Raw genomic sequence first — 230,686 nt, forward strand, 5'->3', positions numbered from 1 at the left:
CAAAGCCTTTTTTCCATTATACTCCACATGAAAGTGAGGTGGATTATGGTCATCATAATACATAGTAATCCTTATTCCATAAAACAAAGCAATTTCTGGCATACATATACCTCCACCTTAACAGCTCACTTCTTTAATCTTACATATGATTAACTTTATTATAGCTTAGACATCATATTATGTATAGATAATTAGGATTTATCAATTTGACTTTAGTTTTATTGCAGAGAATAGTAGTTATTTTTTTATTAACTTTACTGTCAACACCAAAATGGCTAATATTGCAGTTATAGTGTATATAAAGAATATTATTATTGTTGTATTCATATTTGCTTTAAGCAGATATAAAATTACGGAAACAATAATACCGATAACCGCAAACAAGACACATAAGTTCCCCGCAACATTATTTGCATAGTCCCAATTTTCTTTATTTTCCATTATCTTTTTATTGTGGTATCCTACCCTAAAATCAGGAAATTGAGTATGCTTTTTCTTTAATACAACTGATAAAATCCCTAAAATAAATGCAAAAACAATATAGAGCATAAACAAAAAGATTTTTCCCATGAATACTCTACCTCCCACACAAATTTCAATCTGTCGCCCGATCTTTTCTTCATTATACCATTTGTTTATTTCCCTGTCATTTTCTTTCTTGCATATACAAAAAAGAGAGCAGAACATCATCTGTCCACTCCCTTTCCAAACACTTTGGATGCTTCAATATTTGAGGCATTTTCAAATCCCCCTTCCTTAGAGAATTCAATAATAAGATGAGCAGTTGATCTTATTATTTCTTCAAACTGCTCAATCTCTTCTTTTGAAAAATGGTAGATATCCTCCCACGTATAATGCGGAAGCCAGCATGCTGCATGTTTAAAACCGTATTGTTCATCCTGTTTTTCGATATACACTTTTACTCTTCCATCATCCTGCATATCGGAATGAACAATTTCCGTTTCATCGTTTAATGTCATAAAAGGATACATCATATTATCATTCCTTCTGGCTTATATGCTATTTTTTGATTATATTATATCCCACCAACGATACTTTCAAATTCGGATTTGTAGCACTATTGACTTACTACTGGTTTGCCCTCTTTATCAAGTAACGGCGTAAATCCTGCTGCATTTCCATTTCTGTGGAAAACATAGTTTACACCTGTTTGTGTATCAACCCAAATTTCTATTACATCAATCGTGCCTTGCTGATAAATCTTTTTAAAACGCTCCATAAGTATTCCTCCTTAAATCCTAATTTTTCATTTTCACTTTTCTTCATTATATCATTCGTTTACTACTCTGTCATTTTATTTTCGCTCATACAAAAAGAGAGCGGAACATCATATGTCCACTCTCTTCCGCTACTCCCTTACTTATGATACGGCTCTCCATTGATAATCCGGTATCCACGGTACACCTGTTCCAGCAGTATCACCCGCATCAGCTGATGCGGGAACGTCATCCTGGAAAAGCTTAAAGCATAGTCTGAGCGCACTAAGACCTTCCTTCCCAGGCCGATGGATCCGCCGATTACGAAAGCAAGATGGCTTTTCCCCTGGATACCCAGACTGTTGATCTTATCCGCCAGTTCTTCAGAAGACAGCATCTTTCCTCCAATCTCCAGTGTAATCACATACATGTCGTCCCTGATATATTTCAGGATCCGTTCCGCCTCCTTATCCCGGATCTGCTTTTCCACTGTCTCGCTTGCCTGATCCGGAGTTTTTTCATCCTGTACCTCAATGATCTCCAGCTTACAGTAGCGGCCAAGGCGCTTGCTGTATTCTGCAATGGCGTCTTTTAAATACTTTTCTTTTATTTTTCCTACACTGATAACCGTAATTTTCATTCTTCCACCTTATCCGATATAATGATCCATTAAAAGCATCGTCATAAATCCAAAGATCAAGGCGTAAGTAGCCTGCCGCTCATAGCCATGGCTGTGAGTCTCAGGGATCATTTCGTCGCTGACAACATAAATCATAGTTCCACCTGCAAACGCCAGAGCAAATGGCAGGATTGCAGTCGCAACACTAACAGCTCCAAATCCTACCATGGTGCCGATGATCTCTATGACTCCGGTGAAGCTGGCAATAAAAAAGACGCGAAGCTTAGGTACACCGGCGATAATCAACGGTGATACGATCACCATCCCCTCCGGGATGTTCTGTAATGCGATTCCAACAGCAACCGTGATTGCATTGCTGATATTCTCATTGCCAAAGCCAACACCAGCGGCGATTCCTTCTGGAAGATTATGGATTGCAATTGCCAGTACAAACAGCATGACGCGGTTTAACTGACTTTGCTTTTCTGAATGAGCCTCCTGGTCCATACCTGTAATATGATGGAGATGAGGCGTCAGGCGGTCCACCAGATTTAGAAATATGGCTCCTGACAGGATACCAGCCAGCGTGACCCAGATATTGCCTTCATTTAGCGACGGTATGATGAGTCCGATCACGGCCGCGGCAAACATGACCCCGGCGGCAAATCCCAGAACTACATCATTAAATTCATGCGGTATTTTTTGAAATAAAAAGCCAAGCAGTACTCCTATGATCGTCGCACCGCCTACTCCAAGTGCTGTAATAAATGCCAGCTGCATAAAATTTTTTCTCCTTTTCTTTAATGGTTTTGGGATGTCTGCAGAGCCAGGCTGATACGCTGCTTTACCTGGATGCCTAATATGGACGCTAGTATAGCCTTTAAAACTGCTGTTGGTATAAAAGGCAGAACACAGGCTGTAATACCTGCAATAACAGAGCTTCCGGTAATAACAGTATAAAACAGAACACCTATAACGTAATTGGAAAGTGTTCCCAGAATTAGAAGCAATACAAACAGCAGCCGATTCTTAAATTCGATCCCCAGACCAATCAGATAAGCCATAATCGGAAAGGACACCAAAAATCCACCAGTTGGCCCTACCAGACTGGGAAGCCCTCCGGTAAAGTTCGAAAACACAGGAACACCAACCACGCCGATCAGAAGATAAACCAGCATAGACAGTGCTCCTCGCCTGGAACCGAGGATGATCCCGGCCAGGGTGACTGCAAAGGTCTGCATGGTCATAGGTACTCCCATAGGCATTGGAATAGATATCTGAGCCATAACTGCCGTCACAGCAGCCATGATCCCGATAAAACAAAAGTCTGAAACTGTTGATTTTGAACGGTACAAAAAATACACTCCTTTCTCCATCTTATCTGAAAAATATCTGTAAAAAGAATAAGATAAAAATAATCCCGGTAATGATTTTAATAAAAATTGTTGGTTCATTAAAATCTTTCAGATACACATTCGAATTCTCCAAGGGTATATCCGGATCGCTTCTCTTTTCCTTCAGCTGAAAACCGTCAACCACATGCTTCCATCCAGTGCGGTCTGTATAAACCTGCACATAGGGCGAACCAATATATTTTTGAAGAGGAATACGGTAGGGATCGCTTTTAATCGTCTGCACAGCGCCTGTCTGCGGATCCACGACTTCGATGATCATAAAATAAAATGTCTGACGTCTGCGTCTGCGCCCATCACTGTCCTCATAGTAGTCGTCGTAATATTCCCGTACAATGTTCAGGATACGCCCCTTAAGAGGAGTACTTTCCTGCATACACTGCCGATGAAATCTTCGATAATAAAATGCCTTTTGAAATCGTCTTACAATTTGGTATAAAACTAAAATACCAGCCGCATAAAATAACAAGATTCTGGTTTGGAAACCAGACGTGATTGTCACTCTCAAGAGGAAAGAATACCATAGAATCGCAAAGAAAATAAGGTAAGTAACTCCACTAAGATCCTCATCTACAGTATAGATTGCCTTATGCATAATTATGCTCCTTTTTGACAATAGGGGACGTACACTTTTGCAAAAAGTGTACGTCCCCTGTTAATTATTTAGCAGACAAAAGTTCGTGGATACCTTTTGCGCCTGCCTTTCCTGCACCCATGGCAAGAATAACAGTGGCGGCTCCTGTCACGGCATCGCCGCCGGCGAATACGCATGCCTTGGAGGTCTGTCCGTTTTCTTCCTCTGCGACGATACATTTTCTGCGGTTGGTTTCCAATCCTTTTGTAGTGGAAGCTATCAGCGGGTTCGGAGAGGTTCCAAGCGACATGATGACTGTATCTACTTCAATCTCATACTCGGATCCGGGGATCTCTACCGGACGTCTTCTACCGGATGCATCCGGCTCGCCAAGCTCCATCTTGATGACTTTCATCCCTTTTACCCATCCATTATCATCCACCAGGATTTCTTTTGGATTGGTAAGGAGGTCAAAGATCACGCCTTCTTCTTTAGCGTGGTGTACTTCCTCTACTCTGGCCGGAAGTTCTGCCTCGCTGCGTCGATATACGATGTGGACTTCCGCACCAAGACGAAGTGCTGTTCTGGCTGCATCCATCGCCACATTACCGCCGCCGACAACAGCAACTTTCTTTCCGGCCGCGATTGGTGTATCGTAGGAATCATCGAAGGCTTTCATCAGGTTGCTGCGGGTCAGGTACTCGTTAGCTGAGAACACGCCGTTGGCAGTCTCTCCCGGGATACCCATGAACATCGGAAGTCCGGCTCCGGAGCCGATAAATACAGCTTCAAAATCCTCTTCTTCCATCAGCTGGTCGATGGTTGTAGATTTTCCGATGACTACGTTAGTCTCAAATTTTACACCCAGCTCTTTTACTTTTTCAATTTCTTTTTTTACGACCTTTTCTTTTGGAAGACGGAATTCAGGGATTCCGTATACCAGCACGCCGCCCAGCTCATGGAGGGCTTCAAAAACGGTTACTTCATAGCCAAGCTTTGCCAGGTCGCCGGCACAGGTAAGTCCGGACGGTCCGGAACCGATAACGGCTACCTTGTGGCCATTGGTCTTTTCTGCCTTCTGCGGTTTGATATCATGCTCCAGCGCATAATCTGCAACGAATCTTTCCAGCTTACCGATCGATACCGGTTCTCCCTTGATCCCGCGGATACATTTACATTCGCACTGGGATTCCTGAGGACATACACGTCCGCAGATAGCCGGAAGTGCTGAGGACTCGCCGATAACCTGGTAAGCACCCTCAATATCCCCTTCTTTTACCTTAGAGATGAATCCAGGAATGTTGATGGATACCGGGCATCCCTGGATACATTTCGCATTTTTACAGTTCAGGCAGCGGGAAGCTTCTTCCATCGCTTCTTCCTGATTATATCCGTAACATACTTCTTCGAAGTTTGTTGCTCTTACCTTTGCATCCTGTTCTCTGACAGGAACTCTCTTTAACATATCAGCCATTAGTTGTCACCTCCGCAATGGCCACATCCGCCGTGATGGGTGTCGCCTTCCTGTAATTTCAGCATTGCACGGCCTTCCGCTGTCTTGTACATCTGCTGTCTCTTCATCGCCTCGTCAAAGTTGACCAGGTGTCCGTCGAATTCCGGACCGTCTACACAGGCGAACTTGATCTCATCTCCCACGTGAAGCCGGCATGCCCCACACATACCAGTACCATCTACCATGATAGGATTCATGCTGACGATCGTCGGGATCTCCAGCTTCTTTGTCAGCAGACAGACAAACTTCATCATGATCATCGGCCCGATTGCAACGCATACATCATATTTGTTCCCCTGCTCTGCCAGTTCCTCGATCATAGATGTAACCATACCGGCATGCCCATATGTACCATCGTCTGTACATGGATAATAATTTCCTGCAACTGCTTTCATTTCATCTTCCAGAAGCAGCATGTCTTTGGTCTTGGATCCGATGATTACGTCCACATCGATTCCATGTTCTTTCATCCATTTTACCTGCGGATAGACCGGAGCTGCCCCAACACCACCGCCGACAAACAGAATTTTTTTCTTTTTCAGAGTTTCCAGATCCTCCTCTACAAGTTCGGAAGGACATCCCAGAGGACCGGTAAAATCACGGAAGGAATCTCCTGCTTTTAATTCAGCCATCTTATGTGTGGATGCGCCCACTGTCTGAAATACGATAGTGATCGTCCCTGCTTCCCTGTCATAGTCACAGATCGTCAAAGGAATACGCTCTCCTTTTTCGTCCATCTTTACGATGACGAACTGACCCGGCATACAGTGCCTTGCGACGCGAGGAGCTTCAACATCCATAAGATAGATCATATCAGCCAGCTTTTCGGCTTTTAATATCTTGTACATCTCGTTTCCTCCTAAATCTAAATTATGCTTCTTTCATAATAAAGTATCTACCGCAAAATATCAAGTAACTTCGCCATAATAACCAAAAATAAACATACAAAATCGTTAATTATTACACAAAAAAGAGACAGATACCTGCATATATCTGCCCCTTTACTCTAACGATTTTCCAAGGAATCAGTTTGTGATCCGCTCATAATTGCGGGTGGTGATCCCGCTGGAACGGCCTTCACCATTCACCAGGATTGCTTTAAAGATGGTTGTTCCCTCCGGCATTTCAATTGGCCCGGTATACTTGGTAGATGCAGTGGTGGGATCAGATTCATCCATTGTATAGTAAGCATCATATCCCTCCGGCACCTTGATCTCAATCTGCTTTGCCTCATCATATTGTCCGGTGGACGGTGATACGGCAGGTGCATCTACGATTGGGAATTCTACGGTGTAGTTTTTCTGGACCGGAAGGCTTGGAACCCCCCTGTCATCCACCGCAATTGCCGTGATCGTCGTGGTTCCCTCACTGATCTGGATCGGTTCCGTATATTTGGTAGATGAGGTGGTTGGGTCGGACTCATCAGTAGTGTAGTAGATAGTCTCACCGTCACCTGCCGTCAGAGTCAGCTCCTGGACATCCTCGAAGGTTTCCTCGTCATCCAGACTAAAGGACGGCCCATCAATGATATATCCGCCCAGCGCTTCCTGTACCGTGTCACTGGCATCATCCAGGAGTTCCGGGATCTTTTCCTGTTGTTCCGTATCCATATAGAAATTGACGCATGCCTCATAAAGATCAGCGTTATCTGTCTGCTCCTCCAGGCCAGTCAGAAAAACTGCCTCTGCCGCATCCAGATCATCCTGCGCAGCATAAACGCCGGACAGTCCGGTATAGGCTTCAGGCCGTTCATCATCCTTGGACATCGCCCGTTCAAAAAGGCTCTGTGCCTCACTGTAATTTCCCGCATCCAGCGCCCGGGTTCCCCTTCGCACAACACCGGCATACGAATTGCTGTATAAGAAATAAATGCCGGCAGCGATCAGGATCAAAAACAGAGCCATGATCATCAGCAGTCTTCTCCTTTTTTTTCGAAGCGCTGCTTTTTTCCGCGCCTGCTGCTGGCGCCGACGCCTTCGTTCCATCTCCGGAGAGCTGCCGCGTCTTCCTGTACTGCGATTTGTATTTCTACTTGTACCCTGTCTTGTCCCACGGTCGGTACCTGTCCTGCGTCCGGTATTCCGTCCGGTATTTCGAACAGGAGCCGTATCAAAAGCCTCATCCTCCGGTTCCTCACCGTCCAGAGACACTTTGATCTGTGCCGTAAGCATATCATCCAGTGGATTATAATCTGGTACGATCCGCACTTCTTTTCCACAATGTTCGCAATATAATTCTCCATCCGGTATTTCATACCCGCAATATCTGCACTTCATTTTGCGAATTCCTCCCGGTTCTATTATAAATTCCTACGTTTGTTCCTTAAGAAATCGTTTCTTCAATATATTGTTCAAATTCTGCAGAAGTCATCAGCACCTTCCGGGGTTTGGTTCCCTCTTCCGGTCCCACAACACCTGCTTCTGCAAGCTGATCCATAATGCGCGCCGCACGGTTAAATCCAATTTTAAAAGTCCGCTGCAGCATACCAATGGAAGCCTTGTCTTTATCAATGATCAGACGTCCCGCATCGATGAAATGCACGTCCCTGTCATCTCCGTCCGGAGCGCTTCCGCTGCCTCCGCCGTTCCCGATGGAAGCGGTATTTACATGGTTGACAATCTCCTCGTCATATGTAACATCACTATTGTGATCCTTCAGGTATTCTACTACATTCTGCACTTCTTTATCAGTAACGAAGGATCCCTGTACACGGGCCGGTTTCTGATATCCGGAAGGATAAAACAGCATATCCCCTTTGCCCAGCAGTTTTTCTGCGCCGTTCATGTCTATGATAGTCCGGGAGTCCACTCCCGAAGACACAGAAAAGGCAATTCTGGAAGGCATATTCGCCTTGATCAGCCCGGTAATGACATTGACAGAAGGCCTTTGTGTAGCAAGAACCAGGTGGATTCCGGCCGCACGGGCCAGCTGTGCAAGGCGGCAGATTGCCTCCTCTACATCCCCGGGAGCTACCATCATCAGATCAGCAAGCTCGTCCACAATGATCACGATCTGAGGCATCAGCACCGGATCCTTTCCATCTTCTGCAGGCATGGTTCGGATCTTTTCATTATACCCCTTCATATCACGCACATGCAGGTCCGCAAAAGCCTGATATCTTCGGGTCATCTCGGCAACAGCCCAATTCAGGGCTCCGGCCGCCTTCTTTGGATCCGTTACCACAGGGATCATCAGATGAGGGATCCCATTGTAGACACTCAGTTCTACGACCTTGGGGTCGATCATGATCAGCTTTACCTCTTCAGGAGAGGCCTTATACAAAATACTCATGATCAAAGTGTTGATGCAGACAGATTTTCCGGAACCGGTGGCGCCGGCGATCAGTACATGAGGCATTTTGGCGATGTCTGCCACCACAACTTTACCGCCGATGTCCTTTCCGACGGCAAAGGATACCTTCGAAACACTGTTCTTAAATTCGGCAGATTCCAGCAGATCCCTGAGCATGACCGGGGAATTTTCCTTATTGGGAACTTCTATACCCACGGCTGCTTTTCCGGGAATCGGAGCTTCAATCCTGATATCCGCAGCTGCCAGGTTCAGTTTAATGTCGTCGGCCAGTCCTACGATCTTGCTGACTTTAACACCCATCTCCGGCTGCAATTCATACCGGGTCACAGATGGACCGCAGCTTACGTTAGTCACTGTGACATGAACACCGAAATTCTGAAGTGTCTGCTGCAGCTTCATCGCTGTTTCCCTAAGAGACGCATCTGATTCTCCACCGCTTCTTGGCCCGCGTTTCAGAAGGGATAACGGCGGATACCGATACGCTTTGACAGGCTTCTGCATCTGTGCTGTAGCAGCAGCGGCTACCACGCCAGCTTCCGCCGCGATAGCGTCCGCATCCATTTTGTTCTTTTTCTTCCGCACCGGCTCTGGATCCGGAACCTGTTCTGTTACATCCGAAACTTCCGTTTCTGCGGATGCAAACGTAACCTCTCCATCCCGGTGAATCGGAAATTCTGCTTCCGCAGCCGGCATTTCTGCCGTCAGTTCTTTGACCTCCGGAAATTTCCTGGCCAGTGTCGTGTCAAAGGAGACGCCTTCCACATGCCGGTCGCTTCGTTTAGCTCTCTGTCCGGACAGAGGCTTTTCCTTTTCCGCCTGCTTACTCTTTAAAGCTCTTTCAGTCCGCAGCGCCTGTGTGCGTTCCCGCCGCTTTGCAGCATCCTTTTTAGCCTTGTCATAGGCTTTGTCCCCTTGGGTTTTCACGCCCTGGAGCAGGGATTTCCCGGTAATGATCACAACACAGATGATCATCAAAATAATGTCTACGACATATGTACCCACAACTCCGATAGCCGGGGTCAGGATACTGACCAGGATGTTTCCCAGCATCCCTCCCTGTCTGTCGACAAGCTGCAGGAAGGTACAGACCAGGACCAGGAGCACGATTCCGGCTCCGGTCTTTACATATGCCTGGCGGTTTTCTCTGTTCGATATAAGAAATGTTGTCCCTCCAAACAAAAGAAACGGGATAACATAAGTGGTCAGTCCGAAAAGCAAAAACAGAATATCGGAGAATGTCCCCCCTATAAATCCTCCAAATCCAAAAATGCTGACTAACATTAAAATACTGACGGCAAGGGCCAGCCAGATAATAATTTCATCTTTTAAAAAGTTTTGTGTGTTCTGCTTTTTGTTGCTCCCTTTTTTGCGCCCTCTCTTTTTAGATCTGGCAGCCATTTTTTAATTTCCCCCTTATAATTGGCAATACATATCTTATTATAGCATTTTCCGGAAATGATGTCATTACATATTTTTACACTTTTTCTGCCGTTCCAGACGGATCATTTCGTGCAGTTTTAGCAATGCATCGCTCATTCCGCCTACTTCATCAATCAGCCCCTCCCGCACTGCATCGCGTCCTTCCAGCAAAGTGCCTACATCTTTAACCAATTCTGTAGGGTTTAGCATCAGTTCCTCAAGGCGCCTTTGTGAAATTCTGGAGTGAGCAGCAAGAAATCGGGTAATCCGATCCTGTGTACGGATCATGTTCCGCAGACTCTGCTCCACACCGATAAACATTCCATTTGAGCGCACAGGATGGATAATCATGGTGCCGCTTGGTACGATAAAGGAATATTTTGCCGCCACAGCCAAAGGCCCGCCTATGGAATGGCTTCCGCCCAGCACCAGGGATACAGTGGGTTTGCTCAAGGAAGCGATCATCTCGGCAATGGATAATCCCGCCTCAATATCCCCGCCCAGTGTATTTAAAAGAATCAGAAGCCCTTCTATCTCATCACTGTCTTCGATCTCCGCCAGCATAGGCAAAAGATGCTCATACTTTGTAGCTTTTGTACTGCCCGCGACAGATTCATGCCCTTCAATTTCACCAATAATCGTCAGAAGACGGATTTTATGCTTTCCCTCTCCCTGTTCCAGATCCAGGCTCCCCGTTTCCCTGATCTGTTCCTGCTTAACTTCTGCATTTTCCATAAAAACACCTCCATACTTTTTATTAGTATGGAGGTGTTTCAAATTTTTTATACTTCTTCCAATGCCTGACGAAGGTCTTCGATAATGTCATCAATATGCTCGATGCCTACGCTGAAGCGAATCAGATCCGGCTGTACACCCGCTTCCAGGAGCTCCTGGTCATTCATCTGGCGGTGTGTATGGCTGGCTGGATGAAGGACACAGCTTCTGGCGTCTGCCACATGAGTCACAATGGCGATCATCTTTAAGCTGTCCATCATGCGGACGGCAGCATCTCTTCCGCCCTTCAGACCAAAGGTGATCACTCCGCAGGTTCCGTTTGGCATATATTTCTGTGCCAGCTCGTAATATTTATCTCCCGGCAGGGACGGGCATTCTACCCAGGCCACCTTTTCATGACCTTTCAGATATTCCGCCGCCTTCCGTGCGTTTTCACAGTGGCGTGCCATACGCAGATGCAGAGTTTCCAGACCCAGGTTCAGAAGAAATGCGTTCTGAGGAGACTGGATAGATCCCAGATCACGCATCAGCTGAGCAGTCGCCTTTGTAATATAGGCGCCTTTGCCGAATTTCTGTGTATAGACGATTCCGTGGTAGGTTTCATCCGGAGTAGTCAGTCCCGGGAATTTGTCTGCGTAAGCTTCCCAGTCAAAGTTTCCGCTGTCCACAATAGCCCCGCCTACGCAGGTGGCATGTCCGTCCATATATTTCGTGGTAGAATGAGTTACGATGTCTGCCCCCCACTCAAAAGGACGGCAATTGATCGGTGTTGCAAAAGTATTGTCTATAATCAGCGGCACACCGTGTGCATGTGCTGCCTGTGCAAATTTCTCGATATCAAGAACAACCAGCGCCGGATTTGCGATCGTTTCTCCAAATACCGCCTTTGTATTCTCCTGGAAAGCCGCGTCCAGCTCCTCTTTGGAGCAGTCCGGATCTACAAAGGTCGCATCAATCCCCATTTTTTTGATCGTATGCGCATACAGATTATATGTGCCCCCGTACAGAGCAGATGCACACACGATATGATCTCCGGCCGCAGCGATATTCATGATCGCATAGAAACTGGCAGCCTGTCCGGAAGAGGTCAGCATAGCCGCATAGCCGCCTTCCAGGTCGCAGATTTTCGCAGCCACCGCATCATTTGTGGGGTTCTGGAGTCTGGTGTAAAAATATCCGGATTCCTCCAGGTCAAACAGACGTCCCATCTGTTCACTGCTGCTGTATTTAAATGTGGTGCTCTGGTAGATCGGCAGCACTCTTGGTTCGCCGTTTCCCGGCTGGTATCCGGACTGGATACATTTTGTCTCCATTTTATAATTGCTCATATACTACTCCTCCTTAACGTATCATCCGTTCCCGGCCCGGCAGGATCAATGTCTGGAAAAAGAAAACCATGATCTCTTAAAGCCGGAAGAAATTTTTTCATAATCTGACATGCCGATTTCCATCTTGGTTACCTTTTTCTGGTTCCATTTTTCCACCATCATTTCCGCCAGCTTCTCGCAAAGAGGATCCCTGGTATGTATAAACAGCGGAACAACATAAACCACCATGGCCAGATTAAAATTCAAAGCATATTTTTCCTGGTCTCGTTTGGAAAACTTCTGTATCTTCTGGAAGGCATATTCTGGAATGATTTCAGCGAATTCCGTAAGCGCTTCCTCGCCCATGTCCGCACAGCAGGAAGACACGCCGGAAAGCAGCTCCCGGTAGCTGTCGTATGCACGCAAAAAAGCCGGACTATAGGTCTTTTTCTTGAACAGTTTGATTTGTCTGAGCATTTCATCAAACATCTGCTCCAGTTCCTGCTTCAAACTTTCCACAGACTTTTCCATAGATATTTATTCCTCCCAGTTGTGATATACATCCTGGACATCATCATCGTCATCCAGCATATCCAATGTCTTCTGGATTGATGCAATATCCTTTTCATCTGTCAATTTTACATATGTCTGAGGAATCATCGTTACCTCGGCAGAAGCCATGGGAAGCCCCGCTTCCTCCAGAGCCATACGAACCGCACTGAAATCTTCCGGAGTGGTCATGATCTCATAGCTGTCCTCTTCTTCTACAAAATCTTCTGCACCTGCGTCCAGCGCCTGCATCATCAGTTCATCAGAATCTCCCTCATACTCTTCCTTATCAATAATGATCTGTCCCTTTTTGTCAAACATAAATGAAACACAGCCGGGAGTGCCTACATTGCCATTTCCTTTTGTAAACGCATTCTTTACATTGGAAGCGGTACGGTTTTTATTATCTGTCAGAGTCTCCACAATGATGGCTGTTCCGCCGGGGCCATATCCTTCATAAGTAATATGCTCATAATTTGCAGCATTGGCGTCACTGTCTGCACGCTTGATATTACGCTCAATCGTATCATTCGGCATATTATTGGCTTTTGCCTTTGCAATCACGTCACGCAGACGGCTGTTATTGGCCGGATCTGAGCTTCCGCCCTCTTTTACTGCAACTGCCAGTTCTTTCCCGATCTTGGTAAAGATCTTTCCTTTTGCTGCATCATTTTTTTCTTTCTTGTGCTTAATATTAGCAAATTTTGAATGTCCTGACATTTTAACTATTCCTCTCTTCGTATCTTATCTTTTCACACTCTTTCTATTTTATCACTCTTCGTTCTGTTTTTCAATCTTAACTCTCTGTATGATATTATTATCTACGGATAAAACAGTGAAAAGATAACCTTCGTACGCCACCTCGCACTTCTCGTCCTCGGCAGGGATCCGGTCCAGTTTGTCCACGAGGAATCCGTTCAAGGTCTCATATTCATCTTCTTCGAAAGAAATTGCCAGAAGATCTCCCAGCTCCTCCAGGTCCAGCATTCCGTCTGCCAGATAGCTTCCGTCTGCCTGCTTTGTGATCATCAGCTCTTCTTCATCATACTCATCCAGGATATTTCCCACGATCTCTTCCAGAATATCTTCCATAGCCACAATTCCTGAGGTCTGGCCATATTCATCCAGTACGACAACGATGTGATTTTTTTCCGCCTGCATCTTTTTAAACAGCGTATCAATGCTCTTGGTCTCCGGAACAAAGACCGCCGGACGTATGTAATCTTTTAACTCCGCTACCGGACGCTTTCGAAGACTTTCGTCCAGATAGCAGGTAATCGCCTCTCTGAGATGCAGAAATCCTGTAATCTCGTCAATGTCCTCATGATAGATAGGAAACCTCGAATAGCTCTCCTCCAGCATAAAGCGAAGAGCGTCTTCTAAAATTTCCTCCCCGTCTATCGCCACGATATTTTTACGATGTGTCATAATATCCTTGGCGTCTTTATCCATATAACGGAAAATATTCCGTATCAGCACCGCCGCCTCTTTTTGCATCCCGTCATCCAGCTTCTCATCCTCTGCCTGGAAAATATTTTTCATTCTCTGGAATAAACTACCCTCTTCCATAATCTGTTTTCTAACTCCTTTGCTATGTATGAAGCTCTAGGCTGATTTTCAAAGCTTCATCTACTTTCTTCATGATTTCTTTATCCAGATGGCACACCATATCTTTCAGACGCTGTTTGTCAATAGTGCGCACCTGTTCCAGCAGAACCACCGAATTTTTGACAATCTGATACTTTCCTGCATCAATCTCTACATGTGTCGGCAGTTTTGCCTTGTTCATCCGTGACGTAATAGCTGCACAGATAATAGTAGGACTGTGTCTGTTCCCTACATTATTCTGAATTACCAGCACCGGCCGGATGCCGCCCTGTTCGGATCCGACTACCGGACTTAAGTCAGCATAAAAAATATCTCCTCGCCTTACCTGCACTTCTTTCACACTCCGATATATTCAAGATATATTCAGTATTTCCATCTTTTCAAGAAGTATTCTACAGGAAAGGCACATGTACATCAGAACCAGTCCATTTGCTCCGTAATTTCTCCATGCCGGTAAAATTCTCTGGGAACCCGTTTGCCAATATCACAGACAAACTCATAATTAAACCGGCCGGACAGATCGCTCAACACTTCTACCGGAAGCTCTTCCTCTCCATCACGTCCTACGAGAATAACCTGGTCTTCATAAGCCACATCATCAATCTCTGTTACATCCACCATCATTTGATCCATGCAGACTCTTCCGCGGATCGGGGCTTTCTGTCCTTTAATGAGTACATATCCCTTATTGGAAAGGCTGCGCGGATACCCGTCCCCATACCCGACCGGAATGGTCGCAAGTTTCGTTCTGCGGTCAGTAACGTATGTTCCGCCGTAGCTGACAGGAGTGCCGGCCTCTACCCATTTGACATGAGCCACATGGCTCACCCACTGAAGGGCTGGCTTAAGAGGAACATTTGCTTTGTTTACTTCTCCGGAAGGATACAGTCCGTAAATGGAAATTCCCGCTCTGACCAGATCCATATTAGCCTCCGGAACATCAATAATGCCCGCACTGTTAGAACAGTGGTAGTAGGAAAACTGAACCCCTTTTTCCTCCAGACGCTGCTTCATCCAGAGATAAGCGTTCAGCTGCTTTTCTGTAAAGCTTTTATCTTCTTCGTCCGCCTTTGCAAAATGGGTAAACATGCCTTCCATCTGAAGATGAGGCATCTTGCTGATCCGTTCAATAGCGTCAGCGCTCTCTTCACAGATCGGGAACCCCAGGCGAGACATTCCGGTATCCAGTTTTATATGGATGTGCACGTCTTTCCCCATCCTGGTGGCAAGATCTGAGACTTCTGCAGCCATCTCCTCCGTATAAAGGGTCATTCGTACTTCATGTTCTATCATGGCTGCACGCTGGTCCGGAAAAACAGTTCCCAGCACAAGGATCGGTTTTTCAATCCCCTTTTTCCGCAGGATCACGGCTTCATCCAATGTGGCCGTCGCATATCCCCAGATATAGTCTTTCTCCTGCAAAAGCCGTGCAATCTGCACTGCTCCATGTCCATAGCCATCCGTCTTAAGAACAGAAATAATCCGGGTGCCTTCTTTCAGATTGTTTTTCATCATCTCCATGTTGTACTCAATCGCATCCAGATCGATTTTTGCACAGACTCTTGTATACTTTTTCATGCCGATTCCTCCTTTACTTGTTATGATTTATTATTCTTTTTGTGTTTTCAGAATTTCTAAAAATGCATTGCCCACATGCCGGATCAAATCTCCCGCCAGCACACTGTAAGGCCCCATCTCCTCTCTTGCCAGGTCTCCGGATAATCCGTGGACAAACGTTCCGAGCAGTGCTGCATCCATACACGAAAGCCCCTGGACCATAAGCCCGGCTGTAATTCCGGCCAGTACGTCACCGGATCCGGCTTTTGCCATAGCCGCATTGCCAGACAGATTCAAGGCAGACTGTCCGCCGGATGCAGCTGTAAGTGTACGGGAATCCTTCAGGATACACACGGCGGGATGGGTATCTGTAAAGCGTTTAAGGAGTGATAGCCTTTCTTCTTTTATCCTGGAAACAGGAACATCAAGAAGACGTGACATTTCTTTCATGTGCGGCGTGATCACCACCGAGGCTCCTTCCGGCAGATCGTCCCAGTATTCCGGATGCTCAGCCATCAGATTCAGTCCGTCTGCATCGATCAGGCAGGGAACAGATATGTGCTTCAGCGTGGTTTCCAGAATCCTCCGGGAGTCTTCACCCATTCCGATTCCGGATCCGATACATACCGCATCCGCCCATGCAAGCAAAGACAGCAACTTTTCTTCGTCATACCGCTCGTAGCTTTGGATAATAGACTCCGGAAGAAGTGTCTGCAGGATCGTACGGTTTTCCTCCGCTGTATAGATCTGCACCAGCCCCGCGCCACTTTTATAAGCCGCTGCCGCATTGAGATATGCGGCCCCGGACATTCCTTTGCTGCCGGCAATCACCAGCAGCTTCCCAAAGCTTCCTTTGTTAGAATCTTCCGGTCTTGCAGGAAGCAGCTTTCTATAATCTCCAGCATCAAGCGCATACACCGTATCCGGTGCTTTTTCTGCCTGTTCTGTGTTAATGCCGATATCAACAGCCACAAGCTTTCCGGCATAGCTTCTGCCCTCCGGCAGCATTAACCCGATCTTTTTCTTCTGGAAAGTCACAGTCATGTCTGCCCGAAACGCAGTCCCCAGCACCATCCCGGAATCAGCGGAGATTCCGGAGGGGATATCTACGGAGAATTTTATGCCGTCCGCCTCGTTCATCTGCCGGATTATCTGGCTGTAGTGTCCGGCAACTTCTCTGTTCAGGCCTACGCCAAACATAGCATCCACTATGATACTATATTCACCCGGAACATATCCGTCACAGATCTTTGTGCCGGTTCTTTTCAGCCTTTCGATTTGACAGGATGTCTCTTCTGTACAGTGAGATATGTTTCCTGCCATGCATACCTGAACAGTATGCCCTCTTTCCGACAGCATCCTTGCAATAGCAAAGCCGTCACCCCCGTTATTTCCTGATCCGCAGACCACACAGGGCTTTGAGAGGTCAATAGCTTCCGCTTCCATAATATTTACACATGCTTCCGCCGCCCGCTCCATCAAGGTAAGGGAAGGAATTCCCAATGTTTCTATCGTGTAGCGGTCTGCCGCCTGCATGCGCTTTCCTGTCAAAAAATACTGCATGTCCCATCCTCCTGCTTGCGAAAACATAACCTGATCTGTCTGAACTTTCTCCAAAGATAGAAAAGAGCGTGTAAAAGCTGACCATATGAATAATGGCTGCCGTTACACGCTTCTTGTCTACTTTATTTGTGCTCTTCCTTATATCGGCTGATATTGTAGGATAACTGCATCAGACTTTCTGATAAATGCACATTTTCTACGATGACATTGTCCGGCAGGTTCAGATCTGTATGTGCAAAATTCCATATTGCACGAACTCCGTTGTCTACCAGCAGGTTTGCCACCTCGATCGCTTTTTCCTTCGGTATAGTCAGAACGCCGATCTCCACATCATTATCTCTGATAAAGGAACTAAGCTCATCCATCATACGAATCTGTACTCCGCGGATCGTAACGCCTTCCAGACGCGGATTTACATCGAAAATCCCTTTTAAGATAAACCCTCTGTTTTCAAAAGAAGTATAATTTGCCAGGGCCTGTCCAAGGTTTCCGGCACCGATGATGATAAAATTATGGTTCTCTTCCAGTCCTAAGATTTTCCCAATCTCTGTATATAGATATTTTACATTATACCCATAGCCCTGCTGGCCAAATCCGCCAAAATTATTCAGATCCTGTCGGATCTGAGAAGCAGTGACCTTCATACGTTTGCTCAGATCACTGGATGAAATACGTTCCACTCCATTTTCCAGCAGTTCTCCTAAATATCTATAATATCTTGGCAGCCTTCTGATCACTGCCCGAGAAATCCCTCTGCTTTCCACTTGCCTTCACCTTCCATGTTTAATCTCACAAATATTATATAGAATTGTATTTATAAAGTCAAACTTTTAGTTGTATTTTGTCTTATTTTCGTTATAATGGAAACGGAAATATAAGGAGGAAATTATGATATTAGCATGTCATAAAATCAATAAATCTTTCGGGGACCACGTGATTATCCGCGACGGGTCCTTTCATATTGAAGACCATGAAAAAGCTGCGCTGATCGGGCCAAACGGCGCCGGGAAGTCCACGCTCCTGAAGGTTATCATGGGGGAACTCCCCTCTGACGGCGGAGATGTGGTGCTGACAAAGGGAAAGACCTGCGGATATCTTGCGCAGCACCAGGAAATGCAGAGCGGAAACACTATTTACGAGGAAGTAAAGCTGGCCAAAGCAGATATCATCGCCATGGAACAGCAGATCCGTTCCATCGAACAGGAGCTGGACTCCCTAAGCGGGGATGCCCTGTCATCAAGACTGGAAACATACACCCGCCTGACAGCCGCATTTGAGCGGGATAACGGCTATGCCTATGAAAGCGAGATCACCGGCGTCTTAAAAGGGCTTGGCTTTCAGGAAGAAGAGTTTTCCAAAAAGGTGGACACTCTTTCCGGCGGACAGAAGACTCGTGTCTCTCTTGGCAAGCTGCTTTTGACCAACCCTGACATCCTGCTTCTGGATGAGCCTACCAACCACCTGGACTTAAATTCCATCGCCTGGCTGGAGAACTATCTTCTGAACTATCATGGAGCCGTACTGATCGTCTCCCACGACCGTTATTTCCTGAACAGAGTCGTGACAAAGGTGATAGAGATCGAACAGGGAGAGCTGACCTGCTATCTTGGAAATTACAGTGACTATGCCGCAAAAAAGCAGCAGATCCGGGAGGCAAGACTTAAGGAATATCTAAATCAGCAGCAGGAAATCCGCCATCAGGAAGCGGTCATCGAGAAGCTGCGCTCCTTTAACCGTGAAAAATCCATCCGCCGTGCGGAAAGCCGGGTGAAGATGCTGGATAAAATGGAACGGATTGAAAAGCCGGTAGAAATGGACACGGAAATCCACCTGACTCTCGAGCCGGCCATTATCAGTGGAAATGATGTCCTTACAGTCGAGCACTTAAGTAAGTCCTTTCCCTCGCAGAACTTATTTACAGATGTAAGCTTTGAGATCAGGCGCGGGGAGCATGTTGCCGTGATCGGTGATAACGGCACGGGGAAGACGACTCTGCTAAAAATATTAAACCAGGTCGTACCTGCCGACTCCGGAACTTTTACGCTGGGCACCAATGTACAGATCGGTTATTACGACCAGGAGCACCATGTCCTTCACATGGAAAAAACCATTTTTGAAGAGATTTCGGATGCATACCCTTCCCTTTCCAACACAAAGATCCGGAATGTACTGGCCGCTTTTCTCTTCACCGGCGACGATGTATTTAAGCTGATCGGCGATTTAAGCGGCGGGGAGCGGGGCCGGGTATCCCTGGCAAAGCTGATGCTTTCGGAGGCCAATTTCCTTATCCTGGACGAGCCTACCAACCATCTGGACATTGTATCAAAGGAAATCCTGGAAAAGGCTTTGAATGACTATACCGGTACTGTGCTCTACGTCTCCCACGACCGATATTTCATTAACCAGACGGCAACACGGATCCTGGATCTGGTGAACCAGACCTTTGTAAACTATATTGGAAATTATGATTACTATCTGGAGAAGAAAGAGGAATTAACGAACGCTTATTCCAGTACTCCGGACATCTCTTCTGCCCCTGCGGCCACGGCGGTGGAGCCTTCGGCTTCAAAGCTTGACTGGAAGGAACAGAAGGAAGAAAAGGCCAGGGAACGTAAACGCCAGAATGAACTGAAAAAGACAGAGGAAAGGATTACCGCTTTAGAAGAAAGGGATCAGGAGATTGATGAACTGATGACCCAGGAAGAGGTCTTTACCAATTCTGTCCGCTGTCAGGAGCTGGCTGTAGAGAAAGCTGGTATTGCAGAAGAATTAGAGGAGCTCTATCTGAAATGGGAGGAGCTGGCAGAATGATAAAAAACGGCAGATGCCGTGTTCCTTATCAGGGATACGTAGGCATCTGCCATTTTGTTTTTACAATTTTTCTGCAATCGCTTTGATGAAGTCTTCGCTGTTTAATACCGTCGGATCCGGGATCGTGGTGATCAGCGCCAGGTCCTTGGTCATCTTTCCTTCCTCGATCGTATCGATAGTCGCCTTTTCCAGACGGTCTGCAAATTCCATCAGTTCTTTGTTTCCGTCCAGCTCGCCGCGTTTTCTTAAGGCTCCTGTCCAGGCAAAGATCGTAGCCACAGAGTTGGTGGACGTCTCCTCTCCTGCCAGGTGCTTATAGTAATGACGCTGTACAGTACCGTGTGCCGCCTCGTATTCGTAGTATCCTTCCGGGGATACCAGTACGGAAGTCATCATGGCAAGAGATCCAAACGCAGAGGATACCATATCACTCATTACGTCGCCGTCATAGTTCTTGCAGGCCCAGATGTAACCACCTTCAGATTTCATAACCCGGGCTACCGCATCGTCGATCAGCGTGTAGAAATATGTGATTCCTGCCGCTTCAAATTTTTCTTTGTATTCTTCGTCATAAATCTCCTGGAAAATATCCTTGAATGTATGGTCATATTTCTTGGAGATAGTGTCCTTGGTGGCAAACCACAGGTCCTGCTTTGTATCCAGAGCGTAGTTAAAGCAGCTTCTTGCAAAGCTTTCGATTGAGGCATTTACATTATGCATGCCCTGTACGATACCAGCGCCATCAAACTCATGCACCAGCTCTCTGGTCTCGCTTCCGTCTTCAGCGGTGTATACCAGTTCTACCTTTCCTGCCCCCGGAATCTTCATTTCAGATCCTTTGTATACATCCCCATAGGCATGTCTTGCGATCGTGATCGGCTTTTTCCAGTTTTTCACGCAGGGTTCGATCCCCTTTACTACGATCGGCGCACGGAAAACAGTTCCGTCCAGAATGGCACGGATTGTTCCGTTGGGGCTTTTCCACATTTCTTTCAGATCGTACTCAGACATGCGGGCAGCGTTAGGCGTGATGGTCGCACACTTTACCGCTACTTTATATTTCTTGGTGGCATTTGCAGAGTCGATGGTCACCTGGTCGTCCGTCTCATTCCGGTGCTCCAGTCCCAGGTCATAGTATTCCGTATTTAACTCGATATACGGCTCAAGAAGGTGATCTTTGATCATCTTCCAGAGAATCCTGGTCATCTCATCTCCGTCCATCTCTACGATTGGGGTGGTCATTTTGATTTTTGCCATCGTGCTGTTCTCCTTTCATATGCAGATTATCCATAACATTCATAATATGTTGGTTTGCAAGCTCTTCTGCCAGATCTGCATCCTTGTTTTTCATTGCTTCTAAAATATTTCTGTGTTCCATAATGGAATTCCGGGCCCGGTCTTTTTTCGCAACGGATCTGGACCTGGCCGCCTGTACATACTTATGAAAATCCGATAGTACATGTTCCAGTATACGACTATTGGAGGCTTCGTACAAGACTTTGTGGAACTTTCCGTCAAGTTCTGTGACCTGCCCGGCCTGTTCGCCGGAGCGTTCCAGATGAAATTCGGATAAAAGGATGATCTCTTCCAGTCCTTCGATCTGCTCCTCTGTAATATGCTCTGTCGCCCATCTTGCACAAAGACCTTCCAGCACAGAACGGATCCGGTAGATGTCATACACGTCTTTTTGCGAGATTCCGGTCACATAAGCGCCTTTATTCGGAATCATGGTGACCAGCCCCTCCAGCTCCAGCTGGCGCAGCGCCTCCCGGACCGGGGTTCTGCTGACGCCAAGCTTCTTCGACAGGACGGTTTCTCTTAGCTCCTCATGCTCCTTATATACTCCGGATAAAATGTCCTCCCGGACTTTTTGAAACACTTTTCCCCGCAGGGAATGATCCTGATACTCTTCCATTGTCCTACGCCTCCCCAAGACAGACGCCAAGCTTTTCACAGGCACTGTCAATGACCTGTAAAAGCTCTTCATCTGTCAAAACAGTGACTCTTCCTCCTTCATATTCATGATCGACCCAGGCCTTTACCATGGTGACAAGCTCTGAATTTTTATCCACCTGTTTTTCCTGTTCCAGATGAAAATATGTATTGATCCAGTGTGCAATCCCTGCCAGGCCCGAGGTATTGGAAACTGCCACCAGCGGCGGCTTCTTTAAGAACTTTTCTGTGTCGAATACATTATAGATTTCTTCATTTTTCAAAAGTCCGTCGGCGTGGATCCCGGCTCTCGTTACATTAAAGCTCCGTCCGACAAACGGAGTCCTTGACGGGATATGATAGCCGATTTCCTTTTCATAATATTCTGCCAGATCCGTAATGACTGTCGTGTCCATCCCATCCAATGTACCCCGAAGCTGTGCATATTCAAAGACCATAGCCTCAAGTGGAGTATTTCCGGTCCGTTCCCCGATTCCGAACAGGGAGCAGTTCACGCCGCACGCGCCATAAAGCCAGGCCGTAGAGGAGTTGTTGACCGCTTTATAAAAATCGTTGTGTCCATGAAACTCGATCAGCTCACTGGGGACTCCGGCATGCACTCTGAGGCCGTAGATGATCCCCGGAATGGATCTTGGAATCACGGCTCCAGGATAATTTACACCGTATCCCATTGTATCGCAGACGCGGATCTTAACCGGAATCTGGTACTCTTCCATCAGTTTCATCAGTTCAACACAGAAGGGGATCACAAATCCATAAATGTCTGACCGGGTGATATCTTCCAGATGACATCTGGGACTTACGCCCGTCTCCAGACACTCACGGATTACAGAAAGATAGTGATCCATACACTCCCGTCTGGTCATTTTCAGCTTATAAAAGATGTGATAATCCGAACAGCTGACCAGGATCCCTGTTTCCTTCATCCCGATGTCTTTTACCAATTCAAAATCCTTCTTGCTGGCACGGATCCAGCTTGTCACCTCCGGGAACTGATACCCTCTCTCCAGGCAGCGATATACGGCATCCCTGTCTTTTTTACTGTATAAAAAGAATTCGCTTTGCCGGATCTTTCCGTTTGGCCCTCCGAGTCTGTGCAGCTCATCATAAATCCTGACGATCTGTTCCGTGCTGTAAGGAGCTCTTGACTGTTGTCCGTCCCGGAATGTTGTATCTGTGATCCAGATCTCATCCGGCATACTGTGCGGAACGATCCTGTCATTGAAGGCAACCTTGGGGATTTCATCATAATGAAACAGGTTTCGGAAAACATTCGGCTTGTCTACGTCCACCAGAGGATACATGTGTTCTTCCAGCTGTAATAGATTGGTGTGCTTATCCAGGTATACTTTTCGGTTATCCATCTTCGTTTCTCTCCTTCCTTTTGCTCGTGTATAATTGTATACAATTATACATTATCTGTCAAGAAAAAAGAGTCTGCTCTGTATTTTTTGCAGAACAGACTCTTTTCATTTTTATCAGTCTTTTAGTAAAGCTTTGCGCCAACCTCTCTCGGGCGGAAGTTTTGATCTTCCAGCGCTTTCATAATTTCGTGCTTGTGTTCGGTGCCAAAGGCCTCCATGGTGATACGAAGCTCCACAGCCGCATTCCGGTTGGTGCTGACAAACTGATTGTGATCCAGCTTGATAACGTTGCCCTGTGCGTCTGCGATGGTCTGAGCCACCCGTACCAGCTCACCCGGCTTGTCCGGAAGCAGTACCGATACAGAGAAGATCCGGTCTCTCTGGATTAACCCGTGCTGCACAATGGAGGACATCGTGATCACATCCATGTTTCCGCCGCTTAAGATTGAAACAGCCTTTTTACCCTTCAGATCCAGCTGGCGCAGTGCAGCAACCGTAAGAAGTCCGGAATTTTCTACGATCATCTTATGGTTCTCAACCATATCCAGAAAAGCTCCGATCAGTTCATCGTCTTCTACTGTAAGCACCTCATCCAGATTCTCCTGCACATATGGGAATATCTTATCTCCAACGCGTTTTACAGCAGTACCGTCTGCAATCGTATTAGCGCTGTCCAGGGTTACCGGACCGCCGTTTTTCAGTGCTGCCGTCATGCTTGCCGCGGCTGCAGGTTCCACACCGATTACCTGGATCTTAGGATTCAGCATTTTGGCAAGTGTAGATACTCCGGTCACCAGACCGCCTCCGCCGATCGGCACCAGGATGTAGTCTACCGTAGGCAGTTCCTGTACGATCTCCATTGCGATGGTTCCCTGTCCGGTTGCCACGTCCAGGTCGTCAAAAGGATGGACAAAGGTGCAGCCTTCTTTTTCCGCCAGTTCCAATGCGTAGGCACACGCGTCATCATAAACGTCGCCATGCAGAACCACGTCAGCGCCGTAGCTCTTTGTGCGGTTGACTTTGATAAGAGGTGTAACTGTCGGCATAACAATAGTAGCCTTACATCCAAACTTCTGGGCGGCAAAAGCCACGCCCTGGGCATGGTTTCCTGCAGAAGCAGCCACCAGACCTTTTGCCCTTTCTTCCTCGGTGAGCGTACTGATCTTATAGTAGGCTCCCCTCACCTTATAAGCGCCTGTATACTGCATGTTCTCTGGTTTCAGATAAACCTTGCCCCCGGTCTGTGTACTCAGGTATTCGCTGAATACCAGCTTCGTCGGTGTAGTTACCTCTTTTACCAGTTCACTTGCCCGCTCAAATTTTTCCAATGTAAGCATACTTTAGTCCTCCTTTTCTTTTGAATCTGTTGTAAACAATGCGTTAACAAAGGTGTCTGCGTCAAATTTCTGCAAATCGTCGATGGTCTCGCCGACACCGATATATTTTACCGGGATGCCAAGCTCAGCCTGGATCGCTACAGCAATCCCGCCCTTCGCCGTCCCGTCCATCTTCGTCAGGATAATGCCCGTGATATCCGCCACCTCGTTAAACTCCTTCGCCTGCTGCAGGGCGTTCTGTCCGGTGGTTGCATCCAGGACTACCAGAGTTTCCCGGAAAGCTTCCGGAAACTCCCGGTCTATGATACGGTTCATCTTTCTTAACTCTTCCATCAGGTTCTTTTTATTGTGGAGCCTTCCTGCGGTATCACACAGCAGTACGTCGGCATGCCTTGCTTTTGCGGCAGCTACCGCATCATACACGACTGCCGCCGGATCAGACCCCTCCTGTCCGCCGATCAGTTCGGCCTGGGCACGTCCGGCCCATTCCTTTAGCTGCTCTCCAGCGGCTGCACGAAAGGTATCTGCCGCGGCCAGGATGACCTTTTTTCCCTGACCTTTCAGTTTCCCTGCAAGCTTGCCTATGGTAGTGGTCTTACCGACACCGTTGACGCCGATCACCATTACTACGGAAGTTTTATTTTCAAATTCATAGGCTGTCTCTCCGACATCCATCTGCTCCTTGATACTGTCGATCAGGATCTGACGGCACTCGGACGGTTCCTTAATGTGCTGTTCCTTTACCTTCTGCTTCAGATCATCCAGGATATCGTAGGTGGCCTGTACGCCCAGGTCTCCCATGATCAGTACTTCTTCCAGCTCTTCATAAAAATCATCGTCAATTTTTGAAAATCCGTTAAAAATACTATCCATCCCGGAAACGATATTATCTCTTGTCTTGCTTAAGCCTGAAACCAGGCGTTTGAAAAAATCTGCCATAACTTCCCTCCCTGCTATTGATCCAGCTGGTCCTCTAAAAGACTTACAGATACCTGCGTGGATACGCCTTTTTCCTGCATGGTGATTCCATATAGCCGGTCAGCCGCCGTCATGGTGCCTCTCCGGTGAGTGATCACGATAAACTGTGTATTCTTGGTCAGTTTGTGGAGATATGCCGCAAACCGGCCTACATTATTGTCATCCAGCGCCGCCTCGATTTCGTCCAGAAGACAGAAGGGCGATGGTTTCAGATTCTGGATCGCAAATAAAAGGGCAATGGCGGTCAGCGCCTTCTCCCCGCCTGACAGCTGCATCATATTCTGCAGCTTCTTCCCCGGCGGCTGTGCGATGATGCGGATGCCGGCCTCCAGGATATCTTCATCCTCCATTAATTCCAATGTGCCCTTTCCTCCGCCGAACAGCTCTTTAAATACGGTGTTGAATTCTTCGGCGATTCTTGCGAACTGTTCCTGGAACTGCTTTCTCATAGCAGTGTCCAGTTCTTCAATGATCTGTTCCAGCGTAGCCTCCGCTTCCACCAGATCGTCATGCTGTCCCTTCAGGAATTCATAGCGCTCGGATACGCTTTTATATTCCTCGATCGCATTGACATTTACATTTCCCAGCCCCCGGATCTCACTTTTCAGCTCCTGGATCCGTTTCTTCATCCTGGAAAGATCCGTAAGGTCCGGATCCCGCAGCTCTTTGGCGTGGTTGTAGGTAATTTCATATTCTTCCCACATGTAGTTGATCTGCTTCTCCGAAGCGGCCTCGCTTGTCTCCTTCTGGCTCTCCAAACGGAAAATTTCTTTATCCAGTGCCGACATATGCTTCGACAGATCCTCTCTGTGCTGCAGAAATTCTTTGTGACGCTGGGTCAATTCCTCACGCTCTTTCTTATATTTTTCAATCTCGTCCCGGATTTCTGTAAACAATTCAGAGGAATTTTCAATGGTTTCCCGAAGCTCCTGGATTTTTTGCTCCTTTTCCTGGATCTCTTCGGAATTTTCACCCTTATTTGCATTTAAGCCTTCCAGCTCCTGCTGGAATTTCTCACTTTCCTCCTGAATACGCTCCAGGTTTTCCCGGATAAAGTCATATTTCTGTTCCAGACCCGCATAAGCAAGATGGATCTCTTCGACAGTTTTCTGTCGCTGGCTTTCCATCGACTGTTCTTCTTCCAGAAGTCTTTGCTTTTCATCGATCTGAGCGCTTAATTCCTTTTCCAGGCTCTCGGAGGTATCGAGTTCTACGGTAATGGATTCCTGATTGTCTGCAATATCTGTGATCTGTGCATCCAGCTCATCGGCCTCTTTTCTTGTACTTTCTGACAATATGCGGGCATTGTCCATTCCGGTCTTGGCCTGGTCAGAATTCATCTTTGCCGTATTCTGGATCACATATGCCTTGCTTAGTTTTTCGGCAATCTCATCTGTTTTCTCATAATATCCGGCCCGCTCTTTCCGGAGTGCTTCCGACTGGGATTCCAGCTCATCCATCTCCTGTTTCAGCTGACGGACCGTCTTTTCAAATTCTTCGATCTCGCGTCGCCTGCTCAGCAGATTGCTGGTGTTTTTAAAGGCTCCTCCTGTCATAGAGCCTCCCGGGTTGATCAGCTCACCTTCCAGCGTAACGATCCGGATGGACTGATGGTACTTCCTTGCAATGGCCGACGCATGGTCAATATGATCCACGACCAGAGTCCGGCCCAGCAGAAAGTCTGTAAGCTTCTGATACTTTGCTTCTGTATTTGCAAGTGTATTTGCCATCCCGACCACGCCTTCTTCTTTCAGCGCACCAGGCTGGCTAATGCCTGTGTTTGCCCGGATACTGGTCAGCGGAAGGAAGGTAGCGCGGCCAAACCGGTTCTTTTTCAGGAACTGGATCATTCGCTTTGCCGTTTCCTCGTCTTCCGTAACAATATTCTGGATGCTTCCTCCAAGAGCTGTCTCTACGGCGATCTCATATTCTTTATTTACTTTGATAATGTCTGCCACTACGCCAAGAAGTCCTTTTTCCCTGGCTTTATTGTCCATGACCCGGCGGATGCTGTTTCCATATCCGTCATAACGCTCTGTGATATTCTTTAAGGATTCCAGACGGGACTGTTCTCTGTGGTATGCTGTCTGGCCGATTCGGAACTTTTCTGTCTGTGCGGCCAGCGTTTTCTGGATTTCCTGGATCTTCTGCTCATATTGCTGATTCTCTTCCGTGAGCACCCGGATATGCCCTGATACTTCTTTCAGCTCCTTCTGGTATTCTTCGTATCGCTCATTCTGCCGGCTGATCTCGCTTTCAGCCTCAATGATCTGCTGGCTCATCCGGGCTTTCCGTACCTGGATCTGTTCCAGCATGGTGTCATATTTCTGGATCTTCGCCTTCGTGGAGGCCCGGTTATTCAAAACCTCTCTGATCTCGCTCTGATGGCTTTCAATCTCTGCAGAAAGTCCGGCAATTCGGGACTGAACTTCAATCAGTTCTTCCCGTGCCTGGTTTTCCAGCGTACGTTTCTCATTCAACTGAGCCTGGACTTCCTCCTGATCCTTTTTCAGCTCGCTGCTCTGTCTGTCACGGCTCCTGAGCTCTTCTTCCACAGCCTGTGCACGCTGGTCATAGTGTGCATCATTCATGTGTGCACTGTGGATCTGCTCTTTTAAAAGTTCAATCTGGTTTTCCAGCTGCTGTTTCAGAAGGTTTGTCTCGTTCAGCTGTCCCTTCGCCTTTTCAATAGAGGCGTCAATGCCATCCATCTGCTCCTCTACAGCGTCATACTCCGCCTTCATGTCATCATACTGCTGTCCGGCATCTGTAAGCTCGCTTTTTGTAGTCTCAAGCTTCCCTTCCAGGTCACGGATCTGTTCCTGGATACGCTCGGTTTCCAGCAGAAACATATTGATGTCGTAGGTTTTTAATTCTTCCTTTTTCTTCAGATATTCCCGCGCTGTCTCTGCCTGTCTTTCCAGCGGCCCCGCCTGCTTTTCCAGCTCTGCCAGGATATCGTTGACACGCAGGAGATTCTGCCGTTCCTCCTCCAGCTTTTTCAAAGAGGTATTTTTCCGGCGCTTGAACTTTACGATTCCGGCCGCTTCGTCAAAAAGTTCTCTTCGTTCTTCCGGTTTCCCGCTCAGAATACGGTCTATCTGTCCTTGTCCGATGATAGAATAGCCTTCTTTTCCGATACCGGTATCATAAAACAGCTCATTGACGTCCTTCAGTCTGCAGAGGCTTCCGTTGATCAGATATTCGCTCTCACCGGAACGGTACAGTTTTCTTGCCACTGTGACTTCCTCATAGTCGATGGGAAGCTGATGGTCTGAATTATCCAGTGTGATCGCCACAGATGCGTAGCTTAAAGGCTTGCGGTTCTCTGTTCCGGAAAAGATCACGTCCTGCATACTGCCGCCGCGGAGCTGCTTGACTCTCTGTTCACCCAGAACCCAGCGCACCGCATCCGCAACGTTACTCTTTCCGCTGCCGTTTGGACCGACAATCCCTGTGATACCGTTGTGAAAATCAAATTTGATCTTATGTGCAAAAGACTTAAAGCCTTGTACTTCGATGCTTTTTAAATACATACCTCACCTACTTTATGTTTTCTTGATGCAGCTTTAAAATACTCTGATAAGCTGCCTCCTGCTCCGCCGCCTTTTTGGTGCGGCCGGTACCCGTTCCCCACTGCTTTTCGCCGATATAGACGGCCACGTGGAAGGATTTGTTATGGTCCGGGCCCTCCTCTCCGGTCAGCTCATACCGGATCTGATCCTTAAAATGCCCCTGGACGATCTCCTGAAGGATAGTCTTGCTATCAAAAAAGAGTTTTCGGTGTTCCAGATCGTTAAGAACAAATCTGTGGATAAATTCTTTTGCGTTAGCAAAACCACCATCCAGATAGATGGCTCCTATTAATGCTTCCATAGCGTCAGACGTTATAGATTCTCTCTGCCTTCCGCCGGTGGCGTCTTCTCCCTTCCCGAGCAGCAGATAACCGCCAAGCCCAAGCTCTCTTGCACAAAAGGCAAGCGACGGTTCGCATACCATGCTGGCTCTTGTTTTGGTAAGCTCTCCCTCCGGCATGGTCTTATGCTCCGAAAACAGAAATTCGCTGGATACCAGCTCCAGTACAGCGTCTCCCAGAAATTCCAGCCTCTCATTGCATGCATATTTTGGCAGCTGTCTTTCATTAGCGTAGGAGCTGTGGATCATTGCCTGCTTCAACAGGTTTCTGTCACGGAATGTATATCCTATTTTTTCTTCTAAACATTTCAGTTCCTGATTCATAATTAATGCCCCATAAAATGAAAAAGCCCGGCAGGGCTTTTTCACTCCTAACATCCTAGTTATTTGTTGCTTTTTTGATCTGCTCAACCGCATCTCCGACTGTTGCGATCTTTTCAGCCTCATCATTATCAATTTCAATATCGAAGGTCTCTTCTATTCCCATGATGATCTGAAAAATATCCAGTGAATCCGCACCCAGATCATCTACAAACTTTGTATCCTCTGTGATATCGTCTGCCTCCACATTTAACACATCTGCAATGATTTCTTTTAATTTTTCAAATTCCATTTCCATTCTCCTTTTTTCCTTTTCTTTCAACTTTGTAATCTATTATTCAGCGGATAAGCCTCCCGCTTGAATACTCTCTTTGATCTTCTCATTGATTTTCTGCTGTTTGAACGTCACGCACTGTACAAGGGTATTGCTGATCTCTACAGCTTTGGAACTTCCGTGAGTCTTGACCACCAGGCCGTTTAAGCCCAGAAGCGGCGCTCCGCCGTATTCCGCCGTATCAAACTTTTTCAGCGTATCTTTCAGCGCCGGTTTTACCAGCAGTGCTCCGATTTTGCTTCGGAGATCTTTCATCATGCCTTTCTTAAGCTCACGGATCAGAGTATTTCCGACACCCTCAAACAGCTTCAGGATGATATTTCCCGCAAATGCTTCGCAGACGACTACATCCGCCGCACCGCGCGGAATATCTCTGGCTTCTACGCTGCCGATAAAATGGATGCTTTTTTCTTCCTTCAGAAGCGGAAAGGTCTCCTTAACCAGCGCATTCCCCTTTTCTTCTTCTGCACCGATATTTACAATCCCGGCTTTTGGATCCCTGATCCCAACCACATGCTCCATATAGATGGTTCCCATCTTGGCAAACTGAACCAGATGAGAGGGCCTTGCGTCTACGTTTGCTCCGCAGTCGATCAGAAGCGACACACCCTTTTCCGTAGGAAACAGCGGTGCAAGCGCAGGTCTTTCCACTCCTTTGATCCGTCCTACGATAACTTGTCCGCCTACCAGAACGGCTCCGGTACTTCCGGCCGATACAAATGCATCTGCTCTGCCTTCTTTAACCAGCTTCATTCCTACCACGATAGAAGAATCCTTCTTCTTCCGGATCGCATTTACCGGAGGCTCGGCCATCTCGATCACTTCCGTGGCCGGAACCACCTCTATGCGGTCCTTATCATAAGTATATTTCTCTAATTCATTTTTCACGGCATCTTCCTGGCCTACCAGGAAAATGTAAAGACCTTTTTCTCTTGTAAGGGCGTCCACAGCCCCCTTTACGATCTCGGCAGGAGCATTGTCTCCGCCCATCGCATCTAATGCTACCTTCGTCATCTCTGCCATTTCTCGTCCTCCTAGCAACTTCAAGGATAATTCTACTAGACATTGATACAAAAATCAATAGCGAACTGCGCAAAAGGGGACGTACACTTTTGACAAAAGTGTACGTCCCCTTTTGCATTAAAATCGGGAAGATATCCGTGAACGGACATTCTTCCCGATTTGTTTGCTTCCTCTATTGTAATTAGTCCTGAGGAATGATTTCTTTTTTGTTGTATGAGCCACAAGCCTTGCAGACTCTGTGAGGCATCATAAGCTCGCCGCACTTGCTGCATTTCACCAGGTTCGGTGCGCTCATCTTCCAGTTAGCTCTTCTTTTATCTCTTCTTGCTTTGGAAGATTTATTCTTTGGGCAAATTGACATGGGTTACACCTCCTTAAAATTCTTAAAGACATCACGGATAACTGACATTCTAGGGTCAAGGCCTGTATCTTCACAATCACAAGTGCCTTCATTCAAGTTTTGACCACATATGCTGCAAATGCCTTTACAGTCATCACTGCACAGAATTTTCGTCGGCCACCCTACTAATAACTCGTTGCGGACCAGCTGTTCCACATCCAAGTTAGATCCGTCAATATAATTTGTTTCGTCTAATTCGTCTGACTGATCCACATGCTCCGGATCCACACTGACTTTCTTGTGAAAGTCCAGAGGAATCTTTACCTCCACATCCTTAAGGCACCGGTCACAGGGAATCACCGCTGTCACTTCACCTCTTCCTTCAATGGAAAGCTGCTTCTTTCCGGCATACTCAATGCTAAGCTGAAGTGGTGACCTTTCAATTAACGGAAAGTCCACTCCGCCGGATGAGAACGACTCCATTTCAATAGAAACAGATGCTTCGATGGGCTTATGCTGTTCAGACAAAACGCTGGATAGGTCTAATATCATAATGAATACTCCTATTCACACCTAGACTATTATATCATTTAAAAACTGTTTGTCAACCCTAAATCTTGAGCTTCTTATACAAAATATTGGACATTCTATACAAGTGCTACGGTTTCTCTTGCGATTGCCAGTTCTTCGTTGGTCGGGATCACCGCAACTTTCACTTTAGAATCCGGAGTGGAGATCACGAAGTCTTCTCCGCGCTTCTTGTTTGCCTCCTCATCCAGAGTGATGCCCAGGTATCCCAGGTATCCCAGCACCTTCTCACGTACGATGCCTGCATTTTCTCCGATACCTGCTGTGAAAGCGATTGCATCTACACCGTTCATTGCGGCTACATAGGATCCGATATATTTTGCTACCCGGTAGCAGAATACCTCCAGTGCTGCTTTCGCATACTGGTTGCCGTTCTCCATTGCTTCTTCCAGATCGCGGAAATCGCTGGAAAGATTCTTGGACAGGCCGTATACACCAGACTTCTTATTCAGTACATTCATGATACCTGCAATGTCCAGATCCTCTTTCTTTGCAATGTATTCCATGATAGCCGGGTCAATATCTCCGGAACGTGTTCCCATAACCAGACCTTCCAGAGGTGTCAGACCCATAGAAGTATCTACACATTTTCCATTTAATACAGCGCTGATGGATGCGCCGTTTCCAAGGTGTGCAACGATGATCTTGGAATTGTTGATATCCATTCCCAGGAACTTGGCTGCATGCTTGGATACGAAGCTGTGGCTTGTCCCGTGGAAGCCGTAGCGTCTTACGCCGTATTTTTCATAATACTCATACGGAAGTCCGTACAGATATGCCTTTTCCGGCATGGTCTGATGGAATGCGGTATCAAATACTGTCACCATAGGAGTGCCCGGCATCAGTTTCTGGCATGCACGGATTCCGATCAGGTTAGCCGGGTTATGAAGCGGTGCCAGATCGTTGCACTCTTCAATCGCCTTCAGCACCTCATCTGTGATCACTACAGAGCTTGCAAATTTCTCTCCGCCATGTACCACGCGATGTCCTACCGCACCGATTTCATCAAGGCTCTTTACTACACCAGTATCAGCGTCTGTCAGAGCGTCGATCACGAACTGGATTGCCTCTGTATGTGTAGGCATTGCCTTGTCAGATTTTACTTTCTCACCGCCAGCCGGCTGATAGGTCAGACTTCCATCGATTCCGATACGCTCGCAAAGCCCTTTGGCAAGAACATTTTCGGATTCAGAGTCGATAAGCTGGAATTTTAAAGATGAGCTTCCGCAGTTGATTACTAATACATTCATTTGTTTTTTACCTCTCTCTCAATATAAATGTTTATTAATTTTCCGCCATAGCCTGTACAGCTGTAATTGCCACAACACCTTCAATGTCTTTTGCGCTGCATCCGCGGGACAGGTCGTTGACCGGAGCCGCGATCCCCTGTGTCAGCGGGCCGTAAGCTTCTGCTTTTGCCAGTCTCTGTGCCAGCTTGTATCCGATATTTCCGGCATCCAGATCTGGGAATACCAGGACATTTGCCTTTCCGGCCACCGGACTTCCAGGTGCTTTGGACGCTCCTACTTCCGGCACGATCGCTGCGTCAAGCTGGAATTCCCCATCCAGCATCAGCCCTTCCGGTGCATTTTCTTTCGCAATGCGGGTAGCCTCTACTACTTTGTCCACATCCGGGTGCTTTGCGCTTCCCTTAGTAGAATGAGACAGCATAGCTACGATCGGCTCTTTGCCTGTCAGTAAACGGAAGGAGTCTGCCGAAGAAAGTGCAATGGCTGCCAGCTTCTCCGGATCCGGATTCTGCTCCAGTCCTGAGTCTGCAAATACAAATGTTCCGTCTGCTCCCATATCACAGTCCGGTACCACGATCACGAAAAATGCGGAAACCAGCTTGGTGCCCGGTTTTGTCTTCAGAATCTGAAGACATGGCCTTAAGGTGTCTGCAGTAGAATGGCATGCACCGGATACCATACCGTCAGCATCCTTCATCTTTACCATCATAACACCATAATACAGATAGTTGGTCAGGAGCAGTTCTCTTGCCTGCTCTTCGGTCATTCCTTTTTTCTGACGAAGCTCTACCAGCTTTGCAATATACGCGTCTGTCTTTTCACAGGTGGCAGGGTCTACGATGGTTGCGCCGCTGATATCAAAATCTCCTTTGTTTTTTGCAATCTCTTCCTCGCTTCCGATCAGAATCAGATCCGCAGTTCCCTCCTTCAGCACTGCTTCTGCTGCTTCATATGTCCGGATATCCTCAGTCTCAGGAAGCACGATCGTCTTTTTACATGTTTTGGCTTTTGCTTTGATTTCATCTATGAATCCCATGTTCAATAGACTCCTTTCCTTAGTTTCTCAGTATCTTTAATTATAATACAAAGAGACCCTGAAAAACAAGGTCTCTTCTTGGAATCTTATGTCTATTTTTGTGTACAATATACCGTGATCCTGCCTACAGCTGAAACACTGTGCTGACAATAGCAAAATAAACACTGATCGTGCTGATATCTACCAGCGTGGAAATCAGAGGAGTCGCCATAATGGCAGGATCCAGGCCAACCTTTTTAGCCACCAGAGGCAGTGTACATCCCACCACCTTTGCAATGATCACCGTACATGCCATTGTAAGACCGATGGTCAGCGCCATCAGTACATCCCCCTGTCCCATGAGCAAAATACGGATACCATTAACCACTGCCAGTACCAGGCTGATGCAGACAGCAATTCTGACTTCCTTCCATACCACGCGGAACAAATCTCCGAATTCGATTTCTTCTACGGCAAGCCCCCGGATCACCAGGGTAGAACTCTGGGATCCGCAGTTTCCTCCGGTACCGGTCAGCATCGGAATAAACCCTGCAAGTTGGGGCATGACCGCCAGCGCAGCCTCGTAGCTGTTCATGATCATCTGGGTCACTGTTGCCGAGAGCATCAGAAACAAAAGCCAGGGAAGCCTGCTTTTGACGTGCTCCATAACCGTTGTTCCAAAATAGGAGTCTTCATTAGGGTTAACACCAGCCATGATGCTGATATCTTCAGTAGTCTCTTCCTGCAATACATCCATAGCATCGTCAACAGTAACGATACCTACCATGCAGTTTTCATGATCCAGAATAGGCAGAGCGATCAGGCCATATTTATTAATAGTCTTTGCCACATCCTCCTGGTCGTCAGTAGTATGAGCATACAGAAGATTGGTCTCCATGATCTCTTCAACCGGTTTCGATTCACTGGTCGTTAACAGTTCTTTCAGGTCCACATATCCGATCAGCTTTCTTTTCTCTGTCACATAGCAGGTATATATCGTCTCTTTATTAAGGCCGACCTGCCGGATCTTCAGAATAGCCTCCGCTACAGTCATCTCTTTGCGGACCGCAATATAGTCCACATTCATAACGCTTCCCGCGCTGTCCTCAGGATATTGCAGAAGCTGGTTGATCTGCGCGCGCTTTTCTTCGTCGGTAGCCATCAAAAGCCTGTCCACTACATTCGCAGGCATTTCCTCAAGAACGTCTACCGTATCGTCCAGATACATCTCTTCCATAACCTCTTCCAGCTCGGAATCTGTCAGGGCATTGATCAGGACCTCCCGCATATCACTGTTCATGTAGGTGAATGTTTCCGCCGCCTCTTCTTTCGCCAGCAGACGAAACACCATGACCATATGCTTCTGGTCAAATTCTTCCAGAATATCCGCCAGATCTACGGGATACATATTATTTTCCAGCTCTTCCTTCAGCTCTTTATACTGCCGGTTTTCAAGCATATCCAAAATACGTTCCTCTGTCAGCTCTTCCCGCATTTTGTTATTCTCTTCACTCATAAATGCATCCCCCTTTCCGTCTTATTGCCAGCCAAGTCTTTCTATAGTATAATCAATTTCAAAAAGATATACAAGGAGAAACTTATGAAAATCGTTGGATTGATCACCGAATATAATCCTTTCCACAACGGACATTTATACCATATGCAGAAGGCTAAAGAGATCACCGGTGCAGACTCGGTGATTGCAGTGATGAGCGGAAATTACGTGCAGAGAGGCGCGCCGGCCATCATGCCTAAGCACTTACGCGCGGAGGTGGCTCTGGAAGCCGGAATCCCTCTGGTTCTGGAGCTGCCCGTCTGCTACGCATCCGGAAGTGCGGAGTACTTTGCCGACGGCGCCATCTCCTTATTTGAAAAGCTCGGGTGCATTGACTCCATCTGTTTTGGAAGTGAATGTGGAGATTACTATCTGCTTGAAAAAGTCGCACATGTGACAGCCGACGAACCGGAAGCCTATAAACAAACCCTGCAGGACGCACTGAAACAAGGCCTGTCATTCCCTCTGGCAAGACAGGCTGCTTTAAAGGCTTATTTCCAGGATCCGTCTTTGGATGATATTTTAGAGCAGCCAAACAACATCCTGGGAATCGAGTATATCAAAGCTTTATATCTTAGGAAGAGTCCCATCGGCGCCTATACAATACGCCGTAAGATTTCCGGATACCATGACAAGGAACTGTCGCCAGGATACAGCTCTGCCTCAGCGATCCGACGTCTCCTGGCTTTCGCCGGGAACTCGGTCCATCTGGCGTCAGAAGAAATGTATGACGAGCCCGGTCTTTCCGAAGTCCTGACCAGACTGGAGGGGCAGGTGCCGCCATCCTGTATCCGATCTCTGGAAGAGACTCACAGAGTCCGCTATCCGGTCTACGCCAATGATTTCTCCCTGCTTTTCCGCTACCGTCTACTGACGGAGACAAGAGAGTCTCTGGCCGGATATCTGGATATGACAGAAGAACTGGCCAATCGTATGATAAATCATGCAAATGATTTCATCACATTTGACCAGTTCTGTGATCTTTTAAAAACAAGAGATATGACTTATTCCCGGATCAGCCGCTGCCTTCTCCACATCCTTCTGAATATTCGGACAGAAGACATGACCCTTTACAAAGAAGAAGGCGGATGCCAGTATGCCCGGGTTCTTGGTTTCAGCAAAGACGGAGCAAAGCTTTTGACCCGCATCAAACGCACTTCCTCCGTCCCGCTTCTGACTAAGCTGACCCAGACAGAAGGCCTTTCCAAAGCTGGGCTTCGAATGCTCCGGCAGGATATCTTCGCTGCAGATCTCTACGAAAGTGTGATCACTGACAAGTTTAAAATGCCTTTTATCAGCGAATATCAACAGCAGATCGTACGGGTCTGAAGATTCCTTTTTAGATCTCGATCTTCCGGCTGCAGGTAATGGCGATAGCTCCCGGACCAATGTGGCAGCTCACGCTGAGGGAGAGCTTGTCCATTTCCAGTTCATATCCCGGGAATCTCTCTTCGATTTCCCGCTTCCACACTCCTGCCTCCTCTTCCGTACAGGTATAAGCAGCCGCCAGATTTACCTGGCTGCCGGCAAATCGTTCCCGGATATCTTTTTCCATAGCATCCAGCATAGTCTTTTTCGCCGCTTTGATTCCACGCACTTTGGCGAATGCATCCAGTTTCTCACCCTGGATCTGAAGCACTGGCTTCAGATTCAGGACTGTACCGATGGCCGCGGCCGCCGGTGTGATCCTGCCTCCCTTTTTCAGATATTTCAGCGTATCTACTGTAATGTAGATACTGGCCTCTAATTTTTCACGCATCAGGACATCCACGATCTCATCTGCGGACATCCCCTTATCTCTCATTGCAATGGCATCCATGACAGACTGTCTCTGAGTAACAGAAATCCGCTGATTATCAACCACATGTACTCTGCCATCAAACTCTTTTGCCAGCATGATAGCTGTCTCACAGCTGCTGGAAAGGCCGCTGGACATCGGGATATGGATGACTTCATCATACTCTTCGAGAAGTTCCTCCCAAAGTTCCATGACATCGGCAGGCGAAGGCTGGGATGTGGAAATGTCCGCATCCTCTGCCAGTCTCTGGTAGAATTCCTCCTGCGTCAGCGTAATGTCTTCATAAAAGAGTTCGTCATTGATAAAAAAAGGCATCGGGAGGACCCGGATTCCCAGACGTTCCGCCTCCTTTTGTGTAATCCCGCTGTTGCTGTCTGTCATGATCGCAATCTTGTTCATAACTTTTATTTCTCCATTCTTACTTTCACATTTCATTTATCAGCCCTGAGTTTTTTTAAGCTGTATCTCTAAAGAGTGACAATATCGGAAACCTGATCTCTTCTTGCCACCATCATCGGAATATCCTCCCCCTTATAAGGATTATCTCCCATGCTGATCTCCAGCTTCACTGTCTCATAGGCCAGCTCTGCATAATTATTTTCCTTGCTCAGATGTCCAAGAATCACCTGCTGCAGCCCGTCATGCAGGATGTCACAGAGGAGCCTCCCGGAAGATTCATTGGAAAGATGTCCCTTCTCTCCCATAACCCTTCGTTTTAATACATAAGGATAAGGCCCTACCTCCAGCATATGGAGGTCATGATTTGCCTCCAGTACCACAGCATTCAGATCCTTTAGATGCTCAACCGTATATTCATTATATTTCCCTAAATCTGTAGCTACCGCCACTGACTTCTCTCCGCCGTCGATCCGGTATCCGGAGGGTTCTCTTGCGTCATGGGAAATAGCAAAAGGACTGATCTTTAAATCCCCCAGCCCAAAGGACTGGTCTACTGCTATTTCATGAAGAAGGCCATCCGGCATCTTCCCCAGGCTCTTCGTACCGCGTATTCCCTCAATGGTACCTCTGGTCGCATAAACAGGGATCTCATATCTCCGGCTGAAAACGCCAAGCCCCTGGATATGGTCAATATGCTCATGGGTAATCAGGATGGCCGAGAGCTCATCTCCTCTGATCCCCAGGCTATGTAATCCTTCTTCAATCCTCTTTTTGCTGATTCCTGTGTCCACCAGCAGATGGGTGCGGTCGTCTCCCACATAGATACAATTCCCGCTGCTCCCACTGGCAATACTGCATAATCTCATCATCTTGTAAATAATTGCCTTTCTTTTTATAAGTCTGCAATGATATTGTCTAACTGGATCTGCGTCTCGGCAAAGACTCCGTTGTTATCGATCACCCTGTCGCAGTGTTTCATATAAATATCCTTGGGAGGCTGCGCTGCAATAATGCTGTCGACTTTGGCAGCCTCATAGCCGCGGGCATAAAACAGACGTTTTTTCCTGATCTCATCCTTTACATACACATACCAGAGTTCATCGCAGAACTCCTCGTAATGGTCTTCGATCAGAACGGCAGACTCAATAATCAGAAGATTGGTGTTTTTTCGTTCCTCTTTTGCAATGATCTTCTGAACCTCTTCTTTCACTACCGGGTGAACGATCCTGTTCAGAACAGACAGCTGTTCTACATTTGTAAAGGCAATGCTGCCCAGCTTTTCCCTGTTGAGTTCGCCCTTTTCATTCAGGATCTCTTCCCCGAAATGTTCTACAATGGCATCATAGCACCTGCCGCCCTTTTTCTGAAGCTTTTTAGCTAATGCATCCGTCTGGCAGATGGTTGCCCCGTACTTATTATTCAAGTATTCCAGTATCTGTGTTTTCCCCGAACCGACACCGCCGGTAAGTCCTATGATCTTCATTTTTCTCCACCTCTTACTTTGCTTCGTACCAATTATCTCCTGTATGCATATCTATTTCAAGCGGCACATCCAGTGAAGCCGCATGTTCCATTTCTTCACGGAGGATTTTTTCTACCTGCTCCACCTCCGTCTTTCTGGCCTCTATCAGCAGTTCGTCATGAACCTGGAGCACCAGACGTGAATCCAGTTTCTCCTCCTTAAGTCTGTGGTTCACAGAGGTCATGGCAATCTTAATGATATCTGCCGCCGTCCCCTGGATCGGCGAGTTCATGGCAACCCGTTCTCCGAAGGATCTCTGCATAAAATTGCTGGAAGAAAGCTCCGGCACCGGACGGCGTCTTCCAAATAATGTCACCACATAGCCCTGTTCCTTCGCATGTGTCACTGCATCATCCAGAAAAGTTTTAATTCCCGGATAGGTATGAAAATAATCATCAATGTATTTTGCCGCCTCTTTCCTGGTAATGCTCAAATCCTGGCTCAGGCCAAAGGAGCTGATGCCGTAGACAATCCCAAAGTTAACCGCCTTGGCATTTCTGCGCTGCTGATCGGTCACCTCTTCAAAAGGAATGTGAAACACCTGAGACGCCGTAATCCTGTGAATGTCCTTTGCTTCCCGGTATGCCTCGATCAGATGGGCGTCACCCGAGCAGTGCGCCAGTACCCGAAGCTCTATCTGGGAATAATCTGCATCCACAAATACACATCCATCTTCCGGAACAAATACTTTGCGGATCATCCTGCCCAGCTCGGTCCTCACCGGAATGTTCTGAAGATTTGGCTCTGTACTGCTGATCCTTCCGGTGGCAGTGATGGTCTGGTTGAATTTTCCGTGTATTCTTCCGTCATCTGCAATAAAGTTAGCCAGTCCGTCTGCATAAGTAGACTTAAGCTTTGCATACTGCCGGTATTCCAGAACCTTTGCAATGACCGGATAATCCGGCGCCAGCTTCTCCAGCACATCTGCCGCTGTAGAATAGCCGGTCTTTGTCTTTTTCCCGCCGGGGATCTTAAGCTTTTCAAAGAGGATCACCCCCAGCTGCTTGGGCGAATTGATGTTGAAGGTTTCTCCCGCCGCGTCATATATCTCCTGTTCCAGCATGCTGATATGAACAGCCAGCTGATCGCCATATTCCTTCAATGCGCCGGAATTGATCTTTACGCCGTTTTGCTCCATATCAAAAAGCGTAAACACCAGCGGCATTTCTATTTCCATAAACAACCTGTCCATCTGTGCTTCTTCCAGACGTTTCATCAGGATATCTGATGCCTCTCTGGCTGTATACGCCTCATAACAGACCTTAATATATAACTCTGATTTATCTTCAATCATTAATCCAAGGTGTTCTCTTGCCACATCCTCATAATCATAATGGCTTTTCAAAGGATCCAGCAGATAGGCAGCCACAGCCATATCAAAACAGTTCTCTTCTTTTTTAATCTGAAGGTAGGGAAGATCCGCTTTCAGATCAAATACGGAAAATCTGCTCGTTGTTCCTGCAATCCTGGAGAGCTGTTCCAAAAGCCAGGAAGCGCTGATCTTTTCCCCCGTACGGATACAATAGGTGTCTTCCGGTGAAAAACTGATCCCGATCCCTCCAAGCTCTGCCTGGTCTGCAAACAATGGGAGCACCTGCTCTGTATCCTTAAAGATGCAGGCGCCGATGCAGGCCGCTCCGGCTGCTTTGTCCAGAATCTCTTCTGCCTTTTTGCGGTCCGTGATCTCTGTAAAGAAATCCTCGATCTGATTAGCCGGAGCCTTCACATCAAACCGCGAAAGCAGATTTTTGAACTGAAGCTTCTGGAAATAAGCATAAGCTTCTTCTGTATAAATATTTTCAAGCTTTGCCTCTGAAAGCTCGTAGGGGAAATCCGCATGGACATTGATGGTGGCAAGCTCTTTGCTCATCACCGCCAGATCCCAGTGCTCCTTCATGGCACTGGACGCTCTGGGAGGCTTGATTTCGTCTGCATGCTCATGCGCATTTTCAATAGAATGATATTCCGTAATAATCTTTGTCGCTGTCTTTTCTCCGATGCCCGGGACTCCCGGAATGTTGTCAGAGGAGTCTCCCATCAGCGCCTTCAGATCAATGAACTCCGAAGGAGTCACCTGGTATTTCTCCTTGACGTCCTCTGCATAATAATCTTCCACCTCGGTGCGTCCCTGCTTTGTCTTCGGAATCCGGATCTTTACATGCTCTGTGGCAAGCTGCAGAAGATCCCGGTCGCCGGAGATCACCGACACTTCCATGCCTTCTGACTCACAGCGTCTCGACAGCGTTCCCAGGAGGTCGTCCGCCTCCAGCCCGGCACACTCGATAGTCTTGATCCCCATAGCCTTTAAGACTTCTTTCATCACAGGAACCTGCTGACGGAGTTCTTCCGCCATTGGCTTTCTGGTTCCCTTATAATCTGCATACATCTCGTGCCGGAAGGTAGGCGCATGCACGTCAAAAGCCACCGTCAGATAATCCGGTGTCTCTTCTTCCAATATTTTAAATAAAATGGTCAGAAAACCATAGACGGCATTAGTATGAAGGCCCTCGGAATTCGTGAGATCCGGAAGCCCGTAGAACGCTCGGTTCAAAATACTATGGCCGTCTATCAATACAATCTTTTGACTCATAATCAACTTCTCCATCCTAAATTTAGAGCTATCTTTTACTATACACCAAATCGACAATTTTTAAAAGGGATAAGTTGATCTTATATCTTTTTTACCGCAGGGATCAGCATACCTCCCAGGCTGTTCCCCAGGGTCATGATAAGAAGATAGATAAAGGTTCTGCCGCTCCACACTCCTGCCAGTGTAAAATAGAACATATTTGCTACACAGTGTTCAAATCCAGCCAGGATAAACACACTGACACACAGGAATAAAATTATCGGATTTCCCTTCTCTTTGAATCCATCTACCGCCACATACATCAGGATGCCGCAGAAGACAGCAAGGATAAAAATGCTGAAGACCGAGTCCCCAAGCTTTGTCTCGCAAACCGTCCTTGCCTGCTCTTCAATCGAAGATGAAATCCTTACTGCAAAAAGGCAGACGGCTGCAAGAGAAGTGCCTGCAAGATTGCCGAGCCATGTCAGAAAAAGCAGCCAGATATATGATCGTTTTTCTTTCTGCTCCACCAGATAACCGATCCGCCCCGTATACAGATTCAGACCATTCAAAACTATGGCATACAGCCCAACCGTAAAAAACAGTGATCCCGCAATCTTATTTTCTACAGACAAATATACCGTGCCGCCAATGGCGATGGCAATACCTGCCGCCACGGCACGAAAAAAAATCCGAGCACTTTCTCTCATAATATTCCGCCTCCATCTCATCAGACGAATATCGAATTCAGATAACGGGCTCCCCGAAGCACATGCGCCGCCAGTACTGAGGTAGTCACGCTTCCTACACCGCCGGGCACCGGGCTGATATAGGATGCGCGAGGCTCCACCGCATCAAAATCCACATCCCCGCACAGTCTGTCGTTCTCATCCACATTGATTCCGACATCCACAACGACTGCGTCCTGTCCTGTCATCGCTTCTGTGATCATGCCGGCTTTCCCGGCCGCCGCAACCAGGATCTGTGCCTTTCTGCACTCCTCTTCCAGATCCGCCGTACGTGTGTGGCAAAGTGTCACCGTCCCATGGCGGTCCAAAAGCAGCATAGCCAGTGGTTTCCCCACCACCATACTGCGCCCCACAACTGTAACCTTTCTGCCTTTTGGATCAATGCCGTAATGATCCAGCATCCTTACCACTGCCTCTGCGGTACAAGGTGCAAATCCAGTCTCATCCCCGGCAAAAACCTTAGCTATGTTAACATCGCTCATGCAATCCACATCCTTATATGGATGAATGATAGACTTTACCGGCTTCTCATCCAGATGATCCGGAAGCGGATGGAACAAAAGAATTCCATGGACCGACGGATCCTGGTTGATCTTCTGGAATTCTTTCTCAAACTCCCTCTGGCTGATGTCCTCCGGAAGCTCACGCACCCGACATTCGATACCGATCAGTTCCATTCTTTTTTTTGCGCCTCTTTCATAGGCCAGGTCATCCGGTCTGGCTCCGACCCGGATGATCGTAAGACAGGGGAGGATTCCCTTTTCCTTCAATGCCTCTGCCTCGCGGATCAGCGTCTCTTTCATGGCTTTCGCCACTTCCGCGCCCTTCATGGTTGTACTCATTGGTCTTTCCTCCTGCTATCTTATTTTTTTCAATACGTTTTCATAAATTCTGTTTTTCTGGGACGTGCCTTCTTTGATCAGTTCATCCGCCCGGCGGTTCAGATCCTCTGCTTTCATCCGGTCTTTCATCATCCGGGTATTGATAAAGATATTCAAAGACGCGCCCTCCAGCGCCGCCTGGGCAAACAGGATCCCCACACCTGCGTCACTGACCGCGATCCGGCTGCCCTTCTCTTCCAGGAGCTCCAGCTCATCCATCGCCGTCTTAACTGTCTCCATGATCTGAAGGGGTACTACGCTGGCCTCATAAAGAGCGTTCTCCATAACACGTTCTTTTTCTGCTTTCTGTTCTTCTGTTTCTTTCGGCATGCCATAGGCTTTGGAAAGAGGCTCGAAAGCCTCGGCGTCCCGGTCGGCAAGCACCACCAGCTGATCCCGGATTTTTTCGAGTCGTTCCCTGACTCCAAGGATCTCTTCTTCCACTGCAGCATATGTTTTCTTTCCCACCGTCAGGTTCGTGACCATCATCCCCAAAGCGGCGGCAAAGGCGCCGACCGCGGCAGAGGCGCCGCCTCCGCCGGGTACGGGCTCTTTCGAAGACAGGACCTCCAGGAAATCTGTCATTTTCTTTTCTAGCATCATCTGTTTTCTCCCTTCTTTCTTGCCTCTTCTTATTCTTACCAGCAATTCAGCTGGTTATCTGCGCTTAGAATAATCCGGAGATCACCCCGTCCGCATTGACATCAATCTTCTCTGCTGCGGGCACCTTCGGAAGCCCCGGCATTTTCATAATATCTCCGGTAAGAGCGACCAGGAAGCCTGCTCCGGCAGAGGCAGTGATATCCCGGATTGTAATCCGGAAGCCCTCCGGCCTTCCAAGCTTTTTCGCATCGTCTGTCAGGGAATATTGGTTCTTTGCCATACAGATCGGCAGGTTTCCAAGTCCGATACTCTCCAGTGTACGGATTTCCCGTTCTACCTTTGGTGCATAATCTACGCCATCAGCGCCATAGATCTTCCGGGCAATCGCTTCGATCTTTTCTTTTATAGAGCACTCTGTATCATATGCAAATTCCATGTGGCTTTCTGTGTCACACAGGCGTACCACTTCTTCTGCCAGTTCTTCGCCGCCGGCGCCGCCTTTTGCCCATACCTCGGAAAGCGCTACGTTTACGCCCAGCTCCTCGCATTTTTCACGGACCAGACGGATCTCTGCTTCCGTGTCAGTCGGAAAACGGTTGATTGCTACTACTGCCGGAAGCTTAAAGACCTGCGTAATATTTTCTACATGTTTCAGAAGATTCGGGATTCCCTTTTCCAGGGCCTCCAGATTTTCTTCCTGCAGGTCTGCCTTTGCTACTCCGCCATTATATTTCAACGCTTTGATCGTTGCTACAATAATCACTGCCGAAGGACGGACTCCTGACATCCGGCATTTGATATCCAGGAACTTTTCCGCACCAAGATCCGCACCGAATCCGGCTTCTGTGATCATATAGTCCGCAAGCTTCATTCCCATCTTCGTAGCGATCACGCTGTTGCATCCATGTGCGATATTCGCAAAAGGTCCTCCATGGACAAACGCAGGAGTTCCTTCCAGTGTCTGTACCAGATTCGGCTTCAGAGCGTCCTTGAGAAGCGCTGCCACAGCCCCCTCTGCATGAATATCTCCGGCTGTCACCGGGCGTCCGTCTCTGGAGTAAGCCACGATAATCCTTGCTACCCGCTCTTTCAGATCAATAACATCACTGGCGAGACAGAACACGGCCATGATCTCAGAAGCCACCGTGATATCAAATCCATCCTGTCTGGTAACCCCATCTGCTTTCGGTCCTAATCCGTCTACAATATTGCGGAGCTGGCGGTCATTCATATCCACGCAGCGTCTCCATGTTACCCGGTTCGTATCAATATCCAGCGCGTTTCCCTGATGGATATGATTATCCAGCATGGCAGCGATCAGGTTGTTGGCCGCACCGATAGCATGAAGATCACCGGTGAAGTGAAGGTTGATGTCTTCCATCGGAACTACCTGGGCATATCCGCCTCCGGCCGCTCCTCCTTTAACTCCAAATACCGGTCCCAGGGAAGGCTCTCTTAATGCAACCATAGTCTTTTTGCCCATACGGTTCAGTGCGTCTGCCACACCGATGGTCGTGGTGGTCTTTCCTTCCCCGGCAGGCGTCGGATTAATAGCGGTTACCAGCACCACCTTAGCATCCGGTCGATCCTTTAAGGCTTCGTTGTAATACCGGTAATCAATTTTTGCCTTATATTTTCCGTAATTTTCTACATATTGATCCGGAATCCCCAGCGAATCTGCAATTTCATTGATTACCTCCATCTCTGCTTCCTGTGCGATTTCAATATCTGTTTTAAATCCCATCTTGTCCACATCCTTTCTGACACTTTCTATCATTTTATCCCAGTATACCCCATTTCCGCCGGAAATTAAATACAAAATTTTATTGACATCCCAGAAGTTAGCCCTTATAATAAAATTTGTTACGGCAAAATGTATGCCGCTGTGGCGGAATTGGCAGACGCACGTGACTCAAAATCACGCGGAGCGATCCGTGCCGGTTCGAGTCCGGCCAGCGGCATTAACAGATTCAGCTCTTTAGTTTCAGGCTAGAGAGCTTTTTCTTTTCAAGAATTAAGGCTCTTTGATTTTTCAAAGAGCCTTTCTGATATCTTTTTTGTCTATTTTTCAATCAGCTTTTTCCCGATTTCAAAGCAGTCAAACGTGGCAAAATAATCTGCCGGCGTCTCAGCCCTCCGGATCAGCTGTACGGTCCCGTCTTCTTTCAGAAGCAGCTCTGCTGATTTCAGCTTTCCATTGTAATTGTATCCCATGGAAAAGCCGTGTGCTCCTGTATCGTGGATGATCAGAAGATCACCTGTATCAATCTTCGGAAGCATCCGGTCGATTGCAAATTTATCATTATTCTCGCAAAGAGATCCCACAACATCATATTTATGGTCGCAGTGTGCATCTTCCTTCCCCGCCACAGTGATATGATGATATGCGCCGTACATAGCCGGACGCATCAGATTCACCGCACAGGCATCTACGCCGATATATTCCTTATATGTATGTTTTTCATGGATCGCTTTTGTCACCAGACATCCATACGGCCCCATCATAAAACGACCAAGCTCCGTGTAGATTGCCACATCTCCCATTCCTGCAGGAACCAGCACTTCTTCATAGACCCTGCGCACGCCGTCCCCGATCGCCCGGATATCATTGGGCTCCTGGTCCGGTGTATACGGGATTCCAATTCCGCCGGAAAGATTAATAAATTTAATATGTACACCGGTTTCCTTCTGAAGCTTTACCGCCACTTCAAAAAGGATCTTCGCCAGCATGGGATAATATTCATTTGTCACCGTATTGCTGGCCAGAAATGCATGGATTCCAAATTCCTTAGCACCCTTTCCTTTCAGGATCCTGAATGCCTCAAAAAGCTGCTCCGTGGTCATGCCATATTTTGCATCCCCCGGATTGTCCATAATGTCATTGCTGATCTTGAAAAGCCCGCCCGGATTGTAGCGACAGCTGATAGTCTCCGGAATATGTCCAATAGCCTTTTCCAGATAATCAATATGAGTAAAATCGTCCAGATTGATGACCGCATCCAATTTGTCTGCATATACAAATTCTTCTGCCGGTGTGTCATTAGAAGAAAACATAATTTCTTCTCCCCTGGCTCCAATCGCATCAGAAAGCATCAGTTCGGTCATGGAAGAGCAGTCGCAGCCACAGCCATATTCTCTTAAAATATTGATCAGAAACGGGTTAGGCGTTGCCTTTACCGCAAAATACTCTCTGAATCCAGGATTCCAGGAAAATGCGTCTCTTAAAGCCTTCATGTTCCTTCGGATCCCTTTCTCGTCATAGAGATGGAAAGGAGTCGGATAATCCTGTACAATCCTCTCTAACTGCTCTTTTGTCACAAATGTTTCTTTTTTCATGCCTTATTTTTCTCCTCTTGTATTGTTAATAGTTTGATTTCATTTCCAAGCGCTGTTTTATACAGCTCAACAAAATTTTTCTGTCCGGAATACAGACAGGTATTCATACTGCCCTCTCCATATTCTCCGGTCAATACATACCTGGAATCCGCGATCACGCCGATCTGCATGCCTCTGCTTTTGCCCACATAAACTTTGGCGCCGCTGAAGGTCACCGGCTGATCCGTGACGATCACGACCTTTTTACCGGCTCTTTTTAGTTCCTCCAACTCCCGGACCAGCAGCAGCAGATAATTTCTGGTACAGCTGATATATACCCTCTGTTCCACTTTATCCAGCAAATTGCGCATTTTATCCAGGATATTCCTGGCGCCTTCAATCGTAATATAGCCTTCCACATGCGTCTTTTCACTGGGAACATGGATCTTAAGCCACTGCCTTGCCTCCTCCATACGCCGGATTCGGTTTTTGCAGAATTCTTCTACAGGTACCGGCACATATTTCCTCGTATTTCCTTCCTCAACCAGATAGGTAGCGCCTTTTTCCGTCATGCTGGCAAGGGAATTATAGGCATTGGACCTGGAAATGCCCGTCTGCTTCGCCACCTCATAGCCCGTCATCTTTCCTTCGCCCAGCAGGCACTGATAAATAGTAGCCTCCTGCCTTGTTAATCCAAATTCCATCAAACGTTCTGTAAATGTAACCTTTTCCATCATCTGCACCTTCTTAGTGGTTCTCTATAGGAACACTATAAAGCATGTCACTCTTTCTGTCAATCTTTTTCCCTGAGAAAAAACATCCAATAAGAAAATACGAGATGAAAGAGCTTTATGTATGCTCTGACATCCCGCAGTAATTTCTGATTATTGTATCACAGCGATCCGCATGATATTGCTGACGCCCTCTTTTTGTCCTGAAAAATGCGGCGAGGGGATACCTGCTGTCAATACTACAACATCCCCGGTCTCCACGATCTGTTTTGCCACTACCAGATCGATCGCACCACTGCATACATCTTCCGTCGTCGTAAACTCAATAGACTTCAGCGGCCTTACGCCCCAGTAGATCTGCATGCGGCGCATCACCTCCTCGTTCGGAGTAACACCGATGATTTCTGTTCTTGGCTTAAACTTTGACACGACTCTGGCCGTAGCCCCGGAAGCCGTCGGCGCGATAATACACTTGGCCCCCAGATTATTGGCCGTGGTTACCGTCGCATGGCTCAGTGCACTGGAAGTACTCTTCATCCGCTGTTCTTCAGCCTTGCGCATGATCAGATCGTAATCCAGGTGCTCCTCTGTATTTTCTACGATATGCACCATCATCTGAAGCGCTTCCAGCGGATATTTTCCGGAAGCCGTTTCCCCGGAAAGCATTACTGCATCTGTTCCATCATAAACGGCATTGGCTACATCTGTTACCTCCGCTCTGGTAGGACGGGGATTGCGGATCATAGAGTCCAGCATCTGGGTAGCCGTAATGACCGGCCGGTAATTATCATTACATTTCTGGATAATCAGCTTCTGTAAGTATGGCACGTTTTCCGGCGGGATCTCCACACCAAGATCACCTCTTGCGATCATGATTCCGTCTGCACAGCGGATAATTTCGTCAATATTCTGAATTCCTTCCGCATTTTCAATCTTTGCGATAATCGGAATATACGGTGCGTGGAGTTCCTTAAGATAAGCTTTGATCTCCAGGATACATTCAGCATTGCGTACAAAGGAGGCTGCGATGAAATCAATCTTCTGCTCCACACCAAACCTGATGTCTTCTTTATCCTTCTCTGTAATCGCGGGGAGACGCACCGGCACATTGGGAACATTGACCCCTTTTCTTTCGCCCAGTTCGCCGCCGTTGATCACAGTACATACAATCTCGTTCCCACTCTTGTTTTTTACCTGCAGTTCAATCAGGCCGTCATCAATCAGAATCCGGCTGCCGGCCTGTACATCATCTGCCAGTCCGTCATAAGTAATGGAAACTTTCTTTTCGTCTCCTTCAATTTCCTCAGAAGTCAGGACAAATGTCTGCCCTTCCTTTAAAATGATTTTCTTTCCGTCTTTCAGAGTTCCCGTACGAATTTCCGGTCCTTTTGTATCCAGAAGAATCGCTACCGGAACTTTCTCTTCTGCACGGATCTTTTTGAGCAGATCCATACGTCCTTTTTGTTCTTCATGTGTTCCGTGCGAAAAATTAAATCTCGCCACATCCATGCCGCCGCGGATCAGCCCTCTTAAGGTTTCCTCGTCTTTGACTGCCGGGCCCATAGTACAGATAATCTTTGTTTTTTTCATAGTTGTCCTCCTCTATTTCACGTGTGTGTGCGTAAACAAATGATCCTGGCAGTACTCATAGTTGCCATTGCATTTTGAGCAATAGCGGAACTCCAGGCTCGGATTGTCAAGCTCCGTGCGTCCGCAGACCGCACATTTGTGTCTTGCGCCGTTTTCATAATAATGCAGCGGACGCTGCGCATGATGCATCTTTTTCTGATATTCCTTTTTTCGCTTTCTTTCCTTACGGGAATAAGGATTGCTTCCTCTGTTGCTCAGGAAAAACAGCCATACATTCAAAAGAGAAACGAATGCTCCCAATGTGATCGCATAAGAACCGTTCGGCAGGAATCCCTGAACAATCGCATAGGCGAAATAAAAGGCATCAATAATAGCCATCCATTTTCCCTTAATGGGAATAGCAAAATAAAGCAAGAACTGTGCATCCTGAAACATAAATGCAAACAGGAAAAACATGGACAGGATCAGGTACTGTGTATCCGGTCCGAGCCGATAGGAGCCGCGGGTTGCCACATATACCAGGAGACTTCCCAGAACATGAAGAATAATCCCCTGAAAAATAAATACGTTAAACCGGAACGTTCCTAGGATCCCTTCCATCTGTCTGCCAAGCATATAATAAACATATAGAAGTATAACACAAAGAATCAGGTTTGTAGACGGAGGTACCATAACAAAGGTGATGATCCTCCACACCTGTCCCTGCAGGATCATGGCAGGATCCAGACTCAGATACCGCACATAAAAAAGCGGATTAACCGTAAATACTGCAAATCCGATCACGTAAAGCACAATCAGGTAATTCATCAGATTCGGGATTGCATATCTGCCGATCTTCCGCTCCAGTTTGTCTAACCAATGGCTCATATATATTTACTCCTTATTACTCCTTATTTTACCAGTTCTCATACATGTAGACATTCTACCTTTTTAGCACTTGTTTGTCAATTCTGCCAATAAAGTTTAACAGGTTTTTTATATTTACATTACAATTTTTAATTGTCATTTTTAACATAATGTCGTATAATGTTACAAGTTGTTTCATAGTAAACGCATTTAATAAGTAGAAACACATAGATTGTTATATGAGGAGTTACATAGTTATGAATCAGAAAACGCAGTATACGTTGGGTATCGACATCGGGTCGACCACGGTAAAAATTGCCATTCTGTCCGAGGACGGAGAGGTTCTGTTCTCGGACTATGAAAGACATTTTGCAAATATTCAGGAAACTCTCTCTGATCTCCTTGGGAGAGCTGTTTATAAGCTTGGCGCCATTTATGCATCACCGGTTATTACCGGCTCCGGCGGACTGACACTCGCAAAAAACTTAGGGATTCCCTTTGTCCAGGAAGTAATCGCCGTTTCCACCGCTCTGCAGGACTATGCGCCCCAGACGGATGTAGCGATCGAGCTTGGCGGTGAGGATGCCAAGATTATTTATTTTGAAGGCGGAAATGTAGAACAGCGTATGAATGGCGTGTGTGCCGGCGGAACCGGTTCTTTTATTGACCAGATGGCTTCTCTTCTGCAGACAGATGCCTCCGGGCTGAACGAGTATGCAAAGCATTATAATGCATTGTATTCTATTGCTGCCAGATGCGGTGTATTTGCCAAATCGGATATCCAGCCGCTGATCAATGACGGCGCTTCCAAGGAAGACCTGGCTGCATCCATTTTCCAGGCAGTCGTTAATCAGACCATCAGCGGTCTGGCCTGCGGAAAACCGATCCGGGGACACGTTGCTTTCCTCGGAGGCCCCCTTCATTTCCTTTCTGAATTAAGAGAGGCGTTTGTCCGCACATTAAAGCTGGATGATGAACATACCATCGCTCCAAATCATTCCCATCTGTTTGCGGCCATCGGCTCTGCCATGAACTCAAAAAAGGATATGGTTATCTCTCTTCAGGAGCTTCAGACAAGACTGGAAAGCAAGGTAAAGATGGAATTTGAAGTGGACCGTATGGAACCTTTATTTTCCACCGAAGCAGAATATCAGGAATTTAAAGAGCGCCATGCAAAACATCAGGTGCCGGTAAAGGATTTAGACACTTATAAGGGGAAGGCCTTCCTGGGAATCGATGCAGGATCCACCACCACAAAAGCCGCTCTCGTAGGAGAAGACGGTACCCTTCTCTATTCTTTTTATCACAATAATGATGGCGATCCTCTTGGAACTACGATCCATGCGATCAAAGACATCTACAGCAAGCTGCCGGAGGATGTGGAAATCGTACACTCCTGTTCTACCGGATATGGAGAGGCGCTCATTAAGGCGGCGCTGCTGCTGGATGAAGGAGAGGTAGAGACAGTATCCCACTACTATGCCGCATCCTTTTTTGAACCGGATGTAGACTGCATCCTGGATATCGGCGGCCAGGATATGAAGTGCATTAAAATCAAGAACCAGACGGTAGACAGTGTTCAGCTCAACGAGGCCTGCTCTTCCGGCTGCGGTTCCTTTATCGAGACCTTTGCAAAATCACTGAATTATACGGTGGAGGACTTTGCCCACGAGGCTTTGTTTGCCAACCATCCTATTGATCTTGGAACCCGCTGTACCGTATTTATGAATTCAAAGGTAAAGCAGGCACAGAAGGAAGGAGCGTCTGTTGCGGATATTTCCGCCGGTCTTGCTTATTCCGTTATTAAAAATGCCCTGTTCAAGGTCATCAAGGTATCGGATGCTTCCGAGCTTGGAAAACATATCGTAGTCCAGGGCGGAACATTTTATAATAACGCCGTTTTAAGAAGTCTGGAAAAGATTGCAAACTGCCAGGTAGTTCGTCCGGATATCGCCGGAATCATGGGAGCCTTTGGCGCTGCCCTCATTGCAAGAGAGCGTTATGTAGACTGTGAAGGTACGACCATGCTTTCCATCGACCAGATCGAGGCACTGGAGTATTCCACTACTATGACCAAGTGTAAGGGCTGTACCAACAACTGTCGTCTGACCATCAATCATTTCAGCGGCGGCCGGAAGTTTATCACCGGAAACCGCTGTGAGCGGGGCCTTGGAAAAGAGAAATCTTCCAACCGGCTTCCGAACCTGTTTGAATATAAACTGAAACGATATTTTGATTATGAACCGCTTTCTGAAGAAGAAGCAAAAAGAGGTGTCATTGGTATTCCGCGTGTGCTGAATATGTATGAGAACTATCCGTTCTGGTTTACCTTTTTCCACACGCTGAAGTTTAGGGTCGTGCTCTCCCCTGCCTCTACCAGAAAGATTTATGAGCTGGGTATCGAATCTATCCCCAGCGAATCCGAGTGTTATCCGGCGAAGCTGGCGCATGGGCATGTACAGTGGCTGATCAACCAGGGAGTGAAACATATTTTCTACCCCAGCATCCCTTATGAGCGCAACGAGTTCCAGGATGCCAATAACCACTACAACTGTCCGATCGTAACTTCCTATCCGGAGAACATCAAGAATAATATTGATGCGATTGTAAATGGAGACGTGGACTTTATCCATCCGTTCCTCTCTTTCCAGAGCGAAGAAACGATCTCTTACCGGCTGGTAGATGAACTTTCGGAGAAATTCTCCATCCCTGCAGAAGAGATTAAATCTGCCGTTCACGCTGCATGGAACGAGCTTGCTGCCTGCCGCGAGGATATGCGGAAGAAGGGCGAGGAAACCATCAAGTTCTTAAATGAAACAGGCAACCGGGGAATTGTCCTGGCAGGACGTCCTTATCACATTGACCCGGAAGTCAATCACGGACTGCCGGAGCTGATCAATTCCTACAATATTGCCGTGCTGACAGAGGACTCTGTCTCCCACTTAAATCCGGTAGAACGGCCATTAAATGTTATGGACCAGTGGATGTACCACTCCCGTCTGTACGCAGCAGCTAACTACGTCAAGACAACAGAAAATCTGGATCTAATCCAGCTGAATTCCTTTGGCTGTGGTCTGGATGCTGTTACAACGGATCAGGTGGCTGATATCCTGAATGGCTCAGATAAAATTTATACCTCTCTAAAAATTGACGAGGTCAACAATTTAGGTGCGGCAAGGATCCGTGTACGTTCTCTTCTTGCGGCGATCCGCGTAAGAGAAAAGAGAAACGAAAAGCGTACGCTCCACTCTTCCGCTATTGAGAAAGTGGTATTCACGAAAGAGATGCGAAAAAAATACACCATCCTCTGCCCACAGATGTCACCGATCCACTTTGAGCTTCTGGAGCCTGCCTTCAATGCATCCGGCTATCATATCGAGGTACTGCCAAACGACAATAAGAAGGCTGTGGATGTCGGCTTGAAATATGTTAACAATGACGCCTGCTATCCGTCTCTGATGGTAGTCGGACAGATCATGGAGGCTATTCTATCCGGCAAATACGACACTGATAAGATTGCTGTCATTATCAGCCAGACCGGCGGAGGATGCCGTGCATCCAACTATATCGGGTTTATCCGCCGTGCACTGAAAAAAGCCGGCTATGCACACATTCCGGTCATCTCCATCAACTTAAGCGGACTGGAAGATAATCCTGGCTTTAAGATCACGCCGATGCTGGCCCTTAGAGGAATCTATGCGGCAGTATTCGGAGATATCTTCATGAAATGTGTTTACCGGATCCGGCCTTATGAGGCAGTTCCTGGTTCCACAGACGCTATGCACCGGAAATGGAAAAAGGTATGTGCTGATTTTCTCTCCCAGGGGTACCCGTCCAGACGGAAATTTAAGAAGCTCTGTCGGGAAATCATTGCTGATTTCGACAACAACATCGAGCTTTTGGATATAAAGAAGCCTCGTGTCGGTGTGGTTGGAGAGATTCTGGTAAAATTCCTCCCGGCCGCCAACAACTATCTGGTAGAGCTTCTGGAAAGTGAAGGTGCGGAGGCTGTAGTCCCGGATCTTCTGGACTTCCTGCTCTACTGCTTCTACAACCAGAACTTTAAGGTATCCCACCTTGGAATGAAGAAATCCAAGGCTACCATAGGAAACTTAGGAATCAAGGCACTGGAATGGTTCCGGAAACCTGCTTCAGACGCCTTCCGGGAAAGCAAACATTTTGATCCTCCGGCAGACATTGCAGGGTTAGGAAAGATGGCTTCGGACATCGTTTCCCTCGGCAACCAGACCGGTGAAGGATGGTTCCTGACCGGAGAAATGCTGGAACTGATACACAGCGGTGCTCCAAACATCGTTTGTACCCAGCCTTTTGCCTGCCTTCCAAATCACGTGGTCGGCAAAGGCGTTATCAAGGAGCTTCGCAGACGCTATCCCGAATCCAATATCGTGGCGATTGACTTCGACCCGGGAGCCAGCGAGGTAAACCAGCTGAACCGTATCAAGCTGATGCTGTCCACAGCTAATAAAAACCTGGCCAAAGAACTGGAAAAAGAATCTAAAGAAGACGACGATATCGCTTCTTAGAAATGAAAAAACTGCCGGAGGGTGAGATTATTATAATTTCACTGTCCGGCAGTCTTTCTTTCAGACTTCTTTATCAGATTCCGGAAAGCCCAGGGCTTTTCTTGCAATCTCAAGATCTGCAGCATCTGGATCCTCATCCAATAATGAAAATATCTTTCGGATCTCTTCTTCCTTCATTTCCAAAAATCCCGCTGTCTCCGTAGATGAAATGCCTTTTTCCTTCTTCTTGCGGATGATTCTGATCAGTTCTGCTTTTCCGCTGGCATATCCATCCCTTCTTCCTTCTTCTCTTCCCTCTTCTCGAATCATACGCTCTCGTTCCAAAATTTTCATATACTCCAGTGATACCTCCTTGTCCTGCTTGACTGTCTGTACCATCCGATGGATGGACATCAGATCTGCATCTTGTATAAATGTCACGATATTTTACCGATCCCAGTTCACCCACAAAGGCGTCTTCGACTTGCTCCAATAGGAAAGGGTAAGCGCCACAGGGTTCATAATCCTTTCTGCAGCCAATACCGCAGAGTATCTTGTATAGTCTCCTTTTGCATCGATGTCCGCAACAGACCAGAATATGCTAATGTACATGGTATATATAATATCCAGCACTGCCGGCATGATCAGCTGCCCCGTCATAAACCAGCCGATTAAAGCGATCAGGACGCTGCCGATGATTGCCGCCGCTGCCGGATATCTTGTTTTTCGGAAAAAATCCCGCCAAACTCTCTGGATGACAAGAAGGACCAAGACATACCCGATTATCAGTCCCCAGAAAACCGGGAGGAAGCTGCAGATACTCTGCTGCATCTCTTCTCCTGCAAAGAAAGAAGTCACCATCATAAGGATCGGTGCGCCAAGAAGCGCTGAGAGATGAAATACCACTGTCTGTACAGCCATTTTCGCCGACCACCAGACTGCAATGCCGCATCCGATCATCAGACAGAACGCTACTGTAAAGAGGAAAAACATTTCTGCTCCGTCAGGCCCTGCATCTATCATCTCGTTACTCCCTGCGAAATCTCTTGCAAATATCTTTATCCACAATTTTTTCCTGGACACGTCAAAAACATTCCTTGTTAAAAGTGTCACACCCAGATGCAAAAGATATCCCCAGATCAACATTCCTCCGATATGAAAATGAAACTGTCTCTGGTCAAGCAAAGTCTTACTCATATCCTCTGCAAGCACCTTTTGCAGCCGTTCCTTCCAGAATGTTCCGTCGCCATCCAGGATACTTTGATCCAGGCTTTCCAGATCCATCCGGCTCTGCAGGATATTTTCACAGGTTCGCCGCACCTCTTTCAGCCGGGTTTCTTCCTCTTCTATCTGCAACAGTCTGTGTTCGATCACTGTTTCCAGAGTCTCTTCCTGCATATACAGTTCTTTAATCTCATCCAGTGTGATTCCAAGCAGCCTCAGCACCTTGATCTGCTGTAGCCGCAAGACGTCTTCTTCACTGTACTCCCGGTAGTTGTTCTCTTTGTTGCGTCCAGGCTTTAACAGGCCTTCCTTCTCATAATACCGGATGTTCGCCGCCGGGATCCCGGTCAGACGTTCTGTTTCCTTGATCTTCATATCCCCCGCCTCCCTTTTTCTTTTATCATAGGGGTTAAAGTCACTTTAAGGTCAAGAAATAATCATTATTTCAACAATAATATTTTTTCTTCCGGCATCTCAAGAAACTCCGGCATCCCTTTTTCCTCTAAAATTCCCAGCAGTTCTCTTTGGACAAACCAGCAGATCTCCTCTGCCCCCTTGGCCGCACCTTTTATGAAATATTTCCGTTCAAAGGGAAGTTCCGCTATACTGCCTACCTCTGCGGCAATACAGTTTTCTTTTCTCTCTCCCCATACCGGAATAAAATCGTGGGCACGGAAACCAATGTGGGTAATATCCTCCGGAACTGTTCTTTTCATCACCAGGCTTACGCACCAGTCCGGAATATCTATGGTATGCGCATCGACTCTCCGGATTTTCACAATATTCTTGCAGCCGCTGATCCTGGCCGCTTCCACCCGCTTCGGATCGGCAAAGATTTCTTTGACGCTGCCGCTTCGGATGATCGTCCCCTGATCCATCACCAGCAATTCCTGACTGAACCTATAGATCTCGTCCCTGCTGTGAGATACCAGGATCACAGTCCCATCATAATCCTCCAGCATTTCCTGCATCTCCTGCTGAAGCCGGTCTCTTAAATATACGTCCAGCGCCGAATAAGGCTCATCCAGGAGAATCATCTCCGGCCGGTAGGCCATGATCCTTGCAAGCGCCACTCTTTGCTGCTGCCCGCCGGAAAGCTGCCCCGGAAGTCTTGACTCCAAGCCTTCCAGGCGGAATTTCCGGATCATTTCACTGGTCCGTTCCTTCTTTTCTGCTTTGGTCCCCCGCACTCCCGCGCCGATGTTGGCTTCCACCGTCATGGTAGGGAACAGGGCATAATTTTGAAACAGATATCTGATCTTTCGCTTCTGAGGCTTCCAGTTAATCTTCTGCGCCGAATCATACACGGTCTTCCCCTCGATACAGATCCGTCCGCTGTCCGGCTGCTCGATCCCCGCAATACTTTTCAGCGTCATGCTTTTTCCGCAGCCGGAAGCTCCCAGGATACCAATCCTTTTACTGCTACTGTCCAATTTGATATCCAGCTTAAAATCCCCGTATGTTTTTCTGATTTCTGCCTGTATGGACATGTCTTCTATCTCCTCTTAAGCTACCACCGTTTCGTCTGCTTCATGTGCTTTCCGGATACCAGATTCATCAGGAACACGATTCCGAAGGCGATCAGCATCACAATAACGACCCAGATACCCGCCGTTAAGTAACCTCCATCCTGGATGACCATAGCGATCTTCTGGGAAATCGTCCCTGTTTTCCCTGGAATGTTTCCGGCCAGCATGGAGGTGGCACCGTATTCCCCCATAGCTCTTGCAAAAGTCAGGATGGTGCCGGACAGGATACCAGGCCCTGCTGCCGGAACCGCCACCTTCCAGAAGATTTCCACTTCTCCCATCCCCAGCGTCCTGGCCGCATAGATCAGATTGACATCCACCAGCTCAAAGGCCGCCCTGGCATTTCGGTACATCAAAGGAAATGCGATCACCGTCGCCGCAATAATACACCCAAGCCAGGTCTGCACCACTTTGATGTCAAAATTTTCAAAGAGAAAGATTCCAAGAGGCCGTCTGCGGCTGAATAAAAGCAGGAGGAAAAAGCCCGCCACCGTGGGCGGCAGAACCATTGGAAGAGTCAGGATCCCGTCTACTATGGCCTTGACTCTTGGCCCTGCCTTCACTACCTTTCTCGCTGCAAAGATTCCCAGAAAAAAGGAAATAATGGTAGCCACCACGCCTGTTTTTAATGAAATGTATAACGGACTCCAGTCCAACTCCCTTAAAATCTTAAGGATTTCATCCATAATTATTTTCCTCGCTACCGCTCTACATCCGTATCAAAATAATAGGAGTCAAATACTTCTTTTGCTTCATCAGATAAGATAAACTCATAAAAGTCTGCCGCAGCCTCTGCCTGGAGTTCATCCGCCTCCTCATTCACTACCTGGCAGATCGGATAGATCACGTCTCCGGTCAGATCATAGCTGACTGTTTCCAGGACCTCCAGATCATCCTCATATCCATAGGTGTCTGAATAATAGGTCGTTCCCACTTCACAGGAGCCTTCCGCTACTGCCATTAATACTTTACTTACATTGTCCTGCTCGCTGATCTCCACGCCGCCAAGAGCTTCCGACACTTCTTCCGTGGTATATTCCTCTGCAGCTTTCGAACCGTCCAAAGTTCCCAGGGAGATCAGTGCTTCTCTCGTATACCGTCCTACCGGTACGCTTCCGCCGGCCAGCGCAATGCTTTCAGCCTCGTTCAGATTCTCAAGGCCTGTCACCGTTGTGCCGCTGTCCTTCAAAGACACAACGACCACCTGATTGTTGACGACGTTGGCACGGGTTCCTTCTTTGACCAGCCCGTCCGCTTCCAGATCGTCCATCTGCTTCTGCGCCGCAGAGAAGAAGATATCGCACTCATATCCTTCCTGGATCTGAGTAAGCAGAGTGCCTGAGCTGTCTGCATTAAAGGTAATGGTCACATTTGGCTGAGTCTCATTGTATTTTTCTGCCAGCTCTTCCATCACTGTAATTAAGCTGGCTGCAATAAATACCTGAATCTCTGTCTCACCCAGTTCATCCGTCTCGCCTGTATCCTCAGATGTTTCTTCCTGTGTGGTTTCCTCACTGGTTTCCTCATTTCCGCCTCCTGCACATGCAGTCAGCGAAAACACCATCATACCCGTCAATAAAACCGATACCAATTTCTTCTTCATCTTTTCTCCTCCTTCTTTTGTTCTTTCACTTTTTCTTTCTATTTTTGCATCTTACTTTCTGGCACATTCCATAGCTGTTCCCCGCAGGATCATAAGTCCATGAGGAAGTTCAGGAAGCAAAAACTCCAGCGCCTCGCATACTGCCTTGGGACTTCCCGGCAGATTGACGATCAAGGTCTTCTTCCGGAGTCCGGATACTGCCCGGCTGAACATGGCACGCTTCGTGATCCCCATAGAATAGTTACGGATTCCGTCTGCGATTCCATCAGCCATCCTGTCACAGACTGCGATGGTCGCTTCCGGCGTTACGTCTCTGGGAGAAAATCCAGTTCCTCCGGTGGTAAAGATCACGTCCACCTGCCGCTGATCTGCAAGACGGATCAGTTCCTGCGTAAGAGGCTCCATCCCATCCGGCAAAAGCAGGGTCTCTTTGATCTCATACCCCGCATCTCTTAGCATATCCGCAATGACCGGGCCGCTTTCATCCTTTCGCTCTCCCGCTGCTCCTTTATCGCTGAGTGTAACTACCGCCGCTGTAAAAGGGCGCTTTTCATCCGGCGGCAATACCTCCATCTCATCCCCGGTCCGGATCCTGCCTCCCTTCACTACCTGGGAAAACACACCTTCTCTTGGCATGATGCAGTCTCCCATCTTCTGATAGATCTGGCAGTGCTGATGACATTCTTTCCCGATCTGTGTCAGTTCCAGAAGGACATCCCCGATCTGGAACCTGGTCCCGACAGGGAGACTGGAAAAATCTATTCCCTCTACGATCAGATTCTCTCCAAAAGCTCCCGGCTTAACCTCAGCGCCTTTCCTGCGGAACGCATCGATTTTTTCCTGTGACAGAAGACTGATCTGCCGGTGCCAGTTACCTCCATGGGCGTCGTTTTCAATTCCCCAGCCTTCACGGATCACCGCCTCATCCACAGGATGCTTGCTGGTTCCTCTCTTTTCGCTGATACAGATCCCTGTAATCTTTCCCATGCTATTTATCCTCCTATTTCTGTCATCCTTTTCGTCTCTGTGATTTTTTCAAGCTCTGTAAAGCAGTGTTCCGCCGGTTTTTTCAGGATCGCCTCTTTCAGAATCTCCCGTACGCCTTCCAGATCTCCAGTCCGCAATAGCTCCCTTATAGGAAATGACTCTCCGTAACACAGACAGGGCTTGATCTCACCTGTCGAGGTCAGCCGTAATCGATTGCAGCTGTCACAGAATTTTACGTGCATAGCGCTGATAAACCCGACGCTTCCCTTGTATCCCGGGATCCGTACATATCTGGCCGGACCGTTACCATGAATTTCTACATCCTCCTTAAGCGGCCCGAAATCCTGTGTAAGCTTTTTAAGGATCTCGTCTCCGGCAATCCCTTTTCCTCGTTTTCCATAACCGATGGGCATCAATTCGATAAACCGTACATCCAGCGGCGCGTCTTTCGCAAGCTCTGTCAGGTTCTTCCATTCTCCGTCATTGATCCCTTCCTGTAAAACCACATTGACCTTTACCTTCAAGCCTTGTGAAAGCGCCGCCTCCAGTCCTTTTTGAACCTTGAAAAGATACGGCCTCCCGGTCAGGGATTCATAAACTTCTGGGCAGAGTGTATCCAGGCTGATATTGACTGCATCCAGTCCGGCATGGCACAAATCATCCAGATATTCCTCCAGGAGCACACCGTTGGTGGTCATGGTCACTTCCCGGATCCCCGGTATCTCTTTTAATTTACGGATCAGTCCCGGACAGCCTTTTCGCACCAGTGGCTCTCCGCCAGTGACTTTGATCTTAGAAATCCCAAGCTCTGCTCCGATCCGGCAGAATGTTTCGATCTCTTCATAGGTCAGGATTTCTTTCATGTCTCGCCAGGGAACACCCTCCTCCGGCATACAGTACTTACAGCGCAGATTACAGCGGTCTGTAATGGATATCCGCAGATAATCAATGGTTCTTCCAAGCCCATCCTGCATATGACTTCCTCTTTTCCTGTATATTTTCCTATCCCTGCTTTCCAAACGGGCAGACGGGATAGTGACACTCGCTGCAGCCAAGACACAGTCCGCCGTGTCCCAGCTTCACAATATCTTTTCTTTCAATCCTTACCCCGGCGACCAGTTTAGGAAGCAGCAGGTCAAAAATCGTTGCCCTGGCATACATGACACAGCCAGGCAGACCGATGACCGGTGTGCCATCTGCAAAGTATCCCAGGCACAGCATCGCTCCCGGCAGTACCGGAGCGCCATAGGTCACGATATCCGTTCCCGAAGCCTTGATGGCTCCTGGCGTACGGTCATCCGGATCCACGCTCATTCCGCCGGTACAGATAATGAGATCCAGCCCGGATTTTTTCATATCCAGGATCGCTTCCGTGATCCTTCCCATATCATCTCCGCAGAGCCTGTGATCTGTAACCTCAACCTGAAAATCTGAAAGCTTCCTCTTTACCACCGGTGAAAACTGGTCTTTGATCAATCCTTTTTCCACCTCGCTCCCAGTGGTAATAAGGCCGGCTGTCGCTATCTTCCAGGGCAGAAGGCTAAGGAGAGGCCCTTCCTCTTCTGTTCTTACCGCCTCTTTTGCTGCCTCAAGCTTCTTTTCTTCGATCACCAGGGGAATGACCCGCATCCCAGCAAGCTTGTCCCCCGCCTTCACAGCTGTATCTGTATGACGGGTGGCGATCATCAATTCTTCGATATCATTGACTGCATACAGCCGTAGGGCGTCCACCCGAAAAAGGCCGTCCTGATCTGCGATCAGCTCCGTCTTTCCCTCTTTTACTTCGGTGGCATGCATACCCTCATTTTTGCACAGTTCAAGAAGACGCAGCGCACCCTCATCCTCATGTATCATCCCTTCTGTTTTCTCCCATACATAGAGATGTTCCTTTCCCATAGACAAAAGCACCGGAATATCTTCTTTTGTTACTACATGTCCTTTCCGGAACCTTGGTCCCTTGCTTACGCCGGGAATGATCTGCGTCATGTCATGGCAGAGCACGTGCCCCACCGCTTCTTCTGTCTTTACCAGCTTCAATGTATCCGCCTCCTGTCCTTAAATATAAAAAAACTGCCCTTCACAAAAGAGCAGAGTAAGAGAAAGGGGCAGTCTTTCCCCTTGTATTTCTTTATGCCTGCTCTCCTTTTCAAACACGGAAGGCATATCCGTTTCCCGATATACCCTGATGGAACACATGCGTTCCCGGCCCGGCCGCCATAGAAACATCCGTAGGCGGAGAGGCTCGGAGAGTACTGTTTATGATTCATATTTAGTCTGTTTCTAAAATCTTTTCAACGCATTTCCGGAATTCCCAGAGCTTGTCGATATATTCATGCACAATCCTCTGACAGTATTCCTTTACAATAACTCCATCATAATCATGGGCCAGCTGATTTCGTATCTTCAGCATTTCCATCCATATGTCATCATCAATAAGATCTGCCTGATACGAAGTCTTTAACACCTCTCTTGGAGATCCGGAAACAAATCCCGTCATTGCATAATGCTGTATCAGAATATCTTTCATTACTTTCCATGCCAGATCAAAAGTAATACTGAATTTTGCACTTGTACCACTAAGCACAAATGAATCAGCCATATCTCGCTCTCTTGCCTCTGTTAAAGAGTCCAGAGAATTTTTAAACGATTGAAATCTTTTCTCAAATTTTACGTCCATATTGTCTGATATCCTCCAATATAAACTGATTCCGGCAGCTATCAAGGTCCAAAAGATCTATTTTATACAACGTCGGTATCAAATCCATTTCTTCGGCTAATCCTTCAAAATCCTTGACGCCTGAAACTGCGATGTCTATATCACTCTTCTTTAAGGCTGTTCCTTTTGCTCTGGAGCCATATAAAATAATCTCTTTTGCATGATACTTTCTGCAAAGCCCTGCTGCTTCAGTAAGAACCTCTTCTACTGTCATCTTGACTCGCGCTCCTGTCTGATTTGTCTCAAAAAAGAAATCTATTCATTAAAAATCATATCACGGGATTTGTGGAAATACAAGCAAAAAAGGCATCTTCCGCCTTCAAGAAGATACCTTTTTTGGTTTCATTTACAATATAAAATTGCTGATTATCTGGCAAATCTGAACAACATTGCTCTGCCCTGTAAATTCAAATTTTACTTTTCCTAATCCACTGAAATACATTTCCAGTTCACTATCCAGGTCAAGTACTCCGGCAGTTTCCACCGAATAAGCGCTGACCTTCGAGTATGGAAGGGAGGTAAAATCCTTCTTTTTCCCGGTCATCCCCTGAACATTTACCGCAATGACACGTTTATTTGTAAAAACACAATAATCTCTCATAGCCTTGTATGCTCCGATGACCTGCTCTCCGTTGATCAGGATCTGCTGGATATCTCCCATAACAGAGCCAGGATCAATCTGTTTCATTTTAACATAAGCACTGTTGGTAAAATCAATCATATTTTCTCCTCACTTTCATTGCATATGCAGGCTTCTCTATTTCCGCTTGTTTCTGTCTGCTGAATATGCTATAGTATAGTCAGAAATGGAGCAACCGCCCACAAAGTGGTTAGCCTCAAGGGTATTATATAAGCCTACCTAATCCGCCAAGATTACAAGGTAGGCTTATTTATTTTCGCTTGTTTCTCCTATCAATATAGGCAAGCAGCGCAATCAGAAACGAACCGCCCAAAAACAACAGGCTCAAAACTTCGTATGTATCCATTTGCACCACCTCCCCTCTTTTTCAAGTGCAGGGAGGCTTACCACCTTGCATCACGGTCACTCCGTAAAGAGAGTATAGCACAGCGAACAAAATAGAACAATCTTATTGTATCTTAAAATTTAGGGCTCCCGATAAGTATTTACCTTATCGGAAGCCCTCATTTTTACACTATTCTTTAGAATTTTCCAGCTTTCTTTGCCTCTTCAATGCTTACTGCAACTGCAACGGTCATACCTACCATCGGGTTGTTTCCTGCACCGATCAGACCCATCATTTCTACGTGAGCCGGTACGGAAGAGGATCCTGCAAACTGAGCGTCAGAATGCATACGTCCCATGGTGTCTGTCATACCGTAGGAAGCCGGTCCTGCAGCCATGTTGTCCGGATGAAGGGTACGTCCTGTACCACCGCCGGAAGCTACGGAGAAGTATTTCTTTCCTGCTTCTACACATTCTTTTTTGTAGGTTCCTGCAACCGGGTGCTGGAAACGTGTCGGGTTGGTGGAGTTTCCTGTGATAGAAACGTCAACGCCTTCTTTCCACATGATCGCAACGCCTTCACGCACGTCATTTGCACCGTAGCAGTTTACTTTGGAGCGCAGTCCGTCAGAGTAAGAAATTCTCTGTACTTCCTTAAGCTCGCCTGTAAAGTAATCATACTCTGTCTGTACATAGGTAAATCCATTGATTCTGGAGATGATCTTTGCAGCATCTTTTCCAAGTCCGTTCAGGATTACACGGAGTGGTTTTTTACGTACTTTGTTTGCTTTTTCTGCAATACCGATCGCTCCCTCTGCTGCTGCGAAGGACTCGTGTCCTGCCAGGAAGCAGAAGCAGTCTGTTGTCTCCTCAAGGAGCATTTTTCCAAGGTTACCGTGTCCAAGCCCTACCTTACGCTGATCAGCAACGGATCCTGGAATACAGAATGCCTGCAGTCCTTCTCCGATAGCTGCTGCCGCATCTGCTGCAGTCTCGCATCCTTTCTTGATAGCGATTGCCGCACCTGTGATGTAAGCCCAGCATGCATTTTCAAAACAGATCGGCTGGATGCCTTTGATCTGGTTATATACATCCAGTCCGGCATCTTTTGTGATCTTTTCAGCTTCTTCTAATGAAGCGATCCCATAGCTGTTCAATACTTCATTGATTTTATCGATTCTTCTTTCATATGATTCAAATAAAGCCATTTATGTATCCTCCTGAATTTATAACATTCTTTTTATTGCGGATACGTATAGATGTTACCATCGATCCGCCCTACCTCGACTACTCTTTACGCGGATCAATGATCTTCACAGCGTCATCTACACGGCCGTACTGTCCTTTTGCCTTTTCCCATGCATCGTTCGGTGTATCGCCTGCTTTGATGAAATCTGTGAATTTTCCAAGGTTTACGAACTGGTATCCGATGATCTCGTCGTGATCATCCAGTGCGATGCCTGTTACATATCCTTCCGCCATCTCAAGATAACGAGGACCTTTGGCTAATGTACCGTACATGGTACCAACCTGGGAACGGAGTCCTTTTCCCAGATCTTCCAGACCTGCGCCTACAGCAAGTCCATTCTCGGAGAAAGCGCTCTGTGTTCTTCCGTATACGATCTGAAGGAAGAGCTCTCTCATAGCTGTATTGATCGCATCACAGACAAGGTCTGTATTCAGTGCTTCAAGGATGGTTTTTCCAGGCAGGATCTCAGAAGCCATGGCTGCAGAATGAGTCATTCCGGAGCATCCAAGTGTCTCTACCAGCGCCTCCTGGATGATACCGTCTTTTACGTTCAGTGTCAGCTTACATGCTCCCTGCTGCGGTGCACACCAGCCTACACCGTGTGTAAATCCGGAGATGTCTTTGATCTCTTTGGCCTGTACCCATTTTGCCTCTTCCGGGATTGGAGCTGGTCCGTGATTTGCACCCTGAGCTACCGGACACATCATTTCTACTTCATGTGAATAAATCATTTTAAAACTCCTTTCAACTATGCACATTTTTCTCTCGTAAGGCTTGTTATTACTTTAACACCATACTTAGTTTTATTTTCTCATATTCTAAATCTTTCGTCAATCGTCACTTTGTTCAATTTTACAGCCTGATTTTTCTGATTTTTAGTTTCCGATCATGCTCCAGAACTCACTGTCCGTCTGATAGGCTTCCAGCTCTTCCAGTTCAAAAGGCGCCGTCACCCAGATATATCCAAGGTCATTTGCATCTCCCTCCGGATAATTCAGGTCAAAGCCGATCTCGATTCCATCCGCATAAACGAAAAAGTTCGGGACATAAGCGCCATCCTCACTGTTCCCTTCCAGCATGCTCTTCATAGCGTCCTGATCCAGCTCCGAAAGGAACTCTTCATTATCCGCTTCATCCCGCATGCCCTGGGCCCATTCATTCAGGAACTCCCCGCTAAGATCCACAATATCCTTCACCTGGTAAACGGCGCCGTCCTTCAGGCTGATATTCAGCGTCCTTAAGCCGGGATCATAATATTCCTCACTGCCCTTATAGCTGTTGTCCTCAAAAACGATGCTTATAAAATCGTTGCTGGCATAGCAGACCTTATATTCTACATAACTGATCAGGGCCGGTGTTGATGCCTGCAGCACACGGTCGCGGATTTCGGTTGACGGATTCTCATAAATCTCATCTACCGTCTGCATTGCCGTTTTCTGGATCGTTTCATTGACCGCATCCTGGACCTGAGTGTCTTCCATCCCGCTGATGACTGGATAATTGACGTAAAAATCAATCATAACCGTAGAATTCTGTTCTCCATTTTCCGAATACACATCTTCCTCTAACTCATAAGACAGATCGTCTGCAATTTTTTCTTCTATCGCATCGATCCCTGTCAATTCTTCTGTGTCATCCTGGGAACTGTCATTTCCAAAGTCTCCGCCGTCATCATAGTATCCGCCGCCATCTCCGAAATAGTCATACGCCTCTCTGGATCTGGCAGATTGTTCCATCATACTTGCCACATTTCTTACCAGAAAAAAGCCAGCCACACCCACTGCGATCAGAAGGCATGCTCCTATGACTGCAGCCAGGATCACCGGTTTTTTTGACTTCTTTACCGGCTGTACCAGACCCGGGATCACGAAAACTTCCATAGGCACATAGGTAATCCCATTCTGCGTCTGTTCTTCCCCGGTGATCTGCATTCCCAGATGAAGGTAAGCTTCTACAGCCGATGGAGCAGAGTTTACTGTCAGTTTCCTGACCCCCAGCCTCTGCGCCACAAAATTATAGGCCGACTGGAAGAGCATGCGCCCGATCCCTTTTCTCTGCCAGTTCTTCCTCACAAAGAAAAGTGCGATGTGACCATCGGACATAAGCGCCAGTGTCCCGGTAAGCTCCGGACCCTCATAGGCGCCAAAGAAGATGATCCCGCCGCTTTGAAGCATGGGCAGCAGGTTCTCATACTTGATAAACTTCTGAAATTCCGCCACTCCCTCCGGCGTATACCGCGGGGCAGTTTCCTCTGCAAACACCTTCCATACCAGATGAAGTGCCGGAAGTATTTCCTGTTGATTTAGTATCCTGATCTCCATAGTTTCCTCCTGTCTCCTAAGTGCCTTCCATTAAGAGTTGATCAGTGCTTCCCTGAGGATCGTCAATGCTTTTGCAACAGTACTCTCTCTGTTTTTTGCCCGGTTGCCGGTAAAGTGAAATTCATAGGCCCTTGCCTCTCCGTCTGCATAACAGCCGACATAGACCAGCCCCACCGGTTTCTCCTTCGTACCGCCGTCCGGACCTGCAATCCCGGTTACAGATATTGCCAGATCTGCTCCGGCAGCCTTCGCTGCGCCCTCTGCCATCTCACAGGCCGTCTCTTTGCTGACTGCTCCATACTGTTCCAGCGTAACATGGGAAACACCAAGAAGTTTTTCTTTTGCCTCATTGGAATAGGTGATATAACCTTCCATATAAATGGATGAGGCTCCCGGCACGTTGAGAAGACGTCCGGCCACCAGCCCTCCGGTACAGGATTCTGCTGTGGTAACGGTTTTTCCCTTCTCTTTCAGAAGCTCAACTATTGTTTCCTCCAGTGTGACCGCCTCTTCCGTAGTAAAGATCTGACTGCCGAACCTCCGGTAAAGCTCCTCCATCATCGGTTCCATCATCTCGTCTGCCGTTTCTTCATTTATCGCCTTTGCCGTGATCCGTAAATGTACCTCCCCGGTCTTTGCATACGGTGCGATGGTAGGATTGGTCTGGCTTTCCAGAATATCTGTGATCATGGACTCTACTTTGCTTTCGCCAAAGCCGCAGATTTTGACCATCTTGGAATAGATTCCTTCTGGTTCCAGCCGGTTCAGGAACGGACGGATGTCTCTCTCAAACATCGGCTTCAGTTCGTTAGGCGGTCCTGGCAGCAGGATTGCTGTCTTACCGTCTTTCTGAAGGATCAGGCCCGGCGCCGTTCCGTTGTAATTATCAATCACCATGGCGCCCTCTGGCACCTGTGCCTGTTTCCAGTTGTTTTCTGTGATCTGCCCTCTGTGGTTCTGATCAAAATATTCCTGGATCCTTGCCCTGGTATGTGGATCCTCTAAAAGCTCCATGTCAAACACCCGGGCCGTCACTTCCTTGGTCAGATCATCTTTGGTAGGTCCAAGCCCTCCGCTCAGGATCACAATATCCGACCTTGAGACCGCACGGCGGATCGTCTCTTCCATCCGCTGTTCATTGTCTCCTACCACACTCTGGTGATAACAGGACAGCCCCAGCATCGCACACTGCTCCGCCAGATATGCTGCGTTTGTATTCACGATATTTCCAAGCAGGATCTCTGTACCTACACAGACCAGTTCAACCGTCATCCTACATGCCTCCCTTTGTCAGTACCTGTACGTTCTTTGCAATATAATCAATCAAAGATACCACTGTCAGGATCAGTGAAATCCAGATCAATGCTGTTCCGATCAGATCAAACACGCCGCCCAGATTCATGATCAGTACAATGATCATGGCCATCTGAGACACAGTCTTGAATTTGCCCCAGTAGCTTGCCGCGATCACGATCCCGTTGTCAGAAGCCACCAGGCGGAATCCACTGATAATGAACTCACGGGCAATGATCACGATCACAAACCAGGCGGAAAGCTGCCCGGACGGGATCATACATATCATGGCAGAGCAGACCAGAAGCTTGTCCGCCAAAGGATCCATAAACTTTCCAAAATTTGTCACCAGGTTCCTGGCTCTTGCGATCTTTCCATCCAGCATATCAGTCAGGCTGGCTACGCAGAACAGGATCAGGGCGATCCACTTATTGGCTTCCCCGCCCACATCAGTCAGCATAAAAAATACAAAAAACGGGACCATGATGATCCGCAGTACGGTTAATTTGTTTGGCAGATTCATACTATCAACTCTCCTATCAAATCATATTCTAATGCTCCGGTCACACGCACCCTGGCAAAATCTCCGGACATCAGTTCTTCTTCTGTATTTACAAAGATCAGGCCGTCCACATTCGGCGCATCCTTGTATGTCCTTCCCACATAAGCGTTCTCGTCGGCTACCTTGCCTTCGATCATTACCAGGACTTCTGTCCCGATCATGGCTTCCGCCTGGTCAAAGGCGATCTCCTGCTGCAGTTCCATCAGCTCGGCCTGACGCTCTTCTTTGATCTCCTCCGGGATCTGATCCGGCATCTCAGCCGCCGGCGTATCTTCTTCCGGCGAATAAGTAAAGACGCCCAGACGGTCAAATTCCATCTCGTCGACGAACTCCTTAAGCTCCTCGTGCTGCTCCTCTGTCTCTCCCGGGAACCCGGTGATCAGAGTCGTCCTGAGGCATATGTCCGGGATTTCCTTCCTGAGCTTTCCGATCACTTCTGTAAGCTGCGCTTTGGAAGTCCTTCTTCCCATTCGTTTCAGGATGCTGTCGCTGGCATGCTGGATCGGCAGATCCAGATAATTGCAGATCTTCTTTTCTTCCTTCATCACCTGGATCAGATTGTCGTCGATTTCTTCCGGATAGCAGTAAAGGATCCGGATCCAGCGGATCCCGTCGATCCTGCAAAGCTCCTTCAAAAGACGGTGCAGGGACTTCTCTCCATAGAGATCTTTTCCATACAATGTGGTTTCCTGGGCCACCAGGATCAGCTCTTTTACTCCCTGGTCGGCCAGATCCTCTGCCTCCTTAAGAAGCCGCTCCATGGGAACGCTCCGGAAATTTCCCCGGAGCTTTGGTATGATGCAGTAGGTGCAGTGTTTGTCACAGCCCTCCGCAATCTTCAAATAGGCATAATGCCCTCCTGTGGTAACGATCCTGTGGGGATCTGTAAGCGGCAGCGCGTCAAGGTCGTCTGTTCGCACATGTCCGTTTCCTTCCAGCGCTTCCCCTATCGTCTTTACGATCTCTGTATAAGCCGTGGTGCCAAGAACGGCGTCTACCTCCGGAATCTCATCTAAGATCTCCTGCTGATAACGCTGTGCCAGACATCCTGTCACGATCAGCGCTTTCAGTCTTCCTTCTTCTTTGTATTGTGCCATCTCCAGAATTGTCTGGATACTCTCTTCCTTGGCGTCATGGATGAAACAGCAGGTGTTGATGACAATCACGTCTGCCTCCTGCTCATCATCCGTCATCTGGTACCCTTCCTTCGCAAGAAGCCCCAGCATGACCTCTGAATCCACCAGATTCTTGTCGCAGCCAAGGGATATAAATAATACGTTCATGCTTCCTCCTAAAGCCGGTTTCAAAGAAGGGCAGATACCTGCTGGCATCTGCCCTGTATCCACGTGCTTTCCGGCCGTGTTCTTTTTGATTTTTATACTTCTTCTGTCCCCTGTGCCTCTTCGGCCTCACTTGCATGGGCAGCTTCAAGAATCTTATCCTGCTCTTCCTCTCCGATGATCTTGATCTTGGACTGGTTCAGCTCGTCGATCGCAATAGACAACGGCTTCTCTCCGTCCTTTACAGCCACCAGCGGCATGGAGCCGTCAATGATCTCACGGGCTCTCTTTGCAGTAGCCATCACGATGGAGTAACGGCTGTTGACTACCTTGGTCTCGCCCTCTTCCACATCTTTATTTACCACTTTCATCAGATCTGTATAAGATGGATGCAACATGTTTTATTCTCCTTTCAACTCTTCTTTCATATGCTCCATAAATGCGGTATTCCGAAAACCTCTTCTGTGTTCTCCCTGGATGATCTGGTGCATTTCTTCCACACACTCATCCAGAACGTCATTGATGATCAGATAATCATACCGGTCCATAAATTCCGCCTCTTCCGCCGCACGCTTCATACGGCCCTCGATGACTTCCGCGGACTCTGTTCCCCGGCCTGTAAGCCTGCTTCTAAGCTCCTCCGCCGTCGGTGGAGTTACAAATAAAAGCAGAGTCTCCGGAAAAGCTTCCTTTACTTTCAGCGCTCCCTGGATCTCGATCTCAAGGATCACATCCTTTCCCGCTTCCAGCTGCTCTTCTACGTAAGTACGGGGTGTCCCGTAATAATTATCCACGTATTTAGCATACTCTATCAGTTCTTCTTTCGCAATCATTTTTTCAAATTCTTCTACCGAGCGGAAGAAATACTCCCGGCCTTCCTGCTCACCCGGCCTTGGCGTCCTGGTCGTCGCAGAGACAGAGAGGGCATACGTTTCCTCATACTTTTTAAGCAGTTCCTTCATAATGGTTCCCTTTCCGGCGCCGGAAAATCCAGAAACCACGATCAGAATTCCTTTTTCTTTCATGTACTGCTCCTCCCTATTCGATATTCTGGATCTGTTCTCTTACTTTTTCGATCTCTGTCTTCAGATCGATTCCAACATTGGAAGTTTCCAGGTCATTAGCCTTGGAAAGGATGGTGTTGGCCTCCCGGTTCATCTCCTGGGCGATAAAGTCCAGCTTCCGTCCGATTCCGTTTTCATCGAACTTTAATGTCTCCTTCATATGTACAATGTGGCTCCGGAGTCTTACGATCTCCTCGTCCGTACAGATCTTGTCCGCAAACATGACTACCTCTGCGGCGATCCTGCTCTCTTCGATCTGGGTATCCTCTAAGAGCTCCTTTACCTTTGTCTCCAGCTTCTCACGATACTCTGCAATAATCTGAGGCGAACGCTTCTCAATCTGCTCGGTCAGCATCAGCATGTCGTCCAGTTTTTCTAACAGATCCTTTTTCAGATTCTCGCCTTCTGTACTCCGCGTCTCCACAAACTGGCTGATTGCTCCCGAAAGCGCTTTCTTAAGCTCGTTCCACAGCTCCTCTTCATCCACGGCCTGCTCTTCCATCGTCAGGACCTCCGGACACCGGGACAGGTGTGAAACCCGTACATCATTTTCCAGGCCAAACGTCTCCTGCATCTGCTGGAAATACTTCAGATACTCTCCTGCCAGCGTCTCGTTATATTTCAGAGATACCTGACTCTCTGAGAGATCCTCATAGGTAATAAAAATATCTACTTTTCCTCTCTGGACACTTTGTTTTAACAGACTCCGGATGGCTGTTTCGAAGAAATTCAATTTCTTCGGCATACGGATATTGACATCCAGGTACCGATGATTAACGCCTTTCATCTCTACCACGAATCTTCGCTGTCCTTCCGCCACCTCACAGCGTCCGAATCCAGTCATACTTTTGATCATAATTACTTATTCCTCTTTCCGTGCATTTTATGCCATCGTTAATTATAAGGCATTTGGAATATCCCGTCAACTATGATATACTAAGAAGCAATCACATTTTAAGGAAGGATTTTGATTATGGCTTTCGACGGAATTACTGTAGCTGCACTCACAAAAGAGCTGAAAGAAACCATCTGTGACGGCAGGATCGCAAAGATCGCCCAGCCGGAATCAGACGAGCTATTACTGACAATAAAAACAAAGGAAGGACAGCGCCGGTTATCCATATCAGCCAGCGCCTCTCTCCCCTTGATCTATCTGACAAATGATAATAAACCAAGCCCTATGACTGCTCCCAATTTCTGTATGCTCCTTCGCAAACATATCGGGAACGGCCGGATCGTGGACGTCTCACAGCCTGGCCTTGAGCGGATCATCCAGCTTCGGATCGAACATCTGGACGAGCTTGGCGATCTGCGCCAGAAAACGCTGGTCGTTGAGATCATGGGGAAACACAGCAACATCATCTTCTGCGACGAAAAGGACCAGATCATCGACAGTATCAAGCACGTGCCGGCTCAGATGAGCTCCGTGCGGGAGGTTCTGCCGGGAAGGCCTTACTTCATCCCGGATACGATGGAAAAGCAGGATCCTCTTACTGCTGCTGGCGAAGACTTCTCCCGGGCACTTCGGGGAAAGCCCATGCGGATCTCCAAGGCAGTCTACACCAGTTTTACCGGCATCAGTCCGGTGGTTGCCGAAGAAATCTGTTACCTTGCAGGCATTGATTCCCAGATGACGGCCTCTGACCTTACTGATGACATGCTGACCCATCTGTACCGTCAGTTTCAATATTATATGGAAGATGTCAGAAACAGCGCCTTCACCCCGGTCATCTATTTCGACGGGAATACCCCGAAGGAGTTTTCCGCCCTGCCGCTGACCCACTTCCAGAATCTGGAGAAGAAAGAATACAGTTCCATCTCCGAGGTACTCTCCACTTATTATGCCACCAGGAACGCACTGGTCCGTATCCGCCAGAAAAGTGCGGATCTCAGACATATCGTGCAGACAGCACTGGAGCGGAACCGAAAAAAATACGAACTTCAGTCAAGACAGCTGAAAGACACAGAAAACCGGGATCTCTATAAGGTCTACGGCGAGCTGATCAATGCATACGGTTACCAGCTCCCGGAAGGTTCTAAAGAGCTGACTGCACTGAATTACTATACCGGAGAAGAGCTCACCATCCCGCTGGATCCTGTCAAGACCCCGCAGGAAAACGCACAGAAATATTTTGCCCGGTACAACAAACAGAAACGGACCTATGAGGCTCTGACCGAACTTATTTCCGAGACCGGCGACGAGATCCGATACCTGGAATCCGTAGAAAGCGCCCTTGATATCGCCCTCTATGAGGAAGACCTGACCCAGATCAAAGAGGAACTCTCTCAGGCAGGTTACATCCGCAGGAGACAGCAAAAGAAAAAGGCCAAAATTTTAAGCCGTCCTCTTCACTATGTCTCCAGTGACGGCTATCATATGTATGTAGGAAAGAATAATCTTCAGAATGAAGAGCTGACATTCCACTTCGCCTCGGGAAATGACTGGTGGTTCCACGCAAAAGGCGTACCGGGATCCCATGTGATCCTGAAAAGCGGCGGCGACGAGGTTCCGGACCGTACCTTTGAGGAGGCAGGTCGCCTGGCAGCTTATTATTCCAAAAACCGCGGGAATGAAAAGGCCGAGATCGATTACATTGAGAAAAAGCATGTAAAAAAAGTAAACGGCGGCCGTCCGGGATTTGTGATCTATCATACCAATTATTCGCTGGTCATTGATTCAGATATCAGCGGGATTGAAGAAGTGAAATAAAAAGGGAGGGTACCCTGGAGCCGTAAAACGGCGTAGGATACCCTCTCTTATCTTCTTACACTTCCATCCCGGCCAGATAATCGATAAACTGCTGGGCGGTTCTTCCGGAAAGGCCTCCATGATTCAGTTCCCACCGTCCTGCTTCTAAGAGCAGCTGATCCTCCGGCATCTCGATTTGATTCCGCTTTGCCAGTTCAAGCACGATCTTCTGGAACTCCTTCTTCTCCGGCTTTCCGTAATAGATCGTCACTCCGAACCTTGCCACCAGAGACAGTTTCTCCTGCACGGTATCGTTGGTATGCAGCTCTTCATCCCGGTCCTGCTTATCCCGGAAGGTTTCCCGGATCAGGTGACGCCGGTTAGAGGTGGCATAGATCAGGATGTTATCCGGCTTCTTTTCCAGTCCTCCTTCGATCACCGCTTTCAAATATTTATATTCAATCTCGAATTCTTCAAAGGACAGATCATCCATATAGATGATGAATTTATAGTTCCGGTCTTTGATCTGAGCAATCACGTCATTGAGATCCTGGAACTGATGCTTGTAGATCTCGATCATCCGGAGTCCCTGGTCATAATACTGGTTTAAGACCGCTTTGATAGAGGAAGATTTCCCAGTCCCCGCATCCCCATATAACAGACAGTTGTTGGCTTTCCGCCCTTTCACAAATGCCTCTGTATTATCCACCAGCTTCTTTTTCGCAATCTCATATCCTACCAGATCGTCCAGGTGTACGTGGGCGATCTTTGTGATCGGCACGATCTTTACGCCCTCTTCCGTATGCTCTACCCGAAATGCTTTGTGAAGCCCCAGCTTCCCTACCCCGAACTCCTGATAGAATTTTGTGACTCTCTCTTTAAAAGCCCCGGCGTCCGGCGCCTCCGAAAGCGAGCGGCTTAAGGAGCAGATCCGATCCCGGATCCTCTGGTTAAATACTTTCCCATGTCCGCTGATACCCTGATAATCACAGATCAAAGAAAGAAGATCCGTCTCAAAAACAGCCTCCATCTCCCGGAAATCATAATCAAACAGTTCCTTAAATATAGCAAAGTCATGGAGCGCCGCCGTATTGATGCTTCCATCCACCGCCCCTACGATCTCGCAGGAGGTGCTGTAGGCATTTTCATTGCTGGCCAGAAGATAGGTCAGATAGTCCTGCCAGAGATTCCCCTCAAATCCATGACTGACCGCCAGTTCTATAAGGCCGTTCACCACGTCCGCCAGAAGAGCAGCCAAATCCTCCCGGTTGTAATACTCATTTTCATATTCTTCCATCAGAAAGACCATATCTTGCAAAAGCTGGCCTTCCTCCATATTCTTATATAAGATCAGTTCATTCGTCCGCATTGTATTTTCCCTCTTAATAATTTCCAAGAATCCTTAAGTTTGTACTTTCTTCCCGCAGCCCCCGGATTGCGTTCTTTACCGCTGCATCCGCCAGGTTTCCTTCAAAATCGATGAAGAACCTGTATTCCCAGTTTCTGCCCTTCACCGGCCGGGACTCGATCTTTGTCATGTTCAGATCATTATATATGAAATGAGACAACAGATGATACAAAGAGCCGCTGGTGTGCGGAAGCTCAAAGCAGATGCTGATCTTATCCGCATCCTCCAGGAATATCTTCTGGTTGGTCACCACGATAAAACGGGTGGAATTATCCAGATCATCATTGATCTGATCCTGAAGCACCGTAAGGCCATGGACGCTGGCCGCATAGGCGCTGCAGACTGCTGCCTGGCTCTTATCTTTGTCTTCCAGGATCTTCTTGGCCGCGATCGCCGTGTTCGCCACGCTGATCTGCTGCCAGTCGCTGTGTTCGTTCAGGAACCGGGACGCCTGCATCAAAGCCACACCCTTGGAGTAAACTCTCCGGATATCCGAAATCTCTGCTCCCGGAAGCCCTGCCAGTGTATGTTCGATCGGGATCGTGGTCTCTCCTACGATATAATTTTCGAATTCTACCAGCAGATCGTACATCTCATCTACGGCTCCCGCTGTAGAGTTCTCAATAGGAAGCACCGCAAAATCCGCCGATCCCTCTTCGATCGCCTCCATCGCCTCCCGGAAGGTCTGCACGTAAAAACAGTTGCAGTTTTCTCCGAAATAGTGTTTGGTGGCCGCCTGACTGTACGCCCCGTCAGTTCCCGGAAATACGATCCTTGCATTTCCCGCATGGAGAGAGGAAACGCCGATAAACGGAAGTCTCCCAAGGGCGCCGGCCTGCACCAGCTGCTGATACTGAAGCTTCCTGCTCATAGACATCAGCTGCTCGTACAGCTCATGTACACCTTTTCTGTTAAATTCAGTGGACACCTTGCTCTCCACACTTTTCAGCTTCTCACTCTCCCGCTGGCGGTCAAAGACCTTTCTTCCATTCTGAATTTTATATTCTCCCACCTGTCCGCAGAGATCCATTCTCTTTTCAAACAGTTTCACGATCTCGTCATCTACCGCATCCAGCTGTTCTCTTAATTCTGTCAATGATGCCATATCCTGTACTCCTTTTTTCAAAACTAAAAATTATTATAGTACATCCCGACCGTAAAATCCACCTTACATTCTTAACCTTTTTCAACGATCCCTTTCTTTTCTAATTTGAAAAATTTCCATGCAGACATTGAAAAACTTTTGTATTTAGTATATGATGTATGAAAGATTTCAATATATAGCAGGGAGGGAACCATATGAACACGACAGAATGTATCCGTACCAGAAGGAGCATCCGAAAATTCAAGGCTGCACCCGTTGATCATTCACTTTTAGAGTCATTGATTTCTGACACTTCTTATTCCCCATCGTGGAAAAACAGTCAGATCACCCGTTTTATTGCTATTGAGGATTCTTCTATTCTTGATTCCATCGTTCAAGATTATACCCCTTCTTTTAATTCCGATATTATTAAACAGGTGCCTGTTCTTCTGGCAGTCACTTTTGTAAAAGGACGATCCGGCTTTGAACGTGATGGTTCTTTTTCTACGAAAAAGGGAGACCGCTGGCAGATGTTCGATGTGGGTGTGGCTTGCCAGACCTTTTGTCTTGCCGCACACAATGCAGGACTTGGGACTGTGATCATGGGGATCTGGGATGAAGATGGAATCACGAAGCTGTTAAAGCTGCCCGATGATCAGGAGCTTGCCGCTTTGATTGCAGTGGGCTGGCCTGACGTCGACCCGGATGTCCCGATGCGGAAATCCGTTGATGAGTTATTGACCTATTTATAACAAACAATTTGAGGAGGTTTTTATGAGACATTTGATGAGCCCGCTGGATTTTTCTGTGGAGGAGCTGGACCAGCTCATGGATCTTGCTGCCGATATTGAAAAGAATCCGGCAAAATACGCACATGCCTGCGAAGGGAAAAAGCTTGCCACTTTATTCTATGAGCCCAGTACCCGTACTCGGTTAAGCCATGAAGCGGCTATGCTGAACCTTGGAGGAAGTGTACTGGGATTTTCTACCGCTGATTCCAGCTCCGCCACAAAGGGAGAAAGCGTGTCTGATACGATCCGCATGATTTCCTGTTATGCAGATATCTGTGCTATGCGCCACCCGAAGGAAGGTGCTTCCATGGTAGCCTGCCAGCACTCGGAAATCCCGGTGATCAACGCTGGAGACGGCGGACATCAGCATCCGACTCAGACATTGACTGACCTTCTGACCATACGTTCTCTTAAAGGACATCTGGACAATATGACAATCGGCCTGTGCGGAGATCTGAAATTCGGCCGTACCGTACATTCTCTGATCCACGCTCTGGTGCGCTATCCCGGCGTACGCTTCGTGCTGATTTCTCCGGAGGAATTAAGACTTCCAAGCTATATCCGGTCTGATGTACTGGACCGCCAGAATGTTCCTTATGAAGAGGTTGTTCGTCTGGAGGATGCCCTGCCGGATCTGGATCTGCTCTATATGACCCGTGTACAGAAGGAACGCTTCTTCAACGAGGAAGATTACGTCCGTATGAAAGACTTTTACATTCTGGATGCGAAAAAGATGGAACTGGCTCCGGAGGATATGTATGTACTCCACCCGCTTCCCAGGGTAAATGAAATCTCTGTCGAAGTAGACAAGGATCCGCGGGCCGCTTACTTTAAACAGGCAAAATACGGAGTCTACATAAGAATGGCGCTGATACTGACACTGCTGGAAATCAAAGTTGATTAGGAGGAATCATCATTATGGTAAATAACACTCTGACCGTCGGACGGATCGAGGAAGGCTTTGTGCTGGACCACATCCAGGCCGGAAGAAGCATGGATATCTATAAATATCTGCACCTGGATAAACTGGACTGCTGCGTGGCTATTATCAAAAATGCCAAGAGCAGCAAGATGGGTAAGAAAGACATCATGAAAATTGAATGTCCCATTGACTTTATGGATCTGGATATTCTTGGATTTATTGATCACAATATCACCGTCAATATTATCAAAGATTCCGAGATTGTTGCAAAGAAAAGCCTGCATCTTCCTTCCCGGATTACCAATGTGATCCGGTGTAAGAACCCCAGATGCATTACTTCTATTGAGCAGCAGCTGGATCACGTTTTCGTGCTGACGGATCCGGAAAAAGAGATTTATCGCTGCAAATACTGCGAAGAGAAATATGACGGGCCGATGCGCCGGAAGAAAAAAAGTTCAAAATAAAAAAAGCAAGCAAGACGATAAGCCGGGTTATGTCGTTGGGTAATCATCTATCCAGGCCCATCGTTGCCGATGGGCTCAAGCGACCAACCTAAGACGTGACGGGCCGCCACATTGTCTTTATCCGGTCTTGCTTCGGATGGGGTTTACATGTGCCCCCTCTGTTGCCAGAGAGGCGGTAGTCTCTTACACTGCCCTTCCACCCTTACCTTCTCAGGAAGAAGGCGGTTCATTTCTGTTGCACTTTCCTTGGAGTCGCCTCCACCGGACGTTATCCGGCATCCTGCCCTGTGAAGCCCGGACTTTCCTCATCTGCAACCTTTCGGCACCTGCAGATGCGATTACCTGTCTTACTTGCGTTTTTCCTGTATACTATTTTCTATTTCTGATTATCTGTTTGTCTGTTTTACCTAATTTTCGTTAAGGCCCTCGTCTTCGATCAAAGAATCTCCATCCGCTGCTGTCGTTGCAAGTTCGTCGCAGCGCTCGTTCTGCGGATGGCCGTCATGGCCTTTTACCCAGTAAAAGGATACCTGATGGGGATCTTTTGCACCTAACAGCCGTTTCCAAAGGTCTGTGTTCTTGACGGGTTCATTCTTGCCCCGCTTCCATCCCTTTTTAAGCCAGCTGTCGATCCAGTGCTGGTTAAATGCATCCACTACATATTTAGAATCAGAATAAACCTCCACCTGGCAGGGACGGTTCAGCGCTTCCAGACCGGCGATGACTGCCATCAGCTCCATCCGGTTATTTGTTGTCTTACGATACCCCTGCGATATTTCCTTGGTGTGAAGATTCCCTTTTCCGTCTACATATTCCAGCACGGTTCCGTACCCACCCGGCCCATCCGGGTTACCTCTGGCTGCTCCGTCTGTATAGATCTTTACCAGCATCCTAGATGTCTCCTTTGATGACCTTGACCGCATGTACCAGCTCCGGCATCAGGAAATGGAGCGCTTCTCTTGCAGCCTGTGCCTTGCCCGGAAGATTCACGATCAGAACATCCTGACGAATCCCTGCAATACTGCGGTTCAGCATCGACCGTTTAGTCAGCTGCATCGTATGAGTCCGCATTGCTTCTCCAATCCCCGGAACCTCTCTGTCGATCACGTCTCTTGTCGCCTCCGGCGTGCAGTCCTGCGGCCCGCATCCGGAACCTCCGGTGACAAGTATCATATCTGTCAGGTGATTATCCACCATCCGCTGCATAACCGTAGACAGCACCTTCCGGTCTGTAGGAAGAGCCCGCATAAATACGATCTCCAGTCCGGCCTCTGTTACCATATCCCGGATAATCTCCCCGCTTTCGTTTTCTTCTCTTTCTCTGTATATATCTGTGTTCGCCGTAATGATCGCAACCTTCATATCCTACGTACCTCCATCTAATTCTCTGATTCGTATACTGCTAAATTAAATATTACCTCTTTTAGCTCAGGATTGCAATAAAAATTCGTCAGATAATGATGCACACCAGACCGCCGTTGCTGTCGTTTACGATTTTCTGCATAGTATCCTGAAGCTTCTCCTGGCTGGCTTCATTGATCATAGCCATTTTGTTTCTCATACCGTCCATTACCAGATCCTCCACGGATTTGCCGAATATATTCGTTCCCCAGATGCCCTCTTCACTGTCCTTTGCTTCTCCCAGGTAACGGATCAGATCCTGGGCCTGCTGTTCATTTCCTACGATAGGGGCGATCTCTGTCTCAATATTTGCCCGGATCAGATGGATGGACGGAGCCTCCGAATGGATCTTCACTCCATATTTGTTGCCCTGACGGATGACCTGAGGGTCATCCAGATGGATTTCCTCTTTCCTTGGGCTTACCACGCCGTAACCTTTCATTTTCACAGACAGAAACGCATCTTTGATCTCCTCATACTCTTCTCTGGATTCAGAAAGCTGCTTCATCGCTGAAATCAGCTCATACTGTCCGGTAATCGGGATTCCTGTCATCTCACTGAGCATCTCATAATAGTGGGACTCATGAATTTCGATGCGTACTGCCACGCGGCCGGTGTTCATCTCAATATGATCCAGCCGGATCCCCGAAATATAAGGGCTCTCTGTGTCAAGAGGAAGTGACGCTGCATCCTTGATCTCGCTGACAGCCTCCAGGATCCCGGACGCCTGCTGCAGAAGATCCTGCTTGATCCTGTGATCGGACGGAAGCATTTCCACCCACTTTGGAATAAAAAACTGAATCTCGGATACCGGGAACTCATACAAGACAGCCTCCAGGATTTTGTGAATATCTTCCTCTTTAAGCTGCTCACAATTTACCGGAATGGCAGTCACATGATATTCCTCCTGAAGCCCCCTTGCTGTCTGCCTTGCTTCGTCCCCATAGGGTTTCTTGGAATTGACCAGTACCACAAAAGGCTTGCCAATGCTCTGAAGCTCCTGAATCGTCTGCTTTTCTGCCGTCCGGTAATTGCTTCTTGGTATGTCCGTTATGCTCCCGTCTGTGGTAATAACAATTCCGATAGTCGCATGATCATGGATCACTTTTCTGGTTCCGATTCCGGCTGCCCTGGTAAACGGGATTTCATGGTCAAACCAGGGCGTTTTCACCAGCCGTTCTTCCCCGCCTTCAATATGGCCGGAAGCTCCCTCTACCATATATCCCACACAGTCGATCAGACGGACGCTTACGGCAATATCCTCCGACAGCCGGATCTTAGCCGCATCCTTAGGCACAAATTTCGGTTCTGTTGTCATAACCGTCCTTCCGGATGCCGACTGAGGCAGCTCATCTCTTGCCCTTTGCTTCCCATGCTCCTCCTCCATCTGCGGAAGCACAAGAAGCTCCATGAACCGCTTGATAAACGTGGATTTTCCTGTCCTCACAGGCCCCACCACACCTATGTAGATCTCTCCGCCAGTCCTGGCCTGTATATCTTGATACAACTGATCTGTGTCCATACAAATACCCCCTTGCTGTACTTGTAACAGTCTATGCAAGGGGGAAATCCTTTTAGAACTCTTCTTTTTCCTTTTCTACTCTTCCCAGGTCAGAGATGAGATCTCCGGCTTGCTGTCCCGCAGCATCAGGTCTTTTACGGCCTCTCCGGGGTTCTTGTTTTCAAACAGCACCTGGTTTACCTGCCCTATGATCGGAAGAGACACACCGTATTTCTCTCCCATCTTCACAGCTGCCTTCGTGGAATATACGCCTTCTACTACCATCTTCACCTCGTCCATAGCCTCCTGCATGGACATCCCCTGTCCGATCAGGTAGCCTGCCTTCCGGTTCCGGCTGTGCACGCTGGCACAGGTAACGATCAGATCTCCGATCCCGGTAAGCCCGGTAAAGCTTTCCAGCTTTCCTCCCGCCTTCACGCCAAGCCTTGCGATCTCTGCAATCCCTCTCGTGATCAGGGCTGCTTTTGTATTGTCTCCATAGCCAAGACCATCTGCAATACCGGCCGCCAAAGCGATTACATTTTTTAAAGAACCGCCCAGCTCCATCCCCAGGATGTCCGGGCTGGTATAGACGCGGAACACTTCATTCATAAACATATTCTGCAGATATTCCGCCGTCTTTTTTGTCTTTGCACCGATAACCACACTGGTTGGAAGTCCTCGTCCTACCTCTTCTGCATGGCTTGGCCCTGACAATACCGCTACATCTGCCTGCGGAATCTCCTGCTCGATCTGCTGTGACAGGGTCATCAGAGTGTCCTCCTCTATTCCCTTTGCAACATCCACAATGATCTGCTTCTCCGGAATATAAGGATTCATCTTCCGAGCCGTGCTTCTGGTAAACGGAGACGGTACCGCCAGGACGATAAAGTCCCTCCCTTTTACTGCCGCTTCCAGGTCCGAAGTAAATACCATATCCTCCGGGATCTTTACTCCGGGAAGCTTGCTTACATGCTCTCTTTTTGTGGAAAGCATCTCCACTTCTTCTTCACTGATGGACCATACAGTCACCTGGTGCCCGTTTTTGTGGAGCAGCAGCGCCAGAGCAGTTCCCCAGCTTCCTGCTCCCATGATTCCTACATTTGCCATAGTAACTCTTCCCTTTCTCTTTTATTTTTTCTTTCCGACGCTTAATTTATTTTCGGTGCCGGATAATAAGCGCTTAATATTTGCCCGGTGCTTAAAAAATGCGGATGCCAGCAGAAGTGCGGCGATGGCATACATCTCAAGGAGAGCACCTTCCGGCACTCCAAAACCTCCCTGCTGCCCGTAAAATACGATCTCGATCAGATAGATGGTAACCACCACCAAAGACCCCACAGACACATAGCGTGTAAGGCCCACGACTATGAGAAATGCCGCAAGGCAGACAAGCACCATGGGAAGCGGCAGTGTACTGGCCAGAAGGCCTGCTGTGGTTGCGATCCCCTTGCCGCCCTTAAACTTCATATAGAATGGGTAATTGTGACCGAACACGGCTCCCATGCCGGCATACATAGCATACAGAGGCGCAAGCTCCGGATGCATCCCGCCAAAGATCAGCCGTACGGCGATCACAGCAAATATACATTTGAAAGCATCTCCAAGGAAGGTGATAAGTCCGGCCTGCCATCCCAGCACCCTAAGTGCATTGGTAGTCCCGGCATTGCCGCTTCCCTGGTTCCTTATATCGATATGCTTAAACTTTCCGTAGATATATCCTGTCTGAAACAGGCCGAATATGTACCCGATCAGCAGGCATAAAACACGTTCTATCATGGCCGGTCTTTTTCCTTTCTCTCCCGTATAAAAAATTTCAAAGATGTGCCCCGGAATCCAAAGGCCTCCCGGATCTTATTTTCCAGATATCTGGTATATGAAAAATGCATCAGCTCTCTGTCGTTTACAAAGATCACAAAGGTCGGCGGTTTGACTGATACCTGCGTGATATAGTAAAGCTTCAGCCGCTTGCCCTTATCGGACGGGGGCTGCTGCATGGCTACCGCTTCTGTCATGATCTCATTGAGCACACCGGTCGCCACACGCATGGTCTGATTTTCAATCACCATGTCGATCATATCATAGAGCTTGATCAGGCGCTGCCCGGTCAGTGCAGACACATACATGATTTCTGCATACGGCATGAAGGAAAGGATCCGGCGCACCTCCTGCTCATACTCACGCATGGTACGGTCATTCTTCTCAATAGCATCCCACTTATTCACAACGATGATAATGCCTTTCCCGCGTTCATGGGCAATACCGGCGATCTTGGCATCCTGCTCTGTCACGCCCTCCACGGCGTCGATCACCATCAGGACCACATCGGCCCGCTCCACTGCCGTGACAGTACGGATGATGCTGTAACGCTCCAGTTCCTCTTTGATTTTATTCTTCCGCCTGAGGCCGGCTGTATCAATAAATACATATTCCTTTCCATTGTGGACGATCTCGGTATCAATGGCATCTCTGGTGGTACCTGCCACATCGGAAACAATCACTCTCTGCTCTCCCAAAAGCTTGTTTACGATTGAAGATTTGCCCACGTTCGGCTTTCCTACGATAGCGATCCTTGGCCGGTCATCCTCTGCCTCTTCTGCCTGATGTTCCGGGAAATAGGATGCCACCACATCCAGCATATCTCCGATACCCAGACGGGAAGCTGCCGAGATCGGCACCGGATCCCCGATTCCCAGATTATAGAACTCGTATACATCCGGCATAAACTTTTCAAAATTATCCACCTTATTGACCACCAGCACCACCGGTTTCCCGGAACGTCTCAGCATGTCCGCCACCTTGGAATCCGCATCCTGCAGCCCCTGGCGCACATCTGTAATGAAAATGATCACATCCGCCGTGTCGATGGCGATCTGAGCCTGTTCCCGCATCTGGGAGAGGATCACGTCCCTGCTGTCCGGCTCGATTCCGCCGGTATCGATCAGGGTAAATTCTTTATCCAGCCAGGAGACGTCCGCATAGATCCGGTCTCTTGTTACTCCCGGCGTATCCTTTACGATGGAAATCATTTCTCCTGCCAGCACATTAAATAATGTTGATTTTCCTACATTCGGCCGTCCTACTACGGCCACCACTGGTTTACTCATTACAACCTCCTGTATCCAGCTTCTTTCCTGTAATTGCTTCTATCAGATCTTGTCCGCTTGATTTTACAATATCTGTCCGCACTTGTAAAGTCTCTCCAAGTTCCGCCAGTGTTACATCATCCAGAAATACGTCCTCCTCGCTGCGGAACATGTTGCAGGGAAGCAGAAGAACTTCTCCCAGCTCTTTCTCCTTAAGCTGGCTGATCAGATCCTGCCCGGTGACAAGCCCGGACACGGTGATCAGCTCTCCAAAAAAGTCATTGCGGATCGGATAAACATAAGCCCTGACATTCGGACATTTATCTGTGATTTTCTCCGCCATTTCGCAAATATAAGGATATGCCAGATATCCCGTGGCGATGGAAACTTCCCGGGTATCTTCGTCTCCTTCCAGCTTTTCATAAGCCTCCTGAAACTCTTCTTTTAAAAGGCGCAGCATCCCCACTCCGTTTTCCAGCTGCAGGTACCCATCGTACCGTCCTTCTTCCGGCAGTTCTTCACCAGCCAGGATATACCACTCGTCTCCGGCATGGATAAAATGTGTGCCGAATTTCTCATAGAAGTATTCCTGCCAGCGGTGGATCGTCTCCAGCACCTTCTTTGCATCCTCTCTGGTAAATGGTTCCAGAGGATAGAGTCCCTCTCTGTATTTTGTAAGGCCCACCGGAACCACGGACACACTCTGAAGCTGCGGCAGATACCGGCTCATATCACGGATACTCCGCTCCAGTTCCTCGCCGTCATTGATTCCTTTGCAGAGTACGATCTGTCCATTCATCATGATCCCGCCCTCTGAGAGCCTGTCTATTTTTTTCAGCGCCTCTCCTGCAAACCGGTTATGGAGCATCTTGCACCGAAGCTCCGGGTTGGTCGTATGAATCGACACGTTGATGGGTTCCAGATGATATCTTAAGATCCTGTCAATATCATGATCGCTCATATTTGTCAGTGTCACATAATTGCCCTGCAAAAAGGAAAGGCGGGAGTCGTCATCCTTAAAATAAAGGGTTTCCCTCATCCCCTTTGGCATCTGATCAATAAAGCAGAACATGCAGTGATTGCGGCAGGACCGATACTCATCCATCAGGCCCTGTTCAAATTCAATCCCCAGATCCTCGTCATACTCTTTTTCAATCTCAAGCTCCCACTCTTCTCCGTCCGGCTTTTCAATCAGCAGGACTACTTCTTCATCATGGATGAAGAAATGATAGTCAAATACATCCTCCACTACGTTTCCATTGACCTCCAGGAGCTTGTCTCCCGGCTCCACGCCCAGTTCTTCGGCAATACTTCCCGGCGCTACCGACCGTATTTTATGTTCATGCTTTTTTAATTCCTGCTTCATATATTTCCCCCAGCTTTTGTCTTTTACCTTCCTATTATACCCTACCAGGCCAGATTAGTCCAATCAGTAGTTGACCTTTTTATGGAAAAGGTGATATAAATGTTATAGTAGAATGAATTTTACAGATAGGAGAAAATTATGTCGAACATCGAATTAATGGAAAAGGCGCTTCCGGTAGCACCGTTAAAAATAGCCGCGCTGGATTCCTGCAAAGAACTGGGACAAAAGGTGAACAACTACATTGTCCAGTTCCGTAAAGATACCCGCAAGGAATCTCTGGATTCCCCTCTTTTCTGCAATTACCAGTCGGACAACTATCTGATCAGCTGCCATTGCCCCCGCTTTGGAAGCGGCGAGGCGAAAGGACTGCTGGATGAGACCATCCGCGGCAAGGATCTCTTTGTCATGGTAGACGTCTGCAACTACAGTCTGACCTATACTGTCAACGGCCATCTGAATCATATGTCTCCGGATGACCACTATCAGGATTTGAAGCGTATTATTTCTGCTGCTAACGGAAAGGCTCACCGGCTGAATGTGATCATGCCGTTCCTGTACGAAAGCCGTCAGCACAAACGTACAAAACGAGAGTCTCTTGACTGTGCACTGGCTCTCCAGGAACTGGCTGATATGGGTGTCAGCAACATCATTACTTTTGATGCCCATGACCCGAGGGTGCAGAATTCTATTCCGCTTCACGGCTTCGATAACTTTAATCCGCCGTATCAGTTTATGAAAGCCCTGCTCCGTGCGGAGCCGGATCTTAAAGTAGACAAGGAACACCTGATGATCGTAAGTCCGGATGAAGGTGCCATGCATCGTGCCGTCTACTTTTCCAATGTCCTTGGCGTGGATATGGGTATGTTCTATAAGCGCCGCGACTACTCCACCGTCATCGGAGGCAAAAACCCCATCGTGGCGCACGAATTCCTTGGCGACGACATCCGCGGCAAGAATGTGATCATCGTGGATGATATGATCTCTTCCGGAGAAAGTATGCTGGATGTAGCACGGCAGATCAAGGAGCGGGGAGCCGGACGGGTCTTTGTATGCACCACATTCGGTCTCTTCACCGATGGATTTGATAAATTTGACGACTACTACAATGCCGGCTACATTGACAGAGTCATCACCACTAACCTGACTTATCTTCCGCCGGAAGCACTTGAAAAACCTTATTTTGTCGCGGCTGATATGAGTAAATTCATTGCCCTCATCATTGACGCATTTAACCATGATATTACTATCGGCAATGTGCTCGACCCGACAGACCGGATTCACTCACTGCTGGAAAAGCACCGAGCGGGAATCCCGTTTTAGCCTCCGGAAAACATTTTTAAAAGACAAAAGATCAAGGGCCAGACATCATCTGCAGTCCTTGATCTTTTTTTGCTTCATTATTTGATCACGCGTACTTTCAGTACATCCTTTACCGCTCTTAACTCTTCTACGGCTTCCAGTGTAATCTCTGAATCAATATCGATCATCGTGTAGGCATAGCCGCCTTTGCTTTTATTGGAAAGATCCGCAATATTAATATTATCCTCTGCAAGGATCTTGGTAAACTGTCCCAGCATGTTTGGAATATTGTGGTGTAGAAGAAGGATTCTGATATTTTTCCCCTTAAGCCCCATATCACAGTCCGGATAATTCACGGAGTTTTTAATATTTCCATGCTCCAGGTAATTGCGTATCTGTCTTGCGGCCATACGGGCACAATTATCTTCTGATTCCTCGGTAGACGCTCCCAGATGCGGGATTACAATAGCTCCTTTGACTCCTGCGATCACCGGTGTGGGAAAGTCTGTCACATAATGCTTTACCTGTCCGGACACCAGAGCATCGATCACAGCTTCTTCCTCTACCAGCACATCCCGTGCAAAATTCAAAAGAACAACACCCTTTTTCATCAGGCTGATAGCATTGCCGTCGATCATACCTTTTGTGCTCTCATTGGCCGGAACGTGAATGGTAATATAATCACATTCCTTATATATTTCATCTGCCGTCTTGGCATGGTGAATACTGCGGTTCAGCCTCCAGGCTGAATCAACAGACACAAAGGGGTCAAAGCCATAGACATCCATTCCTAAGCTGACAGCCGCATTTGCTACCAGAACGCCAATGGCGCCAAGACCGATGACTCCCAGCTTCTTTCCTTCCAGCTCACAGCCCGCAAAGGCTTTCTTTGCCTTTTCTGTATCCTTTGCAATGTTTCCGTCCTCTTCATTTTCCTGGACCCAGTTGATCCCGCCGATAATATCCCGGGAGGCAAGGAGCATTCCGGCGATCACCAGCTCCTTGACGCCGTTTGCATTGGCTCCTGGCGTATTAAAGACTACGATTCCTTTCTCCGCACATCGGTCCAGCGGGATATTATTGACCCCGGCGCCCGCTCTTGCTACTGCTTTTAATTTATTTCCAAATTCCATCTCATGCATGGCAGCGCTCCTTACCAGGATCGCGTCTGCTTCTTCCGCACGGCTTACCGGCGCATATTCTTCCGTAAATTCCCGGATTCCTTCTTCTGAGATCTGATTTAAACAATGATACTGATACATGGCTATCGATTCTCCTCTTCAAATTTTTGCATAAATTCCGTCAGTGCTTTTACACCGGAGATCGGCATAGCATTGTAGATACTTGCGCGCATCCCACCCACCGTACGATGGCCTTTCAAATTAACAAATCCGGCCCCTGCAGCTTCTCTGATAAACCTGGCATCCAGTTCCCTGTCCCCCGTCACAAAGGGTACATTCATCAGAGAACGGTCTTCCGGAACCACGGTTCCCCTGAACATACTGCTCTGATCCAGGTAGTCATAAAGAATCTGTGCCTTCTTTTCATTATGCGCTTTCATGGCTGTCAGGCCTCCCTGCTTCTTAAGCCACTTAAAGACCTTGCCACAGATATAGATTCCGTACGCCGGCGGAGTATTATAAAGAGATCCTGCATCTGCATGTGTTTTGTACTGCATCATTGTGGGGGTTCCTGGAAGTACATCTTCTGTGATCAGATCCTCCCGGATGATCACGATTACCACGCCTGCAGGGCCGATATTTTTCTGGACGCCGCCGTATATGATGCCATATTTGCTCACATCCACCGGTTCCGAAAGGAAACAGGAGGATACGTCCGCCACCAGGGTTTTTCCCTTGGTATTGGGAAGTTCTTTGAACTTTGTTCCATATATCGTATTATTTTCACAGATATATACATAATCTGCATCCTTAGATACCGGGAGATCTGAACAGTCGGGAATATAGGAAAATGTCCGGTCCTCCGAGGAGGCGATCACATTTGCTTTCCCGTACTTTCCCGCCTCTTTCCAGGCCTTCTTTGACCACTGTCCGGTCAGGATAAAGTCTGCTGTCCGGTTTTTCATCAGATTCATCGGGATCATGGCAAACTGAAGAGAAGCCCCTCCCTGCAGAAATAGAACCTTATAATTCTCCGGAATGTTCATCAGCTCACGTAAGTCCGCCTCCGCGGTATCAAGAATCTGCTGGAACGATTCTGACCGGTGACTCATCTCCATCACGGACATACCGGTTCCCTGATAGTCTAACATCTCGTCTGCTGCTTCCTGTAACACTGCCTCCGGCAAAACTGCCGGACCCGCTGAAAAATTGTACACTCTGCTCATCATCGTTCCTGCCTTTCTGCAATTGTTTTATGCTGTTCCTTTTTTTGCCGGACGCTTATGCGTCTGCCTCTTTTTCATTCAGATCCTTTTCATCAAAGGCCTCGCTGATCGCAGCGCCGGGCGCTACCATCGGCCATACCTTATCATCACTGTCGATCTGACAGTCGATCACCACCGGCCCGTTCATAGAAAGCGCCTTTGCAAACGCTTCTTTAAACTCTTCTCTTGTGGATACACGTATTCCGGCTGCACCCATGGCTTCTGCAAGTTTTACAAAATCCACAGAATCGTTCAGCACCGTTGCGGAATACCGGCCGCCATAGAAAAGGTTCTGCCACTGGCGCACCATGCCCAGCACGTGATTGTTGACCACGACCTGAATAACCGGAATCTGGTAGCGGGCCGCTGTTGCGATTTCATTCATGTTCATACGGAAGCACCCGTCTCCTGCAATGTTTACGACTGTTTTTTCCGGGCGTCCCGTCTTGGCGCCAAGGGCCGCGCCCAGGCCATATCCCATAGTTCCAAGTCCGCCTGATGTCAGAAGTGTTCTTGGCTTTGTATATTTATAATACTGAGCCGCCCACATCTGATGCTGCCCCACCTCGGTCACGATCAGGGCGTCACCTTTTGTCTGGCGATAGATCTCTTCCACTACATAAGGGCCGGTCAGCAGTTCCGGATGGTAGGTCAGAGGATATTTCTCCTTATATTCGCTGATCCTCCGGATCCAGGATTTGTGCTCCTGCTGATCCAGTCTGCTGTTTAGGATCTTGAGGATTTCTTTGATATCTCCCACAACGCCTTCCGTGATCAGCACATTTTTATTCATCTCCGCCACATCAATATCGAACTGGAGGATCTTTGCATTTTTCGCAAATTTCTTTGCATTTCCGGTTACACGGTCGCTAAATCTCGCTCCCACCACGATCAAAAGATCACATTCGCTGACTCCATAATTGGATGTTTTGGTGCCGTGCATCCCGAGCATCCCTGTGTATAAGGGGTCTGTTCCCGGAAAGGCTCCTTTTCCCATCAGAGAATCTGTAACCGGAGCATCCACCTTCTTCACGAAAGTATAAAGTTCTTCGCTGGCTCCTGAGAGCACTGCGCCGCCGCCCACAAAAATATACGGTTTTTCAGATTCTTTGATCAGTTTTATTGCAGTCTCGATATCCTCCTCGCAGATATCTTTTCCCGAATACACCGGCTGAATCTCCTGCCGCTGGTATTCTGCCTTATTGGAGGTGACATCCTTAGGGATATCCACCAGCACCGGACCAGGACGGTCCTTCTTTGCTATCACAAATGCTTTGCGGATCGTATCCGCCAGCTGTTCTACATCCTTTACAATAAAATTATGCTTGGTGATCGGTTGTGTGATTCCGGTAATATCCACTTCCTGGAAGCTGTCTTTTCCCAGCAGGGAAACGCCTACGTTACAGGTAATGGCTACGATAGGGATGGAATCCATATATGCGGTGGCAATCCCCGTCACCAGATTGGTAGCTCCCGGTCCGCTGGTGGCCAGGCATACGCCCACTTTTCCCGTGGCTCTTGCGTATCCGTCCGCCGCGTGGGATGCTCCCTGTTCATGAGAAGTCAGGATATGGCGGATCTCATCCTGATGCTTATACAGCTCGTCATATACATTCAGGATAGATCCTCCCGGATATCCGAACACGGTATCCACACCCTGTTCCTTCAGACATTCTATTACAATTTCTGCTCCTGTCAACTGCATACCTTATCTACTCCTGTTCTTACGATATTCCTTATTTATTTCCCGGCACCTCCAGGATCGCGCCGCGGTTTCCGGATGTTACCATTGCCGCATAGCGTGCCAGGTACCCGGTGGTCACCTTTGGTTCTCTTGGCTGCCAGTTCTCTTTTCTCTTTGCCAGTTCTTCCTCGGATACATCTAGTTCCAGAGAAAGACTCGGAATATCGATCTTGATGATATCTCCTTCTTCTACCAGTGCGATTGGTCCGCCCACTGCTGCTTCCGGTGATACGTGTCCAATGGAAGCTCCCCTGGACGCTCCGCTGAACCGTCCGTCTGTGATCAGTGCCACGCTGGAGCCAAGGCCCATACCTGCGATCGCGGAGGTTGGATTTAACATTTCCCTCATGCCCGGGCCTCCTTTTGGCCCTTCATAGCGGATCACGACTACATCGCCCGGATTGATCTTTCCGCCCTTGATAGCTTCAATGGCATCCTCCTCGCAGTCAAAGACTCTGGCCGGTCCTTCATGCACCAGCATCTCGTCTACCACAGCAGAACGTTTTACCACGCTTCCGTCCGGAGCCAGGTTACCCTTCAGCACAGCCAGGCCGCCTGTCGGTGTATAAGGATTGTCGATCGGCCGGATCACTTCCGGATCCTTATTGACTGCCCCCGCAATATTTTCGCCTACGGTTTTTCCGGTCACGGTCATACATTCGGTATGCAGAAGACCCTTTTTATTAAGCTCTGCCATAACTGCATATACGCCGCCGGCTTCATTAAGATCTTCGATATAAGTCGGACCGGCCGGCGCCAGATGACAGAGGTTCGGGGTCTTTTCGCTGATTCCATTGGCAAAGTCAATCTCAAAATCCATGCCCACCTCATGTGCGATAGCCGGAAGGTGCAGCATACTGTTGGTAGAGCATCCAAGCGCCATATCCACCGTCAGCGCATTTAAGATGGCCTCTTTTGTCATGATATCTCTCGGGCAGATGTTTTTCTCCCACAGTTCCATCACCTTCATACCCGCTTCCTTTGCCAGGCGGATCCTTGCGGAATATACCGCCGGGATAGTTCCATTACCCCGAAGTCCCATACCCAGCACTTCCGTCAGGCAGTTCATGCTGTTGGCCGTATACATGCCGGAGCAGGAACCGCAGGTCGGACAGGTATTATTTTCAAATTCGCATAACTCTTCGTCGGTGATCTTTCCGGCCGCATTGGCACCGACCGCCTCAAACATACTGGAAAGACTGGTCTTCTTTCCCTTTACACGGCCGGCCAGCATCGGTCCGCCGCTGACGAAAATAGTCGGCACATTGATTCTCGCTGCCGCCATCAAAAGCCCCGGTACGTTCTTGTCACAGTTCGGCACCATCACCAGTGCGTCAAACTGGTGCGCCATAGCCATAGCCTCTGTAGAGTCAGCGATCAGGTCTCTGGTCACCAAAGAATATTTCATGCCGATGTGCCCCATTGCAATCCCGTCACAGACCGCAATAGCCGGAAATACGATCGGCGTACCGCCCGCCATGGCAACCCCCTGCTTTACCGCATTCACGATCTTATCCAGGTTCATGTGTCCCGGCACGATCTCATTATAAGAGCTTACAATACCTACCAGAGGACGCTCCATCTCCTCCTTCGTAAGTCCCAGCGCGTTAAATAAAGAACGGTGCGGCGCCTGCTGTTTTCCCTTTGTAACTCTATCACTTCTCATATCACTACCTCCTTGGGGACGTACCCCTTTGCAAAAGGGGTACGTCCCCAATCGCCAATCAGGGTGTCCCTTTTTGCATTTTACCCTGTCCCTATATGTAACTTGCGATCAGATCGCCCATCTTCGCGGTGCCGATCTGCTCTTTGCCTTCGGACATAATGTCGATAGTCCGATAGCCTTTTTTCAATACTTCTGCCACTGCGTTTTCGATGGCGTCTGCTTCTTTGTCGAGATCAAAGCTGAACCGCAGCATCATGGCTGCCGACAGGATGGTGGCGATAGGATTTGCTATGCCTTTTCCTGCGATGTCCGGCGCCGAACCGCCGCTTGGCTCGTAGAGGCCGAACTTTGTCTCGTTTAAACTTGCGCTTGCCAGCATCCCGATGGAACCGGTCACCATGCTGGCCTCATCGGACAAAATGTCTCCAAACATGTTTTCTGTAAGGATCACGTCGAACTGCTTCGGGTCTTTAACTAACTGCATGGCACAGTTATCTACCAGCATATGCTCCAGCGTCACTTCCGGATACTCTTTCGCCACTTCCTCCACGACTTTTCTCCAAAGCCTGGAAGCATCCAGCACATTTGCCTTATCCACGCTGGTCACTTTTTTCCGCCGCTTCATCGCAATATCAAACGCCCGCTTTGCGATCCTGCGGATCTCATTCTCATTATATGTAAGTGAGTCATATGCTGTCATGACTCCGTTTTCTTCCACGGTTTTCCGTTCTCCGAAATACAGTCCTCCGGTCAACTCCCGCATGATCATCATGTCAAAGCCACCTTCTGTGATGGACTCCTTTAACGGACAGGCTCCTTTCAGTTCATCATACAGGACTGCGGGCCGCAGGTTAGCAAACAGATTCAATTCCTTTCGGATCCTTAAAAGTCCTGCCTCCGGACGTTTTGATGGTTCTAACTGGTACCACGGCGAGGTCTTGGCATCTCCGCCGATCGATCCCATCAGTACCGCGTCACATTTCTTTGCCTCAGCCACCGTCTCATCCGTCAGCGGCACGCCGTGCACGTCAATGGATGCTCCGCCTAAGAGCAGGTCGGTGTACTGGCACTGATGCCCATACTTTTCTGCAACTTTATTCAGGACCTTCTGTGCTTCGGACACGATCTCCGGTCCGATACCGTCCCCCTTGATAATTCCAATCTTCAGATTCATCCTCTACACCCTTCCTAAAAAATCTATAACATTTATATTATCGCATTTTTATGCATGTTTCAAGACTTTAATTGGCTAAATTGCTTATTCGTTTTTTAGGTAACCTGGACCAAATCCCTCGGGGAAAAGCTCTGCCAGTGTATAAATCTTATAATATTCTGGGCTTTTTGCCAGAATGATCTGAAATGTTTCCGGGTCGCAGAACTCCGCCATTACCTGCCTGCATACTCCGCAGGGCGGGCAGAAATCATGGCCGCCATCCTGATTCTCATTCACGATACAGATAGCAAGAAAATCTCGCTTTCCCTCGCTCACCGCCTTGAAAATAGCTGTGCGCTCCGCGCAGTTTCCCGGCCCGAACGCGGCATTCTCAATATTACATCCGGTATAAACCTCTCCATCCTCTGTAAGAAGTGCTGCCCCCACCTTAAAATGAGAATAAGGCGCATATGCAAAAGGAAGGGCCGAAAAGGCCCTTCGGATCATTTCCGGTATCGGAAGTTTATTCATCTTTTCGCCCCTCCTTCTTGTCGTCCTGAATCAGGATCCGGACAGCCTCGATGGCTGTGCGGATCGGAAGGTCCGTGTCGTGGACTACCGGGTTTGGAAGATTCTTCTTTGCCCGCTCCTGGTTCGCTACCACCAGTAAAACCGTGCCCACCCGGACTCTGAGTGTGCTCCCCACGATGAACAGCGCCGCCGACTCCATTTCCGAGGCCAGGCAGCCGCATTTCACCCAGGCGTCCCATTTATTCAGAAGCTCATAACCCACAGGCTTTGTCTCGGGAGTGTGCTGCCCATAAAAGGAATCCTTGCACTGCACCACTCCCACATGACAGACTGCATCTAGCTTTTTTGCACCGCGGATCAGCGCATCCGTTACGGCAAAATCCGCCACCGCCGGATATTCGATGGGCGCATACTCCTTACTGGTCCCTTCCATCCGGATGGCTCCTGTTGCCACCACGATATCGCCGCTTTTCACATCCAGCTGCATCCCGCCGCTGGTTCCCACACGCAGGAAGGTATCAGCGCCGCACTGTACCAGCTCTTCCATAGCGATCGCAGCCGACGGCCCACCGATCCCCGTGGAGGTCACACTAACCTTTTCCCCGTCCAGGCAGCCGGTATAGGTCACATACTCCCGGTTTTTCGCGATCAGCTTCGGCTCATCCAGATAAGCCGCGATCTTTTCGCATCTTCCCGGGTCTCCGGGAAGGATCACATAACGTCCTACTTCTCCCTTGGCTGTCTGAATGTGATACAGACGATCCGGGTCTTCTGAATAATTAATCATACGCCCACCTCTTTCTTTTATTTCCTCATCATCTCAGGATTTTCCGTGTTTATCAGTTTCCAGGATCCGGCAGGCATTTTCCACCCGTTCCTTCGAAGGCGGATCAATGCCTTCAAGTGGATACTCCATGCCCAGTTCCTTCCATTTATAAACGCCCAGCGTGTGGTAGGGAAGCACCTCCACCCGCTCCACATTTCGAAGCGTCCGGATAAAATCCCGCAAACGGTATAAATATTCATCTTTATCACTGCCTCCCGGCACCAGCACATGGCGGATCCAGACCGGCTTTTCAATTTCTGATAAATATTCTGCCATCTCCAGAATATTCTGATTTGTACATCCTGTCAACTGTCTGTGAGCCTGATCGTCAATCTGTTTGATATCCAGCATCACTAAATCGGTCACGTCCATCAAAGTCTTAAATTTTTCAAAAAAAGGTTCTTCTCTGGTAAACGGATTCCCGCTGGTATCTAGTGTCGTATGGATCCCTTCTTCTTTTGCCCTCTGGAACAGCTCTGTCAGAAAATCCATCTGCAGAAGGGGTTCTCCCCCACTTACGGTAATACCGCCCTTACTTCCCCAGTAAGAGCGGTATCTCAATGCCTTCTCGATCAGTTCGTCTGCTGTATACAGCGTTCCCGACTGCATTTTCCAGGTGTCCGGATTGTGGCAGAACTGGCATCTCATGGCGCAGCCAGCAGTAAAAATCACATACCGTACTCCCGGTCCGTCTACAGAGCCAAAGCTTTCCAGGGAATGAATATACCCTTTTGTCATGTCTTTTGCTCCTTTATATAAAATTGATACTTTGTTTACATCCTGTCGTGGCAGGTTCTTGCGATCACATCCAGCTGCTGCTCCCTTGTCAGGTCAATGAATTTTACCGCATAGCCGGATACACGGATCGTAAAGTTGGCGTACTCAGGTTTTTCCGGATGCTCCATGGCATCGATCAGTTTTTCGGTTCCAAAGACATTCACATTCAGATGATGTGCGCCCTTGTCAAAGTAGCCGTCCATGATATGCACCAGATTTTCACTGCGCTCCTCGTCACTGTGTCCCAGCGCTCCGGGGCTGATGGTCTGCGTGTTTGAGATTCCATCTAACGCCAGCTCATAAGGCAGCTTGGCCACTGAGTTCAGCGAAGCCAGAAGTCCGCTCTTTTCCGCACCGTAGGACGGATTTGCTCCCGGTGCCAAAGGCTCTCCTCCCTTTCTGCCGTCCGGAAGAGATCCGGTAGCCTTTCCATATACCACGTTGGAGGTAATGGTCAGGATAGATGTGGTAGGCTCGGAATTCCGGTAGGTGTGGCACTTGCTCAGCTTATGCATAAAGGTCTTAAGGAGCCAGATCGCAAGATCATCCGCCCGGTCGTCGTCATTTCCATATCTCGGGAAATCACCCTCGATCTCAAAGTCCACAGCCAGGCCGTCCTCATCGCGGACCGGTTTTACCTTTGCATATTTGATGGCGCTCAGTGAATCCACCACGTGGGAGAATCCTGCGATACCGGTAGCGAAGGTCCGTCTCACATCCGTATCAATCAAAGCCATCTCTGCCGCTTCATAGTAATATTTGTCATGCATGTAGTGGATCATATTCAGGGTGTCCACATACAGCTTGCTCAGCCACTCCATCATATCATCATAGCGCTGCATAACCTCATCAAAATCCAGATATTCCGAGGTGATCGGACGGTAAGTCGGCCCTACCTGTACCCTGGATTTTTCATCAACACCGCCATTGATCGCATAGAGCAGGCATTTGGCAAGATTCGCCCTTGCGCCGAAGAACTGGATCTCTTTTCCGGTCTGTGTCGCAGATACACAGCAGCAGATGGAATAATCATCCCCCCATACCGGACGCATGACATCATCGTTTTCATACTGCACGGAGCTGGTCTTTACAGAGATGTTTGCCGCATATTTTTTGAAATTCTCCGGCAGTCTGGAAGAATACAGTACTGTCAGGTTCGGTTCCGGAGCCGGGCCCATGTTTTCCAACGTATGCAGGAAGCGGTAATCATTCTTGGTCACCATGGAACGGCCATCTTGTCCAAGACCTGCCATCTCCAGTGTCGCCCATACCGGATCTCCGGAAAACAATTCATTATAAGAAGGAATTCTTGCAAATTTTACCATGCGGAACTTCATGACCAGATGGTCGATCAGCTCCTGTGCTTCTTTTTCTGTCAGCGTTCCCGCCTTCATATCCCTTTCAATATAGATATCCAGGAAGGTAGAAATACGACCCACACTCATTGCCGCGCCGTTCTGAGTCTTGATTGCTGCCAGATAGCCAAAATACAGCCACTGTACGGCTTCTTTGGCAGTCCCCGCCGGGCGGGAGATATCATAGCCATAAATGGCTGCCATCTCTTTCATCTCATTCAGCGCACGGATCTGATCCGCGATCTCCTCCCGGAGACGGAAATCCGTTCCCTTCATACCGTGTCTTGCATAGCGTTCAAAATCATACTGTTTCTTCTCGATCAGGTAATCAATCCCATACAGTGCCACTCTCCGGTAATCACCTACGATACGCCCTCTTCCGTAAGTGTCCGGAAGTCCGGTGATGATTTTATTGTGGCGTGCTTTCTTCATCTCCGGTGTATAGATATCAAACACTCCCTGATTATGCGTCTTATGATATTTAGTAAATATTTCATGCAGCTTCTCGCTGGGCTGATATCCGTAGGTTGTGCAGGCCTGCTCTGCCATCTTGATGCCTCCGAACGGCATAAATGCACGTTTTAAAGGCTTGTCTGTCTGCAGGCCTACTACCTGCTCCATCTCCTTTAGTTCTTCGCTGATATATCCTGGTCCATAGGAGGTCAGTCCGGAAACAATTTCTGTCTCCATATCCAGAACGCCGCCTTTTGCACGTTCCTCTTGCTGCAGCTCCTGAAGCTTTCCCCATAAAAGATTTGTTGCCTCTGTCGGCTCCTCCAGGAAGGATTCATCTCCATCATACATGGTATAGTTTTCCTGGATAAAATTGCGGACATCAACAGATTTCCTCCAGTTTTCTCCCCTGAATCCTGCCCACTGTTCAAACTGTGCCATTTCCTGTTTCTCCTTTCCTGTGTCTTTTCCTTTTAGCAAGGTCAGTATATCATCACGGTATTCAAACATCAAGGTTTATTTTGATAATAGTTATCATTCTCCTCTATGTATGGAATTTAGTACAAGAAACAGGAAAGATCTTCCTTATCTGTACGCAAAAACGCTCCGGGATCCTGCACTTGCAATCCCGAAGCGTCTCATTTTCTGCTTATCTATTCTGCTGCTGCCTTTTCTACCTGGGCAACCGCTGCCTTCTGCATTGGAATCCGGCAATTTCGGTTGCTGCCGAACTCTACAATGATGTCATCATCACTGATGTCAATGATAACACCGTAAAATCCGCTGGTCGTCAGCACGGTATCTCCCACTTCCATTTCGGAGATCATAGCCTGAACTCTTTTCTGCTCTTTTCTCTGTGGTCTGATAAAAATAAACCAGAAGCCTGCAAAGATCACTGCATATACCAGGATCAGCAATACCCAGCTTCCGCCGGAGTTCTGTGATGCTAATGCGTACATAATAATTCCTCCTAATATCTATAAACACTATTGCTATCATACACAAAAATGTGCATTTCTTCAAGTAATTTCCTGCAATTCATGGAATTTTTAGGATTTTCCGCCTGTCATTCCCTCTATTTTCCGCTTTTTATATGCCTGATAATTTCCAGCTTCGATTGCTTCCCGGATTTCTTCCATCATAGTATTATAAAAATACAGATTATGAAGCACACACAGGCGCATCCCCAGCATTTCCTTGGCTTTTAAAAGATGCCGGATATATGCTCTGGAATAAGTGCGGCAGGCCGGACACCGACATCCTTCTTCGATCGGTCTGTCGTCCAGCTCATACTTTGCGTTAAAAAGATTCAGTTTCCCATGATTTGTATAGACATGGCCATGCCGTCCGTTCCTGCTGGGGTACACACAGTCAAAAAAGTCTACGCCCCTGTCCACGGCTTCCAGAATATTTACCGGCGTTCCCACACCCATCAGGTAAGTCGGCTTTGTTTCCGGCAGATACGGCACTACTGCATCCAGGATCCTGTACATATCCTCATGAGACTCTCCTACAGCCAGCCCTCCAATGGCATAACCGTCCAGATCGAGCTCTGCGATCTGCCGGGCATGGCGGATACGGATGTCTTCATAAACACCACCCTGATTGATGCCAAACAGCATCTGCTTCCGGTTGATCGTATCCGGAAGGCTGTTGAGTCTTTCCATCTCCTTTTTGCACCGCACAAGCCACCTTGACGTACGCTCCACAGAGCGCTCCATATATTCTCTGTCCGCCACACTGGAGGGACATTCATCAAAGGCCATCGCTATGGTAGACGCCAGATTAGACTGGATCTGCATACTCTCCTCCGGGCCCATGAAAATTTTCTTTCCATCAATATGAGAATGAAAATAAACGCCCTCTTCTTTGATCTTTCTTAAGCCCGCCAGGGAAAACACCTGGAATCCTCCGGAATCTGTCAGGATCGGCTTATCCCAGGCCATAAATTTATGAAGCCCTCCCAGCTTCCGGATCACCTGATCTCCCGGCCTTACGTGAAGATGATACGTATTGGACAATTCGATCTGAGTCTTGATCCCCCTAAGATCATCTGTAGAGACCGCACCCTTGATAGCGGCCACAGTTCCCACATTCATAAATACAGGGGTCTCAACGACCCCGTGTACCGTAGTAAATCTTCCTCTTTTTGCTTTTCCGTCTTTCTTCAGTAATTGATACATAGCTTCCCCTTTTAGTAATGGCATACCACCGGCGTTCCTGCCGAGATCAGATTATAAAGCTGCCCGGCCACGTCATACGGCAGGTTAATACAGCCGTGAGAGCCGTTGGTCAGATAGCGGGAGCCTCCGAAGGACGACTGCCATGTAGCGTCATGGAATCCGATCCCTCCATTGAATGGCATCCAGTATTTAACCGGGGTTTCATACTCGTAGGATCCGTCCGGGCGCTTTTCTCCCCGCAGAGTCTGATCCAGCGCTTTGTACGCCAGCGAATAGACTCCCTGCGGCGTGCCGTTCCCATTATTCGGATTTCCCGTTACACATGCTGAGGAAAGAACTACCTGTCCGTTCTGTACAAAATATATCATCTGATTCGTCAGATCTACCTCCGCATAAGTGCTGCCATAGTCATTTCCCTCATGGCTTGCTCCCCGGCTGGCATAGCTCGGTTCCCTGGTCACAGTTTCCGCATTCTGGATGTTGGCGATCAGCGCATTGTACTCCGCCTCCTGATCGATCTGCCATCCGTAGCTTCCGCCCTCTACCGTCGCCTGATTTCCGGTTGCGGTAGTGATCGTGCGAGCCTTGCCTTTTGTATTATATTTGTCTGCCAGTGACTGGATATATGCCTTTACGGCATCCTGGCTGAATGTAACATTCATATCTGCATCCACCGTCACCCACTGAGAAATGACAGATGCATCCACAACCTCTGTATAAGGGCTGAAGTCATATGTAACATTCGCCCCCAGATAACTGTTCATGGTATCAGCCGCTGTCTGCACCTCCTCAGATTCTGCCGTGAATCTCGGAAGAATATAACACCCGGCCTCTGTCAGATCCAGTGTAGACTGAAATCCATTGATAGCCGCATTTACTGCTTCATTAAATTTCTCTGTGTCGATCTGTGTACCGACCACTTCATCCACGACAACAAACTTATCGGTCTGGAACTCCGGATGTGCGTCAACAGACGCTGTCTGATTCTCCTCTGCCAGGCACTGAAGGCCTGCAATCTGTTCATTCAGCGCTTCCTCGTCATACTCCACGCCTACCTTCGCCTCAATCTCCGGCGCATCCCACAGGGATGTGATCCACAGCAGCTTGTTCTGGTTTTCTGCCAGCTTGGCCAGCTCGTCTCCCGGTACATATTCCAGCGCAATGTCGCTGCCGGAAATTGTCTCCGTACCGCCGTCAGACTCCTCCAGTGTCAGCACATAGTCTTCTACCTGCTGTTCCATATACTTTTCCACCTGACTGACGCTCTGCAGGGAAAAATTAGTCCCGTTAATCCTGGTATTAAACATGAAATGGCTGTTAAAATATATAGCAAAGCCTACATATACAAGAATCAGCACGCCCAGAATACTTCCGATCACAATCAGCGCTTTCTTTTTTCGTCTTTTCTTTTTCTCGGCTTTTTCCGGATCCTGTTCTTCTGCATCCGCTTCGTCCTCATCTGCGCCGGATGGTTCTAACTCATCCGCCTCTTCTTCCGGCGTCTCCTCGTCGATAAACTCTGCCATGCTGGGATCCTCCTCCATCTCATCGCCTTCGTCATAAAATTCTTCGTCTGAGAAAGTGTCGTCTCCAAAATCCTCTTCATCTTCGAAGTCGTCTTCGTCTTCAAAGTCATCTTCGTCTTCGAAGTCGTCTTCGTCTTCAAAGTCGTCTTCGTCTTCAAAGTCGTCTTCGTCAAAGGCATCTGTCTGATCCAGATCGTCCATGATCTCATTCATGGTTTCTTCCATGATCTCCTCTGCCCTTTTGTCATTCTTACTCATTATCCTTACTCCTCTTTATATCACATCCGGCAAATAAAATATGCCCATAATATTCATACTCTCCTATTATAATATGCATATATTTAAAAGTACAGCATAAAATCACAAAAAAAAGTGAAGTTTTTTTGAAGACTTTATGATTGCAGGTTCCCCGTCTTTTCTATATAATAGATGTCATTGGATTACATCTTTTAGAAAAGGAGCTTGAACGATTATGTCTGGATCAACATTTGGAAGATTATTCACCGTCACAACCTGGGGAGAATCCCACGGTCCCGCCATCGGCGCCGTTATCGACGGATGTCCTGCCGGTCTTCCTCTCTCGGCAAAGGATATCCAGCCTTATCTGAACCGGCGGAAACCTGGCCAGAGCCGTTACTCTACCGCCAGACAGGAAGACGATAAAGTACAGATTCTCTCTGGTGTTTTCGAAGGCTTTACAACGGGAACCCCCATTTCGGTCATGATCTATAATCACGACCAGCGTTCCAGAGACTATAGCAATGTCATGGACACTTACCGTCCCGGACATGCTGACTATACCTATGATGCCAAATATGGTTTCCGCGATTACAGGGGCGGCGGGCGTTCCTCCGGCCGGGAGACCATCGGGCGCGTGGCTGCCGGGGCCATTGCCTCAAAGCTGCTGGCCTCCCTGGGGATCCGGCTGACTGCATACACCCGGTCTATCGGTGCCTTTTGCATCCCCGAGGACGAGACCGATCTTTCCTGTATTTTCCAGAACAGCCTGTATATGCCAAGCATGGAATGGGCCAAAAAGGCATCGGAATACCTGGAAAGCTGTATAAAGGAACTGGACTCCTCCGGCGGAACCATCGAATGCCTGATTGACGGGGTTCCTGCCGGAATTGGCGATCCGGTCTTTGAAAAGCTGGATGCCTCTCTTGCGAAAGCAGTCATGTCCATCGGCGCTGTCAAGGGTGTAGAGATTGGAGAAGGCTTTGCCTCTTCCCTTCTCCTTGGAAGCCAGAATAACGACCCCTTCTACTGCGAAAATGGCCGTCTGTCCAAGAAGAGCAACCACGCCGGCGGCATCCTGGGCGGCATCAGCGACGGCAGCCAGATCATTCTCCGGGCAGCAGTAAAGCCGACAGCTTCTATTTCCAAACCACAGCAGACTGTCACCCGCAATATGGAAAATACTACTCTGACAGTCAAAGGGCGGCACGATCCCGTGATCGTCCCCAGAGCGGTGGTAGTTGTGGAGGCTATGGCAGCTTTAGCGGTCGCAGACGCCATGCTTGCCAATATGTCTTCCCGCCTGGAATCCATTCAGACATTTTATAAAAGATAAAAGCTATGAAACAGGGCCTGTGAAAAGATGATTTCTTTCACAAGCCCTGACAATTTCTATCCTATTAATCTTATTAATATAGCGTCAGATCCTGAAACATCCCCCGCCTATAAATTCTCTCAGCAGAGAATTGGTCGGAACATTTTCACTGCCGATCCCTACAAAATAATCCAAAAACTTCAAAAGCCGTTTTGCCTCTGTGTACTCCGGCTCATCCCGACCGATCCCAAACAGCCGGGCTTCTACATAAGGCTTCAATACCGCCAGTTCATAAATCAGCGCAGAATTAAACATCACATCTGCCTCTTCCTGATACGGGAAAATATTTTTTTCCTCTCCCATCCGTACCGACGGCCACATCCGGATCGTATCTTTAGCCGATGATCCTCTGGTCCTGGCGTCCCGCACGATCCTTCGGAGAAGGCGCCCGTCCGTGGTAGGAATCCGGTTATGCTCATCAATATTCAGCTGGGTCAGAGCGCTGATATAAATCTTAAACTTATTTCTGTCATCCAGCTGTCTGGTCAGCTCAGGATTCAGGCAGTGGATCCCTTCTATTACAAGCACATCATTGGCCCCCAGCTTCTTGCGCTGATTTCCGTATTCCTTATGCCCTGTCACAAAATTAAATGTGGGAATTGTTACCTCTTTCCCCTCCAGCAGATCGGAAAGCTGCCTGTTAAACAGATCCACATCCACAGCCTCCAGGCACTCGAAATCAAAATTCCCATTCTCATCTTTTGGATTTTCTTCCCTTTCCACAAAATAATTGTCTACCGCGATCGGATGAGGTGTCAGTCCGTTTACCCGAAGCTGGACAGACAGGCGATGAGAAAATGTGGTCTTCCCAGAAGAGGATGGGCCGGCAATCAGCACAAATTTGACCTCCGGGCGCCTGGCTATCTCTGCCGCGATATCTGCGATCTTTTTTTCCTGCAGCGCCTCCTGCACCAAGACGATCTCACTTAAATCCCCTCCGGTAATCTTATCGTTCAGATCGCCTACCGTTTCAATCCCCTGCATGTCTCCCCATCTTGTAGACTCCTTCAGCACATGGAACAGTTTATTTTGCGGCTCAAAAGGCGGCACCTCCTTGGGGTTCTTGCGTTCCGGCATCTGGATTACAAATCCTTCATCATAGAGATAGAGCTTAAAATATTTCAGATATTTCGCACTAGGCACCATGTACCCGTAAAAATAGTCCTCAAACTCGTTCATACTGTAAATGTTGACCTTGGACACCCGTCTGTACTCAAACAGACGCTCCTTATCATACATTCCATGCTGGCGGAATAACGCAATAGCGTCATCGGTATGTACAGACCTTTTCCGGATCGGCAGATCCATCGCCACCATCTCCTCCATCCTGGCTGATACCTGGTCGAGGAACTCCTGGTCTACCTTTACCTTTCCGGTAATAGTACAGTAATATCCTTTGCTGACAGAATAATGGATCCGCACCTTCTCGATATTTTCGTGATGTCCCACATCATAGACAGCCTTGACCAGCATCAGGCTCATGCTTCTTTTATAGGTCTTATGTCCGGCCTGGTCTGCCGTGGTCTCGAATTTCAGGACACAGTCGCCCTTTATTTGTTTTGTCAGCTCCTGCAGCTTTCCATCCACAAATACTAAAACGATATCTTCCGGGTAATCCTTCTGATATTCTTCTGCAATCTCAAGATAGGTAGTCCCTTCCGGATATTCCCGGATATCTTCTCCGATCTGAACGTGATACGTCTTTCTGTCCATACTCTCCCTCCAGTCTTTTTATCACAGCACTGTAAACGGATCCTTTCTGGGCGCCGTTATGACTTCCACGCCTGCAAAGCTTCGCTCCAGAAACTGTTTCATATCTTTGATAAAAATATGTTCGATCCCGTAGTGTCCGGCATCGATCACCGCAAGTCCCCGGGCCACGGCGTCAATTCCCTCATGATGTCCGATGTCTCCGGTAACCAGCACGTCTGCACCCATGGCGATCGCCGGATCTATCATACTCTTTCCGGAGCCGGGTGAGACTGCGATTCTTTTCACCGCTCCCGCAAGGTCTCCAAACGCCTGGACTGTCTGAAGCCCGAAGGCTTTCTTTACCGTTTCACAGTAATCCTGAAGGGAAACAGGATCCGGAAGATCTGCCACACGTCCGATCCCCTCTGTTTTCGGTGTCTCACAGGTAACCTCCAGTACCCTGGCGTCTGACAAGCCCAGATACTCGCCTGAAAGCTCCGACATCCGCAGCACATCATAGTTTGTATGCATCGCATAGTAGGCCATATCTGCCCGGATCATCCGGAGCAGCCGTCTTCCGATAAAATCCTCATCTGTGATCCGGGACACCGGCGAAAAGATCATGGGATGATGTGTCACCAGAAGATCCGCACCGGCGGCTTTTGCCGCTTCGATCACCTCATCGGTAGCATCCAATGCTACATATATGCGTCTTACTTCTTTTTCATGACTCCCGGCCAGAAGTCCTACGTTGTCCCATTCCATCGCATAGTTTCTGGGATAAGATTTTTCAATGTTCTCTATGATTTCCCGGCACTTCATCTGTAACCTCCTGTTATGCTTCATAGTGTGCAAGAGCCTGGCGGATCTTTCTCCACTCCTCCTGCACCTCTTTTTCCCGCTCCCTTGCGGTAGGGCTGTTTTTGTGGCGGCGAAGCTGCTCTAAGATACTTTCTCTGATTCCTTGCTCCCGCAGAAGATACGTCCTAAGCACCGGATCTTTCTCCTCAAGGAGCCTTTTGCCGTACAGATATTCATATTCCTCATAGGGTTCGCCGCTTCCGTGGACGGCCCGCATCATGGGATAGAATTTGCCGCTTTCTTCCACCATCCGCTCCTCCACCATCCGATAACCGTGCTCATTTAAATACCTGCGCACCTTATCAATCTCGGACTGGGGCTGCAGAATAAAGGAGGATATCTCTTTCACTGTCTCCGGGCTGTCTTCCAGGATATGGATCACAAGACCGCCCCCCATTCCGGCGGCGATCATCGTATCCACCTCCCCCGGTGTCACTTCCCTGAGGCCGTCGGAAAGCCTGGTCTCGATCTGTCCTTTCAGCCCGTGGCCGACGATATGCATCCTTGCCCGCTCCAGCGGACCTTTTTTTACATCCAGGGCGATCACCTTTGAGGCGATTCCTTCCTGGATCAGATAGATGGGTATGTATCCATGATCAGTCCCAATATCTGCAACAGAGGCGCCCTCTGTCACAAGACCTGCAACTGCATGAAGTCTTTTTGATAGTTCCATAGGCGCCTCTTTCTTAATCCAGATAATCTCTTAATTTTCTGCTGCGGCTGGGATGACGGAGCTTCCGGAGTGCTTTTGCCTCGATCTGGCGGATACGCTCTCTGGTTACGTCAAATTCCTTGCCGACCTCTTCCAGTGTCCTGGCTCTTCCGTCGTTCATGCCGAACCTGAGTCTTAATACCTTCTGCTCCCGCTCTGTCAAAGTGTCCAGAACCTCGTCCAGCTGTTCCTTTAACAGGGTCTGGGCTGCTGCCTCTGCCGGTACCGGCACATTGTCGTCCTGGATAAAGTCTCCCAGATGGCTGTCCTCTTCTTCTCCGATCGGCGTCTCCAGAGACACCGGCTCCTGGGATATCTTTAAGATCTCGCGAACCCTCTCTACAGGCATGTCCAGCTGTGCCGCAATCTCCTCCGGCGTAGGTTCCCTTCCCAGTTCCTGCAGTAACTGTCTGGACACACGGATCAGTTTATTGATAGTCTCCACCATGTGTACCGGGATACGGATGGTCCTTGCCTGGTCTGCGATCGCCCTGGTGATCGCCTGACGGATCCACCAGGTGGCATAGGTACTGAACTTAAATCCTTTATGATAATCAAATTTTTCCACAGCTTTAATCAGACCTAAATTTCCCTCCTGGATCAGATCCAGAAAGAGCATCCCACGTCCCACATAACGCTTGGCAATGCTGACTACCAGCCTTAAGTTCGCTTCTGCCAGGCGCTTTTTCGCATCCTCGTCGCCGTCAGCCATACGCTTGGCCAGATCCACCTCTTCATCAGCCGTCAAGAGCGGCACCTTTCCGATTTCCTTTAAGTACATACGCACCGGATCCTCAATACTGATCCCGTCCGGAACCGACAGGTCGATCTTTTCCATATCGACCTCATCCTCTTCTGAGATGACAATGTCTACATCATCAATGTCGTCATCGTCGTCGGCACCGATCCGGAGCACATCGATATTGTTTGCCTCCAGATAGTCAAATACTTTCTCCATCTGATCCGGTTCCAGTTCCATGTCTGAGAAGAAATCATTGATTTCCTGGATCTCAAGGATACTTTTCTTCTTTTTCCCGAGTGAAACTAATTCTTTTAATTTCTCCTCAAATTTCATGATGTTTTCTTCCATGGTAGTGTCCATCCTCTCATTGCTTGTTTATATTTTATCCTTAATTAATGGAAATATGCAGTTTCTTAAGGTCCTGCAGTTCCTTCTTGGCTTCCATCAAACGCTGTAGTCCCGCCATATCTGTGGGCTCCAGATTTCTGGTTGCCGTCTCGATGCTGTGGTTCTTGATCCTTAACACCGTCTCCATCAAAGCCTTTTCCTTTTCACGCTCGGAGGTCAGTTCTTCAATCCGGGTGTGAAAGAGAGCTGCCACCTCCCGGTGTTCCTCTTCATCGGTAAAATAATTCATGATCCTGGCCGGGTTTATCTCCCCGTCATGGTACTGCTGGAACAAAAGTCCTGCTGCCTTCCGGTAGATCCCGTCAGAAAAATCCTCCGGTGAAATATAATCCTTGATCTGTCCAAAAATCCTTTCGTCCGATACCAGCCAGGTCAGAAGAATCTTCTGCGACTTCCTGATCCCGTCTTCCTTTTCCTTTGCACCAGCCGTCTTCGGGCGCTGTACAGGTTTTGCCAGTCCTTCCCTTACGGCCATCTTCCCCACCAGCCGCCGCAGTTCTTCGTAACCGGTATGATACTTTTCCGCTACCGCTTCGATATAATTATTCCTCTCAATCTCTTCTTCAAAGCGTCCAAGCCTCCTTGCCGCTTCATTCAAAAACCCGGTCTTCCCCTCCGGCGATTTCAGGTCATAATCTTTTTCCAGTATCTCCAGACTGAACATGAATCCGTTCCGGGCCTTTTCGATCCGCTCTTCAAACGCCTCCGCTCCCAGGTTTTTAATAAACTCATCCGGATCCTTATAGGGCTCCATCCGGATGATCTTTGCCGTAATACCGGCGTCCTTCAGGATCGGAAGGGCTCTGAGCGCTGCTCTGGTCCCCGCGTCATCGCTGTCGTATGTAAGATATACCTCCTGCACATACCTCTTGATCAGCGAGGCATGTCCGGCTGTAAGAGCCGTTCCCAGCGATGCCACCGCATTGGTAAAGCCTGCCTGATGCAGTGATATCACATCCATATATCCTTCACAAAGAAGAAAATATGATTTTCTGGTTGTCCTGGCACGGTTCAGCCCGTACAGATTCCGGCTTTTATCAAAAATCAGAGTCTCCGGGGAATTCAGGTACTTTGGTTTTGCATCTCCCATGACCCGGCCTCCGAAGCCGATCACCCGGTTATTGGCATCCATGATGGGAAACATGACCCGGTTCCAGAATTTATCATGAGGCCCATGCTTTTCGTCCATCGTGATCAGACCGGACTTTGCAAGCATATCGTCCGCATAACCTTTGGACTTCAGAAACTGGTACAGCGTGTTGCTGAACTTGCTGGAATACCCAAGCCCGAAGGCCTTGATGGTGTCATCGCCAAGCTGCCTTCCCCTGAGATATGCCATTGCCTGCTCTCCCTGGGAACTCTTTAGCTGTACATAATAAAACTGGGCTGCCCGTTTGTGAATCTCCAGAAGCACTGCTTTTTCATCCGCCCGTCTGCGCTCTGCCTCTGAATACTCCTGTTCCGGCAGATCCACCCCCGCCCGGTCAGCCAGATAGCGCAGTGCCTCCACGAATGAATAATTCTCATACTCCATAAGAAATGTAAACACATTTCCTCCAGCACCGCATCCGAAACAATAATACATCTGTTTCTGCCGGCTGACGGAAAAGGAAGGGGACTTTTCGTTATGGAACGGGCACAGTCCAAAATAAGAACTCCCCTTTTTCTGCAGTTTTACATAGGCAGAAATGACATCTACGATATCATTTCTGGATCTTACTTCTTCAATAATCTCATCGCTGTAATACATGTTTTACGCTCTTTTCACTATGATGACAAATGCTCCCTTTTATAATATTCGACAAAAGTATCTGATTTCCTTTAAATTTTCCAGGATTCCGGAATAAAATATTCTTCGAACTTCTTCACTGCATATGTATCTGTCATTCCTGCTATATAATCACATACTACCTGTTCCCTGGATTCTCCGTCCTCGTCTATCATGCGCAGGAACTGATCCGGAAGGACTTCCAGATGATCGATATAAAACTCATAAAGATTTTTGATCATATGGATCGCTTTCTTTTCCTCTCCCTTTGCCACCGGATTCTGGTATACACTTTCAAACAGAAATCCCCGAAGTCCCATCATGGCCTCTCCTACTTCCGGAGACATCCGGATCTCCGGCTGATCCATACTGTTGATGATCACATTATGTACCATGGTATCCAGCCGCACCTTCGGAGACTGCCCCAGCACTCTCCGGAACTTCTCGGGAATATCCGTCTCCTTTAAGATCCCACCCCGGATCGCATCGTCAATATCATGATTGATATACGCAATCTTATCAGAGAGCCGTACGATCTGCCCCTCCAGGGTATGAGGATTTCCGCTGGATTTATGATTCCGGATACCGTCTCTGACTTCCCAGGTCAGATTCAGTCCCCGGCCCTGACGCTCCAGACGTTCTACCACTCTGACACTCTGCTCATGATGCCGGAATCCTAAGGGGCAGATCTGGTTTAAAGCCCTCTCTCCGGCATGACCAAAGGGCGTATGTCCCAAATCATGTCCCAGGGCAATCGCCTCCGTCAGATCCTCATTGAGCCTTAGCGCCTTGGCTATGGTTCTTGCATTCTGGGAAACCTCCAGCGTATGAGTAAGACGGGTGCGGTAATGATCTCCCTTTGGCAACAGGAACACCTGGGTTTTCTGCTTCAGTCTCCGGAAGGATTTACAGTGCAGGATCCGGTCCCGGTCTCTTTGAAAGACCGGGCGGATATCACACTCTTCCTCAGGGCGTTCCCTGCCTTTTGACTTGCTGCTTAAAGTCGCATAGGGACTCAAATATGTGGTTTCTCTGATTTCCAGCTGTTCTCTGATCGTCATGCTCATTTCCGCCCCTTCTTTTCTTCCTGTCTTTTCTTTTCCTGCTTCTTTTCTTCCACTTTCTTCTCAACCGCCTCTACAACGGTTTCCAGCACTTTGATCCTGGCATAATATTTACAGTTTCCCTCCACCACGATCCAGGGTGCGTATGGCGAGGATGTCCGGATCAGCATCTCATTGACTGCTTCTTCGTACTGATCCCACTTTTCCCGGTTCCTCCAGTCTTCATCCGTGATCTTCCACTGCTTTTCCGGATTTTCCTGCCTGGCCTGAAATCTTCTGGCCTGCTCCTCTTTATCGATCTGCATCCAGAATTTGAGTACGACAGCGCCTGCCTCTGTCAGATCCTTTTCCATATCGTTGATCTCCCGGTAGGCCCTTTGCCACTCCTGCCGGGTACAGAAGCCTTCGATCCTCTCTACCATGACCCTGCCGTACCATGTCCGGTCAAAGATAGTAACATGTCCGGCTTTCGGCATGTCTGTCCAGAACCGCCAGAGATAATGATGTGCTCTCTCTATATCGTTAGGCGAGGCAGTAGGGTGTACCACGTAGCCTCTGGGATCCATCCTCTGCGTCAGCCGTTTGATGGCTCCACCCTTTCCTCCCGCATCCCATCCTTCAAAGCCAAGGACTACCGGAATCCGGTATCTGTATAACTCTCCGTGCAGTTTTTCCAGTTTTTTCTGAAGCTTTGAAAGTTTTTCTTTATATTCCTCTTTCGTATAGGACAGAGACAGATCTGCTTTTGAGAGAACAGATTCCTTCAGGATGAGATCCTCTGCCGGCTGCTCTTCTGTCATGGTCACACTTCCGGATCCTTCTGCATCTTCTGCCTTTTTCCGTGCCACTTCCCGGATCTTCTGCTCCAGCGTCTTTACCACAATGCTGTAGATTTTTACCGTAGCAAATCTGCGGTCTGTTGCTTCCACAATATGCCAGGGCGCATGGGCAGTATCTGTCCTCAGAAGCATTTCCTCGTTCATAGCCCGGTATTCCTGGAAATGCCTGTTACGCTTTAGATCCCCTTCACTGACTCTCCACGCCGTCTCCTTAGAATCCAACAGTTTTTCAAGTCGTTTTTTCTGCTCCTTTTTATCAATAGCCAGAAAAATCTTGATCATTACCATGCCGTCAGCCGTCAGCTGTTCTTCAAAAGACCGAATAGACCGGAAACTGTTTTCTACTTCCTTTTCACTGGTCTTACCGTCAAATCTGTCGATCAGCACCTTCCGGTACCAGCTGCTGTCATAGATCGCTATCCTGCCTTTCGGCGGCATCTTTGTCCAGAAGCGCCACAGGAACGGATGCATTCTTTCTTCTTCTGTTTCATTTTTTACCGCATATACCTGGAATCCTCTGGGATCCAGACCCTGGATCAGCTCCCCGATCTGCACGCCCTTCCCGGATGCCCCATATCCCTCGAAAGCAATCATTACCGGGATTTTCCATTTCTGGCACTCCCGCTGCAGTCTTCCAAGTTTCGGCATAAGCTCCTCCATCCGCTGGCCATACTCTGCCTTTGTAAGCTTCTTTTTCAGATCAATCTTCTCCAGCATATCCGTCCCTCCCTTTGCGTATCTCGATACATTTTTCAGAATATTTTTCTTTATTATACATCATTTATAATATTTTACGACACAAAAAACGCTGATAATGCACAATTATCGTACATATCAGCGTTCTCTTGGAGGATGTTGCCATCCAGGGCGCACTCAACCATTTATACCATAGGACTCTGCAAATAATATTCGCTCAACAGTTCTGCTAAAACTTTGGGATTTTCTTCATTTACAACATGGCCTGTATCCTCAATAATTTTTAATTCCGCACTTTTAATGTTTTGTGACAAAAATTGTGCTGATTTTACGTTTGCGCTGTCCTTCTTTCCACAAAGGATCAGAGTGGGGCACTTAATATTTTTTACTCTATCGCTGAAATCTAAGTTCTTCATGGTGTTTCCTAAAGCAAAAGTATCCTTTTTATCAAATGCCATAGTTTTAAAAATAGATTTTGGTAAAAATCTGAAAATTATATTTTGAAAGCTAAAAGCTAACTTTGGGACTTTATATGGCGTTCCGATTAAAACTAATGATTTCACTTTCTTCGGGAAATCCAATGTAAAATTTAAAGCCAAAATGCCGCCTAATGAAAGACCGCACAAATGAATTTGTCCGTCAATTTCGCTGCAATATTTTACAAATGATGAATACAGATTTTCGTAACTTGCCTCTTTTCCTTTAAGAATGGAGGACAAATTGGGGCATACAATATCTTCATTGTTTGTCATATATGAAATTGTTTTATCCCAACTTGTTGCTTTGTGCCCTGAGCCGTGAACAAAAATTTTTGTTGCCAAAGGTAATTCGCCCCTTTCCAATCTGGTTAAAAAACAACCCCTTGAAAACTCTATGCTTCCAAGGGGTTATACCAAATGCTTAATGCGGAAGATGGGACTTGAACCCACACGGCACGAATGCCACAAGATCCTTAGTCTTGCTCGTCTGCCAGTTCCGACACTTCCGCGAACCGGACTCTCAAACCGTCCGAAAATTATAATACTATACCCGTTTTCAAAAGTCAACACTTATTTTAAAATATTACGGCGAATATAGCGGAAGGTTTCCTGCTCCCCCTTCTCAGCCAGCATCTTCAAAAGAAAATGCAGAAGCGCCGCCGTCTCCGGGTGGATCATTTTCCCGAGCTTTGCGGCTCCTCTTTCATAATATTCCAGAGGATCCCGGTCGGTATAAGCTTTTCCCCGATAGGTTTTTGAGGCAGCAATTCGATCCATAAACATTTCAATCACATATTTGACCGGCATCTTCTGCCCCACGATCCCTTCCTTAGGGTCTGCGCTGTAATCGATCCAATACTCATAATGATGCTTATTCCGCCCTTTATGATGCAGCCAGGCCTTCGAATACCCGGTAGCTTCCCTCTCGGCATTATTAGGGCTGCGGTTGCCCTGATAATAGCGGCAGCCTACCAGAAATTCTGTCGGCGAATATTTAGACATGTCATGCAGGAGCCCCTGACGGAAAAGCCCCACCTGAAAACACTGTTTCATTACCAGCCATTTATGATGATTGATCGTCCTTAAATGCTCGAATACCTTCATATCCTTCATCCTTTCAGACTCTAAAACCTGCTGATTCCGTACAGAAGCAGCAGATGCGCCGGATAAAATATGTAAAAGAAATACTTCATTTTTCTCCCCCGCTCTCCGTTATAAAGCGCAAGGGGAAGGACTGATAAAACGCCGTATTTCTGGATTACTCCCTGATACAGAAAGTTCCAGAGTCCGCCGGCTGTCACAGCCAGCCACCGGGACTCATGAAATATATAAAATACAAAGATCAGAAGGATACCCCTGAAATTATAGTCACTCCTGATAAGTACCGCCAGCCACATGGCAAAGAGCAGGATCACTGCCTTTACCGGCCATTCACGGTTTCTTTCCAGCAGGACCATCATACCGATCCCGATCAGCAATGTAAAAAACACATTCTGATGAGCATACTCCAAAGGCACGCCCCGGAACGCCAGATCATAGGGAATCTCAGAAATCAGTGCAAAGACACCAAGCCTCCCCATATACCGCCGGACATCATGCGTATGAAAAAATCCTTCTACAATGAGAAAACAGAAAATCGGAAATGCAATCCGTCCCAGACATCGAAGCCATATTTGTGACGGATACAGAACCGCCCCCGTATGATCCAGTGCCATGGACACGATAGCAATACATTTCAGCTGAAAGCTGTCGAGACACTGGATGTTCCACCGCTGATTCATACCTCATTACCTGCCCGAAAAAATCATGATCGTCCGCTCTTTTACTTCTGCAAATTTCTGATCATCCAGAGGCTCCGCCTTGTCAAGGATCCCTTCCTGCGTCGATGCAATCCGGTACCACTTCTTTCCTTTCGGCAGCGCCGGGAGGGCAAATGTATGCTCCAGCCAGTGCATATTGTAAGCGACAAAACAGTCCTCGTCGTTCTCTCCTGTCTGATCTGCTCCGCTATAGTAAACCCCCAGCTGTCTGCTGGACACTTCCAGCGGTACTCTCCATGCATTTTCTCCATGATAAGATACATCCGGAACGCCTTTCTTAGAATAAGTCATCCCTGTCATCTCTTTTTCAGGCCAGAATACCGGATGTTTTTTCCGGAAGGCGATCAGCTCCTTCACAAAATCATGGAGTTCCGGATGTTTTTCCAGTCCGCTCCAGTCAAGCCATCCCACCGGATTATCCTGACAATAGACGTTGTTGTTCCCTTTCTGCGTATTGCCGAATTCGTCCCCGGCCAGGATGCACGGTGTTCCCTGCGCAAGCAGCAACAGGAAGAATGCATTTCTTGTCTGATTCTTCCGAAGCTCTGTTACCGCCTTCTTCCGGGACGGCCCTTCCGCCCCGCAGTTCCAGCTGTAGTTATAATCCGGTCCGTCCTGGTTCTGCTCTCCATTGGCTTCATTATGCTTACCGTCATAAGAGACAAGATCCCGCAGGGTAAACCCTGTCTGCCCGGTGATCATATTCAAAATCTCTTTTGTTTCTGACTGATGGCGCAGCCAGTACATTACATCCCGCACCATCCCTTCATCACCCTTCAGGAACCGCCGCATCACTGTCTGGAATCCCGTATCATGCACCAGAATCTTTGTATGCTTCAGGATCGGATCCGTATGGATCGCATCCATAGGCGCCACATATGGGTTCAGAAGGAATCCGTCAATATGGTATTCCAGGCAGTAATACCTCAGACACTCCTCCATCAGCTGCTTAGAAGTATCCCCTGTAAAAGGCATCTCCAGTACTACTTCTATTCCTTCCTTATGGCAGGCCTTCACCATGTCTTTCAATTCTCTCTCTCCGTCACCGGAAGCCGCATAAGCACTCTTCGGCGCAAAGTAATATGCCGGGCCATACCCCCAATAATTCCGGAAACGTCCACACTCTTCGAACTCATATACGGGCATGCACTGGATTTGATTGATCCCCAGATCTTTCAGATAAGGCAGCTTTTCCACGACACCCGAAAACGTGCCTTTTTTCTCCACTCCCGAGGATGTATGCTTTGTAAATCCCCGGACATGCAGGCTGTAAGCCACGATGCTATGGAAGGGAAGCTTAAGAGGCTCATCTCCCTCCCAGTCATATCTGCCGCTTTTTAAAACGCCCCTGACCTCATGCTTCTGGATATCCCGTTCCTTCCCCCAGATATCCCGTCCGGCCAGGCCCCTGGCATAGGGATCTACCGTCACTTCACCGCCGATCATATAATTATATTCATAGTCAGCAGGATCCATACCCTCCAGGGCAAGAAAGCGTACTTCGCCAATCGCTTCCGTCATTTCATACCGTTCTTTTGGCTCTTCTTCACCAGCTCTGTACAAAAGCAGCCAGCACCGCTCCCCTTCCGGAACCGCCACGGAAAAATTCACATGATCTCCCGAAATATTGATACCTAATGGTAATGGTTGCCCCTGTACTTCTCTCATAGTCTGTCCTCTCTTTCTGTCTGCTTCCGGACCGTTTACTGCCAGCCGTCCACCCCGTACATGTCTACATTTTCTGCATCGATCATGAATACTTCCTCATAAACTTCCGTTTCATAATCATTGCCCTCTAAAATATTAATTCCTGTCTCCGCCGCTGTTTTTCCCATATTGATCGGCGACTGAGCTGCTGTTCCGGCAATCTGATTACCGGATTTCTTTAATTCCTTTTTGATATCCGGCGAGCCGTCTACTCCATAGATGATCACGTCGCTAAGTCCTGCAAGATTGGCAGCTGTTTTCGCTCCTACGGCCAGCTGGTCATTCCCGCACATAACAGCCGTGACATCCGGATGCTCCTGGAAGATTCTCTTTGCAGCCTCCAGAGCTTTTTCGAACTCACCATTTGTATCCTCCCTGGCCACAACCACAAATCCTCTGTCCGCATCCGCAATGGCCTCTTCAAACCCCGTAATCCTGTCATTGATAGAATTCTGTGTCGGGCACTCCAGGATAGCCACTGTACCGCCGTCAGGACACCGCTCGATCAGATCCTCTCCGCAGATCTGACCGGCCTCAAAGTTATCGGATCCCACATATGCATCTACATAGTCCATTTCCTTGACCTGTGTATCAACATTAATGATTCTGACATCCGCCTCTTTAAGTGCCTCAAGAGATGGTGTGATGGCCTCCCAGTCTACCGGGCACAGAAAGATGGCGTCAATCCCCTCATCGATCATTTCCTGAATCTGGCTTTCCTGTGTCTCCGGATCTGATGCCGGGTCTTTGGTGATCATCCGATACCCTTCTTCTTCTATCACCTCGCGGATCGCAGATTCCAAGGTGATGAAATAAGGATTTTCCATATCGATCGCGGTAAATCCAAAAAGAAAGGAATCCTCTTCCTCCGCCTCTTCTCCGTTTTCTGTATCTGCATCACTCTGTGTATCTTCGTCCGGCACAGCGTTATCCTCTGGTGTTCCTACATTTTGTTTACACCCTGAAAAGAGAAAAGCGCAGGAAAGTATCACGGCCAAGACCATAAACATTCTTTTTTTCAACATCTTTCTTTTCCTCCCTGTGCAGTTTTACACATACATATAAATATTTTACACTATTTTAAAGTATTTGGCTACTCTTCATTCTTGCTTTTTGGATTCTTCTTTGGTACAGTAAGAGTATCTACAAAATAAAGGAGATTCATATAATGGACGAGTATATGACAGTTACCCTGACACTGGACAACGATGAAGTCGTGGAATGTGCAGTGCTCACCATCTTTTCTGCAAACGGACAGGACTATATTGCCCTGCTTCCTCTGGATGAAAAAGGAGAACCCCAGGACGGCGATGTATATCTGTACCGCTACATCGAAAACGATCCGGAAGATCCGGAGCTTGAAAACATCGAGGATGATGACGAATACGAGGCTGTCGCTGACGCTTTCGACGAGTGGATGGACACCCAGGACTTCGAAGACTTAGACGAGGAATAATTCCTCCACAAAACGGGAAGGATCCGCATCCTTTCCGTTTTTTTCTTTTACATAGCTGATCACAAGCTTATTCTTTGCCCGGGTCATTGCTACATAGAACAGACGCCTCTCCTCTTCAATTTCTGTTTCCAGCTTTGCCTTTTTATAGGGAATACATCCCTCATTTCCATGAATCACAAACACCGTATCAAATTCCAGGCCTTTAGCTCCATGCATAGTCATCAGCTTTACCCTGTCCTGCGTAAGATCCGGCCTCTTTTGTTCCTTCAGTGCCTTTCCATACTCATCTATATGAGCAAGCCATGCCTCCATTGTCGGATATTCCCTGGCTGACTGCTGAATTTCCTCCAGGACAGAAAAAAGTTCATCCGCTCCGATTCCCCGGTAAGCTGCATATTCCTTCAGGAATTCATCATAACCGATACTTTTGCGGATATACTGGATTGCCGCAAAAGGGGACTTATTTTTCAGCATCTTCATATCCCACTCCCACTGGTCGATCCGGTCCATCATCCATTCTTTGTCACAATAGAAATTCCGGATCGTTTCATAGGATATAGTATTTCCGGTCATGGCTTCTCTCCCAATATAACGCTTCGGCCGGTTAGCCACCTGCAGGAAATGCTTCCTTTCTCTGTTCCCAAGCGCCAGCTGGAAATAGCTGATCAGATCCATTCCTATAAAATGGTCATATATATTCTGGATCTGCTCCTTCATAACGAACGGGATCTGATATTCACTTAAAGTTTCCGAAAGAGTTCTTGCATCCAGGCTGGTTCTGTAGAGCACTGCAATCTCCGAATATTTTACCTTTTCTTCCAGCCTCTTCCCGATCTCTTCTGCCACATACCGGCTTTCCTCCTGCGGATCCTTCACCTCCTGCACATGGACAGTCTCTCCCGCGCCGGCATCCGCCCGCAGATTCTTTTTGTACCGTTCCTGATTATTTTCAATAACCCGAAGTGAACTTCTCACGATATTTCCGGTAGAACGATAGTTCCTGTCTAACAGGATCCTTTTCGCCTGTGGATAATCCGCACAGAATTTCTGCATGATCCCAGGTCTTGCTCCCCGGAACCCATATATAGACTGATCGTCATCCCCTACCACAAAAAGATTATTTTCCGGAGCCGCCAGCATCCGGATCACATCATACTGTACCTGATTGATATCCTGAAACTCATCAACCAGGATATAGCGGAACTTTTCCTGCCAGACCTTCAAAAGATCAGACCTTTTCTGAAAAAGTTCCCGGCATAAAAGCAGCATGTCTTCAAAGTCAATCCTTCCACATTTCCACTTCTGTCCCTCGTATTCCCGGTAAAGTGAGGCAAATCTCTCTGCCGGGATATGCGCCGGATGGTAATCTTCAATGTTCATTCCCCGGTTCTTTACATTCCCGATTTCTATCGCAAGTTCTTTAAGTCTGTCCTTTTCCTCTTCGGCCTCCCGGGATTCTTCCCACCCGATTTCCTGCATCGCCTGGCGGATCAGTTCCAGCTTCTCTACATCTTTCAGGAGCTGAAAGTCCCGGCTTCCGTATGCCCATTTCAGTATTCCGTAATAGATACCGTGAAAAGTTCCGAAAGTAACCCCGTTTCCTTTTGCCCCGGCAATCTTCCGGAACCGGTCACGCATCTCACACGCGGCATACTTTGTAAAGGTAATGACCAGAATTTCTTCTGGCCTTACCTTATATTTCTGTATCAGATATTCAATTCTCCTGGCGATGGTAAGAGTTTTCCCGGAACCGGGACCGGCGAGGACCATACATGGTCCCCGATCATAGGCGACTGCCTCAGCCTGAGCATGATTTAAACTCATCAGATTCCCCTTACTTTGTTAATAATTCGATACCTTTCTTAATCCGCGCAAGTGACTCTTCTTTTCCAAGAATCTCCATGATCTCGGTTGCGCCACCCGGTGTATTCTGCTTTCCGGACACAGCCGTTCTGATCGGCCACATTACAAAGCCGGTCTTTACACCTTTTTCATCAACATATCCCTTCAGCAGTTCAAAAAGCGCATCATTACTGAAGTCCTCCTGCTTCTCGAGAAGCGGAAGTACCTCGGAAAGTACCTCCAGTGAATTTTCCTCATTCGTCTTCATTTTTTTATGGCAGTACATAGATGGATCATACTCTGGAAGCTCTTCGAAAAAGTCGATCTGCTCCGCAATATCCGGAAAGATTTCAATCCTGGTCTTTACCAGGGCCGCAATTTTCTTTAAATCACAGTCCCGTTTTACCACTGCACTGATATATGGCTCTGCCATCTCGTAGAAACGGTCAAAGTCCATAGCCTTCAGATATTCACCGTTCATCCATTTCAGCTTTACAATATCAAAGACGGCAGGAGACTTGCTCATATGCCGGTAATCAAACTCTTTTACCAGCTCTTCCAGAGAAAAAATCTCCTGGTTGCCGGACGGACACCATCCAAGAAGCGCCACATAATTCACCACCGCCTCGGTCACAAATCCCTGCTCGATCAGGTCTTCGTAAGAAGAATGGCCGCAGCGTTTGCTCAGCTTTTTATGATTTTCATCTGTGATCAGCGGACAGTGCACATACACCGGCACGTCCCAGCCAAATGCTTCATAAATTTTGTTGTATTTAGGAGCTGATGAGAGATACTCATTCCCCCTTACCACATGGGTGATTCCCATCAGATGGTCGTCAATTACATTGGCAAAATTATAGGTCGGGTATCCGTCGGATTTGATCAGGATCAGATCCTCCAGCTCCTCATTGGGAACCGTGATATCTCCATAGATGTCATCATGGAAAGTAGTCTCCCCTTCCGTAGGCATATTGAAACGGATCACATAAGGCTTCCCCGCAGCCAGATTAGCCTCCACTTCCTCTTTGCTGAGTCCCAGGCAGTGTTTGTCATAAACCACGATCTCCGGTCCGCCTTCCTCTGTCACCTTGCTTTTCAGGGAAGCAAGACGCTCCTTATCACAGAAACAATAGTAGGCGTCTCCCTGCTCGATCAGCTTCTTGGCATATTCCAGGTACAGTCCGGACTGATTTCGCTCACTCTGAACATAGGGCCCCACACCGCCGTCTTTATCCGGGCCCTCGTCATGGACAAGTCCTGTCTCCTCCAGAGTATGATAGATAATCTCCAGGGCTCCTTCCATGAAACGTTCCTGGTCCGTATCCTCGATTCTGAGAATAAAGTCACCGCCCTCGTGCTTTGCGATCAGATATGCGTACAACGCCGTTCTTAAATTCCCCACATGCATCCGTCCCGTCGGACTGGGTGCAAATCTTGTCCTTACTTTTTTCATGTTCTTTCTCCTTTTTCTATTTTAATTTTTGTCGTCTTCTTCTGCCGTTCTTCCAGTACTGCCCCTGGAAAACCTCACGGGGGATCGAGACTACCAGCACGATCCCAAGTACAATGGCAAAGGCGATCTTCAGTGCCTCCAGCCCGCTCTGCCCTGCCAGTCCTGTCTGCCCGGTAACCAGATAATATGCGGTATAGTAAACTCTGGCTCCCGGGACTAATGGAAAAATCCCGGAAATCAGGAAAACCGTGATCGGACACTTCATCTTCACCGTCAGCATCCTGGATATAAAAACCACCACTAAAGCCCCCGCAAAGGACGCCATCGCGGCAGAGGAATATCCCTCGATCCAGATATAGACCAGCCATCCGGCTGTCCCCGTCACGCCTCCAGCCACATAATATCTGCGCGGCACGTTAAAAAGAATCTCAAATGCAACAGATCCCAAAAAGGGGCAGATCAGATTTGCGACTAATCCCTGTATCATATCATAACCCCTCCTGTGAAACTGTTATAGATACTCAGCGTGGTTCCGACACCGACTGCAATATATACAAATACCAGCAGTGCATCGATCATACGCACTGTCCCGGACAAAAAGTCACTGTCTGCAATTTCCCGGATCGCATTAGTAAAAGCAAGCCCCGGTACCAGAGGCATGATCGCCCCTATGATCATTCCGTCAAGCCTTGATATGCCAAGGAACGGAATATGTACAGCCAGAATCGCCAGCGCTGTGATGAGAGCGCCGCCCACCATATTGACGATGATTTTAGACATATTCATCCTTTTTCCAAACAATACCCAGACATATAACAGACATCCGATGAAAAAGGCGGCCAGACTTTCCTGCAGATTTGCCCCCAGAAGGTATCCAAACGCCGCACTGCCTACACCGGCCGCAAACACCTGATACGCTCCTCGTTTCCCCGGAATCTTCTCAATTTCTCTGAGCCGTTCCCATGCAGCATCAATTCCTATATGTCCCGCACTGATCTCTCTGGACAATTCATTGACCTCTGCCACAATTCCCAGGTGCGCGCCCGAAAGAGGCACATGCTTTACCTTTGTGTAGACCTCATTCATACCTTTTTCCGCCGTGATAAAAATAGCATGGCTTATAATAAATGTATCTACATAATCTACGTGGAATCGTTTGCAGATTCTGGTCATAGTCTCCTCCACCCGGAAGATTTCCGCCCCGTTTTTTAACAGGACCTGACCGGCTTCTACTGCCAGATCTACTACTTTTTTAACATCAATCTCCGAATCCAGCCTCTTCTTTAAATATACCATATCGACCAGACGCACTCCATCTTCATAGATCGGTTCCCGGTAATTATCAGTAAAGAAGCCTGCCACGATATGAGAATTAACAAAACCACATTCCCGGTAAAATCCCAGTGTAGCCTCACTATTCCCGGTTCCCACATACATAAGGTCACATCGGTTGCTGTAATGCTCACACAAAAAATGGATCATATATCTTCCATATCCCTTACGCTGGACTTCCGGCATCGTCGCTATATTTTTCAGCTCACATTTCCGATGGTTTAAAAGAACTACGACTGCAACCGTAACCGCCTGCCCCTGGTCATATAACACGAACAGATCCCCTTGATCCAGATATTTCATGATCATATCTTCCTGGGGATCCGCCAGCAGAAGCATATCCATATAATCTCTTTTGCCTTCTGTAATCTGCTGAATTTCCATGTCTTTGCTCCTTGCCTTGAATGAATCTCATTCATTATAGCACCGACGCCGCAATTCCTCAACCCCCAGAAAAAGGGTGTCCCGACATGTGTCAGAACACCCTTCTTTACAGATTTATCAGATCTCTTATCCTTATCCGATATATCCTGCCTTTTTCAGTTCTTCCTCAGCTTTTGCAAGGTTTGCATCGGATACACGAATGATCGGTCCGGTACATCCCATTCCACTCTCTGCGTAGATATTGATCTTCCACAGCACTTTCACTGCATCCTCCAGGTCCATAACCTCGATACCTGGGATCTGTGCAGTAACAGTCTCCTTCGGAGGCTCTTTTACGTCTTCCTCCGCTGCCGCCGGCTTGGATGCTGCTTTCACAGAATCCAGGATCTCTTTGTAGCCTGCCTTCTTCGCTGCTGCGAACTCTGCTTTTGCTACTTCAAAGACTTTTCCTTTTACCAGCTGTGCTGCATAACGGATCGCATTTGCGATGACCGGTGCGCCGGAAGCTCTGGATACGATCATGACTAACTGCTCGTAGCCTTCTCCGATTCCCGGGCCATAGCCAAAGCCTGTTGCTTCAAAGCTTCCGCCGGTATTTGCGGATGACAGCATCTTCACCAGGATATTTCCTGTCAGGGAATCTGTCACCATGATGTCCGGGGATGCCTGCAGCACGTCGTTTCCTCTCATCACGCATCCGCCGTCTGCACGGCTGGACTCTGCGAATGTGATCGGATATCCGTTCTCCTGAAGCTGCTTTAATGCTTTCTCTGTCTGGCGTGCGCCGTCCACGTTCAGGATTCCCACTGTCGGATCCGGATTTCCGCAGGCCTTTGCTGCAATGATTCCGTATACCGCATTCTTGATCATTCCTTCAATACGGTCTGTACTGGAGGTTCCTGTGGTGTTGGCGATGTACATCTCTTTCCCGTATGCAGGTGTCACACAGCGTCCTACTGTAGATACTCCGATCGGGAACGGGAAGTGCATGGTCACTGCCGCGTCGATCTCTTTATTTTTCAGCATTTCTTCCATCTTGTCGTGGCCTTCTTCATCGTTTGCCACTTTGACGGTTGTCACGCCTTCTGCCTCTAAAGTACCGATATAATATACATCGATGCCGTCTTTTGCCGCCTCTACGGCTGCAGCCATGGAGTTCTCCTCTCCATGCTCGCTTCCCATTCCGGTCAGCGCGATCTTCGGTCTTTTTCCGAAGCTTCCTGTCTCTAACCCTTCTGCCATCTCCATAAAGGTGGTGGCAATCATTTTTTCTACACTATTTGCCATATTCACCACCCCTTACTCTGCCATCAGGGTCGCAGCAAAATCTTTCATCGCTTTCGCAATCAGTCCCTTTACTTCTTCTTCGGATACACCTGCAGCTGCCTCTTCTTCTGCTGCGGTATTTCCGTGGATCAGGAAGGATACTCCGTCGAACAGGTTGGTCATACGTCCAAGGAACAGACTTCCTTTTCCGATGATCATTGCGTTCTTGATCTTTCCTTCCTTGATATCTTCACATGCAGGTCCGATATACGGTACTCCTGACGGGATATGTCCCTGGGTCGGTGCCCATCCGGTCAGTCCCTTCTCTGTTGTGAAGTTTGCCAGCTCTTTTCTGTCCAGCTCGCCTCTCTTAACTGCCAGCGCACCGATCATCTTGTAGTTGGCAAGCGGAACATCTCCTGCTCCTGCCGGTTTTGTGATATCCGGGTTCTGCATCTCCGGTGAGAATTTATCGATATCTGTGATCTTCATTCCCACTCTGTCTAACGGATCTGCCACCAGGCTTCCGATTACGTTCTGCGGAGCGGAACCGGTTCCTACAGTGTGGCGTCCAAGTACGTTTAAGTCGATCTCCGGGCTTACACCGTCGTTTTCAGAAATAACAACTGCGAATCCGCCCAGGCAGTCTTCCAGGATCGGAAGGCCTTTCTTTACATGGTCTTTTCCGTTCATACCAAGTTTTGCAGTACATCCTCCGGAAGTAACTACAACAGTCTTGTATGCGCCGGATTTTACCAGTGCTGCAGCTTCGATCACTGCGTGAGTCGGAGCAGCACAGAAACCTCTTGCGTCAGATCCTGTAGCATTTACCAGTCCGGCGATCTCTGCAGCAGCCTTTGCGAAGTTGCCGCCGCCTCTCTGGTTCATGTCACCGCAGGCTTCCTCTGCACAGTCGATCACATACTCAACCTCTGCTTTGTCGATGCCGGCGTTGCGTACAGCATAGAGAAGTGCCAGTACGCTGGAAGCCTTGCTCATCAGGTTCTCATGCATAACGTGAGCAGACAGGTTCACGTCGATATCGTGTGCACGTTTTACACATCCTACCAGCTTATCGTTGAAGTACAGGCCTTCTGCATGCTCTTCATTTACGAAGTGCTCGATCTCGCTGAGCTCTACACCTTCGTGGATCATAGCAACGATGTCCTCTCCGATGATCGGATCAGCTGCAAATTTATCCTTATACTCTGCTACGAAGTCTTTGTCCAGTCTGACAACCTCGAACTGGTCGCAAGCCTGTACCAGGAACAGGAACTCTTCCTCCGGCATGATCTCGCCGTATTTTCCGTAACGGTCTGCATCCTCTTTCTTCTTGTCATACCATGGGAACTCTACGCCTGCCAGCTCTTCCGGATGAACATTTCCGATGTAGGTCTGGTTCGGCCAGTATTTTACTGCATCCTCATAAGAACGCAGGTTAGATTTTACCTCTTTCAGGTATTCGGACTCCGGATTTACGATCATTTCCGTTGTCTGTGTGGTTCCGTTATAATACACCATGTCCGGAGTATGTACCAATACATAGCTCGCTCCCTTGATTACACTGTTCATTGGTTTTCCACCTTTCTCTTATTCATAAAATATAAACTGACGTGCAGTTTATGGATGAAATCTATAAATATATAGAAAAAAGGAGCAGCCCCATTTCTGGGAACATACGTGGGTCTGCCCCTCTCCTAAATCTTTAACAGGGGACGCAGGAATTTCTATAAAACCTGCGCCCTATTCAGAACTGATTAAAGCTGCTCTCTGATGGCGTTCATCTCAGATACGATGTCGTCAACGTCAAGAACCATCTCCATCATGCCTACCTGTTCGTCATAAACTGCCTCGTCAAACTCTTCTTTGATCTCTGGCTCACATACGTGATATACCGCGAGTCCAAGCTGGACCCCTGTCAACGGACCTGCGAAAGTAGGATCACCAAGGGTTACAGTCTCAGCTGCAAGTCCTGCAGCTTCGCCCTCTGCTGCACCAAGAACTACTACTAAGTTCTCTGCACCATACTCCTCAGCGAATTCTTTTACTCTCTTCTGGTTTTCCAGATCCATTGCGCCTGCGCTCGTTCAGACGAAACATTCCGTGGATGAGAATACGATCTCAGCGCCTGCAGTCTTTACACATTCTGCGATAGCCGGTCCTGGTACTCCGTCACGGTCTCCGATAATTATTGCTTTTTTGCCTTCTAAAATAGCCATAATTATGCGACTCTCCTTTCTTGTTTTTCAACAGGTTTAATCTATGATTTAGAAAACATCTATTCTCTGGATTAGATGTATTTCTTAATCATCGCTTCAATACTTTCCTCGGTACAGTCATCCTTTACCAGCTCTTCTACTTTTTCTCCATCTTTGTAGATTGCCATAACCGGAAGTCCGAGAACCTTCTGTGCGATTGCCAGACGGCGTGCCTTTGTGGTGTTCAGGGATGTGAATTTCAGTTTGTCACCATAGGTCTCTGCAAACTCATGTACCTTCGGCATCAGAGCCTGGCACGGTACACATCCGTCACCGTAGAAATCTACGAATACATAACCGTCTGCTTTTAATACTTCCTCTTCAAATGTGTTCTTATCTACATCTAACATGAACTTGTCCTCCTTAAGATTTATTTATTGATATCATAATACACAGCTTCTTAAACTGCAATGTACAAAGAAGCTATCTGTTCAACTTAGAAATAATCGGACATACTTCTTTCTACCTGTACGGCTGCGATCGCTCCGTCTGCCGCTGCAGTCACTACCTGACGCAGGCTCTTCACGCGCACATCCCCGGCTGCATATACATTCGGGATATTGGTGTGCATATCGTCATCCGTCTTGATGTATCCTCTTTCATCCATGTCGATGATGCCTTCGAACGGTTTGGTGTTCGGTACGGTTCCAATGAAGCCGAAGACTCCGAACATGCCGTCTTCTTCGTCTGCCTCTACGGTTGTGATCTCACCAGTCTTAACGTTCTTAACCTTCATCCACTGCAGGATGTCGTCTCCGCCTACTTCTTCAACGACTGTATCCCACATAAAGTGAAGCTTCGGATTCTTGAATGCCTTCTCCTGGATGGATTTAGCGGCACGCAGCTCGTTTCTTCTGTGGATGATCGTAACCTTTCTTGCGAACTTTGTCAGGTACATCGCTTCTTCTACTGCGGAGTCTCCGCCGCCTACTACGTATACCTCAAAGTCCTCAAAGAAGTTAGCGTCACAGGTTGCACAGTAGGAAACACCTTTGCCCATGAACTCTGCCTCGCCCTTGCATCCGATCGGTCTTGCATGAGCGCCGGTAGCGATGATCACGTTCTTTGCCTGGTATTCAGCTTTTTCGCTCTTTAATACCTTAATGTCTCCGTTCAGCTCTACCTCTTTGATAGTGTCAGATACACGCTCTGCGCCGAACTTCTCTGCCTGCTGTGTCATCCTGGCGATCAGGGACGGTCCGGACTCTCCTTCTACGATCTGTCCCGGATAGTTCTCGATCTCATCTGTGATCGCGATCTGTCCGCCGTCCTGTCCTTTCTCGATGATCAGAACGGAAAGGCGGCTTCTCCCTGCATACAGGCCTGCCGCTAATCCGGCAGGGCCTGCGCCAAGGACGATAACATCATAAATCTTGCTCATTTTGTCTCGTCTCCTTTTTTATGAGTTTTACTCAGCTTTACCTAAGATAACCTCTTTTATTCGAAGATTGTCTGTCCGTCAACTTCTGTTGTTAAAGCCTTCAGAGCTTTTTCAACGATCTCGCGACGAAGTTTCTTCTCTTCGTCCTTATCCAGAGCCGGGTTACCCAGCGGATGAGGAATAGCGATAGCCGGAACGATTCTGTTCGCTCCTACAGTCATAGAGATAGGAGTTACTGTACAGATATGTACAACCGGAATACCAGCTCTCTCGATTTCTTTTACCATCGTTGCACCGCAACGAGTACAGGTACCTCAGGTAGAGGTGAGGATCACGGCATCTACTCCGTCAGCCTTCAGCTTCTGAGAGAATTCATCTGCGAATGCTTTTGCAGATGCAACGGCTGTTCCGTTACCGGTAGTGGTGTAGAACAGGTGATGCAGTTCTCCGATGATTCCTTCTTTTTCCATATCACGAAGCACATCTACCGGAAGTACACGGTCAGCATCTTCGTTTGCATATACCGGGTCATATCCGCCGTGTGCGGTTTCATAAGTTTCTTCTGTCAGATCCATCACGCCAGCGATATCATACTCTCCATAATGAGAAGCACTGGAGCTTTCGATGTGATCCGGATTTCCCTTCGGAACGATACCACCGGAAGTAACCAGAGCGATCTTTGCGTGTGCCAGATCCTTAACTGCCGGATTCGGATCTACTCTGTCGAAATCAGGCATCGGGAACTCTGTAGTGAACGGCTTGTCTGCCAGCTTCTTGATCAGCATGTCAACCGCTCTCTTAGATCCTCTTTCCTTCTCGAAGAAGTTTACACGAACGCCGTTCGGCATGTAACCTTCCACACAGGATGCTCCGATAGCTTCGCCCTTTGCCAGTTTAAGAGCAAGAGGAGCCATCTTCTTAACAGCATCTCTCATACCAGCTGCACTGTTCTTTGTAGATACCATGTATACCTGGTTCTTGAACATATCTGCACCAGGGTTCTCTACATACATACCAGTCAGAGACGGGATTCCCAGCTCTTCCTGTACAGCAGCTGCGATCGTTCCGCAAGCCACACCATAACGTCCAGCATTGAATGCCGGTCCTGCGATAAATACGTCCGGAGCCTGCTCTTTTACCATTTCCAGGATCTGAGCTTTTGCTGTCTCCAGGTTTTCATTGAAATAAGAGTCTCCACAGATGATCGTTGCAATGATCTCTGCTTCATCTTTAAAACTTGCCATAAATGCAGTACCCGGTCCTACTACTTCTCCTACACGGATCTCTGCCGGATAATCTGCTTTTTCTTCTCCACCAATCTGTGCAAAGAACTGATTGATGTAATGAACAACTTTAATTTTTGCCATGATGTTTTCTCCTCCCTTCCTATCTTGCACTCAGTCTGTTGAAACCAGTCTCGTTTGTCGCACCTGTCAGTACCTGAAGCTCAACTTCCAGAGAACCGTCCTCGCGAAGTGTCTCTTCACTTGCACCTGCGATCTTTGTTACATAATCCAGGGTTCCGATGACTTTGTCAAGTTTCGGCAGGATGATCACCTGATTTGCATTTCCGCCAGTTACTACTGCATCAGCAGCCGGATCGGAGTCAGCCAGAGACTGAGATTTTCCGTCACGTCCAGCATACTCGTCTGTAATGATGACTGTCTTAACACCTTCTGCCTCGATCTTCTTGCAGTTCATGATCAGGTCAGTATCCGGGTTACCAAATCCTTCCTGAGATACGATAACACCGTCCAGGTCTAACATCTTACACAGTTTTGCAGTCCAGTCAGAAGAGCGCATCTTGTCAGCCAGATATACGTTCTCGTTTGTGATGATATGGCCTACAAAGTTGAATGCTTTTCCGTGCTGCTCAAACATGTCATGTACAACCGGGTTATTCTGGTGTACATAAGTCGGGTTCTTGTCACATGCAGATACACAGTTACCGGAAACAATAGCTCCGTCCATGATCTCTGTCGGGCTCATGATCGTAGGAACGATCTTCTTTGCATCTACGCCGTATACATATGTATCGTGCAGAAGTCCCTGACTCTGAAGCATCTGTACATAAGCAACTCTCGGCAGGTCCGGATATTTCTCAATACCTTCTTTAATGCCGCAGGTCTCATAAACCTTTGTCTCATCCGGTGTCAGGTCACGTGCCAGTTCACCAATGTATGTTGCAACTCTGAAGCCTGCGAAACGAACAGCCTTCTCATAGTCATGCTGTTTGATATCGTCTACCGGCTCACATACCATTACCAGGTTCAGTGTCTTGGAAAACGGTGTGTACTCAGCTCCAGGACCTGTCATATCAATGATACCTTCCTGGAAACCTACGATCTTACCTGCTGTTACAACAGCCATTCCTTTTAACGCATAGGTTTTGCCCTCTCCAACAGTGTCTACCTTTGCGATAACGCCCGGGAAGATTCCCCCTCTTCCCTCAACCTTTACACGAGGTTCAATAACGTCTTTTACCGGTGTGATTCTTACAGACTCTCCCGGTTTTGCGATATCAAATGATACGCTCTTGATCTTCTCATCTTCAAGAGCTACTGCCTTTACGGCCTCTTCGGATACATAAAGGATTCCGTCTTCGATCTTGGACTCAGAAGCGAACTGAATATCCTTAATGTAAATGTGTCCCATTTCTAATCTCACTTTTGATTCCCTCCTTAAAAATTTGTTTATATTGTCTAAGCTTCAATGCTTTTACAACCTGACTTTTCATGCCTGCCTATGCCCAGACATCCGCGGAAGACATTCCGCTTTCCAGAAGCGTTAAGTCAATCATCTGGAAATCCTCATACACATCCGACTGAAACTGATCCCCTTTGAAGCGGAACTTCCCGCAGGCCTGGATCGCATTTTCAATCAGTCTTAAAGACGCCGGATCCATCCGCCCTTTTGTACTGGACATCAGCATGGATTTATATGGTGTTTCATTTGGCTTTACGCTTCCTGACAAAGGGTGTGTCAAGAGCTGATACCCCTGATGGATCCTGTCTCTGGCCTCTTTCAGAATATCTTCATAAGAGACTTCCCGATAGATCACATCATGCGAATTTTTAAATTTTTCATAGACAAGAGGATTATTTGTAATCACTGTGTAGCCAGTCTGCATGGACATCGGGTCTTCTCTCCTTCTAGATCACTTTTTTCAGATAAACAGGCTTTAAAAAAGGGCGTCCAAACGCACAACCGTGTGCGTAAGTCGCCCCTTTCCTGTCTTTTGCCCTGATATATATCTTTTAAAAGCTTTATCATACAGCACAAGATTCAGAATGTGGTCCGTTTTCCAGTCCTTTTGCCTGAAAGTTTCACCCCTGAAAGGGCTTGCCTCTTCGGCGGCCATCTGATGACTCTCTCTTGGAAAACATCAGCCCACTATTTAGTTCTATCCATAAATAATATCTATATGACTTATCATCTGTTTTTATAATAACTGATTGTTAAATCATTTTCAACAACAAAAAATCAATCCCGTCAATTTAGTTCTTTTGCACAATTTATCTTACTTTTTTTGTGCAAATTCACTATTTTTACCTGGTAAGAAATTATTGAAATAATCGTCATGCACTTTCTTGATCATACCGCTCAGAGCCAGAAGGCCGATGATATTCGGAACTACCATCAGGCTGTTGAAGCAGTCTGCCATATTCCACACCAGATCCACCTGTGCCAAAGATCCCAGGAACACGCAGATACATACCAGTGCGGAATAAACCGGCACTGCCTTTGAGCCAAACAGATACTTGATATTTGCCTGACCAAAGAAATACCATCCAACGATTGTAGAAAATGCAAAGAAAAACATACAGATCGCAATAAATATCTCTCCGAATTTTCCGTAAACCAGAGAATAAGCAAACTGACTTAATTCTGCCCCTGTATATCCGCCTTCTACAACACTGTAGGATTCCGGAAGGGCTCTGGTCGTTACGATGACAAGTGCTGTCATGGTCAGAACTACGAACGTATCAATGAAAACGCCAATCATAGCTGCGTGTCCCTGCTCTACCGGATGGTCTACCTTTGCCACCGCGTGTGCGTGAGGCGTGGATCCCATACCCGCTTCATTGGAGAACAGACCTCTTGCCACACCCTTGGTCAATGCCAGCTTGATCGTTGCTCCGATCGCTCCTCCGGCAATCGCGCTTGGTGCAAATGCCCCTACGAAAATCTCATAAAAGGCAAGCGGGATATTTCTCCAGTTGCAGATGATCACGACCAGCGATCCCACAATATAGAGACCTGCCATCAGAGGAACGATGGTCTCTGTTACCTTTGCAATACGCTTCATTCCGCCTGAAAAGACCGCAATTGAAAGTACAGCTACGATCAGCCCCATGATCCACTGCGGAATACCAAACGCCGTGTGGAAGGAAGCGGCGATCGAGTTGGACTGCACCGCATTTCCCATAAAGCCGAGAGCGAAGATCAAAAGCACGGCAAAAATACCTGCCAGCACTTTTCCAAACGCTCCCTTGAATGCAGCGCGGATGTAGTATACAGGTCCTCCGGTTACTACGCCGTCATCACCAATCTGTTTATACTTCTGCGCCATCAATGCCTCGGCATAGATCGTAGACATTCCCAGAAACGCAGCCACCCACATCCAGAAAATGGCTCCCGGGCCGCCGATCGCGATCGCTGTCGCCGCTCCGGCGATATTTCCGGTTCCTACCTGAGCGGCAATCGCGGTTGCCAGTGCCTGGAACGAACTCATACCGTCGTTTCCCGCCTCGCCCTTTTTGCCAAAGAGGCCTCCGAAAACCTGCTTGATTCCCCTCTTGAAACCGCGGACCTGAATAAATTTCAGCCGGAAGGAAAACCAGATGCCAGCGCCTAAAAGCGCAATGATCAGCACAATATTGGACATATAATCCTGAATCGTCAGTACAATATTATTTAATGTTTCCATTAAACTCCTCCTCTCTTATAGATACTTTAGATAGCTTTATACGTCCTGTTTATCATACCACTTTGATATTTTTTTCTCAATCTTTCTCCTGCAGGTAAAAATTTTTCGGCACTTTTCCCTCTTTTGCTCAATATGACACACATAAAAAAACAGCGGACCCCTGTAAATCCGCCGTTTTTTTTCTTCAAAAATTACTTGACATTTTCATTTTTGGTAATACTGCTAATTTTTTGTTTATTTTATTAACATCGTCTAAACATTGATCTCTGCCTTGATCCCCAGCAGATCCTTATTCTTCTCCAGTAAAGGACGGATTACCTGATTGAGATAATTCTCTACCTGGATCGGAGCCCGTCCCACATATTTAGACGGATCCATTGTGCTCTTCAGTTCCTCTTCACTTAAGTTAAAGGCCGGATCTTTTGCAATCAGCTCCAGCAGATTATTGTCCAGACCCTTTTCTTTTACATTGCGTCCTGCTTCCATGGACAGCTCGCGGATCCTCTCATGCAGCTCCTGGCGGTCTCCGCCTGCTTTTACCGCATCCATCATGATATTTTCTGTAGCCATAAACGGCAGCTCACTCATCAGCCGTTTTTCAATGACCTTCGGATAAACAACAAGCCCGTCTACTACATTCAGGCAAAGATCCAGGATGCCGTCTATGGCCAGGAATCCCTCCGGAACGCTCAAACGTTTATTTGCGGAATCATCCAGAGTACGCTCAAACCACTGGGTCGCTGAGGTGATCGCCGGATTCAGGGCATCGATCATCACATATCTGGAAAGTGAGGCAATCCTCTCACTGCGCATAGGATTTCTCTTATACGCCATTGCAGAGGAGCCGATCTGTGTCTTTTCAAAAGGCTCTTCTACCTCTTTCAAATGCTGCAGAAGACGGATGTCATTTGACATCTTGTGAGCGCTGGCTGCAATACCTGCCAGCACATTCAGCACCCGGGTATCTACTTTTCTGGAATAAGTCTGTCCCGATACCGGATAGCATGCTTCAAAGCCCATTTTCTCTGCAATCATAGGATCGATCTTGTCAATCGTTTCCTGATCTCCATCAAAGAGCTCCAGGAAGCTGGCCTGGGTACCTGTAGTACCCTTGGATCCCAGAAGCTTCAGGGTGCTCTTTACATACTCCAGATCCTCCAGGTCCATCTCAAACTCCTGCATCCAGAGTGTGGCTCTCTTCCCTACCGTTGTCGGCTGCGCCGGCTGGAAATGGGTAAACGCAAGTGTGGGCAGGTCTTTGTATTTATCTGCAAATCCTGCCAGCTCAGAGATCACATTGACCAGCTTTTTACGCACGATGTCCAGAGCTTCTGACATCAGGATCATATCCGTATTATCTCCCACATAACAGGATGTTGCTCCCAGATGGATAATCCCTTTTGCCTTCGGGCACTGCTGTCCATAAGCGTATACATGAGACATGACGTCGTGACGCACAACCTTTTCCCGTTCTTTCGCCACGTCATAGTTAATGTCCTCTGCGTGCGCCTTTAATTCCTCAATCTGCTCCTCCGTGATCGGAAGCCCCAGCTCCTTTTCTGTCTCTGCAAGTGCGATCCAGAGTCTTCTCCATGTACGGAACTTCTTATCCGGTGAAAAAATATACTGCATCTCCTTACTTGCATAGCGCTCTGAAAGCGGGCTCTGATATCTGTCGTTTGCCATTTGATTTTCTCCTTTATCCTTAATCATATTATTCAAATGCATGAGAGATATCTTTTCCCGGCACTTCCATCGGATAATTTCCGGAAAAGCAGGCATCACAATAGCCCAGATCCCCCACCATTTCTTTTAATTTCTCGATCTTCATATATCCCAGAGAATCCGCACCGATCAGCTCGCGGATCTCTTCTGTCGTATGGGAGTGTGCGATCAGCTGCTCATTAGAAGGCACATCTGTTCCAAAATAACAGGGATGCAGGAATGGCGGCGAACTGATCCTTACATGTACTTCCTTCGCCCCTGCCTTTTTCAGCATCCGGATAATATTCGCACAGGTTGTACCCCGCACGATCGAATCGTCTACCATCACGATCCTCTTTCCTCTTACTACTTCTTCGATAACGTTCAGCTTGATCTTTACGCTGGATTCCCGCTGACTCTGCTTAGGCTTGATAAAGGTCCTTCCCACATAGCTGTTCTTATGAAAAGCCATTCCATAAGGAATACCAGAATACTCTGAATATCCTTTCGCCGCCACCAGACCGGAATCCGGCACTCCCGCTACCAGATCTGCCTCCACGGGATAGGACTGCGCCAGCGCCCTGCCGGCCACGATCCTGGCATGGTAAACATTCACCTCATCGATCACACTGTCCATACGGGCAAAATAGATATATTCAAAAATACATCTGGCCTGTCTGTCCGGCGCGATCGCCATAGAAAGATCTGAAGAGATCCCCTCTTTGGTGATGCTGACAATCTCTCCGGGCCTGACATCCCGGATAAATTCCGCTCCCACCGCGGCAATGGCACAGCTTTCTGAAGCCAGGAAATACGTGTGATCGCGCTTTCCGATACACAAAGGCTTCAGCCCGAACGGATCCCTTGCACCGATCAGCTTTCTTGGTGACCCCACCACCAGAGCATAGGCGCCCTTGATCTTTTTCATCGCATTCTTTACGGCATTTTCCACATCTTTTGTACGCAGCCGCTCTCTTGCAATATGATAGGCGATGACCTCCGAATCGATCGTTGTCTGGAAAATAGCCCCTGTATATTCCAGTTCATGCCGGAGCTCTACCGCATTGGTCAGATTCCCGTTGTGCGCGATAGCCAGCGTTCCTTTCACATAATTTAAGACCAGCGGCATGGCGTTTTCCGCCCGGGTGCCTCCGGCCGTAGAATACCGTACATGGCCGACGCCAAGATTCCCCTTCAGAGCCGCAAGAGACTCCTCGTCGAACACCTCATTAACAAGCCCCAGCCCTTTCCGGGAATGTACCTTTCGTTCCCCATTGGTATCTGTCACTGCAATGCCGCAGCTTTCCTGTCCCCGGTGCTGCAGTGCAAACAGTCCGTAGTATACTGATGGTGCCACATCACCCCCATCCATATCATAAGCACCAAATACGCCGCATTCCTCTCCCATACCAGTTGTTACTTTTTCAAATTCGTCCATGAATGCAACTCCTTATTTTCATTTTCAAAGATAGACCGCCTTTCTCCGGACAGTTCTCAACGATAGTATAATACAAGGCAGAAGGAAAAGCAACATTCCTTCTGCCTCTACACATCAGGGTTCCCGAAACTTGCCTAAGAATTCCTGGATCCTTGCATTTGAGGATCCGAATACATCTTCCGGTTTCCCTTCTACTTCAATATACCCCTGATCCATAAAAATAATACGGTCAGATACCTGTTTTGCAAAATTCATCTCATGGGTCACGATCACCATAGTCATATGTTCCATGGCAAGTCCTTTGATGACCCGCAGGATCTCGCCGGTCAGCTCCGGATCAAGCGCCGAGGTCGGCTCATCAAAAAACAGGATATCCGGATTCATGGCAAGTGCCCTGGCAATAGACACTCTCTGCTGCTGTCCGCCGGAAAGCTGGTAGGGATAAGCCTGCTCTTTATCCGAAAGCCCCATCTTGGCAAGCAGTTCCCGCGCCTCCTGATATACCTCGTCTTTCTTCCTTTTCTGTACCCGAAGCGGTGCATCCGTAATATTTTTCATAACGGAATAGTGGGGAAAAAGATTAAAGTTCTGGAACACCAGGCCAAAGGTTCCATCATAATGTATCTCGCCGGAATCCGGCTTTTCCAGGTCTGTCGCGCACCGAAGCAGCGTGGATTTCCCGGAGCCCGAGGGCCCTATGATCCCTAACACCTCTCCCTTCTCCACAGTAAGCGAAATATCCTTTAACACTTCTGTCCCGTCAAAACTCTTCTTGATATTTCTCATCTCAAGCAGACTCATGGCTCTCCTCCTAACGATAATAATTCAGCTTTTTCTCGATGCGCTCCATCACAAACGCCACGATAAAGTTGAACACGTAATAGAAAACACCTGCAAATACCAGCGGCAGCAGAGATGTCTGTGACGCGGTCAATGCTTTTGCCACCGTAAACATTTCCATGACGCCAATCGTAAACGCCAGAGACGTATCCTTTACCAGGGTAATCGTCTCATTGGTGACAGACGGCAGAATCCGTTTGATTACCTGGGGAAGGATGATCCTGAAAAAAGTCTGTCCCCGGCTGTAACCCAGGATCTTTGCCGCCTCATACTGTCCCTGAGGCATGGACTCAATGCCCCCTCGATAGATCTCCGCAAAATATGCCGCATAGTTCAGAACAAAGCCGATTGCTACCGCCATATTTTTCCATCCTGGTGTATTGGGAATCCCCAGTCCATAATAAGGGCCAAAATTAATTGCGATCAGCTGCAGCATCAGAGGCGTACCGCGCATGATTGAAATATACACCTTTACGATGGTGCGGATCACAATATTCTTTGACATTCTGCCAAAGGAAACCAAAAGCCCCAATGGCAGAGAAAACACGAGCGTCACTGCAAAAATCGCCACGGACACCCACATTCCTTCCGCCAGTTTGCCAAGCATAACCGAAATTGCCATATCTATTCCTCTTTCCCGTACAAAAGGGCCGTCCCGGATGGACAGCCCCCGATTCCAAAACTTTCTTTATTATTTTCCGATCGTGGTGATATCTTCTCCAAACCATTTGGTGGAAATCTCTGCCATGGTCCCGTCTTCCGCCATTTCTTCCAGAGTCTGCTGCACGGTGTCCCTTAACGCTTCATTTCCCTTTGCAAAGCCGATTCCGTATTCCTCTGTCGCAATTGACTCATCAAGGATCGTAAAGTCCGCATTTCTGGACTCGATCTGATAGCTGGCCACTACGATGTCCATAGCAACCGCATCTACAGCTCCGGACTCCAGATCCATAAATCCGGTATCATAGTCGGGCACCACCTGCAGGTTCCCAAAGGTTCCGGCAAGCTCTGCATTTTCCTCCAGTGCTGCCTGTGCCGAAGATTCTGTCTGCACATCTACGATCTTTCCGGCCAGATCATCCAGAGATTCGATGCCGGAATCTGCTCTTACTACAAATACCTGCTGGTTGTCCAGATAAGGCTCTGACCACGTATAATCATCTTCACGTCCGGTCATTGTAAAGCCGTTCCATATACAGTCGATCTCTCCGGAATTCAATGTGGCATCCTTTGTCTCCCAGGCAATAGGCTGTGCTACAAATTCCCAGCCCTGCCGGTCACAGACCTCCTGCGCCAGCTCCAGGTCAAATCCGGTATATTCTCCGTCATCTCCCACAAATCCCATCGGCGGGAAATTCTGGTCAAATCCGACCGTAAATGTATCTCCCTCCTGTTTCTCTTCAAACGTAGCTGTCTCTTCAGATGCACTGCCGCTGTCTTCTGAACTGCCAGCGCTGTCTTCCTGGCCGCCGCACCCTGCCATCAGCGCTGTAGACGCCATCATCAGGGCAAGGATCATTGCAAGTCTCTTTTTCATATCCTTTTCCTCCTCGTCTTTCCACGCGGAAAACAGCCAGGATTTCAAACATCATTTTGCTATCAATTGACTACTTTACCACGCTAAATCGTTGTTATTTTAGCATATTCCGGTATTTTTGTCAATCCTTCGGTACTCCTTTTTCCATTGTTCCAGCTTCTTTTCAGGCAGATCCGGGTCAATTTCACGCCGCACTTCACGGATACTTTCTTTGATCTGAGGATCCATACTGAGAAAAGCCGGATTCCCGGACAACATCTTCACATACTTCTCCTCCGGCATCGCACGCCTGCAGCAGTACAGATATGCCTTCAGCATTTCCGGCTCTTCACAGATCTCATAGGCTGCTTCATACATTTTTGAAGCCTCCTCATACAAAAACAGGCGCCCGTAGGCCGCCCCCAGGCTTGCATATACCTTTCCATAAAACTTCTTATCTACAGAATCATCTCTTTCCCCGCCGACGATCGCCTGATACACCAGTACCGCCGACTCATACTCCCTGCTCTGCATCAGGCTGTCCGCCTTGTGCTTGGCCCTTTCAACATCCTTCTGGTTCTGAAGGCGCTCCAGGATATTCTGGATCCGGTTGATATCTGACTGGGCATAGATGGTAGATTCCCTTAAAATCGTCAGGATAAACTGTTCCATGGAGCAGTTCTTCCTAAGCTCCGCTTTCAGATGCTCCGAAAGCTCCTCCATTTCCAGCTCTCTTCCGATCCAGTCGCACAGCTGATAATTGATGATTGTATAATCGATCAGATACAGATTGTTGCAGATATAATAGCAGAGCTCCTCGATGGTATAAATCTTCATATGAACCCTGGATATCACATAGGGTTGTTTTGCTCTTTTTTTATGACATAGAATTAAACTGCCCATGGATACCTCCTAATTTTAATATCTTTTCCGCACAGAAGTCCGTAGCCGGGAAAAATTCACCGAACCCCACATCCTTGAATGTCAGGCGGCACGTTCTCTCATCCAGAAACATGACATCAATCTGGATCCTGAGAGAATAATCCCTGCGCTCCGGCAGCCCCTTCAAAGAAACAGTTTCCACCTGCAGCTCTTCTCCTGCCAGGGTTTCCACATGGATCTCAATGTCTGAGGTATCCTCCAGGATCACCTCCCACTGACCGTCCGCTTCGTACCAGTGCGTTCCCCAGGACACGATGGGATGCCAGCCTTCCTGCCCGTTCACTCTCATCCTGAGGCAGATCTGTTCCGTCATCTTTGTCTCATCCAGATATACCGGTCCCTCATCGTAGGAGAATACCTTACGCATAGAAGTATAGCAGGCCCCTTTGCTGTACAGGTTATTCCCGAGAAAAGCTCTCCTGCCGTTGCAGAGCACCTTCAGTGAATTGGGATACCAGTTGTTTTCAAATCCCTCTCCGGTCAGATATACGGAAGAAACCACCTTTTTCTCAAAAACATTCTGGATAAAAGACTTGAACTGCTCGTCCGCATCTTTTGCTTTGTCTACATTCAGCACCGGATAGATTGCTTCCAGCTCCTTCATCTTAGCGCTTGCCACCTCATCTACCGTCACGAACATATCCTTGCCCCGTCCGGTGATAGTATTCAGCTTCCGCAGCATATAGGCCCGGATTTCCTGCGCGTCGCAGTAAAATAATGCAGACTCGTACTGCCACAGCTCTTTAGGCTGATAAAACATATACTGGCAGAAGCTTTCCTTATAATCCTGTACATTCACACATTCCTTCGGCACGCCTGCAAAGCTTCCGATTCCCTTCAGCATCTTAGATACGTCAATATCCGTGTAAGGCACCGCAAACGTAATCTGGCTGATCTCCTCAAAGTCCTGGAGCGTCAGGCTGACAAACTTTGCCAGAAGCCAGACCGCATCATGATTTTTCCCTCCGATGCGGACCTTTTCCCGACGCATGGCTCTTTGAAACAGATCGGTGACCACCTCTCCCTCACGGATCACCAAAAGCTTCTTTGCCTCTTTCCCAAAGACCCAGCGCTCCTTATAATACCCAAGAAGCAGCGGAATCTGATAGTTATCTACCGCTGTCTCCAGAGTATCCGGCTCTTCCTTTCTCTCATCATAATAGCTGATCTGGCAGCTCTTTTCATTGAGATCATACCCCAGTATACTTCCCCTTTGCATGAACATTTCCTCCTAATATATCTGAAAAAACTGTTCAGCCAGTCTTTCCTCTTCCTCATATTCCAGCATCGCCAGGTGCCTGGCCGCAGGGCTCATGGACACCATATCGTTGAGTTTTCCGTATTTTCCGGCTCCCACCGCACTGCCGCTGTTATTAAGGACCTGCTTTTCTCCCGTGATATTTTTTCTTCCGCGGATTTCCTGAAAATAGTAGGTCACTGATTCATCACTGTACAGAATAAACTGTTTTACATATAGATTTTCATATACCGGCATCAGCACCTCTGTATGATATCCCAGCTCCTCCCGGTTTCCCTTCTTCACTTTATAGAAAAGCTTTACCCGGCTTCCCGGTGCAGCCTGGTATTCCACCATAGATTTATCATGCAGCTGGACTTCCCGGATCCACTCTTCTTTAAAACGCAGATAAAACGGAAATACAATCTGCTTTTCGCACATTTCCCGAAGAACCGTATGAAGGACCTGCTCTACATCCGTCTTGTAATCCCTTCCGGAATAAAACTTCAGGAGAGCGATCTTACAGATATCAGGGAGGTCTTCCTTCTGGTCACACTCATTGGCAATGATCTCAAATACACAGGTTTCCAGCTCTCTTCCCCAGACCACATATTCTCTTGACACATAGGCAAGATAGGCCTGCTTCAGCCGGAAATAGACATTGCCGGATATATAGTAATCCTCAAAGATCCTCTCTTCATCAAACAGATTCTCAGAAAATACCATCTGGGTGATAATACGCTCGCCGACTTTATGGGCCGGGATTCCGTATCCCTTCAGCACATTCCAGAGCGCTTTCATATCCCGTGTAGCCCCGCAGTAATAATTTGCCAGGTACATCAATGTTACCTTATCATACTGCTGTCTTAAGAACATCTCAAAACACAGCCAGGTCAGGAATTCGTCCTCCTCATAGTTCTCTTCGCGGATCCTGCGGCTGCACATCCGGAATACATCCCGCTCGTCAAAGGCCTCCAGCCCTTTTTCCTGGATATTTTCAAACGTAAGGTCTTCTTTTTCCCGCTCTTTTTCCCAGATGCCTGCTGTTGCAGCATACTTCCGGCACATATCCAGAAATCTGGGCTCATAGAACAGGCGCTTTGTATCATAAGAAATAGAGTCTGTGTAATGTCTTCCGTCGATAGATTCCCAGACAATGCGGGATTCTTTATCGTAAAGATAGATAACCGCTCCGTTCTCCGGGTCATAAGGCACACGCTGACGGATCTCCCCGTCTTTTTCAATCACAAGAACACAATTCATGTTCGGTACCTTTGTACGGACCTCGTAGGCATAGCAGACATCCCGCATGGCTTCCATACGCTCCGCATCCATCTCCTCTTCCCGGCAGAATCGTTTATACAGGATACGCAGGGACTCTGTGATATGCCGCTTCAAAAGCTGATCCCAGGTAAACTCTACCATCTGTTCCCGGTAAGTAAGATACAGGTCTCCGGCCTGCTCTTCATAGGTCACCAGATTGGCATACAGAAGGGCCGCTTTCTTATAGTCCAGCGTATTTCCATGCATGAAATAAAGTAAAATCGACTTCGGAAGCGGGCCTCTGACATTTTCCTCAGCCAGTGTGATCATATAATACTCATACAGCTGGGCGATCTTAAGCTCTGCATCCACCGCTTTCTGATACCAGGAGAAATAACGCTTCTGCGTCTTATTTCCCTTGATCAGCAGAGTACAGATCGTATTCAGTATCATAGGCTCGCTGTACATTTTGTATATCCGCTCCAGGATCCGGAACATAGATTCTCTGTACTGCTTCTGCTGGCTGACAAAATTAGACACATAAAGCGCCAGCTCCTTTGTCATCAGTCTGTATTTAGCTGCAAAGTTCAGTACCTGAAGTTCAAAAGGCCCCAGCTTTTTCAGAAGAGTCGGCTTCTCCTGGTAACACAGATAGGCTTCCAGATAAAAAGTAACACTGTGCACTTCGTATTCATACTGCTGCTCCAGCACCTCGATCCGTTTATATGCATTTTTATATTTCGGATCCAGATTCAGAAGCATATATAGCAGCAGCCAGGAATCCTGATGCCGCATATAGGTCTTCCCGATCTCATCCAGCGTTCTCTCGATATGACTTCCCTGCCCTCTTACAAGAGCGGTCAGATACAGATAATAGCAATTGGTAATCGGATCTTTTCCGATCGCAAACCGGTTATAATTATAGTTTTCCAGGATCCACTTTGCCTCTTCGATGCGGCCTCCCCGCAGATAGATATTCGCCTGAAGGAGCTGATACATCTCACTTAAGGGGTTAAGCTTTCTTAAGCTGTTCATCTTCTCCACCGCACTGTCGATCCAGGTATTCAGCTCCATCCGGCCTGCCACGTAGCCTACATATTCCTTCAGGATCTGGGCCTCAAGAAGCTCCGGCATCCTTCTCTCTTCGTCATACTCCTTCTGATTCTGAAGGACCTCAATCTCATATGACAGAGTTTCATAGGGCGTCACAAACCTAAGCTTTCCAAAATTCCGTCCTCCGTGCAGATATTCCGGCCGGATCAGATACTCTACCTCATGGGTATTTCCCACAAAGTCTTCCGTACTGATCTCTGATCTCGTAACACGGATAAACTGTCCTTCCGCCTCTACATGGATCGGCATATACCCCCATGTATTCTTCATCAGGGTCAGTGTTCCTTTTGTGGGCTCTTCTACATCCTCAAACAGCATTCCCTCTCCCGGAAGTGTCAGGAAAATACATTCCTTCTGTTTGATCCCCACCAGAAACTCTTCCATCGCCTGGTCTCCCAGCGACCATTTGCGCATATTGTCATACAGATAGAAGATCCTTTCGTTTTCGTATTTCAGGATCTCATAGAACTCTCTGGAGCGGAACAGCCGTCCGGCTTCAGAGAAATCCTTGATCGCCAGTTTGCGGAAATCATCGGTGCTTTGCACCTTTCCATAAGAAGTCATGACATAAGGCTTCTCAATGATCGCCGTGAAGGAAAGCTCGTACTCTCCGCCGCTGCAGACAACCGTAAACTTCCCTTCTTCCACATGTCCCGGTCTTAAGCCCCTTCCATCATACGTAAATTCCACTTTTGCCGGATTTCCGTCAAATCCCTGGTCTTTAAAATGCACACGAAAAGAGGACGGGTAGACCAGCCCCCGTATTGTCCCTTTGTCGTTTGTCTTTATAGTAAAACTTCCCCTGTATACTTCCCCTTCCCCAATTATGAGAACCAGATTTGTTTCATCAAATATGACATCAGGTCGTATTAACTGAAAGTCTCCTTTGGAAAATTTCTGGATTTTGTTTTTCAAGTCTCACACCTGCTTCTTTCGTTACTTTTTTGAAACCATACTATGATAAATTATAGCATTGTTTGAACAGGAATAGCAATCCCGGATAGAAAAAATGTAAAAAACATCCTGACAAATCACGGCTCTGAAACATTATAGAGAACTTTTTCCAGCATCTTTACAAGTGCTTCCTTCTCCTTTTTACTCATTCCCAGCGTCAGGCTCTTGTCAATTTTCTTTCGGTCCGCCTCCATCCTCCGCTGAATGTCATAGGCTTTTTCTGTCAGGTAAACGTTTTTACAGCGCCGGTCCTTTGTGCTTGGCACTACCAGGATAAACCCCTTTTCGTCCAGCCTCTTCAGAAGGCCCGTGACTGTGGGATTTTTAAGGCAGAGCGCCTTCTCTATATCTCTCTGATTCACTTCTTCTTTCCGGCTGGTCAGAAGATAATCCAGCACCGCGCATTGTGAAGCCGTGATTCCCAGTGTCCGCAGCCTGTTGTTAAAATCTTTTTCATACACGTTATTAATCTGCTTCAGCAGTAACCCAATGGACATCTGTTCCTTCATCTTATGCACCTCCCCGGCTGTCCTAATATTCCCGGATCACGTTTCCGATCTCCCGGGTTATCTCAAGCTCTTTTAAATCCTCCAATGCATTCCCGAAGGCCATCTCTTTCACCGCATCTGTCACGATCACCAGTTCTGCCGCCCCGTCTGTGATAATCTTCTGTACCACTTTTGATATGCTGACCTGATGCGCCCCCAGCACGCCGGCAATTGATGCCAGGACTCCCGGCCGGTTCTCAACCTTCATCCGCAGGACAAATTGATTTTCCGCTTCCGCAAACGGCTTGACCGGCGTATCCCGGTAACAGGTGCAGCTGATCCTTCCGGTACAGTTATACCGGATATCCCGCATCACATCGATCACGTCCCCCATGACCGCACTGGCTGTCGGGAACTCTCCCGCTCCTCTCCCGTAGAACATCACGTCATCTACCGCGTCTCCGTGGAGGAATACCGCGTTAAAAGAATCCCTCACGGAAGCCAGCGGATGGTCTTCCGGGATCATCATCGGATATACCGCCGCCTCGATCCCTCCCCTGGTATTGCGCGCCCTGCCTACCAGTTTGATCACACAGCCGAATTCTTTTGCATACAGAATATCTCTGGCTGAAATTTTCGTAATTCCCTCTGTATACACATCCGAGAAGACTACCCGGGATCGGAAGGCAATAGATGCCATAATAGCCACCTTCCTTCCGGCGTCATATCCTTCAATATCCGCCGTCGGATCCGCTTCCGCATACCCCAGCTCCGTTGCTTTTGCCAGCGCCTCGTCAAAATCCATCCCGTCCTCATACATTTTTGTCAAAATATAATTGGTGGTTCCATTGACAATCCCGGTAATCTCTCCGATCTCATTTGCCGCCAGGCACTGCTTCAGAGGCCGGATAATAGGAATACCGCCCGCCACAGCAGCCTCAAACAGAAAGTCTGCCCCTGTGCCTTCCGCCGCATCCAGGAGCTCTCTTCCATATTCAGCCACCAGATCCTTATTGGCAGTCACCACATGTTTTCCGGCACGAAGAGCCTCCAGGATCCTGGTTTTTGCAGGTTCGATGCCTCCCATCACCTCAATGACTATCTCTATCTGCGGATCCTCCAGGATTTCCGTCCAGTTATCTGTCAGAAGTTCCGTCCGTACGCCTTCCCTCACTTTCTCTTTGTCCCGCACCAGGATCTTTGCGATTTCAAGCTCCGCTCCTGCCTTCTGCTCCATCTCGTTCTTCTGTCTTTCTGCCAGCTTATAGACTCCGCCGCCGACAGTACCAAGCCCGAGGAGCGCTGCCTTTATCCGTTTTCTTTCATGCATATGGCGCCACATCCTTTTCTTTTCTCATATGCTTTAGTATAGCACAGGTATACAGTCTGATACAATTTTTAAGGTAACGAAAAAAGGAATCTTCTGTCGAAGATTCCTTTTCAGAGCGACAGACGGGGCTCGAACCCGCGACCCCGACCTTGGCAAGGTCGTACTCTACCAACTGAGCCACTGTCGCTTATTTAGTAGTTACTGTTCCGTACCTCAGAACAATAACTACTATACTATATGTTCTTTAAGTTGTCAACAACTTTTTTCATCTTTTTTTCATTCTTTTTTGAAGGCTTTTACATTCCCTCTTTTACCCGCACGGAAAGCCCCAGCTCCTCCAGCTGTTTTTCATCTGCCGGCGTAGGCGCTTCGGTCATCAGGCAGGACGCGTCCTTCACCTTCGGAAACGCAATCACGTCACGGATGCTGTCTTCTCCGGCCATAAGCATGACCAGACGATCCAGGCCATAGGCCAGGCCAGCGTGAGGCGGCACTCCATATTTGAAGGCATCCAGCAGGAAACCAAACTGACTGTAAGCCTGTTCCCTGGTAAATCCAAGCACTTCAAACATCTTTTCCTGTATGTCATTTTGGTGGATACGGACACTGCCTCCACCGATCTCATTTCCATTCAGCACGATATCATAAGCCTTTGCGCGCACTTTTCCAGGATCACTGTCGATAAACGCCAGATCCTCCTCCATCGGCATTGTAAACGGATGGTGCATAGCCACGAAACGGCCCTGCTCTTCACTCCACTCCAGGAGCGGAAATTCCGTGATCCATACAAACCGGTATTCATTCTTATCAAGCAGCTCCAGCTGCTTTGCAAGCTCCACACGCAGGGCTCCCAAAGAATCCCATACAACTTTATTTTTATCAGCAGCAAACAGAAGCAGGTCTCCCGGCTCTCCGTCCATAGCCTTCACCAATGCGCTCATCTGCTCTTCACTTAAGAATTTCGCAAAAGAGGATTTCACGCTGCCATCCTCCTGGATAGCGATGTATGCCAGTCCCTTGGCTCCATAATCCTTCACAAAGGCTGTCAGTTTGTCGATCTTCTTTCTTGGCATGCCTCCCTGGCCTTTGGCGTTGATTCCACGCACGCTGCCGCCGTTTTCCAAGGCACCGGTAAATACGCCGAAACCACAGTCCTTCACCACGTCGGATACATCAGTAAGCTCCATGCCGAACCGAAGATCCGGTTTATCAGAGCCAAAACGGTCCATAGCCTCCTGCCAGGTCATCCGCTGAATAGGAAGCTTCACTTCAATGCCCAGCACTTCCTGGAAAAGCCTCTTAAGATAGCGCTCGTTGACCTCGATCACATCATCTACATCTACGAAGGAAAGCTCCATATCGATCTGCGTAAACTCCGGCTGACGGTCCGCACGAAGATCCTCATCCCGAAAGCACCTGGCAATCTGGATATAGCGGTCCATGCCCGAACACATCAACAATTGCTTATAGAGCTGAGGGGACTGCGGAAGTCCGTAAAAACACCCTGGATGCACACGACTTGGCACCAGATAGTCCCTTGCCCCTTCCGGCGTAGTCTTTCCCAGCATAGGTGTCTCCACCTCCAGGAAGCCTTCCCCGGCAAAAAACTGTCTTGTGAGCGTCATGACATGGCTCTTCATCCGCAGATTCCTCTGAAGATCCGGTCTGCGAAGATCCAGATACCGGTATTTCAGGCGCACTTCTTCCTTTGTTTTTGAATTTTCCTCGATCGGGAAAGGCGGTGTTTCGGATTCAGACAGGATTCTTAAACTCTCCGGAATGATCTCGATCTCGCCGGTTGCAAGATTTTCATTGACAGCGCCGGAACGCATCTCCACTCTTCCTGTGATTGCAACCACATATTCCGCCCGCAGCTTCGCTGCCTTTTCGAGCAGTGCGGCATCTGCTTTTCCTTCCTCAAATACTACCTGGATGACGCCGGAACGATCCCGCACATCCACGAACACCAGTCCGCCTTTATTTCGATTTTTCTGAACCCATCCCATGATTGTGACGGTCTGCCCTGCCTGTGAGGCTGACAGTTCTCCGCATCTGTGGGTCCTTTTTAAGCCCTTCATTGATTCAGCCATGATTTTTCTCCTCTCCTCAAGTTCTCTACCACTTTTCTATTACATCCGCATAACAGTCAATGATTTCCTGATACCCTTCTTCCGCCAGCTGTTCCTTCTGAAACTTTTTATTCTTTTTCATATGGACAGTCAGCACCTGATATCCCTGCCCGCGGTCTTCTTTTGCCCTGTCAAGCACCTTTAACACTGCTTCTTTCGGGAGCTTTTTATCCAGCAGATACGCCTTCTTATCCTGCTTGCCCGGCACCTGATATCCGCTTTCCAAAAGCAGCATCACGATTCTTTCAAATCCGATGGAAAATCCGCAGGCCGGAGTATCCTGACCCGTAAACTTTCCGATCATCTTGTCGTAACGTCCGCCTCCGGCTACCGATCCGCCAAACTCATCCATACGGATCTCAAAAATCGTTCCGGTATAATAAGACTGCCCCCTCACCATCGTGGGATCGAACCTTACAGAAAACTCACATTCTTTTGCGGCTTCCACACTGGAAATGATCTGCTCCATCCTGTCTGAAGTCGTGGCATCCAGATGGTCTCCCAGCTTTTCCTTCAGATACCGGATACCGGACACGTCTGCCGGCGTCTCGTCAAAGAGGCCCAGATAACACTCCACGGATTCCCTGGCATAGCCCATCTCCTGAAGCTCTGCGGCCACGCCTTCTCTTCCGATCTTGTCCATCTTATCTAAAACAATAAACACCTCATCATAGTCTTCCTCTTTAAAACCACTATAGGAAGCCATGGCCTTTAATATATTCCTGTCATTGATACAGACTGTAAAATTCTTAAAATCAATCTTCCCAAGCACCGCGGTCGTGGCAAGGATCAGCTCAATCTCAGAAAGAGCGCTCTCTTCTCCCAGAATGTCAATATCACACTGGGTAAACTGACGGAATCTTCCCCTCTGCGGCCTGTCCGCACGCCAAACACTTCCGATCTGCAGTGCCTTAAAAGGAGACGGCAACTCATTGGCATGAGCAGAATAATACCTTGCCAGCGGCACGGTCAGATCATAGCGAAGGCCGCTGTCCGCCAGGTCATTTTCTTCTTTCGCCTCATCAATCTTCAGCTTTTCTCCCCGTTTCATGATCTTGAAGATCAGCTTTTCGTTATCTCCGCCCTGCTTGCTGCACAGATTCTCAATATGCTCCACACACGGTGTCTCCATCGACTGGAACCCAAAGCCCTTATAGGTCTCTTTGATCAGTCCGATCAGATAATCACGGATCTCCATTTCCTGGGGAAGGATATCTTTCATCCCTGTCACCGGCTTCTTTTTTAATGCCATAACCATTCTCCTTTTCGTTGTATCATCTCGTCGATCCTCTCAATATACGCATCGATCGCTTTGACGTTCTCGATCCGTATCAGATTCGTCAGCTTCTTCTTTCTGCTTCCCGGCATGGGGCAGGGCTCCTTCAGCACGATTTTTGATGATGCCCCGGCGCCGGCCGCCAGGATCGACTGTTTTTCTTCCATAATAAGTATATTGTATATTCCGGCTTTGTCAACCTTTGCATATCCTACATTTTCAAAATTACCGGCTATATTTTTCTGCCGATAGAGATAGTAGGGGGTAAGCCCCATCCTTCCCGCCGCCTCTTCTGCCATACGGATCATTTCACCAATATCTGTGCCCATACGAGCCTTTTGCTCCTCCTGGCCCATGCGGGCCGCACGCTTGATAGCAAGCGAATGGACGGTCAGACTGTCCGGCGAAAGCCTTCCGACCTTTTCCAGGGTATCCTGCATTTCAGCAGGCCCTTCTCCCGGAAGACCGGCGATCAGATCCATATTAATATTGTCAAACTCTATCTCTCTGGCCAGACAAAAGACCTCCTCAATCTCCTCTACCGTATGCTTTCTTCCGATCAGGTCAAGTGTTTTCTGCTGCATAGTCTGGGGGTTGACAGAAATCCTGGTAACGCCGTGCTTTTTCATTACTTCAAGCTTTTCTCTTGTGATACTGTCCGGCCGGCCAGCTTCCACTGTGTATTCCAGCAGACGACTTCTGTCAAAATGCTCATCCACAAAGGAAAGCAGGCGTTCCAGCTCCCGTGCCGAAAGAGATGTTGGTGTTCCTCCTCCGATATAAATACAATTCAGATGCTTTTCTGCGGAACACTCTGCAATCGAAGCGAGCTCGCGGCACAGGGCATCCAGGTAATCCGTCACACGGTCCGCCCAGTCCCCGATAGCTCCTGAACTGAAAGAACAGTAGCTGCATACGGTAGGGCAAAAGGGAATCCCGATATAGAGACTGTATCCCTCATTCAGGTCAAGCTGTCCAAGGAGCGTTCTCTCCCTTCCTGAAATATCCCAGGCAAGCGCTGCCTTATCCTCGCTCACCAGATACTCTTTCCGGAACCAGGAAAGAAATTCCTCCCTGCCAAAGCCTTCCTCCCTCTTCTGAAATGCAAGCTTTGTGGGCCGCACGCCCAGCAGAGTTCCCCAGGCAAGGGTGCGTCCTGCTTTTTCGGCCATCATCCTGTACCACTGCCGGTCCAGCACGTGCTTATCCTTTTCCCTGTCTCCTTCTGTATCCAGAATAAGTCTGGATCCATCCGGAAATTCTGCCGTGGCAAAATGAGAGGCTTTCTCCTCCACGGAAGAGTGCACCTCTTCCTCCGGGAAAAAAGCCTTCACCATATGATATGCATTATATAGATAGGAATCATTTCTGCAAGATACCAAAATCATATGCTACTCCTGAATAAAGGGATTTTCTCTTTTCTCGTATCCGATCAGGGTCTCCCCCATATGTCCCGGATAAACATGTGTATCATCCGGCAGAACCATCAGCTTTTCTTTGATTCCCCGGATCAGATCCTTCGTACTGCTTCCTTCAAAATCGGTCCTGCCCACTGATCGCTGGAACAATGTGTCTCCGCTGAACAAAACACCCTCCGATTTTACATAGTAGCAGCATCCGCCCGGCGTATGTCCCGGCGTATGAAGCACCTGAAAATCATATCCTGCCAGAGAGAGCGTCTGTCCGTCCCGCAAGGGCGCAGCTCCCGCAAAAGTATAACCCGCGGTATAAATAGCAGACTGGTTCCACTGCGGATCCTCCATCATCTTCAGATCGTCTTCATGTACATATACCGGCACGGAATATTCTTTCAGAAATCCATCAATCCCCATAATGTGGTCAAAATGCCCATGTGTCAGAAGGATGGCTTCGATCTTCAGCCCCTCTTCCCGAATATGATCCATCAGACGGGCCGGCGCTGCCGCCGGATCTACAACCACCGCCTGCTTTGTATCCTCATTCACCGCCAGATAGCAGTTTGTACTGATAATACCTGTCACAAATTTTTCTACTCTCATCTTTTAACCTGTTGTCCTTTCAATATCGATCACACCGTCCAGCTGGCGAAGCTTCTCAATGATTTTTGTAAGCTCATCTCTGCCGTGTACAATAAATCCCGTCTCGATGGTGGCTGTTCCTTTCTTACTGGTCCGGACATTCATGGATTTCACATCCACATCCGCCTCCGTGAAGATCCGGGACATTTCCATCAAAAGACCCTGGCGGTCATAAGTATACATCTTGATCTCCGCAAGATACTGGCCGCCGGCCTCTTCGGCCACATCACTCTCCCACTCGGCGTCTATAAGCCTTGCTCTTTCAGCTTCCGTCAGATGGATCATATTGACACAGTCTGTACGGTGGATAGAAAGACCTCTTCCTCTGGTCACAAATCCCACGATCTCATCCCCCGGCACCGGATTACAGCATCTGGAGAACCGTACCGCCACATCATCAATTCCCTTGACCACAATACCGCTCTTGGATTTTGCGATATGGACACGGTTCTTTGCAGCCTCTGCCACCCGTTCCAGCACCACTTCGTCCGTAAGCTCCTGCTTATGCTCCTTGTTGTACTCTTCCATCAAACGGTTTACCACCTGGCCCTCTTTCAGTCCTCCGTGACCAATGGCGGCAAGCACTGCATCCCAGTCCCGGAATCCATACTTCTTCTGGACCACCTCCATATATCTGGAGTTCATGATATCACTGGGATTAATGCTTTTTGATTTGCAGTAAGAGGCAATCATTTCTTTTCCTTTGATGATATTGCTCTCTTTAAATTCCTTTTTAAACCATTGATTAATCTTATTTTTTGCCTGTGTACTTTTAACGATGTTCAGCCAGTCGCGGCTGGGACCTTTGGAATTCTGAGAGGTCAGGATCTCGATCCTGTCTCCGTTCTGGATTTTATAGTCAATATTAACCAGCTTTCCGTTTACACGGGCGCCTACCATCTTATTTCCTACCGCACTGTGGATGGCATAGGCAAAATCGATCGGCGTTGATCCATTTGGAAGATTCTTCACGTCTCCCTGGGGTGTGAAGCAATATACATCCTCGGCAAACAGATCCAAATCCCCTTTGATCAGATTTAAAAACTCCCGGTTGTCCGACATGTCTCTTTGCCATTCCAGAATCTGACGGAGCCAGCTTAGCTTTTCTTCCTCCTGAGCCTCCACGCTCTTTCTTCCATCGTTGGACTCTTTATATTTCCAGTGGGCTGCAATACCGTACTCTGCCGTCTTATGCATTTCCTGGGTCCTGATCTGTATCTCGAAAGGCTGCCCCACCGAACTCATCAGCGTCGTGTGGAGCGACTGATACATATTTGGCTTCGGCATGGCAATATAATCCTTAAAACGTCCCGGAATCGGCGTATACATCTCATGGATCACACCCAAAGCCGCATAGCAGTCCTTCACGGAATCCACAATGATCCGCACTGCAAACAGATCATAAATCTGATCCACGGTCTTATCCTGATTGACCATTTTCTTATAAATACTGAAGAAGTGCTTAACTCTTCCGTTGACCTCTGCCTTAATGTTGGCATTTTTCATATGGTCCGACACTTCGTCCACAATCTGCTGAACAAATTCTTCTCTTTCCGTCTTTCTTGCATTGATCTGCTTTACAAGATCAAAGAAAACCTCCGGCTGAGAATACTTAAGCGCCAGGTCGTCAAGCTCTGTCTTAATCTTGGAAATACCAAGCCTTTGGGCAATCGGAGCGTAGATGTCCATGGTCTCCTTTGCCTTTTCCTTCTGCTTGGCAGGCGTCATAAACTGCAGTGTCCGCATATTATGCAGACGGTCGGCAAGCTTAATGATAATAACCCGGATATCCTTCGCCATTGCAAGAAACATTTTTCTTAAGTTTTCCGCCTGCAGCTCCAGTTTATCCGAGGAATATGAAAGCTGGCCCAGCTTTGTGACCCCGTCTACCAAAAGCGCCACTTCCTCGCCAAATTCTCTTTTAATATCTTCATCTGTATATTTCGTATCCTCCACCACGTCATGGAGCATTCCTGCCGTGATCGTTTCCTTATCCATCTCCAGATCCGCCAGGATAATAGATACCCACAGCGGATGAATGATATACGGCTCTCCCGATTTCCGGCATTGGTTCCCGTGCGCCGTCTTAGCCATCTGATATGCCTTGCTGATCATTGACACATCCGTCGACGGATGGTATTTCCGGATACGGGCGATTAACATGTCATACAGACGGTCCGGATCTTCATAATCGCCAGGTGCCTTTACCGCATGGCCATCCACGATCTTAAGTCCGCTCATAGTGTCTTCGGTAATAGACTCCGGCGCAATGCGCCCGTCGATCGCCTCATAAGTTGTCGTAGACTTTGACATATTAACGCCTCCTCTCTCTTCGTATTACAATCATCTATTTTCCCGGATATATGATGACCGAATCTACATCATATTCCTTCAGACGTTCCCGTCCCTTAAGCCCGGCCAGCTCCATCAGGAACACGGCCTTCACTACTTCGCCGCCCAGTCCTTCCACCAGACGTATCATAGCCTCGTTGGTTCCTCCGGTAGCGATCAGATCATCCACCAGCACTACCTTCTGCCCCGGCTTTACAGCATCGCGATGCATCTCCAGTTCTGCAGTCCCATACTCCAGCTCATACTGGATAGACACAGTCTCTCTGGGCAGCTTCCCTTTCTTCCGGATCGGGATGAATGGTTTATGCAGATTGTATGCGATCGGAGCTCCAAAGATAAATCCCCGGGACTCAGAGCCGGCAATCTGGTCAAACTCAAGACCTTTCAGCTTCTCCTGCATCAGATCGATCGCAAGCCTCAAACCGTCTGCATCCTGGAGTACACTAGTCACGTCCCGGAAAATAATTCCCGGCTCCGGAAAATCCGGAATACTGATTACATAGTCCTCGATCCGTTTCATCGTCTCGTCTCCATTCTCTTAAAAATACTAATACAATCTTAAGTATATCATTACTTTTCCCTATTTTCAAACTATTCTGTACATTTATAGCAGTACTTTCTTTCGCATTTTTACGCAGTCTGATAGTGAGTGATCACAATCTGGGGCGTCGCCTGTCCCATATATTCATTCAGTGTGGGATAGTAGGTAATAGAAAGCAGCGTGTCTTTTCGCCCGGACAGATTCTCTACATCACCAAAATATACTGCCTCCACTGTATTGCCATTTGCATCCACAGCCCGCATTTTCAGCACATTCTTCTTCCTTCCTATCACACGCATATCCATAAGCCGCACGTTTCTGGCCGCAAAAACAGGCTTTGTATTTCCTTTTCCAAACGGCTCCAGAAGCGCAAGCTCACGGATCAGCCCTTCCGTTACGCAGGAAAAAGGCATTTCCATATCAATCACCACTTTTTCCGTCAGATCCTTGGGTGTCAACGTACAATGATCGTTGATCATCTTCCGGAAACTTTCCAGATTCTCCCGCTTCATCGAAAGTCCCGCCGCCTGTCTGTGACCGCCAAATCGCATAAGAAGATCCTTGCACCGGCTCAATTCCTCATACATAGAATAGGCTTCGATGGAACGTCCGGATCCTTTTAATCCTTCACTTGCATTTGTCAGCACAAACGCCGGCTTATAATACCGTTCCCTTATCCTTCCGGCCACGATCCCGGCCAGACTTTCGTGGCAATCGGGAAGATAGATCACCAGCACCCGGTCTTCTTTCAACGCAGATGCTTCTACCATCAGCTCCGCTTCTTTCACCGCTTTTTCCGTCATTTCCTTACGGCTGTCATTCAGTGCTTTCAGATCCCATGCCAGCTGGTCCGCCTCCTTCCTGGTCTTTGCCTCCAGCAGCCGAAGCGCCCTCTTGGCTGTGTCGAGCCGTCCGCTGGCGTTTAAGCAGGGACCAAGCACAAAACCGATATGATAGGCGCTGATGGTCTTATCCGCAAGGCCGGTACATTCGATCAGCGACCGGAGCCCCGGATTTCTGGTACGCTCCAGCATCTGCAGCCCTTCCTTTACGAAGATACGGTTTTCTCCTTTCAGATCCATCACGTCTCCTACCGTAGCAATAGCAACATTTTCAATAAGATCGTCCAGATCTTCGGAGTCCCGCCCCATAGATTCCCAGAGAGCTTCCATGAGTTTATATGCCACTGCCGCTCCGCATAAATGCGGAAAAGGATATTCGCAGTCCGGACGTTTCGGATCCACTACCGCATCTGCCGGAGGCAGGAGATACTGCTTCTTGCCCCCCCACTCTTCAAAGGGCACCTCGTGGTGATCCGTTACGATCACAGTCATCCCCATATCTTTTCCAAAGGCAATCTCCTCAGCCGCCGCAATCCCATTGTCACAGGTGAGCACCGTGTCCACGCCGTCATCATATGCCCTCTGGACCAGGTGAATATTCAGCCCATATCCGTCCGTCATACGATCCGGAATATCATAGTCCGCATCTGCCCCCAGCCTCTTTAAACCTTCCAGTAAAATATAGGTGGCATTGACTCCATCAATATCATAATCTCCAATGACCCGGAGTCTCTTCCCTTCTTCCAGCTTTTCTCTCAGGATTTCCACAGCCTTGTCCATATCCTTCATCAGCATCCCGTCGCACAGGTCTCCGATCGTCCCGTTCAGATACTGTCCGATTGCTTCTTCTCCCACAACATCCCGGTTTCTGATCAGGCAGGCAAGCCTGGGACTGATCTGAAATTTTTTCCCGATTCCGGCAAAATCTGCTCCCTTCCGAAGCATTACCCATCGTTCCATTTTTTCACTCCTTACGCCGCTATACATATAATAGTAATGCAAAAGAAACGGCCCGCCGTTCCTCCAGGCTGTGGCCGTTTCCCGTCTCATTTTTCTATTTGCTATTTCTTTCCTTTGCCTGCGGTCTTCTTTCCACCGATCTTTGTCTTCATTACATACCACAGGGCTGCCGTGATACATACAGAGGAATAAGCTCCCCAGACAATACCCACGATCAGCGGCAGTGCAAACTCACGGATGGAGCTGACACCCAGAATATACAGAACCGCAACCATGATGAATGTAGTCAGGTTCGTATAAATACTTCTGGTCAGTGTCTCTGTAACACTCTTGTTTACCAATAGCTTAAGGTCTGTGCTCCTTGTCTGGTAGCGCAGCTCCTCACGGATCCGGTCAAAGATAACGATAGTCGCATTGATCGAATAACCTACAATCGTCAGGATACATGCAATGAAAGTATTGCCAATAGCGATCCTGGATACCGCATAGAACAGGATAACTACCACCACGTCATGTAACAGAGCCAGTACCGCACTGGTCGCAAACCGGATATCCTTAAATCTGAGCCAGATGTACAGCAGCATGAACACTGCGGCTGTCAAAACGGCCACAACGGCGTCCTGACGCATTTCGCTGCTCACCGTAGAGCTGATATTTTCTGCAGTGATCGTATCTGCATCAACCTGGAAATTATCTACCAGAGCCTGATTGAGCGCCTCACGCTGGTCAAGATCCAGAGCAACCGTCTTGATGATGACCTGATTGCTTCCTTCTACCTTCTGTGTCTGGACATTGTTGTCTCCCGTTACTTCCTCTACCACCGGGACGATCTCCTGATCGATCTCATTAATCGTATAATCCTTATCAAAGTCTACCGTCGTTGATGTTCCACCTTCAAATTCCAGGCCATAGGCAAAAGCGCCCCGTCCCTGCGAATAATTATAGCCCAGCACTCCAAGACCGATAAGCATCACGGCAATAGAAAGGGTAAAGAAGTATTTCTTCTTCCCGATGAAATCAATAGGCTGACGTTCTTTTTTCGGATGATAATAAAGCTTTTCGCCCCGAAGTCCCACAGCATAGAACGCAAAAACAATAATCCTGGTAATCACCAGCGCCGTGAACATGGATACCACAATACCGATTGCCAGCGTCTGCGCAAAGCCTTTGACCGTTCCGGATCCCATAAACCACAGCACCGCAGCAGCGATCAGGGTGGTCACGTTTCCGTCTATAATAGCTGACATGGCCTTCTGGAAACCGGCCTTCAGTGCATTCTTAATACTCTTCCCTCTTGCCATCTCCTCGCGGACACGTGCAAATATAATAACATTTGCATCCACAGCCATACCGATACTCAAGACGATACCGGCAATACCCGGAAGCGTCAGCGTCACATTAAACGCATTGAGGATCACCAGCACAAGCTCTGTATAAATCACGAGCGCAATGCCTGCCGCCAGGCCGGGCAGATAATAAACGCAGATCATAAAGATGAACACCAGGCCAAAACCGATCGCACCTGCCATAAGGCTGGTACTGATCGCCTCTTCACCCAGCTGGGCCCCTACTACATTAGAACGGAGTTCCTTAAGCTCCAACTGAAGTCCTCCGATACGGATCGTAGACGCCAGGTTATCTGCCTCTTCATACGTGAAATTACCGGTAATATATGCGGTTCCGCCTGTGATCGCCGACTGCACTGTCGGGCTGCTGATCGTCTCGCCGTCATAGATAATGGAAATCGGCTGTCCAATGTTCGCCTCTGTTGCATCTGCAAACTTCTGGGTGCCTTCATCATTCAGGACCAGTTCCACAGAGTACTCCGCATTTCCCATATCGTCCTGTCCGGACTGCACACTGGCCGTCTGTACGTCTGCCCCGGTGATCACCGACTCGCCGTCGGAGGTCTGAAATTCCAGGGAGCCCGGCTTTCCAAGCTCGTCCAGGATCTGGTTGGCATCTGTTACACCCGGGATCTCAATACTGATCCGGTCATCGCCCTCCTGGTATACGCTGGCTTCCGTGCTGTACTGTTCCACACGGAGCTGCAATTTATAGATGGTATCACTCATCTGTTCCGCCGTCGGATTTTCATCCTCTACCTGATAGGTAATGCTGACACCGCCGGCCAGGTCCAGACCCAGCTTGATATTTCTCATTGCGCCGGTTCCGGTCTTTCCAAAGCCTACCGCTGTCGTAAATCCCAGAAAGATAATCACAACCGCCATAAGTATCAGGCTGATGATCCCTTTCTTCTTATTCATCTTCATGTTCCGATACTTCCTTTCCTGCATTTTCCCGCATCGCTTCCGCATCCGCCAGAGCGGCCTTGATCATGATCGCACACTCTACACGTTTACGCTGCATCTCGCAGCCGATCTCATATGTATCATGGATCGTCCCATGGAAATTATAGGCATTAGCCATACAGCCTCCGCTGCAGTAAAACTTTGCAAAGCAATTCCGGCATTTCTCCTTGGAATAGACATTGCAGCTGCGGAAATCATCCGCAATCTCCGGTCTTTTGATCCCTTCGTCCACATTTCCCATCAGGAACTCTTCCTGTCCTACGAACTGGTGACAGGGATACAGGTCTCCCCACGGCGTAACAGCCAGGTACTCAGTGCCGGAACCGCACCCGGAAAGCCTCTTGGCAAGACACGGACCGCCATCCAGATCGATCATGAAATGGAAGAAATTAAAGCCTCTTCCTTCCTGTTCTCTCTGGATCATGATCTTTGCCAGCTTATCGTATTCTTCCATGATCTTCGGCAGGTCCTCTTCCCGGATCGCATAAGGATCTGTCTCATCCCCTACCACTGGCTCAATGGACATCTGCTTAAAGCCCAGGTCTGCAAAATGCAGGATGTCTTCTGAAAAATCAAGATTATTTCTGGTAAATGTTCCACGGATGTAATAGCGCTCCTGTCCGCGGCTGTCGGCAAGCTTCTGGAACTTGGGAACGATCAGGTCATAGCTTCCCTTTCCATTGCGGAACGGGCGCATCTGATCGTTGATCTCTTTCCTTCCGTCCAGACTTAGGACCACATTGTCCATCTCCTTGTTGATGAACTCCTGGATCTCATCGTTTAACAGGACGCCGTTGGTCGTAACGGTGAAGCGGAAATGCTTGTCATAGAGCTTTTCCTGCTCTCTTCCGTAAGCTACCAGGTCTTTCACCACCTGCCAGTTCATCAGCGGCTCCCCGCCGAAGAAGTCCACTTCCAGATTTCTCCGGTTTCCGGAATTGGCGATCAGGAAATCCAGCGCCTTTTTCCCGACCTCGAAGCTCATCAGCGCACGTCTTCCATGATATTCGCCTTCCTCTGCAAAGCAGTATTTACATGCCAGGTTGCAGTCATGGGCAATATGCAGACACAGCGCCTTTACCACCGTCTTGCGCTTCTTCACCTCGTCTACCATACACTCGTAAACGTCCGGTACAAACAACTGTCCTGCTTCGGTAAGCTCCGCCAGATCATCCAGTACGTCCTTCAGATCTTCTGCCGGATAAACACCGCCTAATTTTTCCTCCACGAGCCCGTATACCGACGGTTCCTTAAGCTCTGCGACAGTATAATCCCTGCCATTTTCGTTCAATACCGCGATCACGTCATAGCACAGGTCGTCCACCACATGAACGGCGCCGCTGCAGACATCCAGAACGATATTGTATCCGTTGTTTTTATATTGATGAATCAAGGTAATACCCCTTCCTACTACTATCCTCTTCCTAAAATTCTCTGCGATACAACAACAGAGAGCCTGGCTTCCCAGACTCTCGAAGCTGTAATGCTCTTTGGCAGTACGTTTTTCGTATTCCTGATGCGTCCTTTACTTGTTCTGTTCGCAGGTCTGATTTCCTACAGTACAGGAAGTCTTGCACGCAGACTGGCAGGATGTCTGACATTCGCCGCATCCGCTCTTCTTCAGGTTATTGTTCATGGTCTGTGTATTTAATGTTTTCACATGTTTCATGGTACATTCCCTCCTTATTTTTCCTTAACTTATGCTATTATATCATCTTACCTGCGATTACGCAATCCATTTTTCTTAAGTCTATGCAGCCCGTTTTTCTTAAGTCTATGCAGCCCGTCCCTGCCATCGTCAGGATATCATCGCTCCGGCCATTCCACCGCCGGCGCAGAGCACAAATGTCGTCAGAAAATGAACACCATCTCCGCTTAATGTATGGTATACGCCCAGTGTGATCAGCATAAGCAGGGTAAAATAACTGCCGCCAAGCAGAAGTCCCCACAGGAACCTGCGTACCTTGGCAAGCTTCCCGATCACGATCCCTCCCACCAGTGTGGACAGGACATAGATCACGATCACCGCCGCAGATACACTTTTTTCATTCAGCTCCAGCCGGTACAGCGCCATTGCAAGCAAGAGGAGCAGGACTCCTGTCACCACATAGGATACCAGCAGGCCCTTTAGCACCCACAGAATCTTTGTATCTTTTCGAATCCGTCTTTCCATCCGCCGTCCCTCCTTGTCTATCACAAGTTATGACGGTGTACTGGCTTTTATTCCCGGATTTTTGTTTTCCGCCTTTTTCTACTGCTCCATCTGACGGCCTAAAAAGTCTGCCGCACAGCTTGCCACCTTCTGCTCCGCTCCGGTAAACTTCTTTTTTTCATCCCTGGAAAGCAGGATTACGCCTCCGATCACATCGCCTTCACAGATAATAGGATGAATCACCTCCCAGAGATAGTCTCCCTCCTGTTCACTGACAATCTTGACGCTGGCTTTTTCCTGTCCCGGAAATGTGGTGGCTGTCCGCTCTCCCAGAAGCTTCATAAGCTGGGAGCTGATATATTTGTCTGTAAGCTCCTTTTTCCCGCTGCCTGCTGCTGCCACGACCTGATCCATATCGCAGATACAGACCAGGCACCCCGTGGTCTGCGCCAGGCTTTCCGCATACTGCCCCGCAAATGCGGACAGTTCCCCGATGGGGGAATATTTTTTTAAGATGATCTCGCCTTCCCGGTCGGTAAATATCTCCAGCGGATCTCCTTCACGGATCCGCAATGTCCGGCGGATCTCCTTTGGAACCACGACCCTTCCCAGATCATCAATTCTTCTGACAATTCCTGTTGCTTTCATATTTTCTTTTCCTCCGTTTACTGTATTCTTTCGACAGCCGTACTGCTAGTATCTGTAAACAGAGGAAATTTTATTCCATTAGCGGATAAAATTCGTAGGCTGCTGTATTTCCTGCTCTGGAAGTCCGTATTTTTCTTTTCCCAGCGCAATGCTCTTCATCAGAAACGCCATATTCCGGGCCAGGGTACGCATGGTCTGAAGTCCTTCTGCGTCTTCTCTTGCCTCTCCCTGCTCTCTGCCATGGACACTGTTCCAATACTGGCTGGAAGCCACTGGCATGCCGCAGATGGTAAAATACTTGTTCAGTTCATCAAAGGTAGCTGAAAGGCCGCCTCTTCTTGCCACGACTACGCTGACTCCCACCTTCATCCGTTTCTCGAAGTGGGTGCTGTAGAACAGGCGGTCCAAAAGCGAAATCAGCGTTCCATTGGCTGATGCATAATAGACCGGGCTTGCCACCACCAGTCCGTCACATTCCTCAAATTTAGGTGCGATCTCATTTACGATATCGTCAAATACACATTTTCCTTTTTCATAACAGCTGTGACAGGCGATACATCCCCGAACGTCTTTATTTCCCACCAGGATTTCTTCTGTCTCAATGCCCTCCTGCTCAAAGATCTTTCTCATTTCATCTAACGCGATTGATGTATTTCCTTTTGCATGAGGACTTCCGTTCAGCATTAATACCTTCATTTTGTCTCCCTCCAATTTAAGTTATATCATCTTGCTCCGTTTTCTATTCTACGCCCGCCCCGGCAAAAATCAATCTTGATTTTTCGCACTGCTGTGCTATACTTATTACTGATGGGGTATTAGCGCAGCTGGGAGCGCGCCACATTCGCATTGTGGAGGCCACGGGTTCGAATCCCGTATACTCCATATTTTTATGAGCCGCGTATTTTAGGCAAATAATCATGACGCCTATATATGCGGTTTTCTCTTTGTTTGATTTTGCAGAACAAGAAGAGCACCTTCAAAAGAGAATTGTATCACTTTTGTTGATGCCAAATTTTTAAATAATATAAGCGCAATTATTTTGGATGGGCGGTGTATCCATCATCTCAGGTCCTCTTTACAGAGTGTGTCGGGAACCATTTCCGACCTCAAAATAATTACGCTTAGTATTATCATATTCTTTTTGTACTTAATAATATACTATTCTTTTTTATCAGAGTCAATCCCGAATAATAAGTCTCTGTCTCTTCCTTATATATTCCGTCCTTGATACTGTACAGTCACAACATAAACCGTTTTCCTTGCTTCATCAATTCTGAAGATGACAATATAATTATCTATGAGTAATTGTCGATACTCTTTTCCTGCATAGCGTCCTTCAGTTCGTTCTTGATGCGATTGAGGAAAACTTTCTAATTTCTTTAATGCTGCCCAAATCCGGTCAGTCTGTCCTTTTGCATTTTCTGGCGCTAATTTTTCCAAAGCGATATATGCAAAAATATCATCTATATCCCTAAAGGCCCGTGGATTTAATTTAACTTTGTATTTATCCATAGTATTTTCTATTCAATTTCTCAAATGCTTCATTGAGATCAATAGAAACAGCACCTTCTTCCAGTTCTTTTTCGGATTCATAGATTGCCTGATCGATACGGTTAGTTTTGACAAATTTATCATATAATTCACTGCTCATAACAACTAAATCACTATATCCATTTTTAGTTATAAAAATCGGTTCCTGAGTTTTATGAGCCATATCAGATATTTCGCTTGTATTGCGAAGTTCCTTGATCGGCATAATAACTGGCATAGTATCAGCCCCTTTCTTTCAACATAATTATAGCATAATTATGTTGAAAAGTACACAAATTATTTACAGCACATTATAGAAAATCCTTTTTTCTTATGAAACTTCTATTATCTTCCCATGATCCAGCTTCAGTACCACATCCGCCTCGTTCGCCACAGCTTCTGAATGGGTCACCACGACCACACATCTTCCCTGCTTATGTGCATTATCCTTTAAAATCTGTGTAATCTCTGCCGCCGTATCTTCATCCAGATTCCCCGTCGGTTCGTCAGCCAGAATCACCGGGGCATGGCTTGCTAACGCCCGGGCAATCGCCACCCTCTGCTGCTGCCCGCCGGACAGCTTCAATACATTTCTTCTGGCTTCTTCTTCGCCGATCCCCAAGCTTTTCAGTATTGGCATCGGGTCTTCCTTTGCTGTCAAAAGTACATTCTCTTTTGGCGTCATATATTCGATCAGATTATAATTCTGAAAGACAAACGCCACATTATTCCTCCGGTGCCAGGCTAGTCCCTTTCCTTTTTCCATAATACTTTGTCCTTCATATAGGATTTCTCCGCTTTTGGGCTCATCCAGTCCTCCGATCAAAGACAAAAGTGTCGTTTTCCCGCAGCCCGATGGCCCGCAGATTGCATAAAATTTCCCTTTTTCAAACGACAGACAGATATCTCTTAATACGGGTTTATCACTGAAATAATAGTATCCAACACCCTTTACCTCTAATACAGACATCTTCTCCCTCCTCTTGCTCTGTCCTAATTCGATGATAAGATTTCCTTCGGCGTCATCTTGACAACTGTCAAAAATGACATACCCACTGCCGCCAATATAACCAAGAATCCTGCTGCCGTGGCGGCCATCATATATCCTATTCCTCCAGAATGGCCGGATATCAGTTCTGTCATTCCTGCTGTATCTCCTGTAAACACCATTCTTCCGACCACTCCCGATAAAGTCGCTGCACATAATCCAGCAGCGATCGCTGCTGCCACATAGAGAAGAAAACTCTCCAGGATTAACTGCCCGAAAATTCCTTTCTTCCCTATTCCAGCTGCCAAATAGATTCCCATTTCATGTTTTCTGTCCCTCATCCACAGAAACAGGATCAGATACAAAATGACTATTCCCAGTACGATCATAACAACGATGAAAATTCCCGTTAAAAAGCTAACCCGCTCCAACGGCTCGGCAGAACTCTGATATTTTCCATTATTCTGCTCTATCTCATAACCATCTGTATCAAAATGGAACTCATCTGCGACTTCCTCTAAGGTCTTTTCAAACTGTGCTGAATCCCGAATATAAAAATTCACGCCATTACGATACCAGTCAAACTCACCGCCCCGCAGGTCTGAAACGATCTTCCGATCCGTCTGTATATCGATAAAAATATAATTTTCCGGAAAGTCAAACTCCGCACGCTCACTGTCCGGCTCTGATTCATCCTTGACCTGGAATATTCCTTTAACCTGATAGGTATATACATTTCCAAGCGCCGCTTCGTTGGTTCCCCGATAATTTTCTGTCACCACGCTTTGAAAGGTATCTCCGATTTCCAGTCCGTTATCTCTGGCAAGTACGGTCGATATCAGCGCCTGTCCTTCATCGTCTTCCTCAAGGTGCTCTCCTTCTACCAGATTCAGATTGTCCAGATAGAACTGTTCCTGATACACGCTTCTTGTCGTTGCCAGAAAACAAGCCGCATGTGCATCTTCTTCCTCGCCTGCGGCTGTAAACCTTCCCGGCGTCAGTTTCACATCAGGCAGGCTCATATAAAAAACATCATTTCCATTGTATGTAAGCAGGTTTTCTCCTTGGACTATTTCTTTACAGAGATCGTCATTCAGATACCTTGCAGTTCCGTCCACCTCAAGATTCGGCGTCACAGTAAAATATCCGCTCAATTTCTCCTTTAATCCGGCTGTCACCGCCTGGCTGGTTTCCCTGATACCAACCGCCACCATAACGCTAAGAAGGTTGGCCCACATCACCAGAAATAAAAGCAGGCTTTTCTTTTTTCTTCTTCCGATATACAGAAGGGCCCTTCTCCAACTATTCATAACTGATCTCCTTTATGCGATGAATTTTTATCCCAACAGTTCCCTGGCGCCATTCCCTAAAATTTTTCTTGTTTCCAGCCACACCGCAGCACCAAGCACCACATACAGCAGTGCGCTTGCTGCTGCTAATTCCTCTATATCTGGCTGACAGGAGATTTCTTCCACAGCTTCCGCTTCACTTTTAATCTCAAACTGTTCATTATAAGCCTCCAGAGCATTTATATCTGTCGGAAAGTCCATGACTTCCTGCTTGGAATTCTGCTCCTCCTGCCGATTCATATGTTCCAGCAAACCATTGCCAAGTCTGTTCCCGCTCCACATCGTAATCCCGACTGCCAGGATCAATGCCCCCAAAAGCAAGATTCCGCCTTCCAGAAACATCTGCCCGCATATCCTTCCTTTTGTCTCTCCGATAGATAGCAAGATCCCCACTTCTTTTTTTCTGGCTCCGATCCAGATCCGAAGTACCAAAATCAACAATACAATGCACACTGCTATCAAAAATACGATCAGAAATGTAGTGATTTTACTGACATTCTCCAACGGTTTCAGCGCAGATTCATACATAGAGGTGTCCACCTTGAGCTCATAGTCACTCCAGGTGATTTCCGGAATCTCCTTAATTTCTTCTATGATTTCATCCATCCTGGCAGGATCGTCGATAAAAAAAGTTGCCGTGTACTCCGGATCAATGGCTTCGCCTAAATCTTTTTTTGATATTCTCTCCATCTCTGTCAAGCCATCTATGTCCATAAACATATAGTTCCCGATAACTTGCTCCTCAACAGTATACTCATTTGTATACTGAGCGACATTCGCATGAAAAATCCCTGCGATTGTTAAATATTCCGTAGCAACAACTGTAAGGTCATTCAAATCTGTAATTCTTTTTGTATATGTCAATGGCAACGACAGCTGTTCAACACGGATCTGATCCCCCACCTTTAATTGATTCTTTTCTGCCAGTTCATCCGAAATCAGGATCTGATATTTATCCCCTTCCCGGATTGCTCTCCCCTCGACCAGTTCTAAGGTATTCGTACGAAAATAGCTTAATAATTCGCTATTGTTACATCCTTGTAAAATATTTTGCTTTTCGCTGATTTGATTTTGAATTCTCGGGTCATCTGAAGAATATTCGCCTGTTTCCCGCTCTAATTCTGCAAGCCGTGCAAGCAACGCATCAATTAAATCTACTTCTGGGAAATACGCCAAATATGACTTCGCCTCTTTACAGACATCCGTAACCCCTTCTACCTCCATAACCTTGTCAATTAGTTCGTCGTCTACGATCGAACCTTTATATCTGTATTGTTCAAATCCAGGTATATCTCCCGTCTGTTCCCATAAGTTTTTATCTTCTGCATTTTGGGGAATGATTGCCTTAACTGTAAAACTGTTGCCGTAAGCTTTTTGAAGCTCCTGCATCCCGTCTTGACTTCCCTTCCAAATGACAAGACCAAGCATCATACCCGACGCAATGACCGTCAATGTAAACATAAGCAAAATACATCTTAACTTATGAGTTTTTAGATAAATCAGACTCCTTCTCCAAATACTCATAACGCATCCCCCTCACAGTCTTTCTATATATAATTGATACTACAATATAATTTCAGAATTTTCAATTATATATCCTATAGTTGTCACATTTTTATATGTTTCACTTCCTTATTTCAGTTTTATCACCATCCTCTGCAGCCATTTCATATTTCCGATTTGTATGATTGCGTATATCATCCAGATCAGACCCTGCCACAGTACATACCGCCTGATATCATCCATCTGGAAATCTCTGAGTCCCCATACAATCCCGGTAAACACCATAGATATCACAGTTCCTGTTCCCAGGGGGATCCAGACAAACCTGGACACCTCCTTCTTCATATTGCGGACCCTCTCCGCCCGGCGCATACCAAAGCACTCCATAAACTGATACCTGGTCTTTATTTCCGGCAACTCCATATTGACCTTCATATGAAGCATCAGGATACCTGCGGTCAGAAGCATGACTAACACAAATCCATTCATGACTGTTTCCAGGATATGCTCCATCTGCCGCCTGGTCACCGCCTCCTTCTTCGAATAAGCACTCTTTACCAGCGGATCAAAGGATTCATCATAGGCGTGCGCCTCCTGAAATTCTGCCATGATCTGATATGCCCGCTCTTCCTGTTCCCGCACAGCGGATTCCGGCAGGTTTACCAGCGCCAGCACCGTCGGGCCCTCGTGAATGGTATTTTCCAGTACCGCTTCGTCCGACTCCACCGGTTCCCCGGTGTTCATATCTGTTGTTTTCCAGTAATCCTTTACCTTCTCAAAATAAGTATCCGAAAAAACAATCAGGTTTTCATATCTTCCCTGCCAAAAGCACCCGTTCAGGCTGCTTGTCTCTTCTCCCACAATATGGCGCATGGGATAATACGTCCGATATTCATAAGCGTTATATGCGACCAGAGGCTGTCCGATATGCAGATAGGGTTCTTTCGTCATCATGTACCAGTCGATGGGCTTCGCCTTGGCACCCTGATCTTGCTTGATTCCAACGATACGATAGTCCTTCTTCTGTTCTATTTCCTCAGAAATCATCCTTTGCAGAATGTCGGGCAGCCGCCGGTCCATGCTTTCCTTTAAGATATACTGACTGGCTTCCACAAGGTAGCTTTCTGCTGCATACTCTGCATAGGAGGTCAGGTAAAGAAGCTTTGTGTCCTTTCCCCGTTCTCTCAATATTCGTCCCAGTTCTATACCGTTGATCCCCGGCAGCCTGATATCCAGAATCAAAATCTCGTACTCGCTATTTTCTTCTAAAAACTGCTCCGCACTCTCATAGGCCCGACACTGTATTTCCGCAAAATCTCCGGCTGTCTTTTCCACATACCTGCATACCTCTTCCCGCATCCTGGCCTCATCCTCAATTACCCCAATCCGAATCATTTTATCTCCTCCTTGCTCATACGGAGTTTAAAACGATTATAATATACTCCACTGCATTTTTCAGCAAGGTGGCTGTTAGTGTCTATTTTTCAGGCCATGGATTTAAGTAAAAAAATAACCGGCACCCTCTCGGATGCCGGTCGTCCCTTTTCTGTCTCGAAAATAATTTGTCTGTTATTCTGTCCTAAGCGCCGTCACCGGATCGCTCTTTGCCGCTTTCCTCGACGGGATCAGCCCGCCGATCAAAGTCAGGACCACGCTTAGAAGAATCAGAATCACCGCCGGCCGCACCGGAAGCACGGCATTGACGGCATCTGTTCCTGCAAGATAATGGATCAGTGCGTTACCCGGTATCAAAAGCAGAAGTGAGATAATAATTCCCATTGCCCCCGCACAGAACCCAATGATAAAAGTTTCCGCATTGAAGACCTGTGAAATATTTCCCTTGGACGCTCCGATGGCACGCAGGATACCAATCTCCTTCTTCCGCTCCAGTACACTGATATAGGTGATGACACCGATCATGATCGAAGAAACCACCAGGGAGATTGCCACAAATGCAATCAGTACATAGCTGATGATATCAATAATATCCGTCACGGAAGACATCAGTGTTCCCACTACATCCGTATAGGTGATGACCTGCTCTTCTTTTCCTTCCTCTTCCATCTTACTGTTATAATCATCCAGGATCTTTACCACCTGCTCCTTGCTCTCGAAATCCTTCGGATAGATATCAATCCCGCTTGGCACATCAAAATCCACATAGCCAAGAGTAGCCAGATTATTTTCATAAGATGCGCTGTCGCCGGAATTCATAGACATCATAAGCTCCGTCAGCTGATCTCCTGTCATATTCATCTGAAATGCATCTGCAAATGCATCCCCATCAATATTCATGGCGTTTTCCAGACTGCTCCCTACATTTGCCATTGCCTGGCTCATGGCTGTTCCCATGCCGTTGGCAAGCTGGCTCATCATCTGTTGCATTGCGGATGAAATCTGTGCGGACAAGGCCTGACTGACAGCATTTCCATAGGAAGACATGGCATTTCTCATATAATTCTCTACCACCTGCGTCAACTGGCTTTCCACATTTCCCATATCAACAGTACCTGCAAGACCTTCTGCAAGACGGTTCTGTGCGTCCTCCGTCTGCAGATAGTCCAGGAAATACTCGCCTATCTTCGAAGGATCCGGACCATTCCCCGCCTGCGCATAATCGTAGTAACCTTTCATAATCTCTTGCGCTAGTGCAGTCATCTGATCATCCGACACGGTCACCCCATCCAGCTTCTCTTCCAGGAAATTATTAAACGCGCTCACAGCAGGATCTCCCTGCATAAACGTAATCAGCGCGCTATAAAACTCATCTGCGTCTTCAAAGTTCTGTCCTTCCACAGACTGTGCAAAGTCATTCTGCAGCCCCGCAAAAAGACTGGAAAGCTCCGTGCTTGATACCTTCATCGCACCGCTTTCCTTTATGATATTCACCACCGATTCCTTCATGATCCATTTGGCGCTATCACTGGTCAGATAGTTCTGAAAGCTTTCCAAAAGCCCCGAATAATCTGCCTCCGGATGATCCTTCACATAGAGCTGGTAGCCTTCCATCAGGCTTTCCGCCATTTTCGCAAATCCTTCTGACGAGATACTGATATCCAGATTTCCCAGCATCTCGCCCAGGTCCATCGTCCCCGTTTCCGGCAGGCTAATGTTGATTCCGCTTAGATCGACCATTCCTGACAGGTCCACAGAATCGCCTGCATTTCCGAATACGCTGGAAAAGTCAAAGGAATCCGACAGGTTTGAAAACGCGCTTTCATCAAAGCCAAAAGCCTCCTGAAGCTTTTCCTCGTCCACCGTAATCAGGGACTCCATATCAAACGTATTTTCAGAGCTCTCCTCTCCAAAAGCCTCTCCCGTAAATACATTAACAGAAGGATCTGCAAGCTGCTGTTTGACGATCTCGGTATCCTCCGCATACTCCGACATATGTTTGGTCAAAGAAGCCGGATAACAGATACCCGCACTTAAGGCAGAGGCATTGGCGTCCTCAGAAGGCTGCACGACGCCGACAATGGTCAAATCCTCCCCGTTCTCCACCAGCCCTTTCACATAATCATGATCGCCGGACTTGTCTGTCCATACCTGGTACTGGCTGTCATACGCATAATAATCTGCACTGTTTACCAATTTGAAATTGATGCCGATGATATCATCATAATCATAACTTCCCATATCCTCCGGTACAGTTATATCTTCTTCATTCAGGAACTGGCTGACCATCTCATCCAGCTCCAGCGGATCTCTGAGTCCCAGCGTATAGAGCATAAAATCACTGATCGCCCCGCCCTGGGTCAGGACCAGTACGCATTCGTTGGAATTTTCCGGCCACCGCCCCGCCTTTATGTCATATTGTCCCTCGTACAGCTCTTCATTTTCCGGCATCTCAAAGAACACATCTGTGCTCATCATACTGGACATCATGCTGTTCGTATTAGATGCTGATCCCAGGCCCAGCGAAGAAAAAGAACTGTCCGGATGCACCTGGCGGATCTCATCCCCATTTTCTTTATAAATCTGAGGCTCCGTATTATATGAATACTCAACCGCATTCGTATACTTTTCGATTCCGCTGTCACCGCTGTCCAGATAGGATTTCAGAGATTCCAGATCATTGGTGTCCATAGTGGAGAACATATCTGTTACCATATTGACCACATAGATATCTCCCTGTTCTTCTTCCTGAGTTCCGGCTTCCTCTCCGCTTTCTATCATAGAGGAAAAGTCGACACCGGTACTCTGGATCTGCAGCGGATATTCAGATAACGTCTCTTCCTCTATCTGTTTGATATAATCATTTACGCCTGTAGATAAAGCTAAGATCAGTGCTATTCCTATGATTCCGATCGAACCTGCAAAGGAGGTCAAAAGTGTCCTTGCCTTTTTGGTTTTCAGATTGTTAAAGCTTAGGGACAGGGCTGTCAGAAAAGACATGGATGCCTTCCCCATGTTTTTGTGTTCCGGCTTTGCAAGCTCCTGTTCATTGACCATAAAGGGATCACTGTCGGAACGGATCTTCCCATCCTTCAGATTCACGATCCGGGTAGCATATTCATGCGCCAGCTCCGGATTGTGTGTAACCATGACGACCAGCCGGTCCCTGGCCACTTCCTTTAGCAGTTCCATGACCTGCACACTGGTCTCGCTGTCCAGCGCTCCTGTCGGCTCGTCGGCCAGCAGGATCTCCGGATCATTGACCAGAGCCCGGGCGATGGCAACTCTTTGCATCTGTCCGCCGGAGAGCTGGTTCGGCTTCTTATGAACCTGTTCGCCCAGCCCCACCTGATCCAAAGCCTTCTTTGCCCGTTCTCTTCGCTCGGATTTCCCAATTCCTGAAATGGTAAGCGCCAGCTCCACATTGGAAAGAATGGTCTGGTGCGGGATCAGATTGTAGCTTTGGAACACAAAACCGATGGTGTGATTCCGGTAGGAGTCCCAGTCTCTGTCTTTGTATTTTTTCGTGGATATTCCGTTGATGATCAGGTCTCCGCTGTCGTAGCGGTCCAGACCTCCGATGATATTTAGAAGCGTTGTCTTCCCGGAGCCGCTGGGCCCCAGGATGGCAACAAATTCATTGTCTCTCAGATTCAGACTCACCTGATCCAGCGCTTTCTGGACCAGACTTCCGGTACGATATTCCTTACAGATGTCTCTTATCTGAAGCATTGATGTATTATCCCCTTTCTGTCACGCGCCATGCTTTGTTCTATCCCCCTCTAATGTTGTTATTATAGCGAAAAAACATCTGTTTGTCATCGTACAAAACAAAGGATTTGTATCATTCTATCCTCAGATTCCCAGACCGCTGACCCAGTCGGTTACTTCCCCTTCCGCATCCGGCACCGCATTTCTTGAAATCGCAAGCCCGTCTTCTTCTACCTGGGCATCCGGCTCCAGTTCGGCAATCGTATCAATGGTCCTGGAAAATCCGCTTCCCCCGTGGGTCGTAAATGGGATGATAGTCTTTCCGCTAAGATCATACTCCTCCAGGAACGTATAAAGAGGCATGGGAAGGTCTGCATTCCAGTTTGGATATCCGATAAAAAGGGTATCATAGCCGAAAAGATCCGCCGGAAGATCCTGAATCTCGGGCCTTGCGTTATTGTCTCTTTCCTCAAGAGCCACATCTCCGCACTCATTATAGTCCTCCGGATAAGGTGTCACCGGCTGAATCTCATACAGGTCGCCGCCGGTCTGTTCCTGGATATACGTAGCCATTTCCTCTGTGTTGCCTGACCAGGAAAAATAGGCGACCAGAATATTGCTGCCCCCGGAAGCATCCGTACCCGTGCCTTCATCTGTGCTTGTGTCTGCGCCACCATCTGTACCGGTGCTGCTGCCGCAAGAGCCAGGGCCATAGCTGACGCCAGAAGTACACTGATCAATCGTTTTCTCATCGCTTACACCTCCTCCTTACATACACTCCATCAGGATGTCGTAGATCTCATCCCGGCCAAGCTCTCTTGGTCCGCATTTAATGATGTTGCAGATGTCCGCTACCTTTCTTAATATTTCCGGTGTGATCTCTACCTTTGATTTCAGCTCTCCCATCTTTGTAGGAAGGCCACACTCTTTAATAAAGTCCGCAAGCGCTTCCACGGCTGCCTCGGCAGTATCCACGCCGAAGACTTCCTTTCCGAATTTTTCAAATTTCGTTTCTGCATCTTTCACAATATGGCGGTAGTAGGCCGGATGGATCACTGCCAGTCCCTGTCCGTGATTACAGTCGGTGTAAGCTCCAAGCTGATGCTCCATCTGGTGTGCCTGGAAGTCTGTCAGGCGCCCTACCTTCAGGATTCCATTTTCTGCCATTGCAGAATCCCACATCAGATTGCCTCTGGCCTGCATATCATTGACATCAGCCAGGAGACGGCGCATATTGACAACTGTGTTTTTCATGATGGCAAGTGCCACATCGTCAGATACATTGTCTTCATCCGAGTGTCCAAGATAGGTTTCCATCGCATGGCTTAAGGTATCAAAAGCACCGGAGATTACCTGCATCCTTGGAACAGATGCCGTATATCCCGGATCCAGAACAGCAAATCTTGCTGAGCTTCCAACGGTCGGTCCCTTCCAGTTTTTATCTTCGCAGGTGATGACTGCACCAGAGTTCATCTCCGCTCCCGTACCGGATGCCGTCACTACCGCTCCCATGGGGATGCCGTCTGCAGGGAATCTTCCGGAGCCGTACTCCATCTCCCAGATGTCCTGATCTGCCTTTGCCTGCGCAGAGATTACCTTACAGCAGTCGATGACACTTCCTCCTCCTACTGCCAGGATGAAGTCTGCCTTCTTTTCTCTTGCAAGCGCAGCGCCTTCCTGTACTTTAGCATAGGTGGGATTCGGCATGATGCCGGAAAAGTCAATCACTTCTTTTCCCGCCTCTTCTAAGATTCCTTTCACCTCATCATAGATGCCGTTTGCCTTTATGGAACCTCCGCCATAAGCCAGCATCACCGTTGTCCCTACGGCCGGCGCTTCTGCGGCAAGAGCTTTTTTTGCAGCTCCTTCACCAAAATAGACTTTTATGGGATAAGTAAATGTAAATTCGTTCATGATCCATTCCTCCTGTTAATACCGATAATATAGTGCTGATTTTTTCTTTCCTTTCTTTACACTGTGATTGTATCAACCGGTTGTAACTATCGGTCAATAGCTTTTTTCATATTTTTCATGAAAAAAACAGAGCCTTTCGGCTCTGCTTCCCGTCAGAATATTTTATACAGTTATGAGGTAATGATGTGAAGCTCCATATTCCCAAAAGAATCTCCCAGGGTAAACTGATCTTCAATTCCTTCTGTCACGTAAATGTCTCCATCCTCCGTGACAGCAATCATCTCAAAATCCTGGTGTTCCTTCCAGTATTCCTCAGCTCCTTCCAGTCCTTTCACAAACATGGATGTAGAAAGGGCGTCCGCCACTTTCCCTTCCTCTGCGATAATGCTTACAGACACCAGGCCGTTGTCCACCGGATAACCTGTCTCCGGGTCGATGATGTGGGTGTATTCTTTTCCATCTTCCCCGACGAAATAACGCTCATAGCTTCCGGAGGTCACCACCGCACAGTCAGAAGCCAGAAGCATGCCCATCTGTCCGTCCCCGAAAGGATTGCGGATCCCGATACGCCAGTCGGTGCCGTCAGGTCTCTTGCCTACTGCCTGGATGTTGCCTCCAAGATCCAACAGTGCAGACGTTACGCCCTGCTCTTTGATCACTTCTGCCGCCGCGTCTCCGGCATAGCCTTTTCCTACGGCTCCCAGATCCAGTTCCACTCCCTCCGGAAGTGTCAGCTCATTTCCACTCAGGCTCACCTGCTCATATCCCACATGTTCCAGAAGCGTCTGGATCTCATCCGGCGCCGGAATGCGGTTCTCATCTGTTGTAAAGCCCCAGGCCTCCAGCACCGGATAGATGGTCGGTTCCAGTGCGCCTCCGGTCTTTTCTGCCATTTCAAGTGCAAAGCTGACCACGTCCCTTGTGTCATCGCTAAGCGTCACAGGGCTTCCCCCGCTGTGGTTCGCCTGATAGATCTGACTGCTTTCATCTGTAACGGACCATTCCTTTTCCAGCTTAAGGATCCTCGCCTGTGCCTCTTCTACTGCCTCGCCTGCATCCTCTCCATAAGCTGTTATGGTCATATATGTATCCATTCCAAAAAAATTCACCTGCTCCTGCTGTCCTTCCAGGCTCTGGGAGGTACATCCCGCAAAAGCAAGGCTGATCCCTATTCCCATCAAAATTGCTGTTATTCGTTTCATTCGTCGCTCCTTCGGTTGAGTTACTTGCCGTGTTCACAGGCACATCATAGCAAAATATTCCGTAAAGAACAACTATAAAACTACAACAGTCCCAATCCATTTACCCATTCCTGCACTTCAGCCTGGCAGATCCTCGATCTCAGAAACCGTACTGGAAAATCCACTGCCACCTGATGTAACAAAGGGGATGATCGTTTTCCAAATACCTTTTCCACAGGGGTTTCATATATAGTTTTATATATCTTAAGTGGATAATTTACTTTTTCATCACTGTTTAACAGGACATTTTCGTCCTATTAATGTCCTGTTAAACACATTTTTAAGAATATCTTCTTCACTATATTTTATTTCATGTCACTTAAAGCTTGCAAATATTCCTCCAAACGCTTCCGCGAACCAGATTCAAGCCTTTCATACATTTGAAGCAGTTCATATTCTTTTGAATTCTTATTAATCACGACATAGTCTATCTGCCTGTGTTCCTTCGGATTTTTGCTGTCCGTCTCTAACAGCAGCTCATATGGTGAAATTTCCAACACATCGCATATGATCATAATCTTATCAGCAGAAGGTTTCGTTCCCTTTCTCCGCCAGTCACTGACCGTACTCTGGGAGATACCTGTTCTTTTCACAAATTCAATTTGTGACATTCCCTTTTCCTCAAGATATTGATAGATTCGTTCGCTAATAAGCATAGCCTCTCCTTTCAGTTTGTTCCTTAGCTTTTCTTTTCAATTTCATCTTGACAAAACCGTCAGTTCTCATTAGTATAAAAAAGAAGAGAAATGGGTTTGTACCAAGTATGATTTTAAAATCTGAACGGGTTGCTCGTTTCTTTTTTTACGTCTAAAATGTCATATAGATAATAATTTCCATTTTTTGCATGGCGGACCAACATGGAAACATGATATACGTTATGCCGTTCCAATATTCCCTGTTCGTTATAAATGGGCAATGCGAATCTGGAATCGTACCGATACCATCCAAAAGCTGCATCTCGCAAATGCTTATTTCCAAAATTCTCCCGGAAATGCCATGTTAAAAGCATAGGGTTTGCAATTTTTATATCCATGGAGTAAAATATGATTGTTTCAACCGGTTGTTTCTATCGGTCTGTTAGTACAGGAGGGAATAAACTATGATATATACCATGATGCAGGCATGCAAAGAAGCAGATATGACCTATCAGGCACTGAAATATTACTGCAATGAAGGGCTGGTGCCTAATGTAAAGCGCGACAAAAATAACCGGCGCATTTTTGATGAAAAGGATATCAAATGGATCAAAGATCTGGTCTGTCTGAAAAAATGCGGGATGAGCATCCAGGAAATGAAGGACTATCTCGCTCTCTGCCTGGAAGGCCCATCCACGATCACCCGGCGAAAGGAAATGCTGTCCGTGAAACGAGAAGAACTCCTCTCCTCTATTCAGGAACTGGAGAGCTGCGTGGACTACATCGACTGGAAGCAGCAGTTCTATGATGATGTGCTCTCCGGAAAACGTCCCTATGTCAGCAATCTGATCGCCTCAAAATAGTATGATTTAGTATGATTTATTATGGGTTCAAACGATAGCCCGCCCCCATACCGTCTCGATGATCTGAGGATTTCTTGCGTCATCCTCTATTTTTTCTCTCAGACGGTTGATATGGACAGACACTGTAGCCGCATCAGAAATGTAATCAAATCCCCAGATCTTTTCAAACAACTCCTCTTTTGAAAAAACAATATTAGGGTTTTCCGCCAGAAAGCGGAGCAGCTCAAACTCCCGGTTTGGAAGGCGGATCTCACGTCCCTTCTTCCATACCTTCCAGGTCTTTGTTTCCACGACCACATCCTGTATTTTTAGCTTTCCGTTTTCATCAGAGGATTTATGCGCATTCTCCCGTCTGCCTGTCAGGCGTTCATACCGTTTCAGATGGGCACGGACCCTCGCCACCAGCTGGGAAGGATCAAAAGGCTTGGTTATATAGTCATCCGCCCCAAGCCCCAGTCCGCGTATCACATCCACAGCTTCCGCTCTTGCGGTTACCATCAGAATAGGAATATCTATCTCGTCCCGGATCTTACGGCAGATCGCATAGCCGTCAAGTCCGGGAAGCATCAGATCCAGAAGAACCAGGTCATAATTTTTTTCCTGGAGCACCTGGATGACTTTTCTGCCGTCGTCTATGATATCCGTCTCATATCCGTTACTTTCCAGATAATCCTTTTCCAGCCAGGCAATCTTTTCATCATCCTCCATGATCAGTATCTTTGCCATTTTTAGTCCTCCTTCGGGAACAGCAGCCGGATTTTAAATCCTCCGTCATTCTCTGCCTCCACACGTCCGTGATGCTGTTCCATAATATAATTTACTACATAAAGTCCTACGCCGCTCCCTTTTTCCTTTCTTGCCTCGTCACAGCGGTAAAACCGTTCAAAAATATGTGGGAGTTTATCCTCCGACACACCGTTTCCATGATCATTCCACTCCAGAACCACCTCCGTCTCTGTCGCAAAGACAGAGATCTCAATCTCTACCGGCCTTGTCCCGGCATATTTCATGCTGTTTTCCAGAAGGTTGTCAAAAATACGGGGAATCTGTTCCACATCCATATTGATTTCGGGCATAGCTTCCTGCCCTACTTTCAATGAAAACGTCACATTCTCTGGATCGGCCATTTCTTCTTTCTGTGCAATATAAACACTGGTAAACTCCGCCAGATCAGCACGGACCATATGAAAAGGCATCTGCCCGCTCTCGATTCTCGAAAACTCAAACAGCTTCTGAAGAAGCACATTCATCTCCCTGGTTGAATCATATGCGGTTTTCAGATACTTTTCCTGCCTTTCTTTCGTATCAGCCACCCCGTCCAGTACCCCTTTGATATATCCCTGGATTGACGTCAGAGGTGTACGCAGATCATGGGAAATACCTGTTACCATATCGGTTCTGGCTTTCTCATTTTTCTCCCGCTGTTTCTGATTTTTCAAAATGGTGCGCTGCATATCATTAAAGCTTTGACATACACGTTCAAATTCCGCCTCGCCCTGATAATCGATCTCCTCTTCCATATTCCCGTCCTGGATCCGTTTTGCTCCATCTACCAGAAGCTCCACAGGCTCAAGCACTACCCGGTTCATCCTGCGGGTAAAAAATGCCGCTAAAAGAAGAAGAACAGCGATCGCAACAGCTCCGCGACACATACCGCCGCCAGGAATATTGAGAACGGACTCGTAACCGAGGTTATAAGCCAGTTTTCTTCCGGGAAATGTGCCGCTACGAGACGGGCATCCTGCTCAGGTATGTATTTCTCTACTACGGTTGCTTTTTGAAAGGTAAAGATATTGACCTGGCCATTTCCTTCCTCTTCCTGCCGGAAATACTCCGCAAGATCATGCATCTGTCCGCTGTTATCCCCGGAAATCACCTGTCCGTCTGCAATCATAGCCGTATCATAGCCCCAGGGTTCCACCTGGGTGCGGATATCTTTTGGCGTTCCTGCCGACTCCTCCTTAAGGACGGCCGCAACCTCTTCCGCATGGTGGATAAAATCACCACTCTTGAGACAGTCCTGAAATCAAAATTAGATTTTATCAAGCCAATTCTCGATACCTGCGAAAAAGATAAAAAGGACAAATCCGAATAATCTGCAAGGGCTATCACACTAAATAATTAGTGCGGCAGCACTTTTTTGCAGAGAATAAGAGCCAGGTCTGTGCAAGGCCTGGCTCTTGGTGTAAAATTTATTTATGCGACTAAATAAACTTTTACAGAAAGATTATACTCTATCTTCTCTGTACTATCAAATCAAACTTCCGCTGGATATGGAAATTTTGATCCCGGCAGATGATCCTGTCCACGTTCTGTGACTTTTCTTAGTCTTCTATTTCCCTGATCAGATTCACCATCTCAATGGCGCTTAACGCACAGTCATATCCTTTATTTCCTGCTTTTGTTCCGGCTCGTTCGATCGCCTGCTCGATATTTTCTGTGGTCAGCACACCAAACAGCACCGGAATATCCGCTGCGAGAGAAACCGAAGCGATTCCTTTTGACACCTCGCTGCACACATAATCATAGTGGCTGGTACTTCCCCGGATGACTGCTCCCAGACAGATCACGGCATCATATTTCCCGCTTTTTGCCATCTTAGAGGCGATCAGCGGGATTTCAAATGCCCCCGGCACCCATGCCACATGAATATCCTCCTCCTTTGCCTCATGGCGCTTCAGCCCGTCCAGCGCCCCTGCAAGAAGCTTTGATGTAATAAACTCATTAAATCGTGAAGCTACGATTCCTATCTTTATTTCTCTTGCTACCAGATTTCCTTCCATAGTTTTCATATAATTCCATCCTTTCTGTCTATTTCCTTAATTTCATTCTTTTCATCTTCCCCGAAATCCTGGATTATCTGTACTTCAGCATATGCCCCATCCGCTTTTGCTTTGTTTGCAGATAAAATATGTCATACTCTGTGGCACTCATCTGTATCGGTATCCGCTCGGTAATCTGCATTCCAAATTCCTTTAGCTGGTAAACCTTGTCCGGATTATTGGTCAATAGGCGAAGGCTTTTGGCCCCCAGATCCTTCAGGATCTGAGCCCCGATATAATATTCTCTTTCATCTGCGGCAAATCCCAGGGCAAGATTGGCATCCAGCGTATCCATCCCCTGTTCCTGCAGTTCATAGGCTCTCAGTTTATTGATCAGCCCGATACCGCGGCCTTCCTGCCGCATATAAAGCAATATTCCCCGGCCTTCCTTCTCAATCTGTGTCATTGCCGCATGAAGCTGCTGTCCGCAGTCACAGCGAAGGGAGCCGAACGTATCTCCGGTCAGGCACTCTGAATGGACACGGCATAAAACCTCTTCTCCGTCTCCGATTTCTCCTTTGACTAACGCAATATGATGCTCACCGTTCAGCCGGTTGACATATCCATAAGCCGTAAAATCTCCATATTGGGTCGGCATCCTGGTGACGGTCACCTGATCCACAAGCTTTTCATGGCATTTGCGGTACTCCTTAATATCCCGGATCGTAATAAAAGTTATCTGCCATTTCTCCGCCAGTTCCTTTAGCTCCCGGGTTCGCATCATTGTACCGTCCTCCCGCATGACTTCACAGCATAAGCCACATTCTTTCAGCCCTGCCAGCCTGCAGAGGTCCACGGTTGCCTCCGTATGTCCTTCCCGCTCCAGCACGCCGTTTTTCTTTGCCAGCAGTGGGAACATATGTCCCGGCCGTCGGAAGTCTTCCGGACGGGCATCTTCTTCTGCACATTTCATAGCTGTCACTGAACGTTCTGCCGCTGAAATGCCTGTGGCTGTCTCCACGCTGTCGATGGACACTGTAAAGGCTGTCTCATGATTGTCCGTATTTTCCGTTACCATTTGAGGCAGCTTAAGCTTTCTTATATATGATTCGGCCATAGGCATACATATCAGCCCTTTGCCATGCACTGCCATAAAATTAATGTTCTCTGTAGTCGCAAATTCTGCGGCACAGATAAAGTCTCCTTCATTTTCTCTGTCCGGATCGTCTGTTACCAGAATGATCTTCCCCTGCCTGAGATCCTCAAGCGCTTTTTCAATCGTGTCAAATTGAAACATTCCTTTCCCTTCTTTCTGCAATATGTTTTTAAAACCCACATCGGAGAAGAAACTCCTCCGTTATAGCACTCTCCGGCTTTTTGGCTGTTGAACCCCGGATCAGTTTCTCTATATATTTCCCGATGATATCTGTCTCCAGATTGACCATATCTCCCGGCTTTTTTCCCCTAAGTGCCGTCTCCCTGCTGGTATGCGGTATGACTGAGACAGAAAACCAGTCATTGCCTGTCCGGGCTACCGTAAGACTGATCCCGTCAACAGCGACGGAGCCTTTCTCTACTACAAGACGCAGAAGTTCTTCTTCTGCCTGGATGGTATACCAGACCGCATTATCATCATTCTCGATTCTTACTATGTTTCCTGTGCCATCCACATGGCCTGCTACAATGTGTCCGCCAAACCGTCCATCTGCCGCCATCGCCCGCTCCAGATTGACCCGGCTTCCCGGAACCAGATTTCGGAGTGCAGAGCGGCTCAGCGTCTCATGCATTACGTCTGCATGGAACATCCCGTTTTCAAGCCCCGTTACTGTCAGGCAGACTCCGTTTACTGCAATACTGTCTCCCACTTTCGTCCCTTCAAGGACTGTCTCTGCCTGGATAGATATTACTGCCGAATGTCTGCCCTTCTGGATCTTTTTTATGCGTCCGGTTTCCTCAATGATCCCTGTAAACATCTCTGTCCACCATTCCTTCCATCAGATAATCTTCTCCGATTTGTCTTATCTTTATCTCCTTTATCTTTACCGCCTCATCCGGATCAGCGCATCCACTGCCCTCCACAGGTGTCTTTGCCTTTGCACCGCCGAAAAGCTTTGGCGCCATGTAGCAGAAAACCTTCTGCACAATCCCCGACCTCAGAGCAGACCAGTTTAAGGTACCTCCGCCTTCCAGGAGGATGCTGTCGATCTCCATCCTGCCCAGCGTCCTCACCAGCTCCTGAAGATCTACCCGACCGTCCGCTCCCGGAACTGTCAGAACCCGGCATCCCTTATCCTGATATACTCCACACCTGGACGGGTCCTTGCAGGCTGTTGCCAGAATCGTAGGCACTTCCCCGGCTGTCTCTATAAGCCTGGAGTCCAGCGGAGTCCGCAGCATAGAATCACAGATGATGCGAACCGGATTTTTCCCGCCTCTGATCCGGCAGGTAAGACTTGGATCATCAGCAAGCACTGTTCCCATTCCGACCATGATCCCGCTGTATTGCTGCCTTAAGCGCTGTACATGTTCCCTTGCTTTTGTCCCGGTAACCCACTGGGATTTTCCTGTGTAAGCTGCAATCTTTCCATCCATTGTCATGGCATATTTCATAGCCACATAGGGCTGTCCGGTACGGATATAATGGAAAAAAATCTGGTTCAAAGCATCACAGGCCGCTTCTTCTACATGCTCTGTCACCTCCACTCCGTGCTCCCGTAAAATGCGGACACCTTTTCCTGACACTTTAGGATTGGGATCCGACGACCCGATCACTATTCTCCGGATCCCTGCCTCCAGAATCGCTTCCACGCAGGGTGGCTGTTTTCCATAGTGACAACAGGGCTCCAGTGTCACATACATGACTGCTCCCGTCGGAGACTCCCTGCAGCTATCCAGTGCATTTCGTTCCGCATGTTTTTCCCCGTATCTTAGATGATACCCTTCTCCTATAATCCGCCCGTTTTTAACGATCACCGCTCCTACCATCGGATTCGGAGATGTCCATCCCATCCCCTTTTCTGCCAGCTTAAGCGCCCGCCGCATATATGCTCCGTCATCCATTTTTTCCGCGCCTCCTTACCCGGTCATTTTCCCAAAAGAAAAAGCCCTGAAAATTTATTCAGGGCAAACATCACATCATTATACTTACACCAAAGACCGTGGAAAAATAAAAAACTCTGGAACTGTTATATTCCAGAGCAGCATTCTTGCACCACATCACATCGTGTATCCTGTATCTTCTTCCATCCAGACTTTAACTGTCGGCCCCGGAATTTCACCGGATCATGCCTGTTACGGCTCGCGGGCTTTACCGCCGGTAGGGAAACGATCCCTGCCCTGAAGACTTTTTATTCATTTCTGGTACATAGTATACAGAACTTATCCACAGTTGTCAATCCAAAGCGCAAATCCTTTGTTTTATATGCCAATTTTAATTGACTTTTACAGAATAAACATGGTATTAGTAACATATATCATGGAAAACAGGAGGCATAACGATGAATGTCATCAGTTCGAAAACCGCACAGCAGATCGTCGATACCGTTAAAGAATTTTGCGGATATGATATTAATTTTATCAATGAAAAAGGTATGATACTGGCCAGCACAGACACCTTGCGTATCGGTACCTTCCATGAAGGCGGCATGGCTGCCCTGAAAAATGGTGAATCGCTGGAAGTCTTTCAGGATGATGCTTTCCACGGCACACAAAAGGGCGTAAATATTCCGGTACTTCAGGATGGAAAACCTTCCGCTGTCATCGGGATCAGCGGAAATCCGGATGAAGTGCGCTCTTACGCCCGGCTGGCAGAGCGTATCACCCGGTTGATCCTGCGTGAACAGGAGCTTAACGCTGCTGCCCGTACTTCCACTGAACGGAAAAATTATCTGATCCAGTCCCTTTTAAACGGCAGTCCGGAAAATCCCGGTTATCTTCTCCGGCTTCTAAAAGACTTTGGCCTGGATCCGGATTCTCCAAAGAAGATAATCCTGATACGCCTGAACTCCAAAAACAGCAGCGGTTCCATCTCCTATGCCGAATCCAGGATCCAAAAACTCTGTGATACCCTCCAGGGGACGGTCTTCTGTTACCAGTACCCCTGTGATTTTATCCTCCTTGCCGATGCTTCCTGCATAGAACAACACTTCTCTTTTCTGGAACACTTTGCCTCTCAGGAGCAGAATGTTCTTTGCATCGGTGTCGGAAAAAGTGTTGACCTCTACCAGGCGCAGGCTTCCTATGCCACTGCTCAGATTGCTCTGGAAAGCCTTTCCTTATCAGAAACGAATCTGTCCCGGTTCGATCAGCTGACACTGGAGATCCTCCTTGGCTCCGTGTCTTTGGAGGGACGCCAGGAATTTCTTGCCAGATCCATCGGCTCTTTATCTTCCGACGATAAGCATCTCCTTCGTATGTATTTCGAAGAGGACTGTTCTCTCTCCCATACGGCAGAAAAACTGTTTCTCCACAAAAACACCCTGCAGTACCGCCTGGACCGGATCCGCAGGAATTGTGGATTTGACCCGCGAAAATTTAAAGATGGCGTGATCCTCTATCTGGCACTCCGGCTTTCATCCTCTGCGCCTTAACTGCTATTACTTTGGTATATATAACATATAATTTGTAAATCTGTTTATATCTTTGTCTTATATGACATATCTTCCACATTAATTTTCTTCTATACTGGATACAGTAAGATATGTACATTTCCAAAAAAGTGTAGAAAAAGATTGGAGGCATTTTGTATGAAAATCGTAACTGCTATTGATTCCTTTAAGGGCAGCATGACATCCATCGAAGCCGGACATGCTGCCAAAAAAGGAATACTTGCCGCTCACCCGGACGCCCAGGTGATCATAAAACCACTGGCCGACGGAGGTGAGGGAACCACCGATGCCTTAATCGAGGGGCTGAACGGAAAGCGGATCCCCCTTACCGTTACCGGCCCATTCGGTGATCCTATCTCCTGCTATTACGGCTATCTTCCAGAGACCTCTACCGCTGTTATCGAAATGGCGGCAGCAGCCGGAATCACACTCTCCGACAGGCATGACCCGCTTACCGCCACCACCCGCGGCGTGGGAGAAATAATCCTTGATGCTGTCCGCCGTGGCTGCCGGGATTTCATCATCGGCATAGGAGGCAGCGCCACGAATGACGGTGGCATCGGGATGCTCTCTGCTCTGGGATTTTCCTTCCTCTCTGAAAATGGATCCGATGCCGGGGAGGGCGGACAGGCACTTGGAAAAGTCTGCTCTGTGGACATCTCCGGTCAGGACCCGAGACTTAAGGACTGCCGTTTCCGCGTTGCCTGTGACGTGACAAACCCGCTCTGCGGCAAAAACGGCGCTACTTATATTTATGGTCCACAGAAAGGGGTCACAGAGGATATGAAGGAACCTTTGGACCAGGCCATGTCACATTATGCCAGGGTCTGCGCCTCTTTTCTTGGAAAGGACTGTTCACTAGCAGAAGGAGCCGGAGCCGCCGGCGGCCTGGGATTTGCCTTCTTAAGTTTCCTGAACGCCCGGCTGATCCCCGGGACCAGCCTGATCCTGGAGGCAGTCGGCCTGGAAGAGGAATTAAAGGATGCCGACATTGTCATCACCGGAGAAGGCCGTCTTGATCATCAGACCGCTATGGGAAAGGCTCCCGTAGGTGTCGCTTCACTGGCAAAAAAATATGGCGCTAAGGTCATCGCCTTTGCGGGCAGCGTTACCGCCGATGCCACCGCCTGCAACGACGCTGGGATTGACGCCTTCTTCCCCATCGTCCGAGGCGTCACTACACTGGAAGAGGCCATGGATCCCGCAAACGCCAGGGCCAACCTGGCTGCCTGTGCAGAACAGGTTTTCCGGCTCCTCTAACGTCGGCTCCTGTTTCCGCATTTTTCCTTGAATTTGTGAGAAAAGTGCGTTATACTTAGGACACACATTTGGTTAAGCATTTAATTATTTAGTGATAGCGATAAGGAGTTTGGCATGAAAAACAGTCTGTGGGAAGAATTTTTTCAATCGATGATGTGTTTTAAGAAGCTGGAATCTGCATTTTCTCTGGAATGTGAGATGCAGATGAATGAAATGGCCATTCTCCAGGACATTCTGGGCGGATGCAGCTGCAGCGAAAAGGCCTGTACCAACCTGGATGTGCCAAAGATGCAGGAACAGCTTAAGATTTCCAAGCCAGCCGTTTCTTATATTCTGAACACTCTGGAAAAAAAGCACTACATCGTCCGTGAAATCGACGCCCATGACCGGCGCAAAATCTCCATCAGCACCACACCGGAGGGACGCTCGGCTGCCATGCACTCCAGGGAGCGGTGTGAAGCCGTCTGGACGGAGCTCCTGGAAAATTTCGGCGAGGACAACATGCGTACCCTTATTGATCTTCTTAATACCTTAAACGAACTGTCCTGCAGTCTTGGACTGGACAAAAAAAAATAAATCGTTAAGAAAAGCGGCTGTCTCTGATTTTCGGGACAGCCGCTTATATTTTGTCTGTGTTTTGCAGTTTTATCTATATTATTACAGTTGATATGCCGCTTCCTTCGGCCTTTCGCTTAAGAAGATCTCCTCTCCGTCTCCTTCCGCCACCAATTCCTTCTCCGGATCAAAGTCCTCTTTCAACAGCTGATCTGCCACCAGATTCTGCAATGTGGACTGTACCGCCCGCCTGAGCGGCCTTGCCCCAAAGGCCGGATCGAATCCTTTTTTCGTCAGGATATCTACAGCCTCTTCTGTAACCTTCAGATTGATTCCCTGTTTCTTAAGCCGTCTGGAAAATTCGTCCGTCATGTGTACGGCGATCCTTCGGATCTCTTCCTCGCCCAGCTGATGGAATACAATGATCTCATCTAACCTGTTTAAAAACTCCGGCTGGAAGGTCTGTTTTACCTCTTCAATGACACGGCTCTTGATCGTTTCTTCTCTCTTAGCCCTTTCTTCCTGTCCGGACTGAATGAATCCCAGAGATTTCTTCCCAAGGATATCCCTCGCTCCTACGTTAGAGGTCAGGACAATGATCGTATTCTGGAAGCTGACCGTCCGCCCCTGTGAGTCAGTGAGACGTCCGTCATCCAGGATCTGCAGCAGTGCGTTCCATACATCCGGATGGGCCTTCTCAATCTCGTCAAACAGCACGATGCTGTAAGGATGTTTCCTTACCTGCTCTGTCAGCTGTCCGCCCTCTTCGTGACCTACATATCCCGGCGGAGATCCGATCAGCTTGGAAACTGTGTAGGATTCCATGTATTCAGACATATCCATGCGGATCATGGCCGTCTCGTCCTGGAACATGGCTTCTGCCAGTGCCCGACAAAGCTCTGTCTTCCCTACGCCTGTGGGGCCGAGGAATAAAAAGGATCCAATAGGCCTTCCCGGATCTGCCACGCCGGTACGTCCCCGCCGGATGGCTCTCGCTACGCTTCTGACCGCCTCGTCCTGTCCAATGACCCTTTGCTTCAGGGTCTCTTCCAGGGTGCGAAGCCTCTCCTTCTCAGTCATGGTCAGCATGGTCACCGGGATTCCCGTCCAGGCTGAGACCACGGCTGCGATATCCTGTGCATCTACCTTATGGCTCTGCCCTTTCTGCCAGGCCTCCTGTCTCTGCTTCAGATCCTGCTCCATAGCCCGCTGCTGATCTCTCAGTCTGGCCGCCTGCTCATATTCCTGGGCGTTTGCGGCCTTCTTTTTCTCACGCGAGATGGCTGTGATATTGTCTTCCATTTCCTGCAGCTCTCCCGGGACGGTCAGACTCTTTGTCCGTATCCTGGACGCCGCTTCATCCAGAAGGTCAATGGCTTTATCCGGCAGGAAACGATCCTGGATATAGCGGTCTGACAGCTCTGCCGCCGCCTGTACCGCCTCGTCTGTGATGGTAAGGCCGTGGAATTCCTCGTACCGCTTCTTAAGCCCCCTCAGAATCTCCACCGCGCCTTCCACGTCCGGCTCCTCCACGGAAACCGGCTGGAATCTTCGCTCCAGCGCTGCATCCTTTTCAATGTGGCGCCGGTACTCGTTCCGGGTAGTCGCTCCGATGATCCGTAAACTTCCTCTTGCCAGCACAGGTTTTAAGATATTCGCGGCATCCAGTGCGTCGCTTGCACCGGCGCCCGCTCCCATGATCGTATGCAGCTCATCCAGGAACAGGATCACATCCTCCTTTTTCTCTGCTTCCTCTAAGAACTTCTGAATCCGTTCCTCGAAATCTCCCCTGAATTTGGTACCGGATATCATTCCCACCAGATCCACTGAGACGACCCGTTTATGTTTGAGGTTCATAGGAATATGTCCGTCAGCGATCCGCTGAGCCAGACCTTCGATAACAGCCGTCTTACCTACGCCTGGATCACCGATGAGCACCGGGTTATTCTTGGTGCGCCGGGACAGGATCTGCACCAGACGTTCCACCACATCCTCCCGGCCGATCATCGGATCAAAACCTCCGTCTTCTGCCACTTTTGTCATATCCCTGCCGAATTTCTCCAGCATGGATTCTTCTGCCTCCTGCTCTGTTTCTGTCTGTTCCTCTTCACTTCCGATTTCTTCCAACTGATCCATCTCCTTTTGCACCATTTCTCTTTGCACGTCCATAGACTGCAGAAGCTGTGCTGCCGCACACTGATCCGCCCGCAGGATTCCGGCAAGCAGATCCACCGGCTCTACCTTTTCCCGGTCCCTCTCCCTTGCCGCAAGAGACGCCTGATACAGCACCTCGTCCGCCTCCCCGGATACCTGGATCGCCCGGGAGTGTATCTGTGTCACACCGCCGTCATAGCGGCGGACATACTCCTCCAGAAGCTTCTCATCCAGCCCGCAGTTCTCTAAGGCACGGCCCGCGAAGCCCCCTTCTTTTGCCAGGGCCCACAGGAGATGCTCGCTCCCCAGGAAACCATGGCCCATCTTTGCCGCCAGCTTTAATGCCGTCTGAAAGATATGCAGAGCTTTTTGGCTGTAAAGTTCCAGATTAACCTTCATGGGAACACACCTCCTTTTCCATTACGGCTATATCATCCCGAAGCTTTGCCGCCTCCTCATAATCTTCCCTGCCGGCTGCTTCTGAAAGCCGGGCGCGCAAAAGGGAAAGTCTCCGCCTCTTCTTCAGATCCTCCGCAGCATCATCCGGAAAGGCCCGCTCTCCATAGCGTCTGGGCTCCGGCCTTCCCGGCCACCAGCCAGAATAATTCCGGAAAGTCTCCGCCTGTCCGGATGCCACCGCCTGCTGCCACATCCGCTGCAGGCAGTCGTCACATACAGAAATCTGATAAAGGCCGCCCATATAATTAAGATAGAACACCTTATCGGCTTCATTTTTATTACAGAATTGACATTTCATAGGAAAAATCACCCCTTTATCTCTTCATATATATAAAAACATTAATAGTTAAGTTTTTAATAATATAATCCAAAACAATAGAAACGTCAATATATTTGAACTTATTTATACTTTTTTAAGGATTTGTACGCAATTGGGGACGTACACTTTTTGCGTTGGTGTACGTCCCCAATTGCAAAAGTCCCTGTCCCTTTTTGCAAAAGCCTATGTCCCCAATGAACTAAAGTTCCACTATTTTTGTAGCGATCCGCTCCTGGAACCTTGCGTCATGTTCTACGATCAGCATGGAGGGCTCGTATCTTAATAAGACTTCTTCAATCTGCATCCTGGTAAACACATCTACGTAATTCAGTGGCTCATCCCACAGATATAAATTTGCCGGCGTAAGCAGGCTCTCGGCGATCTGGATCTTCTTTTTCTGCCCTTCTGAATATTCCTGAAGTTCTTTTGTAAACTGCTCTCTCTCCACGCCCATCTGCCGCAGGATGGCGCAGAACAGGCTTTCTTCCAGTCCTCGCTTTTCACAGAATTTACGGATGCTTCCATTTAAATACGAAGTGTCCTGACTCACATATGAAATGACAAGTCCCGAAGCCAATGTAAGGCGTCCCTGCTCCTGAAAATTCCAAAAATGATCTGCCGCTCCCTTTCCATATCCGACCGCCTTCAAAACCGCCTTTATCAATGTAGATTTTCCACATCCATTAGAGCCGTGTAAAAAGACGCGCTCTCCTTTTCGAAGCTCCAGCTTAAGATTCTGGAACAGCCATGTATCTGATTCCGGATACCGGAGTCCCAGATTATCTGCCTCAAGAAGCACCTCTTTGTGGTGAACGAGGGGCTGCATTTTCAGCTCTGCCAGTGTTTCTACGTCTTTCAAAAGCCCTTCCTTCTCCCGGATAGCGTCTTCTTTCCTGTGCTCCAGAATCTTGGAACGCTTCATCATCTTTGCGGCTTTATGTCCGATATAGCCACGGTCCGGCTTAAGTCCTGCCGTCTTCTGGCCGATTTTGCTTTTCTCTGTCTGATCCGACCAGCCCTTCGCCTGTCTGGCTGCCTTTTCCAGTTTTACGATTTCCTTCTTATGCTTCTCATTCTCCTTTTCTGCAGAAGCATCCCTTCTTCGCTTATTCTCCTCCCAACTGGAAAAGTTCCCGCTCTGTACCTCTATGCTCTGCCGGTTCAGCACCAGGATATGGTCGATACAGGCATCCAGAAGATCCCGGTCATGAGAGACCAGAATAAACCCTTTCTTTCCGCTCAGGTATGTTTTCACTGTCTCTCTTGCCTCCTGATCCAGATGGTTGGTGGGCTCATCCACCAGGAGAAATTCCTGTTCTCCGGAAAACAGGACGGCCAGCATGACTTTAGTCTGTTCTCCCTGGCTCAGGGTGCCAAAGGGCCGGTACAAAACCTCTGCATCCAGACCGAGCTTTGTTAGCTCTACGATCACTCTCCACTCTTCACAACCGGACTTCCACTCTTCCAAAAGTTCTGAGGCCATACGCTCCTTGTCCTTTCGGGCGGCCGGATAGGGGAAATAGTCAAACGCTACGCTTGCGCTGATGGTTCCCTGATAGGGATATTTTCCCTGCAAAAGCCTTAAAAATGTGGTTTTCCCCTTCCCGTTTCTTCCTGCAAACCCCAGTTTCCAGTCTGTATCCAGTGTAAATGACACATCATCAAAAATCACATCAAAGCTGCTCTCATAAGAAAATGTCAGATGGCTGACTAAAATCTGTGACATTAAACTCCCTCCTCTTTCCTGCTGCCAAAAAAGATATAGGGGATCCATTTCCTCTCCGGAATTTTCCGCACGAAAAAAAGAGAGGGATGAGGACCTCCGTTTTTGACAGCATAAAACAAATATCTCCCTTTCGGGCGATCGTAATCACTTAGTTTCATGCGTTCAAAAACAGATTATTTCCTCATCTTTTCACCTCTCTCTTATTTGCTGGGGTTATTATAAGCCCGGAAGGGAACCCGTGTCAAGCTGGAACTTCTCCTCCTGTATCCTCCTTGATTTTTTCCCCACAAGTGTTAATATATATAGTAGATTTCAAAGGTAGGAGGAGGAATCTGTTATGGGAACAAAAAAGACACATCACGCATCCCAGCCGATAAAATCAATCACAACGACCAAAGATAAGACAATGGCAATCGAGACCAGAGCCGGGATCCTGCAAAATGAGATGGCAGATCTGAAAGCACATATTTACCTGCAGTACATGGGGAAAGAATTCAGCACAGCCGACATCATGAAGCAGATCAAACATATCTGGACCAAGGAGCTTGGAAGACAGCCGGAAGAGCTTCGCAGCGTCAATGTTTACCTGAAGCCGGAAGAATTTGCGGCCTACTATGTGATCAATGACGAGGTCAACGGAAAGATCTCTTTATAATCATCTTTTAAAACATAATGAAAGCACAAGGAGGAACCTATGCCTGACTACGTAATTACGACTGACTCAAATTCTGACGTGCTGCCGGAATTTGTCAAAGCCAACCAGCTTACCATCATTCCTCAGTATTATGCCTTCGGTGATACTGTTTATGGGGACGAGCTTAATATGGAGCCCCATGACTTTTATGAAACAATGCGAAATGGAGAACTGCCAAAATCCATGGCAAACAATCCTGCGGTGATCCGTGAGAAGTTTGAACAGATCTTAAAGGAAGGAAAAAATATCCTTCACATCGCATTTTCCAGCGCACTGAGCGGAAGCTGCAGCACTGTTATCATGATATCCAATGAACTGATGGAGCAATATCCGGACCGCAGGATCCTTGTCTTTGATTCTTTGAATGCTTCTCTGGGAGAGGGCGTCTCCGTTTATCGTGCCGTCGAGCTTCAGAAAGCCGGAAAAGATATGGAAGAAGTCTATGATGTCCTGATGGAAGAACGTGATCATGTAAACGTCTCCTTTACTGTAGATGATCTGAACCATCTGCAGCGGGGAGGACGCGTTTCCAAGACTACAGCCGTTGTGGGAAGTCTGGTCAACATCAAACCGATCCTGACCGTGACGGCCTCCGGTGAATTAAAAGCTGACGGTACTGTCAGAGGCAGAAAAAAATCCCTGAAAACACTGGTAACCCGTATGGAGGCATCTCTGGATCTTAATTCCTATGGAAAGGATCGAATGGTTGCGGTTATTCATGGTGACTGTCTGGAAGATGCCAGAAGCGTAGCCGATATGGTAAAAAGCCTTGGCTTTACCAATGTGGTCATCAATGACGTCAGTCCCAGCATCGGGACTCATGCCGGTCCGGGCGTTGTGGGACTGGTATTCTACGGAAAACAGAAATAAATACACGATAAAAAGACAGATCTGTCGGATGCTTCTATCCGGATCTGTCTTTTTTTCTGTCTCTCTATCCTTTTCCCCCGGGAATCCTTCTGCCCCTTTTTACAGATCCACGATCCTGGGTCTGTGATGAGTATATGGCAGGAACTTTTTCAGTAAATCCTGGGTTTTGAATTTCAGATGGGTAGTGTTGATCCCTGTGTTACACACAAACCACTCGCCCTCTGCCACCTCTTTATCAATGATCAGCTGTACATAGTCGTCTTCATCATTGAGAAGCCCTACTACACTGGCAGATCCAGGCGTACATCCAATATGCTCCAGCATATGCTCCGGCGAGGCAAAGGACATATGGGAAACCCCCAGCTTTTTACTGAAAGAAGCCGTGTCAAATGCCTTATGGTCCGGCATCACCAGCAGGAAAAAGCTGGTCTTCTTTTGATTGCATAAAAATACATCCTTACGCACCGGTGCGTCCAGCACTTCACCGATGGCCTTACACTCTTCCATCGAAGAGGCCGGATCATTATCCACCCGCTCAAATTGAATCCCCAGTTTCGCAAATACCTTATAAACCTCCTGCTCCAGAGGAACACGTTCTTTCACATTCTCCGGAACCGTCGTCATAATCTCACTGATATACATCATCGTTTCCTCCATTCCGGGTGCTCTGACAGTCAACACCCACATTCCCTTTCATTATAAAATACCCGTTCCTTCTTGACAATCCCTCTGTTACATCCCATAATAATAGAAACAAGCGAATACCCATAGGGGTATATGGTTTTACTTACAAGGAGGTTGACAACATGAGACAATGCATGGATTCTGAAAACCTGCACCGACGCCTGAAAAAAATCATCGGCCAGGTACAAGCCATAGACCGTATGATCGATGAAGACGTCCCCTGCGAGGACGTTCTTTCCCAGATCAACGCCGCCAAATCTGCCCTGCACAAAGCCGGCCAGGTCGTACTGGAAGGCCATATCAAGCACTGCGTCAGAGACGGCATCGAACACGGCGACGCTGACCAGACTATCGCAAACTTTACCAAAGCCGTAGAACGGTTTTCAAATATGGGATAATTGTGAACAAAGTGTGAAGGGGGACGTACACTTTTGCAAAAGGGGACAGGCACCAACGCAAAAAGTGTACGTCCCCCTTCACACTTTTCTTGACAACCCATACCCCTATGGGTAATAATATACATATACCCATATAGGTATAATCGAGAGGAGGCATTTCTCATGAAAAAATTGGAAGAACTTTTGGAATGGGGCGGCACAAAACGGGACATTACGTTCCTGATATTGTCTGCTGCCGCACTCCTGGCCAGCATATTCGGCTTTCAGCCCCTGCCCTTTGATATGGCCTGGGTATCTGTCATCTTATGCGGAATCCCTATCATCCTGGAGGCCTTGATCGGCCTGATTACTGCTTTTGATATCAAGGCTGATGTGCTGGTCTCTATTGCACTGGTTGCATCTATCTTCATCGGCGAAGATTTCGCTGCCGGCGAGGTGGCTTTCATTATGCAGCTGGGCGCTCTTCTGGAGGATCTGACCGTCGCCAGAGCACGGGCCGGCATTGAAAAGCTGGTTCACCTGACTCCCCGGACAGCACGCCGGATCGGCAAGGACACAGAAGAAATCATCCCGGCAGAACAGGTTCAGGCGGGCGACATCCTCCGTGTTTTTCCCGGAGAGACTGTCCCGGCAGATGGCATAATCATATCCGGGGAAACCTCAGTCAACCAGGCTGTTATGACCGGAGAGTCTCTTCCGGTCGATAAATCCCCCGGTGACGAAGTCTCCAGCGGCACTGTAAACCAGTTTGGCTCTTTTGATATGAAAGCAGTTAAAGTCGGGGAAGACAGCTCTATCCAGCGCATGATCCGCCTGGTACAGTCTGCTGACGCCGGAAAAGCAAAAATTGTTGGAATTGCAGACCGATGGGCCACATGGATTGTAATAATTGCCTTAAGCGCCGCAGTACTCACCTGGCTCTTCACCGGACAGATCATCCGTTCTGTCACCATTCTGGTCGTATTTTGTCCTTGTGCTCTGGTACTGGCTACTCCCACGGCTATCATGGCCGCAATCGGAAATGCCACCCGCCATGGATTTTTGGTGCGGGAAGGCGATGCGCTGGAACGTCTTTCTCTGGTAAAGCACCTTACCTTTGATAAGACCGGGACTCTCACTTACGGCGCTCCTCAGGTTGTTGCTGTTCACAGTTTTCAGAAAAACTTTTCCGAGCAGGAGTTATACGCAAAAACAGCATCCGCAGAGCTTCGCTCGGAGCATCCCCTTGGCAAAGCAGTAGTCCGGTGCTTTCAGGCTTCTTACGGCGAGCGGCCGGCCCCGGTGGAATCATTTCAGACGCTTCCTGGTCGGGGTGTGTCCGGCACCCAGGAAGGACATACGATACTGGCCGGAAATCAGAAGCTTCTGATTGAAAAACAAATTTCTCTGGATACAGAGGCTCAAACACAGATGGAACACTATATTCAAGAAGGATGTACTTTGATCTTAACTGCTATTGACGGCGAATTTACCGGTTTTCTGGCTCTTTCTGACACCTTGCGCGACAATGCGCCTGAAACCATCGCCAAAGTAAAGGCTGAAGGCACTGTTCCCGTTCTTCTGACCGGGGATCATGAAAATGCGGCCAGACACATTGCTTCTTCCCTGAAGATTGACGAGGTTCTGGCCGACTGCCTTCCAGAGGATAAATTAAACTGGATCCAGCAGTCCCAGGATCAGGGTTTTCCGGTCTGCATGATCGGAGACGGCATCAATGACGCACCCGCACTGAAAAAAGCCTTTGTCGGCATCGCCATGGGCGGTGTCGGAAGCGACATTGCTGTCGATGCAGCAGACATTGCTCTTGTGAATGATGATATCCGGGAAATCCCCCATCTTCTGGCTCTGTCCAAACGAATGATGGTTACTATCAAATGCAATCTGACATTTTCTATGATTTTGAACTTTATCGCAATCATACTTGCCATCACGGGAATCCTGAATCCTGTCGTAGGCGCACTTGTACATAATGCGGGTTCTGTTCTGGTCATTGCTAATTCTGCATTTCTACTGAAATGGAAAAAGCGGGGCTGATCTTTCTGTCAGCTCCGCTTCTATTTTCTTATATTTCCAAAACACCGGTCAAATTCCCTGCAGGCTTCCCGGGTGCTTCTGAAAACTTCTTCCGGCCTCAGCATTTTCTGCAAATAATCTTTCTGTCCGTCAGACAATGGAAGTGCCTCATACCAGGGTTTCTTCCCGTCCCCGGAATATCCGGAATACAAAAGATACAGCAGCACATTTGCAAATCTTGCATAATCCAGGCTGAAACGCATACTGTCCCCGTCAGCATACCCGGAGAGTCCAAAATCGATAAGCGCTGCCCGGCTGCCGTCATACACCACGTTTGCCACGCTGATATCTCCATGCACCACATTTCTTTCGTGCAGATACTGAAGGACATCCAAAAGATCGCTCCCGATCCGAAAGACCTCTTCATCTGAAAAAAACTTCTTTTCTTCAAACAGCCACTCTTTTAGTGTCTTTCCTTTCTGATATTCCAGGACAAAATAATATCCGCTCCTGTCGTTGATCACACCCAGAAGTTCCGGCACCGCAGGATGGTCAAGGCCGGACAGGATAACGGCCTCCTGCTGGCTGAAGTCAGGGTGCTTTCTTCGCATCCCTGTCCGAAATCTTTTCAATACTACCATTTTCCCGGCCGGATCACGGGCAAGAAAACAGACACCGTAGCGTCCTGTGCCAATGCGGGACACCACGGTGTAATCTCTGATTTTTCTTTCCTTCTTTTTCCCGATCATCTCTGCATCGGTGTGCCGCACTCCGGACAGAATTTTGCGCCCGGCTGGACAGGCTTTCCACAATTTGGACAAAATGTCGGACCCTGTGCGATCCTTTCTCCGCAGGAAAGGCAGAATTTAGACCCTGCTGGTACAGACGCCCCGCACTTCTGGCAGCGAATCTGTCCGCCCTGATTAACTGCTCCCTGCTGGGGATAGCCGTTCTGGTTCGGATAACCACCCTGGTTCGGGTAGCCGCCTTGGTTCGGATAGCCACCCTGGTTCGGATAACCGCCATAAGGCTGGCCGTATCCTCTTCTTGCAGAACTGGAAAAGCTGCCAAATCCTCCCATCATTCCGAACAGCCCTTTTTTCTTGTAATAATTCCCGCCCTGATCCGGATGGGGATACCGTCTGCTGCTGCTGGAGCGTGAAAAAAAGCCTCCCATATACGTTTCCTCCTGTCGTGCGTGATATTGTTTTCAATATACCGTATCCATTTTTCTATGGCAAGTGAAATATAAAAATGTAACATAATTTTTACATACTGCCGGTTCTGTTGAAAAATATGTGTTCTTCTGCTAAAATAATAACAATCATAATCATATGGAGGACAATCATCATGAGCAAAATCGAAGAAGTAAGAAGTGCAATGGTCGCTGCCATGAAAGCTGGCGACAAAGAGACAAAAGAGACCTTATCCATGCTCCTGGCAGCTCTGAAGAATAAAGCCATTGACAAACGTTCTGACCTGACCGAAGAGGAAGAGACCCAGGTGGTCATGAAAGAAATCAAGCAGACAAAAGAAACCCTGGAAATGACCCCGGCAGACCGTACTGACATCATCGCAGAGTGTGAGAAACGGCTTGCTGTTCTGGAGCAGTACGCCCCGAAAATGATGGACGAGTCCGAGATCAAAAGCGTTATCGAAGCACTGCTTTCCGAAATGGGACTGGACGCCCCGACTGCCAAGGATAAAGGAAAAATCATGAAAAACCTGATGCCAAAGGTAAAGGGCAAGGCTGACGGAAAGCTGGTAAATGATATCCTGACCGGGTATCTGAACTAAAAATTCTATGAGACTGGAGACCGTTTCAAGTTTTGCATTGTGCGAAAACGTGGCGGTGTGAAACTTTTTCTGTAAATATGTCATCAAAGGTTCTTCTATGATAAAATCTAATTCATAGGAGGGCCTTTTATTATGGCAAAACAGAAGAAACCTGTCCATCGGGTACAAATGACAGAAGGGAAACGTAACATTATCCACCAGCTACTGGAAGAATACGATATTCAGACAGCCGAAGATATTCAGGATGCTCTCAAGGATCTACTTGGCGGAACAATCAAAGAAATGATGGAAGCTGAAATGGAGGATCATCTTGGGTACGAAAAATCTGAGCGTTCAGATAATGATGATTACCGGAATGGTTACAAACGTAAACGTATAAACAGCAGCTATGGCTCTATGGAGATTGAGGTTCCACAGGACCGCAAATCAACTTTCCAGCCGCAGGTGGTCAAAAAGCGCCAGAAAGATATCTCTGATATCGATCAGAAGATCATATCCATGTATGCCAAAGGAATGACAACCAGACAGATTTCTGAAACCATAGAGGATATTTATGGTTTTGAAACTTCAGAGGGTTTTATCTCTGATGTGACGGATAAGATCCTTCCACAGATAGAGGACTGGCAGAACCGCCCTCTGGATGAAGTATATCCAATCCTCTTTATCGATGCGATCCACTATTCAGTCCGGGATAATGGAGTGATCCGCAAACTGGCGGCATATGTGATCTTGGGGATCAATACGGAAGGAAAGAAGGAAGTTCTTACCATTCAGGTTGGAGATAACGAAAGCTCTAAATACTGGCTGTCCGTTCTGAATGAGCTGAAAAACCGCAGTGTAAAAGATATCTTGATTCTCTGTGCTGATGGTCTGACCGGGATCAAAGAAGCCATTGCAGCCTCCTTTCCGAAAACAGAGTATCAACGCTGTATTGTCCATCAGGTAAGAAACACCCTGAAGTATGTTCCGGATAAAGACAGGAAAGCCTTCGCAACGGATTTGAAAACCATTTATCAGGCGGCAGACGAAAAGAAAGCCCTGGCAGCCCTTGAGCGGGTAACAGAGAAATGGACGCCAAAATACCCGAATTCCATGAAGCGCTGGAAGGATAACTGGGATGCGATTTCTCCGATTTTCAAGTTTTCAGCAGCTGTCCGGAAGGTCATATATACGACAAATGCGATAGAATCGTTAAACTCCACCTATCGGAGACTGAACCAGCAGAGAAGCGTTTTTCCGAGCGATACGGCGCTGCTGAAAGCCCTATATCTCGCTACCTTCGAAGCCACCAAAAGATGGACTACTACCATCCGGAACTGGGGCCAGGTATATGGCGAGCTGAGTATCATGTATGAAGGCAGGCTGCCGGACTAAAAATATTCAGGTTAACGAAGGCGGAAAAGCCGCCTGTTATTGACATGCCATCAGCCAGATGGTATATATAAAACAAAGGTGAAAAGCTTATTTTTTAAGCCTTTCACCCATTCTTATCATAGAAGAATCTTATTTACAGACTTTTCTTCACAGTCTCGAAAACGTAACTACTCGGACAGAGTCTGATTTTACGACTCTGTCCTTCTTCATATTACAATATAAATATCTTTATATATCAAACCGAATTGACTGTGCTAGCCTTGTCCTCACCGAATTACTGCTTATATTCCTGATATCTGCCCCTCGTAAATATATCTCCAACAAAGAATTGTATTAATTTTTACCAAGGCACAAAGCATGATGAATTATCAGGTTTCATTTTTGCTCTTAGATTAATCAATATTCCTATTCTTTCCATAAAAAATTTTTCCTTTGTCTAAATTCTTACGATAAGAGCATGCCATTGAGTATAATTTGTTCTCATGCACACATTTTCTTGCATCCGAACATTCTACAAACTGGCTACAACATCCAAATGTTGAAGCTTTAGAAGAATAACATTTTATTCTATATTCTGTATTTAACTTTACATATTCCACAAATCTTTCATCATCGCTTTTAAATATAATATGTATATTATTCTTATCTGATTTTAATTGTTTTGCTTCCAACTCTCCCGAAAATGAAATACTTTTATACTGCGAATTTCCTATAATTAATTCCAATTTGTCTTTTCTTTCTTTTATATTCATTACTACGGAATTACGTGAATAATCTAATTTTCTATTCGGTATTTTAGGATATTCTGGTTCATAAATACATACAGAATACGATGTTACTCTATCAGACATTCGTCCACTGTTCTGAGCCAAATATAAGGAATGTTCCGGTAATTCCTTTTCTTGTATCAGTTCGTCTAACATTTTCTGTAAATTCTTTTTCCAACCTTTAACATCTTCCGATAAATCTACAACTGTTAATATTTCTTCTTGATTTGCTGTCTTTAATATTTCTTCCTTTAATTTCTTAGCTTCGCTTATGAAACATTCTTCTGGTACTATCTGAATTTTACTTCCCTTTTCCTGCCATTCCATTGCTTTCTTAATTTTTTCGCCATACGTACCTTGTTTCCAATTATCACTTCCTAGTGTACCTACAACAAGATATGTAGTAGTTTTTTTTACCGTATTGTCACAAATCCCACCACATTCTCTTATCAATTTTTCAACATCTTTTCTATCTCCATATGAAAAACCACCTGTTAGACAACAGTGCTTTTCTTTCAATGTTTCTATACAAATCTTGTCGTTTTCTTCATTTACCGGTGTAGTAAATTGTTTAAATATAACCAAAAGAGAATCTAATTCATCTTGTTCAATAACTCCGTCGTCAAGTACTCGTTCCAAAGCTCCATAAACACGGTCAAACGGGTAATTCCCCTTTAATGATTGATTTTCATCCATCCAAGCATTTAACGCTAATATTTCTTCTTCCGTCAACATATTATCTGCAATTATTCCCAACAGAAATCCTTGTAACTGCTGTAACGATTTTGTCTCATCTGAATACTTTATTCCTCTTTTATCGATCGATAATTTATTCTTTTTCCCCTTTATAAATCCATGTTCCTCATATTGCTTTTGTAATAATTGGAAACAGTCTTTCGTCAAATAACAATCTTTCAAAGCTCTATGCTCATTAGATATATCTAATCCATAATATGTACTAATCGTTTCCAATTTATGGTTTTCAATACAATCCAAACATTTCCTAGCGAGAAATAAAGTATCAATAAAATCATTATTCAAAATAAAACCGTTATATTCTTCAATAGCATCATAAAGAATATTTAAATCAAAACTTGCTATATTATGTCCTACTAATATCTCTCCACTAATAAAGGTCAAAAAATCGTCTAACACCTGCTCTAAGGTGGGTGCATCCTGTACCATATCATCTGTAATATGGTTTACTGCTGTGGCTGATGCAGGTATAGGTTCCTGTGGATTTATCAAGCTTTCAAATATATCAACAACTTTCCCATCACGAACTTTTATGGCCCCTATCTCAATAATTTTTGCATCATATATTCTATTGCTGGTTGTTTCTATATCCAATACAACATAATCACTTATGAACCTTTCTAATCTTGTACCCTTATTTCTTTGCTGCATTTCTTCCTCTTTCCCGCATAGTCTTATGAAACTATACGCATAGCCTTTAATATCATTTTTATTGTATCACTTCTCTGATTCTTCGTCACTTCATTTTTCTAGTAATCCAACTGCCCCTAGGTTCCTATATGACAATGCATAACTAAACATAAAATAATTCCATTTTCCCACTCATGAAAAAAAAGGATGCATCTGCATGAAAAATCAGCGCATCCTTTCCGTCTTAAAATTCCATCTCATCTATGATCTGTGCCGCATCCTCCACGCATTTCATGCAGCAGGGAAGGGGCTGAGGCCCATCCTCTGTCTTCAGATCCCGGCAGTAGAGTGACCCGTTTTTCTCTTTAAACTTCTCTGCCGCCTCCAGAAGCTTCTGATAGGTGTCCATCTTGGTGGCAAAGGGCTCATCCATCTTACCGGCACTGTTTTTCAGTCCAATGGTCATGAACATTCCTGTCACTGCGCCGCAGGTATCCTTTAAGCCGCCCATGCCGGAGCCAAATCCCTCGGTCAGCCGGAAGGCGTCTTCTTCCTTCATCCCCAGCTCTTCGCAATAAGCGCAGATCACTGCCTGACAGCAGTTATACATTTTTTCAAACCGCTCAACTGCATCCTTCTTCGTTGCTTTCATCTCTTCTTCCTCCTCTATGGCTTTACCTTTTCAAGATCCGCAAGCCAGGCTGTCACACAGGCGTCGCTTGGCATCCGCCAGTCCCCTCTTGGCGACAAGGCCACCGTTCCTACCTTTGGCCCGTCCGGCAGGCAGGAGCGCTTGAACTGCTGGGTAAAGAATCTCCGGCAGAAGGTAGAAAGCCAGTGGTAGATCGTCTCGTCATCATACTCTCCTTTGAAGGCTTTCCTGGCGAGCCGGTAGATCTTAGCCGGCTCATAACCAAACCGCAGGAAATAATAAAGATAAAAGTCATGGAGCTCATAAGGTCCCACCAGATCTTCTGTCTTCTGGGCGATCTCACCGTCCTTAGGTGGCAGAAGCTCCGGACTTACCGGCGTATCCAGCACATCCAGCAGCACTTCCCTAAGCTCCTGATCCTCGCAGGTATCCGCATAATAGGAAACCAGATGGCGCACCAAAGTCTTTGGCACAGAAGCATTGACCCCGTACATGGACATGTGGTCTCCATTGTAGGTAGCCCAGCCAAGCGCAAGCTCCGACATGTCTCCGGTTCCGATCACCATGCCGCCTGTCTGGTTGGCAATGTCCATCAGCACCTGCGTCCGTTCTCTTGCCTGTGCATTTTCATAGGTTACGCTGTGATCCTCCGGATCATGACCGATGTCCTGGAAATGCTGGGTTACGGAGGCCGCTATCGGCACCTCTTTTAAGTCTGCTCCCAGTTTTTTCGCCATCTTGCAGGCGTTCTGATAAGTCCGGTCCGTAGTGCCAAAGCAGGGCATAGTCACCGCCGTGATCCCGCTGCGGTCCATGGAAAGCGCATCAAAAGCTTTGGCCGTTACCAGAAGAGCCAGTGTAGAGTCCAGACCTCCGGAAATCCCCACCACAGCACTTTTTGCGTGGGTGTGAGCCAGACGCTTTTTAAGACCCATCGCCTGGATCGTCAGGATTTCCTCGCAACGCTCTTTGCGTTCCATTTCATTGCCCGGCACAAACGGCCTGGACGGGAAGTTTCTGGAAAGCCTGGTCTCCTCCTCTTCCAGTGAAAATGGCACCCGGATCAGGAACCTGTCTTTGGCGGGCTGGAAGGTCGTATTCTTGCGCCGTTCACTGTCCAGACGTTTCACGTCAATCTCTGTATAGATCCCATCATTCTGGAACCGCTTTGCCGCCGCCAACGTGGTTCCGTTCTCTGCAATGATATTGTGTCCGCCGAATACCACGTCCGTGGTGGACTCTCCCTCTCCTGCATTGGCGTATACATATCCGCAGATCAGCCTTGCCGACTGGCCTTCGATCAGGCTGGTACGGTAAGCCGCCTTCCCGATGGTCTCGTCACTGGCAGAACAGTTGACGATAATCGTAGCTCCCTCTCTTGCCGCCTGGATACTGGGCGGAATGGGTGACCACACATCCTCGCAGATTTCCGCGGATACGACCAGCGCATCCAGGTGTTCTTCCGCAAATAGAAGCTGGGGGCCAAAAGGCGTCCGCTTTCCGTCAAACATCAGATATCTTGCCGTCTCAGGTCCCGGACGGAACTGCCGCATTTCATAAAATTCTCCGTAGTTCGGCAGGAAGGTTTTGGTGGTAAGCCCCAGGATCTCCCCCCGGTGCAGCGCCGCCGCCACATTATAAAGCTCCCCGTCGATAGCAAGGGGTACCCCCACAAAAATCAGCGCGTCCTTTCCCTTCGTATATTCTGCGATCCGGTGCAGAGATTTTCTTGCATCCCGAAGCAGCACCTCCTGGGTAAAGAGATCCCCGCAGGTATATCCGGTAATACAAAGCTCCGGAAATACCACGATTTTTGCGCCGGCCGCTGTCGTCTCATCGATCTTCCGGCAAATACTTTCTGTATTATACGCTACATCCGCAACCCGGATATCCGGCGTCACGGCTGCTGTCTTGATAAACCCATGCTTCATTTCCATCGCTCCCTTCGGTTATTTGCTTCTCTTTATAATCCGCTTTAAATCCTCAACCGTATAATGATAAGCTGTGTTGCAGAACTGGCATTTCACTTCGATGGTCTCTCCTTCATTGATCATTTCCTGGATCTCTTTTCGTCCCACGCTGACCACCGCCTGCTCTACTCTCTCTTTCGAACAGTTACAGTAAAACTGCGTATCAATGGTATCCGTGATCTCCAGCCCTACATTTCCAAGCAGGATCTCTAACAGCTCCTCCGGTGTTTTGCCCTGATCCAGAATGGATGTCACGGAGCTTACATTCTTCAGATTTTCCTCGATCCGGCTGATGGTTTCCTCTGTGGCAAACGGCATCATCTGGATAATGAACCCACCCGCACAGCGCACCGTATTATCTTTTTCCATCAGAACACCCAGGCCTACGGAGGAAGGCACCTGCTCTGAATTTGCGAAATAATAAGTCAGGTCTTCCGCAATCTCGCTGGTTACCAGAATGGTCTGTCCGGAATAAGGCTCTTTTAATCCCATGTCCTTGATGACCTGCAAAAGACCGATTCCCACGGCTCCGCCTACGTCCAGCTTGCCGTTCTTTGGAGGCAGCATCACATCCGGATTACCCACATATCCTTTCACGTTCGCATGGCTGTCCGCCGTCACCGTGATACCCCCAAGGGGTCCGTCTCCCCGGACCATCAGCGTCAGCATATCACTGTCGTTTTTCATCATGCTTCCCATCATGGCGCCGGCCGTCAAAAGCCGCCCCAAAGCCGCTGTGGCTACCGGGCTGGTGTTGTGATGCTTTCTGGCCTCTTCCACCAGATTTCTGGATGTGGCCGCAAAGGCACGTACCTGGCCGTCTGCCGCCGTCGCTCTTACAATATAGTCTTTCTTCATTGATAATTCCCTTTCTGTCTGCATTTTTCTCTGCATTGGATATATTTTAATATGTTTTGATATGGAATGCAATCGCCTATTTGCCCTGCTCCCTTGCTACCACACAGATCCGTTCGCTTCCCTTGCCCGGAGCCTCTTTTGTATAATCCTCGTAGGCAGCCACAAAGCGAAGCCCGGATTTTTCCAGCAGCTCTCTTATCTCTTCCAGGGTGTACGCCCTCTGGAAATGGGTTTCCTGATATTTGTGGTAGAGCTCTTTTTGATCTGCCTCCTGGATAAAGAGTGTCAGCTCATACTCATTCATGTGCTCTTCTTCATAATAATAGTTATCCCAGATAAAGCTGGAATCTTCCCGGTTTTCCGCGATCGTCCGGTCGCCCAGCACCTCCCGGTATTTATATTCCGTATTAAAATCAAAGACGAAAATCCCGCCGGGATCCAGGTAATTATTGACCAGCCTGAATACCTGCTCCAGCTCTTCTTTTTCTGTCACGTAATTGACGGAATCACAGACGCTGACCACTGCCCGGACGGTTCCGTAAAGCTCAAATTCCTGCATATCCTGCAAAAGATACAGGATATCATGGCCGCTCTCCTGTCGCTTTTCCATGGCGATCTCCAGCATGTCCTCCGAGTTGTCCACGCCGATCATATCATAGCCCCGGCCCGCCAGCTCTTCTGTCATGCTGCCGGTACCGCAGCCCAGATCCAGCACCAGGCCATCGTTTATCCCTTCTTTCTGCAGGATTTCCTGCAGAAAATCTGCCCACTCCCGGTAGGGAACGTTGTCCATAAACTGATCATATACTTCTGCAAAACTTGTATAGGCTTCCATTCGTTTCCTCTTTTCTCATATTCATTCCGCAAAACAGCGCCGGTCTTACACCGACGCTGTTTTGCCGGATTGCACCTCGTGCAACCATTATACCACATGCGCAGGGAAGGAAGCGGCTGCGTATGCAGACATTTACTTCCCAAGCTGGGGCCTGCCGGTATAATCCCTGCGAAGCAGGGCGGGCCGGCCTGCCGGGCCGGATTGCACCTCGTGCAATCATTATACCAGAAAATCTATTAAAAATCTTTGCCTTTCAGGATTTTCAACGAGATTCCAAAAGAAACTCCATATACCACTACCCACAGTAAGATGCCAAGTCCGACTGCTGCCGGCCATTCCAGCATGGAAAGTGCGTCTTCCAGTTCTCCCAGGCTGATTCCTGCCCTGGACATAAGCCATGCTCCCCCATAGCAGATTCCAAACAGACCGCCAAATGTCAGTGCCGCCGCCACCCGGCTTCGCTCGGAACCAAATTTCAGCTGCACCGGCATTGATACTGCTGAAAAGATTACGGAAACAGTAATACAGGTCATAACCATCACGCCCAGCTCTTCTGGCTGTACGGCATAATTTTTTACCAGACAGGCCACGATGACCACTGCCAGAGTCAGAAGCGCTGCTGCCAGGGTAAAGCCTGCAGAAAACAAATATTTTTCAACAAGGTATCCCTTCCGGCTTACCGGAAGCGTAAACAAATACGCAGATCCGTTATCCGCATCATCATAAGCCAGTGTCGTAAGGGGAATAAAGGAAAACATAATGGTCAGATAGCCAAATACAAGTGTCGGATTATCATATATAACAAGAAACATCAATCCTACGACTCCCATCACAAAGAAAAACTGTTTCTGACATTTCAGCATCATCAGATCTTTCATTAAAAGCCCTGTCATTATGATTCCCTCCCATTCATCATCATGATCAATTCATCGATGCTTCCCCGCTCGATGACGATATTTGGATAGTTCTCTACATAAAACTGCTTCTGATCTGTCAGGCAGCTGTATCCAAAGTCTTCCCTTCTGCTCTTTAAGATATATGCCTGATCCAGTCCTGCGTACTGCTCAGGCGTTACCTTCAAAAGCCCGTACCGGTTCAGCAGGTTATCCGTCTCCTCATGAAGGATGATCCTTCCCTGATCGATCAGATACACATCATCACAGAATCCCTCCAGGTCTGCGGAGATATGAGAGCTGATCAGGATCGATCTTCCGTCTTTTTCCATATATTCCCTGAGAAGACCTAAAAGCTGGTCTCTGGCAATCACATCAAGCCCCGACGTAGGCTCATCTAAGATTAACAGATCCGCGTCATGCGAGACTGCTGCCAGAAGCTGCAGCTTCCGTTTCATCCCGGTGGAAAATTCACCGATCTTTTTGTCCATAGGCAGAGACAATTTTCTGCAGTTCTGCTTGAATTCCTCCCTGGAAAATCCGTGATACAGATGATCCAGCACCGGAAGAAGATCTTTGATCCGCAAATACCTGCTGAATCCGGAATCCGCCAGCACCACGCCGATCTGTTCCCGGTCCGAAGGCAGAAGCTGATCTGCCGGCTTTCCCAGGATTTCCATCCTTCCTCCGTCTGTGCGGATCAGCCCAAGCGCCGCTTTAAAGGCTGTACTTTTCCCGGCGCCGTTAGGCCCGATCAGCCCTGTAATGCAGCCCGGCTCCACCCGCATGGAACAATTCAGTTCAAAATCTTTGTACACCTTCCTGACATTTTCAAAACACAACATTGCACTAATCCTCCAAAACAATCTGAAATAAATCCGCAATCTCCTGATTGCTCATTCCACAGCTTCTGCCTTTTCGGATGGCCCTTTCCAAATCAGCTTCTACTTCCTTCTTCTTCTCCTCCAGCAAGAGGCTCTGGTTCGCAAACGCCACGTAGCTTCCCTTGCCGTGGACCGTGTTCACAAAGCCTTCCTCCTCCAGAGCATCGTATGCCTTTTTCACGGTCAGTGCACTGACCTTCAATTCCTTCGCCAACGTACGTACTGACGGCAGCGCCTCCCCGGCGCCAAGCTCCCCATGCATGATCTTATCCTTCACCTGATCCACGATCTGTTCGTAGATCGGCTGCATAGAGGAATGATTGACAATCAACTTCATCCAATCCCTCCTTCGCTACAAACAGTATATAACAGTTTATAACTGTTGTCAACCGTTATATGGTGTTTATTTGCGAGGGGACGTACACTTTTGCAAATGGGGACAGGGTGTTTTTCGAAAGGGGACACCGACAAACGCAAATGGGGACGTACACTTTTATCAAAAGTGTACGTCCCCATTTGCCATTTGCGTCTCTCTATTCCACTCTGTGGATCCATCCTTCCGGTGCTTCGATGTGCCCCATCTGGATCCCGGTCAGTGTATCGTATAATTTCTTGGTGATTGGTCCCATTTCGTCCATTCCGCTTGGGAAGCAGATCTCTTTTCCGTGGTCATTAATCTTGCCTACCGGTGAAATGACAGCTGCGGTTCCGCACAGGCCGCACTCTGCGAAGTCCTTGACTTCATCAAAGTATACCGGCCGCTCCTCGACTTCCAGCCCCAGATAATGCTCTGCCACATACATCAGTGAACGTCTGGTGATTGATGGCAGAATCGTGCTGGATTTCGGTGTTACAACTTTATTGTCTTTTGTGACGAAGATAAAGTTTGCTCCGCCCGTCTCTTCTACTTTTGTTCTGGTTGCCGCATCCAGATACATGTTTTCGTCGAATCCCTGATTGTGCGCATCTACGATAGCGTGTAAACTCATCGCATAATTCAGTCCCGCCTTCACGTGTCCGGTACCATGCGGTGCCGCCCGGTCAAAATCGCAGACGCGGATGGTGATCGGTTTTGCGCCGCCCTTAAAATATGGCCCTACTGGTGTAGTAAACACACGGAACTGATATTCATCCGCAGGCTTTACACCGATGACAGCGTTGGATCCAAACATGTACGGGCGCACATATAAGGTGGCTCCGGAGCCATACGGCGGCACGTAGGCTGCATTGGCCTTTACTGTCTCATGAACAGCCTCCACGAATCTGTCCTCCGGAAATACCGGCATTTCCAGTCTCTTTGCGCTGTCTGCCATCCGGGCTGCATTTAAGTCAGGTCGGAACATTACAATGTGTCCATCCTCTGTCGTATATGCCTTTAAGCCTTCGAAACAAGTCTGTGCATACTGAAGCACACCTGCGCACTCGTTGATCACCACATTTGCATCGGAGGTCATCATGCCTTCGTCCCACGCCCCGTCCTTATAGTTGGAAACGTATCGTTTATCAGTCTCTACATAAGAAAAGCCTAAATTAGACCAGTCAATATTTTTCTTTTCCATCGAAATCTCCTCCGTTCCTTTTTTCTTTTTTGATTATAATACCACTGTATTCAAAATTCAAGAGTGCGCTCTGTTTTTTTATCTAATTTAATTATTACAAGAAAATCCGCACAGATCCTAACGCTCCATCATACTAATCGACTCGATTGCCACACAGCCGCCTCTGACTACCTCGATGCTCTGAAATTCTTCTTTCATCAATTTGATGACTGCATCATTTTTTGCTGTCGTCTGCACAAATTCCAGCAGAAGGCTGTCATGACCATAGTCGATGACTTTAGCCTTGAATGTCTCGGCGATCTGAAACAGCTCCACCTTATTTTCCGGCGTGCATTTGCGCACTTTTACATACAGGATTTCCTTCATTCTGACAAAAATATCTGTAAAATCAATAACCTTAATAACCTCCACCAGACGGTTCAGCTGCTTTTTAATCTGTTCAAAGGTCTCATCATCACTGACAGTAGCAATAGTCATCCTGGAAATGGTAGGATCTTCCGTAGTCCCTACAGTCAGGCTGTCCAGATTGTATGATTTTCCGGAAAACAGCCCGGAGATTTTGGAAAGGACTCCCACCTGATTTTCCACATATAGTGAAATCCAACGTTTTTTCATTCCGCTCATCATCTATTTCCTCCTTTTTACAACCTCAGTTTAACAATCCATGATCATATCTTCCAGTGTCCCTCCCGGCTGGATCATCGGATAAACCAGATCCTCCGGGTCGATCAGGAACTCAATAAGATATGGTGTCTTCTTACTGCTCATAGCTTCCCGGAAAGCCGGCTCGATCTCTTCTTTCCTGGTGACACGGATTCCTTTTGCCCCGTAGCTTTCTGCAAGCTTCACAAAATCCGGTACATATGCCATATCTTCCACATTTTCTCCCCGGTCCCTCGAGGCCGCTCCGGACCGCAGACAGGTCATGGAGTAGCGTTTGCCATAAAACAGCTTCTGCCACTGCCGTACCATACCCAGATTGTAGTTGTTGAAAATACAGTTGATCGTAGGAAGCTCTTCCAATACCGCTGTTGCCATCTCCTGAATATTCATCTGGATTCCGCCGTCACCGGAAATAGAGATGACAGGTATATCCGGATTGCCGATCTTTGCACCGATGGCTCCCGGAAGTCCGTATCCCATGGTTCCAAGGCCTCCGGACATCAAAAGTCTCTTCTTTTCTGTTATTTCCGCAAACTGAGACACAAACATCTGGTGCTGGCCTACGTCTGTTACGATAATAGCCTCGTCAAAAATCCGGTTGATGGTTTCAATGATATCCTGCGGCGTCATGATCGGTCTTGGCTTCATGGCCAGCGGATGCTCCTTCTTCCAGCTCTGGATCGTTTCCATCCAGTCTTTCGTCTCACATTCTGTCACGTACTCCAGCATCCTGGTCACAGCCTCTTTTGCATCTGCAACGATGGGCACGTCTACCTGCACATTCTTGGAAATAGCCGCCGTATCGATATCAATATGTACAATCTGGGCCTTCGGTGCAAAGGAGTGGAGTTTTCCGGTGATCCGGTCATTGAACCTAGTCCCGATGGAAAACAACAGATCACATTCATTCACTGCCATGTTGCAGGCATACGCCCCGTGCATCCCCACGTTCCCGATATAGAGCGGGTGATTTGTCGGGATTGCTCCCCGTCCCATGACCGTTGTCACTACCGGAACATTCGTCTTCTCTGCAAGCGCAGTGAACTCCTGATTCGCATGGGCGATATTGACGCCTCCGCCCACCAGGAACAGCGGACGTTCTGCCTTGGACAGCATCTTGATGGCCCTTTTCAGCTGCCCGATATGCACATGAGTATTGGGCTTATATCCTCTGATATTTACTTCTTCCGGATACTCCGCATCTCCCAGCTCGCCCATCACATCTTTAGGCAGATCCACCAGTACCGGCCCCGGTCTTCCAGTCCGGGCGATATAAAACGCCTCCTTGATGATCCGTCCCAGATCCTCTCTGTTGCGGACGGTGACACCGTATTTCGTGATACTCCGGGTAATACCTACAATATCTACCTCCTGGAATGCATCGTTCCCGATCAGATGTCTTGCCACCTGTCCTGAAAAGCATACCAGCGGCACACTGTCATAATACGCCGTCGCAAGTCCGGTCACCAGATTCGTAGCTCCGGGCCCGCTGGTTACCAGACAGACTCCCACCTTTCCTGTAGAACGGGCATAGGCATCTGCTTCGTGTACCAATGCGATTTCCTGCCTTGGAAGAATCACCTTGGTAAAGTCCTGTTTATACAGTTCGTCACTGATATCAATGGTACATGCACCCGGATAACCGAATAATACATCTACCCCTTCTTCTTTCAATGCTTTCACCAGTAATTTGTTGCCGCTGATCTTTCTCATATACATACCTCCTTGTCAAAAGATATCAAAAAAACGCCCTAAGCTTTTGGCTGCTTAGGGCGAATCAGATATCCGTGTTACCACCTAAATTCAGAGAATTTTTCTCTGCACTCTGCCGATACGGGAAATAATAAAAGCTTTTCCGATACCGTTCCCCTGTAACGTGGGGAAATACGTTGAAGTCTACTTGAAGCTTTCCTCTTTCGGTTCACTGCTCGAAGGCTACTTCCATAATCTCTTCACGAAGGTTCACACCACCCACCTTCTCTCTTGGCATTCGACGACTATGTACTCCTCCTTGTCACTGCATTTCGCTGAATAATTATCACTATTATATTCATATTTTCTACTATTGTCAATCTATTTACTGCAGATTTATAAAATTCCCACTGCTTTTCCCACTCTGGCAGCCACCTGCTCCCACCGGATTCTTCTAAGATCTGCTGCCGGCTTCCGCAGATTTCCCTGTTCCTGTACTGCCCTTGCTGCTGTCCAGAGGCTCTCGGCCAGCCGCTGTTCAAATCCAGGAAGATCCTCCTCGACCGGCTCATCTACCCCCCTCATTCTGGGCGGCCTGACATAAAGCACATCTGCCCCTGGCGCACATTCTGTCAGCCAGGGCCTGATCCCTGGAAGGTCTGTCATCACCACACGGTCTCCGCAGGCTAAAGCTTCTACCGGAGTCAGCGGAAGTCCCTCACAGAAGGAGGGCAGCACAAATATGTCACACATATTATATAGCTTTGCCAGATTCTGCTGCGAAAGCTTTCCCAAAAACTTTACCGGGTAGCGGCATCTTCTTGCCAGCGCCCTCGCCTCTTCATACTCCTTCTGGTTGCCGGCTCCTCCTGCCAGGAAAAGATGGATCCTCTCTGTTCTGTAGGGCAGATGCTCCATTGCCCTTAGAAGACTCATTACACCTTTTTTCTCCGCAATCTTGCCCGCATAGGCGATCCGGATCTCTGACCCGTTCCGCTTTCTTTCACTCTGGAAAAAGATCCGATCATTATATCCAATCCCCACCACATGGATTTTGCCCGTGTCCGCGCCATAGATTTCCGAGATCATGGCTGTCTGGGCAGCCTGCAGAGCAAAAATACCGTCAAGATCACAGATCTGTTCTGCGATAAAAGAACGCTGCAAAGGATTTTTCTGCATCTGCCGCAAATCTGTATTATGGCAGAATCCATAGACCCTTCTCTCCGGATAGTGCTTGCGCACCAGTGCAGTCAGAAGATACAGGTGGTGGCATAAGATCACATCCGGCTGGAGCTTACGCACTGCCTGATCGATTACCTTTAAAAATGCCTGACTAAACTGTGCCGTCATCTCTTCTGTCATATCACAGTATCTGGTGCTGCGGTAGGGCATTTCATCCGACATCCCCGCCACCGGGAACGGCAGATCTTCCGTTTCAAATCGTACCGGACAAAAACGGATGCCCTCTGGAAGTTCGGGCCGGTCTTCCGGCCCGATCCCGGCTACCGCTCCCTGTTCATATCCCTTGTCCGCAAATGCACGGATCAGCTCTGTCATATAGACGCCGCTTCCTGTGCTGTCCGGCTTCTGGGCGCTGATACTTAAAATTCTCATTTATTTTTGAACCCTCTCATACACGGTAAAATAATACTCCAGATCAAAACAGGTCTGTTCCTCACTGATTTTTGTCATCTGCCATTCGTCATCCTGATCCAGGCTTGGGAAATAGGTGTCTGCGTCAAAAGCATGATCGATCTTCGTTACCAATGCGGTATCACAATAGGGAAGCATGGCCCGGTAAATACTTTCTCCTCCGATCACAAAGACTTCTCCTTCATACTTCTTACTCTCTTCCACAGCTTCTTCCACACTGTGAACCACCACGGCTCCCTTCACCTGATAATCCGGCTTTCTGGAGATCACGATATTCACCCGGTTCTTTAAAGGCTGTCCCTGCGGGAAACTCTCCAGGGTCTTACGTCCCATAATGACCACATTCCCCTGTGTGGTCTCCCGAAAGAACTTCATATCCGCCGGGATGCTCCACATCAGCTTATTATTCTTTCCAATCGCCCAGTTTTTGTCAACCGCAACAATTAATTTCATCTGTCCTGCCTCCTTATATTGCTACCGGAATATTCCGGATCTGTTCATGGGTCTGATAGTCGATCAGCTTCACGTCATCCGGCGTAAATTCATAGAAATCCTTTATTTCCGGATTCAGCCAGAATTTCGGCGCCGGCAGAGGTTCTCTTGAGATCAGTTCCCGGATCATCGGCACATGACGGTCATAAATATGTGCATCCGCGATCACATGCACCAGCTCTCCCACCTGCATATCGCAGACCTGTGCCAGCATATGCATCAGCACAGAATACTGGCACACGTTCCAGTTATTGGCAGCCAGCACGTCATTGGATCTCTGGTTCAGGATTCCATTCAGCACAAGCTTCTCGCTGTCCGGCTTCTTCGATACATTAAAGGTCATGCTATAGGCACATGGATACAGATTCATCTCGTGAAGATCCTGATGTACATACAGGTTTGTCATGATCCGCCGGCTGTATGGATTATTTTTCAGGTCATAGATCACCCGGTCCACCTGGTCAAACAGGCCTTCCTTATACTGGTGCTTTACCTGCATCTGATATCCGTAAGCCTTGCCGATAGAGCCGTCTTCATCTGCCCAGCTGTCCCAGATATGGCTGTTCAGATCATGAATGTTATTGGATTTTTTCTGCCAGATCCACAAAAGCTCGTCCGTACAGCTCTTGATTGCAGTCCGTCTGAGGGTCAGCGCCGGAAATTCTTTGGAAAGATCATACCGGTTGACCACGCCGAATTTCTTGATCGTATAAGCCGGTGTTCCATCCTCCCACACCGGACGTACCTTTTCTCCTCTTGTGTCCGTACCGTTTTCAATAATATCTGTACACATTTCAATAAATACCTTATCTGCATAACTCATTTCAGCTACGTCCTCCAAATTTTTTTACTGTGACCAGTTTATCATGGATCGGGCACAAAAAAAAGAGGGCATCGCCCTCTTCCTGAAAATCCATCCTTACGTACAGCCCTGCAGAACATTTTCCAGCGCACTGGCACTGCTGCTGTGAGAACGCTCCACCCGGATCTGATAGCGCTCCGCCTCTTTCAGCGCACAATGGACCATTTTATGGGCCACTGTAGAAGTAAAGAGGATGATCAGGTCCGGCTGTCCGATCTGAGTCTTTAAATTTCCTGACATCCGGGTAAATACTTTTGCCTTACAGCGGTACTTCTTGCAAATCTGCTTATACTGCTGCTCCATCCGCTCATTCCCGCCAATGATCACAACGCTCATTCGATCATTCCTTTCTTTCTATGTACACGTCGTCCACTGCCTGTTCCCGTTATTTCCTGCTGCTTATACTGATACCATCTCTTTTCCGGCAGCTTTCAGTGCGTCTATTGCCGCGCCGTCCGGAGCTTCGTTGGCAATGATGCCCGCACCCGTCACCAGAATGGCGCCGGCATTCTTCATCCGTTCTTCCCAGTTCCGCATCCATTCTCCGTCTCCCCAGCCATAAGACCCGAAGAGCAGAATCTTTTTCCCTTTTACTTTTCCCTCAAGCTCTGCCACGAAAGGCTCCATCTCGCTTTCCTCCAGCTCTTCCGCTCCCATGGAAGGGCATCCCAGGGCAAACACTTCCTCACCTGCCAGGGCGTCTGCACTGACGCTGTCCACCGTGATCAAAGCGGCCTCTCCGCCTGCTTCTCTGATCCCGTCTGCCAGGGCATTTGCCATCGCCTCTGTGTTTCCGGTTCCGCTCCAGTATACGATTGAAATACTCATATTTCCAAATCCTCCTTTACTTCTGCATTCATGCTGCATGAAACTCTGGTCTGTATACAATGTCCTGTATACTTTTCCCGGTCAAAAATTCATTAACTGCACTGGTTTTGGCCTGATCGTACGCCAGAAAGGTCATCTGCGCCCGTTCTCTGTTGTGATACACCTTCCAATATCCGGCCAGCAGACATTCCTGTCCGCCGTTTTCAATAAAACCTCTCACATCCTCGATCGGGTAATCAAGAAAAACGCCGATTTCATGCGGAAAACACAAGTTTCGCCTGGAAGCTTCGCCAATCCTCTCTGCCAGGCGCCCGAATATCCTGTCGAGGTCCGGGCAAGGCTCACACGCATGACCATCGTTCTCTTCTGTCAGAATGTAACCAAATTCTTTTAAGAATTCACGAATCTCTTTCCCCATAAGATACCGTTCCATTTCTTTTTCCCGGAATAAAATGACCAGACACCGCTCCTCACGGACAGCCAGCATCCTGTACGTGATCCCTGTCCCCTTCAATATCCCGCCAAGCATCCGACAGTGCCGGTGCTCCAGATTTGTGATGCAGGCAACCTTGATCCCTTTCAGCAGCGGGGCGCACTGCAGGATCAGCTGAAACTGCAGCCTTCTGTTGATATTCTGGTCCGAGAGCATGTACGCTACCACCTCTACCGGCATATTTCATCCTCCAATCCGTCCGAAAAATTGACCGCGCTTTAATTTTGAGTTTGATTATCATTTGCATTTACAGTCTATCACAGGGATAGCCATATGGCAACCGCAGATGTTGATAGCATTTCTCATTTCCAGAATATTATCCAAATTGTATACGGGGACGTACACTTTTGTAAAAAGTGTACGTCCCCGTATACAATTTCGACAATTACTTTTTTAGAATCAAAGCTACAAAGGTCAGATCTTCTTCCCCCGTATTTTTCAAGCCATGTCCATTTCCGTCATCACAGAAGAATACGTCTCCGGCCTCGGCCGGCACTTCCTTCCCATTATCACTGTACATCCCTTTTCCGGTCAGCAGATAATAGGTCTCGCTCTCTCCGTGGTGCTCATGGTACCCCAGCTCACACTGCGGCGGAATCGTCACCTTGCTGAACATCCGGCAGTGTTCTCCAAGATCCCCTCCCGTAAGCAGCGCCTCCTTTAAAATGTATCCGGCACCTCCGTTGGCATGTTCCGCTTTCACAATTTCTCTTTCTCCGGCTTTTGTCATACAATTTTCCTCCTTAAAAGTAGCGTTAATTTTGAATATCGCAAAATATTTCAAATCTGTCTATATAAACAATACAACTACTTCTATAAATCTGTCAACTATCCAAAAACCAGTGTAAATGGGGACGTACACTTTGTGCAAAAGTGTACGTCCCCATTTTCGCCTTCCGCTATCTTCTGACAATTTTGTAATATTCTCTTGCTGTTATGCCATATACGATTGCATAAAACACAGCAAACACGGCCACGGTGATTACGGTACAAAGAAGGAACAGCGGCGTATTGGTAAAGTTCAGTGTGACCATAAGCTTCTTGATGACCTGGAACGCCACGGCCACATGCAGCACCGCCATGAACAGCGGCAGGAAGAACACAGTCAGTACCTGACTCCGAATGGTACGCCGGACTTCTTTCTGATCCATGCCTACCTTCTGCATGATCTGGAACCGTTCTTTGTCGTCATATCCCTCGGATATCTGTTTATAGTAAATGATCAGCACTGTCGCCATCAGGAACAGGGCTCCCAGATAAATGCCGATAAAGAAAAGTGATCCATACAGCCCATAAAAGTTTTCCCGGCTCTGCTGCCTGCTCTCACAGAAAGTACCTGCAACCTCTGACGTCAGCCGTTCCGTCATAGCTTCCTCTGCAGCAGTACAGTCTTTTTTGTCGCCATCCAGGTCAAACCGATGGATATACTCCACTGCACTTTGCTGCGCTATCCACTCCGGCGACATATCGCTATTCTCCCAGGCTTCCTTCAAAATCTTCGTAATCTCTTCTTCATCTGACATAATGAGATAATAAGCTTCCACTACTCTGGCCCTGTTTTTCGGCTCCAGCTTCAGGGTATCAAGCTCTCCTGCCACCTGATACGTTCTGGTTCCCATCTGCAGCTGGTCCTCTCCCCAGTTTTCTCCCGTGGAGTACACCAGCACTTCGTCAGTATCAAGTGAAATATTCTCACCTTCCATCGAATTGTAATCTGCCTCGGGGATCATATACACCTCTCTTATCTCAGAGGTTGAATAATCCCCGGTTTCTTTCAGGTCAAATCCGCCGTCTCTGAGGATTGCCGATACAGCTCCCTGTCGATAGACAAGTTCTGTATCCGGATCCACAGTGACATTGTGGGACGCCATTTCTTCTGAAATGATTTTCTCCGTCTGTTCTTCCCCCTCCGGCGTGGTCTGATACAGGATCACCCCGTATTCCGTCGGGAAACGGTACCTCAGGATATCATCCATTCCGGCATACAAGGACAACGTGGTTGAAATCATAACCAGCACCATGGTGCTCAGAATACAAATATTGGCAAGTCCCACTGCATTCTGCTTCATACGGTAGATCATTCCCGATACAGAAGTAAAATGCTTTGCCTGATAATAGAATGATTTCTTTTTCCGAAGTGCTTTCAAAAAGGCAATGCTTCCTGCCACAAACAGCGCATAGGTTCCAAGAATGACGCAGACCACCGCGATGAAGAAAGAAGAAATTGCCTCTAAAGGAGACTCCGTTATAAGGGCGATCGTATATCCGGCTCCAATCAGTGCAAATCCGATGATCGCCAGCAGGATCTTTGTCTTAGGCTCTCTTTCCCCCTGCCTGCTTCCCTGCAAAAGCTCCACCGGGTTTGCAAGACGGATCTGCATCAGATTGTAAATAAGCGTCAGGAGAAAAATCACCAGAAACAGAACCAGTGTATCCATCAGAGACGGTACAGATACCGAAAACTCCAGCCCTACATCAAAATGCAGGAGCTTAAAAAGCGCAAGGTACATCAGTTTACTGAATACAAGTCCGGCCACCAGTCCTGCGCCGATCCCGATCACCGCCGTGATAAGCGTCTCTGTAAAAAGCATCCTGGCAATATGACGCTTCCCCATGCCAAGGATATTGTAAACACCGATCTCCCGTTTTCTCCGTTTAATCAGGAAACTGTTCGTGTAAAACAGAAAGATTACCGCAAAAACGATGATCACGCCTCTGGCATAGCTCAGGATCAGTTTCAGGTTGTTTTCCACTATACCGTCATTTCTTGCCAGCGCATCCATAATGTAGAACATCATGACCGTAAGGACTGCCGTGAGAATATAAGGGACATACGTCTTATGGTTATTCTTCAGATTTGTGACCGCAAGTCTGGAATAGATCGATCCATTCATTACTCGTCACCTCCTGCCTCCAGCACTGTCAGCGTATCGGAAATCTTCTGATACATCTGTTCATTGGAGAGATTGCCCCGGTAAAGCTGATGGAACACCTCTCCGTCTTTGATAAACAGTACTCTGTTGGCCGTGCTGGCCGCCTTGATGCTGTGGGTAACCATGAGGATTGTCTGTCCGTCCCGGTTGATTTCCTCAAAAAGAGCCAAAAGCCCGTCTGCCGCTTTTGAATCCAGCGCTCCGGTAGGCTCATCTGCCAGGATCAGCTGCGGTTTGGTGATCAGAGCCCTTGCTACTGCCGCCCTCTGCTTCTGACCTCCGGATACTTCATATGGATATTTCTTCAAGATATCCGCAATCCTCAGCTTTTCCACCACCGGTGTGATCCTCTTCTCCATCTCCGGATATTTACGGCCGGAAAGTACCAGCGGAAGCAGGATATTATCCTCAATAGAAAACGTATCCAAAAGATTAAAGTCCTGAAACACAAACCCCAGGTTCTGCCTTCTGAAGGCTGCCATTTCTTTTTCCTTTATGCCGGCAAGATCCCTGCCTTTTAGATAAACCTTACCTCCTGTCGGCTTATCAAGCGCCGCAAGTATATTTAAAAGCGTTGTTTTTCCCGATCCGCTCTCTCCCATGATCGCGACATACTCTCTTGGCTCTACGGAAAAATTCACATTCCGGAGCGCCTCTACCTGATTCCCGCCAAACCGGGTAGTGTAAATCTTTTTTACATTTTTCACATCTAATAATGCCATTTGATATCCATCCTTTCTTCAATGTCTTTACATCTCCCATTATAAAAAAGGGAGAAATGTCCTTCCATTGATTTAGATGACATTTCTCTCTCCAGTCTTACATTTCTGTAAGGATCATTTTTCCCGCTCCAGATACAGGTACACCGTTGTTCCCTGATCCACCTCTGATTCGATATATATTCCATGGCGCAGCTTATCCATAATCTTTTTACACAGATACAGGCCGATCCCCGTTGACTTCTTATCCGCCCGGCCGTTGTATCCCGTAAACCCCTTTTCAAATACCCGGGGCAGATCCTCCCTGGAAATCCCGATCCCCGTATCCCTGATCGCAAGCATAAGCTTTTCCCGGTATGTTGTAAGATATATCGAAATGCTGCCTTCCTTTGTATATTTCAACGCATTGGATAAAATCTGCTCCACCACAAACACCAGCCATTTTTCGTCTGTCAGAACCGCATGCTGAAGCGGCTGAAAGTCCAGCCGGATCCTTTTCAGAATAAACATCTGAGAATATTTCCGGACTGCCTGTCTTACGATATCATCCAGCTGATATTCCTCAAAAGCCAGATCCGAAGACATTTCTTCCATCCGAAGATAAGAAAGCACCATCTCCACGTACTGCTCGATCTTGAACAACTCCATTTTCATTGTCTTTGCATAAGGCAGCTCTGCATTTTCCTCTCCCGCCGACTGAAGGATCACACGCAGGGCAGCAATAGGGGTTTTGATCTGATGGACCCACATTCCATAATAATCCGCCATCTCCTGGCGGGAAATCCGTCCTTTGGACTCCAGGTCCGCCTTTTGCTCATAAAGATCCTGTATGATCCTCTGATACTCCTCCTCTGCTTCATTTTCCGGCTCCGGCATCCGGGAAAGATCTGTTACGATTGCCGTATGATCCTCCTTAAGCATCCGGCATTTCCGGTAGTACCGCAAGAAAGCAAGGCCGCCGTAGAGCAAAAGCCATCCCACCGACAGAAAGAAGGCATACCGCACTGCATCCGTGCGAATATTATACAGAAAAAAGACTACCTGGAAAATTCCCAGGAAGCCAATATACAAACAGATCTGTCTGATATGTTCTCTGATATATCTTTTCAGCAGTCTCATCATTCTACCATGTACCCAATGCCTTTCTTCGTGCGGATCATGTCTTTTCTCCCGACCGACTCCAGTTTTTTCCGAAGTCTGGCTACATTCACCGTCAACGTATTGTCATCAATAAACTCGTCGCTGTCCCAGAGTCGTTCGATAATCTCATCACGGGACACAATTTTTCCCGCCCTCTCAAACAAAATCTGCAGGATACGGAATTCATTCTTCGTCAGCTCCACCTTCTGGTCCTGGTACAGCACCGTGGCATCTCCCAGGTTCAGCATAATGCCGTCGTGCTCCAGCAGATTTGACGAGCCCTGAAATGCGTAGGTCCGTCGGAGAAGCGCCTGTACCTTTGCCGTAACCACATTCAGATCAAACGGTTTTTCTATGAATTCATCTCCGCCCATATTCATAGCCATCACGATATTCATGTTGTCATCCAGCGATGAGAGGAACATGATCGGCACCTGCGACACCTTCCGGATCTCCTGGCACCAGTGAAATCCATTGAAAAATGGCAGTCCGATATCCAACATCAGAAGCTGTGGTTCAAAATCAAGGAAATCATTCATGATATTTTTAAAATTTTCCGCACAGCGAGTCTCATATCCCCACTTTTCCAAATGTGCGGCCAACACTTTCGCAATCGTCATATCGTCTTCCACGATCAGGATCCTGTACATTTTTCTACCATCCTTCTTTTGTTCTTCCCAAAGCTGTTCTGCTTTCCATCCTACTCAATTCTCCGATATTTGTCAACGACTCTCCTAGTGAAAATAGTGGGCGCCGATCTGCATTCCATAGCCCCCCTGGTCAAAATAAAGGCATCCCTCTACCGGGTCAGCTCCCGCAAAGGCATCCTTTGCCGCCTGCATCGCTGCACCCGTATAGCTTCCGGCATTTCTAACCTGATCCAGCCACCCGGTTCCGGCCGGAACAAACTGTCCGGACTGATAGACAACCGCCTCGATCGAATCCGGAAAAAGGCCGCTTTCCACCCGGTTCATCACCACGGCCCCTACCGCCACCTGCCCTACATAAGGCTGATTTCCTGCTTCACAGAAGATGATAGATGCCAGCAGCTCCAGTTCCTGCTGATGGGCAGCCTCCAGGGCAGCCCGGCGCTCCTGCTCCTTCTTTATTCCCAGAGTCTCGGCCTCTTTCACGGCCTGACTGCTCTTCTCCTCTACCGTCTCCATCGCCTGCGTCAGCAGCTTTGCGGACCTTACATCCGCCTCTGTACAGACCTCCCGTGAGATTTCCTGCGCAATTTCCCGGGATATCTGCCTTGGAAGCTCCCCTGGCTGGCAGGCCTCCTCCGCCTGCTGCACACACGCTGCCTGCCCCGTCAGATCCGGCGCCGCCGCATAGCTGGTAAATCCCGCCGTCAGAAGCCCGGTAGAAACCAGTAAATAAGCAGATCCATACAAAGTCCTTCGATTCATAAAACGCCTCCCGCCGCTGCTTGTATGCATATTTCCAAGCATTATTCATAAAATAATCTTAATAAAGTATATTCAAAAATTTCAATTTTATTACAAATGTTACAGAAATATTACGCACCTTTCAGGTGGGGACAGGGTATATTGCAAATGGGGACACCGGCAAACGCAAATGGGGACGTACACTTTTGCAAAAAGTGTACGTCCCCATTTGACGCATTTGCCTATATCTCCGCGATATCTATCAACGTCAGTTTCTTGATATCTGTATTCTCCAGGCTGGTGATCAGTGCCTCCGCGGTATCGATGGCGGTGAGTACGTTCACGCCGGTCTCGATGGCGCTGCGGCGGATGACGAAGCCGTCCTTTGCACGGTCGGCGCCCTGGGGCGGTGTGTCGATGACCAGATCAATCTTGTGGCCCAGGATCAGGTCCATCAGGTTCGGGCTCTCCTGCTCGATCTTGTTGACTGCGATCACCTTTACTCCCCCATTCTCAAGTGCACGGGCGGTTCCTCTTGTAGCGAAGATGCGGTAGCCGATATCGGCGAATCGCCGTCCGATCTGTACTGCTTCTTCTTTATCCTCGTCCCGCACGGTCAGGATCATGTTCTTATGCTTCGGCAGCTTAATGCCGGCTCCCAGGAAGGCTTTATAAAGCGCCTCGTCAAAGGTCTTTGCAATGCCTAAGCACTCTCCGGTAGACTTCATTTCCGGTCCAAGGCTGATGTCCGCATCCCGGATCTTTTCAAAGGAGAATACCGGCATCTTGATGGCAAAATACTCTGCCTCCGGCTGCAGTCCCGGCGTATACCCCAATTCCCGGATGGTATGTCCCATGATCACCCGGGAGGCCAGCGGCACGATCGGGATGCCGGTTACCTTGCTGATGTAAGGCACGGTCCGGCTGGATCTTGGATTGACCTCGATCACATACACCTCTTCCCCGCACACGATAAACTGGATATTGATCAGCCCGATCACATGCAGCGCCCTGGCAAGCCTTCTGGTATACTCCTCAATCGTCTTCTTTGTCTTCTCGCTGATGCTCTTTGCCGGATACACGGAGATACTGTCGCCGGAATGGATCCCCGCCCGCTCGATATGCTCCATGATCCCTGGGATCAGGATATCTGTGCCGTCGCAGACGGCGTCCACCTCGATCTCCTTCCCCATCAGGTATTTGTCCACCAGGATCGGATGATCCTGGGCGATCCGGTTAATAATGCCGATGAACTCTTCGATGTCATGATCGCCAATGGCAATCTGCATCCCCTGGCCGCCCAGCACATAGGATGGCCGTACCAGCACCGGATATCCCAGACGGTTCGCCACTTCCTTGGCTTCTTCGGCCGTATAGACCGTTCCCCCGGTAGGACGCGGGATCTGGCACTCCTCCAGGATCTTGTCAAATAACTCCCGGTCCTCCGCCGCATCTACGTTTTCTGCGGAGGTCCCCAGGATAGGCACGCCCATCTTCATCAGGCTTTCCGTCAGTTTGATGGCCGTCTGCCCTCCAAACTGCACCACCGCTCCGTCCGGATGCTCCAGATCCACGATGCTCTCTACATCCTCCGGCGTCAGCGGCTCAAAATACAGCTTATCTGCAATATCAAAATCTGTACTTACCGTCTCCGGGTTATTGTTGACGATAATCGTCTCATATCCCTCTTTTGCAAAGGCCCAGGTACAGTGCACAGAACAGAAATCAAACTCAATCCCCTGGCCGATGCGGATAGGACCGGAGCCTAATACCAGCACCTTCTTCTTTCCGGAGGTCTGCTCCACCTCATTCTCACTTCCGTAGACCGAATAATAGTAAGGCGTCTCTGCCGCAAACTCCGCCGCACAGGTATCCACCATCTTATAAGCGGCACGGATGCCGTACTCATGACGCATGTCATGGATCTGCCGCTCCGTATTTCCCGTCAGCCCTGCGATCACGGTATCCGGAAACTCCATCCGCTTTGCTTCCTTCAGAGTCTCGGCGTTCAAAGGCTCATTCTGAAGCTTCTGCTCCATCTCTACCAGAATGGCGATCTTATCAATAAACCACAGGTCGATCTTCGTCGCCTCATGGATCGCCTCGTAGCTGATCCCCTGACGGATAGCTTCCGCAATCTTCCAGATCCTGCGGTCGTCTACCACCTTAAGCTCTTCCAGCAGATCTTCTCCCTTCAGATGGGAGAAATCATAAGACATCAGGCTGTCCACATGCTGCTCCAGGGAACGGATAGCCTTCATGAGCGCCCCTTCAAAATTATCGCAGATACTCATAACCTCGCCGGTAGCCTTCATCTGAGTAGTCAGCGTCCGTTTTGCGCTGATAAATTTATCAAAAGGAAGCCTCGGAATTTTCACCACGCAGTAATCCAGCATAGGCTCGAAGCTTGCATAAGTCTTCTTTGTCACTGCGTTCTTAATCTCATCCAGCGTATATCCCAGGGCGATCTTTGCCGCCACCTTGGCGATGGGGTAGCCCGTGGCCTTGGAAGCCAGCGCCGAAGACCGGCTGACCCTGGGGTTGACCTCAATGACACAATACTCAAAGGTCTCCGGATGGAGGGCATACTGTACATTGCACCCACCAGTGATATTCAGCTCGCTGATAATATTCAGTGCAGAGGTACGCAGCATCTGATACTCCTTATCGCCCAGTGTCTGGGAGGGAGCCACCACAATACTGTCTCCCGTATGTACGCCTACCGGATCAATGTTTTCCATGTTACATACAGTGATACAGTTGCCCTTGCTGTCCCGCATCACCTCATATTCGATTTCCTTCCATCCTGCAATGCACCGTTCCACCAGCACCTGCCCTACCCTGGAAAGCCGGAGGCCGTTTTCCAGGATCTCGATCATCTGTCCCCGGTCATGAGCGATTCCTCCGCCGCTGCCGCCAAGCGTATAGGCAGGACGCAAAACCACCGGATAACCGATCTTTTCCGCAAACCGAAGTCCGTCTTCCACATTTTCCACTACCAGAGACGCCGCGCAGGGCTCTCCGATCTTCTCCATCGTAGTCTTGAACTCCAGCCTGTCTTCCGCCTTCTTGATGGTCTCGGATGTGGTTCCGATCAGCCGTACATTATTGCGTTTCAGAAATCCGCTCTCTTCCAGCTCCATGGCCAGATTAAGCGCAGCCTGTCCCCCCAGCGTCGGGAGCACACTGTCCGGACGTTCCTTCAGGATCAGCTGCTCTACTACCTCTGCCGTCAGAGGCTCAATGTAGACCCGGTCCGCTATATCCTTGTCCGTCATAATGGTCGCCGGGTTGGAATTTAAGAGTACCACCTCGATCCCCTCTTCCTTCAGGGATCGGCAGGCCTGGGTTCCCGCATAGTCGAATTCCGCTGCCTGGCCGATCACGATCGGACCGGACCCGATTACCAGTACTTTTTTAATTTCTTTATTTCTAGGCATCCCTATGCTCCTTTCATCATATCCATAAACCGGTCAAAAAGGTACCCGGAATCCTGCGGTCCAGGACACGCCTCCGGATGAAACTGTACCGTGAAAATTTTCTTTCCCTCATATACAAGACCTTCATTGGTCCCGTCATTTACATTAATAAACGCTTCCTTCGCAATCGCCGGATCCATAGTCGAAGCATCCACCGCATATCCATGGTTCTGGGAAGAAATATAAACTCTTCCATTGCTTAGATCCTTAACCGGATGATTGCCGCCCCGGTGTCCGTATTTTAATTTATAAGTCTTGGCGCCATTTGCAAGAGCCATCAGCTGATGTCCCAGACAAATTGCAAAAATAGGAATATCGGAATTATATAACTGCTTGATTTCTTGAATGATTGTTGTTAAGGACGCCGGATCTCCCGGTCCATTGGATAACATGATTCCATCCGGATTAGAATTGATAATGACTTCTGCCGGTGTGTCTGCCGGATAAACAGTAACTTCACACCCGCGTTTATGTAAAGATCTGATAATATTATTTTTCGCTCCAAAATCCATCAGAGCCACCTTTGGCCCATCGCCTTTCTGTACGGAAACTTCCTTACAGGTCACTTCAGAGACCACATCGCCCACCTCATAAGCCCGAAGCTTCGGAAGGATCTCTTCCAGGTCAAAGCTCTCGTTGGTGGTGATCATACCATTCATCGTACCTTTTTCCCTCAATAGCTTGGTCAGCGCACGAGTGTCTACTCCTGCGATCCCGGGAATATCCTGCTCTTTCAGGAAATCCTGTATAGTCCCCTCACAACGGAAATTGCTGGGTATTCTGGACAGCTCTCTTACGATATATCCGTCAGGCCATGCTTTCTTTGACTCCATATCCGGCGTGATCCCATAATTACCGATCAGCGGATAAGTCATGACAACAGCCTGTCCGGCGTAAGAAGGATCGGTCAATACCTCGAGATAACCTGTCATCGAAGTATTAAATACGATCTCACTGATCATATCTCTTGTGGACCCGATACTCGTTCCCGAAAAGACAGTTCCGTCTTCCAGAATCAGAAATGCTTTCATAGATTCACCTTTCCCTTCCTAATACTCGACAAATTGTAGCAATTATACTATATGTTCCCCCTATTTGCAACCATTTTTTAAGAATACTCCCAATATATTGTAATTTTATGGAGGCTCTCCTCATCCATGTACTGATAACTCACCTGTGTAAGGCCGTACCATTCTGCCAGATTCTGGGCCGCTCTTTTCACCACGTGGTTCAGGATATCCTCGTGGGCCTCCTGGTACAGTTTCTCATCTGCAAACTTGATCACAGCCGGATTCTCCCCGGCCGAGATCACCTCATTCATCTGTTCCAGGATCTTTGCACTGTCATAAGTCTCATAATACATTCCATTCACCACATAATAGTTGGCGTCCATTTTTGTACAGGCCGGAAGCTCCACCGTGTCATCCGGCGTATGGGTCATAAAAAGCTGTTCGTCATTGCAGCACATATAATCGTAGCTGATATGTCCGGAAACTTTTGACTCTCCGCCCTCCGACGCCTGAAAGACCGGATCTCCCCAGGTAGTATCCACATAGTAATAGTCCCCGCCGCAGGACACCAGGTTCCAGGCATGTGCCTGCCCTCCCGCTGCCGTTCCCGTCACATAGGTGCAGAATACGCCCAGCCGTTCCAGCAGGTACTGGGTCGCTTTTGCATAGCCGGCACAAACAGACTGCCGCCCCGAAAATACACTGTAAATATTTTGATTATCCGGCGCATCCTGAACATACTCCACACGGCTGATAATCGATTCGTAGACATACAGGATTTTCTCATAATCAGACGCGTCTTCGGATATTCCTGACAGATACTCCCCCGCCGCACTTTCAATCACAGCGCTTCGTTTTTCCTTTTCCTCTTCCCCATAGAGATAGGCAGGCTCCAGCACTGTATATGGCGTAATTCCCCCATAGGAGGTAGCTGTCATCTTCCCGTCACACCAGAAAATCTCCGGATGATCATTTAAAACATACTGAAAGATCCGGTTTGCCCCGGCCGCATCTTCTGTGTGCACATAAATTTCCGACGTGTAATCCATAAGCCCCTGCCTGATCTCCTGGTAGACCTTTTTTTCTTCCTCCTCAAGCTGTCCGTAATAATATTTCTGTCCCAGACTCTCTTCCTCAATCCGCACTTCCTGAAAAGGAACCTCTCTTACCGTTCCTTCCAGTTCCCGGACAGCCGTGCCAAGTATCCCGGAATTATATGCAAAAGCTCCGGCGCCTCCAAAGGCCAGTAAAAGCAAAAATCCCAGAAGGCAACCGCTTTTTTTCCGTTTTCTTTTCCTTGTTCCCATATATCCGTCTTCCTTTTTTGAACAATTTCTCTTTTCCCGCATAAATTAACAGTAATAGAGCTTTTATGAGGTACTGCCATGAATACGATCCAACAACATGCCTCCGCAGATACACCAGAGCTTGGAAGCCTGCAGATTAATCTGACTTCCGGCTTAAATTCCCGGCCTGTCGCGGATGCCACCATCCATATTTCCTATACCGGCGTTCCCGACAGCATCCTGGAGGAGCTGCACACAGATTCCTCCGGCCAGACAGAAACTATAGAGCTTAATGCCCCGCCGCTGGAATATAGTCTGAATCCCGCCATTGAAGAACAACCTTATTCAGAATACACTCTTCATATTGAAGCCCCCGGATTTGAATCTGTCAGCATCGCCGGTGTGGAAATCCTCCCTACTGTAAAAGCCATTCAGAATGTGACCATGAACCCTTCCGACACCACGGGTCCCTCAGAAGAAGTTTTCGTGATCCCTGCACACACATTATATGGAACTTATCCGGCAAAAATACCGGAATCCGAGATCAAGCCCATGGACGAAACCGGCGAGATCGTCTTAAGCCGCGTGGTCGTGCCGGAATACATTGTGGTCCACGATGGGAGTCCCCGGGACTCCACTGCCAGAAACTATTATGTAAAATATAAAGACTATATCAAAAATGTGGCCTCCAGCGAAATCTATGCCACCTGGCCCGAAGACACCATCCGCGCCAACGTGCTGGCTATCATGTCTTTTACCCTGAACAGGGTTTACACAGAATGGTACAGGAACATGGGGTATGATTTCACCATCACTTCCTCCACGGCCTTTGACCACAAATGGATCCCCGAGCGGAACTTTTATGATACAATTTCTCCTATCGTAGATGAGCTATTCTCCAATTACCTGTCCCGCCCGGGCGTACGCCAGCCCATCCTGACCCAGTACTGCGACGGGCGTCAGGTGCAGTGCCCTGACTGGATGACACAGTGGGGATCCTGTTCCCTGGGCGAACAGGGGTATTCTGCCATCCAGATTCTCCGCTATTACTACGGGGATGACATGTACATCAATACTGCCGAATCTATCGCCGGCATCCCCTCCTCCTGGCCCGGCTATGATCTGGACACCGGCGCTACCGGAAGCAAGGTCCGGCAGATGCAGGAACAGCTGAACACGATTGCCAGTGCTTACCCTGCTCTTCCAAGGATCGACGCAGACGGGGTCTACGGCCCCGCCACCAAAGCCTCCGTCCGGAAGTTCCAGTCCATCTTCGGCCTTCCGGCTACCGGTATCGTAGACTATCCTACCTGGTACAAAATCTCTGAAGTCTACGTCGGCGTATCCCGGATCGCAGAACTTAATTAAAACTGATTTTTCTTATCTTATCATAAAACCGGATTTTACAAAAGGGAGTACGTGCAAGGCTCTATCTTCTTAATAAAGCCTTGTACGTACTCCCTTTATTTTTTTAAAAGAACACTCTCTGGATATCGTTATACATAACCACGACCATCAGAAGCATCAACAGCACGATTCCAGCGAAATGCACATATCCTTCCTTTTCCGGCGGCACCCGTTTCTTACGGACAGCCTCCACAAACAGAAATACCAGACGTCCGCCGTCCAGGGCCGGAAGAGGCAGAAGATTCATCACACCCAGGTTTGCAGACAGCAGGATCGCCAGGTACAGCATCTGTGCCACCACCACATAAGCGCCGTAGGAACGGCTCTGCTGATAAGTCTCATCCACCACGTCTACAATTCCCACCGGACCGGACAGCTGGTCAACCCCGATCTGTCCTGTCACCAGCATCCGCAGGCTGTCTAACGTAACTTCGATCCAATATTTTACCTCATAGGTTCCGTACTGGAAGGCCGTCAGAAGATTAGCCTTTGTATTTCCACTGCTGGCAAGCCCGATCCTCTCATATCCAAGCTCCTCGTCCATCTTTGGCGTCAGCGTTACCGTATGTTGCTCTCCGTCTCTTTCGTAGGTCAGCACCACATCCTCGTCCGGATGGAACTGCAGATAGGCGGATATCTCCCGATAGATATGGATATTTTTATCTCCGATCTGTACCACCCGGTCGCCCTCCTGCAGTCCGACCTCCGCTGCAGGATATCCCTCATCCACACTGCCGATCACCGGCTGGTCATATCCGATCATAAAGATCAGGATCACGGAAAAGATCCATGCCAGGATAAAATTAAAAACAGGTCCGGCGGCGATCACGCTGATCCTTGCCCAGACGGATTTATTATTAAAATTGTTGGGCGAATCCGTAGCCTCCTCGTCTTCTCCCATAGCGCAATACCCTCCGATAGGCAGCAGTCTGATACTGTACCGGGTTCCCTTATAGGTCTTCTGGAACAGCGCCGGCCCCATGCCTACCGCAAATTCATCCACGTCGATTTTATTTTTCTTTGCCAGGAGAAAATGTCCCAGCTCGTGAAAAAACACAATAAAGCCAAAGAGTAAGATTGCTAATACAATACCCAAGTGTTACCTCCTGCTGTTAATTCGTTCGTAGGTTTCCTGCTCTGTCTTAAGAATCTCATCAAGGCTTGGATCCTCGATCACTTTATGCGCCCGGATGCAGTCCTCGATGATCTCCATAATCTCCAGATATTTGATCTCTTTTCTTAAAAACTGCTGCACTGCCAACTCATTAGCCGCATTAAATACTGTCGGCAGCGATCCTCCTCTGCGGCCGGCAATATATGCAAGCTTCAGTCCATAGAAAGTATCCATGTCCGGCTCCTCGAAAGTGATGCTGCGAAGTTTCCAGAAGTCCAGCCGGTCCCCGCCAAGATGCCGTCTTTCGGGATAATAAAGGGCATACTGGATCGGCAGCTTCATATCCGGAGTCCCAAGCTGCGCCATTACGGCGCCATCTTCATATTCCACCATGGAATGAATGATGCTTCTTGGCTGAACGACAACCTGCACCTGGTCCACATCCACGTCAAACAGCCATTTTGCCTCTATAACCTCCAGTCCCTTATTGATCATCGTAGAAGAATCAATGGTAATCTTTGGCCCCATAGACCAGTTCGGGTGCCGGAGCGCATCCTCCACCTGTACCTCCAGAAGGTCTTCCTGCTTCTTTCCGCGGAAGGGTCCGCCGGAAGCCGTCAGAAGGATTTTGTGGATCCGGTTTCCTTCATTTCCCTGCAAACACTGGAAGATGGCACTGTGCTCACTGTCTACCGGCAGGATCTTAACCTGATGCTCTTTTGCCAAAGGCATGATCAGATGACCGGCTGTCACCAGTGTCTCCTTATTAGCCAGGGCAATGTCCTTACCCGCCCGGATTGCCTCAATCGTCGGACGGATGCCGATCATCCCCACGATAGCTGTCACTAGTATCTCCGTATCTTCCATGGCTGATACCTGGAGCAGTCCATCCATGCCGGAAACCACCTTTGTATCTGTATCCGCGATCATGGTCCGCAGTTCTTTTGCCTTCTCTTCTGACCAGACCGCCGCAAGCTTCGGCGAAAATTCTCTGATCTGCTGCTCCAGGAGCCGGATGTTACTTC

212 protein-coding genes, 4 tRNA genes, 1 other RNA gene, 3 riboswitches and 1 other annotated feature (2 of these 221 cut by a window edge) are annotated in these 230,686 nt (G+C 48.0%); of the genes, 23 read left to right on the forward strand and 194 right to left on the reverse strand.

All coding sequences use genetic code 11. The features are described 5' to 3' along the window. The 21 genes from BKD12_RS10460 to BKD12_RS10560 form a co-directional block, all read right to left on the reverse strand. Window positions 1-102, reverse strand: partial view of a DUF4160 domain-containing protein gene (locus BKD12_RS10460; protein WP_070089257.1) — the beginning only. The gene continues 159 nt to the left of window position 1, outside the view; the window shows 102 of its 261 coding nt (coding positions 1-102); it begins with the start codon at window positions 100-102; the stop codon falls past the left edge of the window. Between the two features lie 135 nt (window positions 103-237). Next, window positions 238-570, reverse strand: coding sequence for an SdpI family protein (locus BKD12_RS10465; RefSeq protein ID WP_176730954.1), 333 nt, complete (start codon window positions 568-570; stop codon window positions 238-240). 116 nt (window positions 571-686) lie between these two features. Next, the gene (locus tag BKD12_RS10470) at window positions 687-980 is read right to left on the reverse strand and encodes a hypothetical protein (RefSeq protein ID WP_330385588.1); all 294 of its coding nucleotides are present in this window, start codon (window positions 978-980) and stop codon (window positions 687-689) included. A 98-nt stretch (window positions 981-1,078) separates the two neighbouring features. Beyond that, window positions 1,079-1,240 (reverse strand): DUF6440 family protein, encoded by a 162-nt coding sequence (locus tag BKD12_RS10475; protein ID WP_070089260.1) that lies wholly within the window; start codon window positions 1,238-1,240, stop codon window positions 1,079-1,081. Window positions 1,241-1,377: 137 nt separating this feature from the next. Next, a complete protein-coding gene (rlmH, locus tag BKD12_RS10480; protein ID WP_070089261.1) occupies window positions 1,378-1,857 on the reverse strand; it encodes a 23S rRNA (pseudouridine(1915)-N(3))-methyltransferase RlmH in 480 nt (159 codons plus the stop codon). 9 nt (window positions 1,858-1,866) lie between these two features. Then, window positions 1,867-2,616, reverse strand: a complete 750-nt coding sequence (locus BKD12_RS10485) for a ZIP family metal transporter (RefSeq protein ID WP_070089262.1) — start codon at window positions 2,614-2,616, stop codon at window positions 1,867-1,869. Window positions 2,617-2,636: 20 nt separating this feature from the next. Continuing rightward, window positions 2,637-3,200 carry a biotin transporter BioY gene (locus tag BKD12_RS10490; protein WP_408606955.1) on the reverse strand — a complete coding sequence of 188 codons (564 nt, stop codon included), beginning with the start codon at window positions 3,198-3,200 and terminating at the stop codon, window positions 2,637-2,639. A gap of 13 nt (window positions 3,201-3,213) precedes the next feature. Further along, the gene (locus BKD12_RS10495; RefSeq protein ID WP_070089263.1) at window positions 3,214-3,624 is read right to left on the reverse strand and encodes a hypothetical protein; all 411 of its coding nucleotides are present in this window, start codon (window positions 3,622-3,624) and stop codon (window positions 3,214-3,216) included. Window positions 3,625-3,907: 283 nt separating this feature from the next. Further along, complete coding sequence (gene gltA, locus BKD12_RS10500; protein WP_070089264.1) at window positions 3,908-5,296, reverse strand: NADPH-dependent glutamate synthase; 1,389 nt, start codon at window positions 5,294-5,296, stop codon at window positions 3,908-3,910. Further along, window positions 5,296-6,183, reverse strand: a complete 888-nt coding sequence (locus tag BKD12_RS10505; protein ID WP_070089265.1) for a sulfide/dihydroorotate dehydrogenase-like FAD/NAD-binding protein — start codon at window positions 6,181-6,183, stop codon at window positions 5,296-5,298. Before BKD12_RS10505 ends, gltA begins: the two co-directional genes overlap by 1 nt. Window positions 6,184-6,360: 177 nt before the next feature. Continuing rightward, window positions 6,361-7,611, reverse strand: a complete 1,251-nt coding sequence (locus BKD12_RS10510; RefSeq protein ID WP_070089266.1) for a chitobiase/beta-hexosaminidase C-terminal domain-containing protein — start codon at window positions 7,609-7,611, stop codon at window positions 6,361-6,363. A 46-nt stretch (window positions 7,612-7,657) separates the two neighbouring features. Beyond that, window positions 7,658-10,045, reverse strand: a complete 2,388-nt coding sequence (locus BKD12_RS10515) for an FtsK/SpoIIIE family DNA translocase (protein WP_070089267.1) — start codon at window positions 10,043-10,045, stop codon at window positions 7,658-7,660. Between the two features lie 66 nt (window positions 10,046-10,111). Next, window positions 10,112-10,801 (reverse strand): ClpP family protease, encoded by a 690-nt coding sequence (locus BKD12_RS10520; RefSeq protein ID WP_070089268.1) that lies wholly within the window; start codon window positions 10,799-10,801, stop codon window positions 10,112-10,114. A 47-nt stretch (window positions 10,802-10,848) separates the two neighbouring features. After that, window positions 10,849-12,129: an O-acetylhomoserine aminocarboxypropyltransferase/cysteine synthase family protein gene (locus BKD12_RS10525; RefSeq protein ID WP_070089269.1), complete on the reverse strand. Its 1,281-nt coding sequence runs from the start codon at window positions 12,127-12,129 to the stop codon at window positions 10,849-10,851. A gap of 45 nt (window positions 12,130-12,174) precedes the next feature. Next, the gene (locus tag BKD12_RS10530) at window positions 12,175-12,639 is read right to left on the reverse strand and encodes a hypothetical protein (protein ID WP_070089270.1); all 465 of its coding nucleotides are present in this window, start codon (window positions 12,637-12,639) and stop codon (window positions 12,175-12,177) included. Window positions 12,640-12,645: 6 nt separating this feature from the next. Next, window positions 12,646-13,377, reverse strand: a complete 732-nt coding sequence (locus tag BKD12_RS10535) for a YebC/PmpR family DNA-binding transcriptional regulator (protein ID WP_070089271.1) — start codon at window positions 13,375-13,377, stop codon at window positions 12,646-12,648. 51 nt (window positions 13,378-13,428) lie between these two features. Beyond that, window positions 13,429-14,226: a hemolysin family protein gene (locus BKD12_RS10540; RefSeq protein WP_070089272.1), complete on the reverse strand. Its 798-nt coding sequence runs from the start codon at window positions 14,224-14,226 to the stop codon at window positions 13,429-13,431. A 22-nt stretch (window positions 14,227-14,248) separates the two neighbouring features. Beyond that, a complete protein-coding gene (locus tag BKD12_RS10545; protein ID WP_070089273.1) occupies window positions 14,249-14,596 on the reverse strand; it encodes a type II toxin-antitoxin system PemK/MazF family toxin in 348 nt (115 codons plus the stop codon). 83 nt (window positions 14,597-14,679) lie between these two features. Further along, window positions 14,680-15,843: an alanine racemase gene (alr, locus tag BKD12_RS10550; RefSeq protein ID WP_070089274.1), complete on the reverse strand. Its 1,164-nt coding sequence runs from the start codon at window positions 15,841-15,843 to the stop codon at window positions 14,680-14,682. Window positions 15,844-15,873: 30 nt separating this feature from the next. Then, window positions 15,874-17,385 (reverse strand): bifunctional ADP-dependent NAD(P)H-hydrate dehydratase/NAD(P)H-hydrate epimerase, encoded by a 1,512-nt coding sequence (locus BKD12_RS10555; RefSeq protein WP_070089275.1) that lies wholly within the window; start codon window positions 17,383-17,385, stop codon window positions 15,874-15,876. 122 nt (window positions 17,386-17,507) lie between these two features. After that, on the reverse strand, window positions 17,508-18,149 hold the full coding sequence (locus BKD12_RS10560) for a redox-sensing transcriptional repressor Rex (RefSeq protein ID WP_070089276.1): 642 nt from the start codon (window positions 18,147-18,149) through the stop codon (window positions 17,508-17,510). A gap of 124 nt (window positions 18,150-18,273) precedes the next feature. Here BKD12_RS10560 and abc-f (BKD12_RS10565) point away from each other — a divergent pair, with 124 nt between their 5' ends. After that, complete coding sequence (gene abc-f / locus BKD12_RS10565; RefSeq protein WP_070089277.1) at window positions 18,274-20,196, forward strand: ribosomal protection-like ABC-F family protein; 1,923 nt, start codon at window positions 18,274-18,276, stop codon at window positions 20,194-20,196. Window positions 20,197-20,256: 60 nt separating this feature from the next. Here the strand turns inward: abc-f (BKD12_RS10565) and BKD12_RS10570 are convergent, their stop codons facing one another. The 14 genes from BKD12_RS10570 to mgtE all read right to left on the reverse strand — a co-directional run bounded on the left by BKD12_RS10570 (window position 20,257) and on the right by mgtE (window position 36,130). Beyond that, window positions 20,257-21,453, reverse strand: a complete 1,197-nt coding sequence (locus tag BKD12_RS10570; RefSeq protein WP_070089278.1) for an NADP-dependent isocitrate dehydrogenase — start codon at window positions 21,451-21,453, stop codon at window positions 20,257-20,259. After that, complete coding sequence (locus BKD12_RS10575; protein WP_070089279.1) at window positions 21,404-22,111, reverse strand: GntR family transcriptional regulator; 708 nt, start codon at window positions 22,109-22,111, stop codon at window positions 21,404-21,406. Before BKD12_RS10575 ends, BKD12_RS10570 begins: the two co-directional genes overlap by 50 nt. 4 nt (window positions 22,112-22,115) lie before the next feature. Next, complete coding sequence (locus tag BKD12_RS10580; RefSeq protein WP_070089280.1) at window positions 22,116-23,513, reverse strand: hydroxymethylglutaryl-CoA lyase-like TIM-barrel protein; 1,398 nt, start codon at window positions 23,511-23,513, stop codon at window positions 22,116-22,118. Between the two features lie 122 nt (window positions 23,514-23,635). Further along, complete coding sequence (gene ilvA, locus BKD12_RS10585; RefSeq protein ID WP_070089281.1) at window positions 23,636-24,850, reverse strand: threonine ammonia-lyase; 1,215 nt, start codon at window positions 24,848-24,850, stop codon at window positions 23,636-23,638. Between the two features lie 3 nt (window positions 24,851-24,853). After that, window positions 24,854-25,789, reverse strand: a complete 936-nt coding sequence (gene ftsY, locus BKD12_RS10590; protein WP_070089282.1) for a signal recognition particle-docking protein FtsY — start codon at window positions 25,787-25,789, stop codon at window positions 24,854-24,856. Between the two features lie 14 nt (window positions 25,790-25,803). After that, window positions 25,804-29,364, reverse strand: coding sequence for a chromosome segregation protein SMC (smc, locus tag BKD12_RS10595; protein WP_070089283.1), 3,561 nt, complete (start codon window positions 29,362-29,364; stop codon window positions 25,804-25,806). A gap of 7 nt (window positions 29,365-29,371) precedes the next feature. After that, window positions 29,372-30,067 carry a ribonuclease III gene (gene rnc / locus BKD12_RS10600; protein WP_070089491.1) on the reverse strand — a complete coding sequence of 232 codons (696 nt, stop codon included), beginning with the start codon at window positions 30,065-30,067 and terminating at the stop codon, window positions 29,372-29,374. A 55-nt stretch (window positions 30,068-30,122) separates the two neighbouring features. Then, entirely contained in the window at window positions 30,123-30,356 is a 234-nt protein-coding gene (acpP, locus tag BKD12_RS10605) for an acyl carrier protein (protein ID WP_070089492.1), read from the reverse strand. A 42-nt stretch (window positions 30,357-30,398) separates the two neighbouring features. After that, window positions 30,399-31,421 carry a phosphate acyltransferase PlsX gene (plsX, locus tag BKD12_RS10610; protein ID WP_070089284.1) on the reverse strand — a complete coding sequence of 341 codons (1,023 nt, stop codon included), beginning with the start codon at window positions 31,419-31,421 and terminating at the stop codon, window positions 30,399-30,401. A 181-nt stretch (window positions 31,422-31,602) separates the two neighbouring features. After that, window positions 31,603-31,782: a 50S ribosomal protein L32 gene (rpmF, locus tag BKD12_RS10615; protein ID WP_004606185.1), complete on the reverse strand. Its 180-nt coding sequence runs from the start codon at window positions 31,780-31,782 to the stop codon at window positions 31,603-31,605. A 3-nt stretch (window positions 31,783-31,785) separates the two neighbouring features. Next, a complete protein-coding gene (locus BKD12_RS10620; protein WP_070089285.1) occupies window positions 31,786-32,313 on the reverse strand; it encodes a YceD family protein in 528 nt (175 codons plus the stop codon). A 95-nt stretch (window positions 32,314-32,408) separates the two neighbouring features. Beyond that, a complete protein-coding gene (locus BKD12_RS10625) occupies window positions 32,409-33,599 on the reverse strand; it encodes an acetate/propionate family kinase (RefSeq protein ID WP_070089286.1) in 1,191 nt (396 codons plus the stop codon). 34 nt (window positions 33,600-33,633) lie between these two features. Beyond that, the gene (pta, locus tag BKD12_RS10630) at window positions 33,634-34,635 is read right to left on the reverse strand and encodes a phosphate acetyltransferase (protein WP_070089287.1); all 1,002 of its coding nucleotides are present in this window, start codon (window positions 34,633-34,635) and stop codon (window positions 33,634-33,636) included. A 124-nt stretch (window positions 34,636-34,759) separates the two neighbouring features. Next, a complete protein-coding gene (gene mgtE, locus BKD12_RS10635) occupies window positions 34,760-36,130 on the reverse strand; it encodes a magnesium transporter (RefSeq protein ID WP_330385591.1) in 1,371 nt (456 codons plus the stop codon). A gap of 84 nt (window positions 36,131-36,214) precedes the next feature. Between mgtE and BKD12_RS10640 the strand changes: the two genes are divergently transcribed. Then, complete coding sequence (locus BKD12_RS10640) at window positions 36,215-37,498, forward strand: nucleotidyltransferase (protein ID WP_070089288.1); 1,284 nt, start codon at window positions 36,215-36,217, stop codon at window positions 37,496-37,498. A gap of 10 nt (window positions 37,499-37,508) precedes the next feature. Here BKD12_RS10640 and BKD12_RS10645 read toward each other — a convergent pair whose 3' ends face one another. The 8 genes from BKD12_RS10645 to BKD12_RS10680 form a co-directional block, all read right to left on the reverse strand. Next, window positions 37,509-38,366 carry a DegV family protein gene (locus BKD12_RS10645; RefSeq protein WP_070089289.1) on the reverse strand — a complete coding sequence of 286 codons (858 nt, stop codon included), beginning with the start codon at window positions 38,364-38,366 and terminating at the stop codon, window positions 37,509-37,511. A 68-nt stretch (window positions 38,367-38,434) separates the two neighbouring features. After that, window positions 38,435-39,232 (reverse strand): MBL fold metallo-hydrolase, encoded by a 798-nt coding sequence (locus BKD12_RS10650; protein ID WP_070089494.1) that lies wholly within the window; start codon window positions 39,230-39,232, stop codon window positions 38,435-38,437. 26 nt (window positions 39,233-39,258) lie between these two features. Then, the gene (gene coaE / locus BKD12_RS10655; protein ID WP_070089290.1) at window positions 39,259-39,849 is read right to left on the reverse strand and encodes a dephospho-CoA kinase; all 591 of its coding nucleotides are present in this window, start codon (window positions 39,847-39,849) and stop codon (window positions 39,259-39,261) included. Between the two features lie 13 nt (window positions 39,850-39,862). Next, window positions 39,863-42,478 (reverse strand): DNA polymerase I, encoded by a 2,616-nt coding sequence (gene polA, locus BKD12_RS10660; RefSeq protein WP_070089291.1) that lies wholly within the window; start codon window positions 42,476-42,478, stop codon window positions 39,863-39,865. 80 nt (window positions 42,479-42,558) lie between these two features. Further along, window positions 42,559-43,167 (reverse strand): formate/nitrite transporter family protein, encoded by a 609-nt coding sequence (locus tag BKD12_RS10665; RefSeq protein ID WP_070089292.1) that lies wholly within the window; start codon window positions 43,165-43,167, stop codon window positions 42,559-42,561. A gap of 20 nt (window positions 43,168-43,187) precedes the next feature. After that, window positions 43,188-44,048, reverse strand: a complete 861-nt coding sequence (locus tag BKD12_RS10670) for a bifunctional 5,10-methylenetetrahydrofolate dehydrogenase/5,10-methenyltetrahydrofolate cyclohydrolase (RefSeq protein WP_070089293.1) — start codon at window positions 44,046-44,048, stop codon at window positions 43,188-43,190. Between the two features lie 15 nt (window positions 44,049-44,063). Then, complete coding sequence (locus BKD12_RS10675) at window positions 44,064-44,690, reverse strand: cyclodeaminase/cyclohydrolase family protein (RefSeq protein WP_070089294.1); 627 nt, start codon at window positions 44,688-44,690, stop codon at window positions 44,064-44,066. A 64-nt stretch (window positions 44,691-44,754) separates the two neighbouring features. Beyond that, window positions 44,755-46,434, reverse strand: coding sequence for a formate--tetrahydrofolate ligase (locus BKD12_RS10680; RefSeq protein WP_070089495.1), 1,680 nt, complete (start codon window positions 46,432-46,434; stop codon window positions 44,755-44,757). Window positions 46,435-46,569: 135 nt separating this feature from the next. Between BKD12_RS10680 and BKD12_RS10685 the strand changes: the two genes are divergently transcribed. Then, window positions 46,570-46,651 (forward strand) — tRNA-Leu (locus BKD12_RS10685). A 100-nt stretch (window positions 46,652-46,751) separates the two neighbouring features. Here BKD12_RS10685 and BKD12_RS10690 read toward each other — a convergent pair. The 4 genes from BKD12_RS10690 to BKD12_RS10705 form a co-directional block, all read right to left on the reverse strand. Then, a complete protein-coding gene (locus BKD12_RS10690) occupies window positions 46,752-48,026 on the reverse strand; it encodes a diaminopimelate decarboxylase (protein WP_070089295.1) in 1,275 nt (424 codons plus the stop codon). Continuing rightward, the gene (locus BKD12_RS10695; RefSeq protein WP_070089296.1) at window positions 48,023-48,739 is read right to left on the reverse strand and encodes a TrmB family transcriptional regulator; all 717 of its coding nucleotides are present in this window, start codon (window positions 48,737-48,739) and stop codon (window positions 48,023-48,025) included. Before BKD12_RS10695 ends, BKD12_RS10690 begins: the two co-directional genes overlap by 4 nt. A gap of 150 nt (window positions 48,740-48,889) precedes the next feature. Next, a complete protein-coding gene (pyk, locus tag BKD12_RS10700; protein ID WP_070089297.1) occupies window positions 48,890-50,326 on the reverse strand; it encodes a pyruvate kinase in 1,437 nt (478 codons plus the stop codon). Between the two features lie 12 nt (window positions 50,327-50,338). Next, a complete protein-coding gene (locus BKD12_RS10705; protein ID WP_070089298.1) occupies window positions 50,339-51,193 on the reverse strand; it encodes a hypothetical protein in 855 nt (284 codons plus the stop codon). A 236-nt stretch (window positions 51,194-51,429) separates the two neighbouring features. Here BKD12_RS10705 and BKD12_RS10710 point away from each other — a divergent pair, with 236 nt between their 5' ends. Next, window positions 51,430-55,716 (forward strand): 2-hydroxyacyl-CoA dehydratase, encoded by a 4,287-nt coding sequence (locus BKD12_RS10710; protein WP_070089299.1) that lies wholly within the window; start codon window positions 51,430-51,432, stop codon window positions 55,714-55,716. Window positions 55,717-55,776: 60 nt separating this feature from the next. Here the strand turns inward: BKD12_RS10710 and BKD12_RS10715 are convergent, their stop codons facing one another. The 21 genes from BKD12_RS10715 to BKD12_RS10810 all read right to left on the reverse strand — a co-directional run bounded on the left by BKD12_RS10715 (window position 55,777) and on the right by BKD12_RS10810 (window position 73,343). Beyond that, complete coding sequence (locus BKD12_RS10715; protein ID WP_141736943.1) at window positions 55,777-56,136, reverse strand: hypothetical protein; 360 nt, start codon at window positions 56,134-56,136, stop codon at window positions 55,777-55,779. Window positions 56,137-56,142: 6 nt separating this feature from the next. Beyond that, entirely contained in the window at window positions 56,143-57,294 is a 1,152-nt protein-coding gene (locus BKD12_RS10720) for a MerR family transcriptional regulator (protein ID WP_070089301.1), read from the reverse strand. 65 nt (window positions 57,295-57,359) lie between these two features. Beyond that, window positions 57,360-58,409 (reverse strand): sulfate/molybdate ABC transporter ATP-binding protein, encoded by a 1,050-nt coding sequence (locus BKD12_RS10725; protein ID WP_070089302.1) that lies wholly within the window; start codon window positions 58,407-58,409, stop codon window positions 57,360-57,362. A 20-nt stretch (window positions 58,410-58,429) separates the two neighbouring features. Further along, window positions 58,430-59,134 (reverse strand): molybdate ABC transporter permease subunit, encoded by a 705-nt coding sequence (modB, locus tag BKD12_RS10730; protein WP_070089303.1) that lies wholly within the window; start codon window positions 59,132-59,134, stop codon window positions 58,430-58,432. A gap of 14 nt (window positions 59,135-59,148) precedes the next feature. Further along, the gene (gene modA, locus BKD12_RS10735; RefSeq protein WP_070089304.1) at window positions 59,149-60,051 is read right to left on the reverse strand and encodes a molybdate ABC transporter substrate-binding protein; all 903 of its coding nucleotides are present in this window, start codon (window positions 60,049-60,051) and stop codon (window positions 59,149-59,151) included. Between the two features lie 51 nt (window positions 60,052-60,102). After that, window positions 60,103-61,038, reverse strand: a complete 936-nt coding sequence (locus BKD12_RS10740) for an MOSC domain-containing protein (RefSeq protein ID WP_070089305.1) — start codon at window positions 61,036-61,038, stop codon at window positions 60,103-60,105. Between the two features lie 5 nt (window positions 61,039-61,043). Then, window positions 61,044-62,012 (reverse strand): GTP 3',8-cyclase MoaA, encoded by a 969-nt coding sequence (gene moaA / locus BKD12_RS10745; RefSeq protein ID WP_070089306.1) that lies wholly within the window; start codon window positions 62,010-62,012, stop codon window positions 61,044-61,046. Window positions 62,013-62,040: 28 nt separating this feature from the next. Further along, window positions 62,041-63,075: a molybdopterin-binding protein gene (locus BKD12_RS10750; RefSeq protein WP_070089307.1), complete on the reverse strand. Its 1,035-nt coding sequence runs from the start codon at window positions 63,073-63,075 to the stop codon at window positions 62,041-62,043. 86 nt (window positions 63,076-63,161) lie between these two features. Further along, a riboswitch (molybdenum cofactor riboswitch) is annotated at window positions 63,162-63,298 on the reverse strand. 9 nt (window positions 63,299-63,307) lie between these two features. Beyond that, window positions 63,308-63,715, reverse strand: a complete 408-nt coding sequence (locus BKD12_RS10755) for an HI0074 family nucleotidyltransferase substrate-binding subunit (RefSeq protein ID WP_070089308.1) — start codon at window positions 63,713-63,715, stop codon at window positions 63,308-63,310. Next, complete coding sequence (locus BKD12_RS10760; RefSeq protein ID WP_070089309.1) at window positions 63,699-63,968, reverse strand: nucleotidyltransferase family protein; 270 nt, start codon at window positions 63,966-63,968, stop codon at window positions 63,699-63,701. Before BKD12_RS10760 ends, BKD12_RS10755 begins: the two co-directional genes overlap by 17 nt. 132 nt (window positions 63,969-64,100) lie before the next feature. Continuing rightward, a complete protein-coding gene (locus BKD12_RS10765; protein WP_070089310.1) occupies window positions 64,101-64,475 on the reverse strand; it encodes a PH domain-containing protein in 375 nt (124 codons plus the stop codon). A gap of 169 nt (window positions 64,476-64,644) precedes the next feature. Continuing rightward, on the reverse strand, window positions 64,645-64,740 hold the full coding sequence (locus tag BKD12_RS17270) for a putative holin-like toxin (protein WP_242872757.1): 96 nt from the start codon (window positions 64,738-64,740) through the stop codon (window positions 64,645-64,647). 175 nt (window positions 64,741-64,915) lie between these two features. Further along, window positions 64,916-65,926, reverse strand: a complete 1,011-nt coding sequence (locus tag BKD12_RS10770; RefSeq protein WP_070089311.1) for a GGGtGRT protein — start codon at window positions 65,924-65,926, stop codon at window positions 64,916-64,918. Window positions 65,927-66,005: 79 nt separating this feature from the next. Continuing rightward, window positions 66,006-66,698: an iron-sulfur cluster assembly scaffold protein gene (locus BKD12_RS10775; protein WP_070089312.1), complete on the reverse strand. Its 693-nt coding sequence runs from the start codon at window positions 66,696-66,698 to the stop codon at window positions 66,006-66,008. A 144-nt stretch (window positions 66,699-66,842) separates the two neighbouring features. Continuing rightward, window positions 66,843-68,288: a GNAT family N-acetyltransferase gene (locus BKD12_RS10780; RefSeq protein WP_070089313.1), complete on the reverse strand. Its 1,446-nt coding sequence runs from the start codon at window positions 68,286-68,288 to the stop codon at window positions 66,843-66,845. Between the two features lie 30 nt (window positions 68,289-68,318). Then, window positions 68,319-69,560 (reverse strand): competence/damage-inducible protein A, encoded by a 1,242-nt coding sequence (locus tag BKD12_RS10785; RefSeq protein ID WP_070089314.1) that lies wholly within the window; start codon window positions 69,558-69,560, stop codon window positions 68,319-68,321. Window position 69,561: 1 nt separating this feature from the next. Next, window positions 69,562-70,104, reverse strand: a complete 543-nt coding sequence (gene pgsA / locus BKD12_RS10790; protein WP_070089315.1) for a CDP-diacylglycerol--glycerol-3-phosphate 3-phosphatidyltransferase — start codon at window positions 70,102-70,104, stop codon at window positions 69,562-69,564. Further along, window positions 70,101-71,426: a 30S ribosomal protein S12 methylthiotransferase RimO gene (gene rimO, locus BKD12_RS10795; protein WP_070089316.1), complete on the reverse strand. Its 1,326-nt coding sequence runs from the start codon at window positions 71,424-71,426 to the stop codon at window positions 70,101-70,103. The genes pgsA and rimO overlap by 4 nt, the downstream gene beginning before the upstream one ends. Window positions 71,427-71,518: 92 nt before the next feature. Continuing rightward, on the reverse strand, window positions 71,519-71,821 hold the full coding sequence (gene rpoZ, locus BKD12_RS10800) for a DNA-directed RNA polymerase subunit omega (RefSeq protein WP_070089317.1): 303 nt from the start codon (window positions 71,819-71,821) through the stop codon (window positions 71,519-71,521). Between the two features lie 3 nt (window positions 71,822-71,824). Further along, a complete protein-coding gene (gmk, locus tag BKD12_RS10805) occupies window positions 71,825-72,448 on the reverse strand; it encodes a guanylate kinase (RefSeq protein ID WP_070089318.1) in 624 nt (207 codons plus the stop codon). Window positions 72,449-72,461: 13 nt separating this feature from the next. Then, window positions 72,462-73,343, reverse strand: coding sequence for a YicC/YloC family endoribonuclease (locus tag BKD12_RS10810; protein WP_070089319.1), 882 nt, complete (start codon window positions 73,341-73,343; stop codon window positions 72,462-72,464). 117 nt (window positions 73,344-73,460) lie between these two features. Here BKD12_RS10810 and BKD12_RS10815 point away from each other — a divergent pair, with 117 nt between their 5' ends. After that, window positions 73,461-75,197: an Rqc2 family fibronectin-binding protein gene (locus tag BKD12_RS10815; protein ID WP_070089320.1), complete on the forward strand. Its 1,737-nt coding sequence runs from the start codon at window positions 73,461-73,463 to the stop codon at window positions 75,195-75,197. Between the two features lie 55 nt (window positions 75,198-75,252). Here BKD12_RS10815 and BKD12_RS10820 read toward each other — a convergent pair whose 3' ends face one another. After that, window positions 75,253-76,545 carry an ATP-binding protein gene (locus BKD12_RS10820; protein WP_070089321.1) on the reverse strand — a complete coding sequence of 431 codons (1,293 nt, stop codon included), beginning with the start codon at window positions 76,543-76,545 and terminating at the stop codon, window positions 75,253-75,255. 13 nt (window positions 76,546-76,558) lie between these two features. Then, a complete protein-coding gene (gene pheA, locus BKD12_RS10825) occupies window positions 76,559-77,689 on the reverse strand; it encodes a prephenate dehydratase (RefSeq protein ID WP_070089322.1) in 1,131 nt (376 codons plus the stop codon). 194 nt (window positions 77,690-77,883) lie between these two features. Between pheA and BKD12_RS10830 the strand changes: the two genes are divergently transcribed. Genes BKD12_RS10830 through BKD12_RS10840 form a run of 3 tightly spaced genes read left to right on the forward strand, consistent with a single transcriptional unit; the run spans window position 77,884 to window position 79,845 of the window. After that, the gene (locus tag BKD12_RS10830) at window positions 77,884-78,420 is read left to right on the forward strand and encodes a nitroreductase family protein (protein ID WP_070089323.1); all 537 of its coding nucleotides are present in this window, start codon (window positions 77,884-77,886) and stop codon (window positions 78,418-78,420) included. Between the two features lie 22 nt (window positions 78,421-78,442). Continuing rightward, a complete protein-coding gene (gene pyrB / locus BKD12_RS10835; RefSeq protein ID WP_070089324.1) occupies window positions 78,443-79,363 on the forward strand; it encodes an aspartate carbamoyltransferase in 921 nt (306 codons plus the stop codon). 14 nt (window positions 79,364-79,377) lie between these two features. Beyond that, on the forward strand, window positions 79,378-79,845 hold the full coding sequence (locus BKD12_RS10840; RefSeq protein WP_070089325.1) for an aspartate carbamoyltransferase regulatory subunit: 468 nt from the start codon (window positions 79,378-79,380) through the stop codon (window positions 79,843-79,845). Between the two features lie 2 nt (window positions 79,846-79,847). Here the strand turns inward: BKD12_RS10840 and rnpB are convergent. The 8 genes from rnpB to BKD12_RS10880 all read right to left on the reverse strand — a co-directional run bounded on the left by rnpB (window position 79,848) and on the right by BKD12_RS10880 (window position 87,199). Further along, an RNA gene (gene rnpB, locus BKD12_RS10845) (RNase P RNA component class A) lies at window positions 79,848-80,199 on the reverse strand. 53 nt (window positions 80,200-80,252) lie between these two features. Beyond that, window positions 80,253-80,735, reverse strand: coding sequence for a ribonuclease HI (rnhA, locus tag BKD12_RS10850; RefSeq protein ID WP_070089326.1), 483 nt, complete (start codon window positions 80,733-80,735; stop codon window positions 80,253-80,255). Between the two features lies 1 nt (window position 80,736). Further along, the gene (locus tag BKD12_RS10855; RefSeq protein WP_070089327.1) at window positions 80,737-81,207 is read right to left on the reverse strand and encodes a MogA/MoaB family molybdenum cofactor biosynthesis protein; all 471 of its coding nucleotides are present in this window, start codon (window positions 81,205-81,207) and stop codon (window positions 80,737-80,739) included. Between the two features lie 88 nt (window positions 81,208-81,295). Continuing rightward, window positions 81,296-82,768 (reverse strand): stage IV sporulation protein A, encoded by a 1,473-nt coding sequence (spoIVA, locus tag BKD12_RS10860; RefSeq protein ID WP_070089328.1) that lies wholly within the window; start codon window positions 82,766-82,768, stop codon window positions 81,296-81,298. A gap of 75 nt (window positions 82,769-82,843) precedes the next feature. Then, entirely contained in the window at window positions 82,844-83,857 is a 1,014-nt protein-coding gene (locus BKD12_RS10865) for an NAD(P)H-dependent glycerol-3-phosphate dehydrogenase (RefSeq protein WP_070089329.1), read from the reverse strand. Window positions 83,858-83,878: 21 nt separating this feature from the next. Further along, window positions 83,879-84,523, reverse strand: coding sequence for a glycerol-3-phosphate 1-O-acyltransferase PlsY (gene plsY, locus BKD12_RS10870; RefSeq protein ID WP_070089496.1), 645 nt, complete (start codon window positions 84,521-84,523; stop codon window positions 83,879-83,881). After that, window positions 84,523-85,854, reverse strand: coding sequence for a ribosome biogenesis GTPase Der (gene der / locus BKD12_RS10875; protein ID WP_070089330.1), 1,332 nt, complete (start codon window positions 85,852-85,854; stop codon window positions 84,523-84,525). The genes plsY and der overlap by 1 nt, the downstream gene beginning before the upstream one ends. Continuing rightward, complete coding sequence (locus tag BKD12_RS10880) at window positions 85,847-87,199, reverse strand: DUF512 domain-containing protein (RefSeq protein WP_070089331.1); 1,353 nt, start codon at window positions 87,197-87,199, stop codon at window positions 85,847-85,849. The genes der and BKD12_RS10880 overlap by 8 nt, the downstream gene beginning before the upstream one ends. Window positions 87,200-87,337: 138 nt before the next feature. Between BKD12_RS10880 and BKD12_RS10885 the strand changes: the two genes are divergently transcribed. After that, window positions 87,338-88,519, forward strand: coding sequence for a ribose-phosphate pyrophosphokinase (locus BKD12_RS10885; RefSeq protein WP_070089332.1), 1,182 nt, complete (start codon window positions 87,338-87,340; stop codon window positions 88,517-88,519). A gap of 77 nt (window positions 88,520-88,596) precedes the next feature. Here the strand turns inward: BKD12_RS10885 and BKD12_RS10890 are convergent, their stop codons facing one another. From BKD12_RS10890 to BKD12_RS10945, 12 genes are all read right to left on the reverse strand, one after another. Next, complete coding sequence (locus tag BKD12_RS10890) at window positions 88,597-89,760, reverse strand: phosphoglycerate dehydrogenase (protein ID WP_070089333.1); 1,164 nt, start codon at window positions 89,758-89,760, stop codon at window positions 88,597-88,599. Between the two features lie 2 nt (window positions 89,761-89,762). Beyond that, on the reverse strand, window positions 89,763-90,845 hold the full coding sequence (gene serC / locus BKD12_RS10895; RefSeq protein ID WP_070089334.1) for a 3-phosphoserine/phosphohydroxythreonine transaminase: 1,083 nt from the start codon (window positions 90,843-90,845) through the stop codon (window positions 89,763-89,765). A gap of 55 nt (window positions 90,846-90,900) precedes the next feature. Further along, window positions 90,901-92,589 carry a biosynthetic-type acetolactate synthase large subunit gene (gene ilvB, locus BKD12_RS10900; protein WP_070089335.1) on the reverse strand — a complete coding sequence of 563 codons (1,689 nt, stop codon included), beginning with the start codon at window positions 92,587-92,589 and terminating at the stop codon, window positions 90,901-90,903. A gap of 31 nt (window positions 92,590-92,620) precedes the next feature. Continuing rightward, window positions 92,621-94,294 carry a dihydroxy-acid dehydratase gene (ilvD, locus tag BKD12_RS10905; RefSeq protein ID WP_070089336.1) on the reverse strand — a complete coding sequence of 558 codons (1,674 nt, stop codon included), beginning with the start codon at window positions 94,292-94,294 and terminating at the stop codon, window positions 92,621-92,623. A gap of 91 nt (window positions 94,295-94,385) precedes the next feature. After that, window positions 94,386-95,468, reverse strand: coding sequence for a 3-isopropylmalate dehydrogenase (gene leuB, locus BKD12_RS10910; protein ID WP_070089337.1), 1,083 nt, complete (start codon window positions 95,466-95,468; stop codon window positions 94,386-94,388). Window positions 95,469-95,552: 84 nt separating this feature from the next. After that, a complete protein-coding gene (locus BKD12_RS10915; RefSeq protein WP_070089338.1) occupies window positions 95,553-95,978 on the reverse strand; it encodes a cytidine deaminase in 426 nt (141 codons plus the stop codon). Beyond that, window positions 95,971-96,765: a uridine phosphorylase gene (gene udp, locus BKD12_RS10920; RefSeq protein WP_070089339.1), complete on the reverse strand. Its 795-nt coding sequence runs from the start codon at window positions 96,763-96,765 to the stop codon at window positions 95,971-95,973. Before udp ends, BKD12_RS10915 begins: the two co-directional genes overlap by 8 nt. Before the next feature lie 33 nt (window positions 96,766-96,798). Continuing rightward, window positions 96,799-97,542: a pyruvate formate-lyase-activating protein gene (gene pflA, locus BKD12_RS10925; protein WP_070089340.1), complete on the reverse strand. Its 744-nt coding sequence runs from the start codon at window positions 97,540-97,542 to the stop codon at window positions 96,799-96,801. A 35-nt stretch (window positions 97,543-97,577) separates the two neighbouring features. Continuing rightward, window positions 97,578-99,830 (reverse strand): formate C-acetyltransferase, encoded by a 2,253-nt coding sequence (pflB, locus tag BKD12_RS10930; RefSeq protein WP_070089497.1) that lies wholly within the window; start codon window positions 99,828-99,830, stop codon window positions 97,578-97,580. Between the two features lie 212 nt (window positions 99,831-100,042). Further along, window positions 100,043-100,348, reverse strand: coding sequence for a preprotein translocase subunit YajC (gene yajC, locus BKD12_RS10935; RefSeq protein WP_070089341.1), 306 nt, complete (start codon window positions 100,346-100,348; stop codon window positions 100,043-100,045). Window positions 100,349-100,438: 90 nt separating this feature from the next. Then, on the reverse strand, window positions 100,439-101,572 hold the full coding sequence (gene tgt, locus BKD12_RS10940) for a tRNA guanosine(34) transglycosylase Tgt (RefSeq protein WP_070089342.1): 1,134 nt from the start codon (window positions 101,570-101,572) through the stop codon (window positions 100,439-100,441). Window positions 101,573-101,583: 11 nt separating this feature from the next. Next, a complete protein-coding gene (locus BKD12_RS10945; protein ID WP_070089343.1) occupies window positions 101,584-103,356 on the reverse strand; it encodes a L,D-transpeptidase family protein in 1,773 nt (590 codons plus the stop codon). A 214-nt stretch (window positions 103,357-103,570) separates the two neighbouring features. On the opposite strand from BKD12_RS10945, the gene aroC reads away from it, so the two are divergent. Continuing rightward, the gene (aroC, locus tag BKD12_RS10950; protein WP_070089344.1) at window positions 103,571-104,671 is read left to right on the forward strand and encodes a chorismate synthase; all 1,101 of its coding nucleotides are present in this window, start codon (window positions 103,571-103,573) and stop codon (window positions 104,669-104,671) included. An 84-nt stretch (window positions 104,672-104,755) separates the two neighbouring features. Here the strand turns inward: aroC and BKD12_RS10955 are convergent, their stop codons facing one another. From BKD12_RS10955 to BKD12_RS11015, 13 genes are all read right to left on the reverse strand, one after another. After that, a complete protein-coding gene (locus tag BKD12_RS10955) occupies window positions 104,756-106,423 on the reverse strand; it encodes a nucleoside kinase (RefSeq protein ID WP_070089345.1) in 1,668 nt (555 codons plus the stop codon). Window positions 106,424-106,444: 21 nt separating this feature from the next. Next, window positions 106,445-107,224: a Nif3-like dinuclear metal center hexameric protein gene (locus BKD12_RS10960; RefSeq protein ID WP_070089346.1), complete on the reverse strand. Its 780-nt coding sequence runs from the start codon at window positions 107,222-107,224 to the stop codon at window positions 106,445-106,447. A 13-nt stretch (window positions 107,225-107,237) separates the two neighbouring features. Next, complete coding sequence (locus BKD12_RS10965; RefSeq protein ID WP_070089347.1) at window positions 107,238-107,936, reverse strand: tRNA (adenine(22)-N(1))-methyltransferase; 699 nt, start codon at window positions 107,934-107,936, stop codon at window positions 107,238-107,240. Between the two features lie 13 nt (window positions 107,937-107,949). Next, the gene (gene rpoD / locus BKD12_RS10970; RefSeq protein WP_070089348.1) at window positions 107,950-109,065 is read right to left on the reverse strand and encodes an RNA polymerase sigma factor RpoD; all 1,116 of its coding nucleotides are present in this window, start codon (window positions 109,063-109,065) and stop codon (window positions 107,950-107,952) included. 40 nt (window positions 109,066-109,105) lie between these two features. Continuing rightward, on the reverse strand, window positions 109,106-110,875 hold the full coding sequence (dnaG, locus tag BKD12_RS10975) for a DNA primase (RefSeq protein ID WP_070089349.1): 1,770 nt from the start codon (window positions 110,873-110,875) through the stop codon (window positions 109,106-109,108). A 71-nt stretch (window positions 110,876-110,946) separates the two neighbouring features. Further along, window positions 110,947-111,954 carry a deoxyguanosinetriphosphate triphosphohydrolase gene (locus tag BKD12_RS10980; RefSeq protein ID WP_070089498.1) on the reverse strand — a complete coding sequence of 336 codons (1,008 nt, stop codon included), beginning with the start codon at window positions 111,952-111,954 and terminating at the stop codon, window positions 110,947-110,949. Between the two features lie 2 nt (window positions 111,955-111,956). Then, complete coding sequence (gene pap, locus BKD12_RS10985; RefSeq protein ID WP_070089350.1) at window positions 111,957-113,513, reverse strand: polyphosphate:AMP phosphotransferase; 1,557 nt, start codon at window positions 113,511-113,513, stop codon at window positions 111,957-111,959. 164 nt (window positions 113,514-113,677) lie between these two features. Beyond that, the gene (locus tag BKD12_RS10990; protein ID WP_070089351.1) at window positions 113,678-114,313 is read right to left on the reverse strand and encodes an alpha/beta fold hydrolase; all 636 of its coding nucleotides are present in this window, start codon (window positions 114,311-114,313) and stop codon (window positions 113,678-113,680) included. Between the two features lie 83 nt (window positions 114,314-114,396). Further along, window positions 114,397-114,480, reverse strand: a tRNA-Leu gene (locus BKD12_RS10995). 61 nt (window positions 114,481-114,541) lie between these two features. After that, window positions 114,542-115,075: a DUF5662 family protein gene (locus BKD12_RS11000; RefSeq protein WP_070089352.1), complete on the reverse strand. Its 534-nt coding sequence runs from the start codon at window positions 115,073-115,075 to the stop codon at window positions 114,542-114,544. A gap of 20 nt (window positions 115,076-115,095) precedes the next feature. Next, the gene (locus BKD12_RS11005) at window positions 115,096-115,752 is read right to left on the reverse strand and encodes a TraX family protein (RefSeq protein WP_070089353.1); all 657 of its coding nucleotides are present in this window, start codon (window positions 115,750-115,752) and stop codon (window positions 115,096-115,098) included. A gap of 6 nt (window positions 115,753-115,758) precedes the next feature. Further along, window positions 115,759-117,459, reverse strand: a complete 1,701-nt coding sequence (locus tag BKD12_RS11010; RefSeq protein WP_070089354.1) for an alpha-amylase family glycosyl hydrolase — start codon at window positions 117,457-117,459, stop codon at window positions 115,759-115,761. Between the two features lie 35 nt (window positions 117,460-117,494). Continuing rightward, the gene (locus BKD12_RS11015) at window positions 117,495-118,523 is read right to left on the reverse strand and encodes a sugar ABC transporter substrate-binding protein (RefSeq protein ID WP_070089355.1); all 1,029 of its coding nucleotides are present in this window, start codon (window positions 118,521-118,523) and stop codon (window positions 117,495-117,497) included. 143 nt (window positions 118,524-118,666) lie between these two features. Between BKD12_RS11015 and BKD12_RS11020 the strand changes: the two genes are divergently transcribed. Then, complete coding sequence (locus BKD12_RS11020) at window positions 118,667-118,954, forward strand: DUF1292 domain-containing protein (RefSeq protein ID WP_070089356.1); 288 nt, start codon at window positions 118,667-118,669, stop codon at window positions 118,952-118,954. Here BKD12_RS11020 and BKD12_RS11025 read toward each other — a convergent pair. The 37 genes from BKD12_RS11025 to BKD12_RS11215 form a co-directional block, all read right to left on the reverse strand. Beyond that, entirely contained in the window at window positions 118,940-120,778 is a 1,839-nt protein-coding gene (locus BKD12_RS11025; protein WP_070089357.1) for an ATP-dependent helicase, read from the reverse strand. The two genes, BKD12_RS11020 and BKD12_RS11025, sit on opposite strands and share 15 nt — an antisense overlap. A 10-nt stretch (window positions 120,779-120,788) precedes the next feature. Next, window positions 120,789-122,249, reverse strand: a complete 1,461-nt coding sequence (gltX, locus tag BKD12_RS11030) for a glutamate--tRNA ligase (protein WP_070089358.1) — start codon at window positions 122,247-122,249, stop codon at window positions 120,789-120,791. 16 nt (window positions 122,250-122,265) lie between these two features. Next, window positions 122,266-122,736, reverse strand: a complete 471-nt coding sequence (locus BKD12_RS11035; protein ID WP_070089359.1) for a threonine/serine exporter family protein — start codon at window positions 122,734-122,736, stop codon at window positions 122,266-122,268. Further along, window positions 122,733-123,965: a GNAT family N-acetyltransferase gene (locus tag BKD12_RS11040; RefSeq protein ID WP_070089360.1), complete on the reverse strand. Its 1,233-nt coding sequence runs from the start codon at window positions 123,963-123,965 to the stop codon at window positions 122,733-122,735. Before BKD12_RS11040 ends, BKD12_RS11035 begins: the two co-directional genes overlap by 4 nt. A 132-nt stretch (window positions 123,966-124,097) precedes the next feature. Further along, the gene (gene grdD / locus BKD12_RS11045; RefSeq protein WP_070089361.1) at window positions 124,098-125,252 is read right to left on the reverse strand and encodes a glycine/sarcosine/betaine reductase complex component C subunit alpha; all 1,155 of its coding nucleotides are present in this window, start codon (window positions 125,250-125,252) and stop codon (window positions 124,098-124,100) included. Between the two features lie 12 nt (window positions 125,253-125,264). Further along, the gene (gene grdC / locus BKD12_RS11050; RefSeq protein ID WP_070089362.1) at window positions 125,265-126,803 is read right to left on the reverse strand and encodes a glycine/sarcosine/betaine reductase complex component C subunit beta; all 1,539 of its coding nucleotides are present in this window, start codon (window positions 126,801-126,803) and stop codon (window positions 125,265-125,267) included. A 185-nt stretch (window positions 126,804-126,988) separates the two neighbouring features. After that, the gene (grdA, locus tag BKD12_RS11055; protein WP_083262928.1) at window positions 126,989-127,450 is read right to left on the reverse strand and encodes a glycine/sarcosine/betaine reductase complex selenoprotein A; all 462 of its coding nucleotides are present in this window, start codon (window positions 127,448-127,450) and stop codon (window positions 126,989-126,991) included. A gap of 71 nt (window positions 127,451-127,521) precedes the next feature. Further along, entirely contained in the window at window positions 127,522-127,839 is a 318-nt protein-coding gene (trxA, locus tag BKD12_RS11065) for a thioredoxin TrxA (protein ID WP_070089365.1), read from the reverse strand. An 86-nt stretch (window positions 127,840-127,925) separates the two neighbouring features. Then, a complete protein-coding gene (gene trxB, locus BKD12_RS11070; RefSeq protein ID WP_070089366.1) occupies window positions 127,926-128,870 on the reverse strand; it encodes a thioredoxin-disulfide reductase in 945 nt (314 codons plus the stop codon). Between the two features lie 56 nt (window positions 128,871-128,926). Then, window positions 128,927-130,237, reverse strand: a complete 1,311-nt coding sequence (grdB, locus tag BKD12_RS11080; protein ID WP_083262929.1) for a glycine reductase complex selenoprotein B — start codon at window positions 130,235-130,237, stop codon at window positions 128,927-128,929. A gap of 19 nt (window positions 130,238-130,256) precedes the next feature. Continuing rightward, a complete protein-coding gene (locus BKD12_RS11085) occupies window positions 130,257-131,537 on the reverse strand; it encodes a glycine/sarcosine/betaine reductase component B subunit (RefSeq protein WP_207645177.1) in 1,281 nt (426 codons plus the stop codon). A gap of 76 nt (window positions 131,538-131,613) precedes the next feature. After that, window positions 131,614-132,006 (reverse strand): GrdX family protein, encoded by a 393-nt coding sequence (locus BKD12_RS11090; RefSeq protein ID WP_330385600.1) that lies wholly within the window; start codon window positions 132,004-132,006, stop codon window positions 131,614-131,616. A 159-nt stretch (window positions 132,007-132,165) separates the two neighbouring features. After that, window positions 132,166-132,258: riboswitch (glycine riboswitch) on the reverse strand. A 132-nt stretch (window positions 132,259-132,390) separates the two neighbouring features. Further along, a complete protein-coding gene (locus BKD12_RS11095) occupies window positions 132,391-133,800 on the reverse strand; it encodes an alanine/glycine:cation symporter family protein (protein WP_070089370.1) in 1,410 nt (469 codons plus the stop codon). Between the two features lie 252 nt (window positions 133,801-134,052). Continuing rightward, entirely contained in the window at window positions 134,053-135,486 is a 1,434-nt protein-coding gene (purB, locus tag BKD12_RS11100) for an adenylosuccinate lyase (protein WP_070089371.1), read from the reverse strand. A gap of 28 nt (window positions 135,487-135,514) precedes the next feature. Then, on the reverse strand, window positions 135,515-136,942 hold the full coding sequence (purF, locus tag BKD12_RS11105) for an amidophosphoribosyltransferase (RefSeq protein WP_070089372.1): 1,428 nt from the start codon (window positions 136,940-136,942) through the stop codon (window positions 135,515-135,517). 114 nt (window positions 136,943-137,056) lie between these two features. After that, complete coding sequence (locus tag BKD12_RS11110; protein ID WP_070089373.1) at window positions 137,057-137,743, reverse strand: amino acid ABC transporter ATP-binding protein; 687 nt, start codon at window positions 137,741-137,743, stop codon at window positions 137,057-137,059. 10 nt (window positions 137,744-137,753) lie between these two features. Then, the gene (locus tag BKD12_RS11115) at window positions 137,754-138,404 is read right to left on the reverse strand and encodes an amino acid ABC transporter permease (RefSeq protein ID WP_070089374.1); all 651 of its coding nucleotides are present in this window, start codon (window positions 138,402-138,404) and stop codon (window positions 137,754-137,756) included. A 69-nt stretch (window positions 138,405-138,473) separates the two neighbouring features. After that, the gene (locus BKD12_RS11120) at window positions 138,474-139,319 is read right to left on the reverse strand and encodes an amino acid ABC transporter substrate-binding protein (protein ID WP_070089375.1); all 846 of its coding nucleotides are present in this window, start codon (window positions 139,317-139,319) and stop codon (window positions 138,474-138,476) included. A 99-nt stretch (window positions 139,320-139,418) separates the two neighbouring features. Then, a complete protein-coding gene (locus BKD12_RS11125) occupies window positions 139,419-140,201 on the reverse strand; it encodes a hypothetical protein (RefSeq protein WP_070089376.1) in 783 nt (260 codons plus the stop codon). Beyond that, window positions 140,176-141,459: a DUF5716 family protein gene (locus BKD12_RS11130; protein WP_070089377.1), complete on the reverse strand. Its 1,284-nt coding sequence runs from the start codon at window positions 141,457-141,459 to the stop codon at window positions 140,176-140,178. Before BKD12_RS11130 ends, BKD12_RS11125 begins: the two co-directional genes overlap by 26 nt. A 12-nt stretch (window positions 141,460-141,471) precedes the next feature. Beyond that, window positions 141,472-144,768 (reverse strand): DUF5717 family protein, encoded by a 3,297-nt coding sequence (locus tag BKD12_RS11135; protein ID WP_070089378.1) that lies wholly within the window; start codon window positions 144,766-144,768, stop codon window positions 141,472-141,474. A gap of 116 nt (window positions 144,769-144,884) precedes the next feature. Continuing rightward, window positions 144,885-145,316, reverse strand: coding sequence for a MarR family winged helix-turn-helix transcriptional regulator (locus BKD12_RS11140; RefSeq protein WP_070089379.1), 432 nt, complete (start codon window positions 145,314-145,316; stop codon window positions 144,885-144,887). A gap of 22 nt (window positions 145,317-145,338) precedes the next feature. Then, entirely contained in the window at window positions 145,339-146,625 is a 1,287-nt protein-coding gene (locus BKD12_RS11145; protein ID WP_070089380.1) for a homoserine dehydrogenase, read from the reverse strand. 114 nt (window positions 146,626-146,739) lie between these two features. Beyond that, window positions 146,740-146,812, reverse strand: a tRNA-Gly gene (locus BKD12_RS11150). A gap of 109 nt (window positions 146,813-146,921) precedes the next feature. Further along, window positions 146,922-148,715 carry an aspartate--tRNA ligase gene (gene aspS, locus BKD12_RS11155; RefSeq protein ID WP_070089381.1) on the reverse strand — a complete coding sequence of 598 codons (1,794 nt, stop codon included), beginning with the start codon at window positions 148,713-148,715 and terminating at the stop codon, window positions 146,922-146,924. Window positions 148,716-148,740: 25 nt separating this feature from the next. Then, window positions 148,741-150,012 carry a histidine--tRNA ligase gene (gene hisS, locus BKD12_RS11160; RefSeq protein ID WP_070089382.1) on the reverse strand — a complete coding sequence of 424 codons (1,272 nt, stop codon included), beginning with the start codon at window positions 150,010-150,012 and terminating at the stop codon, window positions 148,741-148,743. Then, complete coding sequence (gene hemZ, locus BKD12_RS11165; RefSeq protein WP_070089383.1) at window positions 149,997-151,418, reverse strand: coproporphyrinogen dehydrogenase HemZ; 1,422 nt, start codon at window positions 151,416-151,418, stop codon at window positions 149,997-149,999. The genes hisS and hemZ overlap by 16 nt, the downstream gene beginning before the upstream one ends. A gap of 3 nt (window positions 151,419-151,421) precedes the next feature. After that, window positions 151,422-152,048: an MBL fold metallo-hydrolase gene (locus BKD12_RS11170; RefSeq protein ID WP_070089384.1), complete on the reverse strand. Its 627-nt coding sequence runs from the start codon at window positions 152,046-152,048 to the stop codon at window positions 151,422-151,424. Window positions 152,049-152,051: 3 nt separating this feature from the next. Further along, the gene (locus BKD12_RS11175; protein ID WP_070089385.1) at window positions 152,052-154,400 is read right to left on the reverse strand and encodes a RelA/SpoT family protein; all 2,349 of its coding nucleotides are present in this window, start codon (window positions 154,398-154,400) and stop codon (window positions 152,052-152,054) included. 34 nt (window positions 154,401-154,434) lie between these two features. Beyond that, on the reverse strand, window positions 154,435-154,959 hold the full coding sequence (locus BKD12_RS11180; protein WP_070089386.1) for an adenine phosphoribosyltransferase: 525 nt from the start codon (window positions 154,957-154,959) through the stop codon (window positions 154,435-154,437). A 110-nt stretch (window positions 154,960-155,069) separates the two neighbouring features. Next, window positions 155,070-156,782 carry a single-stranded-DNA-specific exonuclease RecJ gene (gene recJ, locus BKD12_RS11185; RefSeq protein ID WP_070089500.1) on the reverse strand — a complete coding sequence of 571 codons (1,713 nt, stop codon included), beginning with the start codon at window positions 156,780-156,782 and terminating at the stop codon, window positions 155,070-155,072. A 101-nt stretch (window positions 156,783-156,883) separates the two neighbouring features. Then, window positions 156,884-159,049, reverse strand: a complete 2,166-nt coding sequence (locus BKD12_RS11190; protein ID WP_070089501.1) for a protein translocase subunit SecDF — start codon at window positions 159,047-159,049, stop codon at window positions 156,884-156,886. Then, window positions 159,042-160,487 carry a thioether cross-link-forming SCIFF peptide maturase gene (scfB, locus tag BKD12_RS11195; RefSeq protein ID WP_070089387.1) on the reverse strand — a complete coding sequence of 482 codons (1,446 nt, stop codon included), beginning with the start codon at window positions 160,485-160,487 and terminating at the stop codon, window positions 159,042-159,044. The genes BKD12_RS11190 and scfB overlap by 8 nt, the downstream gene beginning before the upstream one ends. Before the next feature lie 132 nt (window positions 160,488-160,619). Continuing rightward, window positions 160,620-160,763, reverse strand: coding sequence for a six-cysteine ranthipeptide SCIFF (scfA, locus tag BKD12_RS11200; RefSeq protein WP_070089388.1), 144 nt, complete (start codon window positions 160,761-160,763; stop codon window positions 160,620-160,622). Window positions 160,764-160,892: 129 nt separating this feature from the next. Then, entirely contained in the window at window positions 160,893-161,267 is a 375-nt protein-coding gene (locus BKD12_RS11205) for a TIGR04086 family membrane protein (RefSeq protein WP_070089389.1), read from the reverse strand. A 78-nt stretch (window positions 161,268-161,345) separates the two neighbouring features. Continuing rightward, window positions 161,346-161,894 (reverse strand): stage V sporulation protein T, encoded by a 549-nt coding sequence (gene spoVT / locus BKD12_RS11210; RefSeq protein WP_070089390.1) that lies wholly within the window; start codon window positions 161,892-161,894, stop codon window positions 161,346-161,348. A 78-nt stretch (window positions 161,895-161,972) separates the two neighbouring features. Continuing rightward, the gene (locus BKD12_RS11215; protein ID WP_070089391.1) at window positions 161,973-162,590 is read right to left on the reverse strand and encodes a flavodoxin family protein; all 618 of its coding nucleotides are present in this window, start codon (window positions 162,588-162,590) and stop codon (window positions 161,973-161,975) included. Between the two features lie 113 nt (window positions 162,591-162,703). Here BKD12_RS11215 and BKD12_RS11220 point away from each other — a divergent pair. Continuing rightward, window positions 162,704-162,776 (forward strand) — tRNA-Ala (locus tag BKD12_RS11220). Window positions 162,777-163,103: 327 nt separating this feature from the next. On the opposite strand, the gene BKD12_RS11225 is transcribed toward BKD12_RS11220, so the two are convergent. From BKD12_RS11225 to BKD12_RS16965, 13 genes are all read right to left on the reverse strand, one after another. Next, a complete protein-coding gene (locus BKD12_RS11225) occupies window positions 163,104-163,406 on the reverse strand; it encodes a type II toxin-antitoxin system RelE/ParE family toxin (RefSeq protein WP_070089392.1) in 303 nt (100 codons plus the stop codon). Next, complete coding sequence (locus BKD12_RS11230) at window positions 163,399-163,662, reverse strand: type II toxin-antitoxin system prevent-host-death family antitoxin (protein ID WP_070089393.1); 264 nt, start codon at window positions 163,660-163,662, stop codon at window positions 163,399-163,401. The genes BKD12_RS11225 and BKD12_RS11230 overlap by 8 nt, the downstream gene beginning before the upstream one ends. Window positions 163,663-163,755: 93 nt before the next feature. Further along, window positions 163,756-164,394, reverse strand: a complete 639-nt coding sequence (locus BKD12_RS11235; RefSeq protein ID WP_070089394.1) for an ABC transporter ATP-binding protein — start codon at window positions 164,392-164,394, stop codon at window positions 163,756-163,758. Between the two features lie 23 nt (window positions 164,395-164,417). Then, window positions 164,418-165,722: an ABC transporter permease gene (locus tag BKD12_RS11240; protein WP_070089395.1), complete on the reverse strand. Its 1,305-nt coding sequence runs from the start codon at window positions 165,720-165,722 to the stop codon at window positions 164,418-164,420. A gap of 27 nt (window positions 165,723-165,749) precedes the next feature. Then, the gene (locus BKD12_RS11245) at window positions 165,750-167,285 is read right to left on the reverse strand and encodes an ABC transporter permease (protein ID WP_083262931.1); all 1,536 of its coding nucleotides are present in this window, start codon (window positions 167,283-167,285) and stop codon (window positions 165,750-165,752) included. Between the two features lie 108 nt (window positions 167,286-167,393). Further along, window positions 167,394-168,659: a LytR/AlgR family response regulator transcription factor gene (locus BKD12_RS11250; protein WP_070089397.1), complete on the reverse strand. Its 1,266-nt coding sequence runs from the start codon at window positions 168,657-168,659 to the stop codon at window positions 167,394-167,396. 174 nt (window positions 168,660-168,833) lie between these two features. Further along, a complete protein-coding gene (locus BKD12_RS11255) occupies window positions 168,834-172,391 on the reverse strand; it encodes an ABC transporter ATP-binding protein/permease (protein WP_070089398.1) in 3,558 nt (1,185 codons plus the stop codon). A 123-nt stretch (window positions 172,392-172,514) separates the two neighbouring features. Continuing rightward, complete coding sequence (locus BKD12_RS11260; RefSeq protein ID WP_083262932.1) at window positions 172,515-172,943, reverse strand: flavodoxin; 429 nt, start codon at window positions 172,941-172,943, stop codon at window positions 172,515-172,517. Further along, window positions 172,886-173,122: a hypothetical protein gene (locus BKD12_RS16740; protein WP_070089400.1), complete on the reverse strand. Its 237-nt coding sequence runs from the start codon at window positions 173,120-173,122 to the stop codon at window positions 172,886-172,888. Before BKD12_RS16740 ends, BKD12_RS11260 begins: the two co-directional genes overlap by 58 nt. A 16-nt stretch (window positions 173,123-173,138) precedes the next feature. Continuing rightward, complete coding sequence (locus BKD12_RS11270) at window positions 173,139-174,284, reverse strand: iron-containing alcohol dehydrogenase (protein WP_070089401.1); 1,146 nt, start codon at window positions 174,282-174,284, stop codon at window positions 173,139-173,141. A gap of 170 nt (window positions 174,285-174,454) precedes the next feature. After that, window positions 174,455-175,486, reverse strand: coding sequence for an FAD:protein FMN transferase (locus tag BKD12_RS11275; protein WP_070089402.1), 1,032 nt, complete (start codon window positions 175,484-175,486; stop codon window positions 174,455-174,457). 344 nt (window positions 175,487-175,830) lie between these two features. Beyond that, window positions 175,831-176,181 (reverse strand): helix-turn-helix domain-containing protein, encoded by a 351-nt coding sequence (locus tag BKD12_RS11280; protein ID WP_070089403.1) that lies wholly within the window; start codon window positions 176,179-176,181, stop codon window positions 175,831-175,833. A gap of 113 nt (window positions 176,182-176,294) precedes the next feature. Beyond that, entirely contained in the window at window positions 176,295-176,558 is a 264-nt protein-coding gene (locus tag BKD12_RS16965) for a hypothetical protein (protein ID WP_176730955.1), read from the reverse strand. A gap of 66 nt (window positions 176,559-176,624) precedes the next feature. Between BKD12_RS16965 and BKD12_RS11285 the strand changes: the two genes are divergently transcribed. Further along, window positions 176,625-177,023: a MerR family transcriptional regulator gene (locus BKD12_RS11285; protein ID WP_070089404.1), complete on the forward strand. Its 399-nt coding sequence runs from the start codon at window positions 176,625-176,627 to the stop codon at window positions 177,021-177,023. A 27-nt stretch (window positions 177,024-177,050) separates the two neighbouring features. On the opposite strand, the gene BKD12_RS11290 is transcribed toward BKD12_RS11285, so the two are convergent. The 7 genes from BKD12_RS11290 to ribD form a co-directional block, all read right to left on the reverse strand. Then, complete coding sequence (locus BKD12_RS11290) at window positions 177,051-177,749, reverse strand: response regulator (protein WP_070089405.1); 699 nt, start codon at window positions 177,747-177,749, stop codon at window positions 177,051-177,053. A gap of 2 nt (window positions 177,750-177,751) precedes the next feature. Beyond that, complete coding sequence (locus BKD12_RS11295; protein WP_083262933.1) at window positions 177,752-178,675, reverse strand: HAMP domain-containing sensor histidine kinase; 924 nt, start codon at window positions 178,673-178,675, stop codon at window positions 177,752-177,754. Next, the gene (locus BKD12_RS11300) at window positions 178,633-178,944 is read right to left on the reverse strand and encodes a hypothetical protein (RefSeq protein WP_070089407.1); all 312 of its coding nucleotides are present in this window, start codon (window positions 178,942-178,944) and stop codon (window positions 178,633-178,635) included. Before BKD12_RS11300 ends, BKD12_RS11295 begins: the two co-directional genes overlap by 43 nt. 403 nt (window positions 178,945-179,347) lie before the next feature. Continuing rightward, entirely contained in the window at window positions 179,348-179,815 is a 468-nt protein-coding gene (gene ribH / locus BKD12_RS11305; protein WP_070089408.1) for a 6,7-dimethyl-8-ribityllumazine synthase, read from the reverse strand. Window positions 179,816-179,879: 64 nt separating this feature from the next. Then, window positions 179,880-181,082 (reverse strand): bifunctional 3,4-dihydroxy-2-butanone-4-phosphate synthase/GTP cyclohydrolase II, encoded by a 1,203-nt coding sequence (locus BKD12_RS11310; RefSeq protein WP_070089502.1) that lies wholly within the window; start codon window positions 181,080-181,082, stop codon window positions 179,880-179,882. Window positions 181,083-181,110: 28 nt separating this feature from the next. Continuing rightward, window positions 181,111-181,758, reverse strand: coding sequence for a riboflavin synthase (locus BKD12_RS11315; protein WP_070089409.1), 648 nt, complete (start codon window positions 181,756-181,758; stop codon window positions 181,111-181,113). Further along, window positions 181,739-182,845, reverse strand: a complete 1,107-nt coding sequence (gene ribD / locus BKD12_RS11320) for a bifunctional diaminohydroxyphosphoribosylaminopyrimidine deaminase/5-amino-6-(5-phosphoribosylamino)uracil reductase RibD (RefSeq protein ID WP_070089410.1) — start codon at window positions 182,843-182,845, stop codon at window positions 181,739-181,741. Before ribD ends, BKD12_RS11315 begins: the two co-directional genes overlap by 20 nt. Window positions 182,846-183,015: 170 nt before the next feature. Then, a riboswitch (FMN riboswitch) is annotated at window positions 183,016-183,133 on the reverse strand. A 149-nt stretch (window positions 183,134-183,282) separates the two neighbouring features. On the opposite strand from ribD, the gene BKD12_RS11325 reads away from it, so the two are divergent. The 3 genes from BKD12_RS11325 to BKD12_RS11335 all read left to right on the forward strand — a co-directional run bounded on the left by BKD12_RS11325 (window position 183,283) and on the right by BKD12_RS11335 (window position 186,228). Continuing rightward, entirely contained in the window at window positions 183,283-184,374 is a 1,092-nt protein-coding gene (locus tag BKD12_RS11325) for a CdaR family transcriptional regulator (RefSeq protein ID WP_070089411.1), read from the forward strand. A gap of 156 nt (window positions 184,375-184,530) precedes the next feature. Next, on the forward strand, window positions 184,531-185,652 hold the full coding sequence (locus tag BKD12_RS11330; protein ID WP_070089412.1) for a glycerate kinase family protein: 1,122 nt from the start codon (window positions 184,531-184,533) through the stop codon (window positions 185,650-185,652). A 114-nt stretch (window positions 185,653-185,766) separates the two neighbouring features. Then, complete coding sequence (locus BKD12_RS11335) at window positions 185,767-186,228, forward strand: MarR family winged helix-turn-helix transcriptional regulator (protein WP_070089413.1); 462 nt, start codon at window positions 185,767-185,769, stop codon at window positions 186,226-186,228. Between the two features lie 81 nt (window positions 186,229-186,309). On the opposite strand, the gene BKD12_RS11340 is transcribed toward BKD12_RS11335, so the two are convergent. The 3 genes from BKD12_RS11340 to abc-f (BKD12_RS11350) form a co-directional block, all read right to left on the reverse strand. Continuing rightward, entirely contained in the window at window positions 186,310-188,760 is a 2,451-nt protein-coding gene (locus BKD12_RS11340) for an ATP-dependent Clp protease ATP-binding subunit (RefSeq protein ID WP_070089414.1), read from the reverse strand. Then, the gene (locus BKD12_RS11345; protein WP_141736944.1) at window positions 188,750-189,118 is read right to left on the reverse strand and encodes a UvrB/UvrC motif-containing protein; all 369 of its coding nucleotides are present in this window, start codon (window positions 189,116-189,118) and stop codon (window positions 188,750-188,752) included. The genes BKD12_RS11340 and BKD12_RS11345 overlap by 11 nt, the downstream gene beginning before the upstream one ends. A 220-nt stretch (window positions 189,119-189,338) precedes the next feature. After that, entirely contained in the window at window positions 189,339-190,865 is a 1,527-nt protein-coding gene (abc-f, locus tag BKD12_RS11350; protein WP_070089416.1) for a ribosomal protection-like ABC-F family protein, read from the reverse strand. Between the two features lie 337 nt (window positions 190,866-191,202). On the opposite strand from abc-f (BKD12_RS11350), the gene BKD12_RS11355 reads away from it, so the two are divergent. Both BKD12_RS11355 and BKD12_RS11360 read left to right on the forward strand, forming a co-directional pair. After that, the gene (locus tag BKD12_RS11355; RefSeq protein ID WP_070089417.1) at window positions 191,203-191,520 is read left to right on the forward strand and encodes a DUF6465 family protein; all 318 of its coding nucleotides are present in this window, start codon (window positions 191,203-191,205) and stop codon (window positions 191,518-191,520) included. A gap of 39 nt (window positions 191,521-191,559) precedes the next feature. Beyond that, window positions 191,560-192,429 carry a DegV family protein gene (locus tag BKD12_RS11360; protein ID WP_070089418.1) on the forward strand — a complete coding sequence of 290 codons (870 nt, stop codon included), beginning with the start codon at window positions 191,560-191,562 and terminating at the stop codon, window positions 192,427-192,429. Window positions 192,430-192,528: 99 nt separating this feature from the next. On the opposite strand, the gene BKD12_RS11365 is transcribed toward BKD12_RS11360, so the two are convergent. Beyond that, a complete protein-coding gene (locus BKD12_RS11365) occupies window positions 192,529-193,086 on the reverse strand; it encodes a prolyl-tRNA synthetase associated domain-containing protein (RefSeq protein WP_330385604.1) in 558 nt (185 codons plus the stop codon). A gap of 149 nt (window positions 193,087-193,235) precedes the next feature. On the opposite strand from BKD12_RS11365, the gene BKD12_RS11370 reads away from it, so the two are divergent. Together BKD12_RS11370 and BKD12_RS11375 are read left to right on the forward strand one after the other, a co-directional pair. Further along, entirely contained in the window at window positions 193,236-193,511 is a 276-nt protein-coding gene (locus BKD12_RS11370) for a metal-sensing transcriptional repressor (RefSeq protein WP_070089420.1), read from the forward strand. A 162-nt stretch (window positions 193,512-193,673) separates the two neighbouring features. Continuing rightward, window positions 193,674-195,545 carry a heavy metal translocating P-type ATPase gene (locus tag BKD12_RS11375; RefSeq protein WP_070089421.1) on the forward strand — a complete coding sequence of 624 codons (1,872 nt, stop codon included), beginning with the start codon at window positions 193,674-193,676 and terminating at the stop codon, window positions 195,543-195,545. A gap of 20 nt (window positions 195,546-195,565) precedes the next feature. Here BKD12_RS11375 and BKD12_RS11380 read toward each other — a convergent pair whose 3' ends face one another. Both BKD12_RS11380 and BKD12_RS17400 read right to left on the reverse strand, forming a co-directional pair. Beyond that, a complete protein-coding gene (locus tag BKD12_RS11380) occupies window positions 195,566-196,294 on the reverse strand; it encodes a serine/threonine protein kinase (protein WP_176730956.1) in 729 nt (242 codons plus the stop codon). Further along, complete coding sequence (locus BKD12_RS17400; protein WP_070089423.1) at window positions 196,270-196,701, reverse strand: zinc ribbon domain-containing protein; 432 nt, start codon at window positions 196,699-196,701, stop codon at window positions 196,270-196,272. The genes BKD12_RS11380 and BKD12_RS17400 overlap by 25 nt, the downstream gene beginning before the upstream one ends. Before the next feature lie 173 nt (window positions 196,702-196,874). Between BKD12_RS17400 and BKD12_RS11390 the strand changes: the two genes are divergently transcribed. Beyond that, window positions 196,875-197,321, forward strand: coding sequence for a GatB/YqeY domain-containing protein (locus tag BKD12_RS11390; protein WP_070089424.1), 447 nt, complete (start codon window positions 196,875-196,877; stop codon window positions 197,319-197,321). A 132-nt stretch (window positions 197,322-197,453) separates the two neighbouring features. Continuing rightward, a complete protein-coding gene (locus BKD12_RS11395; RefSeq protein WP_070089425.1) occupies window positions 197,454-198,695 on the forward strand; it encodes an IS256 family transposase in 1,242 nt (413 codons plus the stop codon). A gap of 392 nt (window positions 198,696-199,087) precedes the next feature. On the opposite strand, the gene BKD12_RS11400 is transcribed toward BKD12_RS11395, so the two are convergent. The 26 genes from BKD12_RS11400 to BKD12_RS11525 all read right to left on the reverse strand — a co-directional run bounded on the left by BKD12_RS11400 (window position 199,088) and on the right by BKD12_RS11525 (window position 227,161). Further along, window positions 199,088-200,869 carry an exonuclease domain-containing protein gene (locus BKD12_RS11400; RefSeq protein WP_070089426.1) on the reverse strand — a complete coding sequence of 594 codons (1,782 nt, stop codon included), beginning with the start codon at window positions 200,867-200,869 and terminating at the stop codon, window positions 199,088-199,090. A gap of 223 nt (window positions 200,870-201,092) precedes the next feature. Beyond that, entirely contained in the window at window positions 201,093-201,500 is a 408-nt protein-coding gene (locus tag BKD12_RS11405; RefSeq protein ID WP_070089427.1) for a C-GCAxxG-C-C family protein, read from the reverse strand. A gap of 14 nt (window positions 201,501-201,514) precedes the next feature. Then, window positions 201,515-203,431: an NAD(+) synthase gene (locus BKD12_RS11410; protein ID WP_070089428.1), complete on the reverse strand. Its 1,917-nt coding sequence runs from the start codon at window positions 203,429-203,431 to the stop codon at window positions 201,515-201,517. A gap of 18 nt (window positions 203,432-203,449) precedes the next feature. Beyond that, entirely contained in the window at window positions 203,450-204,328 is an 879-nt protein-coding gene (gene hslO, locus BKD12_RS11415; protein WP_070089429.1) for an Hsp33 family molecular chaperone HslO, read from the reverse strand. Between the two features lie 76 nt (window positions 204,329-204,404). Then, entirely contained in the window at window positions 204,405-205,163 is a 759-nt protein-coding gene (locus BKD12_RS11420; RefSeq protein WP_070089430.1) for a class I SAM-dependent DNA methyltransferase, read from the reverse strand. Between the two features lie 236 nt (window positions 205,164-205,399). Further along, a complete protein-coding gene (locus tag BKD12_RS11425; protein WP_070089431.1) occupies window positions 205,400-206,056 on the reverse strand; it encodes an ABC-2 transporter permease in 657 nt (218 codons plus the stop codon). Then, entirely contained in the window at window positions 206,056-206,901 is an 846-nt protein-coding gene (locus tag BKD12_RS11430; RefSeq protein ID WP_070089432.1) for an ABC transporter ATP-binding protein, read from the reverse strand. The genes BKD12_RS11425 and BKD12_RS11430 overlap by 1 nt, the downstream gene beginning before the upstream one ends. Before the next feature lie 4 nt (window positions 206,902-206,905). Next, complete coding sequence (locus BKD12_RS11435) at window positions 206,906-207,277, reverse strand: GntR family transcriptional regulator (protein WP_070089433.1); 372 nt, start codon at window positions 207,275-207,277, stop codon at window positions 206,906-206,908. A gap of 196 nt (window positions 207,278-207,473) precedes the next feature. Further along, a complete protein-coding gene (locus BKD12_RS11440; RefSeq protein WP_070089434.1) occupies window positions 207,474-208,499 on the reverse strand; it encodes a branched-chain amino acid aminotransferase in 1,026 nt (341 codons plus the stop codon). Window positions 208,500-208,616: 117 nt separating this feature from the next. Beyond that, the gene (ilvN, locus tag BKD12_RS11445) at window positions 208,617-209,126 is read right to left on the reverse strand and encodes an acetolactate synthase small subunit (RefSeq protein WP_070089435.1); all 510 of its coding nucleotides are present in this window, start codon (window positions 209,124-209,126) and stop codon (window positions 208,617-208,619) included. A gap of 27 nt (window positions 209,127-209,153) precedes the next feature. Continuing rightward, a complete protein-coding gene (ilvB, locus tag BKD12_RS11450) occupies window positions 209,154-210,875 on the reverse strand; it encodes a biosynthetic-type acetolactate synthase large subunit (RefSeq protein ID WP_070089436.1) in 1,722 nt (573 codons plus the stop codon). A 52-nt stretch (window positions 210,876-210,927) separates the two neighbouring features. Next, window positions 210,928-211,189 (reverse strand) — a binding site (T-box leader). A 61-nt stretch (window positions 211,190-211,250) separates the two neighbouring features. Continuing rightward, entirely contained in the window at window positions 211,251-212,468 is a 1,218-nt protein-coding gene (locus BKD12_RS11455) for a glycosyltransferase family 4 protein (RefSeq protein ID WP_070089437.1), read from the reverse strand. Then, window positions 212,469-212,960: a dihydrofolate reductase gene (locus tag BKD12_RS11460; protein ID WP_070089438.1), complete on the reverse strand. Its 492-nt coding sequence runs from the start codon at window positions 212,958-212,960 to the stop codon at window positions 212,469-212,471. Window positions 212,961-212,973: 13 nt separating this feature from the next. Further along, on the reverse strand, window positions 212,974-213,822 hold the full coding sequence (thyA, locus tag BKD12_RS11465) for a thymidylate synthase (RefSeq protein WP_070089439.1): 849 nt from the start codon (window positions 213,820-213,822) through the stop codon (window positions 212,974-212,976). 96 nt (window positions 213,823-213,918) lie between these two features. After that, entirely contained in the window at window positions 213,919-214,197 is a 279-nt protein-coding gene (locus BKD12_RS11470; RefSeq protein ID WP_070089440.1) for a DUF2325 domain-containing protein, read from the reverse strand. Window positions 214,198-214,260: 63 nt separating this feature from the next. Next, the gene (locus tag BKD12_RS11475) at window positions 214,261-214,689 is read right to left on the reverse strand and encodes a flavodoxin (RefSeq protein WP_070089441.1); all 429 of its coding nucleotides are present in this window, start codon (window positions 214,687-214,689) and stop codon (window positions 214,261-214,263) included. Between the two features lie 28 nt (window positions 214,690-214,717). Beyond that, complete coding sequence (locus BKD12_RS11480) at window positions 214,718-215,362, reverse strand: DUF3793 family protein (protein ID WP_070089442.1); 645 nt, start codon at window positions 215,360-215,362, stop codon at window positions 214,718-214,720. A 205-nt stretch (window positions 215,363-215,567) separates the two neighbouring features. Beyond that, the gene (locus BKD12_RS11485; RefSeq protein WP_070089443.1) at window positions 215,568-215,912 is read right to left on the reverse strand and encodes a cupin domain-containing protein; all 345 of its coding nucleotides are present in this window, start codon (window positions 215,910-215,912) and stop codon (window positions 215,568-215,570) included. A 169-nt stretch (window positions 215,913-216,081) separates the two neighbouring features. Then, window positions 216,082-218,076: an FtsX-like permease family protein gene (locus BKD12_RS11490; protein WP_070089444.1), complete on the reverse strand. Its 1,995-nt coding sequence runs from the start codon at window positions 218,074-218,076 to the stop codon at window positions 216,082-216,084. Further along, complete coding sequence (locus BKD12_RS11495) at window positions 218,076-218,837, reverse strand: ABC transporter ATP-binding protein (protein WP_070089445.1); 762 nt, start codon at window positions 218,835-218,837, stop codon at window positions 218,076-218,078. The genes BKD12_RS11490 and BKD12_RS11495 overlap by 1 nt, the downstream gene beginning before the upstream one ends. Window positions 218,838-218,951: 114 nt before the next feature. Next, window positions 218,952-219,953 (reverse strand): sensor histidine kinase, encoded by a 1,002-nt coding sequence (locus tag BKD12_RS11500; RefSeq protein ID WP_070089503.1) that lies wholly within the window; start codon window positions 219,951-219,953, stop codon window positions 218,952-218,954. Further along, entirely contained in the window at window positions 219,953-220,624 is a 672-nt protein-coding gene (locus BKD12_RS11505) for a response regulator transcription factor (protein WP_070089446.1), read from the reverse strand. The genes BKD12_RS11500 and BKD12_RS11505 overlap by 1 nt, the downstream gene beginning before the upstream one ends. Window positions 220,625-220,708: 84 nt before the next feature. Continuing rightward, on the reverse strand, window positions 220,709-221,386 hold the full coding sequence (locus tag BKD12_RS11510) for a cell wall hydrolase (RefSeq protein WP_070089447.1): 678 nt from the start codon (window positions 221,384-221,386) through the stop codon (window positions 220,709-220,711). Window positions 221,387-221,607: 221 nt separating this feature from the next. Then, window positions 221,608-224,805 carry a carbamoyl-phosphate synthase large subunit gene (gene carB, locus BKD12_RS11515; RefSeq protein WP_070089448.1) on the reverse strand — a complete coding sequence of 1,066 codons (3,198 nt, stop codon included), beginning with the start codon at window positions 224,803-224,805 and terminating at the stop codon, window positions 221,608-221,610. A gap of 2 nt (window positions 224,806-224,807) precedes the next feature. After that, window positions 224,808-225,875 carry a carbamoyl phosphate synthase small subunit gene (locus BKD12_RS11520; protein WP_070089449.1) on the reverse strand — a complete coding sequence of 356 codons (1,068 nt, stop codon included), beginning with the start codon at window positions 225,873-225,875 and terminating at the stop codon, window positions 224,808-224,810. Between the two features lie 77 nt (window positions 225,876-225,952). After that, entirely contained in the window at window positions 225,953-227,161 is a 1,209-nt protein-coding gene (locus tag BKD12_RS11525; protein WP_070089450.1) for a transglutaminase domain-containing protein, read from the reverse strand. Between the two features lie 78 nt (window positions 227,162-227,239). On the opposite strand from BKD12_RS11525, the gene BKD12_RS11530 reads away from it, so the two are divergent. Then, on the forward strand, window positions 227,240-228,508 hold the full coding sequence (locus tag BKD12_RS11530) for a peptidoglycan-binding protein (RefSeq protein ID WP_070089451.1): 1,269 nt from the start codon (window positions 227,240-227,242) through the stop codon (window positions 228,506-228,508). Window positions 228,509-228,611: 103 nt separating this feature from the next. On the opposite strand, the gene rseP is transcribed toward BKD12_RS11530, so the two are convergent. Together rseP and BKD12_RS11540 are read right to left on the reverse strand one after the other, a co-directional pair. After that, on the reverse strand, window positions 228,612-229,643 hold the full coding sequence (gene rseP, locus BKD12_RS11535; protein ID WP_070089452.1) for an RIP metalloprotease RseP: 1,032 nt from the start codon (window positions 229,641-229,643) through the stop codon (window positions 228,612-228,614). A gap of 3 nt (window positions 229,644-229,646) precedes the next feature. Further along, window positions 229,647-230,686, reverse strand: partial view of a 1-deoxy-D-xylulose-5-phosphate reductoisomerase gene (locus BKD12_RS11540; protein ID WP_070089453.1) — the 3' portion only. 103 nt of this gene lie beyond the right edge of the window; the window shows 1,040 of its 1,143 coding nt (coding positions 104-1,143); the start codon falls outside the window, past its right edge — the gene reads right to left on this strand; it ends in the stop codon at window positions 229,647-229,649.

Origin of the sequence: Merdimonas faecis, from assembly GCF_001754075.1 — a bacterium.
GTDB classification, from domain to species: Bacteria; Bacillota; Clostridia; order Lachnospirales; family Lachnospiraceae; genus Merdimonas; species Merdimonas faecis.

What these genes read in the sequence shown, in the direction of transcription:
- BKD12_RS10465 (WP_176730954.1), bottom strand. Translation starts at nt 570, where the DNA reads ATGGGAAAAATCTTTTTGTTTATGCTCTATATTGTTTTTGCATTTATT.
- BKD12_RS10470 (WP_330385588.1), bottom strand. Translation starts at nt 980, where the DNA reads ATGACATTAAACGATGAAACGGAAATTGTTCATTCCGATATGCAGGAT.
- BKD12_RS10475 (WP_070089260.1), bottom strand. Translation starts at nt 1,240, where the DNA reads ATGGAGCGTTTTAAAAAGATTTATCAGCAAGGCACGATTGATGTAATA.
- rlmH (WP_070089261.1), bottom strand. Translation starts at nt 1,857, where the DNA reads ATGAAAATTACGGTTATCAGTGTAGGAAAAATAAAAGAAAAGTATTTA.
- BKD12_RS10485 (WP_070089262.1), bottom strand. Translation starts at nt 2,616, where the DNA reads ATGCAGCTGGCATTTATTACAGCACTTGGAGTAGGCGGTGCGACGATC.
- BKD12_RS10495 (WP_070089263.1), bottom strand. Translation starts at nt 3,624, where the DNA reads ATGCAGGAAAGTACTCCTCTTAAGGGGCGTATCCTGAACATTGTACGG.
- gltA (WP_070089264.1), bottom strand. Translation starts at nt 5,296, where the DNA reads ATGGCTGATATGTTAAAGAGAGTTCCTGTCAGAGAACAGGATGCAAAG.
- BKD12_RS10505 (WP_070089265.1), bottom strand. Translation starts at nt 6,183, where the DNA reads ATGTACAAGATATTAAAAGCCGAAAAGCTGGCTGATATGATCTATCTT.
- BKD12_RS10510 (WP_070089266.1), bottom strand. Translation starts at nt 7,611, where the DNA reads ATGAAGTGCAGATATTGCGGGTATGAAATACCGGATGGAGAATTATAT.
- BKD12_RS10515 (WP_070089267.1), bottom strand. Translation starts at nt 10,045, where the DNA reads ATGGCTGCCAGATCTAAAAAGAGAGGGCGCAAAAAAGGGAGCAACAAA.
- BKD12_RS10520 (WP_070089268.1), bottom strand. Translation starts at nt 10,801, where the DNA reads ATGGAAAATGCAGAAGTTAAGCAGGAACAGATCAGGGAAACGGGGAGC.
- BKD12_RS10525 (WP_070089269.1), bottom strand. Translation starts at nt 12,129, where the DNA reads ATGAGCAATTATAAAATGGAGACAAAATGTATCCAGTCCGGATACCAG.
- BKD12_RS10530 (WP_070089270.1), bottom strand. Translation starts at nt 12,639, where the DNA reads ATGGAAAAGTCTGTGGAAAGTTTGAAGCAGGAACTGGAGCAGATGTTT.
- BKD12_RS10535 (WP_070089271.1), bottom strand. Translation starts at nt 13,377, where the DNA reads ATGTCAGGACATTCAAAATTTGCTAATATTAAGCACAAGAAAGAAAAA.
- BKD12_RS10540 (WP_070089272.1), bottom strand. Translation starts at nt 14,226, where the DNA reads ATGGAAGAGGGTAGTTTATTCCAGAGAATGAAAAATATTTTCCAGGCA.
- alr (WP_070089274.1), bottom strand. Translation starts at nt 15,843, where the DNA reads ATGAAAAAGTATACAAGAGTCTGTGCAAAAATCGATCTGGATGCGATT.
- BKD12_RS10555 (WP_070089275.1), bottom strand. Translation starts at nt 17,385, where the DNA reads ATGCAGTATTTTTTGACAGGAAAGCGCATGCAGGCGGCAGACCGCTAC.
- abc-f (WP_070089277.1), top strand. Translation starts at nt 18,274, where the DNA reads ATGATATTAGCATGTCATAAAATCAATAAATCTTTCGGGGACCACGTG.
- BKD12_RS10570 (WP_070089278.1), bottom strand. Translation starts at nt 21,453, where the DNA reads ATGGCAAAAATCAAAATGACCACCCCAATCGTAGAGATGGACGGAGAT.
- BKD12_RS10575 (WP_070089279.1), bottom strand. Translation starts at nt 22,111, where the DNA reads ATGGAAGAGTATCAGGATCATTCCCTGCGGGGAAAAGTGTTTCAAAAA.
- BKD12_RS10580 (WP_070089280.1), bottom strand. Translation starts at nt 23,513, where the DNA reads ATGGATAACCGAAAAGTATACCTGGATAAGCACACCAATCTATTACAG.
- ilvA (WP_070089281.1), bottom strand. Translation starts at nt 24,850, where the DNA reads ATGCTTACATTGGAAAAATTTGAGCGGGCAAGTGAACTGGTAAAAGAG.
- ftsY (WP_070089282.1), bottom strand. Translation starts at nt 25,789, where the DNA reads ATGGCAGATTTTTTCAAACGCCTGGTTTCAGGCTTAAGCAAGACAAGA.
- smc (WP_070089283.1), bottom strand. Translation starts at nt 29,364, where the DNA reads ATGTATTTAAAAAGCATCGAAGTACAAGGCTTTAAGTCTTTTGCACAT.
- rnc (WP_070089491.1), bottom strand. Translation starts at nt 30,067, where the DNA reads ATGAATCAGGAACTGAAATGTTTAGAAGAAAAAATAGGATATACATTC.
- acpP (WP_070089492.1), bottom strand. Translation starts at nt 30,356, where the DNA reads ATGGAATTTGAAAAATTAAAAGAAATCATTGCAGATGTGTTAAATGTG.
- plsX (WP_070089284.1), bottom strand. Translation starts at nt 31,421, where the DNA reads ATGGCAGAGATGACGAAGGTAGCATTAGATGCGATGGGCGGAGACAAT.
- rpmF (WP_004606185.1), bottom strand. Translation starts at nt 31,782, where the DNA reads ATGTCAATTTGCCCAAAGAATAAATCTTCCAAAGCAAGAAGAGATAAA.
- BKD12_RS10620 (WP_070089285.1), bottom strand. Translation starts at nt 32,313, where the DNA reads ATGATATTAGACCTATCCAGCGTTTTGTCTGAACAGCATAAGCCCATC.
- BKD12_RS10625 (WP_070089286.1), bottom strand. Translation starts at nt 33,599, where the DNA reads ATGAATGTATTAGTAATCAACTGCGGAAGCTCATCTTTAAAATTCCAG.
- pta (WP_070089287.1), bottom strand. Translation starts at nt 34,635, where the DNA reads ATGGGATTCATAGATGAAATCAAAGCAAAAGCCAAAACATGTAAAAAG.
- mgtE (WP_330385591.1), bottom strand. Translation starts at nt 36,130, where the DNA reads ATGAGTGAAGAGAATAACAAAATGCGGGAAGAGCTGACAGAGGAACGT.
- BKD12_RS10640 (WP_070089288.1), top strand. Translation starts at nt 36,215, where the DNA reads ATGAAAATCGTTGGATTGATCACCGAATATAATCCTTTCCACAACGGA.
- BKD12_RS10645 (WP_070089289.1), bottom strand. Translation starts at nt 38,366, where the DNA reads ATGAACAAGATTGCGATCATGACAGACAGCAACAGCGGGATTACACAA.
- BKD12_RS10650 (WP_070089494.1), bottom strand. Translation starts at nt 39,232, where the DNA reads ATGAGATTATGCAGTATTGCCAGTGGGAGCAGCGGGAATTGTATCTAT.
- coaE (WP_070089290.1), bottom strand. Translation starts at nt 39,849, where the DNA reads ATGAAGATCATAGGACTTACCGGCGGTGTCGGTTCGGGGAAAACACAG.
- polA (WP_070089291.1), bottom strand. Translation starts at nt 42,478, where the DNA reads ATGAGTCAAAAGATTGTATTGATAGACGGCCATAGTATTTTGAACCGA.
- BKD12_RS10665 (WP_070089292.1), bottom strand. Translation starts at nt 43,167, where the DNA reads ATGAGAGAAAGTGCTCGGATTTTTTTTCGTGCCGTGGCGGCAGGTATT.
- BKD12_RS10670 (WP_070089293.1), bottom strand. Translation starts at nt 44,048, where the DNA reads ATGAGTACAACCATGAAGGGCGCGGAAGTGGCGAAAGCCATGAAAGAG.
- BKD12_RS10675 (WP_070089294.1), bottom strand. Translation starts at nt 44,690, where the DNA reads ATGATGCTAGAAAAGAAAATGACAGATTTCCTGGAGGTCCTGTCTTCG.
- BKD12_RS10680 (WP_070089495.1), bottom strand. Translation starts at nt 46,434, where the DNA reads ATGGGATTTAAAACAGATATTGAAATCGCACAGGAAGCAGAGATGGAG.
- BKD12_RS10690 (WP_070089295.1), bottom strand. Translation starts at nt 48,026, where the DNA reads ATGAAAAAAGAAACATTTGTGACAAAAGAGCAGTTAGAGAGGATTGTA.
- BKD12_RS10695 (WP_070089296.1), bottom strand. Translation starts at nt 48,739, where the DNA reads ATGGAAAAGGTTACATTTACAGAACGTTTGATGGAATTTGGATTAACA.
- pyk (WP_070089297.1), bottom strand. Translation starts at nt 50,326, where the DNA reads ATGAAAAAAACAAAGATTATCTGTACTATGGGCCCGGCAGTCAAAGAC.
- BKD12_RS10705 (WP_070089298.1), bottom strand. Translation starts at nt 51,193, where the DNA reads ATGAGCCATTGGTTAGACAAACTGGAGCGGAAGATCGGCAGATATGCA.
- BKD12_RS10710 (WP_070089299.1), top strand. Translation starts at nt 51,430, where the DNA reads ATGAATCAGAAAACGCAGTATACGTTGGGTATCGACATCGGGTCGACC.
- BKD12_RS10720 (WP_070089301.1), bottom strand. Translation starts at nt 57,294, where the DNA reads ATGAAGATCAAGGAAACAGAACGTCTGACCGGGATCCCGGCGGCGAAC.
- BKD12_RS10725 (WP_070089302.1), bottom strand. Translation starts at nt 58,409, where the DNA reads ATGTCCATACAGGCAGAAATCAGAAAAACATACGGGGATTTTAAGCTG.
- modB (WP_070089303.1), bottom strand. Translation starts at nt 59,134, where the DNA reads ATGGATGAAATCCTTAAGATTTTAAGGGAGTTGGACTGGAGTCCGTTA.
- modA (WP_070089304.1), bottom strand. Translation starts at nt 60,051, where the DNA reads ATGAAGAAGAAATTGGTATCGGTTTTATTGACGGGTATGATGGTGTTT.
- BKD12_RS10740 (WP_070089305.1), bottom strand. Translation starts at nt 61,038, where the DNA reads ATGGGAAAGATTACAGGGATCTGTATCAGCGAAAAGAGAGGAACCAGC.
- moaA (WP_070089306.1), bottom strand. Translation starts at nt 62,012, where the DNA reads ATGCAGGATGGGCTTGGAAGAACCATTGATTATCTGCGGATATCCATT.
- BKD12_RS10755 (WP_070089308.1), bottom strand. Translation starts at nt 63,715, where the DNA reads ATGGACGTAAAATTTGAGAAAAGATTTCAATCGTTTAAAAATTCTCTG.
- BKD12_RS10760 (WP_070089309.1), bottom strand. Translation starts at nt 63,968, where the DNA reads ATGACAGTAGAAGAGGTTCTTACTGAAGCAGCAGGGCTTTGCAGAAAG.
- BKD12_RS10765 (WP_070089310.1), bottom strand. Translation starts at nt 64,475, where the DNA reads ATGATTGATTTTACCAACAGTGCTTATGTTAAAATGAAACAGATTGAT.
- BKD12_RS17270 (WP_242872757.1), bottom strand. Translation starts at nt 64,740, where the DNA reads ATGGATACATACGAAGTTTTGAGCCTGTTGTTTTTGGGCGGTTCGTTT.
- BKD12_RS10770 (WP_070089311.1), bottom strand. Translation starts at nt 65,926, where the DNA reads ATGGCTTTATTTGAATCATATGAAAGAAGAATCGATAAAATCAATGAA.
- BKD12_RS10775 (WP_070089312.1), bottom strand. Translation starts at nt 66,698, where the DNA reads ATGATTTATTCACATGAAGTAGAAATGATGTGTCCGGTAGCTCAGGGT.
- BKD12_RS10780 (WP_070089313.1), bottom strand. Translation starts at nt 68,288, where the DNA reads ATGGAGATCAGGATACTAAATCAACAGGAAATACTTCCGGCACTTCAT.
- BKD12_RS10785 (WP_070089314.1), bottom strand. Translation starts at nt 69,560, where the DNA reads ATGACGGTTGAACTGGTCTGTGTAGGTACAGAGATCCTGCTTGGAAAT.
- pgsA (WP_070089315.1), bottom strand. Translation starts at nt 70,104, where the DNA reads ATGAATCTGCCAAACAAATTAACCGTACTGCGGATCATCATGGTCCCG.
- rimO (WP_070089316.1), bottom strand. Translation starts at nt 71,426, where the DNA reads ATGAACGTATTATTTATATCCCTTGGCTGCGACAAGAATCTGGTGGAT.
- rpoZ (WP_070089317.1), bottom strand. Translation starts at nt 71,821, where the DNA reads ATGTTGCATCCATCTTATACAGATCTGATGAAAGTGGTAAATAAAGAT.
- gmk (WP_070089318.1), bottom strand. Translation starts at nt 72,448, where the DNA reads ATGAAAGAAAAAGGAATTCTGATCGTGGTTTCTGGATTTTCCGGCGCC.
- BKD12_RS10810 (WP_070089319.1), bottom strand. Translation starts at nt 73,343, where the DNA reads ATGATCAAAAGTATGACTGGATTCGGACGCTGTGAGGTGGCGGAAGGA.
- BKD12_RS10815 (WP_070089320.1), top strand. Translation starts at nt 73,461, where the DNA reads ATGGCTTTCGACGGAATTACTGTAGCTGCACTCACAAAAGAGCTGAAA.
- BKD12_RS10820 (WP_070089321.1), bottom strand. Translation starts at nt 76,545, where the DNA reads ATGCGGACGAATGAACTGATCTTATATAAGAATATGGAGGAAGGCCAG.
- pheA (WP_070089322.1), bottom strand. Translation starts at nt 77,689, where the DNA reads ATGGCATCATTGACAGAATTAAGAGAACAGCTGGATGCGGTAGATGAC.
- BKD12_RS10830 (WP_070089323.1), top strand. Translation starts at nt 77,884, where the DNA reads ATGAACACGACAGAATGTATCCGTACCAGAAGGAGCATCCGAAAATTC.
- pyrB (WP_070089324.1), top strand. Translation starts at nt 78,443, where the DNA reads ATGAGACATTTGATGAGCCCGCTGGATTTTTCTGTGGAGGAGCTGGAC.
- BKD12_RS10840 (WP_070089325.1), top strand. Translation starts at nt 79,378, where the DNA reads ATGGTAAATAACACTCTGACCGTCGGACGGATCGAGGAAGGCTTTGTG.
- rnhA (WP_070089326.1), bottom strand. Translation starts at nt 80,735, where the DNA reads ATGCTGGTAAAGATCTATACAGACGGAGCAGCCAGAGGTAACCCGGAT.
- BKD12_RS10855 (WP_070089327.1), bottom strand. Translation starts at nt 81,207, where the DNA reads ATGAAGGTTGCGATCATTACGGCGAACACAGATATATACAGAGAAAGA.
- spoIVA (WP_070089328.1), bottom strand. Translation starts at nt 82,768, where the DNA reads ATGGACACAGATCAGTTGTATCAAGATATACAGGCCAGGACTGGCGGA.
- BKD12_RS10865 (WP_070089329.1), bottom strand. Translation starts at nt 83,857, where the DNA reads ATGGCAAATGTAGGAATCATGGGAGCAGGAAGCTGGGGAACTGCTCTG.
- der (WP_070089330.1), bottom strand. Translation starts at nt 85,854, where the DNA reads ATGAGTAAACCAGTGGTGGCCGTAGTAGGACGGCCGAATGTAGGAAAA.
- BKD12_RS10880 (WP_070089331.1), bottom strand. Translation starts at nt 87,199, where the DNA reads ATGAAGCAGGAATTAAAAAAGCATGAACATAAAATACGGTCGGTAGCG.
- BKD12_RS10885 (WP_070089332.1), top strand. Translation starts at nt 87,338, where the DNA reads ATGTCGAACATCGAATTAATGGAAAAGGCGCTTCCGGTAGCACCGTTA.
- BKD12_RS10890 (WP_070089333.1), bottom strand. Translation starts at nt 89,760, where the DNA reads ATGTATCAGTATCATTGTTTAAATCAGATCTCAGAAGAAGGAATCCGG.
- serC (WP_070089334.1), bottom strand. Translation starts at nt 90,845, where the DNA reads ATGAGCAGAGTGTACAATTTTTCAGCGGGTCCGGCAGTTTTGCCGGAG.
- ilvB (WP_070089335.1), bottom strand. Translation starts at nt 92,589, where the DNA reads ATGCAGTTGACAGGAGCAGAAATTGTAATAGAATGTCTGAAGGAACAG.
- ilvD (WP_070089336.1), bottom strand. Translation starts at nt 94,294, where the DNA reads ATGAGAAGTGATAGAGTTACAAAGGGAAAACAGCAGGCGCCGCACCGT.
- leuB (WP_070089337.1), bottom strand. Translation starts at nt 95,468, where the DNA reads ATGAATCTGAAGATTGGAATTATCAAGGGGGACGGTATCGGACCGGAG.
- BKD12_RS10915 (WP_070089338.1), bottom strand. Translation starts at nt 95,978, where the DNA reads ATGAATAAACTTCCGATACCGGAAATGATCCGAAGGGCCTTTTCGGCC.
- udp (WP_070089339.1), bottom strand. Translation starts at nt 96,765, where the DNA reads ATGATTAATTATTCAGAAGACCCGGATCGTCTGTATCACATTCAGACA.
- pflA (WP_070089340.1), bottom strand. Translation starts at nt 97,542, where the DNA reads ATGACAAAAGGGTATATTCATTCCCTGGAAAGCTTTGGCTCTGTAGAC.
- pflB (WP_070089497.1), bottom strand. Translation starts at nt 99,830, where the DNA reads ATGGCACAGTTTGAACAGTGGGCAGGATTCAGGGGAGAAAACTGGAGG.
- yajC (WP_070089341.1), bottom strand. Translation starts at nt 100,348, where the DNA reads ATGTACGCATTAGCATCACAGAACTCCGGCGGAAGCTGGGTATTGCTG.
- tgt (WP_070089342.1), bottom strand. Translation starts at nt 101,572, where the DNA reads ATGTATCAATTACTGAAGAAAGACGGAAAAGCAAAAAGAGGAAGATTT.
- BKD12_RS10945 (WP_070089343.1), bottom strand. Translation starts at nt 103,356, where the DNA reads ATGAGTAAGAATGACAAAAGGGCAGAGGAGATCATGGAAGAAACCATG.
- aroC (WP_070089344.1), top strand. Translation starts at nt 103,571, where the DNA reads ATGTCTGGATCAACATTTGGAAGATTATTCACCGTCACAACCTGGGGA.
- BKD12_RS10955 (WP_070089345.1), bottom strand. Translation starts at nt 106,423, where the DNA reads ATGGACAGAAAGACGTATCACGTTCAGATCGGAGAAGATATCCGGGAA.
- BKD12_RS10960 (WP_070089346.1), bottom strand. Translation starts at nt 107,224, where the DNA reads ATGAAGTGCCGGGAAATCATAGAGAACATTGAAAAATCTTATCCCAGA.
- BKD12_RS10965 (WP_070089347.1), bottom strand. Translation starts at nt 107,936, where the DNA reads ATGGAACTATCAAAAAGACTTCATGCAGTTGCAGGTCTTGTGACAGAG.
- rpoD (WP_070089348.1), bottom strand. Translation starts at nt 109,065, where the DNA reads ATGGAAGAAAACATCATGAAATTTGAGGAGAAATTAAAAGAATTAGTT.
- dnaG (WP_070089349.1), bottom strand. Translation starts at nt 110,875, where the DNA reads ATGTATTACAGCGATGAGATTATTGAAGAAGTAAGATCCAGAAATGAT.
- BKD12_RS10980 (WP_070089498.1), bottom strand. Translation starts at nt 111,954, where the DNA reads ATGACGATCAGAGAACAGCTGGAAATCAGAGAAACCACATATTTGAGT.
- pap (WP_070089350.1), bottom strand. Translation starts at nt 113,513, where the DNA reads ATGCTGGAGAAGATTGATCTGAAAAAGAAGCTTACAAAGGCAGAGTAT.
- BKD12_RS11000 (WP_070089352.1), bottom strand. Translation starts at nt 115,075, where the DNA reads ATGAAGGTATTCGAGCATTTAAGGACGATCAATCATCATAAATGGCTG.
- BKD12_RS11005 (WP_070089353.1), bottom strand. Translation starts at nt 115,752, where the DNA reads ATGAATCAGCGGTGGAACATCCAGTGTCTCGACAGCTTTCAGCTGAAA.
- BKD12_RS11010 (WP_070089354.1), bottom strand. Translation starts at nt 117,459, where the DNA reads ATGAGAGAAGTACAGGGGCAACCATTACCATTAGGTATCAATATTTCG.
- BKD12_RS11015 (WP_070089355.1), bottom strand. Translation starts at nt 118,523, where the DNA reads ATGTTGAAAAAAAGAATGTTTATGGTCTTGGCCGTGATACTTTCCTGC.
- BKD12_RS11020 (WP_070089356.1), top strand. Translation starts at nt 118,667, where the DNA reads ATGGACGAGTATATGACAGTTACCCTGACACTGGACAACGATGAAGTC.
- BKD12_RS11025 (WP_070089357.1), bottom strand. Translation starts at nt 120,778, where the DNA reads ATGAGTTTAAATCATGCTCAGGCTGAGGCAGTCGCCTATGATCGGGGA.
- gltX (WP_070089358.1), bottom strand. Translation starts at nt 122,249, where the DNA reads ATGAAAAAAGTAAGGACAAGATTTGCACCCAGTCCGACGGGACGGATG.
- BKD12_RS11035 (WP_070089359.1), bottom strand. Translation starts at nt 122,736, where the DNA reads ATGATACAGGGATTAGTCGCAAATCTGATCTGCCCCTTTTTGGGATCT.
- BKD12_RS11040 (WP_070089360.1), bottom strand. Translation starts at nt 123,965, where the DNA reads ATGGAAATTCAGCAGATTACAGAAGGCAAAAGAGATTATATGGATATG.
- grdD (WP_070089361.1), bottom strand. Translation starts at nt 125,252, where the DNA reads ATGGCAAATAGTGTAGAAAAAATGATTGCCACCACCTTTATGGAGATG.
- grdC (WP_070089362.1), bottom strand. Translation starts at nt 126,803, where the DNA reads ATGAACAGTGTAATCAAGGGAGCGAGCTATGTATTGGTACATACTCCG.
- trxA (WP_070089365.1), bottom strand. Translation starts at nt 127,839, where the DNA reads ATGTTAGATGTAGATAAGAACACATTTGAAGAGGAAGTATTAAAAGCA.
- trxB (WP_070089366.1), bottom strand. Translation starts at nt 128,870, where the DNA reads ATGAGCAAGATTTATGATGTTATCGTCCTTGGCGCAGGCCCTGCCGGA.
- BKD12_RS11090 (WP_330385600.1), bottom strand. Translation starts at nt 132,006, where the DNA reads ATGTCCATGCAGACTGGCTACACAGTGATTACAAATAATCCTCTTGTC.
- BKD12_RS11095 (WP_070089370.1), bottom strand. Translation starts at nt 133,800, where the DNA reads ATGGAAACATTAAATAATATTGTACTGACGATTCAGGATTATATGTCC.
- purB (WP_070089371.1), bottom strand. Translation starts at nt 135,486, where the DNA reads ATGGCAAACGACAGATATCAGAGCCCGCTTTCAGAGCGCTATGCAAGT.
- purF (WP_070089372.1), bottom strand. Translation starts at nt 136,942, where the DNA reads ATGGACGAATTTGAAAAAGTAACAACTGGTATGGGAGAGGAATGCGGC.
- BKD12_RS11110 (WP_070089373.1), bottom strand. Translation starts at nt 137,743, where the DNA reads ATGAGTCTGCTTGAGATGAGAAATATCAAGAAGAGTTTTGACGGGACA.
- BKD12_RS11115 (WP_070089374.1), bottom strand. Translation starts at nt 138,404, where the DNA reads ATGGCAATTTCGGTTATGCTTGGCAAACTGGCGGAAGGAATGTGGGTG.
- BKD12_RS11120 (WP_070089375.1), bottom strand. Translation starts at nt 139,319, where the DNA reads ATGAAAAAGAGACTTGCAATGATCCTTGCCCTGATGATGGCGTCTACA.
- BKD12_RS11125 (WP_070089376.1), bottom strand. Translation starts at nt 140,201, where the DNA reads ATGGGCAGTTTAATTCTATGTCATAAAAAAAGAGCAAAACAACCCTAT.
- BKD12_RS11130 (WP_070089377.1), bottom strand. Translation starts at nt 141,459, where the DNA reads ATGCAAAGGGGAAGTATACTGGGGTATGATCTCAATGAAAAGAGCTGC.
- BKD12_RS11140 (WP_070089379.1), bottom strand. Translation starts at nt 145,316, where the DNA reads ATGAAGGAACAGATGTCCATTGGGTTACTGCTGAAGCAGATTAATAAC.
- BKD12_RS11145 (WP_070089380.1), bottom strand. Translation starts at nt 146,625, where the DNA reads ATGCATGAAAGAAAACGGATAAAGGCAGCGCTCCTCGGGCTTGGTACT.
- aspS (WP_070089381.1), bottom strand. Translation starts at nt 148,715, where the DNA reads ATGGCTGAATCAATGAAGGGCTTAAAAAGGACCCACAGATGCGGAGAA.
- hisS (WP_070089382.1), bottom strand. Translation starts at nt 150,012, where the DNA reads ATGGTTATGGCATTAAAAAAGAAGCCGGTGACAGGGATGAAAGATATC.
- hemZ (WP_070089383.1), bottom strand. Translation starts at nt 151,418, where the DNA reads ATGATTTTGGTATCTTGCAGAAATGATTCCTATCTATATAATGCATAT.
- BKD12_RS11170 (WP_070089384.1), bottom strand. Translation starts at nt 152,048, where the DNA reads ATGAGAGTAGAAAAATTTGTGACAGGTATTATCAGTACAAACTGCTAT.
- BKD12_RS11175 (WP_070089385.1), bottom strand. Translation starts at nt 154,400, where the DNA reads ATGTCAAAGTCTACGACAACTTATGAGGCGATCGACGGGCGCATTGCG.
- BKD12_RS11180 (WP_070089386.1), bottom strand. Translation starts at nt 154,959, where the DNA reads ATGAAACGGATCGAGGACTATGTAATCAGTATTCCGGATTTTCCGGAG.
- recJ (WP_070089500.1), bottom strand. Translation starts at nt 156,782, where the DNA reads ATGGAACGATGGGTAATGCTTCGGAAGGGAGCAGATTTTGCCGGAATC.
- BKD12_RS11190 (WP_070089501.1), bottom strand. Translation starts at nt 159,049, where the DNA reads ATGAATAAGAAGAAAGGGATCATCAGCCTGATACTTATGGCGGTTGTG.
- scfA (WP_070089388.1), bottom strand. Translation starts at nt 160,763, where the DNA reads ATGAAACATGTGAAAACATTAAATACACAGACCATGAACAATAACCTG.
- BKD12_RS11205 (WP_070089389.1), bottom strand. Translation starts at nt 161,267, where the DNA reads ATGGAAAGACGGATTCGAAAAGATACAAAGATTCTGTGGGTGCTAAAG.
- spoVT (WP_070089390.1), bottom strand. Translation starts at nt 161,894, where the DNA reads ATGAAAGCAACAGGAATTGTCAGAAGAATTGATGATCTGGGAAGGGTC.
- BKD12_RS11215 (WP_070089391.1), bottom strand. Translation starts at nt 162,590, where the DNA reads ATGAAGGTATTAATGCTGAACGGAAGTCCTCATGCAAAAGGAAATACA.
- BKD12_RS11225 (WP_070089392.1), bottom strand. Translation starts at nt 163,406, where the DNA reads ATGGATAAATACAAAGTTAAATTAAATCCACGGGCCTTTAGGGATATA.
- BKD12_RS11230 (WP_070089393.1), bottom strand. Translation starts at nt 163,662, where the DNA reads ATGCCAGTTATTATGCCGATCAAGGAACTTCGCAATACAAGCGAAATA.
- BKD12_RS11235 (WP_070089394.1), bottom strand. Translation starts at nt 164,394, where the DNA reads ATGTCTGTATTAGAGGTAAAGGGTGTTGGATACTATTATTTCAGTGAT.
- BKD12_RS11240 (WP_070089395.1), bottom strand. Translation starts at nt 165,722, where the DNA reads ATGAATAGTTGGAGAAGGGCCCTTCTGTATATCGGAAGAAGAAAAAAG.
- BKD12_RS11245 (WP_083262931.1), bottom strand. Translation starts at nt 167,285, where the DNA reads ATGAGTATTTGGAGAAGGAGTCTGATTTATCTAAAAACTCATAAGTTA.
- BKD12_RS11250 (WP_070089397.1), bottom strand. Translation starts at nt 168,659, where the DNA reads ATGATTCGGATTGGGGTAATTGAGGATGAGGCCAGGATGCGGGAAGAG.
- BKD12_RS11255 (WP_070089398.1), bottom strand. Translation starts at nt 172,391, where the DNA reads ATGCTTCAGATAAGAGACATCTGTAAGGAATATCGTACCGGAAGTCTG.
- BKD12_RS11260 (WP_083262932.1), bottom strand. Translation starts at nt 172,943, where the DNA reads ATGGCTACGTATATCCAGGAACAGACCGGCGGCGACCTGTATGAGATT.
- BKD12_RS16740 (WP_070089400.1), bottom strand. Translation starts at nt 173,122, where the DNA reads ATGAGAAAACGATTGATCAGTGTACTTCTGGCGTCAGCTATGGCCCTG.
- BKD12_RS11270 (WP_070089401.1), bottom strand. Translation starts at nt 174,284, where the DNA reads ATGAACGAATTTACATTTACTTATCCCATAAAAGTCTATTTTGGTGAA.
- BKD12_RS11275 (WP_070089402.1), bottom strand. Translation starts at nt 175,486, where the DNA reads ATGAAACGAATAACAGCAATTTTGATGGGAATAGGGATCAGCCTTGCT.
- BKD12_RS11280 (WP_070089403.1), bottom strand. Translation starts at nt 176,181, where the DNA reads ATGCTTATTAGCGAACGAATCTATCAATATCTTGAGGAAAAGGGAATG.
- BKD12_RS16965 (WP_176730955.1), bottom strand. Translation starts at nt 176,558, where the DNA reads ATGGATATAAAAATTGCAAACCCTATGCTTTTAACATGGCATTTCCGG.
- BKD12_RS11285 (WP_070089404.1), top strand. Translation starts at nt 176,625, where the DNA reads ATGATATATACCATGATGCAGGCATGCAAAGAAGCAGATATGACCTAT.
- BKD12_RS11290 (WP_070089405.1), bottom strand. Translation starts at nt 177,749, where the DNA reads ATGGCAAAGATACTGATCATGGAGGATGATGAAAAGATTGCCTGGCTG.
- BKD12_RS11295 (WP_083262933.1), bottom strand. Translation starts at nt 178,675, where the DNA reads ATGTGTCGCGGAGCTGTTGCGATCGCTGTTCTTCTTCTTTTAGCGGCA.
- ribH (WP_070089408.1), bottom strand. Translation starts at nt 179,815, where the DNA reads ATGAAAACTATGGAAGGAAATCTGGTAGCAAGAGAAATAAAGATAGGA.
- BKD12_RS11310 (WP_070089502.1), bottom strand. Translation starts at nt 181,082, where the DNA reads ATGTTTCAATTTGACACGATTGAAAAAGCGCTTGAGGATCTCAGGCAG.
- BKD12_RS11315 (WP_070089409.1), bottom strand. Translation starts at nt 181,758, where the DNA reads ATGTTTACAGGGATCATTGAGGAAACCGGACGCATAAAAAAGATCCAG.
- ribD (WP_070089410.1), bottom strand. Translation starts at nt 182,845, where the DNA reads ATGGATGACGGAGCATATATGCGGCGGGCGCTTAAGCTGGCAGAAAAG.
- BKD12_RS11325 (WP_070089411.1), top strand. Translation starts at nt 183,283, where the DNA reads ATGAATGTCATCAGTTCGAAAACCGCACAGCAGATCGTCGATACCGTT.
- BKD12_RS11330 (WP_070089412.1), top strand. Translation starts at nt 184,531, where the DNA reads ATGAAAATCGTAACTGCTATTGATTCCTTTAAGGGCAGCATGACATCC.
- BKD12_RS11335 (WP_070089413.1), top strand. Translation starts at nt 185,767, where the DNA reads ATGAAAAACAGTCTGTGGGAAGAATTTTTTCAATCGATGATGTGTTTT.
- BKD12_RS11340 (WP_070089414.1), bottom strand. Translation starts at nt 188,760, where the DNA reads ATGAAGGTTAATCTGGAACTTTACAGCCAAAAAGCTCTGCATATCTTT.
- BKD12_RS11345 (WP_141736944.1), bottom strand. Translation starts at nt 189,118, where the DNA reads ATGAAATGTCAATTCTGTAATAAAAATGAAGCCGATAAGGTGTTCTAT.
- abc-f (WP_070089416.1), bottom strand. Translation starts at nt 190,865, where the DNA reads ATGTCACAGATTTTAGTCAGCCATCTGACATTTTCTTATGAGAGCAGC.
- BKD12_RS11355 (WP_070089417.1), top strand. Translation starts at nt 191,203, where the DNA reads ATGGGAACAAAAAAGACACATCACGCATCCCAGCCGATAAAATCAATC.
- BKD12_RS11360 (WP_070089418.1), top strand. Translation starts at nt 191,560, where the DNA reads ATGCCTGACTACGTAATTACGACTGACTCAAATTCTGACGTGCTGCCG.
- BKD12_RS11365 (WP_330385604.1), bottom strand. Translation starts at nt 193,086, where the DNA reads ATGGAGGAAACGATGATGTATATCAGTGAGATTATGACGACGGTTCCG.
- BKD12_RS11370 (WP_070089420.1), top strand. Translation starts at nt 193,236, where the DNA reads ATGAGACAATGCATGGATTCTGAAAACCTGCACCGACGCCTGAAAAAA.
- BKD12_RS11375 (WP_070089421.1), top strand. Translation starts at nt 193,674, where the DNA reads ATGAAAAAATTGGAAGAACTTTTGGAATGGGGCGGCACAAAACGGGAC.
- BKD12_RS17400 (WP_070089423.1), bottom strand. Translation starts at nt 196,701, where the DNA reads ATGGGAGGCTTTTTTTCACGCTCCAGCAGCAGCAGACGGTATCCCCAT.
- BKD12_RS11390 (WP_070089424.1), top strand. Translation starts at nt 196,875, where the DNA reads ATGAGCAAAATCGAAGAAGTAAGAAGTGCAATGGTCGCTGCCATGAAA.
- BKD12_RS11395 (WP_070089425.1), top strand. Translation starts at nt 197,454, where the DNA reads ATGGCAAAACAGAAGAAACCTGTCCATCGGGTACAAATGACAGAAGGG.
- BKD12_RS11400 (WP_070089426.1), bottom strand. Translation starts at nt 200,869, where the DNA reads ATGCAGCAAAGAAATAAGGGTACAAGATTAGAAAGGTTCATAAGTGAT.
- BKD12_RS11405 (WP_070089427.1), bottom strand. Translation starts at nt 201,500, where the DNA reads ATGAAAGCAACGAAGAAGGATGCAGTTGAGCGGTTTGAAAAAATGTAT.
- BKD12_RS11410 (WP_070089428.1), bottom strand. Translation starts at nt 203,431, where the DNA reads ATGAAGCATGGGTTTATCAAGACAGCAGCCGTGACGCCGGATATCCGG.
- hslO (WP_070089429.1), bottom strand. Translation starts at nt 204,328, where the DNA reads ATGAAGAAAGACTATATTGTAAGAGCGACGGCGGCAGACGGCCAGGTA.
- BKD12_RS11420 (WP_070089430.1), bottom strand. Translation starts at nt 205,163, where the DNA reads ATGGAAGCCTATACAAGTTTTGCAGAAGTATATGATCAGTTTATGGAC.
- BKD12_RS11425 (WP_070089431.1), bottom strand. Translation starts at nt 206,056, where the DNA reads ATGACAGGGCTTTTAATGAAAGATCTGATGATGCTGAAATGTCAGAAA.
- BKD12_RS11430 (WP_070089432.1), bottom strand. Translation starts at nt 206,901, where the DNA reads ATGTTGTGTTTTGAAAATGTCAGGAAGGTGTACAAAGATTTTGAACTG.
- BKD12_RS11435 (WP_070089433.1), bottom strand. Translation starts at nt 207,277, where the DNA reads ATGAAGTTGATTGTCAATCATTCCTCTATGCAGCCGATCTACGAACAG.
- BKD12_RS11440 (WP_070089434.1), bottom strand. Translation starts at nt 208,499, where the DNA reads ATGGAAAAGAAAAATATTGACTGGTCTAATTTAGGCTTTTCTTATGTA.
- ilvN (WP_070089435.1), bottom strand. Translation starts at nt 209,126, where the DNA reads ATGATGAGCGGAATGAAAAAACGTTGGATTTCACTATATGTGGAAAAT.
- ilvB (WP_070089436.1), bottom strand. Translation starts at nt 210,875, where the DNA reads ATGAGAAAGATCAGCGGCAACAAATTACTGGTGAAAGCATTGAAAGAA.
- BKD12_RS11455 (WP_070089437.1), bottom strand. Translation starts at nt 212,468, where the DNA reads ATGAGAATTTTAAGTATCAGCGCCCAGAAGCCGGACAGCACAGGAAGC.
- BKD12_RS11460 (WP_070089438.1), bottom strand. Translation starts at nt 212,960, where the DNA reads ATGAAATTAATTGTTGCGGTTGACAAAAACTGGGCGATTGGAAAGAAT.
- thyA (WP_070089439.1), bottom strand. Translation starts at nt 213,822, where the DNA reads ATGAGTTATGCAGATAAGGTATTTATTGAAATGTGTACAGATATTATT.
- BKD12_RS11470 (WP_070089440.1), bottom strand. Translation starts at nt 214,197, where the DNA reads ATGAGCGTTGTGATCATTGGCGGGAATGAGCGGATGGAGCAGCAGTAT.
- BKD12_RS11475 (WP_070089441.1), bottom strand. Translation starts at nt 214,689, where the DNA reads ATGAGTATTTCAATCGTATACTGGAGCGGAACCGGAAACACAGAGGCG.
- BKD12_RS11480 (WP_070089442.1), bottom strand. Translation starts at nt 215,362, where the DNA reads ATGCCGGTAGAGGTGGTAGCGTACATGCTCTCGGACCAGAATATCAAC.
- BKD12_RS11485 (WP_070089443.1), bottom strand. Translation starts at nt 215,912, where the DNA reads ATGACAAAAGCCGGAGAAAGAGAAATTGTGAAAGCGGAACATGCCAAC.
- BKD12_RS11490 (WP_070089444.1), bottom strand. Translation starts at nt 218,076, where the DNA reads ATGAATGGATCGATCTATTCCAGACTTGCGGTCACAAATCTGAAGAAT.
- BKD12_RS11495 (WP_070089445.1), bottom strand. Translation starts at nt 218,837, where the DNA reads ATGGCATTATTAGATGTGAAAAATGTAAAAAAGATTTACACTACCCGG.
- BKD12_RS11500 (WP_070089503.1), bottom strand. Translation starts at nt 219,953, where the DNA reads ATGAGACTGCTGAAAAGATATATCAGAGAACATATCAGACAGATCTGT.
- BKD12_RS11505 (WP_070089446.1), bottom strand. Translation starts at nt 220,624, where the DNA reads ATGTACAGGATCCTGATCGTGGAAGACGATATGACGATTGCGAAAGTG.
- BKD12_RS11510 (WP_070089447.1), bottom strand. Translation starts at nt 221,386, where the DNA reads ATGAATCGAAGGACTTTGTATGGATCTGCTTATTTACTGGTTTCTACC.
- carB (WP_070089448.1), bottom strand. Translation starts at nt 224,805, where the DNA reads ATGCCTAGAAATAAAGAAATTAAAAAAGTACTGGTAATCGGGTCCGGT.
- BKD12_RS11520 (WP_070089449.1), bottom strand. Translation starts at nt 225,875, where the DNA reads ATGAAAGCATTTCTGATTCTGGAAGACGGAACTGTCTTTTCGGGAACG.
- BKD12_RS11525 (WP_070089450.1), bottom strand. Translation starts at nt 227,161, where the DNA reads ATGGGAACAAGGAAAAGAAAACGGAAAAAAAGCGGTTGCCTTCTGGGA.
- BKD12_RS11530 (WP_070089451.1), top strand. Translation starts at nt 227,240, where the DNA reads ATGAATACGATCCAACAACATGCCTCCGCAGATACACCAGAGCTTGGA.